Origin of the sequence: Shewanella oneidensis MR-1 (genome assembly GCF_000146165.2) — a bacterium.
Classification (GTDB): domain Bacteria; phylum Pseudomonadota; class Gammaproteobacteria; order Enterobacterales; family Shewanellaceae; genus Shewanella; species Shewanella oneidensis.
Genome location: NC_004347.2, coordinates 4,613,461 through 4,844,146, shown reverse-complemented (window position 1 = coordinate 4,844,146; position 230,686 = coordinate 4,613,461). Strand labels below are relative to the sequence as shown.

Below are 230,686 nucleotides of genomic sequence, written 5' to 3'. Positions count from 1 at the left end.
CATCATCACTAGGATTAATATCAGCAGCCAAGTCCAAAGTTGTTGATTAAATTGGGCTATCTGTTGCTGAAACTCCTGTTCATCCTTAATGATATGGATAGTCACTGGCACATTTTCATTCAGGCTGGCAAAGCTCACGCTAAAGCTATAGATAAGGTGTGGCGCGCCCGCGAGGTCGATTTGCTCAAAGGCATTTTTGCCGGTTGGCGGAATGGTGAACTGTGCTGGTGGCGTGATGCCCATAAACGACTGCGAATGCCAGACGATGCTCTGTTTATGCTCGGCATTCTCTGTGGTCGCGATGGCATAAAGCCCTGATTGAATAAGGTTAAAGCGGTTCTCGAGTACTAATTCAGGGATAAAAATCCGTTTATTTTCAACCTCAGTGACCGCTAATATCGAATACACATAGGCACTCAGCTCATTTTTAGCGGCACTTTTTACCTGCTCGGCAAAGGCGTCATTGAGGGCGACGCCAATCAGCGGCAATAGCACTAAGATAAACAGCAGCGCGCTAAGGACGAGCCGAGTTTTGAGGGAGTTTAATAACTGCCAGGCAAGCGCGCGCTTACTCATCAACACCTTGCTCTGGCGTAATAACCCTTAAGCGATAGCCTTGGCCGCGCAGGGTTTCGATTAGATTGTATTGGTTATCGGGGTCGAGTTTTTTACGTAAACGGCGGATAAAGACTTCGATAACGTTAGAGTCGAGGTCAAAATCCTGATCATAAATATGTTCGGTGAGCGCGGTTTTGGATTTCACTTCACCCTGATGCAGCATAAAAATTTCAAACAGCTTGTATTCAGAGCCGCTGAGGGTAACGAGTTCGCCCTCTTTACGCACTTCTAAGCTACTGGTATTTAAGCTAAATGGTCCGTTAGTGATAATTGGACTTGCCTTACCTGCCGAGCGTCGGATCAGCGCTTTAAGGCGGGCAACCAATTCCTCAGGATGAAACGGTTTAGTGAGATAATCATCGGCACCGGCATCGAGGCCCTCGACTTTATCTTGCCAGCTGTCGCGCGCAGTTAAGATTAGGATCGGAAAAGCGCGCTCTTTTTGGCGAATGCGGCGGATAAGGCTAATGCCGTCGAGTTTAGGTAAACCGACATCGATAATGGCGGCGTCATAATTATATTCAACGGCTTGAAACAAGCCTTCTTCACCGTCGCTGGCGACATCTATGCTGTAATGGGCATCCAGCAAGTGCTGCTTTAAGTTGGTTTGTAGTGCTACATCGTCTTCAACGAGTAAGAGTCGCATATTAATTCCTCGACACGCGTCCTGTGGCGGCATCCACCGAAACTGAAAAAACTTGGCCATCATTATTGAGGATTTTGACGCGATAGCCCGAGCCGCTCGACTGCACGCTGAGCACTTTGCCTCGATATTGACGCTGCGCCATGGCTACGGCTTGATCTGGACTATTCACCACAAGGCGTTGCTCATTGTTCACGCCTTGGTCGCGCGATTGATTGCGATCATCGTGTTTACCATTGCCCGCCATGCTGCCGAAAGAGGCGCATAAGCAGGTGATGAGGATCAGTGTCAAACCAAGTTTCATATCTGTTACCCGTACAGGTTCGGCGATCTTAAGTAAGTTGCGGGGTGGATAGCTTATCGAGTCGACTAAGAATACCTCATCAACATAACAAACACATAGAGATCAGCCAATTGGTAAACACAATTCCTTTAACATTCACTGTGATTCAGGCAAGCGCTATTTACAAACTTGCGCCTGAACCGATGCCGCGCACACAAGTCATATCCAGTGTTCATCTGACATATTCGTAGTGTTAACCACAGCAGATGAATTGCGGCTGAACGGCTTGTTTACTAAAGAACGACGCAGTTAAATGTTCAGCTTATGTTCACCTTGAGTGCCCTTTAATGTCACCAATTTGAACGGATTATCCAATGGGGTATTCAAGATGAACACACAGAAACAAGCTATCGCAACCACGGCTTATGTGAAGGCTATGGCATTGGCTGGCGCATTACTGGCATCAACAATGGTGAGCGCGCAGCCGAGCGACGAGTCAAACTTGGAGCCCTTTAGTGCCGCCAGTATCGGCATGATGAAAAATACCGATGCCGAGCAAGCGGCTAAGCAAGAGCAGCAAGCCTTAAGCCTGCTGCAACAGTCGGCCCCTGCTCAAAATGTAAAGCAATCCACCGCCGCTGCGCTTAAGTCGTTGACGCCATCTTTTTCGGCACAGGGTGCGAATGTTTCGCGCGTGCAATTGATGGGCGCAACTCCCATGACCCGCGAACAAGTGATCGCCAAACATACGAGTCAGCCGATCCCCAGTTCAAGTGCGACCACGGAAGATCCCTATCGCGCTCCGATTTATCACAGCTTTGCGATTTATGATGCCAGCAGCCGTTTGTTTGAAGACTTTGATTACGATGGGTTTTATCGAACCTTTAGCGTGACCTTCGATGTGGATGTGTTTGGCTCATATCTTAATGAGCGCGCTGACCTGTTTGCCGAGTTATACCTCAGCCGTAACGGCGGACCTTGGGTGCATTATTACACCACAGGTGTGTTTACCATCTACGGTGACTCCACGCAGGATGATTACGAAGTGCTGACCACCCTCTACACCGGCTATCAAACTGATCACTACGATGTGTTAATTGATGTCTATGAGGTCGGTTATAGCGGTATTGTGGCAAGCATTAGCGCCGATAATACCGATGGCTTATATGCCTTGCCGCTAGAAAGTCGTGACCGCGATAGCTCAGGCGAGGTGATTATTGTGGATGAAGGCGGTGCATTTTCATTCTTCGCCTTGCTTGGCCTAGGACTGTGGGCGGTACTGCGTAAACGTGAAGAGTTTATGTAAGATTTGATTTTGATGTGCAATGTGACAGAGTTTATCAAAGGCCATACTGACTAATACACACAGAGTAAGAAGTCGGTCTCACCCTTACAAGGCAGCGTATCCATCGATACGCTGCTTTTTTATTTCAAAATGCACACCCAAAAAACAAACAGAAATCATGCGCTTGCGCTCTTTCTACCCAGAATGATTTTTGCTATTGTGGAAATCAAATTTTAAATCAGTGAGTTGTGAATAATTTTGCCAAGTGTTTGGGGTGAGGTTATGTACATGCGTACGATATAATTGCTAGCCTTTGAGAGTGTTCAGTTTGGAGCATAAGAGATGAGAGAACAAGCAGGTCCGCTATTGGCCGAGATTGATCGTTACCTTAAAGCGCCGCTCAATCAGGACGTGGCTGCACGTCTATTCGAGAACAAATGCGGGATAGTTAAACTACTCAGCACAATAGATCAAAAACATTTTAGTGCAGCCTTCATTGGAAAAATCGGCGCAGGAAAAACATCCGCAATATGTAAAGTCTCCGACCTCCAGTATGAAGACTCCAACAATGAGCCTGTTGAGGTTCTGAAGACCGGGGCTGGCCGAACAACAGTATGTGAAGTGGCGGTAGAATATGCTACTAAGTACTCCATCAAAGTTGAGCCTTTGCCGGAAGATGAAGTTCAACGAGTTGTAAGAAATTTTGCCGATTTCATATGGGCTAAAGCCAATAAGAACGTTGCTGATGAAGACGAAGGTGGCAACCTTCTGAGCGAGGAACTTACTCGGTGCATACGAAATATGCTCGGCCTGACGATTGAAAAGAAGAAAGAAGACGGTAAGTGGCGCTCAAGCGACAAGGCATTAGAGTTTTCAATGGGCTGTCAGTCTGTGGCAGAGGTGAACGAGCTAATGTTTTCCTGCTTGGACTTAGAGAGCAGAACAGAAACGGAGTTTTGGCCAAATTTAGAGGAATCAAAGAGCTGGCAGGTATGGCTCAGAGACAATTTCGCTCGGATTAATGACGGGAAGAACAAGGTTGTTTCAATACCCTCGCGGATCATTATTCGAGGCCCGTTTCCTTTAATGCGTGGCGACATTGTTTGGAGTATTGTCGACACTCGTGGCATCGATTCATACATTCACCGTGAGGATATCCGAAAAACTTTGGATACAGAGGGAGTGTTCCCAATAATTTGCTCCTCGTTCGTGGATGCACCAGACGCGGATTGTAGATCGTTTTACGAACTTGGAATTCAGTTGGGTTTAGGTCGGCGAGTTGCCCGAGACGTAACTCTACTGATCTTAGACAAGAACGAATCTGATAAGGTCTCAGACATTGACTGCGATATTACGGATCTCAATGATCGCAAAGGTATTGGTCGAAGCATCAGGGAAGAGCAGGTTGTAAATAAAATTTCACACGAGTACAAAATAAGCCCTAATATCATTACGTTTGATAGCAAGAACGATTCAAGCTCTGAAATTTGGGATGTACTGGAGGAGCGACGTTCAGCTTATATCACCAGCAAATTGAATGAACTCGTAACGCTTCTCGCCGCTTCACAGGAACTTCTGAGCGCGGAAGATAGCAAGGTTGAAGCCTTTGAGCGTGACAGCCATACCCTAGTGTCAGATTGGCGCTCGAGAGCTGATGCAAGGTCACCTGACTGGGCTCATTTTGGTGAATACATTAAGAATGTATTTTCCGCAACGCATCATCGGACTCTTGCAGCTAGCATTGATCGAAAGGGGTCTTGGTACAATCTAAACGTCTACGAGGCGATCAATCAACGTGCAAGGTCAAGCGCCGTCAAATTCTGTGGCACAGAGATTGCCGAGTTGAAGAATAGTTTGGCACTTTTGCGCAGTAAGTACCCTGAGTTTTCCAATCAGATTGATGCACTGGAAAGTAAGTGTGTTACTCAGTTCGACGCCTTCTCGGTAAACGTGGGTGAAATCGCGAAGGAACAATGGATCGAACAGGTGAGGACATTCGTATCCATTTGGCATTCAATGGCTGCCGAGTGGGGATGCGGCGCAGGCTATAAGAGCAGAGTTATCGAGCACTGGGTAGTTTGGACAGAATCGGATCTGTCTAAAGCTATCCATAATGCGCTTCTGCGGCGTATTGCATCGGCTTGGGGGCGTGTTCTTGCAAAGGTACAAGGCTAGCAAATAAGGATAGGCCGCGCGCCGCCGCGACTTTATCCCAAGTGTGGAACATAAAGGAAGCTGATACCCATCCTAAGGTGGGTACTTTGCTACGTCGATTTTTTGCTTATGAGAGAAGAAAGTGGGCACCCATCCTAAAACGTCGATTTTTTTCGATAATGCTGCCCAAGTACTTTTAAAGGCAGCTATTCAAGCCACTTTGGCCTGAGTAAGTTGTGGGCAAACCTAAAGTTCATTATGTTTTTGTTTTATTTGGGGTGGCCTTATTTATTCGCCTCATGTATTAGGAGAACTGTCAGATGTCATCTGTACCTGAAAAAGATTGGAAGAGGCTTAGCAGTCTCAAACAGAGTTTGCTCAATTCGGCATGCGAGACAATTTTTGAGCGTATAGAGCACATATCATCTACCCGTAAAGGTCGGGAGCATGAAGCTTACTTAGCTATTTGGAAAGTGATTAACAAAGAAGATAATGCCATCGCTGAGATGTTTGATGATCTTAAACGTAGTAATGCGGTCGTTAAAATAGCAGCCTTGAAGCATCATGGTGTATTGACTGATGAGCAATTGGCGCTGTTTTCGCAAGAAACACAGGATGAGGTTGCCCATCTTTGCAGTTACAGACGCTAACAGACGCATTTTATTGCTAGCAAAAACACTGGCTACGAAATCAATCCGCTGCGCGCTGCATTTGCCGTTAGCCGTTTCAAAGCTTGTTATGCTTATAGTGATAGAATAGTATCACTTTAGTGTTTTTCGGGAGCTGTTCAAATGAAAGTGGAACTCGTGACGTCACTAAAACGTCAAGCAACTAAGATCCTTGCCGATCTGCATGAGACCAAAGAACCAGTATTGATCACTGAGCATGGTAAACCGTCAGCTTATCTTATTGATGTAGAAGATTATGAGTTTATGCAAAATCGTTTGGCGATTCTTGAAGGTATTGCACGTGGTGAGCGAGCTTTAGCGGATGGAAAAGTCGTCAGCCATCAAGATGCTAAGGACAGAATGTCAAAATGGCTGAAATAATTTGGACGGAACCTGCTTTAGCTGATCTGAATGATATTGCTGAATATATCGCGCTTGAAAATATCGTTGCTGCCAAGCAACTGGTTCAAATGGTTTTTGCAAAGGTTGAGCGTTTAGTCGATTTTCCCGATTCAGGGCGTATTCCACCAGAACTAGAGCGGCTCAATTATCGTGAAGTGGTGGTAAATCCATGTCGTGTTTTCTACAAGTATGGCGATGAAAAGGTTCGAATTCTTTTTGTTATGCGTGCGGAAAGAGATTTGCGTCGTTTTATGCTGACTAGGGCGTGTTGACGTTTCAGGGTTGTTTTTGCAGCAATTTGGCTGGCTTTTATGCAAGGCAAAGTCCGTGCAGTGTAGTTATTCTACATAAACGGACGATAACGCGGCAGAAAAGCCAGCCAAATGCTGCCCGAAGGGTTCGTCTGGCAAGCCCTTGCTCTTTGTCACTCGTCATTTGAGTAGAATAACTACACATCATTCCTCGTTTCGCGAGCACGTGCTTGCCAGAACGAACAAAATCTAATCTCGAAACGTCAACACGCCCTAAACAGTAAGCTGGCTAAGCACTGAAACCTAGACTCATCCTAACCAGTATACTTTGCTCCTCCCTTTAGGGCGTTCCCGCATAGCAATATCGATTCTGCTGCTACAAATCCCCCTTTTTCTCTCGGTGTTTATCCTGTCGGATTCGGGCTAGTATGGGCGAGTTACGTTAACTAAAGGAAGAGAGACATGATTGCTCAAGGTCAAAAATTACCAGCGGCGACGCTAAGCCAATTAACAAAAGATGGCATGGTAAATCATCAAGTTACCGAGCTGTTTGCGGGTAAGAAAGTGGTATTATTTGCAGTGCCAGGTGCTTTCACACCAACCTGTTCTGAAGCGCATTTGCCCGGTTATGTGGTGCTGGCCGATGAGTTAAAAGCCAAAGGCGTTGATTTAATTGCCTGTGTATCGGTAAACGATGCCTTCGTGATGAAAGCCTGGGGCGAAGCGCAAAATGCGTCTGAGTTACTGATGCTTGCCGATGGCGATGCGAGCTTTACTAAGGCGCTCGGATTAGAGATGGATACCGCAGGCTTTGGCGGTGTGCGTTCACAACGTTATGCGATGATCATCGATAACGGCGTGGTGACGTTACTGAATGTTGAAGCACCTAAGTCATTTGAGGTGAGCAAGGCCGAAGTGGTGTTGGCGGCTTTAAGTTAAGATAAGCGGATGCCCCTGAACTTATGGGGCTGATGTGCCGCTTGCTTGAGCGAGAGAATTGCCAGCCTAGGCTGGCTTTTTTATTCGGGATTTTTATACGGTTATGGAGCGAGTTGAATGCTGTCGGCATCGATAGTGACTTCTGACCAGTCCTTATCCACTTCACCGCGAATAATCACTTGGGTTTCTGGCGTGACGGTATGTCCGAGCCACAGATCATCGTCAATTTCGATTTTAATATCGCCCGTGCTGTCACGGAAAATATAATCATCGTGGCCAATTGACGACATGATATGACCGGTTAACTCCACCTGAGTGTCATCGCTGGCATTGAGTGCACTGACGACATCATGAATGATTTGCCGTGCGCTGGGGCCTTGAAAGCCACCACGTAATTGGGGTTCGCCCGTTGTTGGTTGAAATCCAGCTTGGCTGCAAAAGGCACTCAATGACAATGTGATTGCTAACATGCTTAAGGTGATTTTATTCATCTAAATGTCCTCTTTCTAATCTTACGCCGCTGGGCGACTCATCTGCGGTGAGTATCATGCCAAGACGAGCGTGAAGCAGTTGTGAAGAATTTAAGCGGATTCATTTAGATGCTGTTGTGGCTCGCGGTTATCCATAAATTGGATTGTTGCCAGATAATCATCCCCTAGGCTTTGGGCCGAAAAGTGCCACCCCATGCGCTCGCAGATACGTTCAATAATAATCAAACCACAACCATAGCCCGTGGGCTCGGCGCTGTGGTGGCTAAGCGGATTTTTTATGGTTAGTTGATTGTTTTTCAGCGTGATTTCAATATCGCCACTGCTGTAGTTAAAGGCATTTTTAATTAAGTTGCCTATCACTATGTCCACAAAACTCACCGGCGCGCAAATGGCGGTATTTTGGTTAACGCTGAGCTGATGGCGGATTTCGTGTTTGGCAAAATGCTGCGCCATTTCACTTAATAGCTGCGTAAGCCGTGCGGCTAAATCAACTTGATCATAGTGTTGCGATTCAATTTGTTCCTTACCTAATAACAAAAAGGTTTCGGTGAGGGTTTTCATCTGTTGGCCTGCGTAATCAATGCGGGCGATGGCTTTGTTGGCGATCCGCTGCTGGGCTTCGTTCGCGCTGTTTGGCAGTTTTTTGAGTAATTCTGTCGAGCCTTGGATCACCATAATAGGCGTGCGTAGTTCATGGGAGGCAAAGCGGCTAAACTCCTGTTCCCGAGTAAAATAGGCGGCAATTTTGGTTTTATTTTCCAGTAAGGTTTGTTCGATATGGCGGGTTTCACGGTAGGGCGTGCTAGGGATAAAGCTCGGCTCCTCTGGCGTCAGCGCATTGATTTTTCGTTCAATTTCAAAAAATGGCGCCGATAGTAGCCGCACAAAATATAAGCCATAGGCCATGATGAACAGCAGTAAACCTACCCCGAAGAGGGATATCAAAATATGCAGCCTGTCCTCATATCCATCGAGAAAGTCATCCGCATCATCCTTAAACACCACATACAATAAACCTTGCCCCGATGGGTGCGGCGAAATCAAAAAGTGCTTATCTTCGGCACCCAACTGGTGTTCATAAAAACCCGTTTGTTGATAGGCTTGCAGCCATTGCGGCACAAACTCTTTGCTCCAATAGGTGGTGAGTTCGTGGATATCGGGGAGCTGGGCTTTATCGCCAAATCGTTGATAGTTTTTCTGGTATTCACGGGTTTCGGTCGCCAGTTTGTGTTCAAGGCTAATGACCTCAATTTGTTCTTCGGCGATATAAATCAAACCCCAGAAAATCGCGAACATTAGGCTTGTGAGCGCTAAAAACGTTAGGCGAATTTTTTTGTATAAGCTCGGTAATGGCTTAGGGGAGGAGTCGGTAACCTTGGCCATGAATCGTCTCTAGTTTGGAATCTGTAAAGCCCTTATCCAATGCACTACGCAGGCCATAAATATGGCTACGAAGCGCGTCGCTACAGGGGGCGTCATCCCCCCAAACCGCATCGATAACTTGTTCTTTACTCACAATGGCGGGGGCATGTTTGAGCAGTAGCGTCAAAATCGTGCGTTGGATTTTACTCAGCTTGATTTCCTTACCCGCGCGGCATGCTTGCTGCGTTGCGACATTTAAGCTGATTTCACCAAAGCGCAATATGCCTACATCTAAACGCGGCCCGCGATTATGCAGTGACCGTAGACGCAGACACAGTTCTTCCATGGCGAAGGGTTTATTTAAAAAGTCATCACCGCCCGAGGTAAATGAGTCAATTTTGTCCTGCAGGCTATCTCTGGCGGTTAAAAACAAAATCGGCGTATTACAAAACAGCTCTTCGCGCAGTTTTTTGACCGTACGGATACCGTCTAATTTGGGCATCATAATATCCATAATGATCACGTCATAATGGTTTTGCTGTATTAAATTGATGGCGCTTTCACCGTGATAGGCGCAGTCAGCAATAATGCCTTCGAGGGTTAAATAGTCCATGATTGTTTCTATAACATCATGATTGTCATCAACAATTAATACTTTCATTGCTTATCTTCATTTCTTCACGTTTGCTTGACGTTTCCCATACTAAGATGCGAGCCGTTGATTTAACAAGGTAAATAAGGGAGAAAAAATGAATAAGCACTTAGTAGGTATTAGCGCATTACTATTAACCGCCTGTGGTAGCGACGGTTCATCAACGGATGTGACGCCACCTCCCGCGAATTTACCCGCTAAAGTGATGGGGACTGTGACTCAGGTGTCCGCAGACCATCAGCAGATCACTGTGAATGGATACAAGATTAATATCGCCAATGCAGATATTCGTTATCAACAACAGCCTCTGGATGCCAAAGCTATTCAAGTGGGGATGCGCCTGGATTTGGTTAACCAAGGTCAGCAGGCTAAAACGGTGGTTGTCGATCCTGCGCTAGTCGGTGAAATCAGTGCTATCAATAAAAATAATATTACGATCAATGGTATACAGCTAGCTGTTGCATCAGCTAGCCAATATAAAAAGGGAGATTGGGTAGCGGTAAATGGCTATCCCACAGTGGTCGGACAATGGCAGGTAGAGTCGATTAACCTTTTCCCGAATCTCGCAATTGCTGAAATCGAAGGTCGGGTAACAGAGCTTGATTCTGTTGCGCAGCAATTCCGCTTGGGCTCAGCCTTGATCGATTATGCCAATGCCGAGTTAGAAGGGCTGTTAGCCGAAGGTGTGTGGGTTGAGGTTGAAGGTCAACAGGATGGCGCCGTATTTAAGGCCCATGAAGTCGACGTAGAAGATGCGAATGATGCGCCGACGTTCAACGAGATGGAGTTAGAGGGCACAGTGACTTGGGTTAACCAAGACAAGAGCCAGTTTGAGCTTAATAGCCGCACACGACTCTATGTGACTGAACAGACTCAATTTGAAGATGGTAATCGCGCCAATTTGCTGGAAGGTAAGCGCCTAGAAGTGGATATTCAATCTACTGCGCAGGGCTTGTGGGCCAAAGAGGTCGACTTTGAAAGCTCAGATGCGGGTGGCCCGTTACCCGATTTAGGCAACAAGTTTGAGCTTGAAGGGCGAGCCACGCTCGATAGCAATAACCAGCTACAAATCAATGGCTTTACCTTTATTATCGACGCGAGAACCCAGTTTGATGATGGCTTAACCCTTGCAACCCTTGATCAAAAATGGCTGCAAATTGAGGGCGTTGAATTAGCCGATGGCCAATGGCTAGTGAAGGAAATTGATCTTGAACAGCAGAGTAATGAGCTGGAGCTAACCGGAAAGGTGAGCCAGAACAGTCTGTGGGGTTACCATGCTAGTGATGCCTCATTAGCGACCTTTGATGGTAATTGGGTCAATGTGGAATGTCAGTTTGATGACATTCAAATCCACAGTTGCCGCATTGACGACTAATACTCGTTAACGACTAATGCTCGTTAATCCCTGCAAATGGCAGCAAGATTATTTTCTTGCTGCCATTTTTATGTGCTTAAGCTTAAGCCGCGCGCATTGGCACGACACGACTGTCGGCAATACCTAAACTGGTTTCGATATTTTCCACACTTTGCTGCACTTCTTGGGCGATGACTTCGCTCTGCTGTGAGCTGGTTTGCGCTTGGTCTTTTAGGTTGTCCATGCTGCGGACAAACTCATCGAGATAATCCACCTGTTCTTTGGCATTAAGTGAACCCTGTTTGGCGGTGTTTGCCATTTCACTTGCTTGATTTTGCACGTTTTGCGCAACTTGCCATAAACTTTGCGCCCGTAATTTTTGGCTGCTGGTGGCCTTGGCAATGCCATCGACACTTTCGCTAAGTGCATGATTCGACTGGGTGAGCTGTTGCAGGATTTTCACGATTTCATTTAACGATACCTGCGTGCGTTGGCTAAGGCTGCGCACTTCGTCGGCGACCACCGCAAAGCCGCGGCCTTGCTCGCCTGCGCGGGCGGCTTCAATGGCGGCATTAAGCGCCAGTAGATTGGTTTGCTCGGCGATATTGCCAATCACATCAATGATTTTGGCAACGTCTGTTACTGAGTTATTCAGGCTTTCGAGTGATGCATGGCACAGGCCAACGGCGGTTTGTGTTTGCTCGGTGGCGCTAAGTACCGCTTCTGCCTCGGCTTGGCTCGACTGCATTTGGCGCATGGTTTCGACCGCACTCTGCTCGACTAGAGCCGAGGTATGGCTGACCTCATTGGCGAGGCTACGGATATGCTCGGTTTGCGACTGCGTCTCGGCCACTATGGTCTGGGTGTGCTCAGTGTGCTGCGACAGTTGAGTAATGCGCGCGACCAACCGACTTAAGGATTGGGAAACCTTGGTCATTTGTTGGCGCTGCAGTTCATCTTCCTGTTCAAAGCGATTAAGTAGCTGATTAAAATGCCCTGCAATTTGGCCTGTTTCACAGCGGCGATTAATGTCCAAACGCTCGCGGCTGTTGGACTCGCTTAACTGCATAAAGGCTTGATTGAGGCGCTTAAGGGGCTTAACGACTCGGTTCTGTTGCAGGATTAAATAGCCGATAGCGAACAGCGCCATGATAGAAACCATCGTATAAAGAATAAGTTGTAGCTCATATTTTAAGTGTTGGTTTTTGACCGTTTGGGCTTCACCGAGGGCGATGAGTTGCTGTTCAACCATGCTAATGGCTTGAATTAATTGCGCTTGCATCTCTTGGTTGGCTTGGAGCAATTGGTGGGTATTGGCGACTTCCTTATTGTAGCGATTGGCAAGGCTTAGTAGCTCGCTTCGATCATTTTCGCCTACCTCAATTTGTTCAGGCTCACTGCCTCCGAGAGTCAGTTCATCCGCTTCTTGCTGTTCGTAAATACCGATTAACGGCAGAGTGTCGAGTTGATTGCGCCACTGGTTAAGCGCTTTGCTGGTGCTGTCGAGAATATTTTTAAGCTGCTGATTTTTATCAATGAGATAGCCATCGGTAAGCTGCGAGAGTTGGTAAACAATGCTGGGTAAGTCACGGCTTAATTGCAGATATTGCTCGGCCACTGCAGCATTAACTGCTAAGCCTTTGTCGGCATAACTGCCGAGCCTGCGGTTATAGTCGAGCATTTCGGATTCGGCATGGGCGAGTAATTGTCTTGGGTTGCCCGCGAGTTTGCCCGCCGCGCGGTATTTGTTGTCTAAGTCTTGGATAAACTGAGTTAATGCGGTTTGTAAATGGTCGTCAGCACTGCCGGAGGCTGCGAGATCCAGTTCGCCCAGTTGGGTTTTGATGCGATTGAGTTTGGTTTTGGCCTGTTGAAGCAGGGTTGCATTACCACTCGCTAAATAGCCATCAAGATCGCGGCGCACGCCAACGAGGAAATCCTGTTGTATACCTTGGAGAACTTGGGTTTGTTGCTCAATCTGTTGCCTTTGGTCGCTACTCCATAGCACTACGGCTGCTAATAATCCTGCAAGCAATAACAACAGCGCTGAAGCAGAGAGTGATAAGGTTGAAATCTTCATGATGCAATCTTCATTGGAAACTTAAGGTAAGTTAACTGCCTAAAGTTTATGAATGTTGCGTGACACAAATATGACAAATCGAACCCAATGTCAGCGTTGTCATTATGATTTTGGGATTATTCTCGCGGTAGCCAAACTTGGGCTTTTAAGCCGCCTGCAGCACGATTCGAGAGGGTGATTTGGCCTTGGTGACGGTCGATAATCCGTTTGATGATGGCGAGCCCAAGCCCAGAGCCGACACTACCGCGGGCAATATCACCTTGGGTAAAAGGCTGAAAGAGCGTAGGAATTTGTGATTCATCTATCCCTGGGCCATTATCTTCAACGCTAAAGCCTATGCGTTTACCATCAAATTGCGAGCTTATCCGCACCCAGCCGGAGCCATAACGAAAGGCGTTTTCAACTAAATTGCTCAATACTCGCTTGATTGCTAGCCCTTGAAACAGTGCTTCGGGGCAGTCGGCCAACGCCAACTCAATTTCACCGTCACGATTGGCTTCGGCCTGAGCAATATCTTGAATGAGTTTATTAATTTGCCCGGGCTCGCGACTGGCTTCCTGATCTTGGCGAATATAGGCAATAAATTGGCTGATAATGGCATCCATATCTTCGATATCGTTGACGATACCGTCTTTAAGATATTGATCATCTTCAACCATCATCTCTGAGGCGAGGCGGATACGAGTCAGCGGCGTGCGCAAATCGTGGGAGATACCTGCCATCAACAGCGCACGATCTTGCTCTAGCTGCTTCATGCTATGGGCCATCTGGTTAAAGGCGTTGGTTACTTCAACCAGTTCGCTGGAGCCTTTGAGGGGTAAAGGGTCGGGAAACTCGCCACGGGACACCGAAATTGCGGCCTTTTGTAAGCGTCTCAGTGGCCTGTTTTGCTGGCGGGCAAACCACCATCCACCGGCAACACTGAGTGCGCCGATCACCATTAAGTACAAGGTCAGCGGTGACAAATCGGAAACGTTTTGACCAATCAGCGGTACTTTAATCCATACAGATGGTGCCTGCGGCGGACGGATCCAAACTTGTAACACGCGGCCATGGGTGACACGGACTTCGGCATCGCCACCCAGATATTCGGTCATCTGCGATGACCAAAAACCGTAGTAGGTGGCTTGTTCGATACCTGCTTCGCGGGCTTGCTGTTGGTTATACACTTTCATGCCATCGTCACGGACTTTGGCATTAAGCGCATCGACTATGGTTAAGTGTTCACGGCCGATATCGATACCATCGACAAATAACAGATTGATTTGGCGGGCGATTAACTGGTTGATTTGTTGATAGCTGGGCTTTAACACATACACAGCGACGGTGACATAGGACACCAGCTGATTGATCAGCAGCAGGCACCCAATCAGCAGTACCGTTTGGCTAAAGGCGCTGCGGGGAAGGAGTCGCTGCCACCACTTTAGTTTCATAGTCGTGCCAAAACAGTGTCAACAACAGGCCAAAAGCGCATCATCGCCGGGCGGCACCGTCGGGCACAAACACATAGCCTAATCCCCACACGGTTTGAATATAGCGCGGATTAGCGGGATCTTTTTCAATCAAGCGGCGCAGGCGCGAAACCTGTACGTCAATCGAGCGCTCGAGCGCCGAATAATCACGGCCGCGGGCGAGGTTCATCAATTTATCCCGCGATAACGGTTCGCGTGGATGGGTGACTAACACTTTTAATACCGCAAATTCGCCACTGGTCAGCACGATGGCCTCATCACCGTGGTACATCTCACGGGTGGCTAAATCGAGGGAAAACTCACCAAAGCGAATTTCGGCTTCCTGCTGCGCCGGCGCGCCGGGCACATCCTGAGTTTGGCGGCGCATCACCGCTTTAATCCGCGCCAATAGTTCCCGCGGGTTAAACGGTTTTGGCAAATAATCATCGGCACCGAGTTCTAGTCCGATAATACGGTCGACCTCATCGCCCTTAGCCGTCAGCATCACAATGGGAATGGTGCTACCCTGTTGGCGCAGGCGACGGCAGATAGATAAGCCATCTTCCCCAGGCAGCATGAGGTCGAGCACAATCAAATGAAAATTTTCTCGCTCCAGTAAACGGTCCATCTGCTCAGCATTGGCCGCACTGCGTACCTGATAGCCTTGCTCCATCAGGTAACGCTCGAGGAGTGCTCGTAGGCGCATATCATCATCGACAACGAGGATTTTCGAGGTTTCTTGTCCCATGGGATGTCCTTAAATTGCTCGGATTATTGCTTTTATTTTTTATGCCGTTATACAACAAAGATTAACTGGCTGAAATTGAAAACGAATCTGCCAAGAATATGCTTAATATAGCTGGATTAAATCAGAGCGACTAGCTCATGATGTAAGCCAACGGCAGTCGAATGCGACAAATTGCCAACTCATGTTAATACTAAGCAAATGAAATTGCATGGGAATCGTTGAATATATTCACTATACATATGAAATTGTAACTAAATTGGCATTTCTGGCAGAGGCGATTTTTGCTAGTCCTTAACTTTGGTGGCGACTCTGAGTATTATCAGTGCACGCCTATGTAAAATTATGCTCGTTTTAGGGCGTGTTGACGTTTCGAGATTAGATTTTGTTCGTTCTGGCAAGCACGTGCTCACGAAACGAGGAATGATGTGTAGTTATTCTACTCAAATGACGAGCTGCTCTTATGACAGAAAGTAAGAGCAAGGGCTTGCCAGACGAACCCTTCGGGCAGCATTTGGCTGGCTTTTCTGCCGCGTTATCGTCCGTTTATGTAGAATAACTACACTGCACGGACTTTGCCTTGCATAAAAGCCAGCCAAATTGCTGCAAAAATAACCCTGAAACGTCAACACGCCCTATTTAACTACAGAGTCTTAGCATGAAAGCGCATTTGATCACCCGCCAAGGCTGGATGACCTTAGATAAAGAATTAAAATACCTGTGGAAGGAATATCGCCCGCAGATCACCCTCAAAGTGCAAGAGGCCGCTGCGCAGGGCGATCGAAGTGAAAATGCGGATTACACTTACAACAAAAGGCTTTTGCGTCAAATAGATAGCCGTGTTCGCTATTTGGTTAAGCGCCTCGAAGAGCTTAAAATTGTCGATTACTCGCCCCAGCAGGAAGGCAAAATTTACTTTGGCGCTTGGTTTGAGCTTGAAAACGACGCGGGTGAGCGGGTGCGTTATCGGATTGTCGGTAAAGATGAGCTCGATACTAAACTGGGTTATATCACCATTGATTCTCCCATGGCGCGGGCACTTATCGGCAAACAAGTTGATGATGAAGTGGTGGTGCAAACGCCCTCAGGCCCAAAGGCATGGTATATCAATGAAATACGTTATACGCCGTTCGACGCGCCGCTAGAGGGCGAGCACGAATAAACCTAGCGAGATCAAACTCTCGGCGATTTTCAGCCGCAAATCGCTCGCATCATATGAAACAACGACTGCGCCTGTGGTATCTTGGGCGTAATTAGGATTAATCAAACCGTTAGGCTCGATACTTTATTTATGCAGACTATTGCCCAAATTATTGCTCAGGAACTCAATGTTCGTGAGCATCAAGTCACTGCCACCATAGATTTGCTCGACAATGGTGCTACTGTTCCCTTCGTTGCCCGTTACCGTAAAGAGGCGACGGGTGGGTTAGACGACACCCAGTTACGTACGCTGCACAGCCGTTTAGGTTATTTGCGTGAGTTAAATGACAGACGTCAGGTGATTTTATCCAGCATTCAAGCGCAGGGTAAGTTAACGCCTGAGTTGCAACGGGAAATTGACGGCGCCGATAGCAAGACGCGTCTCGAAGATCTGTATCTTCCCTTCAAACCTAAGCGCCGCACCAAGGGCCAAATTGCCATTGAAGCGGGATTAGAGCCGCTGGTTGAAGCCTTGTTGGCGGATCACAATGCCGATATTGAAGCATTGGCTGCGGGTTATTTGAATCTGGAAGCGGGTTTTAGCGACACCAAAGCGGTGCTGGAAGGCGCCCGTTACATTCTGATGGAGCGTTACGCCGAAGATGCGGAATTACTGCGTAAAGTCCGTGAACACTTAAGCCAAAACAGTGTGTTAGAGAGCCGAGTTATCGCCGGCAAAGAGAAGGAAGGCGCGAAGTTTCGCGATTATTTCGAGCACAACGAACCTTTGGCAAAAGTGCCATCTCACCGCGCCTTAGCCATGCTGCGTGGTCGTAATGAGGGTTTCCTGTCGTTATCCATGAATGCCGATCCTGGTGCAGAGGCCGGTCAAGGCAGTTACTGCGAAGTCATTATTAGTGAGCACTTAGGCTTAAAATTGACGGATAGCAGTGTGGATCAGTGGCTCAAAACGGTTGTCACTGCCACATGGCGAATTAAAATTGCCCTGCAAATGGAAACCGAGTTTATCTCGCAAATGCGTGAGCGCGCAGAAGCGGAAGCCATTAACGTGTTTGCCCGTAACTTAGGTGATTTATTGATGGCCGCGCCAGCGGGTGCCAAGGCAACCATGGGCCTCGACCCTGGTCTTCGTACTGGCGTTAAAGTGGCCATCGTGGATAACACCGGTAAATTGGTGGCGCACACGACTATCTTCCCCCATGCGCCACAGAATTTATGGGACAAGTCGATTCGTACCCTCGCCAACTTAGTGCAAATGCATAAGGTAGAGTTAATCGCGATTGGTAATGGTACCGCATCCCGCGAAACCGATAAATTAGCGGCTGAGTTGATTGCCAGCCTCAAGGACAGCCAACCACAGCTAACCAAAGTGATGGTGAGCGAAGCGGGCGCCTCGGTGTATTCCGCATCAGAACTGGCGGCACTAGAATTCCCTGAGCTAGACGTTTCGATTCGTGGCGCGGTCTCAATTGCCCGTCGTTTACAGGACCCATTAGCGGAACTGGTGAAGATTGAGCCTAAGTCTATCGGCGTTGGCCAATATCAGCACGATGTGAGTCAAAGCCAGCTTTCTAGCTCGCTTGAAGCCGTGGTCGAAGACTGTGTAAACGGCGTGGGCGTGGACTTAAACATGGCGTCTGTGCCTTTGCTATCGCAAGTTGCGGGTTTAAATAAAACCTTGGCCAAAAACGTGGTTGATTACCGCGATGCCAATGGCGCATTTAAAAACCGTAAAGAGCTGTTAAAAGTGCCGCGTTTAGGCCCTAAAGCCTTTGAGCAAGCCGCAGGCTTTTTACGTATTCGCCATGGCGATAATCCATTAGATATGTCAGCAGTTCACCCCGAAGCTTATTCGCTAGTTGAAACCATTGCCAAGACCAAACAGGTGGAATTGTCGAGCTTAATTGGCAATTCGGAGTTACTGCGTAGCATCAAACCGCAGGAGTTTATTACGCCAGAGTTTGGTTTGCCGACAGTGACTGACATCCTTAGCGAGCTGGATAAACCTGGCCGCGACCCCCGTGGCGAGTTTAAGACTGCTAAGTTTAAGGATGGAGTTGAAGAGCTTAAGGATCTCAAGCCTGAGATGATCCTCGAAGGCGTAGTCACCAACGTGACTAACTTTGGTGCCTTTGTGGATATCGGCGTGCATCAAGATGGTTTAGTGCATATCTCGTCATTAACCGACAAGTTTATTACCGATCCCCATACCGTGGTTAAAGCGGGTGATGTGGTCAAAGTGAAGGTGATGGAAGTCGATGTGGAGCGTCGCCGAATTGGTCTGAGTATGCGTCTGGATGAGGCGATTGATCAGAGCAAGACGCAAACTCGTGCGCCTGCGCAGGGGAAGCATCAGGCTAACAAGCCGAATCAACAGCACAAATCAGCACAACATCAGTCGGGGCGTCCAGCACCTAAGTCCGTCCCTGTCAATGCGGCAATGGGTAATGCCTTTGCCGATGCCTTCGCTAAGCTTAAAAAGTAAGCTAACTCAATACGACTCGGGCGTTAGTCTGTGCCCGAGTCGACACTTTTTACCCCTTAATCACAAAATTGTTGCATATTTGCTAGGGCTGATAATATAAAGTCAGCAATTTAATGCAACCTTAAGCAAGATCGGTTGTCATAGAATCACTTCTGGTGATTTTTCAAATTGACACTCCAAAGCTGAGAGTGTGTTTAATGTTTTGGGGTAGTACATGCAGTCAGGTTTATCTTTCCGTGGTCGTCAGAACGTCCATGGACCCTTCCGCGCAATTATTATTTTCAGTCTATTAGTACTCGCTATTGCGACGGCAAGCCGTATCGGTTTAGGTCTGTGGCAAGCCGAACGTGTGGCCGCCGTTGATGGTTGGTCGCATCTATTGTTGCAAGGCATTCGTGTCGATATTGCGACCCTCTGTTGGTTATGGGGTTTAGCTGCCTTAGGTACGGCGTTATTTTCGGGTGATCATCTGATTGGCCGGGTTTGGCAATGGATTTTGCGCCTCTGGTTAACCTTAGGTCTATGGGCCATCTTATTCCTCGAAGTGTCGACGCCCGCTTTTATTGAGGAATATGGTATTCGACCTAACCGCTTGTATGTAGAGTATTTGATTTACCCCAAAGAAGTGCTGTCGATGCTGTGGGCGGGACGTAAGCTAGAGCTGATTTTTTCCGTGGTACTGAGCATCGCAACGCTATGGGGCGGTTGGGTACTGAGCGGTAAGTTGTCTAAAAATCTACGTTTTCCCCGTTGGTATTGGCGCCCAGTGTTAGCCGTACTGGTTATCGTTGTGACCCTGTTGGGGGCGCGTTCAACCTTAGGCCATAGACCATTAAATCCGGCGATGGTGGCATTTGCCGACGATCCATTAGTTAACTCTTTGGTGATTAACTCTGCTTACTCCTTGGTGTTTGCGATCAAACAAATGGGCAGTGAAGAAGATGCCTCTGAGGTGTATGGCTCCTTGGATAAAGCTGAGATTATTGCAACCATCAGGCAGGAGAGCGGTCGTCCTGAGAGTGCGTTTACCTCCAATGAAATCCCTTCTCTGAGCTTTAACCAAGCAAGTTTCACCGGAAAGCCTAAAAATTTAGTGATCCTGCTGCAGGAGAGCCTAGGAGCCCGTTTTGTGGGGAGCTTAGGTGGCCTGCCATTAACACCCAATATCGATGCACTCTCACAGGAAGGTTGGTATTTCGATAATCTCTACGCCACTGGTACGCGTTCTGTGCGAGGAATTGAAGCGGTTACGACTGGCTTTACCCCAACGCCAGCCCGTGCCGTAGTGAAGTTAGGCAAGAGTCAGACGGGATTCTTCAGTATCGCTGAATTGTTGAAGTATCACGGTTATACCACCCAATTTATCTATGGTGGTGAAAGCCATTTCGACAATATGCGTAGCTTCTTCTTAGGAAATGGATTTAGCGATATTATCGATCAAAAGGATTATAAATCTCCTGCTTTTGTCGGCTCGTGGGGCGTTTCAGACGAAGATCTGATGCGTAAGGCCAATAGCGAATTTGAGCGTCTTCATAGCGAAGGTAAGCCATTCTTTAGTTTAGTGTTTAGCTCGACTAACCACGATCCATTCGAATTTCCCGATGGCCGTATTGAACTCTATGAGCAGCCTAAACAAACCCGTAATAACGCGGCAAAATATGCCGATTATGCAATTGGCGAGTTCTTTAAACTGGCCAAAAATGCTGACTATTGGAAGGACACAATCTTTATTGTGGTTGCCGATCACGACAGTCGAGTGGGTGGTGCCGATCTGGTGCCTGTCTCGCGTTTCCGTATTCCAGGGTTAATCCTTGGGGATAATGTTGCGCCAAAGCGCGATCACCGGATCGTGAGTCAAATCGACTTGCCGCCGACCTTGCTATCCTTGATTGGAATATCAGGTTCTTACCCTATGCTAGGCCGTGACTTAACCCAAGTTAGCGAGGATTGGCCGGGGCGCGCTATGATGCAATATGATAAAAACTTTGCGCTGATGGAAGGTAAGGATGTGGTCATTCTGCAGCCAGAGAAAGAGGCACAGGGTTTCCAATATGATGAAAAAACCGAGCACTTAACTCCTTATGCGCCTGCAGCACAAGCGCTGGAGAAAAAAGCCTTAAGTTGGGCTTTGTGGGGTAGTCTAGCTTATCAGCAAGAGCTGTATCGCTCGGGTAACTCGAGCAACTCAAACAAGTAATTGCATAAAAAATGCCGCTAAGTTAGCGGCATTTTTATCTCTAAAATCTAAAGCCCATTAAGTCCAAGCCGACACTGCAGGCTCAGCCTCTGGCTGAGTCTGCTGCGTATAATATTGACCAATACGTTGCCCAACTTGTTGATAAAACTGAGGAGACTCGCCTTGAATAGGTTGGCGAGCCGTGGTGGTTTTTGCATTGGTATTGGCTGGGCGAGGAGTGTTTTGACTGACCTTTAAGCGAATATCCTTACGCTGTAAGGCGACAGGACCTCGTACTGGTACTTTAAGGTTTTTCGGTAGCGCGCGCTCTGCTGCAACCGCTGGGGCATGTTTTTCCTGTTGCTGCTGGCTCTGTTGCTGCGAGGATTGCTGTTGCTGCTGTTTTTGTTGAACTTGCTGCTGACTGTGCTCAAGTAAGCGAGCCTGTTGCTGTGCTTGGTCGGCTGTGCGTTCATTTTGCGGATTAAAGGCGCGTTCTTCGTGACCCTTTGTACTGGCTTGAGGTGGAATAATCACAGGTTTTAGCTGATTGTCGACCCGAGCCGAGTCCGTCGCGACATTGGTGGTCGCTAGCGGAACTTGGGGGTAATTACTGACAAGCAGCATGGAGAATTCCTTGTAGCCTTAATGGTTAAATACTAGCCACTAATTGCACAAAGATAAAGCATTAGTCCTTGAATTGTGTCAACCAAGGTAAGAGTGCTTGTAAGAATTCTTGCCTATGGGACACAAATGGCGCGTGGGATGCTTTGGCGAGCATCACATCGGTGATGTGGCTTGCCGTTGGCATTTGAGGTTGCACGCGTTTGGGCACGAGTCCATCAAGCCTGCCCCAAATCCGTAGCCAAGGTTGGCTGATGCTCGATAGCTGCATTCTGAGATCAATTTGATTCAGCATATCAAGGCCTTGAGTTAATGCCGCAGCATCGGGAAGTGGGCGAGCCAAGACTAAATCCCGCAGCTGCTTGATATCTTCTTTGGCGGTTTCACTGCCCATGGCTTGAATCGCTAAGAAACGCTCAATGGTTTTAGGTAAGTTTTGCCCAAGTTGCTCGCCAAACATACTGAGCACCTGTGGTGGAATACCGGGCCATGCTTCTTCTTCCCTTGCCATAAAACAGGGGGAAGAGGCGATAGTAATTAATCCCTTGATATGCGATGGATAGTCGATGGCGGCTTGGGTTGCGACTAACCCACCCAGCGACCAGCCAGCCCAAATCGCATTGGTGGGTAAGTTATTGATTAACGCATCGATCCAAGTGGATAAATTGCCTGCGATTGGCTGACTTAAGCCAAAGCCCGGCAGATCGACATAGTGCACTCTATACTCAGACAGTTGCTCATGCAGTGGCGTAAACACGGCGCTATTAACTCCCCAACCGTGGATCACCACCAAATCTGGCCCTTGGCCAATAGTTTCGATATGCAGTGGATGATGAGCAGACGTTGTAGCGTTCACTAAAATACCTCAAATAGGATGTTGTATGTCGAGCGATAGCAAATGGATTTGGTCGCAACAGGGGGCGAAGCTATTACGCTTAGTCTCGCATTGGGGTCATCGTTGCTTGGCGGGCAGTTTACCTAACCGCTGCTTACTGTGCCACCAATCCCTAAATTCAACGGAAGCTGGATTTTGCCATGTGTGCTTACACTCAGGGCTTTACCATAGCCCAATCTGTTTAGGTTGTGGCAAATCCATGCAGCTTGAACTCGAGTATTGCGGTGAATGCCAAAAGCATCAGCCGCGAAAAGTCATTGCGCCCTGTAGCTACCATCAAGGATTTGGCCCATGGATCGCGGCGATCAAATATCAAGGCCAATTCGCCGCGCTGCCCATTTTATGCCACGCCTTAGTTGAGAGGCTTTCCTTACTTGAGCAGCAAGGGTTGATCACGCTGCCGCAGGCCATAGTACCGGTACCGCTTCATGCCAATCGGCTTCGGCAACGGGGATTTAATCAAGCATGGCTGATTGCCCATGAGTTATCGCAACGCTTACAGTTGCCCTTAGTTGACCAAGGATTAACCCGGCGGCAGGATACGCGTCCACAGGCTGGATTAAACGGCGTTCAGCGGCGGCGAAATCTACAGGATGCTTTTGAATTAAATGTTGATTTTGCCTATCAACGTATCGCGCTGGTGGATGATGTGGTGACTACAGGCACGACGGTTGCGGAAATCGCCCGTTTATTTGAAGCGCGATACGTGCATGTTCAAATATGGTGCCTTGCACGAGCCGAAGCGCCAGGCTTGTTGGAGATAACGGACTTATAGTTAACAAAGATCGTTGCAGTTTAGCGTTACGAACGTCAAAACTATGTCAAAAATACGGGATATAAAAAATAACTTTTAATTTTGCGATCAAATGTAAGTATATGTATCTATAGATTTTGTTTGTTGCTTGTATTGAGATACCTTCTAATCATATTTTGTTTGGGGGTATTTATGGACGCTAAACTGGCGCTATCAAATGCCAATACGGCATCGACATTACAAGACGTTATTCAGGCGATAAGTGCTGCTTTGAAACCGCACGGTTTTAGTGGATTCTGGTTTCAAGGGATCGCACATTGTGCGTATGAAAACTATCACTTTCCAAAAGAAACCAATCTGTTCTCGCAAGCCTCGTTGCGTAAACCCACTGCCAGCGTAGCGTCATCCCCTAAAGTTGCCCAATTGCAGCGTTTTTATTTAAGTCAGATTGCCGCTTATGATTTTAATTTTGGTTTTTCGTTAGATACGTCAAAATCTTATATGTATCGCTTGTCGTGTGAGAAAAGTGATAAGGCTCGCCGACTTTTTAATAAGCACCATATTCAAACTGTATTAAGTTGGCCCGTTGCATGCCATAGCAATCGACATTGGGCAGGTCGCTTTATTCTGCTGAGTCATCTGAGTGATTCAGACATCCAATTAACGGGTTTGAGTGCGACCTTAAAGGATGCCCAAAACAAGCTATTTGAATGGAATAAGTCATTGTTTAATCCGTTTCTTCAAAGCTCTCTACTTAAAGATAATGCGAGAGATATCTTAGTTATGGTCGCAAACGGCCTGCAGAATGACGAAATTTCAACCCAGCTCCCGATAAGTATTAGGGGAGTTGAATACCATATGGAATCAATGCGTAGGAAGTTTGGGGCGACGAATCGAGCAAACTTAATTCATCTCGCCCATCAATATGAGTTGATCTAAATATGTTGGTATTACTGGTTGAAGACAATCGGCTTCTCTCTAACAACATCATTCAATATCTTGAATTGAGTGGCATAGAGTGCGATTACGCGTTCAACCTAGCGCAAGCAGAAATGTTGATCAGCCAGCAGCAATTTGACGCCATCATCCTTGATCTTAATTTACCGGATGGTGATGGCATTGAGGCGTGTGAACGCTGGAAAGCGCAATGTTTTAGTTCACCTATCATCATGCTAACCGCCCGTAGCAGTTTGAATGAGCGCTTGGCTGGTTTTGCTGTTGGCGCTGATGATTATTTAATAAAACCCTTTGCGATGGAGGAGCTGGTCGCGCGGCTGAAGGTGGTTGCCCAGCGTCGTCCTGCGCCCCAAAGGTTGACTATTGGTGACCTAGAAATCGATTTTGCAAACCACATGGTGTATCGGCAAGGGCAACTACTGGCTTTGTCTAAAACCGGATGGCAGATCATGGCTTTATTAGCGCGTCGTAGTCCAGAAACTGTGAGTAGAGAAGAGATTGAGCGAATGCTTTGGCCCGACAGCGCACCTGATAGTGACAGCTTGCGCAGTCATATTCATCTTTTGCGCCGAGTGATCGATCGCCCCTTTGAGCGGCAAATATTACATACAATTCGTGGCGTTGGCTTAAGCCTTAGGGATGAAATCAATGCAAGCGCCTAAATTTAGCCTCAAGCGTAGCTATCAAGTGTGGGGAGTTTTTTTTCTTTTAATAACCTTAGGTGTGAATAGTTTTATCCCGCTTTGCATGATGTGTGCAGGTATGATTTCTATGCATGAAGTCACAATGCATAATGCAGGGCAAGCGGCCGAAGCATTACTTAAGGTGGCACAGCCAACTCAGCAACCATTACAGCAGCCGATTCTAAAAACTGACAACTTAACAGTCTATCCTCATTGGCTAGATATTCCGCCGCACATTCGTGAGTTAAGTAACAATGAAGTCTTAACGGATGCGAGCAAAATTCGCTATGAGCATGCAGAAGGTCCCATTGTTAACGCGCTGAGTGTGTACTACACCCAAGCTGGCCAGCCGCTCTACGTTTGGCTGCAGTTTAGTGTTACCCATGATTTGCACTTTGCCCCTAAAAATATGACGGCCATTTTGCTGCTTGTCTTGATAACCTTTTGTGCCAGTGCAAGCTTAGCGTTTTATATGCAAAGCAAAGTGATTACGCCTGTGCATCAAATTAGCCAAGCGATTAAACAGCATGATTGGGAGGCAGGAGGACAACTGAGTTTGCCGCAACAACAGTATGCAGAACTTAAAGCCATTGTTGATGCTTTAGATTACTCGATTTTACAGCTTCAAGAGGCTCAGCAACGCGAACTTAATTTTTTACGCTTTGCTAGCCATGAGTTAAGAACGCCAGTTGCTATATGCCAATCTTCATTCGAAATCCTCGCATTACAACAAGGTGAGCTTACGGGGGCAACGCTGTATGCTTCCCAAGCGACCAATCAAATGAAGTCACTCATTGAAACCTTACTGTGGTTGACTAATAAAGAGTGTTCCAGCTTAGAAAAGGAAAATGTCGCGTTATCGCCTCTACTTGCCTGTATTATCGAGGAGCAGCAACGGGTACATGGTCATGAGCAAAAAATTCAATTATTTTCTGACGATACTTGTTTGCCCATTCAGCTTCATCCGCTAAAAATAATATTAAGCAATTTATTAAGGAATAGTATTGAGCATGGAGGGCGGGATATTCGCATTACTCAAGATGCTTGTTGTATAGAAATAACCAATTCCTACAATAGTAAGGGCCGCCATGGATTTGGTTTAGGGCTTTTACTGGTGAAACGTCTCGCAAACCAATTGGGTTGGTTTTTTACTAGCTCATCTGAAAATAATTTATTTACCGCTAGGTTGGAAATATCTAACAGTTAAATAATTGGAGCTGTAAATTTACTGCATTAAACCACACACTTTTAAAATGCAAAAGCGCCGTTGGGCTTAGATCACATAGTCATCATGATATTCGTAGTAACTTTATTATATAACGTTTACTGGTCTATGAGTATTTTAAAATACTTCCTAGAATACATGGTTGAGAGGGACTCTATGTGTAAAAAAAGTGTAGCATCTATTTTAGTCAGTGCAATTGTTTTTAGTGGTTCAGTATATGCTGATGTGAATAAAACGAGCGTGGATTTAGGTTATAAGTTTTATACCAGTGACACAAAAAATGATAACCCAGGTGTTTTTAATCAACCTTTTGTAAAGTTGAATCATTTGGGAATTGCTGATTGGGGTACTTACTTTGCTAATCTTAAGCTCGAAAACCCTGCTGAAATCGCGGAAAACCAGAAACATCTTGATGGCAAAACTACCATTAAGTCATTATTGATACTTGAAAATAAGCTCGGAGAATCGCAGTTCAACTTCTGGACCCAGAACTTTATCTCTGCGAGTGAAACGCTAGTTGAAGATAATCTTTATTTAGGTGTTACCCATAATGCAAAAATTCAAAATCTATCACTAAACTATGGTGTTGGTTTAAATTATACCATTGGTAGCTTTTCCCCCACATCAGAGAAGTTTAATGATCTTTCAGGTTATGCAGTGGTTTTAAATGCAAAGTATCCATTTGAGTTGCTAGGGTTTAAACATAGTTTAAGTTTGAATTATGAAGCACAAATTGATCGGGATGAAGCGCATCAAGCATTATTTTCATATGACAGCTATGGTCATCAGATCATCACAACGTTACAAACAGGCTTCACTGATTCAATTTTTTCAAAATTATATATCACTCATTATGATAGCTGGGGCTCGCAATATAATGATGGGATTGAATACGGTATATCTGTTGGTTACCAGTTTTAACGTTTTATCAAATAGGTTGAATTTTGAATAAGTAGAACCTCATTTAATTTGGTGCTGTTCTATTTTTCATAAAAAATAATAAGGGAATTGTAATGCATTATAAAAAATCCATTATTGGTATTGCTGTTACGGCAACAGCAATTATTGCAGGCTGTCAAGTTACCCATCAAATAGTAAAAAGCCAGGGAACCGCTCAAGGCAAGCATGGCGAAGTGCAGGTTGAAACTACATTTAAAGACGGACATATTGTTGCGATTGATGTACTCAAGCAAAAGGAAAATAAAGTCCTTGCTGGTGCCGTATTTAAAGATGTTAAACAGGCAATTATTGATAATAACTCTATCGAGGTTGACGGTATTGCTGGCGCCACCGTAACGTCTAAAGCGCTTAAAGAAGCCGTGGGTAAAAGTATTGAAGCCGCGGGAGTTACTCTTGTTGCAACGGCTTCTGCTAAGAAAAGTGAGGCGTTAACCCCAGCAGAATATACCTATGATGTGGTGATTATTGGCTCGGGTGGAGCAGGTTTTAGCGCGGGTTTAGAGGCGATAGCCGCAGGTCGCTCTGCCGTTATTATTGAAAAGATGCCAATTATTGGTGGTAACTCATTGATCTCTGGCGCTGAGATGAATGTGGCCGGTAGTTGGGTGCAAAAAAATATGGGAATTACCGATAGCAAAGAGCTGTTTATCAGCGACACGCTAAAAGGTGGCGATTTCAAAGGTGATCCTGAAATGGTTAAAACCATGGTCGATAATGCCGTCGGTGCAGCAGAATGGCTAAGGGATTACGTCAAAGTAGAATTCTACCCAGATCAATTATTTCAGTTTGGTGGGCACAGCGTTAAACGGGCATTAATCCCTAAAGGTCATACTGGGGCTGAGGTCATTAGTAAGTTTTCGATTAAAGCTGATGAAGTCGGTTTACCGATCCATACCAATACTAAGGCTGAAAAGTTAATCCAAGATCAAACGGGTCGCATTGTGGGTGTAGAAGCGGCACATAATGGCAAAACCATCACTTACCATGCTAAACGCGGTGTTGTGATTGCGACGGGTGGTTTCTCCTCTAATATGGAGATGCGCAAGAAATACAATCCAGAGCTAGACGAGCGCTACGGTAGTACAGGCCATGCGGGCGGCACCGGTGATGGTATTGTGATGGCAGAGAAAATTCACGCAGCGGCTAAAAATATGGGATATATCCAGTCATATCCTATTTGTAGCCCAACCTCGGGCGCGATTGCCTTAATTGCAGACTCTCGCTTTTTTGGTGCAGTGTTAATTAACCAGAAGGGTGAGCGTTTTGTTGAGGAATTGGAACGCCGAGATGTGATTTCACATGCCATTCTAGCCCAGCCTGGTCGCTATACTTATGTGCTCTGGAATCAAGACATTGAAAACGTTGCTCATACAGTTGAAATGCATCAAGGCGAACTGAAGGAATTCACCAAAGACGGACTAATGTATAAGGTCGACACCCTAGAAGAAGCCGCTAAAGTCTTTAATATTCCTGAAGATAAGCTGTTATCAACGATTAAAGACGTTAATCACTATGCAGCTACAGGAAAGGATGAGGCCTTTAATCATCGCTCAGGATTAGTCGATTTAAGTAAAGGACCTTATTGGATTTTAAAAGCGACACCTTCTGTGCACCATACGATGGGCGGCCTTGTGGTGGATACACGTACTCGTGTACTGGATGAACAAGGAAAGGTGATTCCGGGCTTGTTTGCTGCGGGTGAAGTGACTGGTTTAACCCATGGAACCAATCGCCTCGGTGGCAATGCGTATACAGATATCATTGTTTATGGCCGTATCGCAGGACAAGAAGCCGCAAAATAATTTGTCTTTTATAGGATCTTTTTAGCGACTCAATTGAGTCGCTTTTCTTTTTATTAATGCTTGTTTACTCATGCATAATGCTGATGTTTAAGTGTTATTTATAAATTGCTTAATAAGGCTTGAATCGTGATCACTATGGCAAAAATCCATAAACTTGCGCCCAAGGGGACTACAAAGCGCGAGTGACTAGGAGTATCATACGGCTAATTCTTACTAAAACACTCAGGTATCCCCTGACGGAGCTGGTTTCCATGATTACGATTTCCGATGCGGCTCAAGCCCATTTTGTAAAGTTGTTAGCAGATCAACCTGAAGGCACTCATATTCGTGTATTTGTGATAAGCCCAGGTACCGCACAAGCTGAGTGTGGCGTGTCTTACTGCCCACCAGATGCCGTTGAAAGTGATGATATTGAATTAGCATTTAATGGCTTTAGTGCCATGGTCGACGAGAAGAGTGCGCCTTTCTTAGAAGAAGCTTCAATCGACTTTGTTACCGATCAATTAGGTTCGCAATTAACCCTTAAAGCGCCTAACGCGAAAATGCGTAAAGTTGCGGGTGATGCGCCGTTAGTGGAGCGTATCGAATACGTGATTCAATCTGAAATCAACCCACAACTAGCAAGCCATGGCGGCAACATTATGTTGGTCGAAATCACCGGCGAAGGCGTTGCGGTATTGCAGTTTGGCGGTGGTTGTAACGGTTGTTCACAAGTGGATATCACCTTAAAGGATGGTATCGAAAAACAATTGTTAGATATGTTCCCTGGTGAATTAACCGGTGTGCGTGACGTAACCGATCACCAACACGGTGAGCACTCTTACGCTTAATCTTTTGAGTTGAGCTAAATAAAAAACGCGACCTTGAGTCGCGTTTTTTATGGGTTTTAATGCTACAACTGAGTTTTTAGGTTATCTGCTAAAAACTTATCCAGCGCCTTGAAAGTCGTTAACCTGTGGTCATTGTTACTCAAATAATGGCCACCATTTTCAAGCTCAATATATTCGACGTTTTTCTTACGTGATTTTAGCTCGTCAAACATTTCGCGGCTGTGTTGTACCTTGACCACTCTGTCCTTGTCACCATGCAGTAGTAATACTGGGATAGTGATTTTATCGGCTTTGCTGATGGGCGAACGTTCATAGAGGACGTTAAAGTCATCGCCAATTTGTTCTTTGACGACTTCATAATTGGTAAAACGGCGACTGGATCTAACCAAGTTAGCTACGTCCGTCACCCCTGCGACACTCACTGCGCAGCGATACAGATCGGGTGTCATGGCAGCGCCCATTAGAGCGGCATAACCACCATAACTCGCACCAACAATACAGATACGCTGTGGATCGCTAATTCCTTGATTAATTAGATAGCGAGTACCGTCTTCCACATCGTTTTGCATTTCGAGTCCCCAGCTTTTGAGTCCCGCTTTCATAAACTCATAGCCGTAGCCGGCAGAGCCCCTAAAGTTCATCCGGAATACTGCGTAGCCGCGGTTGGCAAAAAACTGTGCCCAGTAATCGAAGTCATTACTGTCGTAACTAATGGGGCCGCCGTGCGGGAAGATAATGGTCGGTAGGTGTTTCGCCTTAAAGCCCTTAGGCACAGTAAGGTAAGCATCAATTTTGAGTTTATCCCGCGCTTCGTAGCTTAAGTATTGCGTGTCTGCGAGTTGTTCAGTGCTGAGCTGGCTATATCTCTCGGCTATCGGAAATAGCACCTTTTCATCCCTATCGCCAAAGTAATAGGTGCCTGGCTGAGTCGAGCTGGTGGAGTAGACGATATAGCGGCGTTCATTGGCGCTAAATTGGGTGATGTAGTTGTGGGCATTGGGTAATACCGCTTTAAGCCCATTTTGTAGACCCGCATATTCAGGATCCCAGAAGGTGTACTCCTCGCCATCGCCCTCACTGATCCCAATGACTTTTTTCTTGAGTTGTGAATAGATCAGATCGCCTTCAACATCGGTATCTTCGTTGGCGTAAACCAGCTCCTTGGTGAGTTTTGGGTCGGTTAAGTTCACCTTAAAGATAGCTTCATAGCCCTTGTGATAGGCGCGTACGTACAAAATATTGGGGTCGGCATCAAACCCCAGTGGCCAGATGCTGTCTTCGGAGAAGGCTTTAAAGCTCCAAAGCAAGCGAGACTCGGATTTTTGCTCGGGCTGTTCGTAGATGCGGTATTCAGTATCATCGTTATAGATGGAAATACGGACTTTATGTTGTCTGTCGGTAATCCAGCCGATGATATTACGCTTAGCATTTTGAATATAGGAGGACTTTCCCTGTGACAGATTGATTTTGAGTACGCTGTCTTCCCCCGCTTTTTGGCCCATACCATCAAGGGATAGCAGAATATGTTCCGAGTCATCAGGCATCAAATCGATAATTTGCCCCTGATGTTGAGGGATCCAACTAAGTCGCTCGATAACACTAGGAGCGAGTACACTCGAGGTTTTTCTAGTGGTTAAATCGTACTTAACTAGACGAGTTTCGGTTGTTGGTGTTCCATCACGATTTGCTGGAAACTCAGCTTTTATGAGCAATGTCGTGTCATTTGCCCACGTGAGCGACAGCATTACAAATTTTTGGTTATCGGTATGAATTGCTACGTCTTTTGTTCCCGTTTCTAAGTCGAGAATGCTGACAACGGTTCCCTTGAGTTTGGGTTGTTCGACACGAACAATTGAGGCAATTTTTTTACCATCGGGTGATAATTGCACTGAGCTCACATCGGGAATGCTGGCAAAAGCTTCCACAGGGAGTTGGGGGACTGGTTCGGCAAACAGTGGCTGGCTCAGCCACAGGAGCAGTAGAGGTAAAATCCTTTTCATTTTATATCACATTTATATTACAAAAGTTGTGCATATATTAATCGGTCAAACCTCAGTAAGCTACTGTCTTTACTGAGTTAACTAACAATAAATGTCTTACTAAAGCGATAATGTGCAGCAAGGGTCAGGCTACGCATTAACATAAAGGCCGTCATGGCCGCCCAGAGGGCATGGTTAGCCTGCTCAGAAGGCAATAGCGATTGTAGTAAATACCATGTCGGAAAGAAGGCGCCAAATGTTGCAATTATCATGCTGTTACGCATCACTTTGCCCTGCGCCGCACCGATATAAACGCCATCGAATAGGTAAGAGCTAAAAGACCAAAGCGGTAGCAATACCAACCAAATTAGATAAATCTGTGCTGTGGTTCTGACCTCATCAATACTGGTCAACAGTTCGATAATATGGCTTCCCCAAAGGCTAAATATCAGGGTAAACCCAAGAGCCGTGATGGCAGACCAACACCAGGCCAGCACCACGGCTTCATGCAATTGCTGCGCGCGCTTTTGACCATAGGCTTTGCCCACTTCTGCCTCGGCATAATAGGCGATGCCGTCGAGGGCATAGGAGATTAATAGCAGTAAATTCAATAACACCGCATTGGCTGCGACGGTATTGTCACCAAGGCCTGCGCCGTGAAAGGTCATAAAGGCGAAGGCAGTTTGCAGGCATAGGCTGCGGATAAAAATATCACTATTGAGCCGAAGCAACTGGCCAAAACCAGTAAAGCGGATATGGGCGCGGATTTCGGCAAATGGGTAGTTTGGTATTAACTTAACTTGCTGTAATACCATGTAGAGCGCAACGCTAAAGGCGGTGATATCGGCAAATACTGAGGCGAGTGCTGCGCCTTTTACACCCCAGCCGAATCCTAATACAAACAGCACATCGAGGATAATGTTAGCCACATTGGCGAAGATCAACTGCCACATCGCCGCCTTGGGTTGTTGCCGGCCAAGGAGCCAGCCCAGCATGACTAAATTGAGCAGGGCGAAGGGTGTAGACCAGATCCGAATTTGAAAATATTCTCGGCAATAACGCTCAACTTCTACACTCGCCTCGGAGAAGCTGAGCGCTAAACTGAGAAGCGGGACTTGTAGCAGGATCATCGCGATGCCAAGTCCTGTCGCCAGCATGGCGCCTTGAACCAACAGTTTTAATTGGGCGTTAATATCATTTGCACCATAGGCCTGTGCGACTAAGCCGGTGGTCGCCATACGTAAAAAGCCTAATAACCAAATGATTAATGTGATAATCGTTGACCCGAGTGCGACGCCCCCTAAATAATAGGCGTCACTCAAATGGCCGATGACAGCCGTATCTACCAATCCCAATAGCGGAACCGTGATATTGGAGAGGATCATCGGCAGGGCAAGCGCGAACAGTTGGCGATTCTTGGTGCCATTAAATAGCAGCGCGAGTGCAGTGGATTTTGCAGTAGTCATTGATATTAGAGGTGTTCACATTATGGTTAAACGTGCGTTATTGGCACTCATCGGGCTGATGACTTTTTCGGCCAATGCCGTGGTCATTTTACAGTACCACCATGTGTCACAAACCACTCCGGCGGCAACGAGCGTAACGCCAGCGCAATTTCGTGAGCAAATGCAGTTTCTGGCGGACGATGGCTTTAAGGTGGTGTCGTTATCGCAGGTAGTTGAGGCGATCAAAAACAAACAAGATTTGCCCGCAAAAACGGTCGCGATTACCTTCGACGATGGTTATCGCAGTATTGCGACCACAGCGCATCCTATCCTAAAGGAATTTGGTTTTCCCTACACCTTATTTGTGGCAATTGAGCCGATTAAACAAAAGTTTACCGAGATGATGACTTGGGAAGAATTAATTCAGCTCTCCAAGGAAGGGGCCGATATTGCTAACCACAGTTGGGCCCATGAACATCTGATCCGCCGTTTAGACAACGAATCCCAAATACAATGGTTACCGCGAATTAAGGCCAATATTCTGGCAACCGAAAACGCGATTCGTGAGGCGACTGGGCAGAATTTTAACATGCTGGCCTATCCCTATGGCGAATACAATCAAGCGGTTCAAGACATGCTGACCGAAAACGGCTTTGTTGCCTTTGGCCAGCAGTCGGGTGCAGCGGGCCCATACTCGCCACTCACGGCGCTACCGCGTTTCCCCGTTGCCGGACAATATGCGGATTTAAAAAGCCTTAAGGCCAAGTTATACAGTTTAAACATGCCTGTGCTGGCACAAACGCCAAGTGATCCTGAGCTTAAGGGCGGGCAATGGCGTCCAGAACTTAAGATCAAGCTCGATATGAGCGATATTTCCGCCAAACAATTAATGTGTTATATCCAAGGACAAGGCGCTAAAGCACCCACTTGGTTAAGTGAAAACGAGTTTAGCATTCAAGCTGACTTAGCTTTGCCCGCGGGTCGTTCCCGTTACAACTGTACGGCGCCGAGCAAGACTCACAATGGTTTTTACTGGTTTTCGCAGCCTTGGGTGAGACCCAAAGACGATGGTACTTGGATAAAGGAATAGTGCGCCGTTTAATTTAATAACGACAGTCACTTTGGTTGGTATAGTCACTGCGGTTTATAGCTGTTAACGATTTTAGCGAAGTCACTGATCAAGGCTTCGTTGAGAACTTGAGGGGCTTGACCTAACGCCGCTGTGGGTTTAAAAACCGCCACCCGCGTGCCTTGGGGAGACACCAGCACATAGCCAGCACTATGGTCGACTTGATAATTTTCACCTTCACCGACCATTGCATAGGTGAATCCTAAACTGCGGGTGAGTGGGAAGATTTGGGTTTGCTTACCCGTGATAGCCTTAAACTCAGGATTAAAGAAATTCACATAGCTAAGCAGCTTATCTGGCGTGTCCCGTTTAGGATCGACAGATAAAAATACCACCTGAATTGGCGCAATTTTTTTTAGCTCATGGTAAGCGGCGGCAAGCTTGTTTAAGGTTGTTGGGCATATATCGGGGCAGTAGGTAAAACCGATAAAAAATAAGCTCCACTGGTCTGTTAAATTAGCATTGGTAAAAGCCTGTTTATGTTGATCAACAAGCTCAAATGGCGCGAGAGCAAACGCTTCAGGAAACATAAAACCACTTTGTAATTCGACGGGTTTAGGCGGGGTGAACTTCACCGAAAATAGCCCTCCGAGCCCTATCAAGAGTATGGCGATCACTAACAGCGTGTTGGGGATTCTTTTTTGCATACCTTGTCCTTTCTACATTCTCGATTGCGATTGCAATCTTGTGCTGCAACTTAGGCCCACAGATAGTGGTCGAGCAGTAATGCCATAAATAACAACATTAAATGATAAATCGAGAAGCGAAACACCTGCATCGCCAGTCCTTCGTGATCCTGATACTTTAATTGCCACGCCTTATAGATAAAGCCACAACTGAGCGCACTAGAGCAGACGAAATACAGTGGGCCACTCATCCCCACCAAGACGGGTAATAGGCAAGCAATCGCCAGCAAAATCGTATAGAGCAAAATACAGGTTTTAGTAAACTCTACCCCATGGGTGACGGGCAGCATGGGAATATCCACTTTGGCATATTCAGCGCGTCTATGAATCGCCAGTGCCCAAAAATGCGGTGGCGTCCACAGGAAGATGATGATCACCAGCAATAGCGCATGACCATGGAATTGATTAGTGACGGCAGTCCAACCAAGCAGCGGCGGCATAGCACCCGCTAAGCCGCCAATCACGATGTTTTGGGGTGTGGCTCGTTTTAAATAGGCGGTATAAATCAAGGCATAACCTATTAGGCTGGCAAAGGTGAGCCAAGCGGTGAGCGGGTTAGTGAAAACATACAGAATGACAAAACCAAGGCTGCCTAAGGCTGCGGCAAATATTAGCGCCCGCGTTGCCGAGATTCGCCCTTTTGGGAGAGGGCGATTGTAAGTGCGCGCCATTAAGCCATCGATGCGTCGATCAATCAGATGATTTAATGCCGCAGCCGAGCCCGCCATCATCGCGATGCCTAAAAGTCCTGCGATCAAAGGTTGTACGGGTAATATCGTTGGCATCGCCAAGCACATGCCAACTAAGACCGTGAGTAGCATTAAGGCTACCACCTTGGGCTTAGTCATTTCGAAATAGTCGCGCCATGCCACATTAACACTAGGCTGACTGCTGATTGAGAGTGGTTTTGCCATGGTTAAACCCTCGAAGTTGAAGATGACTTATGCCAAAGAAAATAGTTAATGGTGACCAGGGTAAGTAGCAATAATGCCGCGCCGCCGTTGTGGGATACGGCAATTCCCAGTGGTAAATGCATCACCACATTTGAAATCCCTAAACTGACTTGCAGTATCAATAAGCCAACCAGCAACAGACTGAGCGCCTTAAGTTGAGTGCTGACAAATAATCGATAGGCAAGCAGCAGTAACAGGCTGGCGGTAATAATGGCACCGATACGATGGGCAATATGGATTGTCATACGCGCATGGTAATCCAGCACCCCAAATTCAAAGCTGGGGTGTTGGCCTTGGAAAGGAGAAAATGCATCGGCGATGGCAAGGTTATCCATCCAGTTACCTTCACAAATAGGCAAAGCCGTGCAGGCTAGGGCGGCATAGTTTGACGACGTCCAGCCCCCCAGCATGATCTGACCGATGAGGACAAATAGACTGACTAATGCCAAGGGGGCGAGATTTTGAACCGAGGTGTCACTCGCCACAATCCGCCGCGGTCGAGTGCGAAGATAGAGGAGTAGCAGCAGTGAAATCAGGCTAAAACCACCAAGAAGATGCGACATTACCACGATAGGCATGAGTTTCATTGTCACTGTCCACATGCCTAGCGCCCCTTGAAACAGGATAAGCAACACTATGAACAGAGGTAACTTTTTCGGTGCATCTGGGGTTTTTAAACATAAAAACCAGATGCACAACACTAGCAAGCCGAGTCCGCCAGCAATATATCTATGGATCATTTCAAGCCAGGCTTTCTCTGGCTCGATATCGTGATCGGGAAAGAGGCTTTGCGCATGGGAGAGCTCATGGTCTTGGGTGGGGACTTTGATGTGGCCGTAGCAACCTGGCCAATCTGGACAGCCTAAACCCGCATCCGAGAGTCGTGTGTAAGCACCCATTAAAATCACTAACAGGGTAAAAACTAAGGTAATGCGTAGGAGCCAAGTCAGTTGCATTAGTCTACCCTCGAGAGTTTTAATAGCTTACGAAGATCGGCGAACAGCGCCTTACCTTGAGATAAATGCGCTGCTTTACCTTGTACTTGAGGGTAACGCAGTACGAGAGAACCAAGTGGGTCAACAATAATAAGTTGCTGTTGATCAAGCCACTCCTTGAGGCTTTGACTGGCTGGTTGTGTGTTGAAGTCAAAGTCACTTAATGCAGTTAAGTCGCTATCGGGATTCACAAGAATGAGGGGCGCGACCCGAGCCTGATCAGGTCCTAAGGCCGTATGACTTTGGCGCAGGATATACAGACGTTCGCGGCAAGCATCATCACATTGGGCGGGCAGTAAATACAGCAGTTGCCATTCCTTAGGCATAGGATTAGTCATGCCTAGACTGGCATAACTGGTCTCTGGGCTGATGAGCTCACCGTGATTGGTAGCGCCGCCGTGATACCAATGCAAGCTCAGTACTAACTTAGCTATGACTACAGGTGCAATAAATGCCAGTAGTAATAACCCCAGTGCGCGGTATTTGGTTTTGTTTTGGGAGTTCATATTTGCTCCTCTTGCACTATCCCTAATTAATTGTTTTGTTTTTATAATCAGTGTTTTGCTATTGCTCTGTTTTGGCCTAGTCCTTATGTAGTTGATGGCGTGAGCGTGATTTTTTGACGTACTTAATCCCCTGCCAGCCCATCAGTCCTGCAAATACGGTCGCCATTGCAAACCATTGCAGTGCATAGCCCCAATGCTTTTGTGCCGACAAGGGGAAGGGTTGCCAAGGGTGAGGTAATGCTGGTGTTGGTAAGAGATTCGCTAAAGCATCAGGCTGCAACACCACAGGCAAGATTGGATGCCCTAGCATCTTGGCCATCTCGGGCAGATTAAGATTTTGAAAACGAATTCGCTCACCTTGTTGTGTGGTAAAGGGTTCTGCCAGTAAATGATGGCTTAAGGGATTGATCTGCTTTTGATAGAGTCGACCTATTAGCGCTAAATCACCTGTAACAGGGGCAATCTCGGGCAATTCATCACGGTGAGATTTTGCGGCGATAAAACCAAGCTCGAGTAACAGCCAAGGCTTATCTGGTGTGAGTGCGCTATTTTCTTTGTGCCGAATTTGCAATATCTGAAAGGCCAAATAACCCACTTGTCCTTGATAGATTTGATTGTCTAGTAACCATATTTGTTGATTAATAGGTGTCGCTTGCACTTGTAAGCGGTAACCCGTCATGCTGCCGTTATCTAGCTTGTTTAATAGCGCTTCAATACTAAGCGCTGGAGCGGTTTGCCTTGCTTCCATATCTGCCAGTTGCTGGTTTTTTTCTATGGCTCTGTCCATTTGCCATAAACCTAACTTGACCAAAATCACGAATACCACCACAGTCAATAGCAGCAGTGACAGTATTCCTCGATGTAACCAAATATACCTTGGCAACCAAACTAATTTGGGCAATAAAACATAAGGATATCGCATGAACATCCCGCTCATTTTTAAGTGTGTTTTAGTACTGCTATTGTTGTTTATCATTTTTAATCTTGGCAGAGCCTTAATTATTATGGTTAAAGGTGGCGATCAAACCGCTGATAATCCAGTGCCAATGAGCCGTTACTTAGGTCGTCGAGTGATATTTTCGTTACTGGTTATCCTATTATTGCTGGTGGCTCTGGGGACTGGGCTTATTGGTCTCAATCCCACACCTTAATCTTAATATTTGGCGTTAAATGCTAAGATCTTGTTTTGATATTGTTTTAAAGTACATACACAAAAATAAACAGACAGAGCCAAACCACATCGACAAAGTGCCAATACCAACTGCCAGCCTGAAAGGCGAAATGCTTATCGGCACTAAAGTGTCCCTTTAGTACCCTGAAAAATAGGACCAATAGGAATATGGTGCCGAGGGTAACGTGCATGCCATGGAAACCCGTCAACAGGAAAAAGGTATTGCCATAGATACCTGAAGTCAGAGTCAGCCCCATTTCCTCGTAAGCATGACGATATTCCGCAACCTGTAGGGCAAGGAAGCCAATCCCTAGCAAAATCGTGAGTCCAAGCCAGAGTGTGATGGCCGAGCGTTTCCCCTTTTCTAAGCTGATATGGGCAAAATGTAAGGTGACTGATGACGTTAGCAGTACAATGGTGTTGATTAAAGGCAAACCATTCCACGGCATCGCTTCGGTTTTTGTGCCATCGGGAGTGGTAAGGAGTGGCCAAACGGCTTCAAAATTCGGCCATAGGACCTCGTGGGTCATGGCATTGTTGGACGCGCCGCCAAGCCAAGGCACTGCAAACATGCGGGCATAAAATAAGGCACCAAAAAAGGCGGCAAAAAACATCACCTCGGAGAAAATAAACCAGCTCATGCCTTGGCGAAACGATCTGTCCATTTGATGGGAGTAAAGGCCCGTCATCGATTCCTGGATAACGGTTCTAAACCAGCCTACAAGCATAAATAAGATCACGGCAATTCCCGCAAATAGGATGTATCCACCTCCAGAGTTGCCGGATTTTAATTGTGTTACAAACTGCCCTGCGCCAAAGGCTATTAAGAATAAGCCAATCGCTCCCACAATTGGCCATGCACTCTGGGCGGGGACGTAATAAGTTTCATGCTTAGTGGTCATTTTGCAGCTCCTTGCTCTATGGCAGACGCTAACTGCTTGTCGGTAATGTCGTAGAGGGTGTAAGAGAGGGTTAAGGTGTGGATCGACTCAGGCAATTGAGGGTCCACGAAGAAAATCAACGGCAGCTCAGCGCGACTCGCTGCCGCTAAGTGTTGTTGGTTAAAGCAAAAGCATTCGGTTTTATTGAAATAGGCCGCACCTTGCCCAGGTGAAACTGATGGTATCGCCTGACCCACAATCGGCCTATTTGATAAGTTTTGCGCTAAAAATGCCGTGTGGATCAGTTCACCTGGATGTACTTCGAGCCGTTTAGTTTGTGGCTCAAATTTCCACGGCATGCCCGTTTGTATCTGTGAGATAAACTCCACAGTCACCACGCGGTTTTTATCTACCGTGATTGCTTGGTAACTACTGGCGGTATTAGATGTTTTGCCATTAATCCCCAGTTTTTCGCACAGCACATCGTAGAGCGGCACCAACGCAAACCCAAAGGCAAACATCGCAAGACAGCCTAAAACCAGCAGGCTGATCAGCCGACGGTTTGATTTTATCCTTGGTTGTTTGGGTAGGTTTTGCATGTTATTTCACCTCGGGTGGCGTGGTGAAAGAGTGATAGGGCGCTGGACTTGGTAGGGTCCACTCTAAGCCTTCGCTGCCTTCCCATGGTTTGGCGGGTGCCTTTTCACCGCCCCGAATGCACTTAATCACCAGCACGAGGAAGATCAACTGAGATAGACCAAAAGCAAAACCCCCAATCGAGACGATTTGATTTACATCGGCAAATTGAATCGAGTAGTCGGGAATACGCCTTGGCATTCCCGCAAGACCTAAGAAATGCATCGGAAAAAACAACACGTTGACCGAAATGACTGAACACCAAAAATGCCACTGGCCTAACCTTTCGCTGTACATATGGCCGGTCCATTTGGGGAGCCAGTAATAGGCCGCCGCCATAATGGAAAAAATTGCACCTGTCACCAGCACATAATGGAAGTGAGCTACGACAAAGTAAGTGTCGTGATACTGGAAGTCAGCGGGGGTTATAGCGAGCATCAAGCCAGAGAAGCCGCCAATAGTGAACAGGATAATAAAGGCCACCGCGAATAACATTGGGGTTTCAAAACTCAGGGAGCCACGCCACATGGTTGCCACCCAGTTAAACACTTTTACTCCGGTGGGTACTGCAATCAACATAGTGCAATACATGAAAAACAACTCGGCAAACACCGGCATACCAGTGGTGAACATATGGTGCGCCCACACGAGGAAGGACAGAATCGCAATACTGGCAGTCGCATACACCATGGATGCATAGCCGAATAATGGTTTGCGACTGAAGGCAGGAACGATGGCGGATATGATGCCAAAGGACGGCAAAATCATGATATAGACCTCGGGGTGACCGAAGAACCAGAAAATATGCTGGAACATCACGGGATCGCCACCACCAGCGGCCTCGAAGAAGCTAGTGCCGAAAAACTTATCGGTTAATACCATGGTGACCGCACCCGCGAGTACGGGCATGACGGCGATAAGCAAAAAGGCGGTAATCAACCAAGTCCAGACGAATAGCGGTAACTTCATCCAAGTCATGCCTGGGGCGCGCAGGTTGACTATGGTCACGATCACGTTGATCGCACCCATAATCGAGCTGATGCCCATAATATGGATGGAGAACACAAATAACGCTGTGCTATCGGGACTATAGGTGGTTGAGAGTGGCGCATAGAAGGTCCAACCAAAGTTGGGGCCGCCTCCCTCCATAAACAATGAGCTAAGCAGAATGGTAAAGGCGAAGGGAAGGATCCAAAAACTCCAGTTATTCATCCGCGGTAGCGCCATATCAGGTGCCCCAATCATCATGGGGATCAGCCAGTTCGCTAGCCCTGTAAAGGCTGGCATTACCGCGCCAAACACCATAATCAGTCCATGAACCGTGGTCATCTGATTAAAAAAGTTAGGTTCAACGAGTTGTAATCCGGGCTGGAATAGTTCGGCGCGGATCACCATGGCCATCGCACCACCAGTTAAAAACATAATAAAGCTAAACCATAAATACAGGGTGCCAATATCTTTATGGTTAGTCGTGAGTATCCAGCGCATGATGCCTTTAGGTGCACCGTGATGATGTTCATCATGGCTGGCAATTTGATCTTGAGTCAGAGTGCTCATCTTAATTTAATCCCCTACTTTCCATGGCGTGCGATATCAGCGGGTTGCACCGTATCGCCAGTATTATTGCCCCATGCGTTGCGCTCATAGGTAATGACGGCAGCAAGCTGTTGCGGGGTGAGTTGTTTGCCAAATGCCTGCATGGCAGTGCCCGTTTTACCCTGCACCACGATATCGATATGATTGGTTGAGGGGCCTGTTGCGATAGCACTACCTGCAAGTGCTGGGAAGGCGGGCGGCATGCCTGCACCAGTGACTTGATGACAGGCTGCACAGAAAGTGACATAGACTTTTTCCCCTTCGGCCATCAGCGCTTCATGGGTGAGCGTGGGAAGACTCGCGGGATCGACACTGGCGATGGGCTCAGTCACCGCTTTGGGCGCATCGGTGGTTGAGGGGGGCTGAGTCGTTGCTACTGGTTCGCTATTGGTGCCACCGGATTTATGGGCATCAACGTCTTTGGCTTGCGCCGCATCACCCGTGTTATTGCCCCACGCATTACGCTCATAGGTAATCACTGCGGCAATTTCTTGTGTAGTCAATTGCTTGCTAAAGGCCTGCATCGCCGTACCCGCTTTACCATTGAGCACAATTTCAATATGAGCACCGAGCGGGCCCATTGCAATCGGGCTGCCTTTAAGATGTGGGAATACACCTTTAAGACCTTCACCATTCGGTTGGTGGCAGGCTGCGCAGTGGCCAAGGTAAACTTGCTCTCCCTGCGTCATCAGCTCTTCTTTGCTCAGGTTTTGTGATAATGCGGCCTGTGCAGCTTGCGCGGCGGCATCTGCGGCTTGTTTTTGCTCTTTGACCCAAGCCTCAAATTCGGCTTCGGGAAGTGCTTTTACAACTATCGGCATAAATCCATGATCTTTACCGCATAGTTCAGCACATTGACCGCGATAAATCCCGGGTTTGTCGATACGTGTCCAAGCCTCGTTGATAAACCCAGGATTCGCATCTTTTTTCACTGCAAAATCAGGTACCCACCATGAATGGATAACATCTTCAGAGGTCATCAAAAAACGGATTTTTCTATTTACCGGCAGAACAAGGGGTTTATCTACTTCGAGTAAGTAATGCTCACCTTTAACCTCATTTCCTTCAATTTGAGGTCTTGGTGTGGCGAGAATACTGTAAAACTCAATATCTTGGTCGAAGTAGCTGTAATGCCATTTCCATTGTGAGCCCGTCACTTTGACCGTGAGATCGGCATTGCTAGGGTCTTCCATTGCAATAAGCGTTTTAGTTGCTGGAATAGCCATTAAAATCAAAATGACGAACGGAATTACCGTCCAAGCAATTTCAACTTTAGTGCTTTCGTGAAAGTGAGACGCGACCGCGCCCTTGGATTTTCTGTGGTTGATCATGGCATAAATCATCACGCCAAAAACCACTAAGCCTATCGCGCAGCAGATATACAGAATCGTCATGTGTAAGTGATAAACCTTACCACTGATTTCTGTTACGCCAGGTGTCATGTTGTACCGCATGTCCGATGCGGCCAACGGTGGGGCGAATAGCACCACGAGTAAACAATACAACCATTGCTTCACAAGACTTCTCCTCTGCCAATTGCGAAAAGCAACTACAAAGAAGAGCAACACAGTAAGTCTCAACTCTATGCAAACTCTTCAGTTCCCAAAAAAGTGTTTCTGACTTCAACGTGCGTTGGCGGCTTACTTATGATCAAGTATTGTTACTGCTGGTATTAGCCACACTGGCACATACTGCTGAATAAACCCATTCTTCTCAATTTGTGTGGGCGAGTGATATTCGATAAAAACTCGATATCTATGCCTAAACTGGCGATATATTATTCACGCCTTAATCAACCATACTTGCTGTTTAAAAATTGATCAAGATCACTTCTTTTTCTAATTGTCTGAAAAATTGCCAAAAAAAAGCCTCACATTCATTGGTGAGGCGGCTTTCAAGGCTAAATACGGAGTACAAAATTTTAATGAACAGAGCTGAAAAAAGCGGGTTGAGTAAATTTGGTGGATGGCGCGAGATTGTCATTTGAGGGCAAGTCATTTGTTGCACCTTCAAGCACTATTCCCATTGCACGGGCGCTCTTTGCCACAATTTGTAAACGACGATTATCGCGGGCATCGAGGGCATGGGTCCAAGTTATCACAGCACTAGAAGTACCGCTGATTAAGGCTTTTTCCATTGCCCACAGGGTTTCGACTTCATCTTTTGCGTGCACCAGTAACACTCGATCCATACGAACGCCTGCGTTTGCCAATAGCTGCTTGTAGCCAATACTGGGTGGATTAATTAACACGATCCATCTTCCCTGTTGGCTCAGTTGGGCCAGTTGTTTGCTCAGTTGTGTCAGTTCTTGGCGGCCTTGGCTCTGGGTTGGCATAGTGACAATTGGCGTATGCTGCCAATCACTATCTGCGTCCCGAACAGTATCGAGCCATAAACCGGGGTGACGCGGGGCATTACCTAATAGTTTGTTCATAGCCAATCTCCGTTGCGGATCACCCCTACGGCGAGCCCTTCAATTGTTAAACTTTGGAAACTCAAATCGACTTTAATGGGTGAGTAGTCTTCATTTTCGGCATGTAGATAGACTACATTACCTTTTTTTTCAAAGCGTTTGACGGTTACATCATCGTCAACGCGAGCAACGACGACTTGTCCATTGCGAGCTTGTTGTACTTTATGAACGGCGAGCAGATCACCTTCGAGGATGCCGATATTTTTCATACTGTCACCCTTAACGCGCAGTAAGAAATTGGCTGTCGGGTGGAACATACTAGGATCGATTTGGTAATACTGTTCTACGTGCTCTTGAGCGAGAATGGGTTCGCCCGCAGCTACTTGACCGATGAGTGGAAGACCCGTTTCACTGTTATCTTCTTCCTCAACAGGGAGACGGATCCCGCGGGATGTGCCGGGCATGATCTCGATACAGCCTTTTTTTGCCAGTGCCTTAAGGTGTTCTTCAGCGGCATTTGCACTTTTAAAACCCAGGCGGGTGGCTATTTCGGCCCGAGTGGGTGGCATGCCTGTTTCGGCAATATTACGTTTAATCAGCTCTAAAATTTCAGCTTGGCGTGGCGTCAAGGGTCTCATGGTCTTTCCTGTTTTTCTATACAGTTACTGTTAGTATATACAGTATTATTCATAGTGCAAGTATTAACCACTTTTTAACGGGATTGGAGAGTATTAGCGAATATTCCCTAGAATCTGGTATTCTATTGGGCTAATGAACGTACTTACATTGCATAAGAATAATGCCTAAACAAGACTCTCTTTGGTTGAAATCATTACGCTGGATCCAAAAATACTTAGTGCACACCATTGTTGTGCCGCAGGATCCCTTTGCTGATCTGAATCTGGATGCCTCCAGACCACTCGCCTATGTAATGAAAACAGAATCCCTCAGTGATATTGCGGCTTTAAGCGAGATCACCGCTAAGCTTGGTTTGCCAAGCCCCTACGAGCCTTTAGTGGTTAATGGTGTAGTGGCGCCTCGCGTGGTGTGCCTTGAAGGGCGTAAACCGTTATTTGGTGATCGTGCGAGTAACGAGCCTTTCCTCGAATGTTTTATGCGCCTGTTGGCGGTGCATAAAGAGAAGCCTGAGTTAGATATTCAACTGGTACCTGTCAGTCTGTATTGGGGTCGTACTCCAGGTAAAGAAGATGACACAATGAAGGCCGCGGTGCTGGAGCGCGAAAATCCTACTTGGTTACGTAAATGTTTGATGATTCTATTTTTAGGTCGTCATAATTTTGTGCAGTTTTCCAATGCTGTGTCACTGCGCTATATGGCCGATGAGCATGGTACCGATATGGGGATTGCCCATAAATTGGCTCGAGTGGCTAGGGTGCATTTTCGCCGTCAACGCAAGGTGATGACGGGTCCTGTGTTGCCCAATCGTCAGGCGTTATTTGATTCTCTGCTTAAATCCGAATCCTTACGTAAGGCGATTCAAGAAGAAGCGGCCAGTAAGAAGATTTCTGAAACGCAAGCGCGTGAAACCGCCATTGAATATCTTGATGAAATCGCTGCAAATTATTCAGATAGCCTAGTGCGTATTGCCGAGCGTTTTTTAACCTGGTTATGGAACAAGTTATACAGCGGTATCAATATCAAAGGTGCCGAGCAAATTCGACAATTACACCACGATGGCCATGAGATTGTGTATGTGCCATGTCATCGCAGCCATATGGATTACCTGCTGTTATCCTACATTTTGTATTACCAAGGTATGGTGCCGCCACATATTGCTGCGGGCATTAACTTAAACTTCTGGCCTGCGGGACCGTTATTCCGCCGTGGCGGTGCTTTCTTTATCCGCCGTAGTTTTAACGGCAATAAACTTTATACCGCAGTATTTCGCGAATACCTCGATCAGCTGTTTGCTAAGGGATATTCGGTGGAATATTTCTCCGAAGGGGGCCGTTCTCGTACGGGCCGTTTGCTGGCACCAAAAACGGGCATGATTGCGATGACAATAAACAGCGTGCTGCGAGGCATTGAACGCCCCGTCACCTTAGTACCTGTGTATTTAGGTTACGATCACGTGATGGAAGTGGCGACCTATCATAAAGAGCTGAGCGGTAAGAAAAAGCAGAAAGAATCTGTATGGCAAGTCTTTGGTGCTATTCGTAAATTAGGTAATTTTGGCCAAGGTTATGTCAACTTTGGTGAGCCGATTACATTGCAGAACTTCTTGAATGAAACCGCGCCAAACTGGCGCAGTGAAGTGGCTGATGATCCAGAGCAAAAACCGACATGGTTAACCCCTGCGGTTAACGTATTGGCTAATCGGGTGATGACGCGCATTAATGATGCCGCCGCGGCTAGCTCTATCACGTTAACCAGTTTAGTGTTGCTGGCGTCTGAGCAAAATGCGTTGGAGCGTTGTTTGTTAGAGCGCCAATTAGATTTATATCTTACCTTGCTGAAGCGTGTCCCCTACACCTCGTTTACGTCGGTTGCTGAAGGTGATGGCAAGCATTTAGTGCAGCAAGGACTTGAGCTCAATAAGTTTTCCATCAGCGCCGATCCTTTAGGTGAAATAGTATCAATTGATGATAAACAAGCAATATCAATGACATACTATCGTAACAATATTATTCACCTATTTATTATTCCGTCGTTAATTGCGAGCTGTTTAATCAACAATAAACAGATTTCAAGGGCGCAAATCTTTGGTGTCGTGAACGACTTCTATCCGCTGTTGAAGGCTGAGTTATTCATGGGGATCAAAGATCTCCCAAGTTACGTGGATCAGGTGTTGGATCTGTTTATTGAACAAGGTTTAGTTGAAGAAACCGAGCTATTGTCGGTTGCGACTGAGCGCGCGAGCCAAATGCTATTGTTGGCCGGAAGCGTCAACGAAACATTGCAACGCTATGCGATTATTTTCAATTTACTTGCCCATAGACCTAAGATGGAACGCTCAGATCTTGAGTCTGAAAGCCATCTGCTGGCTCAACGTTTAGGGGCGTTGCATGGTATTACCGCGCCTGAGTTTTACGATAAAAAACTCTATAACACCTTGAGTGTTAAGCTAAAAGAGTTAGGCTATTTCTCTGGTAAAGAAGATAAGTCCGATGTCGAGCGTATTAGAGAACAAGCCAATAATTTACTCAGAGCCTCGGTGAGACAAACGATAGTCGCCAGCGTGACAGCGGAGCAATCGTTTAATGGCTAACCATATGAATGCGGTAAAAAATAAGCCGGTAGGGAAGTCTCTGCTCGGTGGCGCCATGATTATTGCGGGGACCACTGTTGGGGCTGGGATGTTTTCATTGCCCGTTGTTGGCTCAGGCATGTGGTTTGGCTATTCGATATTGATGTTGCTGGGTATTTGGTTTTGTATGTTGATGTCGGGGCTGTTACTGCTCGAAACCAATTTACATTTCGAGCCAGGCGCAAGTTTCGATACCCTCACCAAGGAAACCCTAGGCCAGTTCTGGCGTATAGTGAACGGGGTTTCTATCGCCTTTGTGCTCTATATCTTAACCTACGCCTATATCAGCGGTGGTGGTTCGATAGTAAACCATAGCCTACAGGGGATGGGGATTGAACTACCCCAAAGTGTTGCCGGATTAGTGTTTACCGTGGTGCTCGCCTGTATCGTGTTGATTAGCACTAAGGCTGTCGATCGCATTACAACCATTATGCTAGGTGGGATGATCATCACTTTCTTCCTCGCGATTGGTAATCTACTGATTGAGATCGATGTGACTAAGTTACTCGAGCCGGATGGAAATCAACGTTTTATACCATATCTATGGGTTGCATTGCCCTTTGGGCTCGCCAGTTTTGGTTATCATGGCAACGTGCCTAGCTTGGTGAAGTATTACGGCAAAGATTCCTCTACCATTATTAAGGCCATTTTTGTTGGTACTTTTATCGCGTTGATTATTTACGTTTGTTGGTTAGTGGCGACTATGGGCAATATTCCCCGCAGCCAATTTAGCGAGATTATTGCCCAAGGTGGCAATATGGGGGTGCTCGTCGGTGCGCTGTCAAAAGTGATGGAAAGTAGTTGGTTAAACAGTATGTTAACGCTATTTGCCAACTTAGCCGTCGCTTCATCTTTCCTAGGTGTCACACTCGGTTTATTCGATTACCTAGCCGATTTGTTTGGTTTTGATGATTCGCGCTCAGGCCGGATGAAAACCGCGATTGTTACCTTTGTGCCGCCAACAGTATTCGGTTTGTTATTCCCCGATGGCTTTTTGATTGCTATCGGTTTTGCTGCTTTAGCGGCAACCGTGTGGGCAGTGATAGTGCCCGCGCTGATGGCTTATAAGTCGAGGCAACTCTTTCCCAATCACCAAGGTTTTAGGGTTTTTGGTGGCACGCCGCTGATTATCCTTGTGGTGTTGTTTGGTGTGGTGACGGGGGCTTGCCATTTACTGGCAATGGCGAATTTATTGCCGCAGTTTTCCTAACATCATTCCTCGTTACGCGAGCACAAGCTTGCCAGAACGAACAATATTTAATCTCGAAACGTCAACACGCCCTAAGTATTTCGTGTACGACAAAAGCCCTCAATCGAGGGCTTTTGTTTATATGCTATATAACTCTTTTTATTGCCAAAACTGGACAGTTACATAAACTCCAGCTTAACTCGAACACATAATAAGCTAGATTGGAGTCAACCATGAGGATTACTCAGTACACACAAGGGCAAGCATGTTGGGTTGAATTGGCAAGCCATGACTGGCTGGGCGCGCAGGCTTTTTACCATGCATTGTTTGGTTGGAATACGGTAGAAATGCCGATCCCCATGGGGCATTTCTCGTTATTTAATCTGCAAGGAGACGATTTAGGGGCTATGTACCAAATTCCTCAATCTGAGTCTCAGACCCCAAGCCACTGGCGAATCTACTTCGCGGTGAAAGATATCGACGCGAGCATCGCCGCAATCTTGGCCGCAGGTGGTCAGTTGCATATAGGGCCTCATGTGGTGGGTGATGCGGGTGTGATGGCGCAGGTGAGCGATATAGAAGGCGCGCGCTTTGCCCTATGGCAAGCGAAACATCATTCCGGTTCGCGTCGGCAAGGGGAAGAAAATACGCTTTGTTGGGTTGAGCTAGCCTGTCGCGAACCAAGTCATGAAGCGGACTTTTACACTAAGGTGTTTCCTTGGACTTCCGTTTCCAGCCATGTGCCCGGCATTGATTACACTGAATGGCAAACAGAGGGGCAATCCATCGGCGGTATGATGCAGATAATGTCCGAATGGGGAGAGGTTGCTGCCCATTGGATGCCCTATTTTAGGGTGGCTGATTGCGATGACATTGCCGCCAAAGCACAGGCGCTCGGGGCACAACTGTGTGTGCCGCCGAGCGATATCCCTAATGTGGGACGTTTTGCTGTCATTGCCGACGCTCAAGGTGCTACGTTTGCGATAATTCACTTAGCGCATAATGAAAATGAGTGAGCATAGTGCAAGTCAGTGAGTTAGTTTGGCATATCAATTAATAACGGATCAGGACAATTCGTCTTTTTTGCTTTTGGTGCTTTGGCAAGCAGACTTGGTATTGAATCTGACAGCTTGATCTCTTGAGGAAGATTAATCCGTATTTCATTTAAGAGTCCTTTGGCACAGTCTAGGGTCACTTTAGTGTGCGCGCCTTGACCAAAGCTCGTATCAAAGCTTTGATTCAGCTCTTTTTGCGTGACTTTTTTACCGATTCTTTGATGGATAAACTCTTTAACCCACACCGAAGCGTTCACCTCTTGGGTTAATTGGGTCGCCAGCAAGAAATAGTCATTAGGATCTTGATCGCGGCAGGTGCCGTGTTTCCACCATTCGTGGCGCTCTAAACAGGTGCCGTAGCGGGCGCTTGGCATGACTTCTTCTAGATTCTTTTGTACAGAGGCATTGAGTGGCACCTCAGGATAATCACAAAAATCGCTCGGCTGCTGTTTCACGCTGCTGCAAAAGCCGTAACGAGTGCCACATTGCTGGCGATTCGGCCAGAGACCATGCAGGCTAAAGTGTTGCCATTGTGGCGCATCAGTGGTTTGGCGTAAGGCACGACATTCGGCTTTACGGCTGCCATAGAGTTCGCAAAAGGTGCTCTGCCAACTCAGGGCGAGCACATGGGAGTCATAATTATCCTCGATTTGACACAGATTGCCTTGGCGTTTTTCTGATGTGCCATGCTCTTTTAGGCTTTCACTGTTGATGGCGTTGATATCTGAAGCTGTGGTGGTTTGCACTGGCTTACCGGAGGATGAGGGCTGATAAGTCTCCGCCGCTACACTTGCATGATATTGTCCGCAATCACCTTTGATCCAACGAAGTGGCGAGGTGATAGCATTAGTGCGCACGCGTAGCCAGTCAGGATTTGCGCTGTTGCCTAACAGTTCGGCTACTGGATAACGTTCTCCAATATTGCTTTGCCAATCATCGGGATTAGTTTGTTTATTTTTAGACTGAAACAGTTCACAGCGTTTATTGGCAATAAACTCACCGGTGGCTGGGGCGGCGACAGTGGTGATTGGGGTTAAACCAATAAGCAATAAGCCAAGTACGCCCTGTAAATGGCGGCAAAGCGTGACGGGTTGCGAGTCTCTTTTGCGGATAGGGAGTGAAAATAAAGCGGTCATTCGCGGGCATCCTTTCTGCTATGGAGAAAAACATGGTGTTGCATATTGCTATTGTGCCGTGAAACAGTGAGATTCGCTAATCGGGATTGATGGGGAACGACTCACTACCTGAAAACATTAACACTTGATGTTATATAAAAATCTTAACATGATGAAATAGATAGTTTAATACTGGTATTGCCTTAAGATAAATAAACCCCTAAGACGTGACTCATTAGGGGTTCGATGTTATCAAATGCCGTTTATTAAGCGACTTGCTTTAATTTACGCGAGTAAACGAGCAGATACAGAGCCGGCAGTACAAATAGCGACAGAATTGGGGCCGTGACCATTCCTCCGACCATGGGCGCCGCGATTTTTTGCATCACATCATTACCCGAACCTGCGCCCCACATAATGGGCAATAGGCCGAAGAAGATGGTGGCAACCGTCATCGCCTTAGGACGTATCCGCATCACAGCGCCTTCAATTAGGGCTTCTTTTAAGTCCTCAACGCTGTGATACGTATTGTTATCCTGCCGATGCTTAATGGCGTTATTTAAATAGACCAGCATGATCACCCCAAACTCCGCCGCCACGCCCGCAAGGGCGATCATACCAACCGCGACGGCAACCGAGATGTTGTAATCCAGCAGATACAACAGCCAAGTGCTACCAACTAAGGCAAACGGCAGGCTTAGCATGATCATGCTTGCTTGCATGGTGGAGCCGAAGGTCAGCATCAGTAGGATAAAGATGACCCCTAATGCCATTGGGATCACTTGCTTGAGTTTGGCATCGACCCGCTGCATGTACTCGTACTGGCCCGCAAAGCTATAGCTGTAACGGGGCGGCACGTTAAGTTCAGCGCTGAGAGTTTGCTTGGCGCTAGTAATATACTCGCCAATGGAGGTTCCCTCTATTTCGATAAATACCCAAGAGATAAGGCGGCCATTTTCACTTGCGAGCATAGGCGCGCCTTCGGTGATCTCAATCTCTGCTAAGTTACGTAGCGGTAAATAATTCCCCGATTTAGTGATCACCGGCAGCTCACGCAGTTTCTCAATATTGTCGCGCAGTTCTCGTGGGTAGCGCAGGTTAATCGGATAGCGCTCTGCTCCCTGCACGGATTGGCCTATATCCATACCGCCAATAGCGTAACGCACAACATCTTGAATATCCTGTAAGTTCATGCCGTAGCGGGCCGCGACATCCAATTTGGGGGTAATATCGATATAACGTCCGCCACTGGTGCGCTCGGCATAGGCTGATTTAGTGTGTGGCATCCGGCTCAGAATGGCTTCAATTTGGGTGCCGAGCTGTTGCAGTTCATTGACATCGGCGCCAGTGATTTTGATCCCGACAGGCGTTTTAATCCCCGTTGATAGCATGTCGATACGGGTCTTGATAGGTTGCACCCAAGCGTTTGTCAGGCCGGGGACTTTAACGGTTTGCTGCAACTGATTAATGATGCCATCTAAGGTCATACCTTCACGCCACTCTTCATGGGGTTTGAGCATGATGGTGGTTTCGAGCATAGTCAGTGGTGCAGGATCGGTCGCTGTTTCGGCGCGTCCCACTTTACCAAAAACGCGAGCCACTTCAGGGACGGTTTTGATCAACCGGTCGGTTTGTTGTAGCACTTCGGCAGCCTTGCTGGCGCTAATCCCTGGCAATGCCGTTGGCATATAGAGTAAATCGCCTTCTTCGAGTTCAGGCATAAATTCACTCCCCATGCGCGTGAAGGGATACCAAGCGCTGACTAAAGCCAATAGCGCCAAAGCGATAGTGATTTTAGGGAAGTTGAGCACTAGATTAAGAGCTGGTTTATAGAGGGCGATTAACACTCGGCTAATGGGGTTTTTGTTTTCGCTTGGGATTTTCCCACGAATAAAATAGCCCATCAACACAGGTACCAGCGTGATGGCCAAAATGGCCGAGGCTGCCATCGCAAATGATTTGGTGTAGGCCAGTGGTGCAAACAAGCGTCCTTCCTGCGCCTCGAGGGCAAATACAGGCACAAAGCTTAATGTGATAATCAGGAGTGAGAAAAATAACGCAGGGCCCACTTCTGTCGATGCTTGTGTGACTATGCGCCAGTGCTCTTTGACATTAGGTTCGCGCTGATGCTCGCTGTGAAATTGCTCCAAATGTTTGTGTAGATTCTCAATCATCACAATCGCACCGTCGACGACAGCGCCGATGGCAATCGCGATGCCTCCAAGGCTCATAATGTTGGCGTTCACCCCTAGCTTATTCATCACGATAAAGGCGATCAGGATCGAAAGCGGTAGGGTCACTATCGCGACTAAGGTTGAACGTGCATGCAGCAAAAATAGCAGGCATACCAGCCCGACGACCAACATTTCTTCAACGACCTTGTTGAACAGGTTATCAACGGATTTCAAAATTAAATTTGAGCGATCATAGGTCGGAACGATTTCCACACCTTCGGGCAATCCGGCGCTTAATTCCTCTAGTTTGGCTTTAACTGCGTCAATGGTACTCAGGGCGTTTTCACCGTAGCGCATGACAATAATACCGCCGACGACTTCGCCTTCGCCGTCGAGTTCTGCAATGCCGCGCCTTGCCGCGGGACCTTTGCGGATTGTTGCCACATCTTTTAGGGTTAAACTGGTGCCTGAAGGGCTCGCAATGCCTAAGGGGATTTCGCGAAAATCTTCTAGGGTTTGGCGATAACCCTTAGCGCGCACCATGTATTCGGCTTCGGCCATTTCCACTACGGAGCCGCCTGCCTCGCTATTCGATTTTTCGATGGCATCTTTGATGCTGGCGATATCGAGTTTATAGATCGCCATTTTGTCTGGCTCGAGCACTACCTGATAGGTTTGCTCCATTCCACCCACAGTGGCGACTTCGGACACACCTGCGACACTTTGCAGCTCAAGTTTGAGATACCAATCCTGCAGACTTTTGAGTTGTGAGAGATCTAAATTGCCGGAGCGATCGACCAGCGCGTACTCAAACACCCAGCCCACACCAGAGGCATCGGGACCGAGGGACGGCTGCACTCCCGCGGGGAGTCTACTGCCTATTTGGCTTAAATATTCGAGTACCCGCGAGCGGGCCCAGTAGATATCGGTGCCATCATCAAAAATCACATAGACGTAGGAGTCGCCAAACATCGAGAAGCCCCGCACGGTTTTTGCACCGGGTACGGCGAGCATCGCGGTCGATAGTGGGTAAGTGACTTGTTCCTCCACTAATTTGGGGGCTTGGCCGGGGTAGGTTGTTTTGATGATCACTTGTACATCGGATAAATCCGGCAGGGCATCTAGCGGCGTTTTGCGCAGCTCCTGTACACCCCATAAAGTGATCATCATGGCGATAATGAGCACCATGAGCCTTTGTCTAATCGAGGCCTCGATAATATATTTCAACATAATGCGCTCCTAGTGCTGATGACCGCTGTTTAAACGCATTAAGCTGCCCTTGAGGCTTGCTTCGGAGTCGAGTAAGAATTGCCCCGATGTTACGACTCGTTCACCTTCGCTTAGCCCTGATACAATCTCGGCCTTACCTTGGCTCATCATGCCCACAGTGACGGCTTTAGCGATAAAGCTGTCGTCAGCCTGTTTGACTATTACGCGGTTTTCTTTACCCGTTTGGATGAGTGCTTCCTGCGGGATCACGAGCACATCTTTATTGGGGCCACCAAAGAGCGCGACTTTAGCGAGCGTCTTTGGTCTTAAGGAGATGTCTTTATTATTCAGCACTACGCGCACTCTTAGGCTGCGGGTGATGGGGTCTAGCTCAGGATAGATGTAGTCAATCTTGCCTTCGATACCTCTGATATTCATCGCGGGAACAGAGACTTCGGCTTTTTGCCCTAAGCTAATCCAGCTTTGCTCATTTTCAAACACATCGGCTATGACCCATACCTTAGAAAGGTCGACTAACGACATGACCTCGGTAGAGGGTTCAATATACATACCGTCACGGATAGAGAGCGTTTCGACAACCCCTTCCTGTTGTGCATAAAACGGTACGCGATACTGGGTTTGGCGTGAATTGGCTAATTGCTTGATTTGTTGCTCGTTAAATCCAAGGAATGACAGTCTTAAGCCTGCTCTGCGCACCAAATCTTGGTATCTTTGGTTGCCTGAGGTTTTTGCAGTATCTAATGCCAGCAGATAATCATCCTGAGCATTCACTAAATCGGGTGAATAGATCTCATATAGTAGTTGGCCTTTTTTGACGGTATCGCCCATCGATTTAACCATCAATTTTTCAACCCAGCCGGTGACACGGGCATGAATATGGCTGATCTGGCTCTCGTCATAGTCGATTTGTCCAACGGTTTCGACAAACTTCCATAGGGTATCGCGCTCAACTTTGGCGACCTTTAGCGCTAGGGCCTGTTGCATACTGCCAGAGACATTAATGTTGATCTCCTGCGTATTACCGCCCGTTTCGACCTTCTCTAAATTCATTCCACAGATAGGACAAGTGCCGGGAGCATCGCTAATAATATGGGCATGCATGGGGCACACATACTTAATGGTTGCCTCCGAGCTTTGATTTTTGACTAAGTGGTTGGCTTTAGGTGTTGGTGTCTCAAATACTTGAGTCGCATTTTGGCTTGGAGTATGTGCTTGATGCTCCGCAGCAGTGTTGGGATTGTCTGCCTTTTCAACAAGGAACATATTGCACTGAGGGCAACGGCCGGGTTCGTGGCTTTCTACCTCTGGATGCATAGGGCAAGTATAGGTTTTTACTTGATTGGTGGTATTGCTATGATGCTGATGCCCCGCTTCGGTCTGAGTCGCAGGATCAACGAGCTGAGCCTGGGCTAACCAAGGCGTACTCATCAGTAGACTACTGAGTATCAATACTGCCTTAGGGCTCGGCTTTGTTACTGTGTTAAATGGGTTCATATGCCTCATCTCCAGCCTAGCTTAGTGGTGTGCGTGATCTTTGTGCGCTGCAGCGTCAGTCTTTTTTTCTGTCGTCGCTTTAGGCTCTAAGTTCATGCCACATTTAGGACAGGTGTCATCTTTGTTGCCTGTCACTTCTGGGTGCATAGGGCATACATAGGTTTGAGCTTTTTCCTGTGGCGCAGCATTGTTATGGTGATGCTCATGGGGTGCTGCGTTGGCAAACACACTGGTGCTCGTCATTAACAATGCAACTAAGGCGAGATTGGTTAAGGTTTTCATATTGTTCACTCCATCGGGTTTTATGGCCGAATATGAGCGCATCAAACGTGATTGAGCTTATTTCTTGAGATCTTTAATCAAGAATGGACGCCACAGGTGGCGATAGGCTCAGTACAACGTTTTTGCTTTACTCTGGGTGCTTGAGATGTTGGCACCACAATAAACGGCGAAATAAATAGTTAGCTTGGTTCGCCCTGAAAAAAGGGCACAATGAGGCTAGGCTATCGGCGGTTTGAAGGCCGACGATAAAGAGATAGAGTGGAAATGAGGCATAGGAGTGGCCATTGGGGTGTCGTTCAGACTCACACTTGGCCAAAGGTGTGGACTGAAAAGCGTGCCAGCAACTGAAATCGTCAAACAATGTCCACAATCGTTAAGACACGATGTGGTGCCATCACAGCAATGCTGCTTCGCGCCGGGAAGCATTTGATCGTTACAGCAATCTGTATTATCGGCCATTGCATTGGCGTTAGTGTGGTGCTCTGAGTTCATCTGCATCATGGCAGCATGATCCATTCCTTGGTTGGAAGGGTTATGAATCATCGCGCTCATCTTCATTGAGTGGGCCACTTTAGCGTGACCATTAGACACTACACCTTGCCCGACCAACGCGAGTAAAGTGAATATGACTAATAAATAACGACTAAGTGTCTGATGCATAAATATTCCAAATAATGAACGTGTCGATTCTAGCATAGAGGCAGTATGCTGCAATGCGTTAATTCACATTTCAGTAAATGCCTCTGTTGATCGGTCCTAATGTTTTATTTGGCTGCGTGGCTTAGCAATAAACCGGCCATCAACTGGCGGTTATTTTGCAAAGCGAGTAGCTGCGGCGTGGTACCATCAACACTGAGTTGAATGCGGGGATTATTGATAAAACGCTTGGCATCGGCTTCGCTGGCTAATTCAGGCGTGCTGATCTGGTAATCCGACTGCGTTGCCACATCTAATATAAAAAATAAGGGTTCTGACTTTATCCAAGTGCCGTTGTCATCAGCGCGATAACTAAATAGATCTTGATATCTTACTTCAACCAGCACTTTACCTTCTGGCAGTTGTACAGGCTTAATCGTTTTAATTGCTTGCCCATTAATACTGACAACATTGAGCGTTTCAGTGCCTTTTAAGGTGGCAGCGGTGGTCGTCATACTGATAGTCATTGTGCTAATGATGAATGATGCACCAACTAAGATTTTACTGAATAAGGTTGTTCTCATAATAAACTCCAAAAATTTGCGTGATCGCGTGAGTGCCAAATCGTGGCGGCATCGTCGCGAAATCTTGAATCGATTTAATGATTAAAAAGATTAGCTACAGAAAATCGGAGTTAGGGGGAGGTGTGGTTAACCCTAATTCGGCGGTTTGAATCGCCCAACTTGAGCTCGTAATCTGCTTACTCGCATGACTCATTAATACCAGTGGAAGAGGTGGTGAAGTAATAAAAAGTTTTGCGAGACAATGGGTTTTGCAGTGATTGGTAAGGGAGTCTTGGCAATGAATCATGCATTCTTCTTGTGTGCCATCTGGCGCAGCACAATTCATGTTGTCATCGGCCATTTGCATACAGTGGGAATGGTATAAGTCATTTATCGCTGGCGTAGGCATAGCTCTCACTATCGTCGATTGACTAAACAGTGAAAATAACAGTGCTATGGTGATCCAAAACTTCGCCATAAAAAACCGATGCCAGTGTACCTACCCTTAAAGACCCACAAAGTGCATAAAAAGTTTCGTTTTGAGTTTGCTTTTATGCATCAGATTGTTACATCAAAGGTTAAATGTCGCCTTGATCACATTTTTGTATTCTAAAAATGATTTCATTGCCTTAGCTACTTAAGGTGGTACTTAATCATTTGTCGTTAAACATAATGATGAATGTATTAGCTGGAGTTGAAGTACTCTAACGCTCTGCTAAGCTGGTTTTAGTGAGTTGTAGTAATCAGAATTAGAGCTAAGTCTCATTTTGCACTTTAAGTTTTAATTAATCGGCATTTTTAGGCTTGAAATCAAACTTCTAATAAATAAAAAAACATAAAATAGTCTTATAAAAACTGATTTTGACAATATTTTTGGAGATAGAGTAATGAACTGGCGTGCACTATTTAAACCCAGCGCGAAATATTCCATCCTAGCGCTACTGGTTGTTGGTATCGTGATTGGTGTTGTGGGCTATTTTGCAACTCAGCAGACTTTACATGCGACAAGTACAGATGCGTTCTGTATGTCTTGCCATAGCAATCATTCCTTGAAGAATGAAGTGCTGGCATCTGCCCACGGTGGCGGCAAAGCCGGGGTTACTGTTCAGTGTCAAGACTGTCACTTACCCCATGGCCCTGTTGATTATTTAATTAAGAAAATCATCGTATCTAAAGATTTATATGGTTTCTTAACTATTGATGGCTTTAACACTCAAGCTTGGTTAGACGAAAACCGCAAAGAGCAAGCCGACAAAGCATTGGCTTACTTCCGTGGTAACGACTCAGCAAACTGTCAACACTGCCATACTCGCATTTATGAAAACCAGCCAGAAACCATGAAGCCAATGGCTGTGAGAATGCACACCAACAACTTCAAGAAAGATCCTGAAACGAGAAAGACCTGTGTGGATTGCCACAAAGGTGTCGCTCACCCCTATCCAAAAGGATAAGGTTTAACGCTGCAATAGTGTGATAACCAATAAAAAGCCCTCTGATGAGGGCTTTTTGCTATCTAGATAGATCTGCTATCAATTAACTCAACTCTGCGGGATAGGGCGCTAAGGGCGATTTGATGCACCATTTGTGTGGGAGCGGTACAAGCATCACTGATAATTTTGACCGAATAGCCGAGTGCTGAATGAGATAAGGCTGTATGCGTCACGCAGTTTTGCGTCATGATGCCGCATAACAATAAGTGAGTTATCTGCATTTCTTGCAGCTGCTTGGCCAGCTCTGTGTTGTCAAAACTGTCGGCAAACTGTTTAACGACGATGGAGGCATTAGGTAGAAGCGCCAAGAGTTTGGGATGAATTTCAACCCCCTGGGTGCCCGGGTTAAAAAAGGGAGCCACACCTTGAGTTGTATCGGCGATATGCTGCACTAGAATAATCGGCATTCCCTGTTGCTGCGCTTGTTGTGCACAATGCAAAGTGCGTTCTAACATCTCATTGACTTGCCATTGCGGGTAAGCCCCATCAACAAAGTAGTCGTTTTGCACATCAATAATGACCAATGCCGTCTTTGTCATGTGATTGTGAGTCGTCATCTTGGTGTTCTCCTGTTTATTTTCTTCGCAAAAGTATGTTTAGTGAGAGCAGTTTGCGCTAGATTTGGTCGTATTAAGAGTGGCAGAAATGACATCTTAGGTGCTTAAATTGACAAAATTTACGGATTGCACGCCATTGAACGTGGCGATTTTAGCGTTACCTGGCAGTTTAACTTCAGCGGTATATGGCTTAGAAGAAATGTTATTAATGGCCAACACCTTGGTGCTAAAAGAAGAACATCTGCCGTTGAGTGCGACACGATTCGTGGTAACTCGATTATCGCTTGCTGAGATCTCACTCGACGATACTTATCAATTAGTCATTATTCCGCCCAGCATAGAGACTGACTTTTATTTCAATGTGGCGCCTGAATTACGGATATGGTTGCAACGGCAACATGCCCAAGGGGCGATTGTTTGCTCCGCCTGTGCGGGAGCTTTTGTGTTAGCGGCGTCGGGGTTACTCGATGGGTGCAAGGTGACAACCCATTGGGGATTGGTTGATGCGTTTCAAACTCAGTACCCACAGCTTGAACTTGATATAGACAAAATCATGGTCAACGAGGGTGACATTATCACCGCTGCGGGCATGATGTCGTGGTTAGACTTGGGATTAGAATTAGTCGCACAGTTTTGCCATGTGAAGGTGATGCGCCAGTTGGGCAAGCATCTGGTTATCGACACAGGCAACCGTGAACAGCGCTATTATCAACAGTTTCTACCTAGGCGAGATCATGGGGATCAAGCCATCCTTGGTCTGCAAAATCGTTTACAAACAGGTTATGCTCAGCCCATTAGCATTGCCGCTTTGGCGCAGCAACTTTGCATGGGCGAACGTACCTTTTTGCGGCGCTTTGTGAAAGCGACAGGACTTAAGCCTAATGAATATCTGCAAAAACTCAGGATCCAAAAAGCTTGTGACTTACTCGAAAATGGTTCACTCAGTTTCGAGACAATTGCTCATCAGGTTGGCTATGAGGATGTAAGTGCTTGTCGCAAAGCGTTTACCCGTATTACGGGCTTGAGTCCAAGTGCATTTCGGCAGCGATTTAGCTCGATTTCACCTGTGCTAATACCTGTTGACGATAGCTCAATAAACTAAAAACACCGAAGATAAACACTTGCCGATAATCTTGCTTGCGTAGCACCAGCAGGTTTTTAAACAGCATATGGAAGATGGCGACTTGGAAGCAATGCATGAGGCAAGTAATACCGAGCAGTATATTTAAAATAATGCCAATATTACCAGCAAAAGGCATGGCAAGATTATACGCCATCATTAACCAAGCGATTAAGGTAATGGCTTTGCCAAAATTAATCAGTAACGACATGCTATTCCTCAGTGTTTGCTGGATTTTCTTCAGCTTGATATTGATATAAGCGATAGCTGACTTGCCCTGTGGTTTTATCTTTAAGTGGCTGCCAACTTGCCGGAATAGCCATTTGGGTCAATTCCGCCTCAATCTCCACATAAATCAACGCACCATCATTGAGCCAGCCTTTGCTGTCCAACAATTGAATGGTTTTTTCTGCTAAGCCTTTACGGAAAGGCGGATCGATAAACACCACATCAAAACCTTGATCACAGCCGTTTTGCAGCACGACTAAAGTATCGGCATTAATGACCTCAGCCTTATCGCACTTGAGGGTATTAAGATTTGCTTTAAGCTGCATGGCCGCAGTGCGTTGTAGCTCGATTATCTTAGCGTAACTGGCGTAGCGCGAGAGGGATTCGAGGGCTAACGCGCCGCTGCCACCAAAGCAGTCGAGCACGCGCGCATGAGCAATATCATTGGCGAGCCAGTTAAACAGAGTTTCGCGCACTCTGTCCGTGGTGGGGCGAAGGCCATCAAGGTCGTGGATAGGCAGTTTTCGTGATCGCCATTGCCCAGCAATAATCCGCACTTGGCCGCTGCCTGCTTTCTTATTGGCTGTTTGACCCTTTGCCGCTTGTTGTTTATTTGCACGATTATTAACCAAAGTGCCCCCGTGATTTTGCCTGAAGAAAGAAAGTGGTAGACTATGCCACCTTTATATACCCAAGCCACCTAAAGATACGAGTTTCAGCATCTTGGGGTTGTGTGGGTATGAAGACCAGTATTTTATATCAAAGTCAGCGTAAAAGGTGAGAAGGCTTAACGCGCAGAACTCATTGCCGACTTTTTGGGCGTAATTGCTGCGGTAATCTGGTATAACGGCTGGGTCTTATTTTAAATTCAATCATGAAGTAGAGCGCTGGAATTACACATGGCAAAGAAAGGTTTTTTCTCCTGGTTTCGTAAAGATAAATCACAAGATGAGGTTGTCGAGCAAACCCCAGTCGTTACTCCATCGCAAACTGAGCAAGACGAAGCATTAGCAGAGCAGCAAGCAGAGGCAGCGCGCCTTGCTGCTGAAAAAATAGCGGCCGAAAATGCAGAAGCGGAAAGAATCGCTGCAGAGCAAGCTACAAAAGCCCAAGTTGAAGCTCTTCGTCTTGCAGAAGCCGAAGAGCAAGCCATTAAAGCCCAAGCCGCAGCCGAACGTTTTGTCGAGCAACAGGCGGCCGAAACGGCTCGTTTAGCAGCAGAACAAGCACTTGCTGCACAATTAGCCGCTGAAAAGGCAGAATCTGAAAGAATAGCCACAGAGCAGGCCGCAAAAGCGCAAGCAGAGGTTGAAGCTCTGCGTCTTGCTGAAGAACAAGCCGAAGTTGCACGTTTAGCCGAACAACAGGCCGCAGAAGCAACGCGCTTAGCGGCGGAGCAAGCTTTGGCAGAACAATTAGCCGCTGAAAAAGCGGAAGCAGAACAAATCCAAGTGGAACAACCCCTTGAGCAGCAACCCGAACCACAGGCAAAACCCGCCAAAGAAAGCTTCTTTGCTCGTTTAAAGCGCGGCCTGATGCGCACTAGCGAAAATATTGGTAGCGGTTTTATCGGCCTATTCCGTGGCAAAAAAATCGACGATGAACTGTTTGAAGAGCTAGAAGAACAGCTATTAATTGCCGATGTAGGAGTTGAAACCACGGGCCGTTTAATTAAAAGCCTGACCGAACACGCCTCCCGTAAGCAGCTAAAAGATGCCGAAGCACTCTACGATCTGCTGCGCGATGAAATGCAAAAAACGCTCGATCCTGTGGCAATCCCCTTAGTGCCCGAAAATGCCAATGGTCCCTTTGTTATTCTTATGGTCGGCGTTAACGGCGTGGGTAAAACCACCACGATCGGTAAGCTGGCGAAGCAATACCAGCGCCAAGGTAAGTCTGTGATGTTAGCTGCGGGTGATACCTTCCGCGCTGCGGCGGTGGAGCAATTACAAGTTTGGGGACAACGTAATAATATTCCCGTTGTGGCTCAACATACGGGCGCCGACAGTGCCTCGGTACTTTTTGATGCGCTGCAAGCGGCTAAAGCCCGTAAAATTGATGTATTAATTGCTGATACTGCGGGTCGCTTGCAAAACAAGTCTCACTTGATGGAAGAGTTAAAGAAAGTGGTGCGAGTGATGAAGAAGCTCGATCCAGAGGCGCCCCATGAAGTGATGCTGACCCTCGACGCAAGCACAGGTCAAAATGCGATTAGCCAAGCGCAGCTTTTCCAAGAGGCTGTTGGCGTCACCGGTATGACCATCAGTAAACTGGATGGTACTGCCAAGGGCGGTGTGGTTTTTGCGATTGCTGATAAATTTAAAATCCCGCTACGTTATATTGGCGTGGGCGAACAAATTGATGATTTACGTACCTTTAATTCTAAAGAATTTATTGATGCCTTGTTCACTCAAGAGAAAGCGGATAGCTAATTTATGATTGATTTTCAGCAGGTCAGTAAGATTTATCCTGGTGGCCAAATGGCGCTGGAGGAAGTGAATTTTCACCTACAAAAAGGTGAAATGGCATTCTTAACCGGCCATTCGGGCGCGGGTAAGAGTACCCTGTTGAAATTAATCACAGTAATCGAACGTGCAACCACTGGCCGTGTGGCGATTAATGGTCACGATATTGCCAAAATCAGCTCTAAACATGTGCCCTATTTACGCCGCAATATTGGGATGATTTTCCAAAACCACCATTTGTTGATGGACAGAAGCGTGTTTGACAACGTCGCCTTGCCCTTGGTTATTGAAGGTTTCTCCCACGGCGAGATCCGCAAACGTGTCGCCGGCGCGCTCGATATGGTCGGTTTATACGGTAAAGAGCGCCATAACCCCATTATGCTATCTGGGGGTGAGCAGCAACGTGTAGGGATCGCCCGTGCCATTGTGAATAAGCCGCCCTTGCTACTCGCCGACGAACCGACAGGCAACTTAGACCCTAAGTTGTCGATGGATATTTTGCGTTTATTCGAAACCTTTAACGATGCAGGGACCAGCGTGCTGATCGCCACCCACGATCTAGGTTTGATCGCACGGATGAAGTATCGCACTTTTACCTTGAAGCAAGGGCGTATGCTCGGCGCACAGGAATTACACCATGGACACGCGACCGCTCGAGGTAATGCGCAATGAGTGACAATGCTAAGTTAACGCGCAGCAAGTTGCCGATATCGGGACGTATCGTGATGTTTTTTATTCGTCATGTGCAGCAAGCGATGGCGAGTATGGGTGAACTGTGGCGCAGCCCAGTTTCTTCTTTGATGACCATGGCTGTTCTCGGGGTAAGTTTAAGCTTACCCGCGGCGCTGCAGGTATTAGTTAAAAATGCCGAGACGATTACTAGCTCTTGGAACAGCGCGGCGGAGATTTCACTGTTTATCGATGAAAACCGTAGCGAGCAGACCATCCAAAGCTTGCTGACTCGCATTCGCACTTATCCAGAAGTGGAAAAGGTGCAGTATATCGACCGCAATCAAGCGCTTGAGGAATTTCAGCGTCTGTCGGGGTTTGGTGAAGCCTTAGCCTATCTCGATAAAAACCCGCTTCCCGCAGTGATTACCGTAACACCTACTCAGCGTTATTCGACGCCCGTGGGTGCCCGTGAACTCTTAACTAAGCTTGAGCGCGAGCCTGAAATCAGTTTTGGCCGCTTGGATATTGAATGGTTAGAGCGGCTGCAGGCCGTGGTGCGTTTACTCGAACGCACGGTAATGGCGATTGCGGCCTTACTCGTCTTGGCGGTGGTATTAGTAATAGGTAACACGATTCGCTTAGCCATTATGAATCGGCGAAGTGAGATAGAAGTGATGAAGTTAGTCGGGGCAACAGAAGCCTTTATTCAGCGCCCATTCCTTTACACTGGTATTTGGTATGGCGTCATTGGCGGTATATTGGCTTGGGTTATCATAAACTTATTGGTCTGGTATCTGGATTCTGCCCTAGCGGAACTGCTGGGTTTGTACGGTAGCCAATTAGAGATGAAGTCACTGACCTTTACCGAGTTGCTGCAATTAGTAGGCTTAGCCTCCTTCTTAGGGTGGCTAGGCTCCTATCTGTCGGTAAGGCAACATTTAAGATCAATAGAACCCTCATAATCATCAATGGCTTAGGGGAATATTTTAGCCGTAAGAAATGTAAGCGATGAACTTTTGTTCACTTGCAATGTCTATTCGATGGGGTTAAAAGTAATACCCTAGGCGGGCTAAGGTTGACATACTCTGTCAATTAGCCGATAGTTCGTCAGCTCATCTTTAAGGTGTTTTGAGTCAAACCTGAAGATGAAATCGACTTATATTTGATAAGTAGCAAGAGAGTAGGAGCGCGAATGACCTTTCAAACGCAATCAATGGCACTAACCGTCCCTCAGGGCAGTAGTAGTTTAGAGGCTTATATCCATTCAGTGACTAGCATGAACATGTTAGACGCTGAGACTGAGTATGAGTTAGCCAAGCGTTTGCAGGAAACCGGTGATCTGCAAGCGGCAAAGCAACTGATTATGTCGCATTTACGCTTTGTGGTGCATGTAGCTAAAGGTTATGCCGGTTACGGTCTGCCACAGGCGGATTTGATCCAAGAAGGCAACATTGGTCTGATGAAAGCGGTTAAGCGCTTCGATCCCGATGTTGGCGTTCGTCTGGTGTCTTTTGCTGTGCACTGGATCAAGGCTGAAATTCATGAATATGTGCTCAAAAACTGGCGCATTGTTAAAGTCGCTACCACCAAAGCACAACGTAAGTTGTTTTTTAATATTCGTAAAGCGAAAACACGCTTAGGTTGGTTTAGCGATGATGAAGTCACCATGGTGGCGGAAAACTTAGGTGTATCAAAGGCTGATGTGACTGAAATGGAGTCACGTATGGCTGCGCAGGATCCTGCGTTTGATCTTAGTAGTGACAACGATGATGAGCATGATTTTGCCCCTGTGCATTACCTCGAAGATCACTCATCTGATTTAGCCGAAAACATCGAAAATGATAACTGGGAATCCAATGCTCAAGGTCGTTTATTATCGGCCATCAAAACCCTAGATGAGCGTAGTCAGCATATTCTGCGCGCCCGTTGGTTAGATGATGATAAAACCACACTGCAGGAATTGGCTGAAACCTATCAAGTATCGGCTGAACGTATTCGCCAACTTGAAAAAAATGCCATGAATAAGCTTAAGGCTTGTATGGAAGCTTAACTTCCTCTTTGCATTCCGGTGTTTCCAATTAACCTAAAAAACCTGCTTCGGCAGGTTTTTTTGTCGCCTTTTAAACAAGACATTTACTGGAAAAATCGGCTATACGTTGAGCATATATGCTTCTAGGCTCTTTCGCTGTTATTGGCGGAATTGTCTTACTTATTGAATCCTAAAATAAATTTATTTACGAGCCTAAACCACTTGATTGAGAAAATTGCCTGAGCAATGCAGATTTTTCCTACAGAACTTGAGGTCGATTGTTGGCTATACTACATTCGATTTTTGGGCCTCAATTCAAAAGTCGTTCTCGATGTTTATTGTTGAGTTAAAATTGATACCGCATTATGAGTACTGCTTTTGTTAATGATAGGGACGTTTCACGGAAGTTTAAATAGGATGTTGACAGCTTGATAAAAGATATTTTAGTTATAAGCTGTTCATGGAAGGATTTATACTAAAGTAGGAATCTCATTTTGCGGTTTTTTAGGTAGTGTTCATAATTCTGTGTCATTTCAGTAAAATATTCAAAAACAGGAATGACACATGACCCAACCTTTTAACTTCGAACAAGCCCTTAAAGATCTGCAATCAGGTAAAAGCCTCACAGGTAAAGACAGCATTCTTGGCCCACTGATCAAGCAACTCACTGAAGCGGCTCTCCAGGCTGAGCTTGAGCAGCATTTAGCGCATGATCCTCAGCCTAATCGTAAAAATGGCAAAACCCCTAAGACCATTAAGCATCCGTCCGGTAACTTTGAGTTAGACGCGCCTAGAGACCGCAATGGCACCTTTGAGCCTCAGTTGATTAAGAAAAATCAAACTACACTAACCGATGAAATCGAACGTAAAGTGTTATCGATGTTCAGTATAGGTATGAGCTATCGCGATATTAATCAACATGTTGAAGATATGTATGGGCTCAATGTGTCTAACGCAACAGTAAGCGCCATCACCGACAAACTCATCCCCGAACTTAAAGCGTGGCAACAGCGCCCATTAGATAGCCATTATCCTATCGTTTGGCTTGATGCGATACATTATAAAGTCAAAGAGGATGGGCGTTACGTCAGTAAAGCCGTTTACACATTGTTAGCGCTTAATATGAAAGGAAAAAAGGAAATTTTAGGGCTTCACTTATCCGAAAATGAAGGCGCTAATTACTGGCTATCCGTACTGGCCGATCTTAATAATCGTGGTGTAAAAGATATTCTTATCGCCTGTGTTGACGGCTTGACCGGTTTCCCTGAGGCCATAGCCAGTATCTTCCCTCATACGGAAACACAGCTATGCGTTATCCACCAGATCCGCAACTCAATGAAGTATGTCGCCTCAAAAAATCAGAAAGCGTTTATGGCTGATTTAAAGCCTGTGTATCGAGCCGTGAGTAAAGAAGCCGCAGAGATGGCCTTGGACGAACTGGAGGCCAAATGGGGTGATGCTTATCCGTTGGTAATCAACTCTTGGCGTCGCAAATGGCATAATTTGTCCCATTATTTTAAGTACCCAGAACATATCAGGAAAGTGATTTACACGACCAATGCGGTTGAGGCTGTGCATCGCCAATTTAGAAAGCTCACCAAAACCAAAGGTGCATTTCCTAATGAAAATAGCTTGTTGAAGCTACTTTACGCAGGCATATTAAACGCCTCAGATAAATGGACTATGCCAATCCACAATTGGAGCCTTTGTTTATCTCAGTTAGCGATTTATTTTGAAGGACGTTTAGATAGCGTGCTAGAAATTTAAAAATTAGCCTGACACAGAATTTTGAACGCCCTCGTTTTTTAATTTTATTATGATGTGATTTTTAAAATTAACTGTTTCTAGATCTAATCAGTTTGTCTTTGTTGACTCTTGCTGATGGTATTAGTCATGATATCTATTTTATTTGTCGTACTGCTTTGTTTTATATGTTGTGAATATTTATTAATTTTTTATGATTAAAATTCTAACTATTAATTTCCCGCCTAGATATGTCTCTTTCCCCTTAAGCTAAATTGCGCTAATCAGTCATTTGTCTATTTTTGTTGTAGCTAGTTGTGGTTCAACGTTTCCACGATATCAGGATTTTCCTACAGAATTTAAGTTGTTCAATGCTCTATAGTCGCTAAAAGCTAATGCTAGCTATTAGTTTTCTTGAATTAATAGCGCTTATAAGTATTTGCTAAGTGAGTACTTTTGTTATAGTTAGAACCTTAATTCTGAGGTAAATCATGGATGGTTTAAATCTTGGTTTTTGGATATGTTCCTGTTGTAATCAAGTGTTTCATACTGATTTACAGCGGCCTGTAAATCTATTTGGTAATGAACTTTTTAAATGTGCGCTTTGTAATGCTGTGTTCTGGTCTAATCCCATCGGACACTTAATTTTGAGACAGTATGGTCAATAAATTAAGAGGTCTATATGAGTCTGAAAAAATCACATAAGAGTTATCCGCAGGCATTTAAAGATGAAGCCGTCTTGATGGTGCTGGAGCAAGGTTATAGCGTTGCCGATGCGGCAAAGTCTCTTGGAGTTAGCACGAGCCTGCTTTACAACTGGAAGGAAAAACACGAAGCCCTGCAACAAGGCATCACCTTAGAAGAGTCTGAGCGTGATGAGTTGAAGCGATTGCGTAGAGAAAACAAAGAATTACGCATGGAAAAAGAAATTCTAAAAAAGGCAAGCGCCTTCTTTGCGAGAGAAATGAAGTAAGATTTCGTTTCATCAAACTGCAATCTCACCTGTTTCCCATAACACTGTTATGTCGAGTAATGAGTGTCAGTAAGTCAGGCTATTACGATTGGCATAAACGCCCTGCAAACGTGATAAGCGTTGAAACACTGAAGCTTTATCGCCTTGTTCGACAGCTATTTAAGCAAAGTCGAGGCAGCTTAGGGAATCGTGAAATGGTGAAGAAATTGCGCAAGGAAGGCTACCAGGTTGGTCGCTATCTCGTTCGTAAAATTATGCACCGCCTTCGACTCAAAGCAACCCAGCGATGTGCTTACAAGGTGACGACACAGCGAAAACACTCAGATGCAGTGGCTGATAACCTGTTAAACATGAACTTTAATCCAGTATCGGCTAATCAGGTCTGGGCGGGTGACGTGACCTATTTAAAGACGGGTGAAGGCTGGATGTACTTAGCTGTGGTGATGGATTTATATTCACGCCGGATTGTGGGATGGCGCATAGACAAACGCATGACCACAGATTTGATATCCAAGGCATTAATAAAAGCCTACAACCTGCGACAACCAGCGCGAGGGCTGGTATTTCACAGTGACCGAGGCTCGCAATATACCAGTAAACAATTCGGTAGGCTGCTATCGAGCTATGGTATCCGAGCCAGCATGGGTGATGTGGGTGCGTGTTGGGATAATGCCGTTGTTGAGCGATTCTTTGGTAGCTTGAAACACGATTGGATTTTTAAAGTTGCTCAACCAACAAGGGAGTTTATGAAGCAAGATGTGACGGCTTACATCAAATATTACAACTTGGAGCGACTTCATTCTGCTAATAACGATCTGTCACCTGTAGAGTTTGAGAATTCTCAAGTAAAAGTGTCCAGTTTGGGTTGACCAGTACACTGTTAATCAAAAGCATGAATTAAACAGGACAGTTCGAACTGTTGATGAGCATGTACGCTCTGTCGCTGTAATGCAAACGTTGTCAAGTGTTTCTGAACGTTCTAGCCCTAGCTTGTCGCACTGATTTTGAGATTGTATTTAGCAAAGAGCTAGAAATGCTTTTTTTTGGCGTGTTTTTGAACGATTGTCACCGTAAATTGCATCTCAGTACAATGAATAAAATGTGCTGATGTGACCAATGTTTCGGCGTAGTGTCATGCATAGTGCCTTATCATTTATTATATTAAATCCGAAATCATTAATCCTTATTGCGGCATATCTATTCCCTCCTCACTGAAAAACGAAGAGTTCTTGTAATTATCTATCAAGCTGCAGATGAGTTGATGTCAGCGGATTGAATATCAGTAATTTCCTACAGTGTTTATGCTATTTGATATGTAACCACAAGAAGATAATACCTCTTAAGAGGTAGGTGTTTTATTGGGTTAAATAGCATTTAATCATTTAAGGTTTGTTATGACATCTGTAATTAAGTTTGTCCTTGTTATTGTTGTGGTGTTACTTGCTAGTATTACCCATGCCGCAGATGGCACCATTAAATTCGACGGGCATCTAGTAGATCAAACTTGCACAGTTTCAGTGGATGGTGTGGTAAGTCCAGCTGTTGCCACTGTGACACTGCCAACCATTTCCGCAGGCTTATTGAATGCCCCGGGTAAGGTGGCTGGTAGAACTGATTTTGAAATTACCCTCAGTAATTGCCAAGGTTTGGCCAATGGTGCGAAAGCTTTTTTTGAAGGGGGAGCCGATGTAGAGCCCATCTCTGGGCAACTAATCAACCGCGGTGATGCAACTAATGTGCGTTTGCAATTATTGGATAATGTCGACGGAGTTGGCGCACCAATCAAAGTGGGTGATGGTTTTGAACAGTTGATTTTTAGTGGAAACGTGTATATCAGTAATGGTGATGGTACGGGAGCGGGAGTGCTTCCATACGCGGTTCAATACATTGCAACGGGTATTGCAACCGCGGGCTCAATACAAAGTACAGTGACTTATTCTATCCAATATTTATAATCTATTCCTCTAAATAGCTGATCCGAATACTGCTACATTTTCGCGGTGCCGTGTCCGGAGCCAGGAAATGGGGAAACGGTTCCCATAAAATGCCATACCATGCCAAGCAGTTCCCGCATGTTCCTGCAAGCGTGATTGCGGGTTACCGTTTCATGCAGTGCGAGCCACAAGCGCTCTATCTTGTTGACCCACGGCGAGTATACCGGTTGAAACAATAATCTGAATTTGGGGTTGTGCTTGAGCCAAGCAACGGTCTTACGGCTCTTATGAATAATGTAATTGTCTAGGATGAGCGTGATGGTTTTGGCTTTGCGGTAATGACGCTTAAGCTTCTCCAACATGGCAATAAACAGCTCTGACGCTTTGCTATCGCTGCTCACATAAAGCACTTTTCCGGTGCTGGCATGCAGGGCTCCTGCTATGTAATGCTTACGGTTGTTGCCTGGGGTGACAACGCGTTTTTGCTGACCTTTTGGCATCCAATCTGCCCCGATTTTTGGGTTCAAGTCGATGTCCACTTCATCTTCATAGAAAACCGGATGTTCGACGCAACACTGCTCAAGAGCCTGATTTATCTCGGCCATTTTCTCATCTTGGTGTGGGTCTTTGATACGCAATGTCGGAGCTGAGCGGCGCCAGACAATTCCCGCCTTGGGTAGTAATCGACGGACGGTTGATGCAGCGATGCTGAGTTTAAGCTGTGCATTAATCACCATGGCAAGCAGTTCGCTGCTCCAGCGGCTACGTTGATAGCCAAAGTCCTGTGGGCATAGCTGAATAAGCAAAGATAGACAGAGCAATATGGGGTCTATGGGTAAGATTGCTGGCCGTCCCAGCGTCAGGGATTTAAGCCCATCAACGCCGCTTTCGGTGTACCAAGCTAACCAACGACCAATACTGGAGCGTGCAGCACCAGTAGCATGATGAACGTCGGTAATCGACTGCCCTTGATGCAGCATCAGCATAGCGATAAGACGTCGGGCGAAATGCTTATCCTTGGTTTTATGGAGCAATTTCTGTAGTTGTTTGCGCTCTGCGCGACAAAGTGGTGGTAAGATGGCCATTCTCAGTCCTCGGCGAGTGGTGGGTTTGTTTGGCGATAGATCAGATCGCTCAAACAGGACTGAGTTCCCTTCCTTTGATCTACTATTTGGAACAGCTATTTAGATGTCAGGCTGCTATTTCGAGTGTAATAGCCTTATCTCAAGCACTCAAAATGGAGTTAGTCATCGAGGGAATTGAAACAAACTCTCAGTTGACCTTGCTGCAGCAATTGGGTTGCACAGTTGGACAAGGTTATTGTTTTTCTCGTCCGATTGATGAGCAGACATTTGTGCAACGCTTTTTTCCTATCTCGATTGAAAGTGACAATTTTATCAGACTGAATTCTGATGTCTAACACAAACTACGTCACTGTGTTCAGACATCATTGCCAAGATTGATTATATGGCTAGCTTAATAATAAGTTGTCTATTCACTTTTAAGCCTATTTGCTCGGCATTTTCTGGCCAAGGGTAATAGCGGCGCGGTCTTTTAAAGCGAGCTATTTTATCGGCGAGAAACTGCTCGAGTTGTTTCTCTATTGTGCTCATATCTTGGCTAGTGTTACCGCGAATAATGTTGCCGCGGATTATGGCGGCGGGGAGTTGGCCGTAGGTGATGTCAGGCTGAGGAAAGACAATCGCCTCATCAATTAGTGGATGCAGTTTGAGCGCCGCTTCAATCTCTTCAGGCTGAATGTTTTCACCGCCGCAGATAAACATATTATCGACGCGGCCGAGAATCTTAAGATTACCGTTAGCATCCCATTCGCCTTTGTCTTTGGTATAAAACCAACTATCAGCATCGAGTGGCTTTTCGATTCCGTTTTCAGTGAGATAGCCCATAAATAAGCATTCACCCCGTACCCAAATTACGTCATCGACAATTTTAAGCTCACGCCTTGGGAGTAATTTGCCACTCGTGCCATCGCTGAGCGCAGGGCCCGTGGTGATTTGCGAGCCCATCTCGGTCATGCCGTAGCTGGTAAAGCTGGCAATATGCCGCTGTTCGAGCTGTTTCAGTAAATCGATAGAAACGGCGCCGCCGCCGAGTAGTAGGGCTTTAATACTGGTGAGCGAAGCCTGTTTGTCGGCGAGCAAGTTGAGTAACTGGGTCGGCACGAGGGATATATGGGTTAATGCATCGCGCTCGACTTGTTCTTGTAAAGCGAGATTCGACTCGGGTAATACCACTATTGCCGCGACTAAGGCGCAGCGGTTGAGAATCGCAAGGCCACCAATATGAAACAGCGGTAACGACAGCAACCAAGCATCACCTTTGATTAGCGGGATTAGGCTACGGGCGCCCTCGGCATTGGCAATATGATTAGCCAGATTGTGTACGGCAGCCTTGGGAAAACCACTGGAGCCAGAGGTTAAAATCACATTACAAGGGCGCTGAATATCAACGGTTTTGGCTGGTGTCGTACTAATTTGAGCAACATCTAGGCTGAGTTGAGTGCAACCTGTTAAACCAAGTTCTGTTTCGCTCCAATAGCAGGGGATCTGGTGGCTATCGATAAGACCTTGAACTTGCGCCAGTGGAAAACGTGGCGAGATCGGGAAAAAGATGGCGCCAATATCGATACAGGCCCAATAGAGGCAAATCATCTCTAGATTATTACGACTGATACAAGCTAGAGGTTGGCCTTGGCGAATTCCAATGCGCGTGAGTTGCTCACCCAATCCCAGTACCATTTGGCTTAAGCTAGCGTAGCTGATGTCTTGTCCATTGCACTTAACCGCCGTTTGCTCAGGGAACGTGAGCGCGGCACTATGTAATGGCGAGATTCGCATTGGTGAAATCTCTAGTGGTGAAACCATCTTATCGGCATGGCTATCAGTCATCTGCTTATCAATCCTGTACAGTGCTGGCGACTCGTTCGAGTTGATTCAGTGTCAGGCATTGAAGCGTAAGACATTGTAGTTTGCCCGATGGGACTAATAAGTCTTGACTAAAGGCCGTTAAGGTATCAAGCCCGGGGATTTCATCGGGCGTTAGTATGGCGGCTAAATGGGCCAAATCATTGATGCCTAAACTGCTTTCAAGGCTGGAACTTAAGATACAGCGCACGCCATGGTTGTGGGCTTCATCGATAAGGCGCTGAAGTTTTTCGATACTGCCCAGTAGCATGGGTTTGATGATGAGCGCCGTGAGTCCCTCATGCATCACAAATTGATAATCGGGATCATTGAGGGATTCATCTAAGGCGTAGGGCAGTGGAATGGCGCGATACAGAGTGTGATTATCCTGCGGATGTTGGCAAGGTTCTTCAATGTATTCAATGCTATCTAGTGGCAAGCAGGCGGCAAAGTCGAGGGCCTGTTCTAGACTAAATCCGCAATTGGCATCTAAGCGCAGCTTGAGATCGGGCCTTTGGCTTAAGATGCCATAAATCAAACTCAACTCATCTTCCATGGAGGTTTGTGCAACCTTCACTTTAACTGAGCGCACACTAGGTTTGAGGCTGGCAATTTTTGCTATTAATTCAGCTTTAGGCGCATCAGTTGGTTGATAAATTAAAGGTACAGCGGTGGTGAGTGGGCGCACCGCATCGAGTTTTCCGCTGAGTTTGGCATGCAATAGGCTTAAGCCAAAGGCAATGGATGGATAGGGACTCGCTTCGGCCTGCTCGAGCAAGCAATCAATAGATTGGTTTTGCAGCTTGGGTAATAACACTGTTAAGGCTTGCTGTACTTCATCGAGGCTTTCGCGGCTAAAGCCGGATAATGGCTGTTGGTCGATATCGAACCCTGAGAGTGGCGCGATTTCAACATGGGACTCCTTCACTTCACCCTCAGTGACTTCACTGTCAGTCACTTCAGCATTGGATATTTCGGTGTCGCAAACTTCACCGTCAGCAGTGGCCTTGGCTTGCAGCACTAAGCCTTTTCTATGGTCAATGCGTTGTTTGCCCACAGGCAAAAAGCTGTCTAAGGGCAGGCGATATAAATACAAGCTAAGTGAAGTTAAGATCATATTTTCCTTAACGCTTTATCGATTTAAAGGCGGTCTGTTTGCGTGTATATCTAAGGCAAGCGCTCGACGAAAAAACTTCTTATACAGGCCAGTAATCCGGCAGGATTGGCTTGATGTATGTTATGTCCAGCCTGCTCAATCCTATGCAAGATTATAGGTTGTTTGGCTTGCCACTCCTTTGCGATCGCAGTGAATTTAGCATCTTGGCTGCCTGCAAAAAAATGGCTCTCGCAGGCAAGGTTTGCTGGTAGATCCCAAAGTGAAGCTTGGCGGGCAAGTGAAGTCGCCAAAAAGATATGTTTGAGTGCGTGCTTAGGATGTTGGTCAAGCTGCGCCGCTCGTTTTGCTATCAAGGTATTGCGCACATTGTCTGACATATCGGCAAAAACGGCCTGTTGATACCAAAGCTGCAAAAAATCCCTGCTACTTAAGCTGTGTAGCCGTTTAGCCCACAGTTGGTCGTTCTTACTGCGCGCGGCTTGTTCTTCGGTATTAGTCAGCCCAGGATGACAGGATTCTAGCCATAAACTCAACACGCGATTGGGGTAAGCCTTGGCAAGATGCAAGGCAATACGGCCTCCGAGGGAATACCCATAGAGGTAAAACGCTTCAATACCGAGGCGATCGAGGCGGTTGATAATGTCTTGGACACAAAAGTCGAAGCCATTAGTGAGCATTGATGCGATTTCTGGTTGATTGTCGCCGTGGCCGGGTAAATCGAGGCAGATACAGTGAAAATGCTGGCTGAGTTGAGGGATTAGAGGCAGCCAATCGGCCTTAGATCCTAAAAAACCATGGATCAGGACCAAGTTTGGCTGCGAGACTTCCCCGTAACGGGCCAGCGTTGACATTAGCTTTGTTTTACCCATAGATTGAGCGCGGCGATCTGCTCGCTGGCTTGGTGTTGGCTAACGGTGACTTCGATGACAGAAGCACCCTGAAAATCCAGCGCTTCGTTATAACAGGTTTGAAAATCGGCTAAGTTATCCACTTGATTATAGGGAAGATTAAACATAGCGGCGGCATAACCAAACTCTAAACCATGGCTTAAACGATAGTAGTCGCTGCGCAGCTCCTCATTGGGGACGGGCAAAAGATTAAAGATATTACCGCCATCGTTGTTGAGGATAATAATCACCAGAGGACTGGTTAAACTGCGGGCGATGGCAAAGGAATTGAGATCATGCAACTGGGATAAATCCCCAATAATCAAGCTGGTCGGTTTACCTTGGTGGGCAGCAATACCGCAGGCGGTGGCCAGTAAGCCATCGATTCCCGATGCGCCGCGGTTAGTATAAGTGGTTGCTGTGCAACAGCTCACCGGCGCGTACATATCGTATAAACGCACTGGTAGACTATTGCCAATAAACAGTTGCTGCTCGAGTGGCCGCGTATTGGCTATCGCGCGGATAACCTGAGCTTCCCCAAATTCACCCTGATCGATATTGCGCACAAATAAGTGATGCAAGTCATCGTTATAGGTGATTAGGGTATTCGCCCAATTGGCCGAAGAGGAGCGATACCAATTAAGTTGAGCAAATTGGGCGGCATTGGCGTGCCAGATGTGTTTCGCATTATGGCTTGGGTCGAGCCTATCTTGCTGCGGCAGCACTTGCCAGTAACTGTGCCAGTTTTGCTCGGCAAGATAAGCAATTAAACGCTTCGACAGTAATCGTCCACCAAATACCAGTACGCGATCGGCTTCCTGTAATAGATTGCGTGCCTTGGGATGTTGTAGCAATTGATCGATATTGCCAATCGCCGCAGGGTGTTGTCGCAGTTGGGACTGAGCATCGGTCAGTAGTGGCCAGCCAATTTTTTGCGATAGCGCGATGAGTTGCTGTGGATCTTGCTCGGGTGTTAGCGTGCCCGCGATGATCACCCCTTTACCGTGGACGAAGCGCATAATGGCATCTTCGCTCGGGTGGCTTAATTGTTCACGCTTGCCATAGATAGTGTAAGGGCGTGCCTGTTGCAGCCACGTTTGTAGCGGCTTGAGGTACGGCGATTCACTATCGAGAATTGTGGCAGTTAATTCACTCGGATACAGCGGCTCGCGGTACATACAGTTGATATGAACTGGGCGTGTTTGATTGGCCACGGCTTCATCAAGCGTGGTGAGTAACATCTGCGGCGCGATGTGTGCATCGGGCGTCGGCAGGTTTACCTGCTGAGCGTAATTGGCAAAAATTGCCGGTTGAACAATCGCTTGATTGGCGCCGCAGCCGAGTAATTCTGGCGGTCTGTCACCACTGAGGACAATTAAAGGTACATGGGTGAGCCAGGCTTCGACTATTGCAGGATATAGGTTAGCGACGGCCGTGCCAGAGGTGGTAATAATGGCTACGGGCGCAGAGCTGGCTTTCGCTAATCCAAGCGCCATAAAACCTAAGCCGCGCTCATCGAAATGCAAATGACGTTTCAGCTTGGTTTGCTTTGCCGCAGCGAGAGTTAACGGGGTTGAGCGTGAGCCTGGTGCCATGCAGACATGCTGCACACCAAGACGTGCTAATTCTTCCAGAATAAGTGCGCCCCACATGAGATTGAGTGTGGCAGTGTTTTCGGTTCGCATAGCAAGATCGATCAGGATAAAGATGGGCTTAGTGTAACGTGTTTGCCAGTTAAGATGTATGTCTTGCTTAACAAAAGGTTGGACAGGTTAGGCATTATGCTATTGAGTTAATGGCGTACCTTGAGTGTATTTTGAACAAAAGAAAAAGGGGCCCGCACTGATGAGAATGCGAACCCCGCAGGGAACAGGTTTATTTTAATTGTTGATATTGTTGCATATGCATCATTGCGGGTAAGTTGTCAGGAGTGGCATGACACTGGCCGCATTCTTTTTGAAGCGTTTCTTGGCTCGGTAATACAGGAGGTAAATCATCACCCTCTTTCCATTGATGGCAGTCGGGGCAAGCAACAATATCAATATGATGCTCTGTTTCAATCCATATATGTGCCGGAGTAGATTGCCATTTCTCATCATGGCAGCCATTGCAGCCATCAATGGCATAGACGACATTTGACAGCAAGCAAGATAGAAATACTAATAAGATACGAGCCATAATAATCAGCCTTGTTTTTTTTTAAGATTGTATGCATTAATAAATAAATGACTTAGTCTTAGTGTTCATAAATGAGTCATTGCGCATGACTTTCTATTTCTGAAATATTCATTTTCAGATTTAAGTAATGTAGATGGTTTATGATTTAGATATTCAAACCAGAAATAGGATTTTAATATGCAGGATTGCGATGTAAGAATTTTTTACATATTCAAATCTCTTTATGATAGTGGTAGTGCAACATTTGTGTCGCAGCAACATTCTGTATCACCCTCAAAAGTGAGTCGTTATATTGCTGAAATGAGAGAGGTCTATAACGACTCGCTTTTTATTAGGAGGAAAACTCACTTTGTTCCAACAAAAAAAGCGAGAGAAATTTATCCTAAAATTTGTGAGATTATAGAGCTGATTGAAGGTTTAAGCGCTAATAGACATGAACTTGAGGTAAAGAAAGAGTGCGTGATTGCTGTGCCTGCAACGCTGTGCGTAGGGCTTCCTGAACATCTAAACCGTGTTATAAAGCAAGAAGGTTTGGATATCAGTTTAAAAGTAATGTCCTCGCATAGGGAAATTTGTACAAAAGTCATCAATGGTGAAATATGTATTGCCATTACTAATCGTGCCTGTACGCAAACCATGGATTGTAATCCAAAACATTCAAATTTACTGCATGTTGAACCCATTAGTGTTGGTGAGCATGTCTATGTCGTTTCAGCTGCGACTGGCGCAATTTGGCAAGAAAAAATTTCGCTCGATAATATTGCAAAATATCCATTTGTCGTTACTCAAGTTTCTGGATTTAATGATGAAAAAGATCCATTTGAGGTCTATTGTGAGCAGCGCGGACTTGCTTTAAATGTCTTTTTAAAAACACAAAATTTAGCCTCTATGATTGAAGCGTTGATGTCTGAAAACACTATTAGTTTTATTGGACCTAATAGTGCCGCCGCTTTTATCGCTAAGGTGCCTTCACTGAGGGTTGAGAAATTAGAAAATTGTGAATATCAAAGGTTACATGAAGCAATGCATAAACCCACATATTCTATGATTTACCTTAAGCGTAATATTGATGTCATTCCACCGTTGATTAAAAGTGAGGTGTTGCGTTTTATTTCTGATTCGGTTTGTGATTTTTAAAATTTAGAAATTTTAAAGTATAAATTTGTGAGCTAGTTAGAATTAGTGTCGGCTAATATTCGGCTGAAAGTAAAACAGGTTGTAAACATTTTATTAACCTGAATTCTTAACCTGAAAGTTATTGCTAGTTAGTTTAATTTAGTGTTTTTCAACATTTTATATTGTTTTTGAGAATATTTTTCTTTTATTAATTTTCGTGATTCAAGGCATATTTTTAGTGTTTTTTAGCTGTGAATAGGCTTGTTGCTCATTCATTGTTAACAATCGTTAACCTTTGTTGTTTTGTGGTTATTATGGTTGTGGATTTTTCATTGCTAAGTCATGTTAACCATAAGGCATTAAATATAAGATGGCGTAAAATTAAAACTCTGATAATGGGGGCGAGCCTGTTCCTTATATTATCTCCATCTGTTAAAGCTCAAGAAATTCCAGCAACTCACGAAACAGGAGAGCAAATAGAAAAGATACTCACAGATAAGTTTGCTGAAGGAAAATACTCTACTAAAGGTGCTGATAGCTGTTTTATGTGCCATCGTAAACCCAAACTCTCAAGTGGTACAAGTGGTACAAGTGGTACAAGTGGTACAAGTGGTACAAGTGGTACAAGTGCTCAAGGCAAACCCAACCCAAAGGGCTAAGTCCGATCTCGGTACTCGGCCAAAACTGTTCCGCATTGTGGCCAAATCAGGGGAGGTGGCACTATGAGCGCCCTACATTTTGATACGCTAGTGTGGCATTGGCCGATTGCGATATACCTGTTTTTAGCTGGGGCATCTGCTGGCGCCATGTTCTTTGCGGTGTTACTCAAACATTTTGTGCTTAAACATAATGCTTACCAGTCTGGTTTTGTGCAGGCGGCTTGTATTGTGGCGCCTGTAGCGGTTATGGCGGGTTTAGGCATCTTAGTTTTGGACTTAACTAAGCCCTTCGATTTTTGGAAGATCTTAGTTTTCTACAATCCAACATCTGTGATGTCGATGGGGGTGCTTATTCTGCTGATTTACCAAGTCTTTATGTTTATGTGGATTGGCTTATTGTTCCGTAAACCTATCGATGCTTGGTGCGAAAACCGCTTCCCGATTGTGCTGAAGTTGACAGCTTTGCTGAGCCGTTTCGAGGCGACAATTACCGGTTTATTGGTGATCTTCTCTCTTGCTCTCGGAGCTTATACTGGCTTTTTACTTTCGGCCTTACCCGGCTACCCAATGTTGAAAAATCCGGTGTTGCCACTGCTGTTTTTGGCCTCGGGGCTTTCATCTGGTGCGGCATGCTCACTGCTTGGCGGGGTGTTACTTAACGCCAATCCGAATGCGAAGGAAGTGCACTTTATTCATAAGGTTGAAATTCCGCTGATTTTGGTGGAGATAGTGCTGATATTTACCTTCTTTATGGGCTTAGTGCTGACCGGCGGCCAAAGTAAGCTCGCAGCCTTCAATGCGATAGGTTATGGATTCTGGGGGTGGATCTTCTGGCTTGGTATCGTTGGGATTGGCTTGTCGGGTCCCTTGGCGATGAACCTGTTTATGACAGCCACTTCAAAACGTAAATGGGCCTATGTAGCAGGAACTGCTTGTTTAAGTCTGATAGGGGTATTGCTGCTGCGTAACTTTATTCTCTACACCGGGCAAATGACGGTCGTTTAATTGGGCATGGAACGTCCAATATTATAGATAAGAAGGAATTACAGTGAGTAGCGAAGCGGTGTCTAAGGAATACACCGTGAGCTAACCCCTTTAATTACGCTGGCTGAAGTGATTAAAGGTGTGTTGTCTTGTCGCGATTTGCTGTCACAGGGAGGTTATTGGGAAAGGAAGCCATATTTGATATTAGGTATTGTTTGCCCTGCCTCCACAAGGGCCTCGCCACCTTTATTCCTTAGGGTGGCGTTTCTTGTTTGGGGCAAAGCACTTACTCGCCAGTATTATTAATCCATTCACTCATGACCACATGGGTTTTGATTTTAATGATATCCGTGTGGGTATCAATATACTCACGAATTTCATGCAAGCGGCGCATCGAAGGGGCGTGAACATACACCAGCAAATCCATATCACCAGAAATACCGCGGCAGGTAATCACTTCAGGAATCGCATGGAACACATGCACTACATCAGCGCAGCGCGGACATTTATGTTGGATTTCGAAGTAGGCCGAAACGCCTTCTTTTTGCGATTCACTCAGCAATACCTGATAGCCACGGATAACCCCTGTTTGTTCCAGCTTTTTAATCCGCTCCGCGACAGCACTTCGGGAAAGATTTACTTGTTCAGCAATACTTGAAACACTTTGACGAGCATCTTGGCGCAGACAATGGATGATCGCGGTATCAAACTTATCCAACTTGGACTCCGATAAAAACAGGTTATAACTAAACTGGGGCAGATTGCCGGTCAATGCTACCCAGCCTAAATGGGCAGTCTCTTGAGTCGTGCCGTCATTTTGCCGGAAATAGGCCTTTTTACCGCCATTTTGTTTGTGTATGCGATGAAGAACACCGAAATTGGCGGCAGATTGCGGCGTAAAATCTCACTATACTGACGGCTTCAAAACTACTGAATGTTAACAGATGAACTCACATAGCGGAACTCATGGCGGAACGATAGGACGGTGGCAAGGCGCCGGCTTAATGGCCACCACTTTGCTTGGTACCGGGGTGTTTATTCTCCCACAAATGACAATTGCTAAAGCCCATGCTGGGGCACTTATCGCTTGGTCGCTTCTCACCTTAGCCATTATTCCCGTAGCGCTGATTTTTGGCAGGCTGGCGAGTGTCTTTCCCCATGCAGCAGGGCCTGCTTATTTTGTGGAAAAGGCCTTTGGTCGCACCGCTGGCCGTACTATCGGGCTGATTTTTTTGCTGGTGGTGCCAATGGGCGCCCCTGCCGCAATTTTGATGACTTTTCAGTTTGTTAATGCCCTTATTCCCCTCGATGGTTGGTTCAAGGTATCGGCCGAGGTGTTGGTGATTTTCGGTTTGTTTTTGCTGAATTTACGTGGCATCCAAGTCTCGGCCAAACTGCAATTTGGCTTAACCCTCTGTATTGTCGCTATTGTGGTGGTGCTCTTTGGGGCCAGCAGTCTTCAGCCAGGGCATTTAACCTCACTCGCCAGCTATGGCACGCCAGAAATCTCCACCATGATGATTGCCGCAGGTATCGCCTTTTGGAGCTTTTTAGGGATAGAGGCGATGACTCACCTTGCCGACGATTTTCGTCGTCCGCAGCAGGATATGATCCCGGCAATGATGATGGGCACTGTGTTGGTGGGCATTATTTATGTGGCCTGTACGCTGATTTTACTCTTAGTGCCTACCGATAACAGCGTGGCGATGATCGGCGTATTCGATGCGCTTTTAGGTGGATACGGTGCGCAAGTGATTGGTGTGCTTGGGATTGCCAGTGGTCTTGCCACGGTAAACGTGTATGCCGCCAGTGCCGCACGCCTTGTATGGAGCTTTAGTTGCGAAGGTATTTTACCGCGCTGTTTTGCGGTTAAGAATCGTCATGGTGTACCCATCCGAGCCTTAGGCGCGTTACTGAGTGTGATGGCAAGTGTGATAGTGTTAACCCATATCACGGGCCAAGAGCTTGAACATCTTATTGCCTGGAGTAACGGCGTGTTTGTGGTTATTTATTTAATGGCAATGCTTGCCGCAGCTAAGTTACTGCCACGGCACAATTTGCCTTTAGTGGTATTAGGTTGTGGTTTTTGCTTGGCGCTCGGTATTGCCCTTGGGGCGAGCATGGCCTATGTGTTGGTATTAATCCTATTTGTTGCGCCATTCCTGTGGTGGCAAAAGACCCATATCAGCCGCAAACAAACTTTAGTGGATAATAAGGTTTCTTAACCCTTGACGATTTGAACTGCCAAGATCACCAAGACCAGAACGTACAGTTTTAAACGTTCTGGTCTATCAAGCATTAAATCTTTTGATCCAGTTTAAAGTCGAGTTGTACTTGTTGGTTAAGTTGGGGAACGGCTTTGCCCGCATCAAACTTCGGTTTGTATTTCCAATTTTGCACCGCTGACAGCGCCTCCTTATCAAATATGCGTTTAGGGTTAGCATCGAGCACGCGAACATTGCTCACTGTGCCATCCGCCGTAATATCAAATCCAACGACCACATAACCTTCCTTACCATTCTGCGCCGCTTCAATGGGATAGCGAGGGGATACTTGCACCAGTGGCAAGGCTTCTGCTGACATGGACGATTGGGTAAAGAGAGTCGTTTGAATCGGCATTTCGGGGGTAAAAGTTTGGGGGTTAAAGTCGACCACTTCAGTGCTTTCGCCCGGAGTTGTGATCCGCTCCCTTGTTGGGATTGGCTTTGGCGGTTCGGGTTTGCGACTTTCCTTTGGCGGGATAGGTGTTCGTTCACTCATCAAAATATTGATTTGCGGCGCATCGGTCGCTTGTCCGCTTAAAGGTTGTGGATTATGGATAAGTTGCGCCATAAAGACGAACAAACCCAAGGGGATTAATGCACTAACGACGATGATCCCAGTACGATTAACGATGACATTTTGACCCATGATGCTTCCTTACAATGGATGAACAATATTTAATCTATATCATCCATTACTTATTTTTAGAAACATTTCTTTACAAATAAGCCTAATTATTGAGCAGCGATCCACAAGGAAAAGCGTGAATCCCTGAGGATTATTCGGCGCTGCAGAAGCGTTCTGATGCTTTGCGAGCTGAGTTTTTGCTTAGCTAGTGATTACTGATTGTTGGCGGAAGAGCTTTACACCCTATTGATAAGTCTTCATATCCTTGAGGGCGGGGCGAGATTTTGTGTTCTATATTTTGATCATTCACTTAGAAGGAGAATGAATATGGATTCCGCCGCGCTACTGAGTCGAGTTGATGAGTTACCCCGTTTACCTAAAGCCATCAGTGAATTACTTGAAGTCGTGAACGACGACAATGCCACCGTAAAAAATATTGCGACTAAGGTGTCGCGTGATCCCTTAATCAGTGCCAAGGTGCTCAGATTAGCCAACTGCGCCTATTACGGTCACAGTCGCGAGGTTGGCAGCATTGATGAAGCCGTTGTGCGCCTAGGTATGCAAACTTTGCGTACCCTAGTGTTAGCATCTGCGGTGATGGGCGCGGTGCCTAAATGCAATGGCGTTGATTTGGCGCATTTTTGGGGGCAAACCTTTGAAATCGCACTCTATAGCCAAGAGATGGCTAAACGGTGTGGTGTTCAGCCCGATGAGGCTTTTACCTGCGGAATTCTCCACCGTATTGGTGATTTATTGATTGCGGCAATTTCTCCAGAAGACGCTGAAAAAATTACCGAAGCGGTCGCGCAAGGTAAAGATAAACATGCTTTTGAGCGTGAATTACTCGGTTACGACTCTCCTGATATTGGCGCCTTATTGGCACAAAACTGGAAGTTTACCCCTGCACTGGTGCAAGGCATTCTGTTTCAGGATCATCCCAAGGATTCAAATCCTTTTTCTAAACTGGCGGCATTGCTGTGTCTTGCCCATAAAGTGTTAGCGGATTGGGACACCATTGAGGATGACGACAAAACCAGCTGGTTATCGCAACTTGCTACCAAGAAAGGCTTAAAAATGGAGATGGGCGGGTTGCGAGTTAAGTTAATAGAGCTTAGAGGTGTCGGGTTTGAGATAGGAAAGGCGCTGGCTTAGTATTTCTAGTAGACGTTTTAATCTAGCCTAGCCGCTGAAATCGAAACCAATTGAAGTGACTCACATAGCCTGAATAGCACTGTTTGCTTTTCAGGCTTTTTATTATGGGGTTTTAGTCACTGGGTTTGATTAAGTCACTTAGCTTGCCTTGATAGCTTGATTGCGCATCTGAATAAGTTCGCTGTGTTTGAGATACAGCAAATCAGCGGTGCGGCGGATGATCTGATCTTCGTACTGTGACAGTTGCCCGTCGGCATAGGCCAGTTGCCACATGGCTAATAGCAACTGTTGCTTTTGCTCCAAGCTAAATTCGGCATTAATGGTATTGGTAAACTCAAATAATGAAGTGGCATTACCTTGGGCTTTTTTGGCCTCATCAATCAAGTCATTAGCATCCTGCGCTGACATTGAGAGGGTTTCCGTCAGTAGCTTAGGTAATAGCGCTCTTTCTTCTGCCGCGAGGTTTTCATCGGCAAACACCACTTCGAGCAACATGCTCGCTGCCGCTAATTTTAGCTGGCGAGCTTTCTCCTCTGGAGAGATGGCTTGGATGTGGGATTGAAGGAATCGTTTCAGCTTAGCAATCATAAAGTGGCACTGCTCTGGCGAGAAGGAATAACTACATAGAGTGATTTTACACGCTAAAGTTCACCCTAAGCGCGGGCTTAGGGTGAGGCGTGGCGATTAGCGTAGCGCGTTTAGACCCTTCATCAGCAGATCAGAACTGCCTTCGGCACCATTGGTTTCAAGGTATGATTTAGCGATGTTGATCATCGGCATCGCTAATTCCTTAGAAATCCCAAGTTTTTCAAAGGCATCTAACACCATTGCACTGCCTTGCAGGGAAGAGCCAATATTACCCGCCTTAGAGAGCAAACCAGATACCCCTGAATTGCCATCGAGTTTAGGTGCGGCGGCTAATAGGCTATCGGCATTGGGAATGCTGGCGGCTAATTTGGTGTAATCATTGCTGCCTAAGCTAGATTGTGCGAGGCCTAATAAACTGCCTAACCCACCTTCGGCTTGGGTCTGGCTCAAACCGAGTTGCGACATCACATTGCTGACTAACTCATTGGACTCGGTGACGGTGCTGGTTGCCGTTTTTTCGGTTTTTGCTTGTGTGCCAGCGAGGTTATCTAACCAGTTTGCGCTGGCGGAAGCGGTAAAAAGGCAGGTGCTGATTAGCATTGATAGCGTGAGAGTATGTTTCATAAAGTGGCATCCTTTGAGGGTTTGCGCGCAATAAAGGACACAGTGTAGCGGCTTTGAGACTTTTGTTGCAGCCCTTTTCTGTGATTTACGGTTCACTGAAGTGATTTGTGTTGTGCATTGGGCGGGGATTTTGGGTATCCTTAGCGGCAATTCACGGTGTTAATTTACTTCAATTATTTTTGGAAAGGCGCATGTCACTATCCGCAATTTTGACCGAAGCTTACAACTTTTTCCGTAATCATCTTACTCAGCTCGCCATGCTGACGGTGCCGCTACTATTAGTGCAAGTCGGTATTCAGTTATGGATGGGAACTGAGATGAGTAAAATCGATCTGGAGAACCCGAAATTTGGCGCGTCGCTGATGATTGCTATGATGATCCTTCTGCTGCTTTTCTCGCTGCTGATTGCGGCGTTAACGCTGTTTTTAGAATTAAGATCTCAAGGGCATAACCCATCGGCAGGCATGGTACTGAAAGCCAGCTTACCTTTTGTGCCGCCTTTACTCTTGGCTGGTGTATTCTCAGGTTTGGCCATTTTAGCGCCTGTGATGTTATTCGCAGCCTTTGGCCCTATGTGGCTAGTGGGACTCGTTCTCAGTTTTTATCTGTTTGCCCGCCTTGCTTATGTGAACTTTATGGTGGTGGTTGAACGCTTAACGCCGCTGGAAGCGATTAAGGCAAGCTTTAGCTTTAGTGGCCCGATTGTATTAAAGACAATTGCCTTATTAATGCTTTATTTACCGCTGTCCGTGATTGGTAGCCAGCTTTCGGCCCTAGCCTCCTTTGGTGGTTTACCAGTACAAATGCTCGTGGATACTTTTATGGCATTTATTGGGTTATTCGTAAACTTGGCGTTGTTCCGTTTGTATATGGTGTCTAAAAAGCCGAGCGCGGAATAATTTCGACTGAGTACAATCGATTGAGGTAAAGATTTATGGTGACAGAGGCTAAGTTACTGGATAGCGAATTTATCCAACGGTTTTCGGCCTCTCTTCTCGATGATTACCTCAATGCCAAAAACTATGTGCAAGATGTGCCAACGCAGTCATTACTACATATCCGCAGTTTTACCCATAGGCTGACAGAGTTGTTAGGGCAGAGTAAGGATGTCTCCTTCACTAGCCCTAATCTTTATGATCGCATCGAGCTGTTAAACCAAAAACGGCTTATCGATGTGAAGACCACCAGAGCCTTACATCGACTCCGTGGTGACGGTAACCGTGGCGCCCACCCTGAGAAATATCACCTCACCCAAGAGCAATTACTCGCCTTAGCCCAAAAAGCCATTAAGGATGTGCTCGCTCTGGTGGAACACTTGTATCCGAAGGTGGTTGGCAGCGAGGCTCCCGCGTACCGTTTCCAAGCCAGTGATGCCATAACGATAAAAGATCTCTGTTATCGCGCGGTGATGGAAGATGATCCCGAGGCACAGTATCTTGTTGGGATCTCTTTTAAAACCAAAGCATTAATGCTTAAGGAGCAAGAGATTGCCTTAGTCGATCAATACTATGGTACTGAAGACGATAGCTATGTTGTAAAGGAAGTCGCACAAAAAGCTAGCGACACCTTTGCTAAGGCCGCCTATTGGTTTGCCCTTGCAGCCCCAACACATATGCAAGCCCTCTATGAGCATGGTGTGAGTTTAATCCACGGTTACCAAGGTAAGGTCGATGCAATGAAGGGCGAGGCGGCGATTGCAAAGGCGGCAGAGGCCGGTGTGGTCAATGCGATGGCGCTGCTTGGTTATTTTTATCTGGTGGGCAGTGAGTCGTTTAAGCCGGATTTAGCGCAAGCAAAACACTTTTTACAGCTGGCGGCCGAAGGTGAGCAAACCGAAGCCATGGCAAATTTAGGTGTGCTCTACTATCAAACACAAGATCTACCGCAAGCCTATCATTTTATTAGTAAAGCAGCGCAGGCGGGTTATCCCCATGCTCAATATCATTTGGCCTTAATGCTCGCCAATGGTGATGGTTGTCAGCGAGATCCCATCGCGAGTGAGTATTGGATGGCCGAAGCGGCGGAGCAAGGTCAGCTCGATGCCATGCTCACCCGTGCGCAACATATGCTCAATGATGAAAGTGGCTTGGGCGGCGACGTGAGTCAGGCTGAACGTTATCTACGCGAAGTGATTAAATATGGCCACAGTGTGCCAGCCATGATTGAGCTCAGTATGGCGTTAGCTGACGGTATTTTGGGGCGCATTGATGTGGTGGGCTCTGCGGCGCTGCTAAATCTTGCGCGGCGCCATGCCAACGCCAAAGAGGCCGATATTATCGAGCCTCTGTGGCAATCGCTTTCCTTACAAATTGATACTGTGCTGGAGATGACTCAAGATCCCGGCGAAATTCATACTCTTAATCGCGCCAAGGATCTGCTAAGCGTTTAGGGATTAGCCTTCATCTTTTTGATGTTCAAAGGTGCGACCACGGTACTGATCCGCATGGAGTTCTCGCACGACATTTGCGGTTTGATTAAACGTCGAGGCTTGGCTTGCCGCTTCTCTTGCTTGCGCCTGCGCGCGATGTGCTTGTTCACGGTTAAACTTGCTCAATTGGCGAGCCACATAAATACGGCTAAATAACACTAAACTACCGAGAGCAATTGCGCCAAATAACAGAACAAAAGGCAATAAAAACAGGGATAAGCAGATCAAGCTGACAGTGACTGCCATCGCTAACCAAGCCCGAGGGCCGGAAATGCGTTGCTGAAATGGGCTCTGTTGAAATTGTTGATAAATCATAAGAACTCCTAATCAAAATGGGTGAGGCTGAAGGTGAGTAGCCCAAGGTGTTATGACGGGCTTAGCCAAATTGGCTTATACGAGAAGCCTCTCTCCCTCTGTTATGGAGGTCCAGTGTGCAATAAATAAACGATTTGAGTCACGTTAATTTGGGTTAATTTACGTTGTTTTACGTCGGCCGCATCGGTTTGTTGGAAAGTTGTGCTCGTTGTGATCCTTAGGTTGATATTTATTTTTGCTTTGATCGTTATTGGTTATCTTTATGTTTTTACTTAAATATTTATTAATTTGGTGACGAGTGATTCTTTGTTTGCGGTGTAACATGTGCGAAAATTTAGGCTAATTTTTGATTGGCTTTGGCTAAAACTGTAAATTTTTTACAGTAAATGCCTGTCAGTCTTACCACTCCTTCCTTTAAAGCTGTGTAAAACCGTAGATACCAACATGAACTCATACTCGCTTAAACAAAAGATCCTGATTTCGGTCGTGATTGCGCTTTCCCTCGTGATTGGCTTGCTCTCATGGCAAAGCTATTCCAGCCAAAAGTCATTGTTGCTGCAAAATAGTTTAGAACAGGTGCAGCGACTGGGCGATCAACAGGCTGAACGCATTCAAGAATGGCTCGCTGGACGTCAGGATATTGTGGGGGCGTTGGCATCTAAGGTTGAAGGTGACAGTTTAAACGCATTACAGCAGGCACAGGCTTCGGGCCGATTTCAGCTTACTTACTACGGTACGCAAGCGGGGCAGATGCTGGACTCCGACCTCAGCATAGATCGTACAGGTTACGATCCGAGAACTCGCCCTTGGTATAAGCAAGCGACAAATGAGCGTGGGCTTATCCTGACTAAGCCCTATGTCGATGTGGCATACAATGTGTTAGTGGTTACTATGGCGCAGGCGGTTTCCCAAGGTGTGGTTGGGGGCGATCTGTCGATTGCGAGTTTGGTAGAAAGCGTCAATCGTATGACCTTACCAGCCAATGGTTACGCCATTATGATGCACCAAGATGGCACTGTGATCGCTTACAAAGATACCTCTAAAGCGATGAAGCCTGTAAGCGATATCGACAACGACCTTAACCATAATTTACCCCAACAGAGCCGTCAGGCGGGCACATGGCTGCCGATGTATTTCGAACATGAAAGCCGCGATAAGTTAGTTTGGGGTGTCGATATTCCCAATACCGATTGGGAACTGGTGATAGTGCTGGACAAAGAGACTCTTGAGGCGCCATTAACCAATTTACTGCTGACTCAATTGGGTCTTTCAGCCGTGGTGTTATTGCTGAGCGTATTGGCTATTTCTTGGTTGGTGAATCTATTATTGGGGCCATTAGGACGCGTATCGCAGGCGCTTGCGCGCATTGCCGATGGTAACGGTGACTTAACCCAACGTATTGAGGTCGATACTCAAGATGAAGTGGGCGTACTGGCCGATAGCTTTAACCGTTTTGTTGGCAGTCAGCATCAGCTCATCAGTCATATTCGCCATTTGGCCGGTGAGCTGGATGCGGATGCTGAGCACAGTCTTAAAACCAACCATCTTGCCGTGGCCGAATTACAACGTCAGCAGCAGGAAGTCGCTATGGTCGCGACTGCGGTGACTGAAATGGCGAGCGCGACTAATGAAATTGCCGCCAATGCCGAAAATACCGCAACTGCGGCACAGCAATCAGCAGCGAGCAGCTTCCAAGGGAAAGAGTTAGTTAATAAAACCCGTAGTTCAATTAATTCCTTGGCGGATGAAGTGACTCAAGCGACTGAGGTCATTGAAGATTTAAGCCGTCATGCCCAGTCTATTTCCAGCATTTTGGCCACAATTCAAGGCATTGCAGAGCAGACTAACCTGTTAGCCCTCAATGCGGCAATTGAGGCTGCCCGTGCTGGCGAGCAGGGGCGTGGTTTTGCGGTTGTGGCAGATGAGGTACGAGTGCTATCGCGCCGTACCCAAGATTCGACCCAAGAAGTGCATGCAACCATTGAGACATTGCAACGAACAACGGCGAAGGCTGTTAGCTTGATGGAAAGTAGTCAAATGTTGGCGGGCAATAGCGTTGAAGATGCCAATGCAGCGGTCAAGGCACTGGAAGAAATCACTCAAGCCGTGAATGTGATTTCGGATATGGCGGGTCAAATTGCCACCGCCGCCGAGGAGCAAACTCAAGTGACAGGTGAAATCACCCAAAATACGGTGGCGATTAAGGATGTGACCGACGAAATCACCGAGGCGGCGAAGTCGGATCTCACTCAAGCTCAGGCATTAAAGGCGCGCGCCAATGATCTCAATGCTCAGGTAGCGACGTTTATTCTGTAAGTTTGCTTGAATAAAAAGCCCAGAATGCGTTAGTGTTCTGGGCTTTTTATGTAGTACTCAATTAACTCTGCGGCAGTATCAGTTTTTCAACGCTTTGGCAAATGGTGTCGCGCATCCATTTATGACCTTGATCTTCATCGTTGCGTTGATGCCACAAGAGCACATAAGCCATGGGCATAAACTCAAAGGGTAAAGGCAATAGTTTCAGTGGGTATAGCTTGCAGGCGTGCAGAGCAAAGCTTGAAGGCAAGGTAAATATCAAGTCACTGTGGGCGCAGACACTGGCCGCACCGTAAAAATCCGGAACTGTGGTGCTAATTTGGCGCCTGTGGCTGCGATCAGCAAGAAAATAGTCTAGTGCCCACCAATCACTCCCTTCGCAGCGAACCTGCACATGCGCCATATCCAAATACAAGGATAAATTCCACTGGGGCGAGTTGAGTGCTGCCATCAGTGGATGATCTTGGCGAACTAAACATACTTGTGTGTCGGTAAACAGAGTTTGGCAAGCAATACCTTCGGGCAGGCGATCTGTGTGTGAATCTGAGAGCGGATGTAGATCTCGTCCTGAAATCCCAAAGTCAATTTGCCCTTGCTGTAAGTCATGCATGGATTTTTCGGTCCAGACATAAGAGTCGAGCTTTATATTGGGCGCGGTATTCAATAATGGGCCAATAAAATAGGGTATCAGTGTTTCATAGGCGCTTTCGACCATGGCAAAGGAAAACTGCCTGTTACTACTAGCCGGATTGAAGGTTGGCGGTTGGGTAAGTTGATATAAATCCTGCAAAATATTAGGCAGCTTTTGCCCTATATTGAGCGCATGGGCTGTGGGTTTTAGCCCGTGGGCTGTGCGTTGGAACAGGGGATCATCTAAGGTGTCTCGCAGGCGATTCAAGCTCTTACTCAGCGCAGATTGACTAATATGCAAACGACTTGCTGCGCGGGTAACACTTTGTTCTTCAAGTAAAACTTTTAATATCACCAGCAGGTTGAGATCAATTCTGGCTAAGTTATCGAGATTCATAGATATTCCTGAAAGGAAATTCACTTTGGAAATTATACCATTTCTGTTCATACCTTGAGTTATTTAAACTAGCGCCCACTGAAATACCTTTTACTGTTAAACCGAGATAAGTGTTATGCGGCGCAATCTGTTACCTATTTTGATGTCTTTGGTGCTACTCAGCCCATTGGCAATTGATATTTATCTACCCTCTATGCCTACTATGGCGGCAGAGTTCGCCGTATCTGCCAGTGAAGTGCAGTCCACTCTGGTATTATTTTTATTTGCTATGGGCGTGGGGCAGATATTGATTGGCCCATTAGCAGACCGTTATGGACGTCGCCCTGTCGCACTCTTTGGTGTACTGCTATATGGCGCCAGCAGTTTGCTCGCGGCCGCAGCGATTGAATTCCATTGGTTACAAATTGCCCGTGTATTGCAAGGTTTGGCAGCCTGTTCGACCTCTATTGTGGTCTTTAGTGCGGTGCGCGATTGTTATTCGCCGAAGGAAGGCGCCAAGATTTACAGTTACTTAAATGGTGCTATCTGCGTGATCCCGGCACTGGCGCCAACCTTAGGGGGTCTGTTGGCTATGCAGTTTGGCTGGCGTTCAACCTTTGTGTTTATGACCCTGTACGCGATTTTAATGATGCTATTGGTGGGATACCGTTTACCGGAAACTCGCCCTGCCAATACCGTGAGTACTGGACCTTTGTACCGTTGGAGCCGTTATAAACCCGTTTTAAGCAATACGCATTTCTTGTTTTATGCCTTTGCTTGTATGTCAGCGATGGCGGCGATTTTAAGTTATGTGTCCTACTCACCCGTGTGGCTTATCGGCCATTTAGGGGTATCCGAGTTGGCCTTTAGTGGGTTATTTGGATTGAACGCTTTGGTCAATATTGTTGCTTGTTTTGCTGCGCCAGTGGTGATCCGTAAATTAGGTAATCGTCCAACCGCCATCCTTGCTTTAGCACTGTTGGTGCTCTCGGCAGTATTTATTATCGCAGCGCAAGCCTTTGGCCCGAGTGCCGGAATGGCTGCTGCCTTTGCCTTTATGTTACCTATGATGTTGTTGTGTATTGGTTTTGCATTCTTGTTAGGCCCTGCAACCAGTATGGCGCTCTCCGCTTTTGGCGAGCGTGCAGGAACGGCAACGGCAATGTTAGGTTTTATCCAAATGAGTGGCGCATCAGTGATTGCTGGGCTGGTGCAGCAAACTAATCTGACCGCACCCTATGCAGTGGCATTAGTGATGGGATTTTTCTCTATCGGATTACTTTCAATGATGGCGATCAGCCGATTTGACCACTGGCACCAAGAGCAGTTAGCCGCAGAGCATTAATCATACGGCTAACCTAAGATACACCCTTTGCCCGTAGCTTATTTGACCATGGCTACGGGCATTTTTTAATGATAATTCAAGCTGCTATACTGCTTGAAATTGTGTTATCGAGAACTCGCTGTGAGCCGCCACTATTGCCCCACTTGCTGTTATCCGATGAATGCGTGCTTATGCTCCCATCTACAGCAGATAAAACCGCAGACGCAGCTGTTGGTATTGCAGCATCCCTCTGAAGTCGAACATAAAAAGAATAGTGTTAGGGTGCTAAGCCTGGTGATACCCGATACTCAAGTGTATGTGGGTGAGTCTGAGGCGGATTTTGCTGCGCTGCGGGCGCAATTAAGCCGATGTCAGCGCCCTATCTATCTTGTGTATCCCTCAGAGCAGAGCGCGAGCGTTGAAAGCCAGTCTATATGCGTGGATTGTGTGCTGCTATTAATCGATGGAACCTGGCGTAAAGCATTTAAAATCTTGCAGTTAAATCCATGGTTGGCGCAATTTCCGGCGGTACATTTGGCACAGGGTTATGCGTCAAGATATAAGATCCGCAAATCGAGCCGCAGCGATAGCCTATCAACCTTAGAGGCGAGCGCTTATATGCTCAAAGCACTTGATGATGGTTTAGATGTAAGCCCGTTATTGGCGGCGTTTGATGCTATGGTGGCGATGCGACTTCAGGCTATGCCCGCTGAGGTGAGGTTACGCTATGATTAATTTCACTTTTTAGAATTGCGGTAAGTGATTTTCAGTTTTTGCATTTTTGGGACTCAGTGCGAATTAAAATAGTTAAAATCTTATTCAGATCACGCTAACGTAACGTAAAACAAGGTTTAATAGTGACGATTCATTTGCACCGCAAATGATGAGATAGCTTTGCCAGCCAATTGCTTTGCAGGGGAGTGATTCCATATCTTATGGTGTGCTGGCAGGGCTATCGAGCCTACCGATAGCTAATCTAAATTATCTTAATAACAATCAGTCACTGAGTTTTAAGCGCTTTTAATCGTTCCTGTTTAAGCAATACATTTCTCGGCCAAATAGGACTCAGTAAACTGCTCAACATAACTTGGATAACCAAATAAAAAGCCTTGGGCAAAGCCTTGTCCCATATGGGTAATAATATCTTTTTGCTGCTGGGTCTCGATGCCTTCCGCTACAAAGTGAATGCCGAGTGCCTGTGCTAATTGCACTATGGCATGGCAGAGTTTTTGTCCTGAGGCATCCGTCAATCTGAGGGCAAATTCAGCATCAATCTTCACGCTATCAATGGGTAAGGTTCCTAAACGGCTGAGCGAAGACAGCCCTGTGCCAAAGTCATCAATAGCAATGCCAACACCTAAGGCTTTAATTCGTTCAAGTGTATGACGAGCCTGTTCAGGTTGACGCAGCAGCGCGGATTCAGTGATTTCTAAAATTAAGGCTTCAGCGGGTAGGGCAACCATTTCAAGCGCGTTAACCACTTGACCTACAAAGTCCACATGCTCCAATTGCAATGGCGATACGTTAACTGAAATCTTAAAATCGGGCTGATATTGTGCTCGCCATACTGATGCCTGCTTACAGGCTTGTTCGAGTGCCCATTGCCCAATGCTGACAATCAGGCCCGTTTCCTCCAGCAAAGGCACAAACTCAGCGGCTTCATAATGCTCTGTGGGGGATTTTTGCCAACGTAGCAGGGCCTCGGCAGCAATCGGTTTATTGGTATGCAAATCGACTATGGCCTGATAGGCAAGTTTGAACTGCTTTAAACTGTGGGCATGTCTTAGGTTATTGATAAGTTTTAATTTAAGCTCGGCAGCTTGGCTCATGGATTTATCATAAAACACTAAATGAGGCTGGTTTTTTTTCGCGCAATACATGGCTGTGTCGGCCAAGCTAATCAGTTGGCCAGCTTGATCACTGTGTGTTGGAAAAAGCGCGATGCCAATGCTAGTGCCGAGGAAAAACTTTTGGCCTTCAATTTCAAACGGGCTGTCGAACAAGCTTAAAATTTGCTCGGCAAACAGTTGGATTTCTTCCTTGCAACTACAATCCTGCAGCACTAGGGTAAATTCGTCGCCGCCCATGCGGGCAATATCCGCTTTTTCGATGCAACCGGCTTCTAAGCGTGCTGCGACCAGTTGCAATACTCTATCGCCCATGGAATGGCCAAAACTGTCATTGATATTTTTAAAACCGTTGAGGTCCAAAAACATCAGTGCACCGAGGGCGAGGGGATCGTCCTTTAGTTTGTCGAGGGCGCCATTAAGGATCTGTTTAAGATGGAAACGATTTGGTAACCCCGTTAAGGTGTCATACATGGCACGAGTAGTGAGTTGTGTTTCGAGCAGTTTTTTAGTGCTGATATCACTAAAGATATTTACATGATACTCAAGACCATCTGCAGCGATGCGGCGACTACTTTGCCATGCTGGAAATGTGCTGCCATCAGAACGTTGTTTTAAGGTTTCGCCCTGCCAAAAGCCACGCTGTTTTAAAGCTTGCAGGCACTCGCTTTCGTCACTGGCATTGAGTGGGCTGGCTTCTAAAAAAAATGGGGTTTTATTGATTAATTGCTCTGCGCTATAACCGCAAATACGGCACATCGCCTTGTTGACCGCCAAAATTTTATTATCGATATCAGTGATATAAACCGCTTCGGCACTTTCTTCTAAGGTCGTCGAGAGGATTTCTTTCGGAATATGGGCAAAGCCGTCGGCAATGGCTGGCCTGACTTGGGTTCTACGGTTTAACGCTTGTAACTCGACCAGTACAACAGGCTGTTGCTGTAGATAGCAGCGATAGAGGTTCACCCGAGTAGGCAGTTCGTTCCCTTGTTGATTAAGGTGGAGCCAACTGAATTCGACATTAATCCCTGAAACGGCTTCTAGAATCATCTCCCGCGCAAATTCAACGCTGTTACGCCCAGATGATTGAATTCTAGGCGAAAAGTCATAGGGAGTTGCATTGACAAACGTATCATATTCGGTGCCAAAGTAGTCGAGGGTGGCACTGTTTGCACTGATAAAACTAAAACCTTGGATCAGCGCGAGGGGTGTTTTATGGGGATGGATTCGCCAAACAGAGAGCTTTTCTTGCAACAGTGGGTCATCTGTTGTGAGTTTATTTAGCAAGTGCTGCCATCGAATCATTAGGATACTCCCTCGGTGACATTGATTAAGGTCACATCCTTTCCCTTAGTTTGCTTGAATCAAAAGTTTGCTTGTATCAAATCGTACATCATTCATATGGGGTTAAAAATAAACCGAATCGATGTTTTGCTCAAATATAAATTAAAAAATAATAGTTTAGGATAACTTAATTTTATTTGCTGAAGCGAAAATAATGCTAACTGATCACGGCAAAATAATGATTTATGCTATGTTTTGCTCTGCAAACTCCGTTAGCTGTGGCAATAAGGTGAACAAGGATTCAAGGGGAATAAAGGGGAATATAGGATGCAAAGAGTCATTAAAACCATCTGTTTAGGGATGTGTCTTGGCGCGTTATTGCCCGCGGCACATGCAGCGGAGCAAGCCAAACCACGGTTAACCTTGGAGCAAAGGGCCGATAAGGCCCGTATCGATTCTGAGCGACTCGAACAGGCACAGCTCGAAAAAGCACGCCAAGCAGCAAGCGAGACAAGGTCGCGGGAAGAAAAAATAAAACAGCAAACCAATCCTCAGGATTGGGAGGCACAGCAAAAGCTCAAGGCGCAAAAGCAATTTGATGAAAGGGAAAACCGTGAGCAAAAATATCTGCAAGAAGCAAAGGAAGCCGCAGCCAAAGAGCGTAAAATCCCTAAACCTTAGCTGTTAATCGTTATCCACCTAAAGGCAATATTCGCTGTTTGCCTTACAACTCTTTTAGGAACTGCTGTTGAATACCTGTCCGCTGTGCCATAGCACCGATTTAGTGGCTTATCATCACGATAAACGTCGCCCTTACCAACAATGTCAGCGTTGTGCCTTGGTGAGTGTCCCCGCTGAGTTTTATTTGAGTCGCGATGAAGAAAAGGCTGAGTACGATAAACATGAAAATCACCCCCAGGATTTAGGTTACCAACAGTTTTTAGATAGGACTCTCGCTCCCTTATTGGCGCGTTTTGAATCCACAGCATTGGGACTGGATTTTGGTTGTGGTGAAGGCAAAGCCTTAAGCCTGATGGCGCAAGCGCGGGGTTATCGGGTCGAGAACTACGATCTTTATTACGCGAACCACCCCGAGTTACTGACTCGTCAATACGATTTTATTACCCTTACCGAAGTGATTGAGCATGTAAGTGATGCCGATGCTTTGCTGACACAGTTAAAGGGGATGCTCAAACCCAAGGGCATTTTGGCCGTGATGACCAAGCGAGTGCTTAATCCCACGGCATTTAGCACTTGGCATTATAAAAATGATCCCACTCATATTAACTTTTACGCCGAAGCCACTTTTCAATGGCTTGCCGAGCATTATGGTTGGCGGCTCGAAGTGATAGATAAAGATGTGGTGTTTTTGTATCAAGCTAATTAACCCGAGCTCAGGTTAATTAATGCGTTGGAGGCTTTTGTTGGCGTAGATAAGTTGGGATTTGCAAATTATCCACATCGTATTTAGCTTGCAGCGATTCTGGCACATATAGGGCTGGACGCTTAATAAAATCATGCACATTGATATAGCTATCCTCAATAATCTGTACTTGGTTAATAGTGGACATATATGGTCACCTCGGGGTTAGCAAGGTCAATGTCCTATTTTGTTCAAATTAATTTGTGCTAATCGATAATTCACCTTTCACAACGGGGTATCGGTCGTTAATGGTTTGCGGTCTTGCGACATATATCCGGCGTCTGTTGCGCCCTAATGAGATCCAAATTGACGTCTTACCCTCCTTGGCACCCACATGGCCTCAAAGGCCACTGTCCTCATCAGGTTTTGGGTAAGACAAACCGTTTAACTCATTAATACCATTACCGCTGTTGTGCTTTGATGGACATTTATCTATTTACATTTTGAGTCTATTTACGCAAAAAACACTGCATTACGTTGCCAATTTACAGGCCTTATTCATATCAAATGCTTGTCCGCGGCTCATCACTACAAACACCATCCGAGCCATCTTATTGGCCAAGGCAACCGTCACTTTGCAGACGTGTTGACGCTGTTTAAGCCGTTGTAACCACAGGCTAAGTGAGTCGTCTTTCTTATCGCACCAGTTCACCACGGTTCTTGCGCCATGGATAAGTAACCGCCGGAGCGTTTGATTTCCGCGCTTGGTTATCTTGCCGAGCCGATTGGTCGTGCCACTGCTGTATTGTGAAGGAGTGAGCCCTAGCCATGCCGCCAATTGCCGGCCATTTTTAAAATCATTAACTTCATTAATACTGGCTAATAATGTGGATGCGACGATAGGGCCGACACCGGGGATGGTTAGCAATAATGGATACTGTGGCATGGCTTGGGCAAGGGCTAATATGTCCTGTGCAACCTGGTCGATTTGTTCATTTAAATACAACTGAAACTCATAGAGTCGTTGAATAAACCCTCTGGCAACCGTGGATAATTCGTTGTCAGCATCTTCAAGAATGAGCGGAATGGCTAACATCAACTGGCGGCGGGTCTTTGCGACAATCAGGCCGTATTCCGCGAGAAAACCACGCAGTTGATTGCAGTTAGCCGTGCGATTCTCCACCAAGCGCTCACGAATGCGCAGTAAAGATTGAATATCCTGCTGCTCGACCGTTTTAGGGCGAAGTAGACTCACTTTAGGGCGGCCAGCCGTTTCTCCGATGGCAACCGCATCATTGGCGTCATTCTTATTACCAACCAGCATGGCTTTCACCATTCTGGCGGGGATAAGCTTGACGGTATGGCCGAGTTTTTCGATTGTACGCCCCCAGTAATTAGCGCTGTAGCAGGCTTCCATCACCACGAGTGTCGGCTCGCATTGCCTAAGCATGTCAAGTAATGCTGGGCGATTGATTTTACGGTTAAAAGCAATGGTGTTATCAGGGTTAAAGGCTGCGACTTGGAAGACAGTTTTTGCCAAATCAATGCTGATGAGTTTATAGTTCATATCGGTCACCTCGAGTCAGATTTTGTGCACCTAAATCATGGCACATTGCGATGCCGAGACCGAGGTGACCATCTCAGCACCCAACCTTAATGGCGCGGTAGCTAACCTCCGACTATGCTTTGATTAAGCATTGAACAAGGAGGTTTGTATGCCGCGCCCTCGCCGAACCCAGATAAGTCTTGAAGACACACCCTATTACCATTGCTGTAGTCGCGTGGTGCGGCGTGCATTTTTATGTGGCGATGATGCCTATTCGGGGAAAAATTATGACCATCGCCGCGCTTGGGTAGAGTCATTATTGTTTGAACTTGGAGCCATTTTTGCTATTGATGTGGCAGCGTTTGCGGTGATGTCGAATCATCTGCATGTGGTTTTTCGAATGGACATCGAGACGGCAAATCGCTGGACTGACCGTGAAGTACTGGAGCAGTGGCATAAGTTGTTTAAAGGCGATGAATTAACGCAAAAATTCGTTAAAGGTGAGTTGGTTGAACCTCATCAAATACTCAAGCTAAAACATTCAATCGCCATTTACCGCAGCCGTTTGTGCGATATTAGCTGGTTTATGCGCTGCTTAAATGAACCTATCGCAAGGCAAGCAAATCAAGAAGATAACTGTACAGGTCGCTTCTGGGAAGGACGGTTTAAATCCCAGGCCTTACTGGATGAAGCCGCCGTGTTAGCCTGTATGACTTACGTTGATTTGAATCCGATTAGAGCGCAATTGGCTGATACACCAGAACAATCCGACCATACCAGTATTCAGCTACGTATTCGGGCCGCATTAAAAGGTGAGCAGCCGAGCAATCTCCTGCCTTTTATTGGTAACGAGTGTAACAACCAACCTAATGGTATTGCGTTTTCATTAACGGATTACCTTCAATTGGTAGATGATACTGGCCGAATTATTCGCAACGATAAACGTGGATACATCAGTGAAAATAGCGCCAACATACTGATCAGATTAAATATCCCCCATGACAATTGGCTCAAGCTGACCACCGAGTTTGGAAAACTATTTCACGGTCCAGTAGGCACATTACAAGAACTAACCGATTACTGCGAACATCTTGAAAAGCGACGACGGCACTTTGCCGCAAGCTGCCAGCACTTTCATAGTAACTGACAACTGCTTATATCACTTCGAAAGCAACCATTGCCGAGCACCTCCCAAGTACAATGGGACGATATACCTCGTCTGAAATGCTCCATTTTTTAAGGGATTAGCGCAATTTATTGCCTCAGATGCTGTCCCTGCGACTTTTGATGGTTCTTTTTTAAACAATGTTAACTTTTACAAGTTGTAGGTAAACGGAAAGTGCATTATGTTGTTGATTTAAAATGGGTGGCCTGATTTATCATCGAATGGAGAAAGAGTTTGAAGATAGAAAGCAAGAGCGTCAATTACAGAGCGAGTTAGAAAAACACAACCGTGAGTTGGAAGTCCAAAAGTACAAAGCTAACCGTGAAGTTGCTGCATAACAAGGCTTTAAAAAAGGATGCAATTAAAGCTGGCTTTGCTCCTTCGTCGCCTGTTTAAGCCAGCTTTAATTTTGCCTTTTAAAACGGCGTTAGCTGCTTAGAAATAATAAGGAGAAACAATGGAACAAGAAGAAAGAGAAGAACAGAGGAAAAAGTCTCAGGAATTCACAAAGCGGATGCTGCCTGCAATGCTAGCCATTGCAGGATTCATGATCTTCTATTTCATATACGGCGGGTTTTATGAGAGAAGTATCGACAATCTAATGGTGGCAATGATCATTAGCACAGCCATTGCATCATTTATAGCGAGGGCGTTCAAAATTCTGTGTCAGGCTAATTTTTAAATTTCTAGCACGCTATCTAAACGTCCTTCAAAATAAATCGCTAACTGAGATAAACAAAGGCTCCAATTGTGGATTGGCATAGTCCATTTATCTGAGGCGTTTAATATGCCTGCGTAAAGTAGCTTCAACAAGCTATTTTCATTAGGAAATGCACCTTTGGTTTTGGTGAGCTTTCTAAATTGGCGATGCACAGCCTCAACCGCATTGGTCGTGTAAATCACTTTCCTGATATGTTCTGGGTACTTAAAATAATGGGACAAATTATGCCATTTGCGACGCCAAGAGTTGATTACCAACGGATAAGCATCACCCCATTTGGCCTCCAGTTCGTCCAAGGCCATCTCTGCGGCTTCTTTACTCACGGCTCGATACACAGGCTTTAAATCAGCCATAAACGCTTTCTGATTTTTTGAGGCGACATACTTCATTGAGTTGCGGATCTGGTGGATAACGCATAGCTGTGTTTCCGTATGAGGGAAGATACTGGCTATGGCCTCAGGGAAACCGGTCAAGCCGTCAACACAGGCGATAAGAATATCTTTTACACCACGATTATTAAGATCGGCCAGTACGGATAGCCAGTAATTAGCGCCTTCATTTTCGGATAAGTGAAGCCCTAAAATTTCCTTTTTTCCTTTCATATTAAGCGCTAACAATGTGTAAACGGCTTTACTGACGTAACGCCCATCCTCTTTGACTTTATAATGTATCGCATCAAGCCAAACGATAGGATAATGGCTATCTAATGGGCGCTGTTGCCACGCTTTAAGTTCGGGGATGAGTTTGTCGGTGATGGCGCTTACTGTTGCGTTAGACACATTGAGCCCATACATATCTTCAACATGTTGATTAATATCGCGATAGCTCATACCTATACTGAACATCGACAACACTTTACGTTCGATTTCATCGGTTAGTGTAGTTTGATTTTTCTTAATCAACTGAGGCTCAAAGGTGCCATTGCGGTCTCTAGGCGCGTCTAACTCAAAGTTACCGGACGGATGCTTAATGGTCTTAGGGGTTTTGCCATTTTTACGATTAGGCTGAGGATCATGCGCTAAATGCTGCTCAAGCTCAGCCTGGAGAGCCGCTTCAGTGAGTTGCTTGATCAGTGGGCCAAGAATGCTGTCTTTACCTGTGAGGCTTTTACCTGACTGCAGATCTTTAAGGGCTTGTTCGAAGTTAAAAGGTTGGGTCATGTGTCATTCCTGTTTTTGAATATTTTACTGAAATGACACAGAATTATGAACACTACCTTTATAGCGATAGAGCCTGATAAATTTAGTTACTTTGTGGTGAGAGCTTTAGCTATCTCGCTATTCTTTCTAACCTTATTCGGCGTAGGCTTTTCAATACTTTTCTACGAAAGCCTGCCCTTTGAGGACCCCGCAAGACTGCGTGAAGCTCAAGTATTTCTTGCAGTATCATCCTCGGGAATGATGGGCGGCCTTATGCGCTATTTTTCACATGATGCCGTTATTAAAAATGAATCGCTTAACCTATGGCATATGGTGCACGCAGCTATAGTAGGCTTATTTGTCTCTCTTGTTCTTTTTCTAATTTTGAGAGCAGGCATTATCAATCAAACTCAAATAGATACATTTAATGTCTGGGGTGTAACCGGTGTTTCCGCTATCACTGGCTTCTTTGCTGAGCGTGTGATTGAAAGATTTTCAAATTTATACAACGAGGTTGTCGGCAATACGAGCAAGCCAGGTGAAGGCAGCTAACAATGCGCTCAACTATCGCTCACTTCGTTCGCTGGACGTCCAAAAGCTGCGCTTTTGGACGCCCGTTAGCTTAATCGTTAAGCCATAGAAATTTAATCCTAAACAGACGAGTTAGAGCAAAGGGACCATCACGCTTTTGTCCCAAAGCTTGCCCAGCCTGAAAGCTGGCGATTAGCCCTCTTAATAATTGAAGAGGGCATTGCTATTTTAAAGCGAGCAAAAAGATAAGTGGGATATCTAGCCTCGCCGCCCAAGCGTGCTCACTATGCTCGGCACCTTCGAATATTAGGCTTTGCCAATTCTGACTTGTGTAGCCTTTCGCCTCAATGATCTTATCTGCTTTAGCTTGTAATTGTGGATACCAGGCATCTAAAGTGGCCGTTCCATGGTCAAAATAGAGTTTATGTGTCGAAGGATCGGGGAGTTTTTGCTGCATATAGTTAAAAAATGCAGGCGGAATAGGGTTGTTTTGCTGCTCAAACGTACCTGGCCAGTGAGTTGATAGGCAAGCCGCACCACCGAAAATATGAGGATATTCGCTGATCGCATACAGTGAAATTAATCCGCCCATACTCGATCCCATGACAAAGGTATGGGCGGCATCTGTATAAACAGAGTAATGGCTATCAATATAGGGCTTAAGTTCTGTCACTAGAAATTTGAGGTAGCGATCTGAGTACACTTGCTGGCTAAATAGCGCTTGGTTTTTGGTGCGTTGTAATTGATAAAGTGCAGTTTGTTGTGCTTGGGACAGATTTTCAAAGGGTTGCTGTGGAAAGTATTCGCTATGGCGATTTTCGCCTGCGTTATCGATTCCAACCACGATAAAAGGTTGAGTTTTTCCTGCTTTTATTAATCTCGATGCCACCTCATCAATTTGCCACTCCTGTTTATTCCAGCTTGTTGTCGCATCAAATAGCATTTGACCATCATGCATATACAGCACGGCATAACGTTGCTGTTTATCGTAACCCGCAGGTAACCAAATATCGATATTTCGAGGCGGAACAAAGGCAGAAGGGAAACTGGTGAGTCGCTCAATGCTGCCTGCGCTTACTTGCGGTAATTGCGCATATACATTGAAACTTGAGCTTAGCAGTATAAATAAAATGCCGAGTAATCTCATCATATTGGTTTTTTTTGGGATGGTGATTGAGAGCAGCTTAGCGTATTTAATCCTGCTTAAAAGTTTGAATACGATTGCAATCAGGCAGGCATGAGAAATGCCAAGGTTAATAAACTATGTTTGGCGGAATGAAAGGCTAAAAATGGTTGCTTAATCGAGTTTTATATTGAATTTAACTCTCTTTTTAATGTAAATGGCGCGGTATCTTCCGTGGTAAATACAACTGCTACTTAAAGTAACAAACTTAACAGGCGTTTTGCTGGAATACTGATTTGCTTTTTAAGCATCACAACACTAAAAAATACGTTTAGTTTAGGCATATCAAGTGGCGTTATAACGCGTACCGCATTTTTAATGTCATCATCAAATAAGGTGATTTGTGGTGTTAATGCGACAATTTGAGAATGTAACAAGGCGCCTTTTATGGGAGGGAATGAGTCGTAATGTAATAATCCCGAAAAGTCTGTTCGATACTTATTAAACAGATCGCCAAATTGTTCGCTAACGCCATAAGGTAAGTTTTTGGGTATGGCGAGCGGGTAGTTTCTAATATCCTCTAGCGTTAAGTGATCTAAATACGTCAACGGATGTCCCACTCTGGTACAAAACACCGCTTCAAAAGAAGGTAAATTAAAGGATTGTATTGCGCTTTCGTGACCAATAATTTCACCTTCAACATCTGTAATTAGCAGAGTGAGTTCTCCCCGCAGCAATTTTTCGAGTTGTTGCTGCCAGGTTCCAACCTCTAGATCGATATGAATATCTGGATATTGCTCAAAAAAACGCCCGAGAATGGGGCCTAGAATCGTATTTGCTGGCACAGGGCTTGCGCCGATGGATAAATAACCGCTGCTTTTCCCCTGCATATATTGCAATTCTTTTCGCAGGGTTTCGACATTTTGCAAAATATGCTGGCTATGGCTAAGAACCAACTCTCCTGCGGGAGTTAAAGAGGTTGATTGGCTTCCCCTAAGCAAAAGTTCGGTGCCAAGTAGGTGCTCGAGTCGTTGAATACTCCGGCTTAATGAAGGTTGAGCAAGATTTAATTTTTGGGCTGCTTTTTGGAAATTACGTTCTTTGGCTAAAATTTGGAAGTTTTTAAGATGCTTAAACTCAATCACAAGTTAATTTGCTAAATAATTGCAACATGGTTGCAACATACGCTTGTGGTTAAGTATCGACAAGCAGGCTTTAGTGACAATTTGTATCGCTAACTTAAGGGTAGAGGTAAATATCGATCTGTAAGGTTATGTTTTGTTTTATTAATTTTTACGTGGCTAGGGTGTATAGCTTTTTGTCATGGGGCGATACGCAAAAAGCATTGGCCTTAAAGTATGGCTGACGGTAACTATTCATTCCGCAAATAAACAAATTTGCAACATAACTCTAACAAAGGAATGAGTAATGAAATTGAAGAAGATCAGCATAATGACCTTTGCGGCGCTATACGCGACCGGAATAGGGACATTAGTTGCCAATCCTTTAGATAGGAACCAAGCTGAGCAGAAACTCATTGGTATCAAGCTGGCACCAGAACAAATATTAGCCAATAAAAATAAACCTACTCATCCGGCTCTGAATCGCGCTGACAGACCTGGCCAAATTGGTATGAACGTCCATCGCGCTGTAAATGGTAGTAGCCATAAGGCGCCATTTGCTTGGGAAAAGGACATTGATGGAACGCATACCTATATTATTCAATTAATGGATGCCCCGGTTTCACTTTATCAGGGTGATAGACCTGAGTTTGCCGCAACGTCACCCCGTAGCAATCAGCCTGCAATACGTTCCAATGAGCGTTTTGGGACTATCGATTTAAAGAGCAATACAGTTAAAAACTACCAAGCTTTTTTAACGCGTTCTCAGGATGACACGGCTAGCCAAATCAAGCGTGTTGCGCCAGATGCTGAAATAAAACGTCGCTTTAATGTGGCACTAAACGGCATGACCATGGTGTTAACTCAAGAACAAGCCGCTGAAGTAGCTAAGTTGCCCAATGTTAAAGTGGTGACTCGGGCGAAGGAATACCAATTATTCACCGATGTCGGTCCTAAGCATATTGGCGCTGATATGATTTGGCAGGGCACGAGCACTCCCGATGGCGTTGCTATGCGCGGTGAGGGCATCATTGCCGGTATTATCGATACTGGGATTAACTCAGATCACCCCTCTTTTGCCGCAGTCTCGGCAGACGGTTATAAGCACGTAAACCCATTAGGCGAAGGAAAATATCTGGGCGACTGCCAAGAATATCCTTTGATGTGTAACAGCAAGCTTATCGGTGTTCGTTCTTACGATATCATTACCGATACCTATAAAGATCCGATTTTCCAACCCGATCTGCCGCCATGGGAAGTTGATTATAAACGCCCTCCAAACGGTGAAGATTACAACGGCCATGGTTCGCACACTGCCAGTACAGTTGCGGGTAACGTGCTCTACAATGTGCCCTTTAAGCTCAATGGAACTGATGAAAAATCAGATGGTTTTGATACTTCTTTAGTCTTCCCTGAAATTTCAGGCGTTGCCCCGAGGGCCAACATTATTGCCTATCAAGTGTGCTATCCCGGTGGTGGGTCTTATGGCGAAACCTTCGGTGGTTGTCCTGGCGATGCATTGGTAGCCGCGATTGAAGATGCCATTATCGACGGCGTTGATGTGATTAACTTCTCCATCGGTGGGCTTGAAAATCTGCCTTGGTACGATGCCGTTGAAATGGCGTTTTTAGCTGCGCGTGAATCAGGGATCTCTGTTGCTGCCTCGGCGGGTAACTGGGGACGTTATGGCCCAGGTTATATCGACCATGTATCACCTTGGTTAACATCCGTTGCCGCCAGTACCCATGGACGCCAAATTGAACCTGTTGAAGGCAAACTGTCTTTTGTGGGTGAAAATGCTCCCGAAGATATGACTGGCTATGCCGTAACAGGTGATATTACGGGTAATTTAGTTGATGCTGCCGCTCACAATGACCCTCTCTGTTTACAACCCTTCCCCGCGGGCACTTTTAAAAGTGACGATGTTGTCATCTGTAAGCGTGGAGAAAATGGCCGAGTACAAAAAGGGATTAACGTTGCAGCAGGTGGCGCGGGCGGGATTATCCTGTATAACGCCGTTTCGTTTGATGATGGGACTGGCGCGAACAGCCTCAGCTTAAACCCTTTCCCGATCCCTGGAATGCATATTGATGCTGCATCAGGTAATCAGCTAGTGAAGTGGGTCGCCAACGCTACAGCACCAACAGTAACCATTACTGCAGGTAAAATTATCACCACAGAGCGTGAAGCCGATGTGTTAGCCGACTTTTCCTCCCGTGGCCCTAGCCATACAAACCCCAATGTGATGGTGCCTAACGTGTCCGCCCCTGGGGTGGATGTGTTTGCTGCCTACTCAGATGAAATGCCCTTCAATCTGTATCCATCGCCCAGCGATTATGTGGCAATCAGCGGTACCTCGATGTCAGGCCCCCATGTTGCAGGTGCATTAGCACTGCTCACTCAGGCGCACCCACAGTGGACGCCTGCGATGATCCAGTCAGCCCTGATGACCACAGCCGTGTTAGGTAAAGCACCAACATACGAGAATCCACCAAAATTAGTGGATGCGACTTTCTACGATATGGGTAGCGGGGTGATTAACGTTGCCAGAGCCGTAAAAGCGGGTCTGGTGATGGATGAAAACGGTGATAATTACCGCGCCGCCAACCCGATGGAAGGTGGCGATGTGACCGCGTTAAACGTGCCTTACCTGGTTAATGCTGAATGTAAAAGTAGCTGCACTTGGATGCGTACCTTTACTGCCACGACTGACGGTGAGTGGAACGTGAGGGCGACCGAAATCACCACAGAAGGCGCGCCTTTCCTTGAGCTAAGTGTTTATCCGCAAACGATTAAGTTAAAAGCGGGTGAGCAACAAAGTATTATGGTGACGGCGAAAATCCTCGATGTGACCTCAGTCAACGCTAACTCTTCCTCAAACGAAGTGTTTGGTAAAATTGACCTGAAACCAACGGATGCCAGTTTGCCAGCTCAATACTTGCCTGTTATGGCGCGCTTTACAGGCTCTAGCTTGCCAGAAATTGTCACGGGTAAAATCCATCGCGATACTGGCACCATGCTGACACCTGAGTTGATGACCAAAGAAATCAGCGAGCTTAATGTCAAAGTGAGCGGCTTAACGGCTGGTAAAGTAACTGAGCACAAGCTTAGCGCTGCCTATGTGAAGTTCCGCGATCCAGAAACCTTGGTCAATAACCCAGGTATTGTATTGCAGTTCTTTGATGTGCCAGAAGGTACTCGCCGCATTGTGTGGGAAGAGGTATCAGCTGATAAATCAGCATCGACGTCGTTAGATATTGGTATGGATCTCAATAATAACGGCAAAGTGGAATGGTATGACGAGGCGATTTGTTACTCTTATACCGATGTTACCGACTATTGCGCGATTAATGATCCAACGCCTGGTCGTTATTGGGTGATGTTAGGCAACTTTAAGCGCCCATGGGGAGATGAAATTGATACCAAAGACAACATTAAAGCGAGTCTGGCGATCATTTCCGACACTGATACTAAGCAACTTAATGTGACTGGGCTTGCCAGTACCAATGGTATCGATCCTTACCAATTACAAATGAACTGGTCTGCCACTGGCAGTAAAGCGGGTGATCGCTTATACGGTTTGGTTGAAGTCGGTAATGGCGCGCAAAACGTAGGTAGCATTGGCAAAATGGCCGTGCATTTAGTGCATGAGGGCGATGATGTCAGTATCACGACCAGCCAACAACAGGCCAAAGAAGGCGATGTTGTTGAGGTTAAGATGGTGATGGCACCAAACCTACTCGGATTAGAGCGCGATGTGAATATTGCCTTAACGCTGCCCGAAGGTTTGCAATTATTGCCTGACACGCTAAAAGCGAACAGCAATAACCAAGATCTTAAAGCTGGCCTGACTGTTGCTGCACAGCAAATCACCCTGAAAGCGATGCAACAGGCGAGTAATGCGCAAAAACGTCAATACACCTTTACCACCAGTGAGACCGACGAGAGCTGTCGAATTCCTATCGGTTCGAATCCTTATTATTTGGATTTATTTACCGAGGCAGGAATTGAGTCTGAAACAGCGATTGCTGGTCGGGTGAATGATACAGTAACTGTGCCATTAAGTACGTTTGGTATTGATCGTATCCCGCTGTATAACAACCCAGAAGAATACTCACACAAAGATACCTTAAGTATTTCTCCTGGTGGCTTTATTCAGCTCGATCAACTACCACTGTTCTGGGCTGCTCACTACCCAATGGAAGAGCAATATTTCCCTGATACAGTGATTGCTCCGTTATGGCGTGGAGATGGTATTACCATCCCAGAATATAATATGGATAGCGAAAGCTTTGACGGTGTATCCCTTGCCGTGACGAACGACCGCCGCTACCTGATTGTTGAATGGGACAATATGCGTCAGGAGTTTGCCTTTGGTGTTAACCATGATCCTGACTACGATGCTCGCTACAGCTTTGAGCTATTAGCTTCGACGCAGCTTAATTTTGCCCCAGGTGAACATGAGTTTATTTTTGCCTATGACAAATTAACGGGTAACAAAGCGCATTTAGGTTCAATTGGTTTACATGGTTACCATGGACCACGTGGCACCTTCGGCCCAGCGTATGGTTATATTGGCGATGGTTTTGCCTTTAACGATCTGGATAAGAAAATTGCAGAAGGCTTAGTGGTCTGTGCTAACTACACTGGACCTGAAGCGACGGCAATTGAACTATCATTCTCGGCCCGTGTTGGTGCTAAAGCTGTAGGTCAAGATCTGCAGATTATTGCTAAAAGTGATTACACCGGCAGCAATAGTATGACCTCTAGCGGAAGCTTCAAAGTACCTTCAAACCTTGCGATAGGTGCCCTTGGCAATATGTCCGTTGCTGAAAACACCAGCATCAGTTTTGAGGTGCTAGTGCAAGATAAAGAAAATACCGCTAATGGTATCCAAGTGACAGGCGCGCACATCACGTCAGTCGTTAATGGCAACAAAGTCACCATCACACCCGAAAAAGATTGGCACGGTACAACCACTGTCACAGTGAAAGCCTTTGATAAGGTTTATCAAAATGACATGGTGCAAACGAGCTTCAACTTAGTCGTGAACTCTGATGGTGTGGAGCCAACGCCGCCGACTCCACCTACGCCTCCAACGCCTCCTGTGGAAGAGACTAAAGATAGCAGTGGCGGTAGCTTGGGCTGGCTTGCTGTCCTGATGCTTGGATTGATGGCAGTATCACGTCAAAAATGGAATGTTAATAAGTAAACTTCACCTTTAAGCAGTACCTTGTCTTTGGGCCTTCTAACGAAGGCCCTTTTTTATGCGCTTAAGTTTGGGATTGTCTTGCCTATGATTCTGATACCAGCAATGGTCAATACAAATCGACATGACCAACCTAAGCATTAAATCTATTAACAAATCAGTGATGTACCTGTAGTTTAGGTCGCTTATAAAAACAACAATAGGGTATCGCTATGGCCGTATTCTCTGTCCCAGCTTATGTACCAACATCATCCATCCTGAAACCATGCATCGGTAAATCAACAGCTTATCCATCGCGTTTTGTGGAAAACTTGCTCGCGTCGGCCTTAGCTTTAGGGTTAATCGGGGGAGGAAGCAATGCGGTCAAATTGGCGTTGAAGCCATGACCAAGGTCGCTTTAACGGCGCTCAAGGCGCAATAAACCGCTTAAGCCTTATTCCGTCAGCTTTGCGGTATAACTTGAGCTTACAAAAATTTGGGTGGGAAGATCTTTTTGCCCTTGATTTGTTAATCAATATGCCCTCTTATGTGAATTTTTACAGCAAGGAGCGAACAAGATGAAGCGCACGCTATCGGCTCTGGTGTTGGCCATGGGACTTTTAAATCCCCTGAGCCAAGCACAGGCCACCACGGCAGAAGACATCAAGAGTTTTACACTCGCCAATGGTATGAAAATCATGGTGCTAGAGGACTCTTCTATTCCCAATGCCAATATGTATCTGTTTTGGAAAGTCGGTTCCCGTAATGAAGTCCCTGGCATTACTGGTATCTCACACTTTTTCGAGCATATGATGTTTAACGGCTCGAAAAAATACGGCCCGAAGATGTTCGACCGTACGATGGAAGCAGAGGGCGGCGCTAACAATGCCTATACCACAGAGGATATGACGGTTTACACCGATTGGTTCCCCGCTAATGCGCTAGAAACCATGTTCGACCTTGAAGCCGATCGTATCGCTAACTTGGATATCAATCCTGAAATGGTGGAAAGCGAGCGTGGCGTGGTGCAGTCGGAGCGTTCGACTGGGCTTGAAAACTCCAACTGGAATACCCTCGAAGGCGAAATTAAAGGCGTAGCGTTTTTAGCGCACCCTTACTCTTGGTCTGTGATTGGTCATGAGTCGGATATCGCCGCGTGGACGCTAGAAGATTTAGTGCAATACCATAAGACCTATTACGCGCCAAACAACGCTGTGGTGGTGATTGCGGGCGATGTGAAGCTTGCCCAAGTAAAAGCCTTGGCCGACAAGTACTTTGCGCCTATTCCTGCACAAACTCCGCCTAAAGCGATTCGTACTGTGGAGCCTGAGCAAAAGGGTGAGCGCCGTACCTTTGTACAAAAAGCCTCGGTCAGTACGCCTAATGTGATGCTGGCTTACCATATTCCGGCGGCGACTCACGCAGATTTTTATGCGCTGGATTTATTAAGCTCGATTTTAAGCCAAGGTAATAGCTCGCGTTTATATCAAGCGCTGGTGGATAAACAAGTGGCCTTAGAAGCGCAAACTTATATGCCGATGTCGGTCGATCCCAATCTCTTTTACGTCATGGGTGTGGCTACGCCAGAGGTGAAAGCATCGACGCTAGAGCGGGCGCTGATTGAACAAATTGATGCGATTGCGACCAATGGCGTTAGCCAGCAAGAGCTAGATAAAGTTAAAAATATCAAGTTGATGGATTTTTACCGCGCGATGGAAACCATTAATGGCAAGGCCAACACCATCGGCACCTATGAAATGTATTTTGGCAGTTACGACAAGTTATTTAATGCGCCAGAAGCCTATAACAAGGTCACGAGCGCGGATATCCAACGTGTTGCCCAAACTTATTTACGCAAATCGAATCGCACGGTAGCGGTATTGGCGGCAAACGAGGAGAACTCTCAATGAAATCGATGGCAATCAAACTCTCCTTTGCAAGCTCATCCTCGAGCAAATCCTCTTGGCAGCCGACTAAGTTAATGCTTGCATTGGCTTTCGGTGCCAGCTTGGCGTTATCCGGCTGCGTCTCCACCACGGCGCCCAAACGTGTCGAAACTGGCAGTTTTGCTATGCCAAGTTACGATAAGTTGGTGTTAGATAATGGTCTGACAGTGTATTTAATGCCGCAGCGCGAAGTACCGCTTGTGACCCTAAACGCGGTAGTGCGTGCAGGGGCGGTAAACGACACCACCGCGGGTATCGCTCAAATGACCGCCGAAGGTTTGCTCCTCGGTGCGGCGGGTAAATCCAAGGCCGAGATTGAGCAGCAAGTGGATTTTCTTGGCGCCAGCTTAATCGCGGAAGCCGATAAAGAAGGCAGTTATCTGGCAGCTGACTTTATGACCAAAGATACCGATGTGATGCTCGGCTTATTTAGCGCCGCGCTCTTAACGCCCGACTTTAATACTGCCGAGTTCGATAAGCTTAAACAGCGTGCCATTGCGGGTTTGCAGCAGGATAAAGAAAGCCCGCGCGCCGTGATTGGTCGCTACTTTGATAAACTCGTGTTCGGTGTCCATCCCTACGGCAATGCGGCCTCGGGTAATCGTGAGTCACTTGAGCAAGTCACAGTGTCGCAGTTACGCGCCTTCCATAAGAGCTACTATCAACCTGCCAATACCGCATTAACTGTGGTGGGGGATTTTGATGTGGCGGCGATGAAGACCAAGTTAACCCAGACTTTTGGCCAGTGGAAAGGCAGCGAAAAACTCGCTCAGCCCGACTTAAACCAAGGTTTACCTAAGTTAACTGAGGCCAAAGTGCTGCTGGTGGATAAGCCAGATGCAATGGAAACCACCTTTGTTATCGGCGGTTTAGGCATTAGCCGTGATAACCCAGACTATGTGGGGCTAACGGTAGTGAACACCATTTTAGGCGGTCGCTTTACCTCTTGGCTGAATGATGAGCTGCGGGTGAATGCGGGGCTAACCTATGGCGCGCGCTCCGGCTTTAGTCCTTATACTGACTCGGGCGTGTTTACCATAAGTACCTTTACTAAGACGGAAACCACTCAAGAAGCGATTGATTTAGCCCTAAAAACCTATGCTCGTTTATGGGAGAAAGGCGTCGATCAAGCGACTCTTGATTCGGCTAAGGCCTATGTTAAAGGTCAGTTCCCGCCTAAGTTCGAAACCTCGGGCCAATTGGCAGGACTCTTATCTGGCATGTATCTGTACGACTTCGATGATAAGTTTATCAACGAGTTCCAAGCGAAAGTGGATGGCTTAACTTTAGAAGAAACCCAAAGGTTAGTGAAAACTTACTTCCCGCAAAAGGACTTACAGTTTGTGCTGATTGGTAACGCCAGCAAGATTGTGCCGATAGCTGCCAAGTATGGCAAAGTGCAAACCGTTGATATCAATGCGGTCGGTTTTGGTAAGTAGCAACAGGCGCTAGTTTTATTTCGCCCAATAAAAAGGTCTGCAGAGTGCAGACCTTTTGCTTTTCTGTTCTAGGTGCTATTGCGCACCAGGCTTAGCGTAGTGAGCCATCCAATCTTTCACTTGGTTATACCAATAGATGGAGTTGTTAGGCTTCACAATCCAATGGTTTTCATCGGGGAAATAAATCATCCGCGATTCCACATTACGGGTTTGTAGGGTGCGGAACAGCTCAAAGCCTTGGCCAACGGGCACACGGTAATCGAGTTGACCATGGCTGACTAAGGTTGGGGTGTTAAAGTTCGCCGCAAAGTAATGGGGCGAAATGGCTTTATACAGCTCAGGATTATCCCAGTAGTTACCAAAGCGAGTGCTGTGAACGGCAAAGTCGGCCGACATTTGTGCGTACATGTCGTATACCGCGGCATGGATCAGCAGGGCTTTGAAGGGGTGTGGCTGGCCTAAAATAATCGAGGTTAAGTAGCCCCCATAGCTGGCGCCACCGGCAACCATACGATCGCTATCGATCCAGCTTTGTTGCTTAAACCAGTCTGTCGCTTTGAGCACGTCTTCGAGGGATTTGTTTTTCCAATCTGGGTTAATGGCATCGGCAAAGTCTTGTCCGAAACCGCTAGAGCCGTGGAAGTTTGGCCACGCGGTGACATAACCCCAAGAGGCAAAGGTTTGCGCATTCCAGCGGTAATGGAAACCATCGCTAATGGCGTTGTGCGGACCGCCGTGGATCAACATAAACAACGGATACTTTTTGCTGCGATCGAACCCGGGTGGATAGTGCACCCACATTTGAATGTCTTGGCCTTGGTAACCTTTGTAGGTGACGGACTCATAGGTGCCTAAATCGACATCCTTTAAAATATCGTCGTTAAACTGCTCTAAGCGCTCAGTTTTACCATTGCGCGGGTTGATGCTGACTAAACGCGCTGGGTACAAAAAGCTTTGATTAGTCGCAATCAACTGGCCATCTTTGGCGATAGCGGGTTGGCTAAAATCGGTGGCTTGGGTGATAGCCTTAGCTTTACCGCTCTTGGCATCGATATGGTATATACGGTTAGTGGCGGCATCTTCTATGCTGGCATAGAAACCTTTGCTGTCTGGTGTCCACTCAAATTCGGACACGGAGCGATCCCAATCTGGGGTGAGCGTGGTGAGTTTGCGACTGCTCACATCCAGCAGCATTAGCCTTGCCGTATCGGCATAAAATCCGGGGATTTTTTGGCGAGTAAAGGCCAGCGTTTTGCCATTAGGGCTAAAGGATGGATTGAGATCCGGCGCGGGGTTTTCTGGAGTGATGTTTTCAGCCTTGTTGCCGCCGATGGTGGCGAGGAACAAATCTAATTTTGGATCGACCCGATTATCCGAACCATAGGCGCTAAAGGCGATTAAGCGTTCATCGGGGGAGATATCATAACTTTCACTGCTCTGGCTAGAACGCGGCAGCTCATGGCCTAGCGGCTGAGTCACGGCTTCGACCGTGCCGCCCGTTGCAGGGATCCTAAAGACATGGGCCTGACGGCGCTCATCTAACCAATGATCGAACTGCGAATAGGGCAGCGCATTCCACTGGCGGGCGGAGACTTTATTATCTTTATCAGTCTTAAGCTGGGCCTTCATTTGCTCCCAATTCTGCTCAGGGAAGATATTGCTAATAAAATACAAATGCTTACCAACCCACTTGATGCCATTGACGCCGGTGGGAATATCCGTGAGCTTAGCCGCTTCTCCCGGGCCGTCCATAGGTAACAGGTAAATTTGGCCCGCGTCGTCATCGTTACGTTCACTGATAAAAGCTAAGGTTTTGCCGTCTGGCGAAAACACTGGCTCGCTAACTTTTAAGCCTTTGGCGGTAATCGCACGGTTATTTTTCCCTTCGACATCGAAGCGCCAAAGTTGGGTTGAGCCTTTGTCTTCCTTAAGGTCGTATTCAGTCACAGGCGCAATAATATGCTCGCCTGTCGATGACACAACAGGGCTACCTATGCGTTTGAGTTGCCAAAGTAATTCGACTGAGAGTGGTTTGCTTGCTTCTGCAAATGCCGTGCTGAAGGGCATGAGTAAGCTAAGCAGTAAAATGCCTGCCTTTTTCACTAGATGTCTCCTTATCATTCAGAGTGTTATCGTTATTTTTTCCATTAAACATCACAGTATAGAAACCGAGCATGAAATCAAACTGAGTCTATCGGTGGCAAGAGTGACTTTTATGTAAGTAACTGTAACTGGAGTCGGGTTGTTAAATCGTTTGGAATACTCACCAAGTAATAGAGTGTCAGTGGGGTATTTGTGGCAAAGGTGTTTTAACGTTAATGTATTGGAAGATTGAAATAGGACTTGAATATGGCGTTAATCATCCCGCGAAGACTGAGCAAGCTATTGATCAAAAATGTATTGATACTCGCCTTGGGCAGTTTGGCTATCTTTCCTGTGCAAGCCGCTAAGGTAAGCTTTAAGGCGTTTTGCCCGCAAATGGTGGGGCAATGGCAGGGCAATGCCGCTAAGGCAAGTGACACCCCTAGACAAGTGACGGTTAATGGATTTTGCTCCTATGATCAGCGGCAGTTGATCCTCTCCGTGAGTGTCGGTACGCACGCTCCCTACAGCGAGACATGGTGGTTTAGGGAGCAAGGCGAGCAAGTGCTCTTAACTTATTACGACGGTGTCTCGCAGGAAAAGCAGCAACTCTTTAGTTTATATCAACAAAATGGCGATTATTCCCTGCTGGGCGAGGGGGTCGTGAATGCGCGCGCAGCCTTAATCCAGCTGTTATTCGAAGCTAAATCGCCCCAAGGCGCATGGCAGTGGACGCAAAACATCCAATATTTGGACGACGATATTGACCGCTATCAGCTCTTTCGTGGGATAGAGATGACACCTGTCGTGCCATCGCATTAAGTCGACTTATTCATACTCGACAATACGCAACTAACTTTGGGACAAAAATGGAGGCTGTTCATAATTCTGTGTCAGGTTAATTTCACAGGTCGATATGGTTTTCTAAGCGCCCCTCAAAATGGATTGAGAGCTGTGATAGCGTCAAATTCCAGTTTTGGATAGGATGAGTCCAGCGCTCAGAGGCCTTCAATATACCCGCGTAAAGCAGTTTGAGTAAACTGTTCTCGTTAGCAAAACCACCTTTGGTTTTAGTTAACTTCCTGAATTGCCTATGTACCGCTTCAACGGCATTGGTGGTGTAGATAGCGGTGCGGACATAGTCAGGGTATTTGAAATACACCGATAGCAGTGCCCATTTGTTGCGCCATGATTTAATCACCACGGGGTATTTATCGCCCCATTTCGTCTCCAGCTCATCCAGTGCCATCTCGGCCGCATTCAAGGTGGCAGCCTTATAAACGCACTTTAAATCCGCCATAAAGGCCTTTTGATGCTTAGAGGCAACATACTTCATCGAGTTGCGAATTTGGTGGATGACACACAGTTGCACTTTCGTCTGCGGGTAAATGGTTGCAATCGCTTCAGGAAAGCCTTTAATACCAATCTCCTTAATTATGTGATCTAATTAGCCAACACGTTCTCAGCTTCCAGCTCATGAGCCATCCAGACATTGCTGCATTAGTTAAATCCGAGAAAAGCGCACGTAAACGGATCCGCTATCTCGCTCTGCTTCACTTCACAGAAGGTCATTCCCGTACTGCTATCGCCAGTATGTTGAAGGTCAGCAGAACCAGTGTGAATAAGTGGGTCTCCACTTATCTTTCCTTGGGACTGTCCGGCCTAAATGACAAGCCAAATCCGGGACGTCCCGCTAAATTGTCCTCCTCGCAACTAGCAACCCTAGCAGAATTCGTCCAGCTCAAAAGTCTATCTGAGCAAGGTGGCAGACTAATGGCCAAGGATGTCGGCGACTTTATCCAGTCTGAATTTGGCGTGACTTTCAAGCAAACTAATCTCTACCGTTTACTACATCAATTAGGCTTTTCGTGGATCACTACGAGAGCACGTCATCCGAAGCAATCTGAAGCTGTGCAAGAGTCTTTTAAAAAACTTCCCAATGGCAATGATCCTTAACACCCCAGGACACGTTGCACTCGATCGCATTGATGTTTGGTTTCAAGATGAAGCCAGATTTGGTCAACAAAACACCACCACTCGTATCTGGGCTGAGAAAGGGACTCGGCCACGAGCAGTAAAACAGCAACAGTTTGAATCAGCGTATTTATTTGGGGCTCTGTGTCCGGCAACAGGCGCCACGGAAGCCATTCTCGCCCCGTTTGCCAACAGCGATTATATGCATGAACACTTAAAATTGATCTCGGCCGCAACAGAATTTGGACGACATGCACTGGTCATCATGGACGGTGCGGGCTGGCATCAACGAGATTTAGCCGATGACTTTGATAACCTAAGTATCGTCAAAATCCCCCCATATTCACCGGAGTTGAATCCGATGGAGCAGGTCTGGCAATGGCTGCGTCAACATGTGCTGGCAAATCGCAGCTTTAAGGGCTACGACGATATTGTCGAGCAATGCTCCATCACATGGAATACATTTATAAAAGAACCGCTGAGGGTAATGCAATTATGCTCTAGGCAGTGGGCAAAGATGAACAGTTAATTAATGTAATTGGTATAAGGCCATCAACGCAGGCGATGAGGATGTCTTTAACGCCGCGATTATACAGGTCGGTTAGCACGCTTAACCAATGGTGAGCCCCTTCATTATCAGGCAGATGAAATAAATCTGGCCACCCATTTTAAATCAATAACATAATGCACTTTCTGTTTGCCTACAACTTGTCCGAGTTAAAATGGGTTAAATAAGAACCATAAATAGTCGCATGGACAGCATCGGGGCAATAAATTGCGCTAATCCCTTCAAAAATGGTGTATTTCAGACGAGCTATATCGCCCATAGCGTTTGGAAAGTGCTAGGTAAAGATTGCTTTCAAAGTGATAGGTATGCCGTCAGTTGCTTTTAAAATGCTGGCAGCTTGCCGCAAAGTGTCGTCGTCGCTTTTCTAAGTGTTCGCAGTAATCGGTCAGTTCTTGCAATGTGCCCACGGGGCCATGAAATAGCTTGCCAAAATCTGTGGTCAGTTTAAGCCAATTGTCATGGGGAATATTTAATCTTGTCAGTATCTTGGCACTACTTTCACTGATGTATCCACGTTTATCATTGCGAATGATTCGGCCGGTATCATCTACCAATTGAAGATAATCCATTAATGAAAACGCAATGCCATTAGGTTGGTTGTCGCACTCGTTAGCGATAAAAGGCAGGAGATTGCTCGGCTGCTCACCTTTTAATGCGGCCCGAATACGTAGCTGAATGCTGGTATGGTCGGATTGTTCTGGTGTATCAGCGAGTTGCGCTCTAATGGGATTTAAATCGACGTAAGTCATACAGGCTAACACCGCTGCTTCATCGAGTAGGGCTTGGGATTTAAAGCGACCTTCCCAGAAACGACCTGTGCAGTTATCCTCTTGATTTGCTTGCCTTGCGATAGGTTCATTTAAGCAGCGCATAAACCATGAAATATCACACAAACGACTGCGATAAATGGCAATTGAATGCTTTAATCTGCTGACCTCATAGGCTTCAACTAACTCACCTTTGGCGAATTTTTGCGTTAATTCATCGCCTTTAAACAACTTATGCCATTGCTCAAGTACTTCGCGGTCAGTCCAACCATTGGCACTGTCTATATCGACCCTAAGCACCAGATGCAGATGATTCGACATAACCGCAAACGCTGCCACATCAATAGCAAAAATGGCTTCAAGTTCAAATAATAATGACTCAACCCAAGTGCGGCGATGGTCATAGTTTTTACCCGAATAGGTATCATCGCCACATAAAAATGCACGCCGCACCACGCGACTACAGCAATGGTAATAGGGTGTGTCTTCAAGACTTATCTGGGTTCTACGAGGGCGCGGCATACAAACCTCCATGTTTAATGCTTAACCAAAGCATAGTTGGAGGTTAACGGCAGCGCCATTAAGGCTGGGTGTCCAACTTTACCCTAAAGGCTGGGTGTCCAACTTTACCAACTTTAAAAAGCATCTCCACACATTAAATTGCGCCTTCAAACCCGAGCTGACGCCAGGCTTCGTAGCTGATAATCGCCACTGCATTGGAGAGATTGAGGCTGCGGCTGGTGGCCGCCATGGGAATGCGTAATCGTTGCTCGGTCGGGATCGATTCGATAATCGACATAGGTAAACCGCGGGTCTCTGGACCAAATAACAGCACGTCATCCTTGGCAAAACTGAGTTCAGAATGCGGGCGACTGCCTTTGGTGGTACAGGCCATAATGCGTTTGCCCGCCATGGCTTTGAGGAAGGCATCGAAGTTTTTATGGCGAGTCACATTGGTTAAATCGGCATAGTCTAAGCCCGCGCGGCGCAGCTTTTTTTCTTCAAAATCAAACCCAAGTGGCTCAATCAGATGAAGTTGGCTGCCGTTGTTTGCGCAAAGGCGAATGATATTACCCGTGTTGGGTGCGATTTCTGGCTCATAGAGTGCGATATGGAACATGCTTGCCCGCCTATAAAAAATGACGCCCGATTATACGGCAAACCGCTATTAAGCACAGCCGCATTATTTTAGGTGAAAGTGTCGTCCAAGGATTCTGCTATGCTTCATATCAATAACAGTTAACAGCGTTATCCGTTTTACTCCCACAGAAGTATCCACAAGGAAGTGCGAGGCCAGTTGGGTTCGCTGCGGATGTGTATCACTGCACTTTCTACAACCTTTAAGGTTATGCCGTAGCTCGCTTGGCCGATGACCCTTCGTGAAATAATTAAATAACCAGATAGTGATACTTAGGCATTAGCCACCTCAGATAAAGGAGCAAGTGATGAGAGTTCCGTTGGTGCGCGTGATGATATTAGCCAGTGCTATTTCCTGCTGTATAGTGATGGCATCTAGTACTGTGCCTGAATCTCTACAATCCAATAAGTTAACGACTGATGCTGAGTCGCAAGAAGTGTTATCACCGCCGCGGCAGATCACCGCATATCTAGGTGAAATTCCGGGGCTGATCAATGCCGATGGCTGTGGTCCCTTTGTCGAGTTAGTTAAAGCTATTGACAGAGCCGATCCAGAGGTCGACATTTACATTAAGGTGTTCCCGATTTCCCGGGCTATGCTGGGTGTCAGTATTGGTCGTGCTGATTTTGGCTTGCCTGCGATCCGCAACAATGCCACCCTAAACGAATTACCCTATCGCTTTAGCTCTACCTCCTTTGGTTTTGTTACCCATGTACTTTATACCCATGTAGATAAACCCGTTACACGGGCCATGCTGTTCGATCAAGCGCAAACAGGCCGAACCTTTGTTATCGAAGCCATCCCTGATTATATGCCGATCCCTACAGAACCCTCGATTACCATTGAACGTTCCCTGCTTAAGCTATCCTATGGCCGCATTGATGGCTTTATCTGGGCACAGGAAGAAGCAGACATGATGCTTAAAAAATTGAAGCTAACGAATATTAGGCGGGAGTTTTTTGGCGATTTTGAAGATGTCTTTGTGATCCAGAAAGGCGCAGCTGGGGATGAAATGGACGCCTATTTAACCCGCATGATAATGCAGCTTAAGCAGACTGGTGAACTGAGCCAAATTTATCAAACCATTCATTTGTCCTACAACGATTGGCAACCCTAAGTCTTCATTCAGCCATTAATCACATGACTTTGCTTGCTTGTTAAGTTTTCTTGAAATAATATATCTCAACATCAAGATACTTTTTAAGAAGTCATTATGCCGTTTGTGATTGCGTTACTCGCCCCGGTGTTTTGGGGGACCACTTATGCACTGGTGAGTCTTTACTTACAGGATATGTCGCCCTACTGGGTGGCGGTTTGGCGTGCGTTGCCAGCGGGGGTTTTACTGCTGATGCTGCGCCCGCGTTTGCCGACGCTGGCGTGGTCTAAATTAAGTTTGCTGGCGTTTTGTAATATTGGCGCCTTCTTTACGCTGCTGTTTATCGGTGCCTATCGGCTACCCGGCGCTGTGGCGGGCACGCTGGGAGCGACGTTGCCATTAATCTTTTTGATCCTCGCTTGGTTGATTGATAAAAAACGTCCGGGGATGAAGTGGCTGCTGCTCGGTTTGATGGGGCTAGGTGGGGTGATCTTACTGCTAAATCCATCTGCTGATCTCGACCCGATTGGGGTCTTGTGTATGTTGAGTGCGACGACTTTAATTGCTTTTTCTTCCCGCTGGATGCAGCGCTGGGATGTGGGTGACTTTTTAGTGCTTACCGCATGGCAATTACTTTTGGGAGGACTGATGTTGATCCCGCTGGCGTGGTTAATGGCGGGGCCGCCACAGATACCGAGTATGGATGTGGTTCCCTCGTTAATCTGGTTGGCTACCGCCAATACCGCAGTGGCTTATTGGGCTTGGCTCTGGTCAATGCGAAATTTAGGACCAGAAATCATGGGCATGGTCGCTTTAGTCAATCCCGTGGTTGCCGTATCATTAGGCGTATTGATTGTGGGTGAAACCTTAGATATGCGCCAGTGGGCAGGGATTTTAGTGATTTTACTATCGCTACTGCTGATGAAGTTGCCGCAAAAATTGAGGTGGAATCCCTTAAAAGCGAGGGGCTAGATGCTAAAACACTTAGACTTAAACTTACTGCCGGTACTAGAAATTCTCCTCGAGGAGCAGAGCGTCACGGCCGCGGCGGCGCGACTGCATTTAAGTCAGTCGGCGGTGAGCAAGCAATTGACTCGCCTGCGGGAAGTGTTTGATGACCCCTTATTCGAGCGTACCGCTTACGGGCTAAAGCCGACGCCCAAGGCGCTGTCGCTGGCGCCCGACTTACGCCAATGCTTACAGCAATTGGCGCAATTTACTCGGCCCGATAGTTTTGAGCCCGCCTTAAGCCAAAGGCAATTTCGAATGCATTTGGTCGAAACCACCTATTCGCTGACCTTTCCGTATTTTATGCCCTCATTGCTCGTCCAAGCGCCCTGGGTGAGTCTCAATTGCCAAACCTGGCGGCTCGATACCATGGACAGACTCCTGCGCTGCGATATCGACTTGGCTATTGGCTGCCGCGAATGGGATGAACGCTCACCCATGCATGTTAACCATATTCCGGACGATCTCCACTATGTTGAATTAGTGCAGGATTATACGGTTTGCCTGATGCGCCGCGACCATCCTGCATTAGCGCAGGAATGGGATCTCGACACCTTTTTAAGTTATCGCCAGTTGCAGGTAGCCTTTGGCGGTTTAGAGCATTGGTTGTTAGATGATGTGCTGCAAATGCAAGGGCGGAAACGGGATATTGCGGTGAATATGACCGACTTCCAGAGTGCGCTGGCCCTGTGTGAGCAAAGCGATTTAATTCTTTGCGCGCCGTCCCGTTATGCTTTAGCGGTGATGAAGTCGTTTGATCTTAAGTATTTACCACCGCCGATTAAGCTGATCCCCGGTGCATATCTGCTGATGTGGCATAAGCATTTTGAACACGACCTTAGCCATAAATGGTTACGAGAACTGATTATCGGCAAAGTCCATGCCTCACTGCCTAACATTAGTGCTAAGCCAAGCCTGTAACTTGGGCAGAATCGCCTGTCCATCGGCCAACCCTTGATGGTACACGGCGGTGACTTTATCGATATTGCGGTCAAGTCGCGAGAGATTAAGTGGCGCAGCAGGGCGGATCACAAAGGTATTGCCGCTGGCAACACTTTGCGCCAATTCATCAAGGGAGTGATTATAGCGTTGGTGGCGTACCTTGAGCGCAGCGGCCACTGTGGGGTATGTTTGATAACGCTTGCGAGCTAACCAGTTGAACTTCATCGGCGATTTTCGATAGTTTGCATCTTGAGTCAGGATCACCACCTGGCGTTTATAGCCATCTTGCTGCGCCTGAGCCATCGGTATGGGGTCGGCAATACCACCATCAAGATAAGTTTGATGATTAATTCGGTAGGGGTTTGCTATAAATGGCAGGCTAGAAGAGGCGATAAGTACATCGAGTAGCTTGTCGTGATCTTGAAAATCGGCCATGCCAAAGTAATCTGTTTGCCCTGTATTACAGTCAAATGCCCCGACCTTAAACTCAGTACCGCTGCTTAAAAAGGTTTTAAAATCAAAAGGCAGTAACTCATAGGCCATGCGCTTATAGGTAAAGTCGGTATTGACATAATTCACCGTGGCCAACCAGTGGCGCAGCCCCATGTAGCGTTTATCTTGTAGGTATTGCTGCTGGATCGTTAAATTGCGACCAAACTGGCGCGATACATAGGAAGCGGGATAAATCGCCCCCGCCGATACGCCAATCACATAGGGAAAATACAGTTGCTGCTGCAAAAAGGCATCTAACACGCCAGCGGTATAAATTGCTCTCAGGCCGCCGCCCTCTAATACTAAGGCCACATTTTGCATTGCGTTACTACTGTTTAGCCAATGGATAGCGCAGCATACTCCAGCTCGATATAGAAATAAAACCCGTGCTTGATGAGCGAGTTAAACGGGTATGGCTAATCCATAGATGAATTTTGGTGCTAGCTCGGAGGTGCTGGGTGGAGCAAGTGGCTGAGTTGAGCTCGGGCTAAAATCGATTTGGCTAAAATATTGGCTAAGGGCTGCAATGGCTTCTTTCACTTTGGCGGGTTGTTTGTCCCGCGCCGATGTTACGCTGTAAACACTGTAAGTGCGTAGTGACCACTCGGGTAAGAGTGTCACCAGCTGTCCCGATGCAAGATATTGATGCACTTCGGGTTCTGGCAACACGGCAAACCCCAATCCATCAAGCGTAAGTTGAATCAAAGTTTGCATATTGTTCACGCTGATACGCTGCGCCGAGAGCTCGACTCGCTCTTGAGTCTGTGAATGGGTTAAGAACTCGGGCTTAGCATAGCTGTGGCTGATGCGATTGAACGCTTGTAACTCGCCAGGGTGTTGCAGGATCTGATGCTGCGGAATATAGCTCGGGGCGGCACACAGCAGCATGCGCCAATCGGCCAAGGGGCGGGCGATGAGGTTTGAATCTGAGAGGGGGCCGATGCAAATCGCCAGATCGATTCCTTCATTTACTATATCGATCGGACCGTCCTGCAACTGCAGATTGAGGCTGATCTGTGGGTGAGCGGCTAATAAATTGGCGAGCGGTTGGCTGAGTAAACCACTGCCAAAACCTACAGGTGCGGCGATTTTAAGCTCCCCCGAGGGTGTACCCTTTAACGCATTGAGCTTGTGTTCACCACTCTCAACTATTTTTATGATTTTTATGCAATTTTCATAAAATAAATGCCCCGCCTCCGTGAGCGTCAGATGGCGAGTATTACGGTGAAATAGACTAATTCCCATGTCCATTTCAAGCTTCGCAACTTGCTGGCTCACCGCCGATGAGCTGAGATTTAATTGCTGCGCCGCAGCACTCATCGAGCCTTTTTCCGCAATGGTGGCAAACACGATCATGCCCTTGACCATATTTCTATTCATTCTTAAGCAACTCTTACAAGTGATTACTCAAAGTCTAACTTGAGCTGATTGTAACATAGGGATACATTCCGGTATTGAAAATTATTATCATTTAGAAAGCTGTTAAGGGAGACTCGTTGGTTATGTTGTTACGTCGTAAAAAGATCCTCGCACAGGTGGTTTCTGCTGCATTGTTACTGCCCGCAACTTACGCATTTGCAGAGGCCGCGCCTGATAAAGACAAGATAATGGAAAGGATTGTCGTTACTGCGTCAGGGTTTGAGCAGCAAGTACGTGACGCGCCCGCCTCTATCAGCGTGATCACCCGTGAGGATCTCGATACGCGTTTTTACCGTGATTTAACCGACGCCATGTTAGCAGTGCCCGGTGTGGTGGTGACTGGTGGCGCAGACCGTCGGGACATTAGTCTGCGGGGCATGGGCAGCCAATACACGCTGATTTTAGTCGATGGTAAGCGCCAGTCTTCCCGCGAGACACGTACCAACAGTGATGGCCCTGGCGTTGAAGGCGCGTGGACGCCGCCGCTCGCGGCAATCGATAGGATTGAAATTGTCCGTGGCCCCATGTCATCGCTTTATGGCTCTGACGCCATTGGTGGGGTGATCAACATTATCACTCGCAAAGTCCCCAATGAGTGGCAGGGGGAATTGCGCCTCGACACCACTTTGCAGGAGAAGTCGGTCTCGGGCAATGTCTATCAAGGCAACTTTTTTGTGAACGGTGGATTGATTAAAGATCTGCTCGGCGTGCAGTTATACGGCCAATATACCCAACGTGAAGAAGATAATATCTACGGCGGTTACCGAGGTCGCGATGCGGATAATCTCACCGCCAGATTTGCCCTCACGCCTAACCAAGACCATGACATTATGTTGGAAGTCGGCACCGCCAACCAAGAACTGGACAGCACTTTGGGGAAAACCGTTGCGCCATTGGCACCGGGTGCCAGTTGTGGCCGCGGTGGCTGCCCCGCATCGTCGACCACCGAGTATGAAAACAGCACGATTTCGCTATCGCATACTGGGCGTTGGGACTTTGGCACTTCGGATACTTATATCAAGCACGAAGTGTACGATAACAAATCCCGTAAGATGAAAATCAAAAATACCGATGCTCAAACCAGTGTGATTGCCACCTTAGGTGAAAGTCATACGGCAACCTTTGGTGCTGCCTTCAATTATCAAGATTTAACCGATGAAACCGGCAATCAGGTTAGTGATTTACAAGATATTAGCCGCCGTCAGTGGTCGGTATTCTCAGAGGATGAATGGCGTATCGTCGATGATTTTGCCTTAACCTTAGGGCTGCGGTTAGATGATGATGAAAACTTTGGCGAGCATCTTAGCCCACGGATTTATGGTGTTTGGGGGCTGACCGGCAGCACCACCTTGAAAGGGGGGATATCGACGGGTTTTAGGGCGCCGAGTTTAAGGCAAACCGTGCCTGATTGGGGGCAAGTAAGCCGCGGTGGCAATATGTACGGTAATCCAGATTTGCAACCTGAAACCTCAGTGAACTATGAGCTAGGCATTTACACCGATCTCACCGACTCCATCACCACCAGTGCTGGCGTGTTCTATAACGAGTTTAAGGACAAGATCACCCGGGTTGCTTGTCCTGCAACCCAATGTACTGACGGGCCAAACCAGTTTGGATCCGATCCGACGACCTATGTGAATATCGATGAGGCGGTCACCCAAGGGGTTGAGCTGAGTATCGACTATAAGATCCTGAGTAACTTAGCCCTAACAGGTAACTACACTTACACGGATTCAGAGCAAAAGACGGGTGCCTACAAAGGGAGTCCATTGAATCAGTTACCTAAGCATTTAATACAATTGTCGGTTAACTATGAGCCGATAGATAACTTAAATACTTGGCTGCGGGTCAATTACCGTGGCGAAGAGAGCCAACCGACCACAGGTCCTTCTTCGCGTAGTTTGATTGCGCCGTCCTATACGCTGTTAGATTTAGGGGCCAACTATCGCGTAAATGACAGCATTAAGTTCAGCGCGGGTATTTATAACGCTTTCGATAAGGAAATCACTCAAGAAGAATATGGCTACATCGAAGATGGCCGCCGTTACTGGTTAGGTATGACTTATAGTTTTTAATTTAAAAACAGTGATTTATAAATAAGCCAGCACCTAGCTGGCTTCTTTTTTGATTATTCAAAATTCGGTTTACGAATAAACAGGATGCTGAGATCCTGCGTTGGCGTGAACTGTTTTTGCTGGAATTCAAAGGTGAGTGGATCGGTTTTTTTAAGCTCGCCATCAAAACACAGGCTAATGAGATCAGTGGGCTGGGATTTTTTAATAGTGAGTTTGAAGTCCTTAATCGCCCCTTGCCAGTTATTGGCCGTGACCAAAATATAGCTAAGGTGGCTCCATTCCACGCCATATTCAACATCTTCGCCGTCTTGTTTGACAACGAGATTACGCTTCCGAATACCTTGCTTGGCGCTTTCATCTAAACAGGCCAGTTCAGTGTAAGTATCGATAATACTATTGGCGGTATCGGGGATGCCCGTTGAGAGGCTCGGCGTATAACTGTGGCTGATGGAGACAGATTGGCCCGCGGGAAAGGTTTGTTCCCACACAAAGTAATCGCTTAGGGTAAAGGCGATTTGTTGGTCCTCATCCAACCATTGCTGGGGGAGCGCGGGTTTGCCCTCGGGGACTTCGGCATATTCGGCAAAGTAAGCGACTTCATCTATCCCCCAACCAAGCTGTTTCAGCTCGGCTGAAATATCGGTTTTATCGGCAAGTTGGGCGACGAGCCTATGCTGAGTTGGCTGGGTTTTGCCATTCACTTTAAGGGTGAAGTTATCAATGCTGCTGTGATCGGCGGAGCCAAAAAACATCGGTGGCATGGGGAAGGCGATGGGGACGATAAGATCCTGCGAACTGGTATTGGTAAACACGTAATCGACCCTGACTTCGGCCTCGCTGATAAAGAGTGACTCTTTATCCATACTGATATGCGGCTGATATTTAAGGGTGATTGAACCATTGGCATCACCGAAACTGCTGTCGTTGGCAAAGGCCGATGTGCTAAATAGCAGCGCGGTTATACTGTAAGCTAAGATGCGAAAATAAGATGGCATAAATATCTCAACGAATTAGAAATAATAAGATTACTGGCGGCGGGCAAGTTCAATGGCCGCGGCAATAGCATTGCGTGCCTGCGGGCTATTTTTCCAGCAAGTGGTGCGCAACATGCTAGCGACGAGGTTGGCAATATCCTCGACCTCATGCTCGGCTAACTGGGCGAGTGAGGTGATACCAATTTCTTCAAAGCGTTTAATTACGGTAGGGCCAACGCCCTTCACGGCCAGTAGTGCTTGTCTTTCTTGATCAGTAAAACCCATAACGAATACTCCTTTATTACTGGGTTGGTCACTAATGCGAATTAACTGAGGCAAGAGTAGCGCGAAATCACCTTAACAAAAAGGCCCATAAAGGGCCTTTAGTGGTTTAACGTATGCTTACATATCGCAGGGTTTGAGCGGTTTACGCAATTGAGCGCGCACGTTATCCATACCAGCGTAGAACTCTTTCATCATTAATAAACCCATCATCTTACCGTTATCTGTGATGATCAGATTATCGGGATCCGTTGGGTCGTTCTTGATGGCGCCAATCAGCTTCATCGAAGTCATTTCTTTAAACAGCGCGGTGTCTAAGTTTACGCCAAAGGTTTCGCGGAAGTATTTGCGCGACAGACGACCGGAGAACATACCCAGCAGGAAGCGATATTGCATCACATCTTTTTTGTTGTAGTTCTTCTGTTGCTCGACGCCCATCTTACCAGCGGCGATCCGCTCTTGGTATTTACGCAGGGAGAAGGTGTTGACGTATAAGGTATCATTCAAAAAGCTAAATGAACCTGAACCGACCCCTAAATACTCATCGTAGTCGATCACATATTCATCAAAACCTTCGTCATTCGCCTTACCAAATGCCCATGCAGATAACTGATTATATTGACCATTTAAGCTATTTAAGATTTGGCGATATTGGTTGGCCATATCCGCCTGTGGTGCTGCCAGTTTACCTTTAACACTCTTACGCGTTTGGTGAGTAATCATCAGTGGGTAGGTGGTGATCTGTCTTGGGTCGAGGCGCGAGGCCATGTCTAAGTCGTGCTGGATCACTTCATCGGTCTGACCGCGGAAGCCAAAAATTAGGTCGACGTTGATAATGGGGAACAGCTCTTTAGCCGCCATGATCTTGTCGAAGGTTTGCTGACCTGTGCCGAATTTTTCGAGGCGGTCGGTCATTTTTAAAATATCGTCATTAAAGCTCTGTACGCCGATAGACATGCGATCCACTAAACCCTTGAGTTGTTTAAAACCTGGGCTGTCTAAATGCTGTGGATCTGACTCGCAGGAAACCTCTTTAATGCTGGGGAATAAGGTTTTAGCGTGTTCAATGGTGCGGGCGAGCTCGTCCTCTAATACCGTGGTGGTACCGCCACCAATGTACATAGATTCAAAGTCATAGCCGAGGGCCTTGACCATTTCCATCTCTTTACGTAATGAGATGAAGTAAGCACGCGCCTTGTCTTCCTTAAACATGAAACGGTGGAAGGTACAGTAAGAGCACAAGGTATGGCAGAAGGGCACATGGGCATAAAGCATGTACTTTTTACCTTCGACCGGGGCAGGCATGATGTCAGCGGAGAGTGTATCAAGGCGAAGATTCTTATCGACATAATACTGCATGACTCGTTCCATCGAGCTGAGCATCCAGTTAGGGACAGTAATATTTGCTTGATAAGGCGTTGCGATCGCGCCGTTGAGCGTTTGAATAACAGAAGACATAACGATTCCTATCTGAGAGTGCTAACCGTAAACACCGAAATTGCTTTAGGTAATTCACGACCACCTAGCGCAATTAGACTACCTCGAATGGAGTAAATAAAACGTGAACTGGTTATAAGTTACGGTTTCCTAACAAGGAAATCACTAGTTTTTTGTTAAGCAGATCATGTTTTAGTGATTGCAGATGCATGCCTGCTGAGGTTTTTAAGCGCTTCTAATTGAATTTGGGCGATTAACTTATGCAGCTTAATCGAAAGGCTGAAATTTGAACGAAGGTGTTTTTAACCTGTGGATGCTTTGGCTTGTATAGCGGGAGTCTGGCTGTCATTATCCCTGTGGTTATGGCTTTAAAAAAGGATTTCCCGTGGTAAATGTCAACCGCCTGTTTCCGCTGTTTGCCCTGCTCGGGGCGGTAACGGCGTATCTCATGCCAGCTTGGTTTGTCGTATTTAAAAACAGCATAGTACCGCTGCTGGTGGTCATTATGTTATCCATGGGCTTGACCTTAGATTTACAAGATTTTGCAAATGCATTCAAGCAGAAGCGTGCTGTTATCACGGGCTTAATTTTGCAATTTACCCTGATGCCCTTAAGCGCCCTCGCGATCAGTTTGCTCTTAGGGCTCGATAGGGAACTGACTATCGGCATGGTGCTGGTGGGGAGCGTAGCGGGCGGTACGGCATCGAACGTAATTTGCTATTTGGCTAAGGGCGATGTCGCCTTATCTATCACGATGACGGCGCTATCCACTTTAGCGGGTGTAGTGCTCACTCCTTTGATTATTCAGCTCTTAATCGGTGAGATGGTCGCTATTCCGTTGATGGATATGTTACTCAGTCTCGTCAAAATCGTGCTTATCCCTGTGACTGTCGGTGTGGTATTGAATCACTTCTTTAAACCGCAGGTGGCTAAACTTTCTCCCGCGTTACCGCTGATTTCGATCGTGGCGATTGTTATGGCAATTAGCATCATTGTGGCCTTAAATGCGGGGCAATTTGCCCAGGTGGGGCCAGTGATTTTACTCGCGGTATTTTTACATAATGGCCTAGGGCTCACCTTGGGCTATTTATGCTGTCGCTTGCTCGGCTTTAGTCACACTGTGTGTAAAACCATTTCGATTGAGGTAGGGCTGCAAAACTCTGGTCTCGCGACCGCTCTGTGTATCAAGTTTTTTAGCCCCATCAGTGCGATACCCAGTGCAATTTTTTCGATTTGGCATAATCTCTCAGGCGCCATGCTGGCAGGATATTGGGCGAGCCGAGTGCAGAAACAGACAGAGGCATTGGAGTAATTCCTGTAATGGCAGCGCTCGATTTATGTATTGATAAGGCGAGAGTTACTGAGGGAAGATTTTTGCTCTGACTAGGGGAAACTTTGGTATCTATTGCGTTTTACCTCGGACGAACAAGCAGAATATCAACTGCATTCAAAAAGATTTGTACCTGCGGAGTAGCCCAGTGTTGGTAATGAATTTACGACTGGCTATTTGCTTCACGACTATCACTTCATTCAGTAAGCATGTGATCGAAATCCTTATCGCCAATACAGGGCAAAACTATGGCCACTAGGCGCTTAATTTGCCGTTATATAAATCCCCCCACGATACAGGTAATAGGCTGATTGATATAAAGAAAGACGCAATTCGAAATTGGTGACTATTAGAGGGAGGAATTCCGACCATTAGTACTAACCAGCCTAATATGGATGCAATTGCTAAAAATAAATTGCTTATCGATAGTGAGAGGTTGCCAATAATGTTCCCGATGAACACTCCTATCGCTAGGTACATCAATTTTGCTTTTGAAATATCACTCATGGTTTCCGTATTTCCACTAAGCCTCCAATTAGCAACTTAGAATATAGGCAGTAGCAGAAGAAAGCTATTGGATGACGGCTTCAGTCTTAGTCACCGAATATTTGTAGAAATAAGGCTATTGTGACTGACTTATCTTATTAACATTTAAAGTGTTTTCCTCTTCAATGCCTAATGTATTTGCGCAATATCACAAAGTCATCTTTTGAATGTAAATGATATTGGTTATCAATTGCGATTAAGGTTGTTTTAATATAGATTGTCGGCATTTTTAGTTAACACCTTTTTATCAATGAGTGCCGTCGAGGTTTTTATGAAATGCAAGGCGTTTAAGAAAAGTACAATTGCCGCAATAGTTTCGAGTTTACTGATATCTTCCGCTTATGCCGCTGCGGATGCTGAGTCTTCAGAACCGATTGAAAGAATTACTGTTTATGGTGAGAAGATTGAGCGTAGCCTGAAGGATACGACGTCATCAATTTCTGTGATCGACAAGGAAACCCTCGATAGTGGTCAATATCAATCCACCTCCAGTGCCTTATCTGAGGTGCCCAATGTGGTAGTGCTATCAGGTTCTGTGCCCGATATTCGGGGTGTTTCAGGTAATGGCTCGGCCTCCGGATTTAACTCTTTCACCGGTGGGGCTCGTGCGCGGGTATCAACCTTAGTCGATGGTGTGGCTGAGCCCTTTGTTGCTGATCTCTCCGGTGATACCGGGTTGTGGGATATTCAACAAATTGAGGTGTTCCGTGGCCCGCAATCGACCATCAATGGTCGTAACAGCATTGGCGGTACGGTATTTATTAAAACCGAAGATCCGACCTTCGATTGGCAGGGCGCGGCTCGCGTTGGTTATCGCGATCAAGATAACTTTATCGATAGTGCGGTGATGCTCTCAGGCCCGATCCTCGATGATGAATTGGCATTTAGGGTGAGTGGCCAAAATGTGACGGGCGAAACCTACAATAAAGGTTTGGAATACCCGACAAATCCCGCCACATTTGATCAAAATGAACTCATTACCAATCGCTGGCGCGGCAAATTTTTGTGGCAGCCGAGTGCGATTGAAGATCTGAAAGTACTCTATAGCTTGTCATACAATGATGAGAAAGGTGACTCAGGACGTAACTACTTTACCGGTGATGATCCTTGGGCCTACAAGCCGATTTTCCAGCGCTATATCGAAACTAAATCTACGACTCACTCTGTAAAAGTGGATTATGAGCTTGGAGAAGGGCAAGCCTTCGATCTGATTGTCGCCTACATGGATTATAACTGGGGCTTTGAATCCTATGAGGCCCTTGCCACAGCTCAGCAATATGTGGATATGAAGGACAAGAGCTATACCGTGGATGGTAAATATAGCTTTGGTCTTAAGGATAAGGATTTTAACGGTTTTGTGGGATTAGCCTATTTTAAGCGTAGCCAAGATTTTGGTAGCACTGGTAGCTCAATCTATAGCGGTGATGATAGTACTAAGTCCGCCTCCGTTTATGGTGAGGTCACCTATGGGCTCGCCGACTCACTCTGGATTACTGTCGGTGGCCGAGTGATGCGTGAGGAGCAATTACGTAACTTCACTATGCTCTATCAAGGCAGTCAACTGCTAGAAAAACTCGATGACGCCAATACCGTTACCCTGCCGAAGTTGGTTCTGCAATACGCGCTGAATGATAATACCACCTTAGCGGCCAGTGTTCGTCGTGGTTATAACTCAGGCGGTGGCGCGCTGTCTTTGGTGGAAAGCGAGTATTACTACTACGATGAGGAGTTTGTTAATACCTATGAACTGAGTAGCCGTAGCGCATTTGCCAATGGCGATGTGAACTTAAGTGCCAACCTCTTCTACAACGATTTTGATGGTTATCAAGCGTCTAATAGCGCACGTAAAATTACCAATATCGATAAAGCGGTCAGCTACGGGGTTGAGGCCGAATTCAGCGCCATGTTAACGGAAAACTGGCAGTTTATTTCGGGCGTAGGGTTACTCGATAGTGAAATCAAACAAGCCGATCCTAGCTATGGCGACATTATCGGTAATCAGTTGAACTCGGCGCCGCACGTTACAGCCAATGCTGGCTTGAAATACTGGCTGAGTGACGCGTTCTCATTCGGTTTTGCCGGCCATTATGTTGGTGAGTATTTTGCGGATATCAATAATACCGAATCTAGAGTGGCGGGTGATTATGTGGTTGCGCGTGTAAGCCTTGATTATCAAACGGATAGTTGGAGAGTCAGTGGCTTTGTGAATAACTTATTTGATGAACAAGCAATGACAGTCAATGAACCCGCAAGCCGCAGTTATCCCGACGGTTATGCCGCGATTATTGACCCAAGAAATATTGGTGTATCTGCGATGTATCGCTTCTAAGCAGTTGGTTTACTGAGCACTCAAAATCTACACCCATAAAAAAACCTCCACAGTTTGCTGTGGAGGTTTTGTTTTATCAGAGTATGTTACTCTTTATATTGTAACGTGCCGTTGGCTTTGATTTCATCAAACCATAGATTGTGATGCTGGCTTGCCCAGTTTTCATCGCAATAACCAGACACCATACACTCCATACCACCTTCTGACATGACAGTTGCCATAAAGATGTGCACGATAGAGAAAGCGCAGATCACGATGGCACTAACAGAGTGCAATACCAGCGCGATTAAGCTTAAGGTGCGGCTTGGCTCGAACAGGTTTGGGAACAGTAACAACATACCTGATGCTGAAATGATCAACCCGAACAGGGCAAAGGCCCAGAACCACATTTTTTCGCCGGCGTTAGCAAAGCCTGCGTCAGGGTGCTTACCTTTGAATGGGCCGAAGTTGATGTAACCACCAACGACCATAAACCACTTCACATCGTACATTTTGGGTAGCTGGTTTTTCGCCCATAGGGTGATCATCAGTGCCCAACCGATCATGAAAGGAATGGCCATCACGTCGTGGACTTGTTTGGCACCATAGACTAAGCCTGCCCAGAAACCCTCACCCAACCAAGGTTGGAAGAAGAAGCGTCCAGCGAGCAATACCAAGCCTGTTAAAATTAATAACAAACAAGGGATTGCACCTAACCAGTGGATTGAAACGTCAAACTTAGACCAGCGATATACCATCTTGCCTGAAAAACCATGGTGTAGCTTGGAGATGCCGTTCACCTTGATAAATAAGACAAAGATAATGATCATACCAAATAGCGCCGCCATTAGAGCGGGTGCTAACCAGTCGCTACGCAGTTCCAGCACGCGCAGATCATAGGTATTGATCGGCTGCGCATGGAACTCACTTTGGGAGGCAGTGTATCCCGTGGCGCCATCCTTCAGCTGTGCCCAAATTTGGGCATCAGCGGCTTGAGGTTGGATCGCCTGTCCATCACCACCATTGGCTAGACACACGGCACTAAATAGCAGTGCTATGGCTAAACCTATGTGTTTGAACCATTTGTTCATCATACATCCTCTCTCACTTAGTGGCGCCTGCCAGCAGGCGCCAAGCTAAGTCTGTGGACAGATCCTGTGACCTGAATTAATTCCAAGCCGCGTTTTTAGCACCACGGTAAGCCACGCGCTCACGGAAGATGTTAGAAACAACTTCAGCATCACCAGCGAGCAGGGCTTTAGTGGCACATAGTTCTGCACACATTGGTAGTTTGCCTTCAGCAATACGGTTTGAACCGTACTTCTGGCGCTCTGCCTCTGAGTGAGTTTCTTCTGGGCCGCCAGCACAGAAGGTACATTTGTCCATCTTGCCGCGGTTACCAAAGGCCCCTTTTTGTGGGAACTGTGGTGCGCCAAAAGGACAGGCATACAAACAATAACCACAACCAATACAGGTATCTTTGTCGTGCAGTACGATGCCATCTTCGGTTTTGTAGAAGCAGTTTGCTGGGCAAACAGCCATACAAGGCGCGTCTGAACAATGCATACAAGCGACAGAGATTGACGCTTCACCGGGTTTACCATCATTGATGGTCACGACGCGGCGGCGTTGGATACCCCATTCGAGCGCGGAGTCGTTTTCGTTTTTACAAGCAGTGACACAACCGTTACATTCGATGCAGCGCTTGGTATCACACAAAAATTTCATTGTAGCCATAGTGGCAATTCTCCTAGCTTAAGCTGCACTTATGCTTTAACGATCTGACAGAGCGACGCTTTGGTTTCCTGCATTTGGGTCACAGGGTCATAACCATAGGTCAGTGCCGTGTTACAGGATTCACCGATAACGTAAGGCACAGTGCCTTCTGGATAGTTAGCCGCTAAACTTTCTCCGTGCATCACACCCGCAAAGTGGTATGGCATAAAGGTTACACCCGGTGCTACGCGTGGCGTCACCATGGCTTGTACCTTGATACGACCGCCTTCAGCACCTTCTACCCATACAAACTCACCGTTGCGGATAGCTCGGTCAGCAGCGTCAGCAGGGCTGATCTCAATGAACATTTCCTGTTGAAGCTCAGCCAGCCATGGGTTACAACGAGATTCTTCACCACCACCTTCGTATTCCACTAAACGACCAGAGGTCATGACTAATGGATATTTACCGCTTAAGTCGTTCTCTTGGAGCGTCTTATACAGTGTTGGTAGACGATGTACTTGCATATCGTCATAGGTTGGGTATTTAGCCACTAAGTCACGGCGGGCTGTATAAATTGGCTCGCGGTGTACAGGGGCTTGGTCTGGGAAAGTCCAAACAATACAACGGGCTTTCGCATTACCAAACGGAATACAACCGTGCTTGATCGCCACGCGCACAATGCCGCCTGACAAATCAGTTTTCCAGTTTTTACCTTCTGCAGCCGCTTTTTCTTCTGCAGTCAGATCATCCCACCAACCGAGTTGCTTAAGCAGTTTGTCAGAGAATTCTGGGTAACCGTCTTGGATTTCAGCGCCCTTAGAGAAGGTGCCTTCCGCCAGTAGGTTTTTACCATTGTATTCAACGCCGTAACGGGCACGGAAGTTACCGCCGCCGTCTTTAACGTGCTTGTCTTGGTTATACAGAATTTGGGTACCAGGGTGCTTGGCTTCTGGTGTGCCCCAACATGGCCAAGGTAAGCCATAGGTTTCACCTTTACATGGACCACCTGCAGCTTCAAGCGTCTTGTTGCTAAAGGTACCCCAGTTTTGGGTGTGCTGTTTGATACGCTCTGGGCTTTGACCGGTGTAACCGATAGTCCACATACCGCGGTTGATTTCGCGAGAGATATCTTCAACCACTGGCATATTGCCTGCGATGTTCCAGCGCTTAGCCCATTGCTCAGAAATGCCCACTTTTTTCGCAAGCATGTACATAATTTCGATATCGTTTTTAGATTCGAATAGCGGCTGAATCACCTGCTCACGCCACTGAATTGAACGGCCTGAGTTAGATACTGCGCCAGAGGCTTCAAATTGAGTACAGGCTGGTAACAGGTACACGCCGTTTTTACGGCTGTGCATGATACCTGCGATGGTTGGGAATGGATCCACGACCACAACCGTATCTAATTTATCTAAGGCATCGCGGACATCACGTTGGCGGGTGCCAGTGTTAACCGATTGTCCCCAGAAGAAAGCCATGCGGATATTGTCTTTCTGTGCCAGTTTATCTTTTTCTAATAACACGCCGTCAAACCAGCGAGAACATGGCATACCAGGTGTGGTCATTGGCTCACGACCAAGGTAGGTTCCGTGATCGAAGCGACTCTTCATCCACTCCATATCCAGTTCCCACACGTTAGTCCAATGTTCCCATGCCGCAGTAGTCAGACCGTAGTAACCTGGTAAGTTATCAAATAGCAGACCTAAGTCCGTTGCTGCTTGAACGTTATCGTGACCACGGAAAATGTTAGTACCGCCGCCAGATACGCCCATGTTGCCTAAGGCTAATTGCAGAATACAGTATGCGCGGGTGTTAGCGTTACCAACGTGATGCTGAGTACCACCCATACACCAAATAACGGTACCTGGACGGTTTTCTGCCATCAGTTTCGCGGCTTGATAAACCACTTCTTCGCTTACGCCTGTGATATTCGCCACTTCTTTAGGTGGGAATTTTTTCACTTCTGCACGGATGGTTTCCATCTCGAATACGCGGTGTTGGATAAAGGTTTTATCTTCCCAACCGTTTTCGAAAATGTGCCATAACATACCGTAAATAAACGGAATATCGGTACCTGGACGAATCGCGCAGTGCAGATCTGAGTGTGCTGCAGTACGAGAGAAACGAGGATCAACGACGATGATTTTCGCGTTGTTTTTCTCTTTGGCGATCAGAATATGTTGCATAGAAACTGGATGCGCTTCCGCAGGGTTTGCACCGATCAGGAAGATGGCATTGGCATTCTGAATGTCGTTGAAAGAGTTAGTTTGCGCACCGTAGCCCCAAGTGTTAGCAACACCAGCTACCGTGGTAGAGTGACAAATACGAGCAGAGTGGTCGACGTTGTTGGTGCCCCACATGGCCGCCAGTTTGCGGTATGCATAACAACCTTCGTTAGAGAACTTCGCACTACCCATAAAGTACACAGAGTCTGGGCCTGATTCTTTACGAATGTTGAGCATTTGGTCGCCCACTTCGTTAATCGCGTCTTCCCAAGAGATTTTTTTCCACTTGCCATCAACCAATTTCATTGGGTATTTCAGGCGTTTTTCACCGTGGCCGTGTTCACGTAGCGCAGCACCTTTAGCACAGTGGCCACCGGCATTGAATGGGTGATCGAATGCAGGCTCTTGACCTGTCCACACACCGTTTTGTACTTCGGCATACAGACCACAACCGACAGCACACGCACTACAAATAGTACGTTTGATCTCGATTGGAGCATCATATGGCACATCTTTGGCTTCTGCGCGGCGCATCATGCCAGTACCCATTAAAGAAGCGGCGGCGATACCACCTGTAGCAATACCTGCTTGCTTCATAAATTGACGACGGCTAATACCTAACGTCGGTTTGTTGGCCACTTGGGCGACATCGGACTTGCGAGTTAACTTCATCGCTGACTTCTCCTAGATTAGCTACGCAGGCTATCGTAATAGCTGATAATGTGCGCAGTTTCGTGGTAACCCTTAGGCTCTTTAGTTGTTACCTTGCTGCTCTCGCTGGCTTGGGCTGCACTGATGCCGGTAGCGGCAATTGCTGCGCCGGCTACGCTGCCAACGGTGAGTGCTTTAAGCAAAGAACGGCGAGATAAATCGCTAGGTTGTTGCTTCATGCTGACTCCTGAAATAGGGGTTATGGTTTTTGGGACGGCGCGACTTTTCGAGGAGATGGTGCTTGTTATCAAAAAGTGAAGATTAGAGGTGAAAAAGATAATTAAATCATCTTGCTTGCCGTTAATCATCGCGCGTGACGGCAATATAGTAGGAAAAAATTGAGTAGGATTTGATCTAGAACAGTTTGCGACTACAGAAGGTGACGCGCATGTCCAAAAGCGTTAACTTGCTCATGGTTTGGCTATTCGGTTGAGATGGCAAAACAGTGCCGTGTTTATTGGGATATTAATCACTTGTTAATAATGTGTTTTTTTGTTTTTGGGTAAAAAAACACCCCGCAGTGCGAGGTGTTTTATCGGGTTTAGCATATCGCTTTAGTTAGTCTTTATAACGCAAGCTGCCGTTGGCTTTGATTTCGTCATACCACAAATTGTGATGCTGGATTGCCCAGTTTTCATCACAATAGCCTGACTTCATGCACTCCATACCGCCTTCGCTGAGCACGGTCGCCATCCAGATATGCACAATCGTAAAGGCTATTAGGATAACGGCACTGATCGAGTGGATCAGCAGCGCGGCCATTGAGGCTTCACGGGGCAGGTCTAAGCCGGGGAGCACTAACATGATGCCTGAAACACTGATAAACAGCCCGAATAGGGTCAGTGTCCAGAACCACATTTTTTCACCAGCGTTAGCAAAACCACTGTCAGGGTGCTTACCTTTGAATGGACCAAAGTTGATGTAGCCACCGACCACTAAGAACCATTTAAGATCATACATCTTAAAGGTTTGTAGCGGCATCCATTTCACCACGCAGACAATCCACGACACGATAAAGATAGGGCCTGCCCAGTCGTGCACGGTTTTACTGCCATAGATCAGCGGTGCCCAGATATCCGGCCCGAGCAGTTCTTGCACTACATGCTTACCGAGCATAATAGTTAAGCCGGTAAACATCAGCACAAGACAGCTAATTGCCATGATCCAGTGGATCCATAAATCCGCCTTTGACCAACGTACAACCATTTTGCCTGAAAAGCCGTGGCTGAGTTTTGAGGGGCCATTCACCAAATAAAACAGTAAGAAAACGCCAAACACACCCGTAACCGCAAGGGCCATAATCGGGGTGATATATTGATTTCTCAGTTCTTTACCTTGGTTGCCGGCAACGTTAATCAACACTCCAGCTTCGACGCCTTCGGCCGTGGTGTAGCCAGTTTCACCTGACTTTACCGCGCGCCACAGATCGGCTTCGCTGGTTTGCGCTTTCGCCTGTTGTTGGCTCGATTGCTGATCACTTGCCTGTACTGGGCTTGCGCTCATTACTGAGCCTAGTCCCAATCCCATCACGAGTACCATCAGAGCAAACAGACTGCGCAGTGATTTGTTTAACTGTTTGTTTAACATTTTCACTCCTTGCCAGAGGTTAGGGATGACTCCCTAACCTTCACTCTGCTTAGTTAATCTCACCGGTCTTGGGGTTGTAGCCCCAAATCACGTTAGGATTGCCTCGAGAGGCCATACGTTGACGGTAGATGTTTGATACCACTTCCGCATCACCCGCAAGCAGTGCTTTGGTTGCACAAAGCTCTGCACACATGGGTAGCTTGCCTTCGGCAATACGGTTTGCACCGTATTTCTTATGCTCGGCTTCGGAGAAGGTTTCTTCTGGGCCACCGGCACAGAAAGTACACTTATCCATTTTACCGCGGCTACCGAAGGCAGTTTTCTTCGGAAATTGTGGTGCACCAAACGGACAGGCATAGAAGCAGTAACCACAACCGATACAGGTATCTTTGTTATGCAGCACAATGCCATCGTCAGTACGGTAGAAACAATCTGCCGGACATACGGCCATGCAAGGAGCGTCGGTACAGTGCATACATGCTACTGAAATGGATGCTTCACCTGGTTGACCATCGTTAATTGTCACCACGCGGCGACGTTGAATACCCCACTCTAGTGCAGAGTCGTTTTCGTTTTTACATGCTGTGACGCAGCCGTTACACTCGATGCAGCGTTTGGTGTCACATAGAAATTTCATGACTGCCATAATGGCTTATCTCCTCATCAAGTAGGTTAGGCTTTGCTTATTTGGCAGAGGCTGGACTTAGTTTCTTGCATCTGAGTCACAACGTCATAGCCATAAGTTAAAATGGTGTTTGCTGATTCGCCTATCACGTAAGGCACTGTGCCTTCAGGATAATTTTTCGCAAGGCTTTCACCTTCAAATACCCCTGCGAAGTGGTACGGCATAAAACATTCACCCGGAACAACCCGTGGTGTCACCATTGCCTTCACTGTGATCTTGGCGCCTTCAGGGCTATGAACAAAGACATTGTCACCGTCACGGATACCACGGTCAGCAGCGTCTGCCGGGCTTATTTCGATAAACATTTCTTGTTGTAGCTCAGCTAACCAAGGGTTAGAGCGAGTTTCTTCACCACCGCCTTCGTATTCCACTAAACGACCCGATGTGAGCGCCAGTGGGAAGTCTTTGGCAAAGTCCTTGTCCTGAATGGACTTATAAAGCGTCGGTAGACGTGCAACCATACGGTCTTCGTAGGTTGGGTACTTAGCGACTAAGTCTCGACGAGGAGTGTAAAGTGGTTCGCGGTGCAGCGGGATATCATCGGGGAAATTCCATACCACCGCGCGGGCCTTACCATTGCCATAGGGAATACAGCCATGCTTAATGACAACACGTTGAATACCGCCAGAAATATCTGTTTTCCAGTTTTTTCCTTCAGCGTATTTTTTCTCGTCTTCGGTTAAATCATCCCACCAACCCAATTGCTTGAGCATGTCAGCGGTAAATTCAGGATAACCATCTTGGATTTCACTACCCGCAGAGTAAGCTTCTTCTGAAAGAAGATTGACGCCATTTCGCTCGACACCAAAGCGGGCGCGGAAAGAGCCACCACCGTCTTTAACATGCTTTGTTTCGTTATACAAAATGTGGGAGCCAGGGTGTTTCATCTCTGGCGTACCCCAGCATGGCCAAGGCAAACCATAGGTCTCACCTTTGGCTGGGCCACCAGGTGCTTCTAAGCTATCAACATTAAATGTGCCCCAGTTTTCTTGGTGCATTTTTAAACGCTCAGGGCTTTGACCTGTGTAGCCAATTGTCCACATACCTCTGTTGTATTCACGGACAATATCTTCAATCAGCGGTTCTTCACCATTGACCTTAATATGCTTGAATAGCTCTTTATCAATCCCCACCTTTTTAGCAAGTTTGCACATAATCACGTGATCTGGCAGTGATTCAAACAGTGGCTCAATCACTTTAGAGCGCCATTGAATTGAGCGGTTAGTTGCAGAGACTGAGCCATAGGTTTCAAATTGGGTCGCAGCAGGTAACAGATACACACCATCTTTACGTTGGTGCATTACACCAGCCATGGTTGGGAATGGGTCGACAACTACCACTGTATCCATTTTATCCAATGCTTGACGTACTTCGCGGCCACGAGTTTCGGTGTTGACCGATTGGCCCCAGAAGAACGCTAAACGGATATTATCCTTCTGTGCGATCTTGGTTTTATCTTCCAGTACACCATCGTGCCAGCGAGAACATGGGATCCCAGGAGAGGTTTGGGGAGACTGACCTAAGTACTCACCTTGATCAAAACGGCTTGTGACCCACTTAGGATCTAAGTCCCATACGTTTGCCCAGTGAGCCCAGGAACCAGACGTTAAACCGAAGTAGCCGGGTAAGTCGTCAAACGATAGGCCAAAGTCTGAAGCGCCTTGGACGTTATCGTGACCACGAAAAATGTTAGTGCCACCACCTGTAACACCCATGTTGCCCAGCGCTAACTGTAAAATACAGTACGAGCGGGTGTTAGCGTTGCCAACGTGGTGTTGAGTGCCACCCATGCACCATACAATGCTACCGGGTTTCGTTTCAGCCATCATCTTAGCGACGCGATACATTTGTGCCTTAGGCGCGCCCACCACGTTTTCAACTTCTTCTGGAGTATACTTTTTCACTTCTTCGCGGATACGTTCCATGCCGTAAACGCGGCGCTTGATAAAGTCTTTATCTTCCCAGCCATTTTCAAAAATGTGCCATAACAGGCCATAGATAAACGGAATATCGGTACCTGGGCGGATATGCACGTACTCGTCAGATTTCGCTGCAGTACGGGTGAAACGAGGATCAACTACGATAATTTTGGCGCCGCGCTCTTTAGCTACCAAAATGTGTTGCATAGCGACAGGGTGCGCTTCACTGGGGTTAGAACCAACAAATAAGATACATTTTGAGTGGCGAATATCGTTAACTGAGTTGGTTTGCGCACCGTAGCCCCATGTGTTTGCAACACCGGCTACTGTGGTAGAGTGACAAATGCGGGCTGAGTGGTCGACGTTGTTTGTGCCCCACAGTGCCGCGAATTTGCGATATAAATAAGCCTGTTCGTTAGAAAACTTAGCACTACCCATAAAGTAGATAGAGTCAGGACCTGATTCTTGACGAATCGCCATCATTTTATCGCCTACTTCATTGATGGCCTGATCCCAAGAGATCTTCTTCCACTTGCCGCCTTCTAATTTCATTGGGTATTTAAGGCGTTTTTCACCATGGCCGTGTTCACGCAGCGCAGCCCCTTTAGCACAGTGACCGCCTTGGTTGAAGGGGTGGTCAAATGCAGGTTCTTGGCCTGTCCACACGCCATTTTGCACTTCTGCATACACACCACAACCTACTGAGCAGTGAGAGCAAATGGTACGCTTGACTTCAGTTGGCGCATTGTGGGGGATATCTTTAGCTTCTGCTTTACGCATCATGCCTGTGCCAAGCATTGAAGCCGCAGCAATACCACCCGTGGCAAGACCTGCGGATTTTAAAAATTGGCGACGATTGAGACCGAGGGCGGGCACTTTGGGCTCGACAACTGGGTCTGTTTTGCGGGTTAATCGCATCACACACACTCCTCTGGTTAGTTGTTCAACGACGCATAGTAATTACGGATATGGTCGGTTTCGCGATAGTTGTCACTCTTAGGTTCGCTTGGGGCAACAGTGGGTGTGGCAGCCAATGCTTGGCTACTCACCGTCGCGACCGCGCCAGCCGCACTGCCAAGAGCCAATGCTTTGAGCAGTTGACGACGGCCCATGTCGGAAGCTTGCTTCTTCATAGTGTCTCCTTGTGTTACTGAGTGAGGTGATTTGTAGCCAGACCACCTCGGTTACTGTGGAAGCTTAAGCTTCCTTTTTGTGGCAAAGGTGAACTTTAAGCCCACCTTTGCCTATCAAACTTATATGCGGTAGGCATGCAGATGCTCATCGCAAGTTGCCTTTTAGTTCATTAATTCCGCTTGTTTTTTTACATCACTTGCAGCGGGCTGTAGCTCTGCACTGCCAGGACAATTAACGGGAATATCTAAACTGAGTTGTTCAAACTCGGCGGCTTCCATCTTGAAAAATGCTTTCGCAAGCTCTGCGACTGTGGCATAAAAGGCGGCGCTTGGTGCTTTAGCTAAATTGTCACAGAAGCGTTGGATCCAACTGCCCATATGGCGTTGGTAAAATGCCAGTTGGCGATAGCCTGGGGCTTCAAGGATCAATGTGCCCATGACTTCGCACAGCGCAGCCACATGATCTTCAGGCTCTTTAACGTTTTCTTCGCGCTCAAAACCGAGTTGCATCAAGTCTTGGCGCAGCAGAGCCAGTGGCTTATCCATTAATGAACCTGTCATAAACCAACTGCCATAGGGCAGGATCTCGCCGCAACCTACGCCGAGGAATAACGCAAAATATTCATCCTCTAATTGTTCACTGGTGAACTGTTTTGCCGCCAGTTGCAGAGATAACCAAGCCTTGGTCATCTCATTGTCTTCATTGGCATCGATTTCAAGATTGGCCAAAAATTGCAGCAGCTCAAGGCTAGGATGGCGACGCAATAGGGCGGCCAACAGTTGATAGATATCGGCTCTCAACTGATCGTTTTCTGATACTTGTCTTACTGATTCGGTCATAGCGGATCTCTTATCGCAGTTGCTTTTCAGGATCTTGAAGAATGTCTTCAAACATGTCTTTTACCCGGCAGTCGCCGCACATTTTCAAGCGTTCAATATTGGCTGAAAATGCACTGTGCGCGCCGACCATATCCAGCATCCGATGCACCATAGATTGGGTCGCAAAAGGAGAGCCGCAGCGAATACATTCGAAGGGGGCTTCTTCTTTCAGGGTGTGTTGTTGCTGACGAGCAGCTTTATCAAAGTTAATTTGTGGTGTGAGACTGATGACCTTTTCAGGGCAAGCAGACTCGCATAGGCCACACTGCACACAGTTTTGCTCAATAAAGTGTAGTGCAGGTTTGTCGCCACCATCTTGTAATGCCATGGTCGGGCAAATCGCCACGCAGGACATACAGAGAGTGCATTTTTCGACATTGACACTGACTTTGCCGTAGGGAACGTTGTTGATACTTAAACAAGTATTGATTTCGCCCGCTTGGCTGTTCAGATGGTCAATCGCTTCAAACAAGGTGTTACGTTTAGTGGATGAAGCAAAGGCCCCGGGCACTATCACTGGCCAATCAAGGCTAATGTCGAGCACGGATGCTAAATTGGCCAGCATACTTGGGTCGATAAGACTGAGCCGCTGAGGCTGACCCATTTCATCTAATATGCTGTTTGCTAAGGCAAGTTCACCTTTCAGCATTTGCGTGAGCGTGGGGGCCGTCGCCTCAGTATTGAGAACTAACACTTGGCGGGCGCCCCAAGCCAATGCCGCTAACCAATGGTCGATACTGGCAACGGTGATTTCTTCAAGGGCGACTGGTAATACATCCCCCGCTAAGTCGTCGTTGATAAAGCCAGCGCCAACCGCGTTGTCGTGAAATAGGATCACGGGTGCAGTTTGGGCCTGCTCGCGGTAACGACTAATCATTTTATTCAGGTAAGAATGTAGAGCCTGCGGTGTTGGCAAATCGTAACTAATGGCTCCCGTTGGACAGGTGCTCGCACAGCTTCCGGCGCCATGGCACAGGTAAGGATCAACCTCAATTTTCTTCGCGACGCTGCTAATCGCATCTGCTGGACAGAAGTTGAGGCAACGGTTACAGCCGTTGATACCATTGCGGTCATGGGCACAAAGATCAGCATTAATTTTGACATAGCGAGGTTTATCAAACTTGCCAACAAGTTCAGGCAGTTGCTCCAGCGCTTCGGCAAGCTTCGCTTCGTCTTGGCCGACATAGAAATAACCCGGTGGTAGCATTTCAAGATTTAAGCAAGGGGTGCTGCTTAAATCGAGTACCATGTCAAAATGCGGTTTACGAATCGCCACCAGACTCAGCTCCGCGGCGCCATTTTGATGCTCAACGCTAACTTGGAATTGACCTAAAAATCCTTTAATGCCAATGAGTTTGTTGTAGTAGCTTTCGACATTCGTCGCCGCTGCCATCACGCGCTCAAGGTGTGTTTCGTCTTGGCTGGTAATGGCTTCGTTAGCCAAAATCACTCGACTCGCCATAGTGGACAATTTGTCCGCAGCGAGGCGTGCAAGATCCTCTGGACCGATAATTAGCACTGTTCCTTCAGTGGTATAACTCACTGTTGGTGGGATCAGATTCTGTAAAATCTGCGTTTGGGCTAACACATTTTGCCGCGCTTGTTTTAGCGCAAGCTGGGTTTGATTGGTCATCAAATGAGTGCTCACATTGCGTTCCTGAACAGTACTTTGGCTGCTCTATTAAAGCTGTTTTGCTGCAGATTTGGGCGGTGGTGTGACACTAAGTTATTGCCTTTTCTGCTTTTATCTAAGTTTTATTCCTTAGTACAGCAATTCACATACCAAAGTTGTGGACATAAAAATTAGCTAAACTGACGTTAAACAACTGGCTTTTGCATCTGAGCTAACGGCTCTGGTGCATTTTGGGGTAGGTCATCAGCCTCCCCATCCAAATTGTCCGCAATCTGCGAGGTAGCTAATTGGGTTTCGACATCACTGTTTTTTGATTCTATTGTATTTTCTGCGCTCATCACCGCATCCTCTGGCCTTGAGGTCGGATCTTCGTCTGACTCTTCATTGTCTTTGGTGATAAAGCGGAATACTTTTTGGGCTAACTCGGCGGATACCTCGGGTGTCAGCTTAGGCTGATTGCTGTAGTCGAGCGCATATTCCAAAAGACCATCTATCTCATTGAAATGCGGTTGTTTCCACAAGGCTCGTAGCGCTGCTGTTTTAGCTGCGGGGTCAACATTTGCGCCCATAAATTTAGCGAAACTGCCGCCAATCTCAATCTCGTTTGGATTGGGTAGATCCTCTGCGGTGAGGATGCGATTAGGATCTTCATCAGGTTGAGTGAGCGAAGCTTGGGATTCTTGCACAGCGACAGGCTCTAGTGTGACCTCTTCAGCCTTGTCTTCAGTGAGTTCCTCTGCCGTTGTTTGCGTTTTTACTGCCTTGTCTTCAGCTGCCACTTGCTCACGACGTTGGCTCCAACGGCTAAAAAAACCGTTTGCCTTCGGGGTTGAATCTGCCATTAGTCCCTCCGCAATGGGTCGTGGCTAGGGCCTTGATTTTTACGGTGATCGACATGCTTACGACGATAAGCAGCGATTTCAACTTCACCGTATTGGGTGATAAAGGCTTCAATCCAGCAGGCGATTGCTTCAGGCATAAGTATATTAATAACTGGAGTGTTACCTTCAAGGCAGCCTGCGGCAACATTTTGATCTGCCGAAAGTAACGCGGGTACCCAAGTACCGTCAGCCATCTCATCGCAGACTAAGAACAACATGGTATTGTCCATATCGAGGTTGATGCGGTAACTGGCGCGTTCATCCTTATGCAATTCGAGCAGTACTAGGGTTGCGCCTTCTGGGGCTTCGTGGGTTGCGGGAAGCAGATGATCGATTTCCCATTGTACTGAGGTCCAACGGCCTATTTGTTTCTCTACTTTTTTGAGGGAAACATACATAGGCCAAACACTAGTGGTATGTTGCATTGTCTCTCCGTTTCAGCCGTTAGGGGGAACCTTGGCTCGCAGCTCTCATTCCCCTGCTTCTCGTGATAAAAGGTCTCTGCAATATTAATGCCATTAAATGGGGTGAATTAGTTTGAAGTGGATCATCAAAATAGGGGTGAAAGCGAGACATTTTGTCTGAGTGGACATTTTGTCTGGGACATTTCGGCTCAGCGAAATATTTAGGATTGCGACGGATCACGCATTTTATCCTGAGTTTCATACCTAGGTATAAATATTGCTATGCTGGGGCCATCACTCGTAAAGCGGTAACAGTATGATTTCTGATAACAGTTCGAATATTGCTCAGCAGACTCAGCCCAAGGACAGCCCTTCGCAGCCCAAGCGAAGCTTTACCTTCGTTAAAACTCAGGCTGAAGTGCCACTCACTATTGCTGTTAAAGCGGTGGATGAGACGGGAGAGGTGATTGATAAGCATGTTGCCTGTGAGCGCCCTTTAACGGTTTACCTTAACTGGCGCCCGATTGTGACCTTGATGACATTAGGGGCTAAGCCTGAGTCACTAGCGCTTGGTTATCTTAAAAATCAGGGGTTTATTTCTGATGTTAGCCAATTAGAGTCAGTGATTGTTGATTGGGGTGTCAATTCTGCAGCGGTATTAACCCGTGAGCAAACTGCTGATATTGATAAAAAATTATCAGAAAAAACCGTGACTTCAGGTTGTGGGCAAGGGACAGTCTATGGCAGTTTTATGCAGGATTTAGAGGGTATTCAGCTCCCGAGACCAAGCCTTAAACAAAGTACGCTCTACAGTTTGCTCAAAAACATCAATGAATATAATGATACCTACAAAAATGCGGGTGCTGTTCACGGCTGTGGTGTCTGTGAGGCCGACCAAATCCTCGCCTTTGTAGAAGATGTTGGGCGTCATAACGCGGTGGACACTTTAGCTGGTGATATGTGGTTAGCTCAGGATAGAGGTGATAACAAAATCTTCTACACCACGGGTCGGCTAACCTCAGAGATGGTGATTAAGGTCGCCAAAATGGGGATCCCTGTATTGCTGTCGCGTAGTGGTGTGACGCAAATGGGTTTAGAACTTGCGCAAAATCTTGGCATTACCATTATTGCCCGAGCGAAAGGACGCCACTTTTTGGTCTATCACGGTAGTGAAAATCTCGAATTTGATGTGAATACCAGTCCAAGCAAATAACAACCTTAATAATGGTAACTATTGGACTCATAAGAGATAGGAATACAAGGGTAAAAGATGACATCCGCAAGTGAATTGATTTACATGAGCGCTAAGCAGGTTGCTGAGTATTTGGATCTTAATGAGAAGAAAGTCTACGCGATGGCGAACGACCGGATTTTGCCAGCAACTAAGATCACAGGTAAATGGTTATTCCCTAAGGTACTGATTGATCGTTGGGTGATGGATTCCTGCCACAGCGGCATGTTAACTGACCGACTATTGATCACCGGTAGTGACGATCCTTTGCTGTCTATGTTAGTGGCTCGCTTAATGGCGCAGGTCGGTAGTCGCGAGCTGATCAGCTACAGTGCCACTGGTTCACGTTTGGGGTTGGAGTTATTGGCAAAGGGCTATGCTGACGTGTGTACTTTGCACTGGGGGAGTATGGAAGATAGAAATATCCGTCATCCGGCGCTGCTTAAAGGTTATAACAATCATCAACAATGGATAATGGTTCATGGTTACTCCCGTCAACAAGGCTTGATCATGCGTCCCGATATGCACCACGGATGCCAAGAAGAGGATAAAGTCCTCACCTTGCCGTGGCGCTGGGTGAGTCGCCAAGGCGGTGCGGGGAGTCAGCAACATTTAGAACAGTGGTTATTAAAGCATGGGGCACGTTTAGATCAGCTCAATGTTGTGCTCACTGCTTATAGCGAGCGCGAGCTCGCTGGCTATATTGCTCGCGGAGATGCCGATATTGGTTTTGGTTGTCAGTCTGTTGCTTTAGAGAGTGGTTTAAGTTTTGTTCCACTGATAAAGGAGTCCTTCGACTTTGTTATGCCGCAAAGTATTTACTTCCGCAGGCAACTACAACAGTTGTTTACTATGTTAAGTAGTGGACATACGCGGCAAATGGCGGCCCTTTTAGGAGGGTATGATCTTACCGATTGTGGACAGCTTCTGTGGAGTGCAAGTTAAGTACCTATATAAGTACATATATAGTGCATCGCGTTACGCTACTTTATATCTCAATAAGTATAAAGTAGCGACTGACAGCAATTGTCCTCATCTTGCTTGATAATGCAGAACTCCTCAGTTATTCCTTCTTCTATCAGTAGCACTCACTCGTTTACTTAATTAAAGGCTAGCTGTTAGGTTTATTTTGCGTATAAATTCAGTTTTGTGGATAACTTTGGGTATAACAAGTGCGTAGGTTGTGCCTAGCTTGGGTGTAAAAATCTATTTGAAAAATAATCATAAAAACCTGCAAAAAGCGCTTGCACAAAAAGTTCTGCTGCCTATAATGCGCATCCACTGACACGGCAGGCAGCGAAAGCGGATGCGGTTTCGGTGTGAATCGAATGCAAAATGTGCAGTTGATTCGAAAGCCTCAAGAAGTTTGTAAAAACGCCTTGACGCGACAAGGGAAATGCGTAGAATACGCAGCCCTAGCCAACTGGAAGCGTTAATCGCCCAGTGTGGTGCTCAGGTTCTCTGATGAGACTGAGATGCTCTTTAACAATCTAAACAAGAAATCTGTGTGGACACTCACAGGTGTTGAGTTAATCGAAATTACTCTGCCGTTTGGCGAGTAATCAAAGAATTAAATCAATGATTCCAAATCACTTCGGTGATGAGTGTTCATAGCAATATGTACATAATTTTGGTTTCGCTTTCTTCTCTTTATGAAGAGATGGCGGAAACAAATGACAGAATTCATTGAGCTGTTTCTTCGGAAACAACAAAACTTTAATTGAAGAGTTTGATCATGGCTCAGATTGAACGCTGGCGGCAGGCCTAACACATGCAAGTCGAGCGGCAGCACAAGTGAGTTTACTCATGAGGTGGCGAGCGGCGGACGGGTGAGTAATGCCTAGGGATCTGCCCAGTCGAGGGGGATAACAGTTGGAAACGACTGCTAATACCGCATACGCCCTACGGGGGAAAGAGGGGGACTTTCGGGCCTCTCGCGATTGGATGAACCTAGGTGGGATTAGCTAGTTGGTGAGGTAATGGCTCACCAAGGCGACGATCCCTAGCTGTTCTGAGAGGATGATCAGCCACACTGGGACTGAGACACGGCCCAGACTCCTACGGGAGGCAGCAGTGGGGAATATTGCACAATGGGGGAAACCCTGATGCAGCCATGCCGCGTGTGTGAAGAAGGCCTTCGGGTTGTAAAGCACTTTCAGTAGGGAGGAAAGGGTAAGTCCTAATACGGCTTATCTGTGACGTTACCTACAGAAGAAGGACCGGCTAACTCCGTGCCAGCAGCCGCGGTAATACGGAGGGTCCGAGCGTTAATCGGAATTACTGGGCGTAAAGCGTGCGCAGGCGGTTTGTTAAGCGAGATGTGAAAGCCCTGGGCTCAACCTAGGAATCGCATTTCGAACTGACCAACTAGAGTCTTGTAGAGGGGGGTAGAATTCCAGGTGTAGCGGTGAAATGCGTAGAGATCTGGAGGAATACCGGTGGCGAAGGCGGCCCCCTGGACAAAGACTGACGCTCATGCACGAAAGCGTGGGGAGCAAACAGGATTAGATACCCTGGTAGTCCACGCCGTAAACGATGTCTACTCGGAGTTTGGTGTCTTGAACACTGGGCTCTCAAGCTAACGCATTAAGTAGACCGCCTGGGGAGTACGGCCGCAAGGTTAAAACTCAAATGAATTGACGGGGGCCCGCACAAGCGGTGGAGCATGTGGTTTAATTCGATGCAACGCGAAGAACCTTACCTACTCTTGACATCCACGGAAGACTGCAGAGATGCGGTTGTGCCTTCGGGAACCGTGAGACAGGTGCTGCATGGCTGTCGTCAGCTCGTGTTGTGAAATGTTGGGTTAAGTCCCGCAACGAGCGCAACCCCTATCCTTATTTGCCAGCACGTAATGGTGGGAACTCTAGGGAGACTGCCGGTGATAAACCGGAGGAAGGTGGGGACGACGTCAAGTCATCATGGCCCTTACGAGTAGGGCTACACACGTGCTACAATGGCGAGTACAGAGGGTTGCAAAGCCGCGAGGTGGAGCTAATCTCACAAAGCTCGTCGTAGTCCGGATTGGAGTCTGCAACTCGACTCCATGAAGTCGGAATCGCTAGTAATCGTGGATCAGAATGCCACGGTGAATACGTTCCCGGGCCTTGTACACACCGCCCGTCACACCATGGGAGTGGGCTGCAAAAGAAGTGGGTAGCTTAACCTTCGGGGGGGCGCTCACCACTTTGTGGTTCATGACTGGGGTGAAGTCGTAACAAGGTAGCCCTAGGGGAACCTGGGGCTGGATCACCTCCTTACCTATACGACTAACTCGATGTTTGCTGAGTGTTCACACAGATGGCTTGTTGAACTTCCTGTAAGGGAAGGGAGAGCGACATGCACCGCGAGCCGGTAAGCATTGTTCTTTAACAATTTGGAAAGCTGATAGTAATTAACACAATGATGTCTGTCGTTGTGTTAATACGAAAAAAATTGAGTTCTTAACACACTTTTTAAGTGTCTTGAATATTCAAGTCTAAGGCGAGTCCATCTTCTTGGTCGAAGATGAGACAAGTAAAACCAGCTGGTCGCAACAGCGCAAGTGATGTGAAACTCATTTGGGTTGTATGGTTAAGCGACTAAGCGTATACGGTGGATGCCTTGGCAGTCAGAGGCGATGAAGGACGTAGTAACTTGCGAAAAGCGTTGGCGAGCTAGTAACAAGCATTTGAGCTAACGATGTCCGAATGGGGGAACCCGGCCGCATAAGCGGTCATCATGTGGTGAATACATAGCGACATGAGGCAAACGAGGGGAACTGAAACATCTAAGTACCCTTAGGAAAAGAAATCAACCGAGATTCCCCTAGTAGCGGCGAGCGAACGGGGATTAGCCCTTAAGTCAGAGGGGTGTTAGTGGAATGGTCTGGAAAGTCCAGCGGCACAGGGTGATAGCCCCGTACACGAAAACTAACCTTTGATGAAAACGAGTAAGGCGGGACACGTGATATCCTGTTTGAATATGGGGGGACCATCCTCCAAGGCTAAATACTCCTGACTGACCGATAGTGAACCAGTACCGTGAGGGAAAGGCGAAAAGAACCCCTGTGAGGGGAGTGAAATAGAACCTGAAACCGTATACGTACAAGCAGTGGGAGCGGTTCTTGAGACCGTGACTGCGTACCTTTTGTATAATGGGTCAGCGACTTACGTTTTGTAGCGAGGTTAAGCGAATAGCGGAGCCGTAGGGAAACCGAGTGTTAACTGCGCGTTTAGTTGCAAGGCGTAGACCCGAAACCCGGTGATCTAGCCATGGGCAGGTTGAAGGTTGAGTAACATCAACTGGAGGACCGAACCGACTAATGTTGAAAAATTAGCGGATGACTTGTGGCTGGGGGTGAAAGGCCAATCAAACCGGGAGATATCTGGTTCTCCTCGAAAGCTATTTAGGTAGCGCCTCGAGCGAATACCATTGGGGGTAGAGCACTGTTAAGGCTAGGGGGTCATCCCGACTTACCAACCCTTTGCAAACTCCGAATACCAATGAGTACTACTCGGGAGACAGACGGCGGGTGCTAACGTCCGTCGTCAAAAGGGAAACAACCCAGACCGTCAGCTAAGGTCCCAAAGTGTATGTTAAGTGGGAAACGATGTGGGAAGGCTTAGACAGCTAGGATGTTGGCTTAGAAGCAGCCATCATTTAAAGAAAGCGTAATAGCTCACTAGTCGAGTCGGCCTGCGCGGAAGATGTAACGGGGCTAAACATACCACCGAAGCTACGGGTGCAATCCATTAGGGTTGCGCGGTAGAGGAGCGTTCTGTAAGCCGTAGAAGGTGAAGGGGTAACCCACACTGGAGGTATCAGAAGTGCGAATGCTGACATGAGTAACGATAAAGGGGGTGAAAAACCCCCTCGCCGAAAGACCAAGGGTTCCTGTCCAACGTTAATCGGGGCAGGGTGAGTCGACCCCTAAGGTGAGGCCGAAAGGCGTAATCGATGGGAAACAGATTAATATTTCTGTACTTTTGCTAACTGCGATGGAGAGACGGAGAAGGCTAGGCTAGCGCGGCGTTGGTAGTCCGCGTTTAAGGTGGTAGGTGGGTGACTTAGGCAAATCCGGGTCACTATACACTGAGAGCTGATGACGAGTCCCCAAGGGGATGAAGTAGTTGATGCCATGCTTCCAGGAAAATCTTCTAAGCTTCAGGTTAGTAGGAATCGTACCCCAAACCGACACAGGTGGTCGGGTAGAGAATACCAAGGCGCTTGAGAGAACTCGGCTGAAGGAACTAGGCAAAATGGTACCGTAACTTCGGGAGAAGGTACGCTCCTGTTGGTGATGAGACTTGCTCTCTAAGCTGACGGGAGTCGCAGATACCAGGTGGCTGCAACTGTTTATCAAAAACACAGCACTGTGCAAACTCGCAAGAGGAAGTATACGGTGTGACGCCTGCCCGGTGCCGGAAGGTTAATTGATTGGGTTATCGCAAGAGAAGCTCATGATCGAAGCCCCGGTAAACGGCGGCCGTAACTATAACGGTCCTAAGGTAGCGAAATTCCTTGTCGGGTAAGTTCCGACCTGCACGAATGGCGTAATGATGGCCACGCTGTCTCCAGCCGAGACTCAGTGAAGTTGAAATTGCGGTGAAGATGCCGTATACCCGCGGCTAGACGGAAAGACCCCGTGAACCTTTACTATAGCTTGGCACTGAACATTGACCCTACATGTGTAGGATAGGTGGGAGACTTTGAAGTTGGAACGCTAGTTCTGATGGAGTCGTCCTTGAAATACCACCCTTGTAGTGTTGATGTTCTAACTTGGCCCCATTATCTGGGGTAAGGACAGTGCCTGGTGGGTAGTTTGACTGGGGCGGTCTCCTCCCAAAGAGTAACGGAGGAGCACGAAGGTTGGCTAAGTACGGTCGGACATCGTACGGTTAGTGCAATGGCATAAGCCAGCTTAACTGCGAGACAGACACGTCGAGCAGGTACGAAAGTAGGTCATAGTGATCCGGTGGTTCTGAATGGAAGGGCCATCGCTCAACGGATAAAAGGTACTCCGGGGATAACAGGCTGATACCGCCCAAGAGTTCATATCGACGGCGGTGTTTGGCACCTCGATGTCGGCTCATCACATCCTGGGGCTGAAGTCGGTCCCAAGGGTATGGCTGTTCGCCATTTAAAGTGGTACGCGAGCTGGGTTCAGAACGTCGTGAGACAGTTCGGTCCCTATCTGCCGTGGGCGTTGGATGATTGAGGGGAGTTGCTCCTAGTACGAGAGGACCGGAGTGAACGAACCGCTGGTGTTCGGGTTGTCATGCCAATGGCATTGCCCGGTAGCTATGTTCGGAATCGATAACCGCTGAAAGCATCTAAGCGGGAAGCGAGCCCCAAGATGAGTCATCCCTTGGACTTTAAGTCCACTAAAGAGCCGTTCGAGACTAGGACGTTGATAGGTCAGGTGTGTAAGCGTTGTGAGGCGTTGAGCTAACTGATACTAATGACTCGAGAGGCTTAACCATACAACCCAGATGGGTTTTACTGAAAATGTTCCAGACATTTTCCAGTACTTCCTCCTTCCCTGGAGGTCGTACAGTACTTAGACGAATACAAACACTTAAGAAGTGATACTCAATACAGCTTTCTAAATTAATAAATAAGACAAGAGTAGGTTCTAGGACCTAGCAGCACGCAGTGCGCTCTCGAGTCTTGTTTATACCGAATTTGCTTGGTGACAATAGCATTGTGGTCCCACCTGATCCCATCCCGAACTCAGAAGTGAAACGCAATCGCGCCGATGGTAGTGTGGGGTCTCCCCATGTGAGAGTAGGTCATCGCCAAGCGCCTAATTTAGCTTAATGTGCAAACGTTAAGTTAAAGGAGCGGTAGTTCAGTTGGTTAGAATACCGGCCTGTCACGCCGGGGGTCGCGGGTTCGAGTCCCGTCCGCTCCGCCAACATTAATGAAGCCCAGGCTATTTAATAGCTTGGGCTTTTTTGTTTTAATCATTTTTTAATTTCAACCCAATTCTTGTGACCGTGACCAATATGTGACCATTTCGTGACACAGAGCTGCGATTGACCGGAGGTCATGCCATGGGCTATTGCTGTGTGATACCATTCCGCATTGAAGTCTGATCTAATAGCAAGCAACCCAACAGCTTAAAATTGGATTATGAAATCTAAAACTGCTGAAAGTCTGCTTAGCCTCTCCAAAAGAGAAAAAATCCGCATAAGCGCATGCGATTGCTCGCGGTATCGCTATTTTTGCAATGCCATAACCGCACTCAGGTGGCAAACCAGTTAAGGGTAGCAAGATTCAGCGTCAACTTATGGGTCTCCAGCTATCTTAAGCAAGGACTGGCAGGACTTGAAGATAAACCACGCCTAGGGAAGAAGCCGTCATTGTCAAATGAGCAAAAAAGGAGACTCGCCAGATACATTGAATTCAAAGCACAATCAGATGAGGGAGGCAGACTCACTGGGGCAGACATCCAGCAATACATCTCGAGTGAGTTTAATGTCGAGTACCATCCCAATCACATCTACAAGCTACTCAAGAGCATGGGATCCTGTTGGATAACCAGCCGCTCCAGGCATCCAAAACAAACTCAGAGCTTACAGGACGCTTTTAAAAAAGTTTCCTCTGGAAACGCTCCTTCACACTCCCATTCATATCCAACCACACCAGATTGATATTGGGTTTCAGGACGAAGCAAGATTCGGCCAGCAAAATACAACGACACGCCTTTGGGCCCCCAAAGGCAGTAGACCAAGAGCGCTAAAACAGCAGCAGTTTGAATATGTGCACCTCTTCGGCGCAGTCTGTCCTGCAACAGGAGAAACTGAAGCCATCATCACACCATTCGCCAATAAGGACATCATGCACCAGCACCTGGAGCTAATTGCAAAACGCACCAAACCTGGCCACCATGCAGTCGTGGTAATGGCAGGGCAATGCCGCTAAGGCAAGTGACACCCCTAGACAAGTGACGGTCAATGGATTTTGCTCCCATGATCAGCGCCAGTTGATCCTCTCCGTAAGTGTCGGTACGCACGCTCCCTACAGCGAGACATGGTGGTTTCGCGAACAAGGCGAGCAAGTGCTGTTAACTTATTACGACGGTGTCTCGCAGGAAAAGCAGCAAGTCTTTATTTTATATCAACAAAATGGCGATTATTCTCTGCTGGGTGAGGGAGTCGTGAATGCACGCGCCGCTTTAATTCAACTGTTATTCGAAGCAAAATCGCCCCAAGGCGCATGGCAGTGGACGCAAAACATTCAATATTTAGACGATGATATCGACCGCTATCAGCTCTTTCGTGGGATAGAAATGACACCTGTCGCGCCATCGCATTAAGTCGACTTATTCATACTCGATAATACGCAACTAACTTTGGGACAAAAATGGAGGCTGTTCATAATTCTGTGTCAGGTTAATTTCACAGGTCGATATGGTTTTCTAAGCGCCCCTCAAAATGGATTGAGAGCTGTGATAGCGTCAAATTCCAGTTTTGGATAGGATGAGTCCAGCGCTCAGAGGCCTTCAATATACCCGCGTAAAGCAGTTTGAGTAAACTGTTCTCGTTAGCAAAACCACCTTTGGTTTTAGTTAACTTCCTGAATTGTCGATGTACCGCTTCAACCGCATTGGTGGTGTAAATGGCTGTGCGAACATAGTCAGGGTATTTGAAATACACCGATAGCAGCGCCCATTTGTTGCGCCATGACTTAATCACCACGGGGTATTTATCGCCCCATTTCGTCTCCAGCTCATCCAGTGCCATCTCGGCCGCATTCAAGGTGGCGGCCTTATAAACGCACTTTAAATCCGCCATAAAGGCCTTTTGATGCTTAGAGGCAACATACTTCATCGAGTTGCGAATTTGGTGGATGACACACAGTTGCACTTCCGTCTGCGGGTAAATGGTTTCAATCGCTTCAGGAAAGCCTTTAAGGCCATCAACGCAGGCGATGAGGATGTCTTTAACGCCGCGATTATACAGGTCGGTTAGCACGCTTAACCAATGGTGAGCCCCTTCATTATCAGACAGATATAAGCCTAATAGTTCTTTTTTACCTTCGACGTTAAGCGCCAAAATGGTGTAAACCGCTTTGCTAATAAAGCGGCCGTTCTCTTTGATTTTATAGTGAATCGCATCGAGCCATATGACGGGGTAAAGCGGCTCTAGTTCGCGCTCCCGCCATGCTTGAAGCTCAGGGAGTAACTTGTCAGTAATGGCGTTCACCGTGCCGTTGGACACCGACATGCCGTACATGTCTTCGATATGCGCGCGAATATCTTGATAGCTGGAGCCTAATGAAAATAAGCCAATGATTTTACGCTCCATTTCATCGGTAAGTTGGGTTTGGTGCTTTTTGACTAATTGAGGTTCGAAGGTGCCCGCCCTGTCTCTGGGCGTGTTCAACTCGAAGTTGCCAAGGGGGCTTTTAACCGTTTTAGTGGTTTTACCGTTTTTACGATTGGCACCTTCAGTGCTTGCCAAGTGGCCATCCAGCTCAGCCGCCAAGGCCGCTTCAGTGAGTTGCTTAATCAAAGGGGTTAAGATGCCATCCTTGCCGGTGAGGTCTTTACCTTCACGTAGTGCTTGAATGGCCGCATTGATATCAAAAGTAGGTGTGGTCATAAATCATCTCTTTTTGGTATAGCTTAAAGAAATGACACAGAAATTTGAACACTACATTCAGAACATGAAAACAGTGCAAAAATTATCGACATCGCAAAACACTTCCACTCATTTATGCAGAGTCATTCCTAACTGTGTTGATGCGATGGCAATGCCGATAGCATCATTAGCGTCTGTTTTTTTGATTGCTGATATAGGGTTTTACTTTTTTAGGTGCCCCCCCTCTGACTTCATGTCCAAATGATTGTGCGACTCGAGCCCAGTAGTGAAAGCTAGCACAGCCTTCCATCGCAACGACACAAGGAGGAGAGTTGGCCAGAAGGTCTTTCGTTTTTTGTGGTGACATGGCTTTATTGAATAACAACTCACCATATGGATTCACTTTACAAACTTGAATGACTTTTTTGCAAGGTCGAGAGAGATTATTGTAGGCTTACTCATGTATGGACTCCTTTTGTTTTGGTCGACACCAACTTACGACTGTAGGTTGGTGGAGTCCATACATCGAGCTCAGGTTAATAAGTATGAAGTACCGACTGACAGCAATTGTCCTCATCTTGCTTGATAATGCAGAACTCCTCAGTTATTCCTTCTTCTATCAGTAGCACTCACTCGTTTACTTAATTAAAGGCTAGCTGTTAGGTTTATTTTGCGTATAAATTCAGTTTTGTGGATAACTTTGGGTATAACAAGTGCGTAGGTTGTGCCTAGCTTGGGCGTAAAAATCTATTTGAAAAATAATCATAAAAACCTGCAAAAAGCGCTTGCACAAAAAGTTCTGCTGCCTATAATGCGCATCCACTGACACGGCAGACAGCAAAAGCGGATGCGGTTTCAGTGTGAATCGAATGCAAAATGTGCAGTTGATTCCAAAGCCTCAAGGCGTTTGCAAAAACGCCTTGACGCGACAAGGGAAATGCGTAAAATACGCAGCCCTAGCCAACTGGAAGCGTTAATCGCACAGTGTGGTGCTCAGGTTCTCTGATGAGACTGAGGTGCTCTTTAACAATCTAAACAAGAAATCTGTGTGGACACTCACAGGTGTTGAGTTAATCGAAATTACTCTGCCGTTTGGCGAGTAATCAAAGAATTAAATCAATGATTCCAAATCACTTCGGTGATGAGTGTTCATAGCAATATGTACATAATTTTGGTTTCGCTTTCTTCTCTTTATGAAGAGATGGCGGAAACAAATGACAGAATTCATTGAGCCGTTTCTTCGGAAACAACAAAACTTTAATTGAAGAGTTTGATCATGGCTCAGATTGAACGCTGGCGGCAGGCCTAACACATGCAAGTCGAGCGGCAGCACAAGTGAGTTTACTCATGAGGTGGCGAGCGGCGGACGGGTGAGTAATGCCTAGGGATCTGCCCAGTCGAGGGGGATAACAGTTGGAAACGACTGCTAATACCGCATACGCCCTACGGGGGAAAGAGGGGGACTTTCGGGCCTCTCGCGATTGGATGAACCTAGGTGGGATTAGCTAGTTGGTGAGGTAATGGCTCACCAAGGCGACGATCCCTAGCTGTTCTGAGAGGATGATCAGCCACACTGGGACTGAGACACGGCCCAGACTCCTACGGGAGGCAGCAGTGGGGAATATTGCACAATGGGGGAAACCCTGATGCAGCCATGCCGCGTGTGTGAAGAAGGCCTTCGGGTTGTAAAGCACTTTCAGTAGGGAGGAAAGGGTAAGTCCTAATACGGCTTATCTGTGACGTTACCTACAGAAGAAGGACCGGCTAACTCCGTGCCAGCAGCCGCGGTAATACGGAGGGTCCGAGCGTTAATCGGAATTACTGGGCGTAAAGCGTGCGCAGGCGGTTTGTTAAGCGAGATGTGAAAGCCCTGGGCTCAACCTAGGAATCGCATTTCGAACTGACCAACTAGAGTCTTGTAGAGGGGGGTAGAATTCCAGGTGTAGCGGTGAAATGCGTAGAGATCTGGAGGAATACCGGTGGCGAAGGCGGCCCCCTGGACAAAGACTGACGCTCATGCACGAAAGCGTGGGGAGCAAACAGGATTAGATACCCTGGTAGTCCACGCCGTAAACGATGTCTACTCGGAGTTTGGTGTCTTGAACACTGGGCTCTCAAGCTAACGCATTAAGTAGACCGCCTGGGGAGTACGGCCGCAAGGTTAAAACTCAAATGAATTGACGGGGGCCCGCACAAGCGGTGGAGCATGTGGTTTAATTCGATGCAACGCGAAGAACCTTACCTACTCTTGACATCCACGGAAGACTGCAGAGATGCGGTTGTGCCTTCGGGAACCGTGAGACAGGTGCTGCATGGCTGTCGTCAGCTCGTGTTGTGAAATGTTGGGTTAAGTCCCGCAACGAGCGCAACCCCTATCCTTATTTGCCAGCACGTAATGGTGGGAACTCTAGGGAGACTGCCGGTGATAAACCGGAGGAAGGTGGGGACGACGTCAAGTCATCATGGCCCTTACGAGTAGGGCTACACACGTGCTACAATGGCGAGTACAGAGGGTTGCAAAGCCGCGAGGTGGAGCTAATCTCACAAAGCTCGTCGTAGTCCGGATTGGAGTCTGCAACTCGACTCCATGAAGTCGGAATCGCTAGTAATCGTGGATCAGAATGCCACGGTGAATACGTTCCCGGGCCTTGTACACACCGCCCGTCACACCATGGGAGTGGGCTGCAAAAGAAGTGGGTAGCTTAACCTTCGGGGGGGCGCTCACCACTTTGTGGTTCATGACTGGGGTGAAGTCGTAACAAGGTAGCCCTAGGGGAACCTGGGGCTGGATCACCTCCTTACCTATACGACTAACTCGATGTTTGCTGAGTGTTCACACAGATGGCTTGTTGAACTTCCTGTAAGGGAAGGGAGAGCGACATGCACCGCGAGCCGGTAAGCATTGTTCTTTAACAATTTGGAAAGCTGATAGTAATTAACACAATGATGTCTGTCGTTGTGTTAATACGAAAAAAATTGAGTTCTTAACACACTTTTTAAGTGTCTTGAATATTCAAGTCTAAGGCGAGTCCATCTTCTTGGTCGAAGATGAGACAAGTAAAACCAGCTGGTCGCAACAGCGCAAGTGATGTGAAACTCATTTGGGTTGTATGGTTAAGCGACTAAGCGTATACGGTGGATGCCTTGGCAGTCAGAGGCGATGAAGGACGTAGTAACTTGCGAAAAGCGTTGGCGAGCTAGTAACAAGCATTTGAGCTAACGATGTCCGAATGGGGGAACCCGGCCGCATAAGCGGTCATCATGTGGTGAATACATAGCGACATGAGGCAAACGAGGGGAACTGAAACATCTAAGTACCCTTAGGAAAAGAAATCAACCGAGATTCCCCTAGTAGCGGCGAGCGAACGGGGATTAGCCCTTAAGTCAGAGGGGTGTTAGTGGAATGGTCTGGAAAGTCCAGCGGCACAGGGTGATAGCCCCGTACACGAAAACTAACCTTTGATGAAAACGAGTAAGGCGGGACACGTGATATCCTGTTTGAATATGGGGGGACCATCCTCCAAGGCTAAATACTCCTGACTGACCGATAGTGAACCAGTACCGTGAGGGAAAGGCGAAAAGAACCCCTGTGAGGGGAGTGAAATAGAACCTGAAACCGTATACGTACAAGCAGTGGGAGCGGTACTTGAGACCGTGACTGCGTACCTTTTGTATAATGGGTCAGCGACTTACGTTTTGTAGCGAGGTTAAGCGAATAGCGGAGCCGTAGGGAAACCGAGTGTTAACTGCGCGTTTAGTTGCAAGGCGTAGACCCGAAACCCGGTGATCTAGCCATGGGCAGGTTGAAGGTTGAGTAACATCAACTGGAGGACCGAACCGACTAATGTTGAAAAATTAGCGGATGACTTGTGGCTGGGGGTGAAAGGCCAATCAAACCGGGAGATATCTGGTTCTCCTCGAAAGCTATTTAGGTAGCGCCTCGAGCGAATACCATTGGGGGTAGAGCACTGTTAAGGCTAGGGGGTCATCCCGACTTACCAACCCTTTGCAAACTCCGAATACCAATGAGTACTACTCGGGAGACAGACGGCGGGTGCTAACGTCCGTCGTCAAAAGGGAAACAACCCAGACCGTCAGCTAAGGTCCCAAAGTGTATGTTAAGTGGGAAACGATGTGGGAAGGCTTAGACAGCTAGGATGTTGGCTTAGAAGCAGCCATCATTTAAAGAAAGCGTAATAGCTCACTAGTCGAGTCGGCCTGCGCGGAAGATGTAACGGGGCTAAACATACCACCGAAGCTACGGGTGCAATCCATTAGGGTTGCGCGGTAGAGGAGCGTTCTGTAAGCCGTAGAAGGTGAAGGGGTAACCCACACTGGAGGTATCAGAAGTGCGAATGCTGACATGAGTAACGATAAAGGGGGTGAAAAACCCCCTCGCCGAAAGACCAAGGGTTCCTGTCCAACGTTAATCGGGGCAGGGTGAGTCGACCCCTAAGGTGAGGCCGAAAGGCGTAATCGATGGGAAACAGATTAATATTTCTGTACTTTTGCTAACTGCGATGGAGAGACGGAGAAGGCTAGGCTAGCGCGGCGTTGGTAGTCCGCGTTTAAGGTGGTAGGTGGGTGACTTAGGCAAATCCGGGTCACTATACACTGAGAGCTGATGACGAGTCCCCAAGGGGATGAAGTAGTTGATGCCATGCTTCCAGGAAAATCTTCTAAGCTTCAGGTTAGTAGGAATCGTACCCCAAACCGACACAGGTGGTCGGGTAGAGAATACCAAGGCGCTTGAGAGAACTCGGCTGAAGGAACTAGGCAAAATGGTACCGTAACTTCGGGAGAAGGTACGCTCCTGTTGGTGATGAGACTTGCTCTCTAAGCTGACGGGAGTCGCAGATACCAGGTGGCTGCAACTGTTTATCAAAAACACAGCACTGTGCAAACTCGCAAGAGGAAGTATACGGTGTGACGCCTGCCCGGTGCCGGAAGGTTAATTGATTGGGTTATCGCAAGAGAAGCTCATGATCGAAGCCCCGGTAAACGGCGGCCGTAACTATAACGGTCCTAAGGTAGCGAAATTCCTTGTCGGGTAAGTTCCGACCTGCACGAATGGCGTAATGATGGCCACGCTGTCTCCAGCCGAGACTCAGTGAAGTTGAAATTGCGGTGAAGATGCCGTATACCCGCGGCTAGACGGAAAGACCCCGTGAACCTTTACTATAGCTTGGCACTGAACATTGACCCTACATGTGTAGGATAGGTGGGAGACTTTGAAGTTGGAACGCTAGTTCTGATGGAGTCGTCCTTGAAATACCACCCTTGTAGTGTTGATGTTCTAACTTGGCCCCATTATCTGGGGTAAGGACAGTGCCTGGTGGGTAGTTTGACTGGGGCGGTCTCCTCCCAAAGAGTAACGGAGGAGCACGAAGGTTGGCTAAGTACGGTCGGACATCGTACGGTTAGTGCAATGGCATAAGCCAGCTTAACTGCGAGACAGACACGTCGAGCAGGTACGAAAGTAGGTCATAGTGATCCGGTGGTTCTGAATGGAAGGGCCATCGCTCAACGGATAAAAGGTACTCCGGGGATAACAGGCTGATACCGCCCAAGAGTTCATATCGACGGCGGTGTTTGGCACCTCGATGTCGGCTCATCACATCCTGGGGCTGAAGTCGGTCCCAAGGGTATGGCTGTTCGCCATTTAAAGTGGTACGCGAGCTGGGTTCAGAACGTCGTGAGACAGTTCGGTCCCTATCTGCCGTGGGCGTTGGATGATTGAGGGGAGTTGCTCCTAGTACGAGAGGACCGGAGTGAACGAACCGCTGGTGTTCGGGTTGTCATGCCAATGGCATTGCCCGGTAGCTATGTTCGGAATCGATAACCGCTGAAAGCATCTAAGCGGGAAGCGAGCCCCAAGATGAGTCATCCCTTGGACTTTAAGTCCACTAAAGAGCCGTTCGAGACTAGGACGTTGATAGGTCAGGTGTGTAAGCGTTGTGAGGCGTTGAGCTAACTGATACTAATGACTCGAGAGGCTTAACCATACAACCCAGATGGGTTTTACTGAAAATGTTCCAGACATTTTCCAGTACTTCCTCCTTCCCTGGAGGTCGTACAGTACTTAGACGAATACAAACACTTAAGAAGTGATACTCAATACAGCTTTCTAAATTATTAAATAAGACAAGAGTAGGTTCTAGGACCTAGCAGCACACAGTGCGCTCTCGAGTCTTGTTTAAACCGAATTTGCTTGGTGACAATAGCATTGTGGTCCCACCTGATCCCATCCCGAACTCAGAAGTGAAACGCAATCGCGCCGATGGTAGTGTGGGGTCTCCCCATGTGAGAGTAGGTCATCGCCAAGCGCCTAATTTCATCGTTGATGATAAAAAATTGCTGATATGGCTCAGTCGGTAGAGCGCATCCTTGGTAAGGATGAGGTCCCCAGTTCGATTCTGGGTATCAGCACCATACAGTCTAGTGTAGTGTCCTAGAAAAAATTTGTTTGGTGACAATAGCATTGTGGTCCCACCTGATCCCATCCCGAACTCAGAAGTGAAACGCAATCGCGCCGATGGTAGTGTGGGGTCTCCCCATGTGAGAGTAGGTCATCGCCAAGCGCCTAATTTCTCGTAAGAGAGCAAAAAAGCCAGCTGAATAAGCTGGCTTTTTTGTTATTTCAATTTTTACATTGACGACTCTGCAAAAATATCTTCCTAATCTCCTGACTTTAAGGTGCTGTATTATACTATTCCGCATTGAAGTCTGATCTAATAGCAAGCAACACAACAGCTTAAAATTGGATTATGAAACCTGAAACTGCTGAAAATCTGCTCAAGTGCATGGGATTCTGTTGGATAACCAGCCGCTCCAGGCATCCAAAACAAACTCAGAGCGTACAGGACGCTTTTAAAAAAGTTTCCTCTGGAAACGATCCTTCACACTCCCATTCATATCCAACCACACCAGATTGATATTGGGTTTCAGGACGAAGCCAGATCCGGCCAGCAAAATACAACGACACGCCTTTGGGCCCCCAAAGGCAGTAGACCAAGAGCGCTAAAACAGCAGCAGTTTGAATATGTGCACCTCTTCGGCGCAGTCTGTCCTGCAACAGGAGAAACTGAAGCCATCATCACGCCATTCGTTAATAAGGACATCATGCACCAACACCTTGAGCTGATTGCAAAACGCACCAAACCTGGCCGCCATGCTGTCGTGGTCATGGACGTGCGGGTTGGCATACCAATGACATTGCTGCAGATATCCCCAACCTGTCGATACTCAAACTGCCGCCATACTCCCCAGAACTAAACCCCATCGAACAGGTATGGAGTTGGCTGCGCCAACATTATCTCGCCAATCGCTGTTTTAAAGGAGATGAGGACATAGTGGATGCCTGCAACCAAGCATTGAACAGCTTTATCAGTTGTACAAAACGCGTGATAAAGATGTGCTCTCGGGAATGGGCAAAGGTGACTGAACTTTAATGCGGAATGGTATTACTTAACGTTTATAAGACATTACTTGGCGATTATTAAGCTATCAATATTGGGATGAATATATTTGCTGTAAGGTGGTTTTCTTCCTTTTGCCCTTCAATGACTCTTACCCGCTAAACCTATTTCCAATCAGTTACTGATGGCGAATCACACTGTCACTGAATAAATCTTTATTTTTCTCTGTTGAAAAGAATTGATTTGCCCCAAGATAGTCTCAAGTGCTGCAATCTAGTGGCGTTTATTACAGGAGTTTATGTCATGCTTTATGATTTAACGGCTGTCCAATTTAGCAAGATGCTGAAAAACTTGAGTCTTATTCTGGAAAAGGGTGAGGTTTTTGCCAACTTGAAGAAGGTCGATATGGTGGTATTATTGAATTCTCGGTTAGCGCCCGATCAATTCAATCTTATCCGCCAAATCCAGATTGCCTGTGATACGGCCAAAATCGGTGTAGCACGTTTAACGGGTAATTTAGAGACTGTACCTAAACATGATGATACAGAGACCACATTGCCAGAGCTACAGGCGCGTATTACCTCGGTTATTGAGTATCTAGCCCAATTTACTGAGGCGGATTTTGCAGCTGCGGCGACAATTCATGTTTCTCAACCCCGTTGGGAAGGCAAATATTTAACAGGTTATGAGTTTGCAATTGAGCATGCGATTCCAAACTTATACTTCCATATAACAACAGCCTATGCCATTTTGCGTCATAATGGTGTGGATATCGGTAAAAAAGACTATTTAGGCCCTATGCCATATAAGTCGTAAACCCCTTCCAAATGTAGTACTGTTGCGTGGCTTTAATGCGACGTAGCAGTATTTACAGTCAGTTTCTGCCGTTGCGTTTACCTAGCGCTATGTTTGTTTCGTTTATTTTTTGCCTGTTGGCCTCGAGTCTTCGAGTCATATTGAGCGATTGGCTTGTATTAATAGCCTTTGGCTGTGTTTGTGTTATGGGCAGGAGTCATCTTCTGGCTTAAGTTTCATTTTGCAGCACCAGATGATGGGCTGCATTGATGTGACGCTGTCTCATGTTGATAGCAAATTGATGGTTTCCTCTTCTACAAAGATCCAATATTTACGGAAAGATCCTATTTTAGGTGGCAATTAAAGGAGTTAATAATGTCTAGTGAATCGACGCTGCTGCAGCATCCTGCTTCTACTGAGGAAGTAGATTTGTTAATTGAGGGACGCAAAGCTAAAAAAGCTAAGGCTGCCAATGGAATACGTGTAAAGGATAAGTTGGCACAAGATACCCGCAGACGAATTGAACTTCTACATGAGCAGCGAGAATTGTCTTATCTATACGGTATCGAGATTGATATAGATATAGATATAGACTAGCGTCTTGGCTAGCAACTTGATATAGGCCCATTATCAAGTGATCTCCGCAAGGATGATCGCTTGATGGAATGATTCAGGGCCGATGGTTGCTTAATTATTTGACTAATTGGTACGCCATGATTGTCACCATCTCGCCCTTGTAGTCTTCTTCTGAGACGATCATCCACCCCTGCGCGCGATAGAAATCTGCTTTGTCGGGAGTAAATAGGTAGATTTCTTTCAATCCTAAGGTTTGTGCATGGGCAATTACGGCGTTAACTAGCAGCTTTCCCAGCCCTTTGTTTCGCTGGCTTGCATGAACATAGACATTGGCGAGCCACGGACTTAGGTCAGTTCGTGTGTCCATATCCGCTGCAACTAATGATGATGACCCTGTGACGCTCCCATGTGATTCAGTGATAAACATTTTAGGAATGCCGTCACCAGTGAGGTAGGCATTCATTTGTTCAATGAGCGTGCTTTCGGATAATTCTGGGCTAAGGTGGGCCCATTGCTGATAATGCCACTGTGCAAGTTGGGGGATATGCTGTGGTGCGGCAATGAGATCGATTACATTCATGGAGTTCTCTAAATGTTGTCGTATGAAATTGATGTTGCTTATCGCGATGTTTGCTTGAAGATCTACTCCATGTCACGGCGAGCGGGATGCGGTTAGATACATCAGCATGATTTGGCGAGTATACCATTCAATTTGGAAGTGGCAGAAACACCTTGGCTTCGAGTCCACCTTGTTTGGCATGGTTAAAGTGAAGCTCCCCCTGATAGCTGTCGACAATGTCTTTGCAGATTGAAAGCCCTAAGCCATGCCCTTGAATGCTTTCGTCTAGCCTAATACCGCGCTCAACTATGATGGACATTGCGGCATCAGAGACGCCTTCGCCGTCATCACTTGCTATGATCCCATAACCTGGGTTTGGTACTGATTGTTGCATAATGCAGAGTTCGATGTGTTTGTGGCCATGCTTGCAGGCGTTATCCAGCAAATTGCCGAGGAGTTCCAGTAAGTCATCTCTATCAAAGGGCATGACGAGATCTTTGTCATAGTGGCAGCTAATCCGCCTGTGGGGATAAATGCGTTGCATGACTTGGATCAGCGGCGATAGATCGTCATTAAGCACGGTAAAACGTCCCGGTGTGGAAAGCCCGACGATTTTGGTTCGCTTAAGCTCTCGTTCAATAATATGGTGCAGTTCGGCCAGCACTTTACTGCCTTCGTGTCTTTGTTCAGGCGCTTGGCTATCGAGGTAGGATTGCAGCCCTTGCAGAGGGCGTTTCATTTCGTGGGCAAGATTACCAAGGGCATTGCGTGAGCGTTGAACCCTTTGGCCGAGCTGGTTTACTAGGCGATCGATTTCAGCAATCAAAGGGGTTATCTCGCTGGGCGTCTGCTGAGTATCAATCTCTCTTCCTTGGAGCCGCATTTGTCTGATGGCTTCAGGTATCTTTTCGAGTGGTTTAAAACCCCGTTTGAGGAGTTGGTGCTGGGCAAAAAGTAAGATCAATATCGTTAGCAGCACCATTGTGGTCGCAAAACCTAAAAAGCGTAACTGGGTTTGCTCAAGTGAGCTGATGTCTTCTGTCACCCAAAGGCGAATAGATTGCCCATTTTTGACGATTGTCTGGCTGAGCATCAGCCAATGTTCTTGGCCAACATATTGGGTGGCTTGCTGCTGTTCCCCGACCTTCAGGCTTGGCAGGGTAACGGCATGATCAAACAGTGAGCGGGAGCGTAGTTGTTGCTCACCGATTTGAATTGCAAAGTAGTGACCCGAGTTTACCCTGTGATACACATTAGGTAGGCGATCGGCATTGAGTGACCAAGTGCCATCGACTTGCGGCTCGAGGGCGGAAATCAGACTATCGGTATCGTGCTGCAAACGCGAGGCAACAAAGTCTTGGGTTAAGATTTGAATGCCTTGAAACAGCAAATACAACAATAACGCCATGGCGCAGGTGAGGGTGATAAGCAGGTTGCGAGTGAGATAAGCCTTAAGTGAATACACGCTTATGCATCCTTGAGTCGATAGCCTTGGCCGCGGCGAGTCTCAATATAATCCTTGCCTAAGCGTTGGCGAAGTCGGTTAACGTACACTTCAATCACATTGCTGTCTTTGATTTGATCTTCTTCGTAAATTCGTTCACTGAGTTCGGACTTAGAGACTATTTTGCTGGGATTGGCCATTAAGTAATGCAGCAAGCGGTATTCAATCTTAGTGAGTTCGATAACTTCCCCTTCGGCATTGGTGGCGGTTTGTTTATCAACATCGAGGGAGACGCCGGCGTGTTGCAGTAGGTTATCGGCACGGCCAAAGTGGCGGCGGATCAGCGCTTCTAATCTGGCAAGTAACTCTTCAACATGAAAAGGCTTGCCAAGATAATCATCGGCGCCGGCCTTGAGGCCATCAACGCGTTCGTGCCACGCATCGCGGGCGGTAAGGATAAGGACGGGCATAGCCAAGCCTTTTTGACGCCAGTGACTTAGCACGCTTAAGCCCGGCTTACCGGGCAATCCTAAGTCGAGGATCACAGCCTCAAATGCTTCTTCCTCGCCCAGAAAGGCGCCATCGATGCCGTTATCGGCGTGTTCAACCGTATAGCCCGCTTTGTTAAGTGCGGGAATAAGGCGAGCCACTAAGTCGATATCATCTTCAATCAGCAGTAAGCGCATTAGTCGACCTTTTCCTTTAACCATTCGCCGGTTTTAGCATCGATCTTAATTTCATAAACTATGCCGTCATCACGGAGGATTTCGAGTTCGTAGATGATACGATCATGTTTTTGTTCGACTTCAAGATCGAGCAGCCGTCCCTTTAGCCTTGATTCATAACGTTGCATTATGGTGTCGAAGGGCAATACTTTGCCCTCCTTGACCCATTCGACCACTTTGCTAGAGAGGTCTTCATCATGGGCGAGACAGCTTGGGCTGTTAATCATCCCAACGACCAACGCCAGGAATATTAACGGTATCTTCATCGAATATGCCCTTCTCTGCGAGGTTATGGCAGTTACTGCATTGGCTGAATGAGCCGACTTTGGGGTTATCTTGCACCATGCGCCTTGGGATCTCATCATGTTTACGGATAAAAAATGCCTGCTCGGTAATTTTTTGAGGTCCCATTCCGGCAATCAATGGTTTGCTATTTTTCATCACCTTACCATTTTGTGCCGCATGTTGAGTGAGATATTGCTCAATTCTCGCCGTTGCCTCAGGTGTGAGACTGGCATTATCGCCAAAGTGGTTGTTTAGATTGCCCGTGATTGCCTGCCACTTGTCGGCGGGCAGTAAATTTGCGGGATACGCCATATGGCAGCTACCGCATTCAGCTGAATATTCAGCATTTTGTGGGATGGCTTGATTCAGCTCGCGACCATCATCGGCATAACCCGTACTTGAGAAGGTTAAACTGATCCCGATAATACCTATCGTTAGGGCGAGGGCAGTGAGTGTGCTTCCTGCAATCCAGCTTAGGGTGTGGGTTGGTTTAGTCATGATATTTCCTTAATTTTTTTACTAAAATGGCTTCGATACAAGTTGATAAACGTTTATTGCAGGCTGAGCCAAAGGAGAGCATCGCCTTTTTCCTGCGGTGTACACTCGCGTTTAAAGGTCCAGTTACAGTTGCGGCTAAACCATTTCTCTATCTTGGCGGCGTCGGTTAAACGATTGTTGGTCATCGACGGCGCCATGGCCTCAATGGGCTTTTGGGTGTTTTGATGTATCCCTTGTGCGGTCGCTTTGGCGGTATGGCAGCTGGTGCAGCTGCGATCCTCACTCTGTTGAAGCCACAGTGCTTGTCCTGCATCGGCGCTAAAAGGGCCAGCGCCTTGCGCTTGATACTGTTGCAGTTGTAAGCCAATTCGCTCGGCACTCAGTGGCAGGCTAGTGACAGCTGCATTTGCTGCGAAGGCATTAAAACTGGCGAGTAGTACTGCGGTGATCGCAAGTTCTAAACGGTGTTTATTTAAGTGGTGGTTCATTTCTGACTCCTTCAATCTGTGGGGTAGTGGTTTCTACTGGCGCTCATCTTGCTGAATGAGCGGACGCTGCTTTTTACCTGTTACCATGGCTCTGATAAGGTTTTCTTTGTGCAACAGGCTGCTGACAATCACGCCGCCGATATGGGTAGCTATTAGGAACAGACTGAAGTTGGCAAAAAACTCATGAACCTCTTTAAGTGCCCCTTCGGGCCAAGTGGCAAAAAAGCTGGTGGCCAGTGGACCTTGGCTATCGGTGGCATAGAGCGCCATGCCGGAAAAGCCCGCGACTGCGATGGACGTGATCAAGGCGATAATCATCAGTGCGCCCGCGGGATTGTGGCCGATGTAATCTTTGGCATTGCCAGAGAAGAGTTGCTTAAGGTATGTCCAAGCGATACTTGGGCGGGTGATAAAGTGATTAAAACGCGCATGGTGAGTGCCAATAACGCCCCATAACAACCGGAATACCAGTAGCGTTAAAATGCTATAGCCTGCGTAACTGTGGATGTTCATCCACTCATCTTCGCCTTCGGTAAGGTAGGCTAAGGTAAAAAAGCCCACCAATGACCAGTGAAAGATTCGGATCAAGGGATCCCAGACATTGATAGTTTGCTGCATATTTGAGGACATGATCTGTTGCTCCTAAGGTGGTGTAGTTGCAGGCTACTAAAGCCAAACTTAAACGGCGCTTAAATTTTGCCGGAGCAAATTGCGCGGTTCTCTCGTTGATAAACCTTGGGGGCAGGATAAAAATCCATCAAAGGATGCTTGTTAAGCTATTGGCATTAAGATAGATTTTGCCGCTTCATCTTCGAAGTGATAGGGAGTAGCGTGTTATGCCTGTTAACGTTTTTAGCCGTCAGCCCGATCGAAAATCTTTTTTAATTTATGCCGTGTTGCTGTTTGTTATCGAAGTCTTGATTGCGCGTTTTGTGCCTTCGGGGTTTATTCGCGGCTTTGTCGGTGACGTATTGGTGGTGATGTTATTGTTTTGCATGGCGCGTGCTCTAGTGCCTGTAGTCAATGTGAAGGGGGAGCCAATCAATCGGTTATTGCATACGCCTTGGTTGGCATTGGCCGTATTGCTGTTTGCCTTTGCCATTGAGTTTGGTCAGTATTGGGGCTTAGTGGACAAGTTGGGTCTTGGCGGTAATCGCTTGGCGCGAATCGTGATTGGTAGCCATTTCGACCCACTCGATTTGCTGGCTTACTTTGTGGGATACCTGATATTGATGGGTCTGTATTGGAAGCGAAATTAGCCATTTCACGGCAAAGGAAGGATACAGCATGCAGCCGATAACAGCATTTACCCTGCGAGTGTCCGATACCGAGGCGATCACTCAGCCTTTGTTTTTCAATCATCAGCATACTGGTGTATCGATTGCGGGTGTACAGATAGAAGCCCAGTATCGTTGCCAGTTACCCAATGGCGCCCAAGGCTATCTGCTGCTGACCTCATACGATTGCCCCTTTGAAGAATCCCTAGAATTTAGCTTGCTTGATGATGCATTTAGTTTGGTGACCACCGCATCCTTAGCGAGGGAATATGCCTCATTTTTGCTTTACTCCCATTGGCCTATTGCTGAAAACCGCTTAAGACTGCACTTTTATAACCAATTGGTATTGGATTTAGTGATTGAGCCTCGCTCGTTTTGGTTTAGCTTGTCACCCAAACTGTTACTGGCTGAAGTCGTGGCTCCTCAAGATGATCCGCATACTAAAGCCTCGATGGAAGCATTGGCGCAGTATTTTGCTGATGTCAGTCAATCACATGATATACATCGAAAATAAAGGGCGCATCGATGCGCCCTTTGATATTTCGCTAACCCTATTTGCTGCGAATTCATCCATGAAGAGAGGATGATATTCGTGTTAATCCTATCCTTAGAAGAAACCGAGCGGATTGATATCGTAGCTGACCAACAGGTTTTTGGTGTTTTGGTAGTGATTGAGCATCATCTTGTGGGTTTCACGGCCGATGCCTGACTTCTTATAACCGCCAAAGGCCGCATGGGCAGGATAAGCATGGTAGCAGTTAATCCAAACACGACCAGCCTGAATACCTCTGCCCATACGTTGGGCGCGGTTCATATCCCGCGTCCACACACCTGCGCCTAGGCCATATTCAGTGTCGTTGGCGATCGCTAAAGCTTCGGCTTCATCCTTAAAGGTGGTGACCGAAATAACCGGACCGAAGATTTCCTCTTGGAAAATCCGCATCTTATTATGGCCCTTCATAATCGTTGGGCTGATGTAATAGCCTTTGCTTTGCTCGCCTTCGAGTTGGCAGAGTGAGCCACCTAAGAGCACCTGTGCGCCTTCATCTTTACCAATTGCGAGATAGCTTAAGATTTTATCGAATTGTTCTTGGGAGGCTTGAGCGCCGACTTGGGTTGCGGTATCCAGCGGGTTACCCTGCTTGATCGTTTGCGCACGGGCGAGGACTTTTTCGATAAAGCGATCGTAAATCGATTCTTGGATCAGCACCCGTGATGGGCAAGTACAGACTTCACCTTGGTTGAAGAAAGCTAGCAACATGCCTTCGACGGCCTTATCTAAGTATTCGTCTTCTTGATCCATCACATCGGCAAAATACAGGTTTGGCGATTTACCGCCGAGTTCGACGGTAGAGGGGATAAGCGATTCGGCGGCGCATTTTAAGATGTGAAAACCCACTTCGGTGGAGCCAGTAAAGGCCAGTTTAGCGATACGTTTGCTGGTGGCGAGGGCTTGGCCCGCTTCGGCGCCAAAACCGTTGACGACGTTAAGTACGCCGGGCGGCAGCAGATCTTCAATCAGTTCGAGCAGCACAAGAATAGATACGGGCGTTTGCTCGGCGGGTTTGAGCACCACACAGTTACCTGCGGCTAAGGCGGGGGCGATTTTCCATGCTGCCATTAATAGCGGGAAGTTCCACGGGATGATTTGCCCGACCACACCTAAAGGCTCAGGAAAGTGATAACTCACAGTGTTGCCATCAATATCCGCGGCGCTACCTTCCTGCGCTCGAATACAGCCAGCGAAATAGCGGAAATGATCCACAAATAATGGTAAGTCGGCATTGAGAGTTTCACGCACGGCTTTGCCGTTTTCCCAGGTTTCGGCAACCGCTAAGTACTCGAGATTTTGCTCAACGCGATCGGCGATGCGCAGCAGTATATTTGAGCGCTCGGTAACCGAGGTTTTGCCCCAAGCGTCTTTGGCTGCGTGGGCAGCATCGAGTGCCAGTTCAATATCTTGTGCATCGGAGCGGGGAATTTTACAGAAGTTTTGCCCGTTGACGGGGGAGCGATTATCGAAGTATTTGCCGTTGACTGGGGCGACCCATTTGCCACCGATAAAGTTGGCGTATTTTTCTTTAAAATTTACGAGTGCACCTGCGGTTCCGGGTTGAGCATAAATCATAGTGTTATTCCTTCTGTGGCCGCTTGCGTGCAAAAAGCCATGCGTTTAAGCGGCGGGTCTTGTTGAAATGGTTGTAAGCACTGTTGTTATTTTTATCCTTTACCGACTAAGTTAACTGGCAAAGTTATTGATTAAGCTGTGTTCTTTTATGCAACACTCGACTGTTGCATACCAATGACTATCGCAAGGAGGGTGCCAAACTGGCAGGAGTTGTACACTTGTTGAGCTAACAGTATGATGAAACGCTAATTTTGCAGATCCAAATCAATAGGGCATTCAAGGAAAGAAAGATGCCCAATAGTCATTTTGTCATTCAGTGGCACACTGCAACTGTGCCGAAGCGGAACACTGCTCGGGGAGCACGGCTATGACAGCAAAACCGCATTTTCCAACAATACAACCATGGCTAGCCGATTCGTGGCAACGCAGTATCGGCGCAGGCTTGTCGGAGTTTCATGCCGCCGATGATCTTAGGCTCTCTCATGCAGACCTAAAGCATAAACATGAGCAATATCAACAGCTCATCGAGCTGGTGCAATCCCATGCTTTACCTTTATTTAACCAACTCATGGCGCAATCCAATAGCCGGTTATTGCTCTCCGATGCTGACGGTTATGTGCTGAAACATTGGGGCGTGAGTCGTTATTCCAGTAAGTTAGCGGATGTGGCGCTTGATATTGGGGTTAACTGGCTTGAACAGTATAAAGGCACCAATGCCATTGGCACGGCGCTCATGGCTAAGCAAGCGGTCTCAGTGGTTGGAGAGCAGCATTTTATCCGCCAAAATCGTTTTATGAGTTGTACTGCTTGCCCGATTTTTTCGCCCCAAGGCGAGATGCTCGGGGTACTCGATATCACCAGTGAGCAACAGCGGCATTCACAACAGACCTTAATGTTAGTGTCGAGTTTGGCGCAGCAGGTTGAGACGGCGTTGTTGTGCCATTTGCCCGATAGTCACTATCGGATTGATTTAGCGGCCGAGCCAAGTTTATTAAGTTCTGGCTGGCAAGGCATAGTGATTGCCGACAGCGAGGGGCGAATTGTGGGTTGTAATCCCATGGCAAAACAATTGCTGAGTCAAGCCAAGCTGGGCGATAGCCTAGAGCTGCATTTGGGGGATAGCTGGACGCGTGCCGGGGGCTTCCATCGGGATTTGGCCCTACATTTACACACCCAGGCGTTGGGTGTTACGCAGACCAAAAGTGCGAAGACGATTCAAGATAAGCCGCAGAGTCAATTGGGGGTAAGGTTTCGCGATCCTTTACTTGAGCGGGCTTGGCAGCAGGCGAATAAGGTCATCACTAAACAAATCCCTTTGCTGGTGCTCGGTGAAACTGGGGTGGGTAAAGAGCAATTTGTCAAAAAGCTCCATGCCCAGAGCTCGCGCCGCGCGCAGCCTCTAGTGGCGGTGAATTGCGCCGCGCTACCAGCCGAGTTAGTTGAGTCGGAGTTATTTGGTTATCAGGCGGGCGCTTTTACTGGGGCGAATCGTAGTGGCTTTATCGGTAAGATCCGCCAAGCCCATGGTGGCTTTTTGTTCCTCGATGAAATTGGCGAGATGCCGCAGGCGGCACAGAGCCGATTGCTGAGGGTGTTGCAGGAGCGTGAAGTGGTTCCCGTCGGCAGTAATCAAAGCGTTAAGGTCGATATTCAGATCATCGCCGCGACCCATATGGATTTAGAGTCGCTGGTGGCCCAAGGGCTGTTTCGTCAGGATTTGTTTTATCGTTTGAATGGATTGCAAGTGCGATTGCCTGCACTACGTGAGCGGCAGGATATTGAGCGTATTATCCATAAATTGCATCGGCGCCACCGCAGCGGTCCACAAACCTTATGCACTGAGTTATTGGGGCAACTGATGCGTTACGATTGGCCGGGTAATCTGCGAGAGTTAGATAATTTGATGCAGGTGGCTTGTTTGATGGCCGAGGACGATGAGGTGTTAGCGAGAGCGCATTTGCCCGAACATTTAGCCAAAAAGTTAGTCAATAAGCCGCTTGCGGTTTATGAGAGACAACATGTTGAAAATCCGCAAAATCCCCGCGATAAGGATGATATCGGTCGTCACTCGGCCGACTCGCTCCACGGAGCGATAAATCAGAATGTGCTGCAAGCTTACCGAGCCTGCGAAGGCAATGTCAGCCAATGTGCTAAGCGTTTAGGTATTAGCCGTAATGCCTTGTATCGCAAATTAAAGCAGCTTGGGATTAAAGATTAAGTTTGCCAACCCGCTTTAACTGTAGCGTCTCGTTTGCACCATGTGAGCCCGATAGCTGCAGCTATCGGGCTTGTATTTTAGGTGGGTAAACTGATATTGACTTCAAGGCCGTGTGGCTCACGGTTTTCGGCTTTTATCTTACCTTTATGGGCGCTAATCGCGGCTTCAGTAATTGCTAACCCTAGCCCCCAACCACCACTTTCCCGCTGTCTTGCGGAGTCTGGGCGATAGAAGGGTTTGAAAATTGACTCAAGCTCCGCAGGATCAATACCAGGACCGTCATCCTTTATCGTGATTTGGACTTGGCCACTTGTTTGACTCGCGTGCAGATGAATGTCGCTCTTGGCGTAACGAATCGCGTTGCGCAGCAGGTTTTCTATCGCACGGGACAGGGACTTAGGATAATGGCTGAGTTCGATGGCTTCATCGATATCGATAGTGATCTTCTTACCTTGCTGATCGGCTTCAAACTCGGCGTCATCCAATACTTGGCTTAGCGACTCGGCTAAACCGAGACATACTTTAGTTTCATTGGTGCTGAGTTTGACCCGTGATAGCTCCAGCAGCTCGGCAATCAGTTGCTCTAATTGCTCAGCTTCGTAGGCGATGCGGTCGGTTTCTGTGGTTTGTTGGCCTTTTTTACGGGCCAGCGCCAATGACAGTTGCAGGCGGGTCAGCGGTGTGCGCAGCTCGTGGGAAATATCCCCCATTAATCGCTGTTGATTTTTGACCATGGCTTCAATCGAGTCCGCCATGCTGTTAAACGCGGTGGCGAGTTGGCCAATTTCATCATTACGTTGAGTGGTTGTTTTATCGACTCGGTTGCTAAGATCACCTTCGGCGAGGGCGTCGGCACTTTTTTTAAGTGAACGGAGTGGCTTACCTAGATGCCAAGCGAGTAGAGCGCAGAGTAACCCCGAGAGCAAAATGGCTAAGCTGAGGGTGAGCAGTTTGTTTTCTATAAAGAAGAAGAACCAAGGCCTAGGATGGGTATCTGGTAGTCGACCATAGAGGAAATAGGTTTCACCCTCAAGGGTAAATTGGTAAGGGCCAAATACTAATTCATCTTTAAATTGATGACTAATTGGCTGCTTTTCTTCATCAGCCATCAGCATAAAACTGCGCACACCACGGCTGATTCTATTAGTGTTTATCACTTGCCCTTGGCTGTTGGTCAGGTAAAGCCGTAGTGGTTTGCCTTCCATATCTCGATGCCTTTCCCAACGGCGCAGGAAATCAGACTTAAGCAGTGTTGGATTTTCCTGAATGCGCTGCGCTATGGTCGCTAGCACTTTTTGCAGATGGGGCGGAATAGGGGCGCGATCGTGATTTTGTTGCAGCAGGGGCAGCAAACCAACTAAGGCGATAATCAGCGAACTACAGAGCCAAAATCCGAGCAGTAACTTGATAAATAAGCGATTAGGCACAGTTGTTCCCGCCGTTATGGTAACCAGATATAGCCTTTGCCACGAATAGTTTTCACCCTAGGTCTGCCGTCGCTACGCTCGGGAAGTTTTTTGCGTAGATTCGACAGATGCATGTCTAAACTGCGATCGAATGGCATCAATTTTTTACCTAGCACAATTTCATTGAGTTCTTCTTTATTCATCAACTCGCCAGCATGGAGTGCTAAGGTGTGCAGCAGAGTAAATTCTGTGCCCGTGAGGATAATAAGTTGCTCATTACAATAGGCTTCTTGGCGTGAAGGGTCTAAACGTAAATCACCAAACTCCTGTGCCGGTGTCGCATGGATTTCTTGGGCGGTTAAATGGGAGCGGCGAATGATGGCGCGAATTCGGGCGATAAGTTCTCTGTCATTAAAGGGCTTAGGTAAATAGTCATCGGCGCCGATTTCAAGGCCTACTACGCGGTCAATCTCATCACCTCTGGCGGTTAACATCAGCACTGGAGTTTGCTTGTGTTGCCGCAGAGCGCGTAACACTTCAAAGCCGTTTAACTTAGGCAGCATTACATCGAGTAAGATCAAATCGTAATCTGTAGCCAAAGCAAGTTCTAAACCTTGTTTGCCGTCGTAGGCCAATGTGAGTTTGAACCCTTCGAGTTCGAGAAGTTGCCCAAGAAGTTCCGATAAACCGAGATCATCATCGATTAATAGTATCCGACTCATAGTGTTCCTTAATCTGGATGAACGGTGCTGCAGACCGAGATCGGCTCGATAAACCGCAGGCACTTTTAGTACTTTGCCTGAGTATACCCTTTTTGATGTCAATTGCTGTGTAGCAATGTAAGCCAAAGTAAAGAATAGGAAATCTGTATACCCAAGTGACCTAAAGAGTTGAGTTTCAGGCATTTTGAACCATTCTTACCGCAACTTTACACTGATTTACTCTGGTCACGCTCTCACTTACATATGAGGCTTTAGACTGTAATCGTCGAAAGTGATTCGGCTTTTAAAAGGGTCGTCACTATCTCTGGTCTTTACAACATGAAGTTGAATTATTGAGGTCAATATGATGAAAACATTATCTCCTTTAAAAGCTAGCTTGTTTGCCATCTTAGCAAGCTCGACGGTATTGGTGACGACAGTGAGCGCTGAGCCTAGCCAAGAGTGCGATCATCCTCGCAGTGAGTTTCATAAACGTGGCGATCGCATGGGCCATGACGGCATGCACAAAATGTTTGAAGGCTTGGAATTAACCGATACACAAAAGGCAGACATTAAAAAACTGTTTGCCGAGCAACGTGCTGCACGTAGCGACGATAAGCCCACCAAGGAGGAGCGTTTAGCACGCCGTGCAGAAATGCATGCGTTGATCACCGCAGCTACATTCGATGAGACACAAGCTAAGGCATTGATCGGTGCCCAGCAGGAAAAACGTCAAGCGCAAGCCATTGAAAGAATGAAGATGCAGAATCAAATTTACAACCTGCTGACGCCAGAGCAACAAGCTAAGTTTAAAGCGCGATTTGAAGCACACACTGGTAAAGAACCTCGCAGTTAAGTCGCCAAGCTGATATACAATGGGGTCATAGCTTCCCGATATAGACCCCTATGACTCAAACTTCCCAATACGATTTTTGGGTCAAACTGGCTAGTCGCGCTTCCGTGGCTACCGCTTTGACCCTTATTACAATCAAACTGTTAGCTTGGCTGTATTCCGGCTCGGCCAGTATGTTGGCATCCTTAACGGATTCTTTTGCCGATACGCTCGCCTCGATTATCAATTTTATTGCCATTCGTTATGCCATTGTCCCTGCTGATCATGACCACAGATACGGCCATGGTAAAGCTGAGCCGTTAGCGGCGCTGGCGCAATCGGCCTTTATTATGGGCTCGGCGTTTCTGCTGTTGTTTTATGGTGGTGAACGTTTGCTAAATCCCTCTCCCGTAGAAAATGCGACCTTAGGTGTGGTGGTTTCTGTGGTGGCAATTGTACTGACATTAGCCTTAGTCTTGCTGCAGAAGCGGGCGCTGGCGGCGACCAATAGCACTGTGGTTGAGGCCGATTCGTTGCACTATAAGTCGGATTTATTCCTCAATGCGGCGGTACTTTTGGCGTTAGTGCTGTCCCAATATGGCTGGTGGTGGGCGGATGGTTTATTTGCCGTACTTATAGCTTGTTACATTGGTCAGCAGGCCTTTGATTTGGGGTATCGTTCGATTCAGGCGCTATTAGATCGTGAGTTAGATGAAGACACTCGCCAGCGGATAAAACTCATTGCCAAGGAAGATCCAAGGGTGTTGGGGCTTCACGATTTACGGACGCGCCAAGCGGGTAAGACGGTTTTTATTCAATTCCATTTAGAGCTTGATGGTAATTTGAGCCTAAACGAAGCCCATAGCATTACCGATACAACAGGGCTTAGGGTGAAAGCGGCCTTTGAAGATGCAGAGGTGATTATTCACCAAGATCCCGTGCAAGTGGAACCAACTACTCAATAAAAGCAAGCGACACTGAATCGATTATTCAACAATCAAAGGAGTGGTTATGCCATGGATGCAGTAACAGGCTCACCCATTTGCCGACAATAAGCGACTCATTTGTCGGTATCATCGATTGTCGACACGCTTTGAGCTGATCGCCGAACATACCCCCGCCGCGAGTGAATCGAGCGGGGCGCTTATGCCACCAGCAATGACGGAAAACTCACCGACTGCTCGTCCCGTTGGCGTCAAACATGAGCTTATTCTGCACCAATGCCTCTATTTTTTACCAAGAACGATTTCATTTAGCATTGATCAACGGGGCTACCAATTGCATATTTGGCCGTCGTTTTTATGGCGCAGTCGTATTATTTGCGCTGTCTCAGGGCAAGCAGTCATTCGCGAATGCCTCGATGAACGTAAGCGCCGCTCAATTATTCGTTGGTGTTATTTCACTCTCATGAATCTATTGAGGGTAATAAGTTAATGCTTAAGTTTTAGAGATTAATTATCGCGTTATTTAAAGCTGAATGCTTGCTGTATAAAGTGAATTAAGCACTGATAGACTATCACTCTTCTTTGGCGTTTATTGTATTATCCGCAGCGTTTACTACTTAAGTTAACTCATTAGGGAATTATAATGAAAAAACTATCTTTAGTTGCGGGTTCTTTATTATCGATATTAGTGGCAGGCCAAGCTTTAGCGGCAACTGACACCACAGGTTTTTATGTGGGTGGTGCACTAAACCGCGTGACTGTTGATGTGCTTGATGATGCAGAAACAGGGACTGGTTTCGGTGTATACGGTGGTTACAATTTTAACGAGTGGTTTGGTTTAGAGGCCAATTTATTTGCAACTGGCGATTTAGGCGATAAGGATGTTGATATCTCTGCGGGTGCATTAACGTTTACTCCTAAATTTACTCTGCAAATCAATGATATGTTCTCAGCCTATGCAAAAGTAGGTGTTGCATCTATGGCTATGAATGTTGACGGTGATGGATTTGATGAAGACTTCACTGGTTTTGGCTGGACCTACGGCGTAGGTGTTAATGCCGCTGTGACTGAGCGTTTAAATGTTCGCTTGAGTTATGATGTGACTAGTGGTGATTTAGACGCTGACCACCATTATGTAAACTATGTAAACGTGAAAGATATCGACACTGATATTAAGCAACTGGCTATTGGTGTGCATTACCAGTTTTAATTAGTTAGTGCGAGCTTGAAAATAAAAAAGGGATAGTGATATCCCTCTTTTTTGCAATTACTTGACGGCTTAATCCATCGATAATTCTTTCAATTTTCGTGTCAGTGTATTTCGTCCCCAGCCCAAACGTTTTGCCGCTTCTTGTTTATGCCCTTGCGTATGGCGCAATGCAGTTTCAAGCAAAATACGCTCAAAAGCGGGCTGCACTTCGGTTAATAAATCACTATTTCCTTCGGACAGTTTTTGGTCGATCCACTCGGTGAGTGCCGATTGCCAATCTTGGCTGCCTTTCGCCATTGGATTGATACTGGTAGGTTCCTTAAGTAATTCTGGCGGCAAGTCTTGGGGGAGAATTTCTTGTCCTGAGGCCATGACGGTAAGCCAGCGACAAGTGTTCTCGAGCTGCCTGACGTTACCCGGCCATGGCAGTTGTGACAGTTTAGCTGCGGTCTCTTTGGTGAGGATTTTGGCTTCGACACCAATCTCCTTGGCGGCAGAGGCTAAAAAGTGGCTTGCAAGCTGTGGTATGTCCTCACGGCGTTGTGACAGCGGTGGCAAGTGGATACGAATCACATTGAGGCGATGGAATAAGTCTTCCCTAAATCCGCCTTTCAACACTAATTGCTCTAGGTCTTGGTGGGTGGCAGCAATAATCCGTACATCCACTTGAACAGCACTATGGCCGCCGACGCGATAAAACTGCCCATCGGCAAGTACGCGCAGTAAACGGGTTTGCACGTCCAGTGGCATATCGCCGATTTCATCTAAAAACAGGGTGCCACCATTGGCTTGCTCGAAGCGTCCTTGGCGCACATTGGCCGCACCAGTAAAGGCGCCTTTTTCATGGCCGAATAGTTCGGATTCGATTAAATCCTTAGGAATCGCCGCCATATTCAAGGCGATAAAAGGTTTATCCTTGCGCGGACTGTGCTTATGCAGTGCGCCTGCAACCAGCTCTTTACCTGTGCCTGATTGGCCATTGATCAGTACGCTGATTGAAGAGCGCGACAGCCTGCCGATGGCGCGAAACACTTCCTGCATGGCGGGCGCTTCACCGATGATTTCAGGGGTTTTGACTTGAGTTTCCTGCGCAACTGGCGTTGGACTTTGCTCTGTTGCATGGGTCAGAGCGCGCTCAACGAGGGAAATTGCCTCATCAATATCAAAGGGTTTTGGCAAATACTCAAACGCCCCAGCTTGATAGGCACTCACGGCACTGTCTAAGTCCGAATGCGCCGTCATGATGATAACGGGAATATGCGGATAGTGGATTTGTAGTCTTTCAAGCAGAGTTAAGCCATCGGTTCCCGGCATACGAATATCCGAGACGATGACCCGTGGCTGGGAAATCTCTAATGCTTGCCAGAGTGATTCTGCTGCGGCAAAGCTGGCGGTGCTAAGTTTAGCGCCTTGGAGCGCTTTTTCGAGCACCCAACGTATTGAGCTGTCATCGTCGAGGATCCACACTTGTTCACTGATTCGCATTTTGCTTCCTCATACGGTATGTGTTGGTTTTGCTTGATTATTTGGCACTTAAAATCGGTAACGAGATAATAAATTCTGTGTGTCCTGGGCTGGATACGCAATCAATCCTGCCCGAGTGTAATCTGGCAATGTTGTGGGCAATCGATAGACCAAGCCCCGAACCCTGTTCACGACTGGTTACCATGGGATAAAACAGTGTGTCCATGAGCTCTGGCGGTATGCCAGGACCGTTATCGATAATCGATAAGGTCAACACCAGTTTGTGGCGCTGCGAGCCAATGGTGACTTGGTGTTGTGTGCGGGTGCGGATCAGGATTTCGCCATCTGTGTGTTCTAGGGCTTGCACCGCATTCTGCAAAATATTCAACACCGCTTGCTGCATTTGATCTGGGTCCATCTCGATATCGGGGATCGAGGGATCATAATCTCGCTTCAACTGGATATTGGCGGGCAGCGCGATTTCGACTAGTTTATATACTTTTTGCACTACTTGATGAATGTTATGCAGGCTATGTTGAGTGGGACGCTGCGGGCCGAGCAGTCGGTCGACTAAGCTACGCAGACGATCAGCTTGTTCGATGATGAGATTGGTAAATTCCTTTTGCGCGGGATCGTCGAGTTCCCGCGAGAGCAATTGTGCAGCGCCACGCAAGCCGCCTAAGGGGTTTTTAATCTCATGGGCTAAGTTACGCACTAAGAATTGTGCCGCCTGCTGCTGTGCGTCTTGGCTGAGTTGCTGGTGGATACGTCGTTGTTGATCGACTTGCCTAAGCTCAAGCAGACTCAGCAGCGCTTCATCCTCTAGTGGAATAAGCGTTAGATCGACGGTGTGATGCTGAGCATCTAAGGTGACTAACGTCGCGGTGTTAACGGTGAGACTTTGCCCAGCTTTTACCGCATCGCTAAGGAGCTGAGTGTCGACACCTAGGGCTTGATAATGCTCTGGCAATGCTTGTTCGACCAGCCTGTGGCTACCGACACCTAAAAGTTGCTCTGCAGCGGCGTTGGCATAACAAGGCTTAAGATCCTTATCGATGACAAGTACCGCGGTCACTAAATGATTGAGCAGAGTCTCTTTATCCATCTACCGTTCCTGAAAATAGGGTTGCACCCTTATGTTGCACCGATTTGGTGCATGCTGCAACTCGGCTTCATCAAACGGCTCAATTTATTGCTGACAACTTAACTAATTATTATTAAACAATTTAATTGGATCTTGGCTGCTTTTTAGGTGCAGGAGTCATTGCCGCTTGATGAAGAAATATCTTTCTTGGAGAGCTAGATGCAAAGACTTTGCCGTTTTGAGTCATCGCATCGACAACAATGGTATGTTCACCTCTGTCGATGTTGCTTAACTTAAATGTGCCGCCGATTTGGGGTTGGCCGATGGTTTTACCATCGAGTTTAAGGGCCATCAAATATTGGCTCTTGATTTCTGGAGTGACTGTTGCTGTGACTTGGAAATCGCCATTGTTATCCCTGACGGTTTCCTCTTCTGCAGGGGAAGTAATGACGACTTGATACTTGATTTGTTCAATGACTTGCGAATCATTGGAGTCAGCGCTTACCAGTGGTAGGGTAATTTGATTAAGCGTTTTTTCTTTTAATTCAACAATCTCAGCATTGGGATGCGGCTCATCGGAGTAATGGACTTTACCGTCCTTATCGACCCATTTGTACACTGTTGCCTGTGCTAATAGGCTAAGCAGCAGTAAGCTGATGAGGGTTAATAAACGCATGCGAAGATCCTTTTACCTGTGAGATGAGATTATTCAAGAGTAGTTGTTTTTCCATCAAAAATCATGGTGTTTATGTATCAGTAATGAGGTTTTATCTGCGATAAATGGGTTTGTTAGATGAGTAAGGTGTGACCGAATGATGGCGTTAACGCTATTGCAAATATCATTTTAAAGTTTGATTAGCCTAAGCGTGATTATCCTTTGCCCTGTTTAAGGGAATATAAACGCACCATGATGGTGCGTTTATATCTTTCAAGGCTTACCGCTGCATGGGATTGCAGAGGTGTGAGGTTGAACTATAAGGCGAGGGTTAAAATGTTGCGGCTCATGGCTGGATCGATATTGCCATGCTCACCCAAGGCAACCATGCCATGTTTTTCGAGTTGACCCACAACGGCGTCGACAGCTTCCTTACCTAAATCATAGCCGGATAAGTGTGTTGCAATGCCCATGGCTTCGAAAAACGCTTGGGTTTTCGCAATTGCCGCCTCAATACGTTCGTCTTCGGAGCCTGTGTTGATATGCCATACTCTGTCTGCAAATTGCAGTAACTTTTCATGTTTCGCGGCCTTAGTACAACGTAATAATGCTGGTAATACAATGGCTAAGGTGCGGGCATGGTCGATATCATAGAGTGCGGTGAGCTCATGGCCAATCATATGAGTTGCCCAGTCGTGCGGAACGCCTGTGGCAATCGTGCCATTGAGTGCCATAGTTGCGACCCACATCAGATTGGCGCGGATATCGTAATCTTCAGGTTTTGTGAGTGCTTGTGGGCCTAATTCAATCAAAATTTGCAGTAAGCCTTCGGCAAATCTGTCCTGCACTGCGGCATTCACCGGGTAGGTAAGGTATTGCTCGGTGATATGCACAAACGCATCGACGACACCGTTTGCCACTTGTCTTTCCGGTAGGGTAAAGGTTTTAGTGGGATCGAGGATGGAGAACTGAGGATAAACCAAGTCGTTACGGAACGGCAGTTTGGCTTTCAACGACTTACGAGTCACCACGCTGGCATTGTTCATCTCTGACCCTGTCGCAGGTAGGGTTAATACCGAACCGAAAGGCATGGCTTTAGTCACCTTAGCACCCCAGCTCGTGAGAATATCCCAAGGCTCGCCTTCGAAAACGGCGGCAGCGGCAACAAACTTAGTGCCATCGATGACCGAACCGCCACCGACGGCGAGTAAGAAGTCGATGTTTAATTCACGTACTTGCGCGACGGCAAGCATCAGGGTTTCGTAGGTTGGATTGGGTTCGATACCCTCGAATTCGACCACAAAACGCTTTCCAAGCGCTTGTTTTACTTCAGCTAGGGTGCCTGTTCGTTTGGCGCTGCTGCCGCCAAATAACACCATAACTCTGGCATTGCTGGGGATTAACGTGTCGATTTCTGCGATGGTATTTTTACCAAAATGGATGCGAGTTGGGTTGTAGTAGGTGAAATTGAACATACTGCTAGTTGTCCTATGGTTGAATAACGAATTTAGTAGACCAGTCGTCTAGTTTGTGACTGTAAAATCGATCGATAAGCTATCTTACAAGGTAATATCTCTATCAATTGGTTGTTGTGGTCGCCTTTCTGGCTAGCACACCGTTTTATGCTTCAAAATGGATTCAGTTGTTACAAGAGCGCGCGTTAATGCCACATGACTGTGGCCGAGTTTATTCATCAAACTTGCGCCGAGCCACATGTGATATAGCAGCTCTGCCGTTGCTTGGGCATCCTGATTACAGATGGAGCTATCTTCAATACCATCTTGAATACAGTGCGTTAAGCGTTCAATAATGCCTGCAGAACCCTTTAACAGAACAAGGCGCATAGCCTCAGACAGATCAGCCACCTCGGCACTTAATTTAACCACTAAGCATTTTTGGTCGATGCAGCCATCTTGTTGGACATGCAGCCACTTTTGCCAATATTGCATTTGGCGATCAAAGCCAGAGAGCTGTGGGTTGGCAAATAAGCTATCAAGCTCTACTTGATATTGCTCAAAATAGCCCGTTAATAATGCCTCACCGAATTGCTCTTTGGATTTAAAGTAATGGTAAAACGAGCCTTTTGGTACTTCAGCTGCCTTGAGTAATTGGGCTAACCCCAAGCATGAAAAGCCTTGTTTAATGATCAGTGAGTAACCGATATCGAGAATATGCTGACGGGTAGATTGGGTTTCTGTTTTCATGGAAAAGGAGCATATAGCAAATTAGACCAGTCGTCTAGTGGGCGTTATTTATACAAATTGTTGGTGCAAACTGAGGAATGCTCAATACGCTCTAAGCATTCCATCGATTTAACGCTATAGATAGCGACAGCAATATTCAGCTATCGCATTGTTGCGGATTTTAAAGCTGACATTGGCCGCAAGTTCGAACTGGCTGCCTTCGCTAAACGCTTGCCAAGTTGAACTATTTGGTAGCAAGACCTCAAAGCTGCCGCTGGTGACGTGCATGATTTCGCCTTGGGAGGTGGAAAATTCGTATTCTCCTGGGAGCACTACGCCTAAGGTTTGTTTACTGCCGTCACTGAAAAATACACTGCGGCTAGCAACTTTACCCTCAAAATAGATATTGGCTTTTTTGGCTACCGCGACTTGCTCTATGAGTTCCATCCTATGCTCCATTAGTTAATATATTGTGAATATATATGCAATTCAATGTGATTTTAATTCGGTCGTCAATCTGGTTTTTTTACTGTTCAGCGACTCAATGATCCAGATGTTCCTCACATTTGGTTTGTTTTAAAGACCAATTGCATAAAATTTATTAATTATTTCAGGTTATTACTACGTTTGCAGACAAGGTGCTTAATAAAATAAGCGGCCTAGCTTTGTCGAGCATACATTCTTCACCTATAGTTTTAAACGTTAGTAATTTAATTCCTATAGCAATGGAATGTTGAGTTCGACAAGGAGTGTTCCCATGGGATTTACGCGCAAAATTCAACTGATTAGCTTATTGATCGTTCTCTTACCTCTCATCCTATCAACAGCAATAGTGACCTATCTTGCGAAAAATGAGTTATTTGCAGAGGCTCAGTCACGTTTAGTGGCTGTTCGTGAAATTAAGCAGCGACAGATCAACAGCATGTTTCAAGACTTTTCCGATAACTTGCAGTCCGTGGGTGCAGTGATCGCAAATCAAACGAATTTGGATACCTTAAGTGAGCTCGATTCAACACTAAAATCCCTGAATAGGCTGCTTGGCTTTTATGATCTGTTCATCATTTCCGATGATGGTACGGTTTTTTACACTGTGGCTAAGGAACCTGATTATGGAACGAATTTACGCACAGGGTCCTATCGCTCGTCTGGATTAGCGCAATTATTTGAGAAGACACTGACTTCATCCGGCACGGTTTTTTTGCAGGACTTTTCAGCCTATGCGCCATCAAACGGGCAAGCTGCGGCCTTTATTGGGCAAGCCATGCTAGTCAATGGGCGACATATTGTGGTGGCGGCGCAAGTTTCCATTGAGCGGATCAATCGGGTGATGCAGATCCGCGAAGGCATGGGGCAGACGGGGGAGACTTATTTGATTGGTCCCGATAATCGTATGCGTTCGGACTCATTTTTAGACCCCATCAATCGTACCGTCGTCGCTTCTTTTGCGGGAACAATCGCTAACAATGGAGTTGATACGCTTGCGGTGAAAGCGGCCTTAGCAGGTAATCAAGGTGTTATGCAGGTTTATGATTATAAAGATAATTTAGTGCTTTCAGCCTATTCGCCTGTTGTTGAGATGGGGCTTAAATGGGGGCTAATGGCGGAAATAGATGTGAGTGAAATAGCCGCTCCTGCCTACCATATGATGTTTATCGGTATGCTAGTTTGTGCTTTATCCATTGTGCTGGCGATTACCGCTGCCAAATTGGTGACAAGCTTCGTGCTTAAACCCTTAGGAGGGGAGCCTGAAGATATGTGCCATTTAACCAGCCTTATTGCCTCGGGCGACTTAACCCATAGTTTGTTGCACACCCAGTCGGATAACCATCTGATGAGTTGGTTAGCAAGGATGCAGACTAAATTAAAAGAAATTATTGGCCAATTGATCGGTATGGGTCATGAATTGGAGTCAGCAGCGGAACAAAACTCAGCGGCAATGTATCAGGCGGATTGTAGTATTCAGCTGCAGGCGAAAGAAACCGACATGTTAGCCACCGCGGTGGAGGAGATGAGTTATGCCGCGGCCGAGATTAGTACTAATACCTCGAAATCCTCCGATGAGGTTTCTGCATGTACCCATTCGAGTCACATTCTTTCGCAAAATTTGGTCAGTACGCGCCACAGTTTAAAGGTCACTTTAGAGAGTTTTGCTGCCATTCATCAGCAGGTCGGTCATCTTGAAGCAGACAGCCAGAAAATAGGCAGTGTACTTGAGATGATAAATGCTATTGCTGAACAGACCAATCTCTTATCTCTCAATGCGGCGATTGAAGCCGCCCGTGCAGGTGAGCATGGACGAGGGTTTGCTGTTGTCGCCGATGAAGTGCGGCAACTTGCCGTGAAAGTGCAAGAGGCGACTCAGGATATCGGTAAGGTATTGCAGGGGATACAACATCAATCGGGTGTTCTGGCTCAGCACAGTGTGACTTGCTCATCCGAGGCGTCAAAAACTGCAGAGGATGCCGAAGGCATGCAAGCGGCAGTGGATGATATTGCTAAGCGACTTGAGACGCTGAGGTCATTAATGATCCAAACGGCTACGGCGGCAGAGGAGCAAACTACAGTATCGGCAACCATAGCGCAGGGGATTGCGGGATTAAGTGCTGCAGCAGAGGAAAATAGTGCGGCGATAAGCCAAGTGGCCGCCAGTACACGTAGTTTGTTAGGGTTAGCGAATCAACTTGGTTTAACAACGGCGCAGTTTAAGGTATAGGAAACCAATACCAAGCAGATGCAGTGTTCTTGCCATTGGGGACTGCGATTGTTACTGAGCTGTCTGTTATGCATCCGCCAGAAAGGATTCTCTGGCGGATTTTTTCTTAAATGTTCTCGGTTATCGTTTACGCCAGATGGTCATTTCTGAGAGGGAATGTTGGAACTTGCGTTTAGTTTCCCGGATAACAAAGGGAATTTCCTTTACCGCGACTAGCTCAAATTGGCCGATCAATGTTTCGGTCAACCCATCTAAAGTGGTGAAGTTTTCCCCTTTCACTTTGATGCCTCCGAGCCATTTTTCTTTGGGTGTGTAATCCTCAAGCCAAGTATAAGGCGATGCAATCACTAGGTAGCCACCTTGGTTAATGCGTTTGCCAATACTGGTGAGGAACTGTTTAGGATCGTTCAATCTGTCGATAAGGTTTGAGGCATAAACTAAGTCGTAACCTGTGTAGATGGGCTTAAGATTGCAGGCATCGCCTTGCATAAAATTGACTTTTTTTGCTTCTTCTTGGTAGCCCAGCTTAGTGAGGCTGGCACTTTTAAATTCCTGTAGATCCCCCTCGGTGCGAATGGTGTAGCGTTTTTCGCCTTGTTCAGTCAGCGCGTAAGCTTGTTGAATGAAACGTGCCGAAAAATCGATACCGTCAACATGGTCGAACACTTTGGCTAACTCAAAGCTGGCTCGACCCACCGAACAGCCGATGTCTAATGCCTTAGCGGTATGCTCAAGTTGGATTTCGTTTAACGCCTGTTGAACGCCATTAACGCAGAAATTCGGGACGCCAAAATATTGAGCGCCATAATGGAATTCTAAATATTGAGAAATCAGTTCATCGGTTTCGTACACATTAACCTCGGCCATTTGCTCTGGGTTTTGGAGGGACTCCACGTAACGAAATCCGGCATGTTGGTAGAAGTGACGGCGAAACGCGTAGCGAGAGGCTGCAATGGCTTCGTTGCCCGTCGAGATCCAAGAGCCCCCTTTAATCAGGTTATGTTTACCATCGAAAGTTGGCGTTGAAAAATCATCGTAGAGTGGATGCACTGCAAAGCCATTAAAACCATCGATAGCGGTTTCGGTCCATTGCCAGACATTACCGACAATGTCGTAAAATTCATTATGTTTAAAGCGATTCACCGGACAAGAAGAAGCGTAATAAGCCAGCGAGATATTCCCTGGTACTTCTTGCCAGTCGGGGGCGTCGGTTTGAATTTTTTCTCGCAGAATATACCACTCCGCCTCTGTCAGAAGGCGGATGTTGCTTTGAGTCTGGTGAGCTTTCCAATAACAAAAGGCTTTAGCTTCGAGTTGATTGACCTCAACTGGCCAATTAAGGGGAAGCGGGATTTCGCTGGTGAGATTTCGTTGCCACCATTTACCGTCATAACGGCGCCAAAAACGTGGCATCTGGGCTTGAGTGTAAGCCAGCCATGCTCGGCCTTCTTCATTCCAAAACTCGGGCGATTGATAGCCTCCTGCTTCAACAAAGCTCAAATATTCTTGATTACTTACTAAATATTTTGAGGCTTTAAAGTCTGCCACTTTAAAACTCTTATTGCCGTATTCGTTGTCCCAACCGTAGGTTTCATCTTGCTCTTTTTTACCTAAAGTGATTTTTTTGCCCGCCACAGCAATCAGCTGGTTAGCGTCGATAGCGCCGTGATCTTGGCACTCAGGCCAGTGAGTACTTTGGGATACTTCCTCTAAAGGCAGCTGACGGATAATGACTGATGAGGTTTCTAAATGGATACGTTCATGCTCAATCCCCATCAAAATGACCCAAGCGGGACTGTCCTGAGTGATAGGCAAGGAGATAGGCATAGTATCAATTAATTGGTTAACAACGCGATTTACCTTGTCTCGATAGTCTTTTACCTCGGCGACCGTAGGCCATTGGTAGTGGGTTTCATTGAGGTCGTCCCAAGACATCTCGTCAACACCAATGGCAAACATCGACTCAAAATGATCGTTGACTCTTTCCTCAAGATATTTGCCCAGTTTGAGCTTATTGATGTAGAAAGTTGCGGTGTGGCCAAAGTAAAAAATAAGCGGATGGCGTAAAGGCTCTGCTTTTAAATAATAGGCATGGTCGTGTTTTATCAGCTCGAAGAGCGACTCATAGCGCGCCCAAGTTTGGTTGAAGTAGTGCTTAAGCGCTTGACGTTTTAGCGTTTCATTCTCACCCGTTAGTTTGAGTGTTTGCAAAACAGGCATGTTTGATTTCTCCATTGGGCAAGCGGGTGCCATTGTTGTTGCCATGGGTTGTCAGGCTCAATACGTCACGGTTGGTTATCGGATCACTTTACCAACAAAATGTGGCAGTTATTTATCTGAGCTTTCAAGCTAACAGAAACCAAGCCTGAGATGAAACTAGGATTGTATTTTTGTACTCAAGATTGATTGATGCAAAAGACGACAAAACAGCTAATTGTAAATAAAATGTTTCTTCGCTGATGTGATTCAGTTTTAATGAGCATAATAGGGTTGTGTTGTGAATGGGTCTTGATATGCAGCAGTTATTTGTCCAATTATTAGAAGAGCGTTATTTCAATCGCTTACCTGAGGCGTTAGTGCTCAAGTTTGCAACTGAGTCGGCTGATTTTGTGCGTTTTTGGTTGGTTCACTGCATGCGAAGTATGGTTTCTGAAAGAGAACTGGCCATCGCTTTGTTTTTTAGTGCTGAGTGGGAGCTAGAGGAGCTGGCGAGTTTAAAATCGTTCTGGGGTTCCTATGTCGCGATGGAAGAAGCGCAAGAAGTTAAAGCGACATTTTGTCATTTTGTTCCTTGGTTAAAAACCATCTCGCCTCATCATGAGGATGCGATCTGCGTGTTTTCTGCGTTATGGTTTTTTGAGCACAGACCAACATCTGTCGGGAAACAACTGCAATCGGCAACGCTGTCCCACTCCCAACTTCCAGTGAGTTTATTAGACGATATCAAGCTATTTTCATTGCCCCATTTGCGGCCTATTACTGTGTATGGACATCAGGGGAAGGGGAGTGTCGAGAGTGGTATCCGCAACAACATGCATTACCCAACACCGATCCCTAATGACAATCTTGCAATGGCTTGCGTCGAAAGGGTTATTGCAAAGTTTGCAGGGATTAAGTTGGCGTTTGCAGAACCCATCGTTGTACTGCGGTACGAACCTGGCCAGTTTTATCAATGGCATTATGATGCAATACATGCATATACGGCTGAAATTCAAGCTGAATTGGAGCGTTTTGGCCAAAGGTCCAGAACAGCCATTTTATATCTTAATGATGATTTTGAAGGAGGAGAAACGGAGTTCAAAGCACCGTATATTCAAGTTAAACCCGAGACTGCCGCTATTTTGGTGTTCGATAATACGGATCAAACTGGCAAACCCATTCCTTCCTCATTGCACCGCGGCTGTGAGGTGACTGCTGGGAAAAAATGGGTTTGTACCCAGTGGTTTAGAGATAAGCCATTTTGGTTAAGAGCGGGATTGTTGGCTTAGTTTTGTCTGAGTGCAATAAAGGAATTGTGGTTTACAGGTGTGCTCAATAGTAAAAATTATTTATTCCTGACCAGTATTTTATCGGTCAAGGTTAGGGCAGAATGTTCACGTCCGTAAAATTATTATGCAGGATATAACGGGATGGCAATGAACGCATTATGGATACCCGCTTGGTATGAGCTTGATCCGTCGATCGTTGTGGGCGTGACTGAAGAGTTTGTATTTCATAAACCCGCTACTAATGAGGCATTGAGATTTTACAGCGGTGCGAAGGAAACTGAAGTTGTAAAAGCAACTGGAGAAATAGCAAGCATTCATCACCAAGTCTTGGGGGATATTGACAGTGTGGATGCGCAGGGGCTTGATTATACAATTGTTTTAAAAGATGGGCGTCGTTTATTAGTGAATGCGGAGGAGGAGCCAGGTCTAATTTACGAATGGGTTGATGACAGTTGGCAACCCTCAGAGATGGTTATTCAGGATTGGCAACTTGAGGTCAAGTTTGCATCGCTTTCACCGCTTAAGTCTGCGGTCTAGTTTTTGTGTTAGTTTTCGGAGCAGTCAGGCTCACATGGTTGAACCGACTGCTCCTCAAACAAGGTTTGTAGCAACTGATATTCGAGTTGAATTTTGGCTACATAAACATCATGAAAATCCAACTGATTAAATTCCTCCACACATTGTTTATAACGGCGTAATTGTTCTTCGCCATCCAGATCCTGATGTATCCAGTCCATTAACATACGAATTCCTTTCGTCTTTATCCTTGGCCCTAAGCTTAATCTTTTTCTAATCTAAGACTAGGTTGAATCTTGGTGATATTTTTATGTGTTTATCAGTAAAACTGACGGTTTTAAATTATTAATCATAATATTAATCACTGCATATTTTTAAATGTTTAGCACTAAATGTGCTGTTTTGCTGAATTTGATTCTGGTCAACGTCTTACCGCTAAAGTACGTTTAAGCTGCCATTTAATGAAGATGGGGATTAGGGCGTGTTGACGTTTCGAGATTAAATTTTGTTCGTTCTGGCAAGTTCGTGCTCGCGAAACGAGGAATGATGTGTAGTTATTCTACTCAAATGACGAGCTGCTCTTATGACAGAAAGTAAGAGCAAGGGCTTGCCAGACGAACCCTTCGGGCAGCATTTGGCTGACGTTTCTGCTGCGTTATCGTCCGTTTATGTAGAATAACTACACTGCACGGACTTTGCCTTGCATAAAAGCCAGCCAAATTGCTGCAAAAATAACCCTGAAACGTCAACACGCCCTAGATTCTCAGATTGTGCCACCCCACATTTTGGTCTAGATTGAGGGCTCTTTTAGCCCATAACTCGTCCCGATTTGGTGCGATAATTTCTTTCTCATGGAGCCTTGTCATGGCAAATATTTTGCTGGTGGCCAATCTTAACTGTGACCGTGTATTACTCCTTGATAAACCTTTAAAAACCGGCGGGCGCTTTCATTATCAAGATGGTGGCCAAAGGCTGGGCGGCGGTGGTGCCAATACTGGGCTTGGACTTGTTTGGGCAGGTCATCGAGTTGCATTAGTCAGCCAAGTGGGGCGAGATGAGATGGGGGATTGGGCCATTGCAGAGGCCAGTACCCAAGGGCTCGATTGTCGTTTAGTGCAGCGCCGTGCGGGAAATACCTGTGAGATGCTGCTCGTAATGACACCGGATGGTGAGCGTACAATCATCCGCCCGCAGCGCCCTGTTTTTGAGTTATCAGTACCTCCTAAATGGCAACATTGGGATGCGTTGTATTTTAATACGTCGGCGGAAGGGACTGTGAGTTGGGCTAAAACGGCGCTCGATCATTGCCTCGTTATCGCGCAACTTGCCAAGGATGATAGACCGCGCCCTTGCCACGTATTACTTGCCTCGGTGAGTGATATGCAAGGACGATGTGATCTTGCCTCTTGGGATTACGGCGTGAGTATTGGTGGTGAATCTTTGCGTTATTTTGTGGTGACCGACGGTGTCCGTGGCGCGAAGGTTTATACCCAAGATGATGTTCAACATGTGCCAGCGGTGCCTGCTGAGGTTGTCGATACCACGGGTGCAGGGGATGCCTATGCTGCGGGGCTTATTCATGCTCTTTGTGCCGGCAAATCAATTACTCAAGCGATGGCAGAAGGTGCTGTTTGGGCCGCTTTTGCGGTCGCAACGGACAGTTCTATTCCTGGTGAGGCTTTAAAACAGTATTTAGAAGCATAGCGTGGGTAAAAGGCGCAACCGTTAACGGAGTTGGGAGTCATCTTTCTGTCATCTAGGATTGTTAGAGTATGTGCTGTGACAGATAGCTCTTGTTCCTTAACGTTTTCTTGTGCTTTTCTCCCATTTTGTTGGTTCGCATGTTTGCCTCGTTTCCCCAACGGGGCATTTTTTTACCTCGAATAATGTTATTTCATCGAAGAATATTCATATTGCGGAAATGTTGTGCGGTTGCTGAGGGATTGCGTTAACATTTAGGCAACTTATCAAGTTGATACAAAATAATAAGCCTACTGCTGTTGGAGTTGGAAATGGGCAATCACGTCTGGAATGATAAAAAGAAGTTTATTTGGCTACTTTCGGTTTTGTTGTTAGTTGCCTTTTTAGTGACCAGTGGTATTAGCTATAAAGTGGCCCATGATTCTTTGAGTCAGCAAATTGAGAGCAATACCCTTCCTTTAACGAGTGATAATATTTATTCGGAAATTCAACAAGATCTTCTACGTCCGATCTTTATTTCCTCACTAATGGCGCAGGATACCTTTGTACGAGACTGGACACTAAATCACGAGCAGGAACCTGAAAAACTGATCCGTTACCTCAAGGAAATCCAAGATAAGTACGATACCGTCACCAGCTTTTTTATCTCCGAGCAGAGCCGCAATTATTACCACTCATCGGGTGTATTAAAAAAAATTCAAGATGTTGAGCCTAATGATGCCTGGTATTTTCGTGTTCGTTCGTTGCCAGAATCAGAACATTATGAAATCAATATCGATGCCGATACTGCGGATCGCACTAAGACGACAGTGTTTGTTAACTATAAAGTATTTGATTTTGAAAGTAAGTTTATTGGCGTAACTGGCGTTGGGCTTGCGGTTGAAAAGGTGAAGGCGCTGATTGAGCTCTATCAGAAACGTTATAATCGTCGAGTTTTTTTCACCGATAGGCAGGGCAATGTCACTCTCCATGGTGATGAATATGATGGCGCTAATTCACTGCAAGCCAGCACTGGCTTGGAGCAGCTAGCAACGCGCATTTTAACTAGCCCAAGTGCCGCATTTAGCTATCAGCGAAATGGTAAAACGGTTTATTTAAACAGTCGATTAGTGCCTGAGTTCAAGTGGTATTTAGTCGTTGAGCAAGAAGATGCCCCACAAGAGCAAGAACTGCTGAATACTTTCTGGGGAAATTTAGCCCTGAGTTTGGTGGTGACCATCGGTATATTGTTTATTTCAAACATGACGTTAGGGCGTTATCAGCGCAAACTTGAGATTATGGCATCAACCGACAAGCTCACCGGTGCCGCTAATCGCCAAGTCTTTGAAGAGTATTTCCATCAGGCATTAGATAAGGCAAAGCTATCGCAAACATCCATTTCAATTCTCCTTATTGATATTGACCACTTTAAAAAAGTGAATGATAGCTACGGCCACAGTGTCGGTGATTTGGTGCTAAAAACGGTTACCAATTTGCTGCGTAGCCAGTTAAAACCGCAAGATATACTTTGCCGTTGGGGAGGAGAAGAGTTTTTGGTGTTATTGCCGGAGATGGATTTAAGCCGTGCGGCAGAGTTGGCGGAACGTTTCCGCGATTCCATCTCCCAGCGAGAATTGAAGGTCAATGGTGTACATATTGCTATCACAGTCAGTATTGGTGTTGCAGAATATCAAAAGCTGGAACCTGCAGAAGATTTGATAAAGCGCGCCGATTTAGCCTTATATCAAGCGAAAGAAGCTGGCCGTAATCAAGTAGTGTTAAATCAGTGAGGCAACGATCTTAAGGGGGCGTATACTTGGCGTGTTATTTAGCCCCTGTGGCGACAATGAAGGGAGTAACCAATGTCGACCTTATTAGTAAATAGATTATCGGGTTTGTATTCAGGGACTGTTCTGCATGAGATGGACGGCGTTGTTACTGGTATCGATGGTAAAAAATCGGCGCAGCAATTGACGGTCAATATTGATCATGTGGAAGGCGATGCACAGGCCGATCCTAAGCACCATGGTGGTCTTGACCGAGTATTACACCATTTTCCCCGTGAGCATTATGGCCAATACCGTCGCTGGGATTTAATCACCCAACTTGAAGATGCGCCGAGCATGGGCGAAAACATCAGCACAGTTGGCCTGAATGAATCTGAGGTCAATATCGGGGATGTGCTGCAAATGGGTGCTGTGACAGTGCAGTTGACTCAGCCTCGCTCACCTTGTTTTAAGTTAAATCTGCAATTTGGCCATAGGGATTTTGCCCTTGCAATGCAGCAGAGTCAGCTATGTGGTTGGTTTTATAGGGTGTTAACGCCAGGCATTATCCTTTTAGGTGATAGGATAGAATTAGTCGAGCGTAAAACGGATATCAGCGTTGCTGAGGCGATGGCGTTGTACTTTTCACCCGAATACGATGCTAAGGCCTATGATAGACTTGTATCCTGTGAGGGGCTGGCGCAAAGCTGGGTGAATAGTTTGCAACGGCGTTTAGCCACACAGCAGGTCGAAGATTGGCAAATGCGCTTGTATGGACCTAAGGGTCGATAATTCTTATTTTTCAAACAATAATACAGGAAAAGCGTAATGATGGAGTCAGTGACTAAGAGCGAGAAAGATTTTGGCTTACTCGTGTATGCCTCCAGTTTACTTGGTTATTTAGTGCCATTAGGCTCGATTCTCGGACCGCTCATTTTGTGGTTGATGAAGCGTGAAGAGTCTGCTTTTGTCGATCAATGTGGGCGCAGTTGTTTGAACTTTAAGCTAAGTTTGCTGATTTACGTGATTATCAGTGGAATACTATTCTTGGTTGGCATTGGGTTTATTTTCCTAATCATCCTCGGTATTTTGGACTTTGTATGCACTATTCTTGGGATGATTAAGGCGAGTGAAGGGCAAGTTTATCGCTATCCGCTGACGATTAAGTTTCTCTCCGATAACTAATCGACTTTTACGCTGCGTAATAAAAAAACGCCTTAGGGTGATATCCGCTAAGGCGTTTTTTTGTCTCAACGAGGCTTAGACTTTGAACTTCGCTACCAAGGTATCTAAACGGTGGGCGAGTTGATTTAACGCTAAACTGGCCTGCGCCGCTGCCTGTGCCGTGCTGGCGGTGCGTTGGGTGATGTCGTTAATTTCGGTCACGTTACGGTTAATATCCTCTACAACGGTCGATTGTTCTTCCGTTGCCGCTGCGACCTGAATATTCATATCACTGATAAGGCCAATACGCTTGCTAATGCCAACCAAAGACTGGCTAGCCTCATCAACTGCAGTCACACCTTCGTGGGAGCGTGCGCGGCTCTGCGCCATAGCACTCACTGCGCGACTTGCCTCTGACTGCAATTTATCGATCATGCCTTGGACTTCGTTAGTGGAAGCAGCGGTTCGTGATGCCAGATTACGCACTTCATCGGCGACCACCGCAAAGCCACGCCCTGCTTCACCAGCTCGCGCGGCTTCAATAGCGGCGTTAAGGGCGAGTAGGTTAGTTTGCTCCGAAATGGCGCGGATCACATCGAGAATCCCACCGATAGATTTGGTATGAGTTGCGAGGGATTCAATCACTTCACCTACTTGCTCTACATCATGGGAGAGCTGATTGATCGTATCCCGTGCGCGTGTTACCACCACTTGGCCACTATTCGATTCTGTATCGGCATCTTTTGCGGCGACAGCGGCTTGGGCGGCATTGCTGGCGATTTCATTTACGGTTGCGCCCATTTCATTGATGGCGGTCACCACCATCATGGTGCGATCTTTTTGCTCATGACTGTCTTCAAGGGTTTGCTGCGCTTGATTAGACACATCTTTCGCTGAGAGACCGAGTTGTTCGCTGGTCTGTGCGACTTCAATCACTGAGTCTTGGATTTTGCTAATAAAGCTATTAAATCCTTGGGCAAGTTGTGCAATTTCATCTTTGCCATTTACTGGTAAGCGCTGACGTAAATCGCCTTCACCTTCACCAATATCGCGGAACATCGCTGCGACTTGGGCGATAGGGCGGCTAACAGAGCCTGCCACAACAATGGCGAGCATAATAAAACCTGCGGCAATAATTAAGGTCCAAATCAAGATTTGGTAAACCGCGTCCCTGAGTAGGGCAAAGACTTCAGCTTCTGGCACTTGAGCGACCAAATACCAATCCATCGATGGAATATAACTGCTAGCAACGAAGGTTTTTTCACCTTGGATTTCGGTATCAATCAGATTGAAATCGCTACGATTGAGTAATGAACCTATGTTGGCCGCAGAGTATAAGCTCTTGAGGCTCGTTTTGCCGATTTGACTGGGGTCTGGATGCAGTTTGACCTCGCCTTTGGCATCAACTAAGTAGACAAATCCTGTTTCTTCAATTTTAAATGAGTCGAGAAGTTGCACCATATCATCGAGGGATTTGGCAAGGCCAACGAGTCCGCGACCGTTAGGTTGCTGATAATTGATAAAGAGTTTGATCTCGCCATTGGCTTCGGTAAATACGTTTAGCATCCGTTCTTGGCCGCTATCGCGATAACTAAAAAACCAACCGTCTTGCGCGGGGGTGAGTTCACGTAAAAAACCGTCTTGAGTGTAATAAGCAGCGGTTTGTCTATCAGCGTAGGAGGCTTGGGCTAAATGGTATTGGCGGGTGATGTCTTTTAATTGGGCAACGACTTGGGGTTCTTGCTCCTGCGGCCGACCATTTTCCAGCCATTGCAAAAGCATACGGCTGCTGGCGAGTTGTTCGGCAGCATTCATCAAGCTCGAAATATCCAAATCAATTTTATTACGGATCTGCATCATTAGGCTGGGCATTTCCGACCCCAGCATGCGCTGCTGTACCACGTTTTTGGCGCTACGTTGGCTGATCACACCAACAAGTATGGTCGACAAGAGTACCGCAAATGTGACTGTTAGCAGGATTTTCTGCTTAATCGTAAGGTTATTCAATATCATAAATATCAACATGCCTGTGTTAAACGTTTAGAAATATCGGTCGACGATTTGCTGCCAATAACATGTATTGAACAGAACTGCAAAAGTTAACCTTGGTTTAGGTCGATTGCCGAATAAAACTGCTTACAAGACATTTATTGGGCTTAACCTGTTGCTCTTACGGTAGATCTTTATATGTAGAGTATAGATGGAAATGAATTGCGGATTTGAAGCTTGTAATATTTATGGCGTAATTGTTACCAAAGTATAAGGTTAAGGCAAGTAAAAAGAAGGCGCTCAGTGAGCGCCTTATGTATATCAATTACATATTCGGATAATTAGGACCACCGCCACCCTCTGGGGTAACCCAAGTGATATTTTGGCTTGGGTCTTTAATATCGCAGGTTTTGCAGTGGATACAGTTTTGTGCATTGATGACAAACTTGGGCTTGCCTGCTTCTTCAACAATTTCGTATACGCCAGCAGGACAGTAGCGCTGGGCGGGTTCGTTAAATTGCGTCAGGTTGATCCCGAGCGGAATGCTGTTGTCTTTGAGACGCAGGTGGCAGGGCTGATCTTCCTCATGATAGGTACTCGACAGATAAACTGAGGAGAGTTTATCGAAGCTGAGTTTGCCGTCAGGTTTGGGGTAATCAATCTTGCTGTAGGCGCTAACCGGCGCCATTTGCGCGTAGTCAGGATGCTCATCACGCAAAGTGATAGGGAACTTACCGCCAAACCAGTTTTGATCTATGTAGTTAAAGGCGCCACCAAGGAAGGTGCCAAACTTGTGCATCGCTGGGCCAAAATTACGAGACTTATACAGCTCCTCATACAGCCAGCTTTCTTCTAGATGGGTTTGGTAGCAGTCAAGATCCTTACCGCCTTCGACCTCGGCCATCATGGCTTTAGCTAAGGTTTCGGCCGCGACTATACCGCTCTTCATCGCTGTATGTGTGCCTTTAATCTTGGCAAAGTTTAAGGTGCCTGCATCGCAACCAATTAGCAGGCCGCCGGGGAAGCTCATCTTCGGCAGTGAGTTCAGGCCGCCCTTGGTAATTGCACGTGCGCCATAGGTCAGACGCTCGCCGCCTGCTAAATATTTCGCGATAACAGGGTGAGTTTTATAACGTTGAAACTCATCGAACGGGCTTAAGTGTGGGTTCTTGTAGTTGAGGTCGATAATTAACCCCACTGCAATTTGATTGTCTTCCATATGATAGAGGAAGCCGCCACCCGATGCGCCATCGGTTAATGGCCAGCCACCCGTATGCACCACTTTACCTTGCTCGTGTTGCTCGGCGGGGACTTTCCAAATTTCTTTAAAACCTAGGCCGTAGTGTTGCGGCGTTTTGCCATTATCTAAATGGTATTTCGCGATCAGCTGTTTGCCTAAATGCCCGCGGCAACCTTCTGAGAATACGGTATATTTTGCATGCAGCTCCATGCCGGGCATAAAGCTGTCTTTTGGTTGGCCATCGGCGCCTACGCCCATGTCGCCAATCAAAATACCTTTAACGCTATTGTCCTCATTGAAGAGCAATTCGCTGGCCGCAAAGCCGGGGAATATTTCTACGCCAAGTGCTTCAGCGCGGGTTGCGAGCCAGCGGCAGAGGTTGCCGACGCTAACAATATAGTTGCCTTCGTTGTGCATGGTTTTTGGCACAAACGCATTGGGCATAAGTTTGCTATCGGTCTCTGAGCTGAGTAGATAGATTTCATCGTGGGTCACCGCTGTGGTAACAGGGGCGCCGTTGTCACGCCAGTCGCTGAATAGCTCATCTAACACTCTGGGTTCGAATACGGCGCCTGATAGAATATGCGCGCCCACTTCGGAGCCTTTTTCTACCACGCAGACGGTAATTTCTTTACCTGAATCCTGTGATATCTGCATTAATCGACACGCAGTCGCCAAGCCCGCAGGGCCCGCGCCGACGATAACAACATCGAATTCCATTGATTCGCGTTCCATCAGTTCACCTTTTCCTTCGCGTATCCCCGATTTTTATCGGGTGTTGTAGTTTGTAAACGGGCGTTTTATTACTGCTGTTCACCTTACCTCAAAATAACCGCATGGCACAGAGGCTAGGCTGGATGTTTAGCCTAAATAATGACAAATCTTTGGGTGAGCACTGTCACAGATTGTTCACGCGCACTTGAACCTGATCAAGAAATACCTGTTTAGGGGTATAGCTCGGCAATACTTTCGGCTTATAATCACAGCTGACGGTTCTCCGAGCTTGCCTACCTAAGTCAACAGATATGGGGGTGTAGCCGTGGCAATAAGGCCACTGGGGTGAGTAAAGAAATGCTCTCGCCTCCCACACTTGGAAAGGTGATCATGTCTCAATTACAAGACAATTTTGGTCGTAAATTTCATTACTTACGGATGTCAGTCACTGACGTTTGTAACTTCAAATGCAGTTATTGCCTCCCCGATGGTTATCATCCCAATGGCAAGCAGCAGTTTTTATCTCTCAGTGAGATAGAAAACTTGGTGTCCGCATTTAGCCTCGTTGGCACTCAAAAAATCCGTATCACTGGCGGCGAACCCACGCTGCGTAAAGATTTTACCGATATTATTCGAGTCGTTGCCGATAATCCGCGTATTCATACTGTTGCTACTACCACTAATGGATATAGGCTCGAGAAGCATGCCAAAGAGTGGTTTGATGCAGGTCTGCGCCGCATTAACGTGTCGGTAGACAGCTTAGATCCTAAGATGTTTTACCAGATCACCGGTGAGAACAAGTTCGATGAGGTGATGCGCGGTATCGATGCCGCCTTATCCGCGGGCTTTGAACGCGTAAAAGTCAATGCGGTATTGCTCAAAGGCATGAACGATAAAGATTTACCGCGCTTTTTGAATTGGATTAAGCATACGCCCATCGATTTGCGTTTTATCGAGTTGATGGAAACGGGGCTGGGCCGCGAGTATTTTCAAGCTCACCATTTAGCGGGCGCTGACATTAAAGCACTGCTGCAAGCTGAAGGCTGGCAATTGGATATACCCAGTGCCGACGATGGCCCTGCACAAAACTTTAGCCACAGTGACTTTAAGGGCCGCATTGGTTTGATCATGCCCTATGCCACAAATTTTTGCGCCAGCTGTAATCGCTTGCGGGTGTCGGCTAAAGGTAAGTTGCATTTGTGCCTGTTTACCGAATCCGGCATTGATTTGCGTGATCTACTGCAACACCCAAGTCAGCAAGCGGAATTAATCGAGCGGTTACATGGACAACTGGCGCAGAAGAAAGAAACCCATTATCTGCATCAGGGCATTACTGGCGTAACGCAGCATTTGGCCTCGATTGGCGGTTAATCTAACTTAGGTTTTAGTCTGCTTATCGCGTTATCTTTCATTGCGTTAGATTTCGCGATTGCGCTTAATTTCCCATATGCTTGAATTTAGCAGCAGTTTAAAGGATCGCTTCAATGAGCAATGTATTTACCCATATTAATGCCGACGGCAATGCCCACATGGTCGATGTGACCGAAAAAGCCGTGACCGAGCGTGAGGCCCGTGCCGAAGCTTTTATCGAGATGGCAAGCACGACTCTTGAGATGATTATGAGTGGTAGTCACCACAAAGGTGATGTGTTTGCCACTGCCCGCATCGCGGGGATCCAAGCGGCGAAAAAAACCTCAGATTTAATTCCGCTGTGCCATCCATTAATGCTCACCAAGGTGGAAGTGGAGCTAGAAGCTCAGCCTGAACATAATCGTGTTCGCATCACTAGCCTGTGTAAATTGTCCGGCAAAACTGGTGTCGAAATGGAAGCGCTCACGGCGGCCTCTGTCGCGGCCCTGACGATTTACGACATGTGTAAAGCGGTGCAGAAAGATATGGTGATTTCACAGGTGCGCCTGCTCGAAAAACGCGGTGGTAAGTCGGGACACTTTAAAGCTGAATAACGTAAAGCGAGATAAGAATATGATTAATGTGTTGTTTTTTGCGCAGGTTCGTGAGCTTTTAGGGACTGCCCAACTGAGTATTGAAGCGAGCGAACAGACACAAACTGCAGAAGGATTACGCGCGACACTCGCGGCCACCGATGATAAATGGGCCAAAGTGTTAGCCTCTGACAAATTGCTGGTGGCAGTGAATCAAACCATTAGCCAGTGGGATACCCGAGTGAACGATGGTGATGAAGTGGCCTTCTTCCCACCTGTGACAGGAGGTTGATATGCGTTTACTGCCGAATGTGCGGGTGCAGACCGTCGATTTTAATGTGGCCGACGAGTACCACCAATTAGCCCAAGACAACAGTGATGGCGCCGTTGTGACTTTTGTTGGCAAAGTGCGTGACTTTAACGATGGCTCAGTGGTGACTGACCTGACTTTAGAGCACTACCCCGGTATGACGGAGCGCATTCTTGAGCAAATCGTTGCCGAGGCGCGTGAGCGTTGGCCGCTCAATAAAGTTACGGTTATCCACCGTGTGGGGACTATGGCGCTGGGTGAGCAAATTGTGTTTATCGGCGTCACCAGTGCCCATCGCAAGGCGGCCTTTGCGGCCTGCGAATTCTTAATCGACTTTTTGAAAACAAAAGCCCCTTTCTGGAAATTAGAAGCAGGGGATAAGGGTAAGAATTGGGTCGAGGCCAAGGATGCCGATGAGCAGGCTGCGCAATTGTGGCAACACAAAAGCTAGTGACTGTAAAAGGCGATTATAGGATCAGTTTATGAGCAGTTTGAGTCGGTTAGGCAAAGTATTTGGCTTAGTGTTGTCTTTCAGTATGGTATTGATGCCTTTTATCAGCCGCGCCGAAACTGTGCCTGCGATTGCGGCCGCCGCCAATATCAAGTTTGCCCTCGATGATATTGTTAAAAACTTCAGCGCCGAAACAGGGCTTAAGGTGCGGGTGTCCTATGGATCATCTGGTAATTTTGTCGCGCAAATCCAACATGGTGCACCCTTTGAGATGTTGCTTAGTGCCGATGAGCGTTATATCCATGAGCTGCAAAAAGCTGGCTTTGCCCGCGATGAAGGCGTGCAATACGCGGTGGGGCGCTTAGCGTTAGTCGCACCCAATAAATCCCCCTTAACCTTAGATACCGAGCTTAATGGCGTAAAAGTCCTGCTTGCTGCGGGTAAGTTGGAGCGCTTTGCGATTGCTAATCCTGAGCATGCGCCCTATGGCGAACGCGCCCGCGAACTGTTGCAAAAACTAGGTTTGTGGGACGGCCTACAAACTAAGTTAATCCTAGGTGAAAATGCCTCCCAAGCGGCGCAATTTGCCGTAAGTGGTTCTACCCAAGGCGGCATTATTCCGTTATCCATTGCTTTAGCGCCCCAGTTTAAAGCATTAGGTCAATCCATTGCTTTACCCGCAGAGCTGCATGGGCCACTTTATCAGCGTATGGTGTTAACGCCTAAAGCGGGGGCGACTGCCGAACGCTTTTACCTTTATCTTCAATCTGATGCCGCCAAATCCGTATTTGTGCAATACGGCTTTGGTTTACCCGCTCAGTAAGGTTAGCAATGGATTGGCAGGCGCTTTGGTTATCGGTCAAGCTCAGTAGCATCACAGTCTTGGTGCTGGTCCCCCTATCGATTCTTGCTGGACGCGCCTTGGCCTATCGCCAGTTTATCGGTAAGTCTTGGGTTGAAGCGCTCATCATGGTGCCCTTAGTCTTACCGCCGACTGTGATTGGTTATTACTTGCTGGTGGGGCTTGGCAGCCAAAGTTGGTTAGGGCAGTGGTTAGAGCGTCTGACTGGGCAGCAGTTAGTGTTTCATTTTTCTGGTTTAGTGCTGGCATCCGTGCTGGTTAATATTCCCTTTGCGTTGCAACCGATACAGCGTGCCTTTGAAGCGGTTCCCCACGATGTGCGCGATGCCGCCGCGTGTTGCGGTATGAGTAAACTCAAAATTCTACTTAAAATTGAACTACCTATGGTCTGGCCGGGGGTGTTGACCGCCATAGTGCTGTGTTTCTCCCATGTTCTGGGGGAGTTTGGCGTGGTGCTGATGATGGGCGGTAATATCGCTGGTGAGACCAAGACGATATCGATCTCCATTTATGACAGCGTGCAGGCCTTTGATTTTGGTGCAGCAGGTACTATGTCTTTGGTATTGTTGTTATTTGCCATTACCGCATTGGCTCTTACCACCAGTTTATCACGGCGTTTAGGAGGTCAGCGTGGCGCAAATCATCGCTGATCTACATTGCCAGATCCAAAACCATAAGCATATTAAACTGAGCGCCGAGTTTAGCTGTAAGGCGGGTGAGGTGTTAGCGGTCGTTGGGCCTTCGGGTGGCGGGAAGACGACGTTACTGCGGATGATCGCAGGGCTTAATCATCCCGATGCAGGCAGTATTGTGTTTGGTGAGACGCCATGGTTCGACAATAAAAGCCGCACCGCGCTGACGCCGCAGCAGCGTCATATTGGCTATATGCCACAGCATTTTGGCTTATTTCCCAATCTTACCGCGCTCGAAAACGTGGTAGCTGGGCTTGATCATATTCCTAAATCGGCGCGAATTGCGCGGGCAAAAGATTGGTTAGATCGAGTCAATTTACAAGGGCTGCCTGATAGGTTGCCGATGCATCTCTCTGGCGGTCAGCGCCAACGGGTTGCGCTTGCCCGCGCCCTTGCCCGTGAACCTTCAGTGTTATTGCTCGATGAGCCATTTTCGGCGGTGGATAGGGAAACCCGCGAGCGTTTATATCTTGAGCTTGCTCGCCTAAAAGAACAGTTGCTTTGCCCCGTGATCATGGTTACCCACGACTTAAATGAAGCCTTGTTGCTGGCCGATTCGATGATTCTGATCAGCCAAGGTCAGATGTTACAGCAGGGTGTGCCCTTTGAGGTGTTGTCGCGTCCACGTAACGAAGCGGTGGCGCGGCAGATGGGCTTAAGGAATATTTTCGATGGTGAAGTGGTGTTCCAAGATCGCACTAAAGACATCACCTGGCTGAAGTTTGGTGAGCAGCTGATCGCCAGCGATTTTGGCAAAGACCGCAGTGTTGGCAGTAACGTTCGCTGGGTCATCCCCAATCAGGGAATACGGTTTAACGCTATCACTAATGGTCGTTTATGCCGTAGTTTTAATAAGTTAGATATAACCATCGACTCCTTGTTGGTGATGGGCGAATCGGTTCGTGTCGTCTGTTATGTTACTGGAACTAAGCTGCTACTTAATACGGAAGTTTCACTGCATCTTGCACAAAAGCTTGGGTTAACCAAAGGCATGCAAACTACAGTCGCACTCAAATCAGAACAAATTCATATTTTGGAATAGTGCACCTCATCAGTTACTTGTGTGGATTATGGCGTTTAGCTCGCTTATCAATTGGATTATTATCGCCCGAAACTCAGTTAATTCGACTTCTCCGTTGTTGCTGTCTTCTTGTCTGATTTTTTCTTCTAGTAGCCAAGCCTGCTCTGCAATTGATGTGAGACCTAGCATACTAATTGTTCCTGCAGTTCGATGGATATTGTCCGCAAGTTGAGGAGCTGTCAGTTGAATATCCTTAAGTGAGCTTTCGAGTTCATCTTTAAACATTAATAGCATTTTACTTAATGCCTCCCTGCGACCAAATGCATTCTCTAATATTTTTATATCGATAAGTGCAGGTTTTGAGTGTGGGAGCCATTTCAATAGCATTTCATGCAGTTCATTTAGATGCAGCGGTTTTGCCAGTAGGTCATCCATCTCTACTGCAGCACATCGTTGTTTTTGTTCATTTAATACGTTGGCAGTTAGAGCAATAATGGGGACGTGTTGTCCATCTATTTCCTGTGCTCTCACTTGTTGGGTAAAAGTGTAGCCATCCATTACTGGCATGCGGCAATCACATAATATTAAGTCGTAATGCGTCTGTTGCATGAGGTCGAGCGCTTGGACACCATGTTCGGCAATATCACAGTCTAATCTCAATTGCTTTAGCTGTCGTTGTACCAATATCTGATTAAGCTGATGATCTTCAATTAATAAAATTTTACATTCAGGCCAATTTACCTTAAGCGTAATGTCCCTCTGCGGTGTCGAGACTATGGTATCAATCCAACCCATATTGATATAACAAACATCCTTTACCGCTTGCGATGTTAGAGGGTTTACATTTAATAAACATTGATCGTTTTGATACCTATAACCAAGTGCTTCATTAAAGTGAGTGCAGAGTATATGTTGCCGATCATCCGAAGCATTATCAGTAAACAACAGGTCTGCATTGGCTTTATTCTGAGTTAATACAATGCCTAATGACGCTAAATGCCAAGATAAAGTGTGACGTAATTTTATATCGCTGATAGCAATATATGCCTGTAACCCTTGTAATTGTTCATCAAATTCATCTTGAGCAACTACAGGTAAACGAATGCGTAAACCAATAAATGTACCTAAATGAGGAGCGCTATTCAGGATAATGTCACCGCCCATCATTTCAGCGAGTGTATGGCTGATAGCAAGACCCAAGCCTGCACCACCATAGCTACGTGTCGTCGAGACGTCTGCTTGCTCGAAAATATTAAATATTCGCGCTTGAGTATCAGCGTTCATGCCGATACCTGTATCTTGTACGCCAATCAGCAGTAATTGTTGGCCCTCTTCTTCGGCTTCAAGCTTGACCGAGACTTCAATAAACCCGCGTTCAGTGAATTTAATAGCATTACTTACCCAATTGAATAGGATCTGCTTTATGCGAAGACTGTCTCCTGTGACCCGTGCTGCTACGCCTTGGTCAACGTGTAAGTAGAGGCTTAAGTCTTTAGTGCGTAAATCATTCATGACCATATTAAGCGTACTATCGAGAACTTCACGCAATAGTATTGGTGTCGATTCTAGACGCATTTTTCCCATGTCTATTTTAGAAAAATCGAGAATATTATTAATGATCTGAAGGATTTCTTCCGCGCCATTACTAATGATTTGCACCATTTGTTTTTGTTCTATACCTAGGGGGGTAAAGCTTAGTTGCTCTGCCATGCCCACGAGCCCATTCATGGGCGTGCGGATCTCATGGCTCATAGCTGCAAGAAATTCTGCTTTTCTTTTAGTCGCTAGTTCAGCATTTTCCTTGGCGATAGCGAGGGCATTCTCGACAATACGGCGCTTGTTAATTTCTTGTCTGAGTTTTAAATAGGCTATGGTTAAGCCGCCAATGAAAAGCAGTAAACCTATCGCAATAGGCAGCAGTGTTGTGATCAATGTATGCCAAGAGATGCCTTCGCTGTAATTTACAGCTAGCCAAGTATTGCGGATTTGCTGCTTTTCTTTCTCACTCATACTGGAGAAAACACGGTTAATTAATGGGATCAGTTGCCAATAAGGTTCACGAATGGCAACAGCGAGTTCATCTTTATAAGGTGTTGGTGCCGCTACTCGTAATTCATCAATAAATTTGTTGTCAATGAGCATAGCCACAACGGCCAAATTCCCCATATAAGCCGCTGCGTTGCCCTTTGCGACTAAGGTCAAACCTTCATCGGGATTGGCAGAAACTACAACATCGATATTCGGATAGGCTTTTTTAATGCTTGGCAGCAGTAGATTATCTGTGATGACCACGCGTTGAAAGTTGAGTTCTGACAGCCCCGCGATTCGCGGACTGTTGCGAGCAGTGGCTATCACAATAGGGAAAGACGTAAACACTTCGCTCATGTGCCAGTCTGGATATTGTGCTTTCAATCGAGTTGGAATAATGGCGAGATCAATCTCATGGTTAATGAGTGCGCTTTGGATCTCATTCCAGGTTCTGGTTTTTTGTGCCGCATAATCTAACCCAAGTTTTTCTCTAAATTGCTCAAGATAATCAGCAATTAAGCCTACTAAGATGCCGTTATTGTTAACCGAAGAGAATGGCATCCAATCATCAACAAATCCGACTCTGAGTGAAGGTAAACCTGCTAGCCATTCGCGTTCATTGGGTCTAAGTAGAAAATTACTGTGGCCTAAAAAATGAAGATCGCCCATACCCAGCCAAGTCACTTCGAGAGCATTACGCTCTTCTACACTCAGAGCCATTAAGGCGTTATCGAGTTGTGTTACAAGCAGGCTATTGTTCTTCGTGATCCCTAAATGTAAGTTTTCCATCATCAGGGGGGCTTGGGCAACGATAAGAAGTTCTGGGTGTGCACTAATATATTGGTTAGCAACATGAAGATTACCAATATAGGCATCGGTCGTTTTATCAATGACCGAGGAAAGTGCTTGTTCTGTATTAGAAAATGTTACTTCTGTTACGGTTGGATAATGCAGTTTGACTAATTTCTCAGTCGAGAATCCTTTTTCAACGGCGATCCGAGCTTGGCCAAATTCACTCACATCGCGAAAAAATCGGCTGTCGTAACGAATAACGACGACGGTGGGTGAGGTGTAATATGAGCGGCTAAACATGAGACATTGAGTGCGCTCTGTGGTACGAAAAGCGTCAAGCAAGACATCGACCTCCCCATTACAACCTGCGGAGTAGAGGCTCATCCAATCGGGATAAATCTTCCAGTCAATTTGGTAATGAAGATTTTTGGCGAGCAGTTGTATCAGCTCAACACTAAATCCCGTTGTTATCTGGTCATTTACTTGCTGAAAAGGTCCCCAGCCATTGGCGAGTACGCCTACGCTAATTGTTGTGGTGTTGGGCTGTTCAGCATGAGTGATAAAAGTCATGCACAGTAGGGGTAAGTAACTCAAGATGCAAAGAAGTTGATAACGTATTTTTTGAATTGCACTCATCTATATGACCAAAGTGGATTAAGTCTCGAAAAAAACACCGATGCCAAGTAGTATAGATAAGGTATCCATAAGTTCACATTATCACGGGAGTTGAATATGGCTTTTAAGATCATCCTTGCCGACGATCACCCTATTATACTCACTGGCGTGCGTAGTTTGATGGCTGAAATGCAGCCAAGTTGTGACATTGTTGCTGAAGCAAATAATGTTTCCGAATTATGGCGTACATTAGAACAACATGAATGTGACTTATTGATCACAGACTTTAGTATGCCTAATGATGACAATGTCGATGGTATGGCCATGATTAAACAGCTAAGACGAAAATATCCAAACTTACCCATAATAGTGTTGACTCAAGTACATAATTTAGGTGTATTACAAGCGCTGTTACAGATTGGGATACAAGGCTTGTTATTAAAAAAATCAGTTATTGCCGAATTAGAGAAAACAGTTAAAAAAGTATTATTAGGTTCTGTTTACATTGGCGAAACTGTCCATGAATTATTAAATGAACAAGGTATTAATCAATATGCCATCCCAGTTGAACTTTCACTGAAAGAAATAGAAGTGGTACGTTTACTGGCAAATGGCATGTCAGTGACTCAAGTTGCCAGTTATTTAAATCGTAGTGTAAAAACCATTAGCACCCAAAAAACCAATGCAATGCAAAAACTCGGTTTAAAGAGTGACAGTGAGTTGTTTCATTATGCACAGCAACAGGGCTTATTCTAATGTTAAAGTGGAGGAATTTCAGCCTCGAACATAATCGTTACATCCCCTTGGTAAGTGCTTCCTGGATATTTCATCATTTCAGTTAAGTTGGTTTTGCTAATTTCAAATAAAAATTTTCTTGCAACATTGATATATGTTCCATCTGTATTTGTAAACTTGTACTTTGATGTTGATAGCGGATATGATTTCCCTTCACCATTGATATAACTGATTTCAATATTTGTTTTGTGACTGTTTTTAATGTTGTTGAGTTGGCATTGGCCATTTTTTTGATATTGGCAATAACTCAATGAAACATCAAATGGTGCGCTAAACCAAAACTTAAACGGCAATTCAGCCTTTAAGTTGGGCGGTGTTTTCCCGCTGTTCATCCATGGTGCCCAGCCCTTGGGCGGTTGCAAGATTACTTTATTGCTGCCAGCAGGGAATTCAACCTTAAGTTGATGTGTGACCCTTAAGGTAAATTCTATCGTTACGTTTGAGTCAGAATAGGTTGCATCACCAAAATCGAGATCTTTATTGCGTCCAAGACTCAAGGTTAAGCTGCCCTTATAAGTGCCATTTTCCATTTTTAAAGGATCGGGAAGTTGCAGTTTATAACCAATATAAATCCTTTGAAGGGTAATATTTTTTGAGGTGAATGTAGTGTTAAATATATTGTTGTAACAAATCCCCCCTAATTTTTGGTTGGCATTCTTTATATCATAGAAATATTCAAATAAACTTGGGCTAGCCCAAGTTTGTTGTCTAAAACTACAATCACCCTGCACAGTTTTTTCTAGCCAAAGTGTCCCACTTGTGCCAGCTTCTTTTATAATATTTGGTGTTTGACTTGCGCCAATTTGCGTTAATTTAAACTTCATTCTATGAGAGAAACTGTACTGGTCAACCCAAACTGGACACTTTTACTTGAGAATTCTCAAACTCTACAGGTGACAGATCGTTATTAGCAGAATGAAGTCGCTCCAAGTTGTAATATTTGATGTAAGCCGTCACATCTTGCTTCATAAACTCCCTTGTTGGTTGAGCAACTTTAAAAATCCAATCGTGTTTCAAGCTACCAAAGAATCGCTCAACAACGGCATTATCCCAACACGCACCCACATCACCCATGCTGGCTCGGATACCATAGCTCGATAGCAGCCTACCGAATTGTTTACTGGTATATTGCGAGCCTCGGTCACTGTGAAATACCAGCCCTCGCGCTGGTTGTCGCAGGTTGTAGGCTTTTATTAATGCCTTGGATATCAAATCTGTGGTCATGCGTTTGTCTATGCGCCATCCCACAATCCGGCGTGAATATAAATCCATCACCACAGCTAAGTACATCCAGCCTTCACCCGTCTTTAAATAGGTCACGTCACCCGCCCAGACCTGATTAGCCGATACTGGATTAAAGTTCATGTTTAACAGGTTATCAGCCACTGCATCTGAGTGTTTTCGCTGTGTCGTCACCTTGTAAGCACATCGCTGGGTTGCTTTGAGTCGAAGGCGGTGCATAATTTTACGAACGAGATAGCGACCAACCTGGTAGCCTTCCTTGCGCAATTTCTTCACCATTTCACGATTCCCTAAGCTGCCTCGACTTTGCTTAAATAGCTGTCGAACAAGGCGATAAAGCTTCAGTGTTTCAACGCTTATCACGTTTGCAGGGCGTTTATGCCAATCGTAATAGCCTGACTTACTGACACTCATTACTCGACATAACAGTGTTATGGGAAACAGGTGAGATTGCAGTTTGATGAAACGAAATCTTACTTCATTTCTCTCGCAAAGAAGGCGCTTGCCTTTTTTAGAATTTCTTTCTCCATGCGTAATTCTTTGTTTTCTCTACGCAATCGCTTCAACTCATCACGCTCAGACTCTTCTAAGGTGATGCCTTGTTGCAGGGCTTCGTGTTTTTCCTTCCAGTTGTAAAGCAGGCTCGTGCTAACTCCAAGAGACTTTGCCGCATCGGCAACGCTATAACCTTGCTCCAGCACCATCAAGACGGCTTCATCTTTAAATGCCTGCGGATAACTCTTATGTGATTTTTTCAGACTCATATAGACCTCTTAATTTATTGACCATACTGTCTCAAAATTAAGTGTCCGATGGGATTAGACCAGAACAAACCTCCACCTTTTTTAGTTAACTCAACGGTCTTTTCGCCTGTAAATTTCTGATAGGTAATGGCATGCTCCAATTTATCATCATTGCTGACGAGTCGTGAGGTCATCTTTATTGGTATATTTATAGCCTGCTCTTTTTCTAGTGAGGCAGTGCCGTTACACCAGAATCCTTCCGCTTGCCATTCTACTGAACATGGTGTCGTGTTAATAAACTTACTGCCATTAATATCATAGGGCGCAGGTTTATATTCAGCAGTAACTTGAATGGTAGCTGCCTCTGTTAATGGGCTGAGTAGTAGATATCCCATCAAGGCATATAAAGCGTAACGATAATTCACTTGGCTAGGTTCTCTGTTAATGTTTGCTGTGCCCATGCTTGGGCGTTGCAAGTGATATTGCCTACTAGCAATAGGTTCTGTTCACGTTTTACTCGGTGTAAATCGAGTTCAAGGTTGCACTCTTGTACACCTTGATACTCCACTTGCAAGCTCGGGTGGCGTTCACTCATTTCTACGGCAAAAAAGCCATCGGCCTCACTCAGGCTGCGCCCCGCATGGTTGGCGATGAGCGCGCCTTTAAGCGGCAATCCCTGTTGATTTACTAAGCGACCAATCACTGTGACAGTCTTCATGACTCTGATTTGTTGGTAACTGACGCCTCCCTTATTGAGGTGGTAATGCAATACGCTCGGTTGGATGACTGAAGGTGTGTCATCGTAGTCCTGTATGGCGAGTTGTACGCTACCACTGCGATAGGCGGTCACTGGCACTAAGTTGCGTCCAGGCTTTAAGGTGACACTGCCACCGTGCTCATCTTCTGCTTGTAAAATGATGTCAGGGGTATCAGCCATGACATCGATTATCATGCCCGCATCGTGGTTTTGGCTTTGGCCTGAGATGCCGAGTTTACCCTGTTGCCCTAGTGCAACCATACTATCAAGGTTGATACCTCCTGTGATGCCGCTGTTATAGGACGATGATTGTGCATAGGCATCCCCGCTAACAATATTGTTGCTAAAGCGGCTATTGGCGGTTGCGCCAACACCATAGCTATCCGTGTTTAGTCCCATCCCTATGGTTTCAATGCCACGCCAGTCTAGTTGCTGTTGGTAATCAACATAGGCATGCTGTTCTTGCCCGCCAGAACGTGAAGTTCTGCTGCCTAAGCCACCACCCATTCGACGCTTTTGATCGCCTAAGTTCATACTGAAATAAAGTGCTCCGCCTTGGTCGCGCTGGCCTGAAGTGTTAATGCTGCCGGGACGATCGAACGCATTTAAACTCCAGCTCATTTGGCGTCCCCAGAGTTTGCCGCTGTACTGCCAACCTAAGTCAATGCCTTGACCTTGCTCGGATTGATGTGACAAATAAGCAGAAACAGAGTGACCTCTCCCTAGGTTATGTTGCAGCGATGCACTCGTCTTTTTGGGATTAGAGTTCGTAATATCACTGCTTTGCGATTGGCTGAGTTGTTGCTGATGGCTGAGTACAAAACTACCTTGCCTGTAGCTATAAACTGCTTGCAAATCAAAATCGCTGCCCTGTTGATCATTCATCACCCAGTTACCAAAAAAGCGCAGTTGTTGGTTCCAGTCCCAATCGGCCGAAACGCTATAATGCCAACCTTTATCAACAAATTGGGCCGCTGCGCCGAGGATGATCGCCGGTGTTAATAAGTAGTTTGCGAGTACCCCTGTGCTGAGTCCGCGTCTGCTTTCATCATCCCAATTCGTTATGTCTTGTAACTTTTCTCCAGCAAACAAGTTCACCCGAAAGGGTTCTTCAGTGTTTTGCCATTGAATGGGTTTGTTAATGATTTCTCGACGACGTTCAGTGACTTGGCCATCTTCTAGAATACGAATTTCAACTTCATATATGCCAGATGGTAATACTTTTGTATCAATGGCTTGTAAGCCCGCGTTAATCTGTTGCGAGTTGATCAATTGTCCATTTTGGTAGATTTCTACCACACCTGCACGATTCGGAGTGACATAAATGGGTGTGGCACTGGCATAGGCTTGATCGACCAATAACTGATTAGAGTCACCCAGCATCACGCCCATCACAGCTTGTGAGCTGCCGCTATAAATGATGGGCTGACGAACTAAACCTTGGGCATAAGGGGAGAAATACCCGAGTCGATAGAAGTGTCCTTCGTTTTGACGTTCTGTATACAACTGTTGAATAGTCGAGTTGAGTGTCTCTTCATTATTTTGAGTGACTTCACCTTCAAGCAGTGTGGTCCACTGGCCTATACTTGCTTGGGCTTGCAAATTATAACGGCCTGCGTAATCGCTCTCATTGGATTGACTCCAATTGAGTTGTCGTCGAAATAGCGCGCCGTAGCTTCCCTGTTCAGGCAAGGCATAGTAGTGCGAGCTTGATGGTTGTTTTTCGATATTGGCCGTTAAAATAGATAATTGAGAGTTCTCCAAATTATATTCAATCGCTAATATGCCGCCCTGACAGCCTTTTTGGCACAAACCCAACTTATGTTTTTGGTTTAATTGCGCTATCCATAATTGTTGCTGACGTTCGTCAAGATCGCTTTCGCTCACGTCTATGAGTTTTAATAGTTGCACACTGGTATCGAGTCCTAACACTATTTCACCTTCGCCAAGCAATTTATTATCAATGGTGATTCTTACTGTTAATGGGGCATTGAAAAAATGCTCAGAAAATCCATCAGGCAAGTCTTGATATTGCTTTAGCAGCTTTAGCAAGTCCGATGACGTATTACTCGCCAAAGAGCAAGAGCTAAAGATTAGCGTTGCGATCAGGATCGTCAGGATCAAAGATGACAAGTGTGTTGCCTCATATCGAAAAAATGAAAAGCATGAGTCGTTAACTTGAAAATTAATAAAGCTCCCTTCGCGGGAGCTTTTTTGAAATTTAACTTAATAAATCTCTATGGTTTTTTAATTGGCGCTTCCGATTCGAAAATCATATTGACCATGCCTTGGTAGTTGCCTGCTACATAGCCGCTTGCTGGGACAGTTGGTATGATCTCTAGTGCAAGGGTTTTACCTGTTTTAGCATTGTCGACATCGACTAATTCTGTCGCAGACGTCTTCAGTTCAATACCGCCCACTTTAACTGTTAGTGCAATATTATCATTGCCACTGGCGATAATGGCTGGGTTTGATAAGTAACCCGTAATAGCACCAATGGTACTTTTCACTTCTAGTTGCTTATTTAATTGATCTAGCTTTTTTGTATGGACGTTATATGCTAACTTTTGCTGGCTGTTGATAAGGGCTATCCACTTAGCACGACCAACCACTATATATTGTGGTTATCGATTTTTAATTGATTGGTACGTTATCGGCTTAGAACGCACTGCTCTGTAGGATCCCCTCATAATTCATAGCCCCAACAACCATGAGTTAATGAGAGTTGGGCTAGTTTCTTCGCAGCACAAAGCAAATCATCTGCTGATATGGGGTAGTCATGCCGTCGCCGCAGCAGTTCTTTGCCCATCCTGATTGTTGATAGCACATTCCTTTTCTTTACCGTGTTGGCTTGGAAGTGCCGCTGTAATTGCTGTGTTTCTCCGTATAATCCTACCCACCAAAATGCCAGTTGTACCAATAATGCTATCAATAGCAGTATGTCCATCCTCGCCGCATAACGTGTTCTGCTATGACGTAAACCAAAGCCATAAGCGGGGCTTTTTAAATCTCTAAAGGTTTCTTCTATTTGCATCCGTTTTTGGTAAATATTAACCAGTTTTTGAGGCGACATGGCTTCTATGGTCAAGTTGGTCACCAGTGCCCAAGGCTCTTTGGCGGTCAGTTCATACGTCCATTGCGCCGTATGGTGACAGTCTGTTGTCGTACTTCGCTGACCTTTTCTGCCTTTACTTGGAGCCCTGAACAATACCATCTCGCATAACAAGGGTTTCTTTACCGATAACGCCACTCGCCCAACATGTTTTGCGCGACGACTGGCTTTGGGATAAAGCGCTTTTAGCGAAAATTGGCGACCGAAGGGGTGCAGCCGATAGACACTTAATCCTCTGACACGACCCAGCCAATACCAACCGAGCTGCTCGACTTTTCGAAACCATGGATTACGGAAGCCCGCGTCAGTGACTATCAGCGGGGTAATATTGTCAGGTAACACTTTATGGAGTTCATTCAGAAACTGATTATGGGCAGTTTGTGTGCCTTGTAGTACTAACGGAAATGTTCGCTCGTAGAGCGTGATAGAGCGGCCCTTAATCGCAATAGAGGCGCGTAGTGCAATCAGTTCACGACCTTCACGCATATCAGACCAATCCACCAGTATGGTCGGCATCGTATGTGCTGTTAGCAGCCACTTTGCATGCCACTGATAAACAGCCAGTCTTTCATGGTGAAGGTGCGGGTTGCCCAATAATCTATCCATGCGTTTTATTGAGTGTTTAGTATGAGTGCTGGTGCCATCAATGTGCCGCCCTAAATGCGTGAGGGTGAGACAATCCGCGTTGATGAGGGCTTTGCAGGCGACCATGAGTGTATTCAGTCGCTTTTGATGGATTTCTGGACAATGTTGATAGAGAGATTGATGTAAGATAGTTAACACTTGCACCTTGATGCCCTGTGATTGATGTTTGTTCGCACTTCCATCTGATCACACTTCAAGGTGCAAGTTCACTCTAATTTAATGATTTATCTGAAAATCATCAGGGGATTCTTCAGCGCACTGCTTGCTCAAGCAACCTGTAGAATAATAATCCCCGAGAATCTGACTTTCTTCTGTTGAAGCGAAATGTAAATTCATCTAAATAATAATCAAGTTGCTTAGCCTTTACCGCACCTTGATACGTACCTAAAAGCCATCTTTTACATAATGATGAGACTCGATGCACCCCAGCCATTGTTTCATGTGCAGGTACAGATGAACCTAAATGCACCATCCGATTATGCTTATATCCTTTTTTGTCTATTTGCTTGTATGCTTGAGAACCATCACTACAAATTGTGCTACCAGGCTCTATTACATCTTGAATGAATTGATGGATATGTTCTTTAGTTGCACTTTCTACTTGCCTTAAACGTATCCGCCCAAATCCAGAGGGTGATAGCAGCTCAACAGCCACCAAAACTATAGCTTTACGCTTACCCTGTTGATTTTTAATAGATGATTTTGGAATGACCCCACCTATTAATGTTTCGTCAACCTCTACGATGCCGGACAGTTTATCTCTTTCAGGGTCAACCATGGCATATCTTAACTTGTGCATTAAAGACCAAGCAGTTTGATAACTCCCAAGACCTAATAGCCTTTGGACTCCAAGAGCGCTGACCCCATTCTTTTGATTTGTAATAAACCAGACAGCTGCAAACCAACTTTTCATGGGGGTTCTTGTTTTGTCAAAAAGTGTACTTGATGTTACTGAACACTGAAAACGGCAAGCATGACATTTTAACTTGCCATTACTTAACTGATAAGGTGATTGATGGCTCGAACAGCTTGGGCAAATGAATCCGTTTGGCCAACGAAGTGCGTAAAGGTAGCTAGTGCAAGATTGTTCATCATGAAACCAATCAACAAATTCGTCCCAATTTGTAGGGTAATCGACGCCAGCTTTTAATAAATACGATGAAGTTTTCATTACTACATATTGACACTGGTGGCGCTAAATGGATAGCCCTTCTGTTGATCCAGTTATCATTGCCTGTTGGTTGCACAAAAAAGTTCTCTGACGGAATTTGTGCAATCACAGTGACTTGATGTTCAATCTTTTCAGCCGCAAATGAGTTCATGGCCACTAATAAGGTTATTGGGGCCGCTTTCCATATTTTCATTACAGTCTCCTTTAGGATGCATTAGTTACCAATAACTATGCTTTTGGTTTTATCACCTTCAATCAATTGAAAGTGATAGCTTTCGTTACTATTTTTTACCAGCTGTTTTTTTGAACCGGGTAAGATGTGCAATTTGGTCGCAGTGGAACACTCTTTGTTTTTTTTTGTTACATGATTCAAAAAAATCTAAAATAATAGTCGTATTGCCATTGTTTTTTATTTCTGCGCTATTTGTGTCTTCCGTTATTTCAGTCGAGTATTTAGGGTTGTCTGGGGTGATAAATAAAAATGCCCCATAACCTGTTAGTATTTGTATTCCCGCGGAGAGTTCTTCACGAATTTGTTCAGTTTTTTGTTCTGTTTTTTGCTCATCAAAGCCATCATTGTCTTTTTGCTGTACTGGTATAAAGCGAACTCTAAAGTAACGTTCTGTGTCTTTTTTATCTAAGAATAACAATCTCGTTGCTTGTACTCCCTTGGCGGGAATAATTAAGCGAGACGGGCTTGCTATCAAGGCACGGTTCTCTGCCTCTTGTTCTGGCACTTCATAGGGTTGGCCATTTTCATCATATTTTATTTCGTTAATCGATATTTTAATAAATGCAGTCGAATCGCCCATATTCATTATTTTTTTCAAATAAGTGGTTTTGTTGCTAGGCATATAGTCAAATAAGGTGCCTATGCTTATTTCTGCCGCAGCATAAACTTGAGAACTATAAAAAATAATACCAAACAGCGCTAAATATAATCGCATTATTATTGAGTTACCTTATATTTCATTTTCTAAGTTGATGTTGCAGTGGGGTAATGTTTGATTTTTTCAATATCATATATGGATGATTCTTATGCGTTAATAGGAATAGTCCTATAATAAATAACAGTGGTTTTTAGGATTTATCTGATAGAAGAGAGTGCCAATTTAGTTAAAATAAATCAGATATATTAATATTCTGTAGGTATCTATGCTGTCAGTTAAGCGTAAAAAAGTGAGTGAAGATATTGCAACCTGCATTATGTCTGATGTAGTTATGCCTTTTTATCAGCCTATTATCGGGGTTGATAAAACCGTTATAGGATATGAAGCACTCGCACGCCGTTGGGATGCCAAGCGTCATGCATATACAGGTATTGATTTTTTATTGTTAGATAAAAATGCTTCTTTGCACATTGATATATGGATGTTGAGGTCGATTATCAAAGACTTACCTCGATTAGCCGATCAAGGCGTTGGCATACTGTCCATTAATTTAAATCCCATGCCATACAGTGTGACTTATCAAAATTTATTACAAATGCTGTTGCTTCAAGCAAAAGTGCTGTGCATCAACATTTGGTTTGAAGTGTTAGAACACACTTTATTAGATGATAAACAGCATGAGTTGATTGAAATGTTACGGGCACGAGGAGCCAGCATCGTACTGGATGATTTTGGCACCCAAGAATGTAATTTCTTACGTATGATGGTATTGCCCTATGATGTCATCAAGTTAGACCGTTCCCTTTTGCTGCAAGCTTGTCGCTCTTCACATTCAATGCTGAAGAATCCCCTGATGATTTTCAGATAAATCATTAAATTAGAGTGAACTTGCACCTTGAAGTGTGATCAGATGGAAGTGCGAACAAACATCAATCACAGGGCATCAAGGTGCAAGTGTTAACTATCTTACATCAATCTCTCTATCAACATTGTCCAGAAATCCATCAAAAGCGACTGAATACACTCATAGTCGCCTGCAAAGCCCTCATCAACGCGGATTGTCTCACCCTCACGCATTTAGGGCGGCACATTGATGGCACCAGCACTCATACTAAACACTCAATAAAACGCATGGATAGATTATTGGGCAATCCGCACCTTCACCATGAAAGACTGGCTGTTTATCAGTGGCATGCAAAGTGGCTGCTAACAGCACATACGATGCCGACCATACTGGTGGATTGGTCTGATATGCGTGAAGGTCGTGAACTGATTGCACTACGCGCCTCTATTGCGATTAAGGGCCGCTCTATCACGCTCTACGAGCGAACATTTCCGTTAGTACTACAAGGCACACAAACTGCCCATAATCAGTTTCTGAATGAACTCCATAAAGTGTTACCTGACAATATTACCCCGCTGATAGTCACTGACGCGAGCTTCCGTAATCCATGGTTTCGAAAAGTCGAGCAGCTCGGTTGGTATTGGCTGGGTCGTGTCAGAGGATTAAGTGTCTATCGGCTGCACCCCTTCGGTCGCCAATTTTCGCTAAAAGCGCTTTATCCCAAAGCCAGTCGTCGCGCAAAACATGTTGGGCGAGTGGCGTTATCGGTAAAGAAACCCTTGTTATGCGAGATGGTATTGTTCAGGGCTCCAAGTAAAGGCAGAAAAGGTCAGCGAAGTACGACAACAGACTGTCACCATACGGCGCAATGGACGTATGAACTGACCGCCAAAGAGCCTTGGGCACTGGTGACCAACTTGACCATAGAAGCCATGTCGCCTCAAAAACTGGTTAATATTTACCAAAAACGGATGCAAATAGAAGAAACCTTTAGAGATTTAAAAAGCCCCGCTTATGGCTTTGGTTTACGTCATAGCAGAACACGTTATGCGGCGAGGATGGACATACTGCTATTGATAGCATTATTGGTACAACTGGCATTTTGGTGGGTAGGATTATACGGAGAAACACAGCAATTACAGCGGCACTTCCAAGCCAACACGGTAAAGAAAAGGAATGTGCTATCAACAATCAGGATGGGCAAAGAACTGCTGCGGCGACGGCATGACTACCCCATATCAGCAGATGATTTGCTTTGTGCTGCGAAGAAACTAGCCCAACTCTCATTAACTCATGGTTGTTGGGGCTATGAATTATGAGGGGATCCTACAGCATTCAATGCGTATGTTGACGAGCTTAGTTGAGTATTTACAGCGATTAGGAATGCAGGTTGTTTGTGAAGGTGTGGAGACTTTGACGCACATTGATGTAGCAACCTTATTGGGATGCGATTATCAACAGGGGTATGCCCATGCTATGCCTGCGCCGATTTCGCACTGGGATAGTTAGGGCGAATCACGCACTAGCTGCAAATTAACTGAGACTGTTTATTTCGTTTTTCGCTTACCGAGTAATCCAATCCAAAATGTTCCTTCCAACAGCATGCCTAAGATGATAAATGTCACGGCGCTTGTGGCGCTGCCATAGGCGTAAGCGCTTAATGCTGCAAGCAGTAGCAAACTTAAGCTAATCCAGCGTGTAATTGGTTTCATGTGCACTCCGATTCAAATGGCCGTTTAGTTGACGGTAGAGCAACGGGATTGAATTGCCAATCGTACTTTTTGACGACACAGAAGCGCTAAAATACCCGCTGAAATTTAATTAGGGTGATTTTAAATCGCTAAATGATGGGGTTTTACGGTAAATGTCATGCTTCAAAATTCCTAGATGATCAAAGCTTAATCTGGTTTCCATCGGTGTTTTAGTTACTCTTCGGTAAACTGAATGCATTCATCTGTGTTTACCAAAACAACCTGAAGATTCAGAAACACTTATTTTTAGGTCGCTTAGGGTATATGTTTGTGTGCCTTTGTCGTGGCTAGATGAAAGCGGACCGAGTAAGTTTTATATTATCCACATAGGGTCATGACGTCTGCTGCCGTAATGAACAAACAGCGATTGAGCTGATGGGATTGTGGCGTGCCATCGACATCTAACTAATTGTCTCATAAGATACAAACTTAGCCGATTTTTATGGAGGAGCCATGAGACTATGGTTGCTAGGATTCATGTTGATATCTGGAATTGCGACCGCAGCCCAGAGCATGTATTCGATGCTTGCGAGTGGTGAGTATCAGCTGCCGTTAAATGTGATGCAGCAGATAGAGAAGGATTTTCCTGGCGTTATCGCCGAGTTTGAAATGGAGATACAAGAAGGCGAGCTGGTCTACCAGTTTGAGCTGATTAACCCGCTGGCGAATGCCATTACCCGTTTCGAATATCGGGCTCGAGATGGTAAATTATTGAAACAAAAAGCAGGTAAGGTCACGGCTGACGACGTTGGTGAAGTGGAAGCTGCACGGCTTATTAGTGCGAAACATCAAACCTTTTCCGGTATTATTGCCATGGCGACTCAGGATCACAAGGCATTTTTGACCGATGCTAAATTGGATCATGACTTAGGTATCAGTTACTTAGAGTTAAAGTTGCTGAATGATACTGGCAAGTATAAATTGGCATTCGACATTGAAAATTTACGGCAATTACCTTTACTTAAGTGGGATTAGCCCATTGAGTTCCACCATGAGTCAGTGGGAATTGGGGAGCGCAGCATACAGATGAAAATACTTTTAGTTGAAGATGATGCGACAACGATTGATTACATCGTTAAAGGATTTCTTGAGCAGGGACATAATATTGAAACCGCCAGTGATGGTCACCAAGGACTACTGCAAGCCACGAGTGGCCAGTATGATCTGTTGATCCTCGACCGCATGTTGCCTCAACTCGATGGTTTAAAACTCTTGGCCGCCCTCAGGGCTACTGGCAATCAAACCCCAGTATTGATCCTGTCGGCGCTTGCCCATGTGGATGAACGGGTAAAAGGTCTGCGCGCAGGCGGCGATGATTATATGACAAAGCCCTTTGCTTTTTCGGAGCTGTTAGTGCGTGCCGAAAAGCTGATGCAACGGGGCCAATCCACGCCCATTACCACAGATTTAGTGGTTGGCGGATTAAAAATGGAGCTGCTAACCCGCAACGTAACCTTAGATGGCCACGATTTAATGTTACAGCCCAAAGAATTCCAACTGCTTAAGTACCTGATGGAACATGCTAATCAGGTTATTAGTCGCACGTTATTATTCGAAGCCGTGTGGGATTATCACTTCGATCCTCGCACCAATGTGATTGATGTGCATATTGCAAAATTACGCCGTAAATTTGAAGAGTTAGGCCACGGTGAGTTGATTGAAACCGTAAGGGGAGCGGGTTATCGCTTACGCCAAAGGCATTAAGCCTTATCAAAGCAGCGCCTGGCGCATCACTATTATCTTCTCGACCTTAGTGACTGTGATCATAGGCGCTTTGCTGTTTGCTCTCTATCGGCAATTGATTATCGAGCAGCAGTATCAAGTCACTCAATATCTTGAGTCAGAAACTCAGCGTTATCAGCAGCTTGCGCTTACAGTCGATCGCCGCAGTTTTGCGGCACAAATTCGTGCCGCCGATCCGCAAACCGCGCTTATCGCTTGGCGCAATAGTTACGATATGGTCGGTGCTTTAAGCTTTATGCCCGAAGGCATGCCCATGCTGCCACAAACGCGGGATTTTCCGATATTAACCGGTGGGCCAGATAAGCTGCATATTCTTACCGGTGGTCTGGTAATGACCCGCTATGGCCCCGTCTTGATTGCCACTCGTACCGATAACTTAGCTACTCTTATCGATAAATTTATCAGCGCGGCAGCCACTGCCGTGATGTTGACTATCGTGCTGACCTTGGCGTTGGGCTATTTGTTTTCTAAGGCAATTTTACGCCGTTTAGTGCAATACAACCGTTTAAGTGAGCAAATTGAGCGCGGACATTATGACACGCGTTTGCCACTCAGTTGGCGTCAGGACGAGTTCGATATGTTAGCGCTGCAATTTAATAACGTGCTGGATATTCTCGAAAATAACCTGATGGCGGTACGTGGTGTGACAGATAATATCGCCCACGATTTACGCACACCCTTATCCCATATCCGGATTGGTATTGAGGAGTTGGCGACCAAGTCCCCCGATGAAATTAGCGAAGGTTGTGCGATTTTGACCGAAGAACTCGATCACTGTCTTGCGACTTTTGATGCCATGCTCTCCCTCACACGGATTGAGGAGGGTCAGCAAACCTTAGATTTACAAGAGCTGAGTTTGGCCCAGCTCTGCACGGATTTGCTGGAAATGGCCGATGCGGTAGCTGAGTCGAATGAGCAAACCTTGAGTCTGTCGCTACTTGCTGATCATAAAGTTCATGGCGATAAATATTTGTTATTCCAAGCCTTATATAATTTGGTTGACAATGCTATGAAGTACTCAGGCCAAGGCGCTCGTATCGATATTATTCAGTCCGGCGCTCAAATTAAGATTTGCGATAATGGCCCAGGGATCCCCGATGACAGCAAAGAAAGAGTGTTTGAGCGTTTAGTTCGCCTCGACCCAAGCCGCCATTTGCAAGGCACAGGTTTAGGATTATCTATGGTCAAAGCCATTCTATCGCGGCACAATGCGCAGATTACTCTTTCGGATAACCATCCTGGCCTTGTGGTCACTATCCAGTTTTAGGCCTATATCCGCGTGACACTGTTGAGAACTCCATGTACCGAATCATAGCCGATGAGGCTGATTTCCTTGTTATTTCTAAATCGCCGAATGTGCATTTTCACAGTCAAGACGGCAGTGCTGGTGTCGTTGCACAGCTCGAGCAGGATTTGGGGATTAAGCTCTTTGCCGTGCATCGGCTCGATACCCCAACATCGGGCCTGTTGCTGTTAGCCAAACATCCTGCGGCAGCGCGGCAGTTCACTGAGCTTTTTAGTGCCCACCAAGTGCAAAAATACTATCTTGCCCTCGCCAAAGGTAAACCTAAAAAGAAGCAAGGATGGATTATTGGCGATATGGCCAAATCCCGTCGCAGCATGTTTAAATTACTGCGTACAAAAGAAAACCCGGCGATAACGCAATTCTTCTCCACCAGTGTTGCTGATGGGCAAAGGCTGTATTTACTCAAACCTCATTCGGGGAAGACTCATCAGTTGCGGGTCGCTCTTGCTAGCCTTGGGGTGCCGATTTTGGGTGATGCCCTTTATGGTGTTGATGTTGCAGACCGTTGTTATCTTCATGCCTATTGCCTGCATTTTCGTTATCAACATGAGGATGGCACTTGGCAAGATTATGCGTATCTCGATAGGCCGCAGCAGGGTGAGCTCTTTTTAACTGAGACTGTCAGCGAGGCGCTTGCCCTTTGGCAAGCGCCAGAAACCTTAGATTGGCCTGAGCGATAGGTTTTTATTGGGTGGTTAAGGCTTGGCAGATCCGGTCCCTCCCTTCGGATTTCGCGCGGTACATGGCATGATCGGCCTCAATCAGCAGTTTGTCTGGTTGACATCCTTGATAAATCGTTGCGTAACCAACACTTGCACAGAGTTGGACTTTTTTATCCTGCCAGTTAATCGGGTTTTCCCTCAGTATCCGATGTAATTTGTCCGCAACAACTCTGGCTGCTTGCGAGCTTGTGGCAGGTAGTAACACTAAAAACTCCTCCCCACCATGACGACAGAGGACATCGTGTTCTCGTAATGCACTGCTAAATAATCTTGCCGCACTCAGCAGGGCGATGTCGCCAACATCGTGGCCATAGTGATCGTTTATGTGTTTGAAGTGGTCGAGATCGAGCAAGATCACGCTATAGGGCTCAGCTTTTTTTTGCCAGCGTTGGTGGATGTGGCTGAGCCTTTTTTGCATTGCGCGTCGATTCCAAAGTCCTGTGAGCTGATCTTTTTCGGCTAATACTCTGATTTTACTGACAAGGCGAGTCATCGCATTACCTATCATTACAATATTGATAAGTAAGGCTAAGAACACATAAAACCATAGCATAGGAATGGCTTCAACCGTGTGTATGGCAATAAAGGTCTGGGTTTCATGGGGTGCAAACAGGGCGATAAAAAATCGAATCGCGAAGATGATGACCATAGCAATTAGTGGCATGACCATAGCAATAGCGACCTTATTGCCTGTTTCTCTGCGGATGGCGTAATAATTATCTCGAGTGAGCATCACAAAGGATAAGGCGGCATTTGCCGAGAAAAGCATTGCGAGCACTGGCTCAGAATGAAAATTGGGCGGAACCATCAACATCAGAACCGCTGTGATCGCAAGCGTAGTGAGATCGAACCTTGCGCTGTGCTGCAATCGGAACAGGTACTGTGTGCCCCAACGCAGCATAATAAATCCGAGTAAAATGGCGATATCTGCGCAAAACCAGTAGAAGTAACTATCTGATTCTGTTCGCTGGGTGTTGAGTGTAATACCGAGGAGAACACAAATATTGGCAAGGGAAAAGCGCATGCTGGCTAAGGTAGCAATTTTTAATGGCTGAGCGATTAACCCCCATGCAATGGCTGCTGTGCCAGTCAGCAGACAGATAAATTTAATGAGTAAAAGGGCTTGGGGATCAAATTCCATGGCAACGTTCAATTTTCCTTTAACTATAGATGGCTTTTGGCATTTTTGTTGAAAGGGTTGAATGTTAATTGAAGGCGAGTTCGAAAGCGACTTAAGCAAAGCAGTTGATAATGAAATGGTTGCAAACAATCACACTAACTGCGAAGTTAGCAACTGCTCACTTGTCACTTATTACGGTTTAAGGATGGCCAGCCATGGATACAAACAAATTACTATTAGGGCGTGTTGACGTTTCAGGGTTATTTTTGCAGCAATTTGGCTGGCTTTTATGCAAGGCAAAGTCCGTGCAGTGTAGTTATTCTACATAAACGGACGATAACGCGGCAGAAAAGCCAGCCAAATGCTGCCCGAAGGGTTCGTCTGGCAAGCCCTTGCTCTTACTTTCTGTCATAAGAGCAGCTCGTCATTTGAGTAGAATAACTACACATCATTCCTCGTTTCGCGAGCACGCGCTTGCCAGAACGAACAAAATCTAATCTCGAAACGTCAACACGCCCTAGTCATCATTGCGATTCTATTGCCTCCCGTTGCGGTATTTTTAAAAGCGGGCGCCGGCAAAGATCTGTTAATTAACATAGTGCTGTGTTTATTTTTCTGGTTCCCCGGTTTACTGCATGCCTTGTGGGTGGTCACTAAGGAATAGCGCGTTTCAATGAGCCAATAAAAAGCGCAACCTAAGTTGCGCTTTTTATTGATTTAACTCGTGTGTTAATTAAAACGCCACGGTATAACCCAAGGTGGCGGTACGGCCCATGCCTTTGAAATAACGATCATTTGTACCCATTGTTTGAGAGTAGTAGTTGAAATAATCCTTATTAAACAGGTTTTGTACACCAATGCTTAAGGTGCCAGTGTAGAGCGGCATCGATAATGACGCATCGACAGTGGTGTAACCATCAAACTCGGCATATTTAGCACCTTTGGCATTTTCAAAATCACGGTCCATAAAGTAGTTTGCTTGAACACGTGTCGACATTTCATTATCGAAGTTGTGGGTCCAGAATAAGTTGATACGATTTGGTGAAATATTGGCGCCATCGAGATCGGTATCGACCTTATTATCGCCGTTTACATCGTATTCGCCGCGCTGCAGTGCGATGTTCATGCCCAAATCATCATTGCTTGTCAGGTAAGCGGTGACATTGGCTTCGATACCATCAATGACGCTTTTTTCACGTTTTACATCGTAAAAACCGTCGCTGTTTAAGGCTAAGCGGGCACCTAAATCGGTTGCAGAACGGTAGTAAGCAATTTTAGCGCTTAAGAAACTACCTTGATAATCGGCACCCAATTCAACGTTATCAGTCACGATTGGGGTTAAGGCTAAAGAGTCATTAATGCTTGGATTTGCATCGGGGAAACTGTTCCCGTCACGCAGAATGCGGCCAATGTCTGGCATGCCAAAACCTTGGTTGTAGCTAGTGTAGATGCGGATATCCGGCGTGATTTTATAGGATAAACCGACATTGAATAAGGTTTCATCAAAGGTGGCTTCGCCCCCCGCAATTTGCTTATTGCCAGCACCATAGAGGGTTTTGTAGTCATCAACACTGAGGGTAGCGTGCTCGTAACGCACACCGGTTGATAAGGTTAAATCTTTAATTAAATCATAGTCTAACTGCAGATACGGTGCGAAGTTATCATAGGTGCTTTCAGGCACCCAAGAAAACCCCGTTTTTACTAAATCCTGCTCAGTAGTATCGCGGAATAGGTCGATACCATAGGCGGCATCGATGCCCGTATCAGCAATGTTTTTAGCGATTAACGAGGTTTTTAGACCCCACTTAACCGAAGAGTTGCGCGATTGCTCGTAGTATAAGTGCTCGCCTTTGCTATTTACGCCACATTGAACCACTTGATCGCTGCCTTCAAAGGAAGGATCGTAGAAGCTATCGAAGCATCCTCCACCGTATACGGCTTTAAAGTCCTGATTAAACAACTGCATGCTCAGTTGTTGACCTGCAATATTTTCGTGGGTATAGGTCAAACTCGTGGTGGTGACTTCGTTATTAGCCGCTTCCCAGGGTTGTTTTTCTTCTACTGCACCCGTTGGAATACCATTGGGTTTATTACCTGCAACGGCCATCCAGTCGCCATTGTTATCCATGTTGTAATGGTTAACCATTAGCTCTAAGCGTGACTCGGTAAAGTTGTGGCCTAACTTGATGAAGAAGTCCTTACTTTGGCTATCCATGGACTCGCCTTGCGTGGTGTCCACCCCAATCACATCGTGATTGGCATCGTAGTAAACACCGTTATTACGATAGCTGACCGAGCCTAGCATATCGATCAATTCTGACTCGCCTGAAAACGCATAGCTGGCACCAAAACTGACACCGTTAGACTTGAGTGAGTCTGGGACTGTGACATCAAAGCTGGCGACGTGCTGGTTATCACCCGTGGGCTTTTTGGTTATGTAGTTGATGATACCGCCCTGTGCGCCTAAGCCGTGCATCGCATTGGCACCGTGAATAAT

General features: G+C 46.5%; 201 protein-coding genes, 2 tRNA genes, 7 rRNA genes, 5 pseudogenes and 1 riboswitch (2 of these 216 running past the window's edge). Of the genes and pseudogenes, 107 read left to right on the top strand and 108 right to left on the bottom strand.

Features of this window, described 5'->3' with window-relative positions:
- The 3 genes in view from SO_RS21595 to SO_RS21585 are tightly spaced (at most 1 nt apart) and all read right to left on the bottom strand, a layout consistent with a single transcriptional unit that may run on beyond the window.
- Nucleotides 1-576, bottom strand: partial view of an ATP-binding protein gene (locus SO_RS21595; protein ID WP_011074242.1) — the beginning only. 789 nt of this gene lie to the left of the window's left edge; only the first 576 of its 1,365 coding nucleotides appear in the window; its start codon is at nt 574-576; the stop codon falls past the left edge of the window.
- A complete protein-coding gene (locus SO_RS21590) occupies nt 569-1,264 on the bottom strand; it encodes a response regulator transcription factor (protein ID WP_011074241.1) in 696 nt (231 codons plus the stop codon). The genes SO_RS21595 and SO_RS21590 overlap by 8 nt, the downstream gene beginning before the upstream one ends.
- A 1-nt stretch (nt 1,265) precedes the next feature.
- Complete coding sequence (locus SO_RS21585; protein ID WP_011074240.1) at nt 1,266-1,565, bottom strand: PepSY domain-containing protein; 300 nt, start codon at nt 1,563-1,565, stop codon at nt 1,266-1,268.
- Between the two features lie 367 nt (nt 1,566-1,932).
- Here SO_RS21585 and SO_RS21580 point away from each other — a divergent pair, with 367 nt between their 5' ends.
- The 6 genes from SO_RS21580 to SO_RS21555 all read left to right on the top strand — a co-directional run bounded on the left by SO_RS21580 (nt 1,933) and on the right by SO_RS21555 (nt 7,243).
- Nucleotides 1,933-2,850 carry a choice-of-anchor H family protein gene (locus SO_RS21580; protein WP_011074239.1) on the top strand — a complete coding sequence of 306 codons (918 nt, stop codon included), beginning with the start codon at nt 1,933-1,935 and terminating at the stop codon, nt 2,848-2,850.
- A gap of 321 nt (nt 2,851-3,171) precedes the next feature.
- Nucleotides 3,172-5,004 (top strand): hypothetical protein, encoded by a 1,833-nt coding sequence (locus SO_RS21575; RefSeq protein WP_011074238.1) that lies wholly within the window; start codon nt 3,172-3,174, stop codon nt 5,002-5,004.
- 299 nt (nt 5,005-5,303) lie between these two features.
- Entirely contained in the window at nt 5,304-5,633 is a 330-nt protein-coding gene (locus SO_RS21570) for a hypothetical protein (protein WP_011074237.1), read from the top strand.
- A gap of 141 nt (nt 5,634-5,774) precedes the next feature.
- Nucleotides 5,775-6,032, top strand: a complete 258-nt coding sequence (locus SO_RS21565) for a type II toxin-antitoxin system Phd/YefM family antitoxin (RefSeq protein ID WP_011074236.1) — start codon at nt 5,775-5,777, stop codon at nt 6,030-6,032.
- Nucleotides 6,020-6,325: a type II toxin-antitoxin system RelE/ParE family toxin gene (locus SO_RS21560; RefSeq protein WP_011074235.1), complete on the top strand. Its 306-nt coding sequence runs from the start codon at nt 6,020-6,022 to the stop codon at nt 6,323-6,325. The genes SO_RS21565 and SO_RS21560 overlap by 13 nt, the downstream gene beginning before the upstream one ends.
- Nucleotides 6,326-6,766: 441 nt before the next feature.
- Complete coding sequence (locus SO_RS21555) at nt 6,767-7,243, top strand: peroxiredoxin (protein WP_011074234.1); 477 nt, start codon at nt 6,767-6,769, stop codon at nt 7,241-7,243.
- Nucleotides 7,244-7,344: 101 nt separating this feature from the next.
- Here SO_RS21555 and SO_RS21550 read toward each other — a convergent pair whose 3' ends face one another.
- The 3 genes from SO_RS21550 to SO_RS21540 form a co-directional block, all read right to left on the bottom strand.
- A complete protein-coding gene (locus tag SO_RS21550; protein WP_011074233.1) occupies nt 7,345-7,734 on the bottom strand; it encodes a YgiW/YdeI family stress tolerance OB fold protein in 390 nt (129 codons plus the stop codon).
- Nucleotides 7,735-7,824: 90 nt separating this feature from the next.
- Entirely contained in the window at nt 7,825-9,117 is a 1,293-nt protein-coding gene (locus SO_RS21545; RefSeq protein WP_011074232.1) for a sensor histidine kinase, read from the bottom strand.
- Nucleotides 9,089-9,757 (bottom strand): response regulator transcription factor, encoded by a 669-nt coding sequence (locus tag SO_RS21540; RefSeq protein ID WP_011074231.1) that lies wholly within the window; start codon nt 9,755-9,757, stop codon nt 9,089-9,091. The genes SO_RS21545 and SO_RS21540 overlap by 29 nt, the downstream gene beginning before the upstream one ends.
- Nucleotides 9,758-9,845: 88 nt before the next feature.
- Between SO_RS21540 and SO_RS21535 the strand changes: the two genes are divergently transcribed.
- Complete coding sequence (locus SO_RS21535; RefSeq protein ID WP_011074230.1) at nt 9,846-11,123, top strand: DUF5666 domain-containing protein; 1,278 nt, start codon at nt 9,846-9,848, stop codon at nt 11,121-11,123.
- Between the two features lie 82 nt (nt 11,124-11,205).
- On the opposite strand, the gene SO_RS21530 is transcribed toward SO_RS21535, so the two are convergent.
- The 3 genes from SO_RS21530 to ompR form a co-directional block, all read right to left on the bottom strand.
- Nucleotides 11,206-13,182: a methyl-accepting chemotaxis protein gene (locus SO_RS21530; RefSeq protein ID WP_011074229.1), complete on the bottom strand. Its 1,977-nt coding sequence runs from the start codon at nt 13,180-13,182 to the stop codon at nt 11,206-11,208.
- A 116-nt stretch (nt 13,183-13,298) separates the two neighbouring features.
- A complete protein-coding gene (envZ, locus tag SO_RS21525) occupies nt 13,299-14,615 on the bottom strand; it encodes a two-component system sensor histidine kinase EnvZ (protein WP_011074228.1) in 1,317 nt (438 codons plus the stop codon).
- Nucleotides 14,616-14,655: 40 nt separating this feature from the next.
- Entirely contained in the window at nt 14,656-15,381 is a 726-nt protein-coding gene (gene ompR / locus SO_RS21520) for an osmolarity response regulator transcription factor OmpR (protein ID WP_011074227.1), read from the bottom strand.
- A 655-nt stretch (nt 15,382-16,036) separates the two neighbouring features.
- Here ompR and greB point away from each other — a divergent pair.
- From greB to SO_RS21505, 3 genes are all read left to right on the top strand, one after another.
- Nucleotides 16,037-16,540, top strand: a complete 504-nt coding sequence (greB, locus tag SO_RS21515; protein WP_011074226.1) for a transcription elongation factor GreB — start codon at nt 16,037-16,039, stop codon at nt 16,538-16,540.
- A gap of 129 nt (nt 16,541-16,669) precedes the next feature.
- Nucleotides 16,670-19,024: a Tex family protein gene (locus SO_RS21510; protein WP_011074225.1), complete on the top strand. Its 2,355-nt coding sequence runs from the start codon at nt 16,670-16,672 to the stop codon at nt 19,022-19,024.
- 214 nt (nt 19,025-19,238) lie between these two features.
- Nucleotides 19,239-21,221, top strand: coding sequence for an LTA synthase family protein (locus SO_RS21505; protein WP_011074224.1), 1,983 nt, complete (start codon nt 19,239-19,241; stop codon nt 21,219-21,221).
- Between the two features lie 57 nt (nt 21,222-21,278).
- Here the strand turns inward: SO_RS21505 and SO_RS21500 are convergent, their stop codons facing one another.
- Both SO_RS21500 and bioH read right to left on the bottom strand, forming a co-directional pair.
- A complete protein-coding gene (locus SO_RS21500; protein ID WP_011074223.1) occupies nt 21,279-21,827 on the bottom strand; it encodes a hypothetical protein in 549 nt (182 codons plus the stop codon).
- A gap of 61 nt (nt 21,828-21,888) precedes the next feature.
- Nucleotides 21,889-22,680, bottom strand: coding sequence for a pimeloyl-ACP methyl ester esterase BioH (gene bioH / locus SO_RS21495; protein WP_011074222.1), 792 nt, complete (start codon nt 22,678-22,680; stop codon nt 21,889-21,891).
- Between the two features lie 25 nt (nt 22,681-22,705).
- Here bioH and SO_RS21490 point away from each other — a divergent pair, with 25 nt between their 5' ends.
- The 7 genes from SO_RS21490 (at nt 22,706) to nfuA (ending at nt 29,930) form a co-directional block, all read left to right on the top strand.
- Complete coding sequence (locus tag SO_RS21490) at nt 22,706-23,494, top strand: ComF family protein (RefSeq protein ID WP_164925802.1); 789 nt, start codon at nt 22,706-22,708, stop codon at nt 23,492-23,494.
- A 171-nt stretch (nt 23,495-23,665) separates the two neighbouring features.
- Nucleotides 23,666-24,412 (top strand): response regulator transcription factor, encoded by a 747-nt coding sequence (locus SO_RS21485; RefSeq protein ID WP_011074220.1) that lies wholly within the window; start codon nt 23,666-23,668, stop codon nt 24,410-24,412.
- A 2-nt stretch (nt 24,413-24,414) separates the two neighbouring features.
- Nucleotides 24,415-25,092 (top strand): response regulator transcription factor, encoded by a 678-nt coding sequence (locus SO_RS21480; protein WP_011074219.1) that lies wholly within the window; start codon nt 24,415-24,417, stop codon nt 25,090-25,092.
- Nucleotides 25,079-26,320, top strand: a complete 1,242-nt coding sequence (locus SO_RS21475) for a sensor histidine kinase (RefSeq protein WP_011074218.1) — start codon at nt 25,079-25,081, stop codon at nt 26,318-26,320. The genes SO_RS21480 and SO_RS21475 overlap by 14 nt, the downstream gene beginning before the upstream one ends.
- Nucleotides 26,321-26,494: 174 nt before the next feature.
- Nucleotides 26,495-27,259 (top strand): nucleoside-specific channel-forming Tsx family protein, encoded by a 765-nt coding sequence (locus tag SO_RS21470; RefSeq protein WP_011074217.1) that lies wholly within the window; start codon nt 26,495-26,497, stop codon nt 27,257-27,259.
- A gap of 92 nt (nt 27,260-27,351) precedes the next feature.
- Complete coding sequence (urdA, locus tag SO_RS21465) at nt 27,352-29,100, top strand: urocanate reductase (RefSeq protein WP_011074216.1); 1,749 nt, start codon at nt 27,352-27,354, stop codon at nt 29,098-29,100.
- A 251-nt stretch (nt 29,101-29,351) separates the two neighbouring features.
- Nucleotides 29,352-29,930, top strand: a complete 579-nt coding sequence (gene nfuA / locus SO_RS21460; RefSeq protein WP_011074215.1) for a Fe-S biogenesis protein NfuA — start codon at nt 29,352-29,354, stop codon at nt 29,928-29,930.
- A 62-nt stretch (nt 29,931-29,992) separates the two neighbouring features.
- Here nfuA and SO_RS21455 read toward each other — a convergent pair whose 3' ends face one another.
- Entirely contained in the window at nt 29,993-31,930 is a 1,938-nt protein-coding gene (locus SO_RS21455) for an alpha/beta hydrolase family protein (RefSeq protein ID WP_011074214.1), read from the bottom strand.
- Between the two features lie 77 nt (nt 31,931-32,007).
- Nucleotides 32,008-33,375 (bottom strand): MATE family efflux transporter, encoded by a 1,368-nt coding sequence (locus tag SO_RS21450; RefSeq protein ID WP_011074213.1) that lies wholly within the window; start codon nt 33,373-33,375, stop codon nt 32,008-32,010.
- 22 nt (nt 33,376-33,397) lie between these two features.
- Between SO_RS21450 and SO_RS21445 the strand changes: the two genes are divergently transcribed.
- The gene (locus SO_RS21445) at nt 33,398-34,444 is read left to right on the top strand and encodes a polysaccharide deacetylase family protein (RefSeq protein ID WP_011074212.1); all 1,047 of its coding nucleotides are present in this window, start codon (nt 33,398-33,400) and stop codon (nt 34,442-34,444) included.
- Between the two features lie 44 nt (nt 34,445-34,488).
- On the opposite strand, the gene SO_RS21440 is transcribed toward SO_RS21445, so the two are convergent.
- From SO_RS21440 to SO_RS21420, 5 genes are all read right to left on the bottom strand, one after another.
- On the bottom strand, nt 34,489-35,130 hold the full coding sequence (locus SO_RS21440) for an SCO family protein (protein ID WP_011074211.1): 642 nt from the start codon (nt 35,128-35,130) through the stop codon (nt 34,489-34,491).
- 50 nt (nt 35,131-35,180) lie between these two features.
- A complete protein-coding gene (cyoE, locus tag SO_RS21435) occupies nt 35,181-36,083 on the bottom strand; it encodes a heme o synthase (RefSeq protein WP_011074210.1) in 903 nt (300 codons plus the stop codon).
- 2 nt (nt 36,084-36,085) lie between these two features.
- Nucleotides 36,086-37,078 carry a COX15/CtaA family protein gene (locus tag SO_RS21430; protein WP_011074209.1) on the bottom strand — a complete coding sequence of 331 codons (993 nt, stop codon included), beginning with the start codon at nt 37,076-37,078 and terminating at the stop codon, nt 36,086-36,088.
- Nucleotides 37,078-37,623 carry a hypothetical protein gene (locus SO_RS21425; RefSeq protein ID WP_011074208.1) on the bottom strand — a complete coding sequence of 182 codons (546 nt, stop codon included), beginning with the start codon at nt 37,621-37,623 and terminating at the stop codon, nt 37,078-37,080. Before SO_RS21425 ends, SO_RS21430 begins: the two co-directional genes overlap by 1 nt.
- A gap of 76 nt (nt 37,624-37,699) precedes the next feature.
- Nucleotides 37,700-38,545, bottom strand: a complete 846-nt coding sequence (locus SO_RS21420) for an SURF1 family protein (protein WP_011074207.1) — start codon at nt 38,543-38,545, stop codon at nt 37,700-37,702.
- Here SO_RS21420 and SO_RS21415 point away from each other — a divergent pair.
- Complete coding sequence (locus tag SO_RS21415; RefSeq protein ID WP_011074206.1) at nt 38,544-38,774, top strand: DUF2909 family protein; 231 nt, start codon at nt 38,544-38,546, stop codon at nt 38,772-38,774. The two genes, SO_RS21420 and SO_RS21415, sit on opposite strands and share 2 nt — an antisense overlap.
- A 46-nt stretch (nt 38,775-38,820) precedes the next feature.
- Here SO_RS21415 and SO_RS21410 read toward each other — a convergent pair whose 3' ends face one another.
- The 6 genes from SO_RS21410 to lexA form a co-directional block, all read right to left on the bottom strand.
- Nucleotides 38,821-39,696 carry a cytochrome c oxidase subunit 3 gene (locus SO_RS21410; protein ID WP_011074205.1) on the bottom strand — a complete coding sequence of 292 codons (876 nt, stop codon included), beginning with the start codon at nt 39,694-39,696 and terminating at the stop codon, nt 38,821-38,823.
- Nucleotides 39,693-40,274 (bottom strand): cytochrome c oxidase assembly protein, encoded by a 582-nt coding sequence (locus SO_RS21405; RefSeq protein ID WP_011074204.1) that lies wholly within the window; start codon nt 40,272-40,274, stop codon nt 39,693-39,695. The genes SO_RS21410 and SO_RS21405 overlap by 4 nt, the downstream gene beginning before the upstream one ends.
- Before the next feature lies 1 nt (nt 40,275).
- Nucleotides 40,276-41,868, bottom strand: a complete 1,593-nt coding sequence (gene ctaD, locus SO_RS21400) for a cytochrome c oxidase subunit I (protein ID WP_011074203.1) — start codon at nt 41,866-41,868, stop codon at nt 40,276-40,278.
- A gap of 14 nt (nt 41,869-41,882) precedes the next feature.
- The gene (gene coxB, locus SO_RS21395) at nt 41,883-43,424 is read right to left on the bottom strand and encodes a cytochrome c oxidase subunit II (protein ID WP_011074202.1); all 1,542 of its coding nucleotides are present in this window, start codon (nt 43,422-43,424) and stop codon (nt 41,883-41,885) included.
- 404 nt (nt 43,425-43,828) lie between these two features.
- The gene (locus SO_RS21390; protein WP_011074201.1) at nt 43,829-44,341 is read right to left on the bottom strand and encodes a cell division inhibitor SulA; all 513 of its coding nucleotides are present in this window, start codon (nt 44,339-44,341) and stop codon (nt 43,829-43,831) included.
- Entirely contained in the window at nt 44,338-44,958 is a 621-nt protein-coding gene (gene lexA / locus SO_RS21385) for a transcriptional repressor LexA (protein WP_011074200.1), read from the bottom strand. The genes SO_RS21390 and lexA overlap by 4 nt, the downstream gene beginning before the upstream one ends.
- A 161-nt stretch (nt 44,959-45,119) precedes the next feature.
- On the opposite strand from lexA, the gene plsB reads away from it, so the two are divergent.
- From plsB to SO_RS21370, 3 genes are all read left to right on the top strand, one after another.
- Nucleotides 45,120-47,549 (top strand): glycerol-3-phosphate 1-O-acyltransferase PlsB, encoded by a 2,430-nt coding sequence (gene plsB, locus SO_RS21380; protein ID WP_011074199.1) that lies wholly within the window; start codon nt 45,120-45,122, stop codon nt 47,547-47,549.
- The gene (gene mtr, locus SO_RS21375; protein WP_011074198.1) at nt 47,542-48,798 is read left to right on the top strand and encodes a tryptophan permease; all 1,257 of its coding nucleotides are present in this window, start codon (nt 47,542-47,544) and stop codon (nt 48,796-48,798) included. Before plsB ends, mtr begins: the two co-directional genes overlap by 8 nt.
- 212 nt (nt 48,799-49,010) lie before the next feature.
- The gene (locus SO_RS21370) at nt 49,011-49,793 is read left to right on the top strand and encodes a VOC family protein (protein WP_011074197.1); all 783 of its coding nucleotides are present in this window, start codon (nt 49,011-49,013) and stop codon (nt 49,791-49,793) included.
- 20 nt (nt 49,794-49,813) lie between these two features.
- Here SO_RS21370 and SO_RS21365 read toward each other — a convergent pair whose 3' ends face one another.
- The 7 genes from SO_RS21365 to SO_RS21335 all read right to left on the bottom strand — a co-directional run bounded on the left by SO_RS21365 (nt 49,814) and on the right by SO_RS21335 (nt 57,804).
- Complete coding sequence (locus SO_RS21365) at nt 49,814-50,968, bottom strand: ribonuclease T2 (RefSeq protein WP_011074196.1); 1,155 nt, start codon at nt 50,966-50,968, stop codon at nt 49,814-49,816.
- A 245-nt stretch (nt 50,969-51,213) separates the two neighbouring features.
- On the bottom strand, nt 51,214-54,351 hold the full coding sequence (locus tag SO_RS21360; protein ID WP_011074195.1) for an efflux RND transporter permease subunit: 3,138 nt from the start codon (nt 54,349-54,351) through the stop codon (nt 51,214-51,216).
- Between the two features lie 9 nt (nt 54,352-54,360).
- Nucleotides 54,361-55,845, bottom strand: a complete 1,485-nt coding sequence (locus tag SO_RS21355) for an efflux RND transporter periplasmic adaptor subunit (protein ID WP_011074194.1) — start codon at nt 55,843-55,845, stop codon at nt 54,361-54,363.
- Nucleotides 55,846-55,866: 21 nt separating this feature from the next.
- Nucleotides 55,867-56,127, bottom strand: a complete 261-nt coding sequence (locus SO_RS21350) for a heavy metal-binding domain-containing protein (RefSeq protein WP_011074193.1) — start codon at nt 56,125-56,127, stop codon at nt 55,867-55,869.
- A gap of 216 nt (nt 56,128-56,343) precedes the next feature.
- Nucleotides 56,344-56,787 (bottom strand): hypothetical protein, encoded by a 444-nt coding sequence (locus tag SO_RS21345; RefSeq protein WP_011074192.1) that lies wholly within the window; start codon nt 56,785-56,787, stop codon nt 56,344-56,346.
- 104 nt (nt 56,788-56,891) lie between these two features.
- Nucleotides 56,892-57,347 (bottom strand): DUF2057 family protein, encoded by a 456-nt coding sequence (locus SO_RS21340; RefSeq protein WP_011074191.1) that lies wholly within the window; start codon nt 57,345-57,347, stop codon nt 56,892-56,894.
- A gap of 94 nt (nt 57,348-57,441) precedes the next feature.
- Nucleotides 57,442-57,804, bottom strand: a complete 363-nt coding sequence (locus SO_RS21335) for a hypothetical protein (RefSeq protein WP_011074190.1) — start codon at nt 57,802-57,804, stop codon at nt 57,442-57,444.
- A gap of 409 nt (nt 57,805-58,213) precedes the next feature.
- On the opposite strand from SO_RS21335, the gene cymA reads away from it, so the two are divergent.
- Nucleotides 58,214-58,777: a NapC/NirT family cytochrome c CymA gene (cymA, locus tag SO_RS21330; RefSeq protein WP_011074189.1), complete on the top strand. Its 564-nt coding sequence runs from the start codon at nt 58,214-58,216 to the stop codon at nt 58,775-58,777.
- A 62-nt stretch (nt 58,778-58,839) separates the two neighbouring features.
- Here the strand turns inward: cymA and SO_RS21325 are convergent, their stop codons facing one another.
- A complete protein-coding gene (locus tag SO_RS21325; RefSeq protein ID WP_011074188.1) occupies nt 58,840-59,373 on the bottom strand; it encodes a cysteine hydrolase family protein in 534 nt (177 codons plus the stop codon).
- 100 nt (nt 59,374-59,473) lie between these two features.
- Between SO_RS21325 and SO_RS21320 the strand changes: the two genes are divergently transcribed.
- Entirely contained in the window at nt 59,474-60,475 is a 1,002-nt protein-coding gene (locus SO_RS21320; protein ID WP_405130451.1) for a GlxA family transcriptional regulator, read from the top strand.
- Here SO_RS21320 and SO_RS21315 read toward each other — a convergent pair.
- A complete protein-coding gene (locus tag SO_RS21315) occupies nt 60,423-60,704 on the bottom strand; it encodes a DUF1145 domain-containing protein (protein WP_011074186.1) in 282 nt (93 codons plus the stop codon). The two genes, SO_RS21320 and SO_RS21315, sit on opposite strands and share 53 nt — an antisense overlap.
- A gap of 1 nt (nt 60,705) precedes the next feature.
- A complete protein-coding gene (gene rsmD, locus SO_RS21310; RefSeq protein WP_011074185.1) occupies nt 60,706-61,353 on the bottom strand; it encodes a 16S rRNA (guanine(966)-N(2))-methyltransferase RsmD in 648 nt (215 codons plus the stop codon).
- A 267-nt stretch (nt 61,354-61,620) separates the two neighbouring features.
- Here rsmD and ftsY point away from each other — a divergent pair, with 267 nt between their 5' ends.
- From ftsY to SO_RS21275, 7 genes are all read left to right on the top strand, one after another.
- Complete coding sequence (ftsY, locus tag SO_RS21305) at nt 61,621-63,153, top strand: signal recognition particle-docking protein FtsY (RefSeq protein ID WP_011074184.1); 1,533 nt, start codon at nt 61,621-61,623, stop codon at nt 63,151-63,153.
- Between the two features lie 3 nt (nt 63,154-63,156).
- A complete protein-coding gene (ftsE, locus tag SO_RS21300; RefSeq protein WP_011074183.1) occupies nt 63,157-63,858 on the top strand; it encodes a cell division ATP-binding protein FtsE in 702 nt (233 codons plus the stop codon).
- Nucleotides 63,855-64,820, top strand: a complete 966-nt coding sequence (ftsX, locus tag SO_RS21295; RefSeq protein ID WP_011074182.1) for a permease-like cell division protein FtsX — start codon at nt 63,855-63,857, stop codon at nt 64,818-64,820. The genes ftsE and ftsX overlap by 4 nt, the downstream gene beginning before the upstream one ends.
- Before the next feature lie 230 nt (nt 64,821-65,050).
- Nucleotides 65,051-65,908: an RNA polymerase sigma factor RpoH gene (rpoH, locus tag SO_RS21290; RefSeq protein WP_011074181.1), complete on the top strand. Its 858-nt coding sequence runs from the start codon at nt 65,051-65,053 to the stop codon at nt 65,906-65,908.
- Nucleotides 65,909-66,451: 543 nt separating this feature from the next.
- Nucleotides 66,452-67,654 (top strand): IS256-like element ISSod4 family transposase, encoded by a 1,203-nt coding sequence (locus tag SO_RS21285; RefSeq protein WP_011070721.1) that lies wholly within the window; start codon nt 66,452-66,454, stop codon nt 67,652-67,654.
- 658 nt (nt 67,655-68,312) lie between these two features.
- A protein-coding gene (locus tag SO_RS21280) for an IS3-like element ISSod1 family transposase (RefSeq protein WP_141135407.1) occupies nt 68,313-69,472 on the top strand; the annotation gives its coding sequence in 2 pieces (ribosomal slippage) (nt 68,313-68,562 and nt 68,562-69,472; 1,161 coding nt in all).
- 525 nt (nt 69,473-69,997) lie between these two features.
- Nucleotides 69,998-70,558 (top strand): fimbrial protein, encoded by a 561-nt coding sequence (locus SO_RS21275; protein WP_011074180.1) that lies wholly within the window; start codon nt 69,998-70,000, stop codon nt 70,556-70,558.
- A gap of 32 nt (nt 70,559-70,590) precedes the next feature.
- On the opposite strand, the gene SO_RS21270 is transcribed toward SO_RS21275, so the two are convergent.
- A complete protein-coding gene (locus SO_RS21270; RefSeq protein WP_011072942.1) occupies nt 70,591-71,622 on the bottom strand; it encodes an IS630-like element ISSod16 family transposase in 1,032 nt (343 codons plus the stop codon).
- A gap of 29 nt (nt 71,623-71,651) precedes the next feature.
- On the opposite strand from SO_RS21270, the gene SO_RS21265 reads away from it, so the two are divergent.
- Nucleotides 71,652-71,957, top strand: a complete 306-nt coding sequence (locus tag SO_RS21265) for an EAL domain-containing protein (RefSeq protein WP_238560530.1) — start codon at nt 71,652-71,654, stop codon at nt 71,955-71,957.
- 43 nt (nt 71,958-72,000) lie between these two features.
- Here SO_RS21265 and menE read toward each other — a convergent pair whose 3' ends face one another.
- The 5 genes from menE to SO_RS21240 all read right to left on the bottom strand — a co-directional run bounded on the left by menE (nt 72,001) and on the right by SO_RS21240 (nt 77,643).
- On the bottom strand, nt 72,001-73,446 hold the full coding sequence (menE, locus tag SO_RS21260) for an o-succinylbenzoate--CoA ligase (RefSeq protein WP_011074179.1): 1,446 nt from the start codon (nt 73,444-73,446) through the stop codon (nt 72,001-72,003).
- 7 nt (nt 73,447-73,453) lie between these two features.
- A complete protein-coding gene (menC, locus tag SO_RS21255) occupies nt 73,454-74,578 on the bottom strand; it encodes an o-succinylbenzoate synthase (RefSeq protein WP_011074178.1) in 1,125 nt (374 codons plus the stop codon).
- Between the two features lie 50 nt (nt 74,579-74,628).
- The gene (gene menH / locus SO_RS21250) at nt 74,629-75,429 is read right to left on the bottom strand and encodes a 2-succinyl-6-hydroxy-2,4-cyclohexadiene-1-carboxylate synthase (RefSeq protein WP_011074177.1); all 801 of its coding nucleotides are present in this window, start codon (nt 75,427-75,429) and stop codon (nt 74,629-74,631) included.
- Nucleotides 75,429-77,150, bottom strand: a complete 1,722-nt coding sequence (gene menD / locus SO_RS21245) for a 2-succinyl-5-enolpyruvyl-6-hydroxy-3-cyclohexene-1-carboxylic-acid synthase (protein WP_011074176.1) — start codon at nt 77,148-77,150, stop codon at nt 75,429-75,431. The genes menH and menD overlap by 1 nt, the downstream gene beginning before the upstream one ends.
- A 190-nt stretch (nt 77,151-77,340) precedes the next feature.
- Nucleotides 77,341-77,643, bottom strand: coding sequence for a cytochrome c3 family protein (locus SO_RS21240; RefSeq protein WP_011074175.1), 303 nt, complete (start codon nt 77,641-77,643; stop codon nt 77,341-77,343).
- Nucleotides 77,644-77,820: 177 nt separating this feature from the next.
- Here SO_RS21240 and SO_RS21235 point away from each other — a divergent pair, with 177 nt between their 5' ends.
- The 4 genes and pseudogenes from SO_RS21235 to nrfD all read left to right on the top strand — a co-directional run bounded on the left by SO_RS21235 (nt 77,821) and on the right by nrfD (nt 80,423).
- Entirely contained in the window at nt 77,821-78,780 is a 960-nt protein-coding gene (locus SO_RS21235; RefSeq protein ID WP_011074174.1) for a LysR family transcriptional regulator, read from the top strand.
- 293 nt (nt 78,781-79,073) lie between these two features.
- Nucleotides 79,074-79,418 carry a hypothetical protein gene (locus tag SO_RS23590; RefSeq protein WP_405130466.1) on the top strand — a complete coding sequence of 115 codons (345 nt, stop codon included), beginning with the start codon at nt 79,074-79,076 and terminating at the stop codon, nt 79,416-79,418.
- A pseudogene (locus tag SO_RS23455) lies at nt 79,375-79,485 on the top strand (cytochrome c nitrite reductase Fe-S protein); the annotation flags it as partial. The gene SO_RS23590 and the pseudogene SO_RS23455, both read left to right, overlap by 44 nt.
- Nucleotides 79,482-80,423 carry a cytochrome c nitrite reductase subunit NrfD gene (gene nrfD / locus SO_RS21220; RefSeq protein ID WP_011074173.1) on the top strand — a complete coding sequence of 314 codons (942 nt, stop codon included), beginning with the start codon at nt 79,482-79,484 and terminating at the stop codon, nt 80,421-80,423. The pseudogene SO_RS23455 and the gene nrfD, both read left to right, overlap by 4 nt.
- Nucleotides 80,424-80,688: 265 nt before the next feature.
- Here nrfD and SO_RS21215 read toward each other — a convergent pair whose 3' ends face one another.
- Nucleotides 80,689-81,120, bottom strand: coding sequence for an Lrp/AsnC family transcriptional regulator (locus tag SO_RS21215; RefSeq protein WP_011074172.1), 432 nt, complete (start codon nt 81,118-81,120; stop codon nt 80,689-80,691).
- Nucleotides 81,121-81,346: 226 nt separating this feature from the next.
- Here SO_RS21215 and yjeH point away from each other — a divergent pair, with 226 nt between their 5' ends.
- Nucleotides 81,347-82,627, top strand: a complete 1,281-nt coding sequence (gene yjeH / locus SO_RS21210; protein ID WP_011074171.1) for an L-methionine/branched-chain amino acid transporter — start codon at nt 81,347-81,349, stop codon at nt 82,625-82,627.
- Nucleotides 82,628-82,700: 73 nt separating this feature from the next.
- Here the strand turns inward: yjeH and SO_RS21205 are convergent, their stop codons facing one another.
- Complete coding sequence (locus SO_RS21205; protein ID WP_011074170.1) at nt 82,701-83,312, bottom strand: energy transducer TonB; 612 nt, start codon at nt 83,310-83,312, stop codon at nt 82,701-82,703.
- A 306-nt stretch (nt 83,313-83,618) separates the two neighbouring features.
- Here SO_RS21205 and SO_RS21200 point away from each other — a divergent pair, with 306 nt between their 5' ends.
- Nucleotides 83,619-84,443 carry an HDOD domain-containing protein gene (locus SO_RS21200; RefSeq protein WP_011074169.1) on the top strand — a complete coding sequence of 275 codons (825 nt, stop codon included), beginning with the start codon at nt 83,619-83,621 and terminating at the stop codon, nt 84,441-84,443.
- Nucleotides 84,444-84,581: 138 nt separating this feature from the next.
- On the opposite strand, the gene SO_RS21195 is transcribed toward SO_RS21200, so the two are convergent.
- Nucleotides 84,582-85,031 (bottom strand): tellurite resistance TerB family protein, encoded by a 450-nt coding sequence (locus tag SO_RS21195; RefSeq protein WP_011074168.1) that lies wholly within the window; start codon nt 85,029-85,031, stop codon nt 84,582-84,584.
- Between the two features lie 96 nt (nt 85,032-85,127).
- Nucleotides 85,128-85,655 (bottom strand): DUF2780 domain-containing protein, encoded by a 528-nt coding sequence (locus tag SO_RS21190; RefSeq protein ID WP_011074167.1) that lies wholly within the window; start codon nt 85,653-85,655, stop codon nt 85,128-85,130.
- A 191-nt stretch (nt 85,656-85,846) separates the two neighbouring features.
- On the opposite strand from SO_RS21190, the gene SO_RS21185 reads away from it, so the two are divergent.
- Together SO_RS21185 and SO_RS21180 are read left to right on the top strand one after the other, a co-directional pair.
- Entirely contained in the window at nt 85,847-86,554 is a 708-nt protein-coding gene (locus SO_RS21185) for a membrane protein (RefSeq protein WP_011074166.1), read from the top strand.
- Between the two features lie 35 nt (nt 86,555-86,589).
- Nucleotides 86,590-88,044, top strand: coding sequence for a DUF4145 domain-containing protein (locus SO_RS21180; RefSeq protein WP_011074165.1), 1,455 nt, complete (start codon nt 86,590-86,592; stop codon nt 88,042-88,044).
- A gap of 3 nt (nt 88,045-88,047) precedes the next feature.
- Here SO_RS21180 and SO_RS21175 read toward each other — a convergent pair whose 3' ends face one another.
- A complete protein-coding gene (locus SO_RS21175) occupies nt 88,048-88,398 on the bottom strand; it encodes a hypothetical protein (RefSeq protein ID WP_011074164.1) in 351 nt (116 codons plus the stop codon).
- A gap of 444 nt (nt 88,399-88,842) precedes the next feature.
- On the opposite strand from SO_RS21175, the gene SO_RS21170 reads away from it, so the two are divergent.
- Nucleotides 88,843-90,714, top strand: a complete 1,872-nt coding sequence (locus SO_RS21170; protein WP_011074163.1) for a methyl-accepting chemotaxis protein — start codon at nt 88,843-88,845, stop codon at nt 90,712-90,714.
- 61 nt (nt 90,715-90,775) lie between these two features.
- On the opposite strand, the gene SO_RS21165 is transcribed toward SO_RS21170, so the two are convergent.
- On the bottom strand, nt 90,776-91,741 hold the full coding sequence (locus SO_RS21165; RefSeq protein ID WP_011074162.1) for a LysR family transcriptional regulator: 966 nt from the start codon (nt 91,739-91,741) through the stop codon (nt 90,776-90,778).
- Between the two features lie 115 nt (nt 91,742-91,856).
- On the opposite strand from SO_RS21165, the gene SO_RS21160 reads away from it, so the two are divergent.
- Nucleotides 91,857-93,065: a multidrug effflux MFS transporter gene (locus tag SO_RS21160; protein WP_011074161.1), complete on the top strand. Its 1,209-nt coding sequence runs from the start codon at nt 91,857-91,859 to the stop codon at nt 93,063-93,065.
- Nucleotides 93,066-93,185: 120 nt separating this feature from the next.
- Entirely contained in the window at nt 93,186-93,779 is a 594-nt protein-coding gene (locus SO_RS21155) for a tRNA-uridine aminocarboxypropyltransferase (protein WP_011074160.1), read from the top strand.
- 299 nt (nt 93,780-94,078) lie between these two features.
- Here the strand turns inward: SO_RS21155 and pdgA are convergent, their stop codons facing one another.
- Nucleotides 94,079-96,196: a diguanylate cyclase PdgA gene (pdgA, locus tag SO_RS21150; protein ID WP_011074159.1), complete on the bottom strand. Its 2,118-nt coding sequence runs from the start codon at nt 96,194-96,196 to the stop codon at nt 94,079-94,081.
- 306 nt (nt 96,197-96,502) lie between these two features.
- Between pdgA and SO_RS21145 the strand changes: the two genes are divergently transcribed.
- Both SO_RS21145 and SO_RS21140 read left to right on the top strand, forming a co-directional pair.
- Nucleotides 96,503-96,856: a hypothetical protein gene (locus tag SO_RS21145; RefSeq protein WP_011074158.1), complete on the top strand. Its 354-nt coding sequence runs from the start codon at nt 96,503-96,505 to the stop codon at nt 96,854-96,856.
- A 67-nt stretch (nt 96,857-96,923) separates the two neighbouring features.
- Nucleotides 96,924-97,562 (top strand): class I SAM-dependent methyltransferase, encoded by a 639-nt coding sequence (locus SO_RS21140; RefSeq protein WP_011074157.1) that lies wholly within the window; start codon nt 96,924-96,926, stop codon nt 97,560-97,562.
- Nucleotides 97,563-97,578: 16 nt separating this feature from the next.
- On the opposite strand, the gene SO_RS21135 is transcribed toward SO_RS21140, so the two are convergent.
- Together SO_RS21135 and SO_RS21130 are read right to left on the bottom strand one after the other, a co-directional pair.
- Nucleotides 97,579-97,746, bottom strand: coding sequence for a hypothetical protein (locus SO_RS21135; protein WP_164925801.1), 168 nt, complete (start codon nt 97,744-97,746; stop codon nt 97,579-97,581).
- A 324-nt stretch (nt 97,747-98,070) separates the two neighbouring features.
- On the bottom strand, nt 98,071-99,105 hold the full coding sequence (locus tag SO_RS21130; RefSeq protein WP_011073686.1) for an IS110-like element ISSod14 family transposase: 1,035 nt from the start codon (nt 99,103-99,105) through the stop codon (nt 98,071-98,073).
- Nucleotides 99,106-99,253: 148 nt separating this feature from the next.
- On the opposite strand from SO_RS21130, the gene SO_RS21125 reads away from it, so the two are divergent.
- The 3 genes from SO_RS21125 to SO_RS21115 all read left to right on the top strand — a co-directional run bounded on the left by SO_RS21125 (nt 99,254) and on the right by SO_RS21115 (nt 100,931).
- On the top strand, nt 99,254-100,231 hold the full coding sequence (locus SO_RS21125) for a transposase (RefSeq protein WP_011074156.1): 978 nt from the start codon (nt 99,254-99,256) through the stop codon (nt 100,229-100,231).
- Between the two features lie 215 nt (nt 100,232-100,446).
- Nucleotides 100,447-100,587 (top strand): hypothetical protein, encoded by a 141-nt coding sequence (locus SO_RS21120; RefSeq protein ID WP_164925800.1) that lies wholly within the window; start codon nt 100,447-100,449, stop codon nt 100,585-100,587.
- A 119-nt stretch (nt 100,588-100,706) separates the two neighbouring features.
- Complete coding sequence (locus SO_RS21115; protein ID WP_164925799.1) at nt 100,707-100,931, top strand: hypothetical protein; 225 nt, start codon at nt 100,707-100,709, stop codon at nt 100,929-100,931.
- On the opposite strand, the gene SO_RS21110 is transcribed toward SO_RS21115, so the two are convergent.
- Nucleotides 100,928-102,130, bottom strand: a complete 1,203-nt coding sequence (locus tag SO_RS21110; RefSeq protein ID WP_011070721.1) for an IS256-like element ISSod4 family transposase — start codon at nt 102,128-102,130, stop codon at nt 100,928-100,930. The genes SO_RS21115 and SO_RS21110 overlap by 4 nt on opposite strands.
- Nucleotides 102,131-102,175: 45 nt before the next feature.
- Between SO_RS21110 and SO_RS21105 the strand changes: the two genes are divergently transcribed.
- Nucleotides 102,176-102,661 carry a YEATS-associated helix-containing protein gene (locus SO_RS21105; RefSeq protein ID WP_164925798.1) on the top strand — a complete coding sequence of 162 codons (486 nt, stop codon included), beginning with the start codon at nt 102,176-102,178 and terminating at the stop codon, nt 102,659-102,661.
- Nucleotides 102,662-102,863: 202 nt separating this feature from the next.
- On the opposite strand, the gene SO_RS21100 is transcribed toward SO_RS21105, so the two are convergent.
- Together SO_RS21100 and SO_RS21095 are read right to left on the bottom strand one after the other, a co-directional pair.
- Entirely contained in the window at nt 102,864-103,790 is a 927-nt protein-coding gene (locus SO_RS21100) for an alpha/beta hydrolase (RefSeq protein ID WP_011074155.1), read from the bottom strand.
- A gap of 227 nt (nt 103,791-104,017) precedes the next feature.
- Nucleotides 104,018-104,908, bottom strand: coding sequence for a LysR family transcriptional regulator (locus tag SO_RS21095; protein ID WP_011074154.1), 891 nt, complete (start codon nt 104,906-104,908; stop codon nt 104,018-104,020).
- A gap of 283 nt (nt 104,909-105,191) precedes the next feature.
- Here SO_RS21095 and SO_RS23435 point away from each other — a divergent pair, with 283 nt between their 5' ends.
- From SO_RS23435 to SO_RS21080, 3 genes are all read left to right on the top strand, one after another.
- Nucleotides 105,192-110,096, top strand: a complete 4,905-nt coding sequence (locus SO_RS23435; RefSeq protein ID WP_011074153.1) for a S8 family serine peptidase — start codon at nt 105,192-105,194, stop codon at nt 110,094-110,096.
- A 554-nt stretch (nt 110,097-110,650) separates the two neighbouring features.
- Nucleotides 110,651-111,982 (top strand): M16 family metallopeptidase, encoded by a 1,332-nt coding sequence (locus SO_RS21085; protein WP_011074152.1) that lies wholly within the window; start codon nt 110,651-110,653, stop codon nt 111,980-111,982.
- Complete coding sequence (locus tag SO_RS21080) at nt 111,979-113,457, top strand: M16 family metallopeptidase (protein WP_011074151.1); 1,479 nt, start codon at nt 111,979-111,981, stop codon at nt 113,455-113,457. The genes SO_RS21085 and SO_RS21080 overlap by 4 nt, the downstream gene beginning before the upstream one ends.
- 75 nt (nt 113,458-113,532) lie before the next feature.
- Here the strand turns inward: SO_RS21080 and SO_RS21075 are convergent, their stop codons facing one another.
- Nucleotides 113,533-115,560 (bottom strand): S9 family peptidase, encoded by a 2,028-nt coding sequence (locus SO_RS21075; protein WP_011074150.1) that lies wholly within the window; start codon nt 115,558-115,560, stop codon nt 113,533-113,535.
- 246 nt (nt 115,561-115,806) lie between these two features.
- Between SO_RS21075 and SO_RS21070 the strand changes: the two genes are divergently transcribed.
- A complete protein-coding gene (locus SO_RS21070) occupies nt 115,807-116,361 on the top strand; it encodes a hypothetical protein (protein ID WP_011074149.1) in 555 nt (184 codons plus the stop codon).
- Nucleotides 116,362-116,443: 82 nt separating this feature from the next.
- Here SO_RS21070 and SO_RS21065 read toward each other — a convergent pair.
- Nucleotides 116,444-116,962: pseudogene (locus SO_RS21065) on the bottom strand (IS256-like element ISSba12 family transposase); the annotation flags it as partial.
- Between the two features lie 53 nt (nt 116,963-117,015).
- On the opposite strand from SO_RS21065, the gene SO_RS21060 reads away from it, so the two are divergent.
- Nucleotides 117,016-118,042 (top strand): IS630-like element ISSod10 family transposase gene (locus SO_RS21060; protein WP_076611923.1). Its coding sequence is split into 2 segments (ribosomal slippage): nt 117,016-117,467 and nt 117,466-118,042, totalling 1,029 coding nucleotides; the frame shifts between segments, so codons are not numbered across the junction.
- 16 nt (nt 118,043-118,058) lie between these two features.
- On the opposite strand, the pseudogene SO_RS21055 reads toward SO_RS21060, so the two are convergent.
- The 3 genes and pseudogenes from SO_RS21055 to trmL form a co-directional block, all read right to left on the bottom strand.
- Nucleotides 118,059-118,160: pseudogene (locus tag SO_RS21055) on the bottom strand (transposase); the annotation flags it as partial.
- A 232-nt stretch (nt 118,161-118,392) separates the two neighbouring features.
- Nucleotides 118,393-119,370 (bottom strand): transposase, encoded by a 978-nt coding sequence (locus SO_RS21050; protein WP_011074147.1) that lies wholly within the window; start codon nt 119,368-119,370, stop codon nt 118,393-118,395.
- Between the two features lie 133 nt (nt 119,371-119,503).
- A complete protein-coding gene (trmL, locus tag SO_RS21045) occupies nt 119,504-119,968 on the bottom strand; it encodes a tRNA (uridine(34)/cytosine(34)/5-carboxymethylaminomethyluridine(34)-2'-O)-methyltransferase TrmL (RefSeq protein ID WP_011074146.1) in 465 nt (154 codons plus the stop codon).
- A gap of 325 nt (nt 119,969-120,293) precedes the next feature.
- Here trmL and SO_RS21040 point away from each other — a divergent pair, with 325 nt between their 5' ends.
- From SO_RS21040 to SO_RS21030, 3 genes are all read left to right on the top strand, one after another.
- Entirely contained in the window at nt 120,294-121,103 is an 810-nt protein-coding gene (locus tag SO_RS21040) for a type 2 periplasmic-binding domain-containing protein (protein WP_011074145.1), read from the top strand.
- A 96-nt stretch (nt 121,104-121,199) separates the two neighbouring features.
- The gene (locus SO_RS21035) at nt 121,200-122,054 is read left to right on the top strand and encodes a DMT family transporter (RefSeq protein WP_011074144.1); all 855 of its coding nucleotides are present in this window, start codon (nt 121,200-121,202) and stop codon (nt 122,052-122,054) included.
- On the top strand, nt 122,055-123,011 hold the full coding sequence (locus tag SO_RS21030) for a LysR family transcriptional regulator (protein ID WP_011074143.1): 957 nt from the start codon (nt 122,055-122,057) through the stop codon (nt 123,009-123,011).
- On the opposite strand, the gene SO_RS21025 is transcribed toward SO_RS21030, so the two are convergent.
- Nucleotides 122,976-123,845: a patatin-like phospholipase family protein gene (locus SO_RS21025; protein WP_011074142.1), complete on the bottom strand. Its 870-nt coding sequence runs from the start codon at nt 123,843-123,845 to the stop codon at nt 122,976-122,978. The two genes, SO_RS21030 and SO_RS21025, sit on opposite strands and share 36 nt — an antisense overlap.
- Before the next feature lie 81 nt (nt 123,846-123,926).
- A complete protein-coding gene (locus SO_RS21020; protein ID WP_011074141.1) occupies nt 123,927-124,904 on the bottom strand; it encodes a LysR family transcriptional regulator in 978 nt (325 codons plus the stop codon).
- Nucleotides 124,905-125,026: 122 nt separating this feature from the next.
- Between SO_RS21020 and SO_RS21015 the strand changes: the two genes are divergently transcribed.
- The gene (locus SO_RS21015; protein ID WP_011074140.1) at nt 125,027-127,018 is read left to right on the top strand and encodes a ligand-gated channel protein; all 1,992 of its coding nucleotides are present in this window, start codon (nt 125,027-125,029) and stop codon (nt 127,016-127,018) included.
- Between the two features lie 53 nt (nt 127,019-127,071).
- On the opposite strand, the gene SO_RS21010 is transcribed toward SO_RS21015, so the two are convergent.
- The 3 genes from SO_RS21010 to SO_RS21000 form a co-directional block, all read right to left on the bottom strand.
- Nucleotides 127,072-128,013, bottom strand: a complete 942-nt coding sequence (locus SO_RS21010; protein WP_011074139.1) for a DUF4424 domain-containing protein — start codon at nt 128,011-128,013, stop codon at nt 127,072-127,074.
- A gap of 30 nt (nt 128,014-128,043) precedes the next feature.
- Complete coding sequence (locus SO_RS21005; protein ID WP_011074138.1) at nt 128,044-128,277, bottom strand: Rad51 domain protein; 234 nt, start codon at nt 128,275-128,277, stop codon at nt 128,044-128,046.
- A gap of 117 nt (nt 128,278-128,394) precedes the next feature.
- A complete protein-coding gene (locus tag SO_RS21000; RefSeq protein ID WP_011074137.1) occupies nt 128,395-129,732 on the bottom strand; it encodes a coproporphyrinogen III oxidase family protein in 1,338 nt (445 codons plus the stop codon).
- Between the two features lie 364 nt (nt 129,733-130,096).
- On the opposite strand from SO_RS21000, the gene SO_RS20995 reads away from it, so the two are divergent.
- Both SO_RS20995 and SO_RS20990 read left to right on the top strand, forming a co-directional pair.
- A complete protein-coding gene (locus SO_RS20995) occupies nt 130,097-131,023 on the top strand; it encodes a bile acid:sodium symporter family protein (RefSeq protein WP_011074136.1) in 927 nt (308 codons plus the stop codon).
- Nucleotides 131,024-131,858: 835 nt separating this feature from the next.
- Nucleotides 131,859-133,916 carry a TonB-dependent receptor gene (locus tag SO_RS20990; RefSeq protein WP_011074135.1) on the top strand — a complete coding sequence of 686 codons (2,058 nt, stop codon included), beginning with the start codon at nt 131,859-131,861 and terminating at the stop codon, nt 133,914-133,916.
- 86 nt (nt 133,917-134,002) lie between these two features.
- On the opposite strand, the gene SO_RS20985 is transcribed toward SO_RS20990, so the two are convergent.
- From SO_RS20985 to SO_RS20930, 12 genes are all read right to left on the bottom strand, one after another.
- Entirely contained in the window at nt 134,003-134,986 is a 984-nt protein-coding gene (locus SO_RS20985; RefSeq protein WP_011074134.1) for a formate dehydrogenase subunit gamma, read from the bottom strand.
- 76 nt (nt 134,987-135,062) lie between these two features.
- The gene (fdh3B, locus tag SO_RS20980; RefSeq protein ID WP_011074133.1) at nt 135,063-135,632 is read right to left on the bottom strand and encodes a formate dehydrogenase FDH3 subunit beta; all 570 of its coding nucleotides are present in this window, start codon (nt 135,630-135,632) and stop codon (nt 135,063-135,065) included.
- A gap of 29 nt (nt 135,633-135,661) precedes the next feature.
- The gene (locus SO_RS20975; protein WP_011074132.1) at nt 135,662-138,514 is read right to left on the bottom strand and encodes a molybdopterin-dependent oxidoreductase; all 2,853 of its coding nucleotides are present in this window, start codon (nt 138,512-138,514) and stop codon (nt 135,662-135,664) included.
- 17 nt (nt 138,515-138,531) lie between these two features.
- The gene (locus tag SO_RS20970; RefSeq protein WP_011074131.1) at nt 138,532-138,732 is read right to left on the bottom strand and encodes a twin-arginine translocation signal domain-containing protein; all 201 of its coding nucleotides are present in this window, start codon (nt 138,730-138,732) and stop codon (nt 138,532-138,534) included.
- A 379-nt stretch (nt 138,733-139,111) separates the two neighbouring features.
- Nucleotides 139,112-140,140 (bottom strand): formate dehydrogenase subunit gamma, encoded by a 1,029-nt coding sequence (locus SO_RS20965; RefSeq protein WP_011074130.1) that lies wholly within the window; start codon nt 140,138-140,140, stop codon nt 139,112-139,114.
- A gap of 49 nt (nt 140,141-140,189) precedes the next feature.
- The gene (gene fdh3B / locus SO_RS20960) at nt 140,190-140,786 is read right to left on the bottom strand and encodes a formate dehydrogenase FDH3 subunit beta (RefSeq protein ID WP_011074129.1); all 597 of its coding nucleotides are present in this window, start codon (nt 140,784-140,786) and stop codon (nt 140,190-140,192) included.
- Nucleotides 140,787-140,812: 26 nt separating this feature from the next.
- On the bottom strand, nt 140,813-143,662 hold the full coding sequence (locus SO_RS20955) for a molybdopterin-dependent oxidoreductase (protein WP_011074128.1): 2,850 nt from the start codon (nt 143,660-143,662) through the stop codon (nt 140,813-140,815).
- Nucleotides 143,663-143,679: 17 nt separating this feature from the next.
- Nucleotides 143,680-143,877: a twin-arginine translocation signal domain-containing protein gene (locus SO_RS20950; RefSeq protein ID WP_011074127.1), complete on the bottom strand. Its 198-nt coding sequence runs from the start codon at nt 143,875-143,877 to the stop codon at nt 143,680-143,682.
- 162 nt (nt 143,878-144,039) lie between these two features.
- On the bottom strand, nt 144,040-144,717 hold the full coding sequence (locus SO_RS20945; RefSeq protein ID WP_011074126.1) for a TorD/DmsD family molecular chaperone: 678 nt from the start codon (nt 144,715-144,717) through the stop codon (nt 144,040-144,042).
- A 10-nt stretch (nt 144,718-144,727) separates the two neighbouring features.
- Nucleotides 144,728-146,389 (bottom strand): 4Fe-4S binding protein, encoded by a 1,662-nt coding sequence (locus tag SO_RS20940; protein ID WP_164925937.1) that lies wholly within the window; start codon nt 146,387-146,389, stop codon nt 144,728-144,730.
- 185 nt (nt 146,390-146,574) lie between these two features.
- A complete protein-coding gene (locus SO_RS20935) occupies nt 146,575-147,231 on the bottom strand; it encodes a DUF3306 domain-containing protein (RefSeq protein WP_011074124.1) in 657 nt (218 codons plus the stop codon).
- On the bottom strand, nt 147,231-147,695 hold the full coding sequence (locus SO_RS20930) for a DUF3305 domain-containing protein (protein WP_011074123.1): 465 nt from the start codon (nt 147,693-147,695) through the stop codon (nt 147,231-147,233). The genes SO_RS20935 and SO_RS20930 overlap by 1 nt, the downstream gene beginning before the upstream one ends.
- 295 nt (nt 147,696-147,990) lie before the next feature.
- On the opposite strand from SO_RS20930, the gene SO_RS20925 reads away from it, so the two are divergent.
- The 9 genes and pseudogenes from SO_RS20925 to SO_RS20885 all read left to right on the top strand — a co-directional run.
- Nucleotides 147,991-148,887 carry a formate dehydrogenase accessory sulfurtransferase FdhD gene (locus SO_RS20925; RefSeq protein ID WP_011074122.1) on the top strand — a complete coding sequence of 299 codons (897 nt, stop codon included), beginning with the start codon at nt 147,991-147,993 and terminating at the stop codon, nt 148,885-148,887.
- Nucleotides 148,888-148,944: 57 nt separating this feature from the next.
- Nucleotides 148,945-149,850, top strand: coding sequence for a helix-turn-helix transcriptional regulator (locus tag SO_RS20920; RefSeq protein ID WP_011074121.1), 906 nt, complete (start codon nt 148,945-148,947; stop codon nt 149,848-149,850).
- A gap of 772 nt (nt 149,851-150,622) precedes the next feature.
- Nucleotides 150,623-152,165, top strand: a 16S ribosomal RNA gene (locus SO_RS20915).
- Nucleotides 152,166-152,476: 311 nt separating this feature from the next.
- Nucleotides 152,477-155,369: ribosomal RNA gene (locus tag SO_RS20910) — 23S ribosomal RNA — on the top strand.
- 205 nt (nt 155,370-155,574) lie between these two features.
- Nucleotides 155,575-155,690, top strand: a 5S ribosomal RNA gene (gene rrf, locus SO_RS20905).
- The 16S, 23S and 5S rRNA genes sit together here with 1 tRNA gene alongside, the layout of an rRNA operon.
- A 36-nt stretch (nt 155,691-155,726) precedes the next feature.
- Nucleotides 155,727-155,803, top strand: a tRNA-Asp gene (locus SO_RS20900).
- Nucleotides 155,804-156,086: 283 nt separating this feature from the next.
- Nucleotides 156,087-156,542 (top strand): winged helix-turn-helix domain-containing protein, encoded by a 456-nt coding sequence (locus SO_RS23585; protein WP_164925797.1) that lies wholly within the window; start codon nt 156,087-156,089, stop codon nt 156,540-156,542.
- Complete coding sequence (locus tag SO_RS23580) at nt 156,445-156,813, top strand: transposase (RefSeq protein ID WP_164925936.1); 369 nt, start codon at nt 156,445-156,447, stop codon at nt 156,811-156,813. The genes SO_RS23585 and SO_RS23580 overlap by 98 nt, the downstream gene beginning before the upstream one ends.
- Nucleotides 156,794-157,207, top strand: a pseudogene (locus tag SO_RS20885) (hypothetical protein); the annotation flags it as partial. The gene SO_RS23580 and the pseudogene SO_RS20885, both read left to right, overlap by 20 nt.
- 82 nt (nt 157,208-157,289) lie before the next feature.
- Here SO_RS20885 and SO_RS20880 read toward each other — a convergent pair.
- A complete protein-coding gene (locus SO_RS20880; RefSeq protein ID WP_011074120.1) occupies nt 157,290-158,495 on the bottom strand; it encodes an IS256-like element ISSod5 family transposase in 1,206 nt (401 codons plus the stop codon).
- A 1,237-nt stretch (nt 158,496-159,732) separates the two neighbouring features.
- On the opposite strand from SO_RS20880, the gene SO_RS20875 reads away from it, so the two are divergent.
- The 8 genes and pseudogenes from SO_RS20875 (at nt 159,733) to SO_RS20835 (ending at nt 167,284) form a co-directional block, all read left to right on the top strand.
- Nucleotides 159,733-161,275 (top strand): 16S ribosomal RNA (locus tag SO_RS20875).
- A 311-nt stretch (nt 161,276-161,586) separates the two neighbouring features.
- A 23S ribosomal RNA gene (locus SO_RS20870) occupies nt 161,587-164,479 on the top strand.
- 205 nt (nt 164,480-164,684) lie between these two features.
- A 5S ribosomal RNA gene (rrf, locus tag SO_RS20865) occupies nt 164,685-164,800 on the top strand.
- 30 nt (nt 164,801-164,830) lie between these two features.
- Nucleotides 164,831-164,906: transfer RNA gene (locus SO_RS20860), tRNA-Thr, on the top strand.
- Nucleotides 164,907-164,939: 33 nt separating this feature from the next.
- Nucleotides 164,940-165,055, top strand: a 5S ribosomal RNA gene (gene rrf / locus SO_RS20855).
- Between the two features lie 210 nt (nt 165,056-165,265).
- A pseudogene (locus SO_RS23330) lies at nt 165,266-165,925 on the top strand (IS630 family transposase); the annotation flags it as partial.
- A 270-nt stretch (nt 165,926-166,195) separates the two neighbouring features.
- Nucleotides 166,196-166,708 (top strand): DUF1993 domain-containing protein, encoded by a 513-nt coding sequence (locus tag SO_RS20840; protein WP_011074119.1) that lies wholly within the window; start codon nt 166,196-166,198, stop codon nt 166,706-166,708.
- Between the two features lie 354 nt (nt 166,709-167,062).
- Entirely contained in the window at nt 167,063-167,284 is a 222-nt protein-coding gene (locus SO_RS20835) for a hypothetical protein (RefSeq protein WP_011074118.1), read from the top strand.
- 94 nt (nt 167,285-167,378) lie between these two features.
- On the opposite strand, the gene SO_RS20830 is transcribed toward SO_RS20835, so the two are convergent.
- From SO_RS20830 to SO_RS20800, 7 genes are all read right to left on the bottom strand, one after another.
- Nucleotides 167,379-167,843, bottom strand: a complete 465-nt coding sequence (locus SO_RS20830; RefSeq protein WP_011074117.1) for a GNAT family N-acetyltransferase — start codon at nt 167,841-167,843, stop codon at nt 167,379-167,381.
- 127 nt (nt 167,844-167,970) lie between these two features.
- Nucleotides 167,971-169,287 (bottom strand): ATP-binding protein, encoded by a 1,317-nt coding sequence (locus tag SO_RS20825; RefSeq protein WP_011074116.1) that lies wholly within the window; start codon nt 169,285-169,287, stop codon nt 167,971-167,973.
- A 2-nt stretch (nt 169,288-169,289) separates the two neighbouring features.
- Entirely contained in the window at nt 169,290-169,952 is a 663-nt protein-coding gene (locus SO_RS20820) for a winged helix-turn-helix domain-containing protein (protein WP_011074115.1), read from the bottom strand.
- Entirely contained in the window at nt 169,952-170,218 is a 267-nt protein-coding gene (locus SO_RS20815) for a PepSY domain-containing protein (protein ID WP_011074114.1), read from the bottom strand. The genes SO_RS20820 and SO_RS20815 overlap by 1 nt, the downstream gene beginning before the upstream one ends.
- Complete coding sequence (locus tag SO_RS20810) at nt 170,211-170,774, bottom strand: diheme cytochrome c (RefSeq protein WP_011074113.1); 564 nt, start codon at nt 170,772-170,774, stop codon at nt 170,211-170,213. The genes SO_RS20815 and SO_RS20810 overlap by 8 nt, the downstream gene beginning before the upstream one ends.
- A 53-nt stretch (nt 170,775-170,827) precedes the next feature.
- Nucleotides 170,828-171,262: a DUF1924 domain-containing protein gene (locus SO_RS20805; protein ID WP_011074112.1), complete on the bottom strand. Its 435-nt coding sequence runs from the start codon at nt 171,260-171,262 to the stop codon at nt 170,828-170,830.
- Between the two features lie 33 nt (nt 171,263-171,295).
- Nucleotides 171,296-171,892 (bottom strand): cytochrome b/b6 domain-containing protein, encoded by a 597-nt coding sequence (locus SO_RS20800; RefSeq protein ID WP_011074111.1) that lies wholly within the window; start codon nt 171,890-171,892, stop codon nt 171,296-171,298.
- Between the two features lie 206 nt (nt 171,893-172,098).
- Here SO_RS20800 and SO_RS20795 point away from each other — a divergent pair, with 206 nt between their 5' ends.
- A complete protein-coding gene (locus tag SO_RS20795) occupies nt 172,099-172,521 on the top strand; it encodes a ribosomal maturation YjgA family protein (protein WP_011074110.1) in 423 nt (140 codons plus the stop codon).
- 28 nt (nt 172,522-172,549) lie between these two features.
- The gene (locus SO_RS20790) at nt 172,550-173,053 is read left to right on the top strand and encodes a hypothetical protein (RefSeq protein WP_011074109.1); all 504 of its coding nucleotides are present in this window, start codon (nt 172,550-172,552) and stop codon (nt 173,051-173,053) included.
- A 93-nt stretch (nt 173,054-173,146) separates the two neighbouring features.
- On the opposite strand, the gene exaC is transcribed toward SO_RS20790, so the two are convergent.
- Nucleotides 173,147-174,667: an acetaldehyde dehydrogenase ExaC gene (gene exaC, locus SO_RS20785; protein ID WP_011074108.1), complete on the bottom strand. Its 1,521-nt coding sequence runs from the start codon at nt 174,665-174,667 to the stop codon at nt 173,147-173,149.
- A 367-nt stretch (nt 174,668-175,034) separates the two neighbouring features.
- Between exaC and SO_RS20780 the strand changes: the two genes are divergently transcribed.
- Nucleotides 175,035-176,885, top strand: a complete 1,851-nt coding sequence (locus SO_RS20780) for a sigma-54-dependent Fis family transcriptional regulator (RefSeq protein WP_011074107.1) — start codon at nt 175,035-175,037, stop codon at nt 176,883-176,885.
- 77 nt (nt 176,886-176,962) lie between these two features.
- Here SO_RS20780 and SO_RS20775 read toward each other — a convergent pair whose 3' ends face one another.
- Together SO_RS20775 and SO_RS20770 are read right to left on the bottom strand one after the other, a co-directional pair.
- The gene (locus SO_RS20775; protein WP_011074106.1) at nt 176,963-178,312 is read right to left on the bottom strand and encodes an ATP-binding protein; all 1,350 of its coding nucleotides are present in this window, start codon (nt 178,310-178,312) and stop codon (nt 176,963-176,965) included.
- A 14-nt stretch (nt 178,313-178,326) separates the two neighbouring features.
- Nucleotides 178,327-179,013: a response regulator gene (locus SO_RS20770; protein ID WP_011074105.1), complete on the bottom strand. Its 687-nt coding sequence runs from the start codon at nt 179,011-179,013 to the stop codon at nt 178,327-178,329.
- Between the two features lie 346 nt (nt 179,014-179,359).
- On the opposite strand from SO_RS20770, the gene SO_RS20765 reads away from it, so the two are divergent.
- The 4 genes from SO_RS20765 (at nt 179,360) to SO_RS20750 (ending at nt 181,978) form a co-directional block, all read left to right on the top strand.
- On the top strand, nt 179,360-179,848 hold the full coding sequence (locus SO_RS20765; protein WP_164925933.1) for a Spy/CpxP family protein refolding chaperone: 489 nt from the start codon (nt 179,360-179,362) through the stop codon (nt 179,846-179,848).
- A 50-nt stretch (nt 179,849-179,898) separates the two neighbouring features.
- Complete coding sequence (gene fieF / locus SO_RS20760) at nt 179,899-180,789, top strand: cation efflux pump FieF (RefSeq protein WP_011074103.1); 891 nt, start codon at nt 179,899-179,901, stop codon at nt 180,787-180,789.
- A 115-nt stretch (nt 180,790-180,904) separates the two neighbouring features.
- The gene (locus tag SO_RS20755) at nt 180,905-181,258 is read left to right on the top strand and encodes a hypothetical protein (RefSeq protein WP_238560529.1); all 354 of its coding nucleotides are present in this window, start codon (nt 180,905-180,907) and stop codon (nt 181,256-181,258) included.
- A gap of 153 nt (nt 181,259-181,411) precedes the next feature.
- Entirely contained in the window at nt 181,412-181,978 is a 567-nt protein-coding gene (locus SO_RS20750; protein WP_011074102.1) for a porin family protein, read from the top strand.
- 69 nt (nt 181,979-182,047) lie between these two features.
- On the opposite strand, the gene glnG is transcribed toward SO_RS20750, so the two are convergent.
- From glnG to ppnP, 6 genes are all read right to left on the bottom strand, one after another.
- Nucleotides 182,048-183,463 carry a nitrogen regulation protein NR(I) gene (gene glnG / locus SO_RS20745; protein ID WP_011074101.1) on the bottom strand — a complete coding sequence of 472 codons (1,416 nt, stop codon included), beginning with the start codon at nt 183,461-183,463 and terminating at the stop codon, nt 182,048-182,050.
- A 37-nt stretch (nt 183,464-183,500) separates the two neighbouring features.
- Complete coding sequence (gene glnL / locus SO_RS20740; protein ID WP_011074100.1) at nt 183,501-184,547, bottom strand: nitrogen regulation protein NR(II); 1,047 nt, start codon at nt 184,545-184,547, stop codon at nt 183,501-183,503.
- A 121-nt stretch (nt 184,548-184,668) separates the two neighbouring features.
- A complete protein-coding gene (locus tag SO_RS20735; RefSeq protein ID WP_011074099.1) occupies nt 184,669-185,202 on the bottom strand; it encodes a DUF4124 domain-containing protein in 534 nt (177 codons plus the stop codon).
- A 296-nt stretch (nt 185,203-185,498) separates the two neighbouring features.
- On the bottom strand, nt 185,499-186,656 hold the full coding sequence (locus SO_RS20730) for an iron-containing alcohol dehydrogenase (protein WP_011074098.1): 1,158 nt from the start codon (nt 186,654-186,656) through the stop codon (nt 185,499-185,501).
- Between the two features lie 132 nt (nt 186,657-186,788).
- Nucleotides 186,789-187,385, bottom strand: coding sequence for a TetR/AcrR family transcriptional regulator (locus tag SO_RS20725; protein WP_011074097.1), 597 nt, complete (start codon nt 187,383-187,385; stop codon nt 186,789-186,791).
- A gap of 114 nt (nt 187,386-187,499) precedes the next feature.
- The gene (gene ppnP, locus SO_RS20720; protein ID WP_011074096.1) at nt 187,500-187,811 is read right to left on the bottom strand and encodes a pyrimidine/purine nucleoside phosphorylase; all 312 of its coding nucleotides are present in this window, start codon (nt 187,809-187,811) and stop codon (nt 187,500-187,502) included.
- 310 nt (nt 187,812-188,121) lie between these two features.
- Between ppnP and SO_RS20715 the strand changes: the two genes are divergently transcribed.
- On the top strand, nt 188,122-190,077 hold the full coding sequence (locus SO_RS20715; protein ID WP_011074095.1) for a methyl-accepting chemotaxis protein: 1,956 nt from the start codon (nt 188,122-188,124) through the stop codon (nt 190,075-190,077).
- 120 nt (nt 190,078-190,197) lie between these two features.
- Here SO_RS20715 and ovoA read toward each other — a convergent pair whose 3' ends face one another.
- Nucleotides 190,198-192,297: a 5-histidylcysteine sulfoxide synthase gene (ovoA, locus tag SO_RS20710; RefSeq protein WP_011074094.1), complete on the bottom strand. Its 2,100-nt coding sequence runs from the start codon at nt 192,295-192,297 to the stop codon at nt 190,198-190,200.
- A gap of 293 nt (nt 192,298-192,590) precedes the next feature.
- Between ovoA and SO_RS20705 the strand changes: the two genes are divergently transcribed.
- Nucleotides 192,591-193,565, top strand: a complete 975-nt coding sequence (locus SO_RS20705; RefSeq protein ID WP_011074093.1) for a prolyl hydroxylase family protein — start codon at nt 192,591-192,593, stop codon at nt 193,563-193,565.
- A gap of 141 nt (nt 193,566-193,706) precedes the next feature.
- Entirely contained in the window at nt 193,707-194,102 is a 396-nt protein-coding gene (locus tag SO_RS20700) for a hypothetical protein (RefSeq protein WP_011074092.1), read from the top strand.
- A gap of 8 nt (nt 194,103-194,110) precedes the next feature.
- Here the strand turns inward: SO_RS20700 and SO_RS20695 are convergent, their stop codons facing one another.
- The gene (locus SO_RS20695; protein WP_238560528.1) at nt 194,111-194,302 is read right to left on the bottom strand and encodes a hypothetical protein; all 192 of its coding nucleotides are present in this window, start codon (nt 194,300-194,302) and stop codon (nt 194,111-194,113) included.
- Nucleotides 194,303-194,945: 643 nt separating this feature from the next.
- Between SO_RS20695 and SO_RS20690 the strand changes: the two genes are divergently transcribed.
- The 4 genes from SO_RS20690 (at nt 194,946) to SO_RS20675 (ending at nt 198,712) form a co-directional block, all read left to right on the top strand.
- Nucleotides 194,946-195,785, top strand: coding sequence for a PfkB family carbohydrate kinase (locus SO_RS20690; RefSeq protein ID WP_011074090.1), 840 nt, complete (start codon nt 194,946-194,948; stop codon nt 195,783-195,785).
- Nucleotides 195,786-196,093: 308 nt separating this feature from the next.
- Entirely contained in the window at nt 196,094-197,551 is a 1,458-nt protein-coding gene (locus SO_RS20685; RefSeq protein ID WP_011074089.1) for a sensor domain-containing diguanylate cyclase, read from the top strand.
- Nucleotides 197,552-197,623: 72 nt separating this feature from the next.
- On the top strand, nt 197,624-198,319 hold the full coding sequence (locus SO_RS20680; RefSeq protein ID WP_011074088.1) for an MOSC domain-containing protein: 696 nt from the start codon (nt 197,624-197,626) through the stop codon (nt 198,317-198,319).
- 36 nt (nt 198,320-198,355) lie between these two features.
- Nucleotides 198,356-198,712 (top strand): DUF4870 domain-containing protein, encoded by a 357-nt coding sequence (locus tag SO_RS20675; protein WP_011074087.1) that lies wholly within the window; start codon nt 198,356-198,358, stop codon nt 198,710-198,712.
- A 75-nt stretch (nt 198,713-198,787) separates the two neighbouring features.
- On the opposite strand, the gene SO_RS20670 is transcribed toward SO_RS20675, so the two are convergent.
- Entirely contained in the window at nt 198,788-200,704 is a 1,917-nt protein-coding gene (locus tag SO_RS20670) for a methyl-accepting chemotaxis protein (RefSeq protein WP_011074086.1), read from the bottom strand.
- A 301-nt stretch (nt 200,705-201,005) separates the two neighbouring features.
- Nucleotides 201,006-202,655 (bottom strand): electron transfer flavoprotein-ubiquinone oxidoreductase, encoded by a 1,650-nt coding sequence (locus SO_RS20665; RefSeq protein ID WP_011074085.1) that lies wholly within the window; start codon nt 202,653-202,655, stop codon nt 201,006-201,008.
- Nucleotides 202,656-202,903: 248 nt separating this feature from the next.
- Nucleotides 202,904-203,037: riboswitch (molybdenum cofactor riboswitch) on the top strand.
- Between SO_RS20665 and moaA the strand changes: the two genes are divergently transcribed.
- From moaA to SO_RS20630, 7 genes are all read left to right on the top strand, one after another.
- Complete coding sequence (gene moaA, locus SO_RS20660; RefSeq protein WP_164925796.1) at nt 203,025-204,005, top strand: GTP 3',8-cyclase MoaA; 981 nt, start codon at nt 203,025-203,027, stop codon at nt 204,003-204,005. (Overlaps the previous riboswitch by 13 nt.)
- 158 nt (nt 204,006-204,163) lie before the next feature.
- The gene (moaC, locus tag SO_RS20655; RefSeq protein ID WP_372841800.1) at nt 204,164-204,598 is read left to right on the top strand and encodes a cyclic pyranopterin monophosphate synthase MoaC; all 435 of its coding nucleotides are present in this window, start codon (nt 204,164-204,166) and stop codon (nt 204,596-204,598) included.
- Between the two features lie 19 nt (nt 204,599-204,617).
- Nucleotides 204,618-204,869: a molybdopterin synthase sulfur carrier subunit gene (gene moaD / locus SO_RS20650; RefSeq protein ID WP_011074082.1), complete on the top strand. Its 252-nt coding sequence runs from the start codon at nt 204,618-204,620 to the stop codon at nt 204,867-204,869.
- A gap of 1 nt (nt 204,870) precedes the next feature.
- On the top strand, nt 204,871-205,338 hold the full coding sequence (moaE, locus tag SO_RS20645) for a molybdopterin synthase catalytic subunit MoaE (protein WP_011074081.1): 468 nt from the start codon (nt 204,871-204,873) through the stop codon (nt 205,336-205,338).
- Between the two features lie 31 nt (nt 205,339-205,369).
- A complete protein-coding gene (gene modA, locus SO_RS20640) occupies nt 205,370-206,161 on the top strand; it encodes a molybdate ABC transporter substrate-binding protein (RefSeq protein WP_011074080.1) in 792 nt (263 codons plus the stop codon).
- 8 nt (nt 206,162-206,169) lie between these two features.
- Nucleotides 206,170-206,850: a molybdate ABC transporter permease subunit gene (gene modB, locus SO_RS20635; RefSeq protein ID WP_011074079.1), complete on the top strand. Its 681-nt coding sequence runs from the start codon at nt 206,170-206,172 to the stop codon at nt 206,848-206,850.
- On the top strand, nt 206,831-207,934 hold the full coding sequence (locus SO_RS20630; RefSeq protein ID WP_011074078.1) for an ABC transporter ATP-binding protein: 1,104 nt from the start codon (nt 206,831-206,833) through the stop codon (nt 207,932-207,934). Before modB ends, SO_RS20630 begins: the two co-directional genes overlap by 20 nt.
- A gap of 9 nt (nt 207,935-207,943) precedes the next feature.
- On the opposite strand, the gene SO_RS20625 is transcribed toward SO_RS20630, so the two are convergent.
- Nucleotides 207,944-211,369, bottom strand: a complete 3,426-nt coding sequence (locus SO_RS20625) for a transporter substrate-binding domain-containing protein (protein WP_011074077.1) — start codon at nt 211,367-211,369, stop codon at nt 207,944-207,946.
- A 96-nt stretch (nt 211,370-211,465) separates the two neighbouring features.
- Here SO_RS20625 and SO_RS20620 point away from each other — a divergent pair, with 96 nt between their 5' ends.
- Nucleotides 211,466-212,104 carry a response regulator gene (locus SO_RS20620; protein ID WP_011074076.1) on the top strand — a complete coding sequence of 213 codons (639 nt, stop codon included), beginning with the start codon at nt 211,466-211,468 and terminating at the stop codon, nt 212,102-212,104.
- Between the two features lie 2 nt (nt 212,105-212,106).
- On the opposite strand, the gene SO_RS20615 is transcribed toward SO_RS20620, so the two are convergent.
- The 9 genes from SO_RS20615 to SO_RS20575 form a co-directional block, all read right to left on the bottom strand.
- On the bottom strand, nt 212,107-212,967 hold the full coding sequence (locus SO_RS20615; protein WP_164925795.1) for a hypothetical protein: 861 nt from the start codon (nt 212,965-212,967) through the stop codon (nt 212,107-212,109).
- 22 nt (nt 212,968-212,989) lie between these two features.
- Nucleotides 212,990-214,149, bottom strand: a protein-coding gene (locus SO_RS20610; protein ID WP_141135407.1) for an IS3-like element ISSod1 family transposase whose coding sequence is annotated in 2 segments (ribosomal slippage) — nt 212,990-213,900 and nt 213,900-214,149 — 1,161 coding nt in all. Because the reading frame shifts where the segments join, the coding sequence is not laid out codon by codon here.
- Nucleotides 214,150-214,163: 14 nt separating this feature from the next.
- Nucleotides 214,164-214,553 carry a hypothetical protein gene (locus tag SO_RS20605; protein WP_164925794.1) on the bottom strand — a complete coding sequence of 130 codons (390 nt, stop codon included), beginning with the start codon at nt 214,551-214,553 and terminating at the stop codon, nt 214,164-214,166.
- Complete coding sequence (locus tag SO_RS20600) at nt 214,550-217,018, bottom strand: fimbrial biogenesis outer membrane usher protein (protein WP_011074075.1); 2,469 nt, start codon at nt 217,016-217,018, stop codon at nt 214,550-214,552. The genes SO_RS20605 and SO_RS20600 overlap by 4 nt, the downstream gene beginning before the upstream one ends.
- 104 nt (nt 217,019-217,122) lie before the next feature.
- Entirely contained in the window at nt 217,123-217,497 is a 375-nt protein-coding gene (locus SO_RS20595) for a CS1 type fimbrial major subunit (RefSeq protein ID WP_238560527.1), read from the bottom strand.
- 74 nt (nt 217,498-217,571) lie between these two features.
- The gene (locus SO_RS20590) at nt 217,572-218,786 is read right to left on the bottom strand and encodes an IS4-like element ISSod3 family transposase (RefSeq protein ID WP_011070548.1); all 1,215 of its coding nucleotides are present in this window, start codon (nt 218,784-218,786) and stop codon (nt 217,572-217,574) included.
- A 106-nt stretch (nt 218,787-218,892) separates the two neighbouring features.
- Nucleotides 218,893-219,813 carry an IS1595-like element ISSod11 family transposase gene (locus SO_RS20585; protein ID WP_164925703.1) on the bottom strand — a complete coding sequence of 307 codons (921 nt, stop codon included), beginning with the start codon at nt 219,811-219,813 and terminating at the stop codon, nt 218,893-218,895.
- Nucleotides 219,746-220,006, bottom strand: coding sequence for a hypothetical protein (locus SO_RS23115; protein WP_172966530.1), 261 nt, complete (start codon nt 220,004-220,006; stop codon nt 219,746-219,748). Before SO_RS23115 ends, SO_RS20585 begins: the two co-directional genes overlap by 68 nt.
- Before the next feature lie 88 nt (nt 220,007-220,094).
- Nucleotides 220,095-220,760 (bottom strand): fimbrial biogenesis chaperone, encoded by a 666-nt coding sequence (locus tag SO_RS20575; RefSeq protein ID WP_011074074.1) that lies wholly within the window; start codon nt 220,758-220,760, stop codon nt 220,095-220,097.
- Between the two features lie 208 nt (nt 220,761-220,968).
- Here SO_RS20575 and SO_RS20570 point away from each other — a divergent pair, with 208 nt between their 5' ends.
- The 3 genes from SO_RS20570 (at nt 220,969) to SO_RS20560 (ending at nt 223,056) form a co-directional block, all read left to right on the top strand.
- Entirely contained in the window at nt 220,969-221,571 is a 603-nt protein-coding gene (locus tag SO_RS20570; RefSeq protein ID WP_238560526.1) for an EAL domain-containing protein, read from the top strand.
- Nucleotides 221,572-221,651: 80 nt separating this feature from the next.
- A complete protein-coding gene (locus SO_RS20565) occupies nt 221,652-222,866 on the top strand; it encodes an IS4-like element ISSod3 family transposase (RefSeq protein ID WP_011074073.1) in 1,215 nt (404 codons plus the stop codon).
- On the top strand, nt 222,841-223,056 hold the full coding sequence (locus SO_RS20560; protein ID WP_338056296.1) for an EAL domain-containing protein: 216 nt from the start codon (nt 222,841-222,843) through the stop codon (nt 223,054-223,056). Before SO_RS20565 ends, SO_RS20560 begins: the two co-directional genes overlap by 26 nt.
- 38 nt (nt 223,057-223,094) lie before the next feature.
- On the opposite strand, the gene SO_RS23065 is transcribed toward SO_RS20560, so the two are convergent.
- A complete protein-coding gene (locus SO_RS23065; RefSeq protein ID WP_011074072.1) occupies nt 223,095-223,259 on the bottom strand; it encodes a hypothetical protein in 165 nt (54 codons plus the stop codon).
- Nucleotides 223,260-223,751: 492 nt separating this feature from the next.
- Between SO_RS23065 and SO_RS20555 the strand changes: the two genes are divergently transcribed.
- From SO_RS20555 to SO_RS20540, 4 genes are read left to right on the top strand one after another with little or no spacing between them, the layout of a single operon-like run.
- On the top strand, nt 223,752-224,273 hold the full coding sequence (locus SO_RS20555) for a PepSY domain-containing protein (RefSeq protein WP_011074071.1): 522 nt from the start codon (nt 223,752-223,754) through the stop codon (nt 224,271-224,273).
- A 51-nt stretch (nt 224,274-224,324) separates the two neighbouring features.
- Nucleotides 224,325-225,002, top strand: a complete 678-nt coding sequence (locus tag SO_RS20550) for a response regulator transcription factor (RefSeq protein ID WP_011074070.1) — start codon at nt 224,325-224,327, stop codon at nt 225,000-225,002.
- 49 nt (nt 225,003-225,051) lie between these two features.
- Entirely contained in the window at nt 225,052-226,308 is a 1,257-nt protein-coding gene (locus tag SO_RS20545; RefSeq protein WP_011074069.1) for a sensor histidine kinase, read from the top strand.
- 32 nt (nt 226,309-226,340) lie between these two features.
- On the top strand, nt 226,341-227,027 hold the full coding sequence (locus tag SO_RS20540; protein WP_011074068.1) for a TIGR01621 family pseudouridine synthase: 687 nt from the start codon (nt 226,341-226,343) through the stop codon (nt 227,025-227,027).
- Between the two features lie 4 nt (nt 227,028-227,031).
- On the opposite strand, the gene SO_RS20535 is transcribed toward SO_RS20540, so the two are convergent.
- Nucleotides 227,032-228,210: a GGDEF domain-containing protein gene (locus SO_RS20535; protein ID WP_011074067.1), complete on the bottom strand. Its 1,179-nt coding sequence runs from the start codon at nt 228,208-228,210 to the stop codon at nt 227,032-227,034.
- Nucleotides 228,211-228,685: 475 nt separating this feature from the next.
- On the opposite strand from SO_RS20535, the gene SO_RS20530 reads away from it, so the two are divergent.
- Nucleotides 228,686-228,853: a YqaE/Pmp3 family membrane protein gene (locus SO_RS20530; RefSeq protein WP_164925931.1), complete on the top strand. Its 168-nt coding sequence runs from the start codon at nt 228,686-228,688 to the stop codon at nt 228,851-228,853.
- Nucleotides 228,854-228,922: 69 nt separating this feature from the next.
- Here the strand turns inward: SO_RS20530 and SO_RS20525 are convergent, their stop codons facing one another.
- Nucleotides 228,923-230,686: the 3' portion of a TonB-dependent receptor gene (locus tag SO_RS20525; protein WP_011074066.1), read on the bottom strand. The gene runs 411 nt beyond the window's last position; 1,764 of the gene's 2,175 nt are visible here — the last part of the coding sequence; its start codon lies beyond the right edge, outside the window; it ends in the stop codon at nt 228,923-228,925.

What these genes read in the sequence shown, in the direction of transcription:
- SO_RS20735 (WP_011074099.1), bottom strand. Translation starts at nt 185,202, where the DNA reads ATGCGTTTATTAACCCTCATCAGCTTACTGCTGCTTAGCCTATTAGCA.
- SO_RS21325 (WP_011074188.1), bottom strand. Translation starts at nt 59,373, where the DNA reads ATGACGACTCACAATCACATGACAAAGACGGCATTGGTCATTATTGAT.
- SO_RS21015 (WP_011074140.1), top strand. Translation starts at nt 125,027, where the DNA reads ATGTTGTTACGTCGTAAAAAGATCCTCGCACAGGTGGTTTCTGCTGCA.
- nrfD (WP_011074173.1), top strand. Translation starts at nt 79,482, where the DNA reads ATGAGCGCCCTACATTTTGATACGCTAGTGTGGCATTGGCCGATTGCG.
- SO_RS20750 (WP_011074102.1), top strand. Translation starts at nt 181,412, where the DNA reads ATGAAAAAACTATCTTTAGTTGCGGGTTCTTTATTATCGATATTAGTG.
- SO_RS21240 (WP_011074175.1), bottom strand. Translation starts at nt 77,643, where the DNA reads ATGGCTCGTATCTTATTAGTATTTCTATCTTGCTTGCTGTCAAATGTC.
- cymA (WP_011074189.1), top strand. Translation starts at nt 58,214, where the DNA reads ATGAACTGGCGTGCACTATTTAAACCCAGCGCGAAATATTCCATCCTA.
- SO_RS21545 (WP_011074232.1), bottom strand. Translation starts at nt 9,117, where the DNA reads ATGGCCAAGGTTACCGACTCCTCCCCTAAGCCATTACCGAGCTTATAC.
- SO_RS20800 (WP_011074111.1), bottom strand. Translation starts at nt 171,892, where the DNA reads ATGTCCTCAAATATGCAGCAAACTATCAATGTCTGGGATCCCTTGATC.
- urdA (WP_011074216.1), top strand. Translation starts at nt 27,352, where the DNA reads ATGCATTATAAAAAATCCATTATTGGTATTGCTGTTACGGCAACAGCA.
- SO_RS21535 (WP_011074230.1), top strand. Translation starts at nt 9,846, where the DNA reads ATGAATAAGCACTTAGTAGGTATTAGCGCATTACTATTAACCGCCTGT.
- SO_RS21510 (WP_011074225.1), top strand. Translation starts at nt 16,670, where the DNA reads ATGCAGACTATTGCCCAAATTATTGCTCAGGAACTCAATGTTCGTGAG.
- SO_RS21005 (WP_011074138.1), bottom strand. Translation starts at nt 128,277, where the DNA reads ATGGGTTTTACTGATCAAGAAAGACAAGCACTACTGGCCGTGAAGGGC.
- SO_RS20570 (WP_238560526.1), top strand. Translation starts at nt 220,969, where the DNA reads ATGCTGTCAGTTAAGCGTAAAAAAGTGAGTGAAGATATTGCAACCTGC.
- SO_RS21130 (WP_011073686.1), bottom strand. Translation starts at nt 99,105, where the DNA reads ATGAACTATAAACTCATCAGCATTGATTTGGCAAAAACTGTCTTCCAA.
- mtr (WP_011074198.1), top strand. Translation starts at nt 47,542, where the DNA reads ATGGCTAACCATATGAATGCGGTAAAAAATAAGCCGGTAGGGAAGTCT.
- SO_RS21350 (WP_011074193.1), bottom strand. Translation starts at nt 56,127, where the DNA reads ATGAAAACCTTAACCAATCTCGCCTTAGTTGCATTGTTAATGACGAGC.
- SO_RS20955 (WP_011074128.1), bottom strand. Translation starts at nt 143,662, where the DNA reads ATGCGATTAACCCGCAAAACAGACCCAGTTGTCGAGCCCAAAGTGCCC.
- yjeH (WP_011074171.1), top strand. Translation starts at nt 81,347, where the DNA reads ATGAACTCACATAGCGGAACTCATGGCGGAACGATAGGACGGTGGCAA.
- SO_RS23065 (WP_011074072.1), bottom strand. Translation starts at nt 223,259, where the DNA reads ATGAAACCAATTACACGCTGGATTAGCTTAAGTTTGCTACTGCTTGCA.
- SO_RS21200 (WP_011074169.1), top strand. Translation starts at nt 83,619, where the DNA reads ATGGATTCCGCCGCGCTACTGAGTCGAGTTGATGAGTTACCCCGTTTA.
- SO_RS21560 (WP_011074235.1), top strand. Translation starts at nt 6,020, where the DNA reads ATGGCTGAAATAATTTGGACGGAACCTGCTTTAGCTGATCTGAATGAT.
- SO_RS20830 (WP_011074117.1), bottom strand. Translation starts at nt 167,843, where the DNA reads ATGAATGTAATCGATCTCATTGCCGCACCACAGCATATCCCCCAACTT.
- SO_RS20840 (WP_011074119.1), top strand. Translation starts at nt 166,196, where the DNA reads ATGCTTTATGATTTAACGGCTGTCCAATTTAGCAAGATGCTGAAAAAC.
- SO_RS20550 (WP_011074070.1), top strand. Translation starts at nt 224,325, where the DNA reads ATGAAAATACTTTTAGTTGAAGATGATGCGACAACGATTGATTACATC.
- SO_RS20975 (WP_011074132.1), bottom strand. Translation starts at nt 138,514, where the DNA reads ATGAAGTTAACTCGCAAGTCCGATGTCGCCCAAGTGGCCAACAAACCG.
- SO_RS23590 (WP_405130466.1), top strand. Translation starts at nt 79,074, where the DNA reads ATGGTTGTGGATTTTTCATTGCTAAGTCATGTTAACCATAAGGCATTA.
- SO_RS20965 (WP_011074130.1), bottom strand. Translation starts at nt 140,140, where the DNA reads ATGTTAAACAAACAGTTAAACAAATCACTGCGCAGTCTGTTTGCTCTG.
- menD (WP_011074176.1), bottom strand. Translation starts at nt 77,150, where the DNA reads ATGCGAACCGAAAACACTGCCACACTCAATCTCATGTGGGGCGCACTT.
- SO_RS21115 (WP_164925799.1), top strand. Translation starts at nt 100,707, where the DNA reads ATGGAACAAGAAGAAAGAGAAGAACAGAGGAAAAAGTCTCAGGAATTC.
- moaC (WP_372841800.1), top strand. Translation starts at nt 204,164, where the DNA reads ATGGTCGATGTGACCGAAAAAGCCGTGACCGAGCGTGAGGCCCGTGCC.
- SO_RS21480 (WP_011074219.1), top strand. Translation starts at nt 24,415, where the DNA reads ATGTTGGTATTACTGGTTGAAGACAATCGGCTTCTCTCTAACAACATC.
- SO_RS21555 (WP_011074234.1), top strand. Translation starts at nt 6,767, where the DNA reads ATGATTGCTCAAGGTCAAAAATTACCAGCGGCGACGCTAAGCCAATTA.
- SO_RS21180 (WP_011074165.1), top strand. Translation starts at nt 86,590, where the DNA reads ATGGTGACAGAGGCTAAGTTACTGGATAGCGAATTTATCCAACGGTTT.
- SO_RS21235 (WP_011074174.1), top strand. Translation starts at nt 77,821, where the DNA reads ATGCAGGATTGCGATGTAAGAATTTTTTACATATTCAAATCTCTTTAT.
- SO_RS21420 (WP_011074207.1), bottom strand. Translation starts at nt 38,545, where the DNA reads ATGCGATATCCTTATGTTTTATTGCCCAAATTAGTTTGGTTGCCAAGG.
- SO_RS21340 (WP_011074191.1), bottom strand. Translation starts at nt 57,347, where the DNA reads ATGAGAACAACCTTATTCAGTAAAATCTTAGTTGGTGCATCATTCATC.
- ftsY (WP_011074184.1), top strand. Translation starts at nt 61,621, where the DNA reads ATGGCAAAGAAAGGTTTTTTCTCCTGGTTTCGTAAAGATAAATCACAA.
- SO_RS20540 (WP_011074068.1), top strand. Translation starts at nt 226,341, where the DNA reads ATGTACCGAATCATAGCCGATGAGGCTGATTTCCTTGTTATTTCTAAA.
- SO_RS21540 (WP_011074231.1), bottom strand. Translation starts at nt 9,757, where the DNA reads ATGAAAGTATTAATTGTTGATGACAATCATGATGTTATAGAAACAATC.
- SO_RS20705 (WP_011074093.1), top strand. Translation starts at nt 192,591, where the DNA reads ATGCAGCAGTTATTTGTCCAATTATTAGAAGAGCGTTATTTCAATCGC.
- moaA (WP_164925796.1), top strand. Translation starts at nt 203,025, where the DNA reads ATGTCTCAATTACAAGACAATTTTGGTCGTAAATTTCATTACTTACGG.
- menC (WP_011074178.1), bottom strand. Translation starts at nt 74,578, where the DNA reads ATGATCTTAACTTCACTTAGCTTGTATTTATATCGCCTGCCCTTAGAC.
- SO_RS21430 (WP_011074209.1), bottom strand. Translation starts at nt 37,078, where the DNA reads ATGCAACTGACTTGGCTCCTACGCATTACCTTAGTTTTTACCCTGTTA.
- SO_RS21490 (WP_164925802.1), top strand. Translation starts at nt 22,706, where the DNA reads ATGTCGAGCGATAGCAAATGGATTTGGTCGCAACAGGGGGCGAAGCTA.
- fdh3B (WP_011074133.1), bottom strand. Translation starts at nt 135,632, where the DNA reads ATGGCTACAATGAAATTTTTGTGTGATACCAAGCGCTGCATCGAATGT.
- SO_RS20765 (WP_164925933.1), top strand. Translation starts at nt 179,360, where the DNA reads ATGAAAACATTATCTCCTTTAAAAGCTAGCTTGTTTGCCATCTTAGCA.
- SO_RS20700 (WP_011074092.1), top strand. Translation starts at nt 193,707, where the DNA reads ATGGCAATGAACGCATTATGGATACCCGCTTGGTATGAGCTTGATCCG.
- SO_RS21470 (WP_011074217.1), top strand. Translation starts at nt 26,495, where the DNA reads ATGTGTAAAAAAAGTGTAGCATCTATTTTAGTCAGTGCAATTGTTTTT.
- SO_RS20555 (WP_011074071.1), top strand. Translation starts at nt 223,752, where the DNA reads ATGAGACTATGGTTGCTAGGATTCATGTTGATATCTGGAATTGCGACC.
- SO_RS20725 (WP_011074097.1), bottom strand. Translation starts at nt 187,385, where the DNA reads ATGAAAACAGAAACCCAATCTACCCGTCAGCATATTCTCGATATCGGT.
- SO_RS21410 (WP_011074205.1), bottom strand. Translation starts at nt 39,696, where the DNA reads ATGACCACTAAGCATGAAACTTATTACGTCCCCGCCCAGAGTGCATGG.
- SO_RS21100 (WP_011074155.1), bottom strand. Translation starts at nt 103,790, where the DNA reads ATGATGAGATTACTCGGCATTTTATTTATACTGCTAAGCTCAAGTTTC.
- SO_RS21105 (WP_164925798.1), top strand. Translation starts at nt 102,176, where the DNA reads ATGAACACTACCTTTATAGCGATAGAGCCTGATAAATTTAGTTACTTT.
- SO_RS21030 (WP_011074143.1), top strand. Translation starts at nt 122,055, where the DNA reads ATGCTAAAACACTTAGACTTAAACTTACTGCCGGTACTAGAAATTCTC.
- cyoE (WP_011074210.1), bottom strand. Translation starts at nt 36,083, where the DNA reads ATGGCAAAACCACTCTCAATCAGCAGTCAGCCTAGTGTTAATGTGGCA.
- plsB (WP_011074199.1), top strand. Translation starts at nt 45,120, where the DNA reads ATGCCTAAACAAGACTCTCTTTGGTTGAAATCATTACGCTGGATCCAA.
- SO_RS20575 (WP_011074074.1), bottom strand. Translation starts at nt 220,760, where the DNA reads ATGCGATTATATTTAGCGCTGTTTGGTATTATTTTTTATAGTTCTCAA.
- SO_RS21010 (WP_011074139.1), bottom strand. Translation starts at nt 128,013, where the DNA reads ATGCCATCTTATTTTCGCATCTTAGCTTACAGTATAACCGCGCTGCTA.
- SO_RS21500 (WP_011074223.1), bottom strand. Translation starts at nt 21,827, where the DNA reads ATGCTGCTTGTCAGTAATTACCCCCAAGTTCCGCTAGCGACCACCAAT.
- SO_RS21415 (WP_011074206.1), top strand. Translation starts at nt 38,544, where the DNA reads ATGAACATCCCGCTCATTTTTAAGTGTGTTTTAGTACTGCTATTGTTG.
- SO_RS20690 (WP_011074090.1), top strand. Translation starts at nt 194,946, where the DNA reads ATGGCAAATATTTTGCTGGTGGCCAATCTTAACTGTGACCGTGTATTA.
- SO_RS23585 (WP_164925797.1), top strand. Translation starts at nt 156,087, where the DNA reads ATGCGATTGCTCGCGGTATCGCTATTTTTGCAATGCCATAACCGCACT.
- SO_RS20670 (WP_011074086.1), bottom strand. Translation starts at nt 200,704, where the DNA reads ATGATATTGAATAACCTTACGATTAAGCAGAAAATCCTGCTAACAGTC.
- SO_RS21125 (WP_011074156.1), top strand. Translation starts at nt 99,254, where the DNA reads ATGCCGCGCCCTCGCCGAACCCAGATAAGTCTTGAAGACACACCCTAT.
- SO_RS21190 (WP_011074167.1), bottom strand. Translation starts at nt 85,655, where the DNA reads ATGAAACATACTCTCACGCTATCAATGCTAATCAGCACCTGCCTTTTT.
- SO_RS21405 (WP_011074204.1), bottom strand. Translation starts at nt 40,274, where the DNA reads ATGCAAAACCTACCCAAACAACCAAGGATAAAATCAAACCGTCGGCTG.
- SO_RS20615 (WP_164925795.1), bottom strand. Translation starts at nt 212,967, where the DNA reads ATGAAGTTTAAATTAACGCAAATTGGCGCAAGTCAAACACCAAATATT.
- SO_RS20935 (WP_011074124.1), bottom strand. Translation starts at nt 147,231, where the DNA reads ATGGCAGATTCAACCCCGAAGGCAAACGGTTTTTTTAGCCGTTGGAGC.
- SO_RS21370 (WP_011074197.1), top strand. Translation starts at nt 49,011, where the DNA reads ATGAGGATTACTCAGTACACACAAGGGCAAGCATGTTGGGTTGAATTG.
- SO_RS21275 (WP_011074180.1), top strand. Translation starts at nt 69,998, where the DNA reads ATGACATCTGTAATTAAGTTTGTCCTTGTTATTGTTGTGGTGTTACTT.
- envZ (WP_011074228.1), bottom strand. Translation starts at nt 14,615, where the DNA reads ATGAAACTAAAGTGGTGGCAGCGACTCCTTCCCCGCAGCGCCTTTAGC.
- exaC (WP_011074108.1), bottom strand. Translation starts at nt 174,667, where the DNA reads ATGATTTATGCTCAACCCGGAACCGCAGGTGCACTCGTAAATTTTAAA.
- ppnP (WP_011074096.1), bottom strand. Translation starts at nt 187,811, where the DNA reads ATGGAACTCATAGAGCAAGTCGCGGTAGCCAAAAAAGCCAATATCTAT.
- menE (WP_011074179.1), bottom strand. Translation starts at nt 73,446, where the DNA reads ATGACTGATAGCCATGCCGATAAGATGGTTTCACCACTAGAGATTTCA.
- SO_RS20990 (WP_011074135.1), top strand. Translation starts at nt 131,859, where the DNA reads ATGAAATGCAAGGCGTTTAAGAAAAGTACAATTGCCGCAATAGTTTCG.
- SO_RS21165 (WP_011074162.1), bottom strand. Translation starts at nt 91,741, where the DNA reads ATGAATCTCGATAACTTAGCCAGAATTGATCTCAACCTGCTGGTGATA.
- SO_RS20815 (WP_011074114.1), bottom strand. Translation starts at nt 170,218, where the DNA reads ATGATTAACAGCCCAAGCTGTCTCGCCCATGATGAAGACCTCTCTAGC.
- SO_RS20625 (WP_011074077.1), bottom strand. Translation starts at nt 211,369, where the DNA reads ATGAGTGCAATTCAAAAAATACGTTATCAACTTCTTTGCATCTTGAGT.
- SO_RS21185 (WP_011074166.1), top strand. Translation starts at nt 85,847, where the DNA reads ATGTCACTATCCGCAATTTTGACCGAAGCTTACAACTTTTTCCGTAAT.
- SO_RS20680 (WP_011074088.1), top strand. Translation starts at nt 197,624, where the DNA reads ATGTCGACCTTATTAGTAAATAGATTATCGGGTTTGTATTCAGGGACT.
- SO_RS21000 (WP_011074137.1), bottom strand. Translation starts at nt 129,732, where the DNA reads ATGTCTTCTGTTATTCAAACGCTCAACGGCGCGATCGCAACGCCTTAT.
- SO_RS20930 (WP_011074123.1), bottom strand. Translation starts at nt 147,695, where the DNA reads ATGCAACATACCACTAGTGTTTGGCCTATGTATGTTTCCCTCAAAAAA.
- lexA (WP_011074200.1), bottom strand. Translation starts at nt 44,958, where the DNA reads ATGAGACCCTTGACGCCACGCCAAGCTGAAATTTTAGAGCTGATTAAA.
- SO_RS20770 (WP_011074105.1), bottom strand. Translation starts at nt 179,013, where the DNA reads ATGAGTCGGATACTATTAATCGATGATGATCTCGGTTTATCGGAACTT.
- SO_RS21285 (WP_011070721.1), top strand. Translation starts at nt 66,452, where the DNA reads ATGACCCAACCTTTTAACTTCGAACAAGCCCTTAAAGATCTGCAATCA.
- SO_RS21575 (WP_011074238.1), top strand. Translation starts at nt 3,172, where the DNA reads ATGAGAGAACAAGCAGGTCCGCTATTGGCCGAGATTGATCGTTACCTT.
- SO_RS21360 (WP_011074195.1), bottom strand. Translation starts at nt 54,351, where the DNA reads ATGTTGAAATATATTATCGAGGCCTCGATTAGACAAAGGCTCATGGTG.
- SO_RS20880 (WP_011074120.1), bottom strand. Translation starts at nt 158,495, where the DNA reads ATGACCACACCTACTTTTGATATCAATGCGGCCATTCAAGCACTACGT.
- SO_RS21040 (WP_011074145.1), top strand. Translation starts at nt 120,294, where the DNA reads ATGAGAGTTCCGTTGGTGCGCGTGATGATATTAGCCAGTGCTATTTCC.
- SO_RS21585 (WP_011074240.1), bottom strand. Translation starts at nt 1,565, where the DNA reads ATGAAACTTGGTTTGACACTGATCCTCATCACCTGCTTATGCGCCTCT.
- SO_RS21145 (WP_011074158.1), top strand. Translation starts at nt 96,503, where the DNA reads ATGCAAAGAGTCATTAAAACCATCTGTTTAGGGATGTGTCTTGGCGCG.
- SO_RS21170 (WP_011074163.1), top strand. Translation starts at nt 88,843, where the DNA reads ATGAACTCATACTCGCTTAAACAAAAGATCCTGATTTCGGTCGTGATT.
- SO_RS20835 (WP_011074118.1), top strand. Translation starts at nt 167,063, where the DNA reads ATGTCTAGTGAATCGACGCTGCTGCAGCATCCTGCTTCTACTGAGGAA.
- ovoA (WP_011074094.1), bottom strand. Translation starts at nt 192,297, where the DNA reads ATGCCTGTTTTGCAAACACTCAAACTAACGGGTGAGAATGAAACGCTA.
- SO_RS20695 (WP_238560528.1), bottom strand. Translation starts at nt 194,302, where the DNA reads ATGGACTGGATACATCAGGATCTGGATGGCGAAGAACAATTACGCCGT.
- fieF (WP_011074103.1), top strand. Translation starts at nt 179,899, where the DNA reads ATGACTCAAACTTCCCAATACGATTTTTGGGTCAAACTGGCTAGTCGC.
- SO_RS21195 (WP_011074168.1), bottom strand. Translation starts at nt 85,031, where the DNA reads ATGATTGCTAAGCTGAAACGATTCCTTCAATCCCACATCCAAGCCATC.
- SO_RS21270 (WP_011072942.1), bottom strand. Translation starts at nt 71,622, where the DNA reads ATGGCCATCTTACCACCACTTTGTCGCGCAGAGCGCAAACAACTACAG.
- SO_RS20790 (WP_011074109.1), top strand. Translation starts at nt 172,550, where the DNA reads ATGCAGCCGATAACAGCATTTACCCTGCGAGTGTCCGATACCGAGGCG.
- SO_RS21445 (WP_011074212.1), top strand. Translation starts at nt 33,398, where the DNA reads ATGGTTAAACGTGCGTTATTGGCACTCATCGGGCTGATGACTTTTTCG.
- SO_RS21315 (WP_011074186.1), bottom strand. Translation starts at nt 60,704, where the DNA reads ATGTCGTTACTGATTAATTTTGGCAAAGCCATTACCTTAATCGCTTGG.
- SO_RS21590 (WP_011074241.1), bottom strand. Translation starts at nt 1,264, where the DNA reads ATGCGACTCTTACTCGTTGAAGACGATGTAGCACTACAAACCAACTTA.
- SO_RS21110 (WP_011070721.1), bottom strand. Translation starts at nt 102,130, where the DNA reads ATGACCCAACCTTTTAACTTCGAACAAGCCCTTAAAGATCTGCAGTCA.
- menH (WP_011074177.1), bottom strand. Translation starts at nt 75,429, where the DNA reads ATGTCAACGCTGGCCCGTTACGGGGAAGTCTCGCAGCCAAACTTGGTC.
- SO_RS20730 (WP_011074098.1), bottom strand. Translation starts at nt 186,656, where the DNA reads ATGTTCAATTTCACCTACTACAACCCAACTCGCATCCATTTTGGTAAA.
- pdgA (WP_011074159.1), bottom strand. Translation starts at nt 96,196, where the DNA reads ATGATTCGATGGCAGCACTTGCTAAATAAACTCACAACAGATGACCCA.
- SO_RS20715 (WP_011074095.1), top strand. Translation starts at nt 188,122, where the DNA reads ATGGGATTTACGCGCAAAATTCAACTGATTAGCTTATTGATCGTTCTC.
- rpoH (WP_011074181.1), top strand. Translation starts at nt 65,051, where the DNA reads ATGACCTTTCAAACGCAATCAATGGCACTAACCGTCCCTCAGGGCAGT.
- SO_RS21485 (WP_011074220.1), top strand. Translation starts at nt 23,666, where the DNA reads ATGGACGCTAAACTGGCGCTATCAAATGCCAATACGGCATCGACATTA.
- SO_RS21335 (WP_011074190.1), bottom strand. Translation starts at nt 57,804, where the DNA reads ATGGCGAAGTTTTGGATCACCATAGCACTGTTATTTTCACTGTTTAGT.
- SO_RS21205 (WP_011074170.1), bottom strand. Translation starts at nt 83,312, where the DNA reads ATGGGTCAAAATGTCATCGTTAATCGTACTGGGATCATCGTCGTTAGT.
- SO_RS21565 (WP_011074236.1), top strand. Translation starts at nt 5,775, where the DNA reads ATGAAAGTGGAACTCGTGACGTCACTAAAACGTCAAGCAACTAAGATC.
- SO_RS21085 (WP_011074152.1), top strand. Translation starts at nt 110,651, where the DNA reads ATGAAGCGCACGCTATCGGCTCTGGTGTTGGCCATGGGACTTTTAAAT.
- ctaD (WP_011074203.1), bottom strand. Translation starts at nt 41,868, where the DNA reads ATGAGCACTCTGACTCAAGATCAAATTGCCAGCCATGATGAACATCAT.
- modB (WP_011074079.1), top strand. Translation starts at nt 206,170, where the DNA reads ATGGATTGGCAGGCGCTTTGGTTATCGGTCAAGCTCAGTAGCATCACA.
- SO_RS20535 (WP_011074067.1), bottom strand. Translation starts at nt 228,210, where the DNA reads ATGGAATTTGATCCCCAAGCCCTTTTACTCATTAAATTTATCTGTCTG.
- SO_RS21355 (WP_011074194.1), bottom strand. Translation starts at nt 55,845, where the DNA reads ATGAACCCATTTAACACAGTAACAAAGCCGAGCCCTAAGGCAGTATTG.
- SO_RS21530 (WP_011074229.1), bottom strand. Translation starts at nt 13,182, where the DNA reads ATGAAGATTTCAACCTTATCACTCTCTGCTTCAGCGCTGTTGTTATTG.
- SO_RS21365 (WP_011074196.1), bottom strand. Translation starts at nt 50,968, where the DNA reads ATGACCGCTTTATTTTCACTCCCTATCCGCAAAAGAGACTCGCAACCC.
- SO_RS20795 (WP_011074110.1), top strand. Translation starts at nt 172,099, where the DNA reads ATGCCTGTTAACGTTTTTAGCCGTCAGCCCGATCGAAAATCTTTTTTA.
- SO_RS20940 (WP_164925937.1), bottom strand. Translation starts at nt 146,389, where the DNA reads ATGACCAATCAAACCCAGCTTGCGCTAAAACAAGCGCGGCAAAATGTG.
- SO_RS20925 (WP_011074122.1), top strand. Translation starts at nt 147,991, where the DNA reads ATGATTTCTGATAACAGTTCGAATATTGCTCAGCAGACTCAGCCCAAG.
- SO_RS20805 (WP_011074112.1), bottom strand. Translation starts at nt 171,262, where the DNA reads ATGAACCACCACTTAAATAAACACCGTTTAGAACTTGCGATCACCGCA.
- fdh3B (WP_011074129.1), bottom strand. Translation starts at nt 140,786, where the DNA reads ATGGCAGTCATGAAATTTCTATGTGACACCAAACGCTGCATCGAGTGT.
- SO_RS21475 (WP_011074218.1), top strand. Translation starts at nt 25,079, where the DNA reads ATGCAAGCGCCTAAATTTAGCCTCAAGCGTAGCTATCAAGTGTGGGGA.
- SO_RS20665 (WP_011074085.1), bottom strand. Translation starts at nt 202,655, where the DNA reads ATGGAACGCGAATCAATGGAATTCGATGTTGTTATCGTCGGCGCGGGC.
- SO_RS21425 (WP_011074208.1), bottom strand. Translation starts at nt 37,623, where the DNA reads ATGAACTCCCAAAACAAAACCAAATACCGCGCACTGGGGTTATTACTA.
- glnL (WP_011074100.1), bottom strand. Translation starts at nt 184,547, where the DNA reads ATGGATAAAGAGACTCTGCTCAATCATTTAGTGACCGCGGTACTTGTC.
- nfuA (WP_011074215.1), top strand. Translation starts at nt 29,352, where the DNA reads ATGATTACGATTTCCGATGCGGCTCAAGCCCATTTTGTAAAGTTGTTA.
- SO_RS21080 (WP_011074151.1), top strand. Translation starts at nt 111,979, where the DNA reads ATGAAATCGATGGCAATCAAACTCTCCTTTGCAAGCTCATCCTCGAGC.
- SO_RS21120 (WP_164925800.1), top strand. Translation starts at nt 100,447, where the DNA reads ATGGGTGGCCTGATTTATCATCGAATGGAGAAAGAGTTTGAAGATAGA.
- SO_RS21020 (WP_011074141.1), bottom strand. Translation starts at nt 124,904, where the DNA reads ATGAATAGAAATATGGTCAAGGGCATGATCGTGTTTGCCACCATTGCG.
- SO_RS21570 (WP_011074237.1), top strand. Translation starts at nt 5,304, where the DNA reads ATGTCATCTGTACCTGAAAAAGATTGGAAGAGGCTTAGCAGTCTCAAA.
- SO_RS20820 (WP_011074115.1), bottom strand. Translation starts at nt 169,952, where the DNA reads ATGCGCTTACTGCTGATTGAAGATGATATCGACTTAGTGGCTCGCCTT.
- SO_RS20945 (WP_011074126.1), bottom strand. Translation starts at nt 144,717, where the DNA reads ATGACCGAATCAGTAAGACAAGTATCAGAAAACGATCAGTTGAGAGCC.
- SO_RS21025 (WP_011074142.1), bottom strand. Translation starts at nt 123,845, where the DNA reads ATGCAAAATGTGGCCTTAGTATTAGAGGGCGGCGGCCTGAGAGCAATT.
- SO_RS20950 (WP_011074127.1), bottom strand. Translation starts at nt 143,877, where the DNA reads ATGAAGAAGCAAGCTTCCGACATGGGCCGTCGTCAACTGCTCAAAGCA.
- trmL (WP_011074146.1), bottom strand. Translation starts at nt 119,968, where the DNA reads ATGTTCCATATCGCACTCTATGAGCCAGAAATCGCACCCAACACGGGT.
- SO_RS21390 (WP_011074201.1), bottom strand. Translation starts at nt 44,341, where the DNA reads ATGAACAAACTATTAGGTAATGCCCCGCGTCACCCCGGTTTATGGCTC.
- SO_RS21455 (WP_011074214.1), bottom strand. Translation starts at nt 31,930, where the DNA reads ATGAAAAGGATTTTACCTCTACTGCTCCTGTGGCTGAGCCAGCCACTG.
- SO_RS21160 (WP_011074161.1), top strand. Translation starts at nt 91,857, where the DNA reads ATGCGGCGCAATCTGTTACCTATTTTGATGTCTTTGGTGCTACTCAGC.
- SO_RS20780 (WP_011074107.1), top strand. Translation starts at nt 175,035, where the DNA reads ATGACAGCAAAACCGCATTTTCCAACAATACAACCATGGCTAGCCGAT.
- ftsE (WP_011074183.1), top strand. Translation starts at nt 63,157, where the DNA reads ATGATTGATTTTCAGCAGGTCAGTAAGATTTATCCTGGTGGCCAAATG.
- greB (WP_011074226.1), top strand. Translation starts at nt 16,037, where the DNA reads ATGAAAGCGCATTTGATCACCCGCCAAGGCTGGATGACCTTAGATAAA.
- moaD (WP_011074082.1), top strand. Translation starts at nt 204,618, where the DNA reads ATGATTAATGTGTTGTTTTTTGCGCAGGTTCGTGAGCTTTTAGGGACT.
- SO_RS20585 (WP_164925703.1), bottom strand. Translation starts at nt 219,813, where the DNA reads ATGAAAACTTCATCGTATTTATTAAAAGCTGGCGTCGATTACCCTACA.
- SO_RS21550 (WP_011074233.1), bottom strand. Translation starts at nt 7,734, where the DNA reads ATGAATAAAATCACCTTAAGCATGTTAGCAATCACATTGTCATTGAGT.
- SO_RS20685 (WP_011074089.1), top strand. Translation starts at nt 196,094, where the DNA reads ATGGGCAATCACGTCTGGAATGATAAAAAGAAGTTTATTTGGCTACTT.
- ftsX (WP_011074182.1), top strand. Translation starts at nt 63,855, where the DNA reads ATGAGTGACAATGCTAAGTTAACGCGCAGCAAGTTGCCGATATCGGGA.
- SO_RS20810 (WP_011074113.1), bottom strand. Translation starts at nt 170,774, where the DNA reads ATGACTAAACCAACCCACACCCTAAGCTGGATTGCAGGAAGCACACTC.
- SO_RS23115 (WP_172966530.1), bottom strand. Translation starts at nt 220,006, where the DNA reads ATGAAAATATGGAAAGCGGCCCCAATAACCTTATTAGTGGCCATGAAC.
- glnG (WP_011074101.1), bottom strand. Translation starts at nt 183,463, where the DNA reads ATGCGAATCAGTGAACAAGTGTGGATCCTCGACGATGACAGCTCAATA.
- SO_RS20970 (WP_011074131.1), bottom strand. Translation starts at nt 138,732, where the DNA reads ATGAAGCAACAACCTAGCGATTTATCTCGCCGTTCTTTGCTTAAAGCA.
- SO_RS21345 (WP_011074192.1), bottom strand. Translation starts at nt 56,787, where the DNA reads ATGCATCAGACACTTAGTCGTTATTTATTAGTCATATTCACTTTACTC.
- SO_RS20920 (WP_011074121.1), top strand. Translation starts at nt 148,945, where the DNA reads ATGACATCCGCAAGTGAATTGATTTACATGAGCGCTAAGCAGGTTGCT.
- SO_RS21175 (WP_011074164.1), bottom strand. Translation starts at nt 88,398, where the DNA reads ATGATTTATCAACAATTTCAACAGAGCCCATTTCAGCAACGCATTTCC.
- SO_RS20620 (WP_011074076.1), top strand. Translation starts at nt 211,466, where the DNA reads ATGGCTTTTAAGATCATCCTTGCCGACGATCACCCTATTATACTCACT.
- SO_RS21580 (WP_011074239.1), top strand. Translation starts at nt 1,933, where the DNA reads ATGAACACACAGAAACAAGCTATCGCAACCACGGCTTATGTGAAGGCT.
- SO_RS20985 (WP_011074134.1), bottom strand. Translation starts at nt 134,986, where the DNA reads ATGAACAAATGGTTCAAACACATAGGTTTAGCCATAGCACTGCTATTT.
- SO_RS20675 (WP_011074087.1), top strand. Translation starts at nt 198,356, where the DNA reads ATGATGGAGTCAGTGACTAAGAGCGAGAAAGATTTTGGCTTACTCGTG.
- moaE (WP_011074081.1), top strand. Translation starts at nt 204,871, where the DNA reads ATGCGTTTACTGCCGAATGTGCGGGTGCAGACCGTCGATTTTAATGTG.
- SO_RS20560 (WP_338056296.1), top strand. Translation starts at nt 222,841, where the DNA reads ATGGTTGTTGGGGCTATGAATTATGAGGGGATCCTACAGCATTCAATG.
- SO_RS23435 (WP_011074153.1), top strand. Translation starts at nt 105,192, where the DNA reads ATGAAATTGAAGAAGATCAGCATAATGACCTTTGCGGCGCTATACGCG.
- SO_RS21135 (WP_164925801.1), bottom strand. Translation starts at nt 97,746, where the DNA reads ATGTCCACTATTAACCAAGTACAGATTATTGAGGATAGCTATATCAAT.
- SO_RS21035 (WP_011074144.1), top strand. Translation starts at nt 121,200, where the DNA reads ATGCCGTTTGTGATTGCGTTACTCGCCCCGGTGTTTTGGGGGACCACT.
- SO_RS21440 (WP_011074211.1), bottom strand. Translation starts at nt 35,130, where the DNA reads ATGCAAAAAAGAATCCCCAACACGCTGTTAGTGATCGCCATACTCTTG.
- SO_RS21070 (WP_011074149.1), top strand. Translation starts at nt 115,807, where the DNA reads ATGGCGTTAATCATCCCGCGAAGACTGAGCAAGCTATTGATCAAAAAT.
- modA (WP_011074080.1), top strand. Translation starts at nt 205,370, where the DNA reads ATGAGCAGTTTGAGTCGGTTAGGCAAAGTATTTGGCTTAGTGTTGTCT.
- SO_RS21050 (WP_011074147.1), bottom strand. Translation starts at nt 119,370, where the DNA reads ATGCCGCGCCCTCGTAGAACCCAGATAAGTCTTGAAGACACACCCTAT.
- SO_RS21505 (WP_011074224.1), top strand. Translation starts at nt 19,239, where the DNA reads ATGCAGTCAGGTTTATCTTTCCGTGGTCGTCAGAACGTCCATGGACCC.
- ompR (WP_011074227.1), bottom strand. Translation starts at nt 15,381, where the DNA reads ATGGGACAAGAAACCTCGAAAATCCTCGTTGTCGATGATGATATGCGC.
- SO_RS21450 (WP_011074213.1), bottom strand. Translation starts at nt 33,375, where the DNA reads ATGACTACTGCAAAATCCACTGCACTCGCGCTGCTATTTAATGGCACC.